Origin of the sequence: Streptomyces sp. NPDC051684 (assembly GCF_044453445.1) — a bacterium.
In the GTDB taxonomy this organism is placed as follows: Bacteria; Actinomycetota; Actinomycetes; order Streptomycetales; family Streptomycetaceae; genus Streptomyces.
In genome coordinates this window covers 1-209,422 of record NZ_JBITCS010000004.1, presented here as the reverse complement: position 1 = coordinate 209,422, position 209,422 = coordinate 1, and the positions used below count along the sequence as shown (strand labels likewise).

Annotated in this window: 180 protein-coding genes and 7 pseudogenes; 103 read left to right on the top strand and 84 right to left on the bottom strand. The window is 71.6% G+C overall.

The genetic code is table 11. The features are described 5' to 3' along the window. Window positions 1–91: 91 nt before the first annotated feature. From ACIA8D_RS06905 to ACIA8D_RS06890, 4 genes are all read right to left on the bottom strand, one after another. Window positions 92–1,231, bottom strand: a complete 1,140-nt coding sequence (locus ACIA8D_RS06905; protein ID WP_399229420.1) for an NADH:flavin oxidoreductase — start codon at window positions 1,229–1,231, stop codon at window positions 92–94. A gap of 147 nt (window positions 1,232–1,378) precedes the next feature. After that, the gene (locus tag ACIA8D_RS06900) at window positions 1,379–2,326 is read right to left on the bottom strand and encodes a 3-keto-5-aminohexanoate cleavage protein (RefSeq protein WP_399229418.1); all 948 of its coding nucleotides are present in this window, start codon (window positions 2,324–2,326) and stop codon (window positions 1,379–1,381) included. 22 nt (window positions 2,327–2,348) lie between these two features. After that, complete coding sequence (locus ACIA8D_RS06895) at window positions 2,349–3,113, bottom strand: SDR family oxidoreductase (protein WP_399229416.1); 765 nt, start codon at window positions 3,111–3,113, stop codon at window positions 2,349–2,351. A 39-nt stretch (window positions 3,114–3,152) separates the two neighbouring features. Next, window positions 3,153–4,460, bottom strand: a complete 1,308-nt coding sequence (locus ACIA8D_RS06890) for an MFS transporter (RefSeq protein WP_399229414.1) — start codon at window positions 4,458–4,460, stop codon at window positions 3,153–3,155. A 194-nt stretch (window positions 4,461–4,654) separates the two neighbouring features. Between ACIA8D_RS06890 and ACIA8D_RS06885 the strand changes: the two genes are divergently transcribed. Next, a complete protein-coding gene (locus ACIA8D_RS06885; RefSeq protein WP_399229412.1) occupies window positions 4,655–5,716 on the top strand; it encodes a LacI family DNA-binding transcriptional regulator in 1,062 nt (353 codons plus the stop codon). A 102-nt stretch (window positions 5,717–5,818) separates the two neighbouring features. Next, complete coding sequence (locus ACIA8D_RS06880) at window positions 5,819–7,003, top strand: 4-hydroxybenzoate 3-monooxygenase (RefSeq protein WP_399229410.1); 1,185 nt, start codon at window positions 5,819–5,821, stop codon at window positions 7,001–7,003. A gap of 15 nt (window positions 7,004–7,018) precedes the next feature. Here ACIA8D_RS06880 and ACIA8D_RS06875 read toward each other — a convergent pair whose 3' ends face one another. Genes ACIA8D_RS06875 through ACIA8D_RS06850 form a run of 6 tightly spaced genes read right to left on the bottom strand, consistent with a single transcriptional unit; the run spans window position 7,019 to window position 14,635 of the window. Next, window positions 7,019–8,695, bottom strand: coding sequence for a dipeptide ABC transporter ATP-binding protein (locus tag ACIA8D_RS06875; protein ID WP_399229408.1), 1,677 nt, complete (start codon window positions 8,693–8,695; stop codon window positions 7,019–7,021). After that, on the bottom strand, window positions 8,692–9,951 hold the full coding sequence (locus tag ACIA8D_RS06870; protein WP_399229406.1) for a serine hydrolase domain-containing protein: 1,260 nt from the start codon (window positions 9,949–9,951) through the stop codon (window positions 8,692–8,694). The genes ACIA8D_RS06875 and ACIA8D_RS06870 overlap by 4 nt, the downstream gene beginning before the upstream one ends. Next, the gene (locus tag ACIA8D_RS06865; RefSeq protein WP_399229404.1) at window positions 9,948–11,147 is read right to left on the bottom strand and encodes an anhydro-N-acetylmuramic acid kinase; all 1,200 of its coding nucleotides are present in this window, start codon (window positions 11,145–11,147) and stop codon (window positions 9,948–9,950) included. Before ACIA8D_RS06865 ends, ACIA8D_RS06870 begins: the two co-directional genes overlap by 4 nt. A 46-nt stretch (window positions 11,148–11,193) precedes the next feature. Beyond that, entirely contained in the window at window positions 11,194–12,093 is a 900-nt protein-coding gene (locus ACIA8D_RS06860; RefSeq protein ID WP_399229402.1) for an ABC transporter permease, read from the bottom strand. Beyond that, window positions 12,090–13,094, bottom strand: a complete 1,005-nt coding sequence (locus tag ACIA8D_RS06855; protein ID WP_399229400.1) for an ABC transporter permease — start codon at window positions 13,092–13,094, stop codon at window positions 12,090–12,092. The genes ACIA8D_RS06860 and ACIA8D_RS06855 overlap by 4 nt, the downstream gene beginning before the upstream one ends. After that, window positions 13,091–14,635 (bottom strand): ABC transporter substrate-binding protein, encoded by a 1,545-nt coding sequence (locus ACIA8D_RS06850; protein WP_399229398.1) that lies wholly within the window; start codon window positions 14,633–14,635, stop codon window positions 13,091–13,093. Before ACIA8D_RS06850 ends, ACIA8D_RS06855 begins: the two co-directional genes overlap by 4 nt. A gap of 186 nt (window positions 14,636–14,821) precedes the next feature. Between ACIA8D_RS06850 and ACIA8D_RS06845 the strand changes: the two genes are divergently transcribed. The 4 genes from ACIA8D_RS06845 to ACIA8D_RS06830 all read left to right on the top strand — a co-directional run bounded on the left by ACIA8D_RS06845 (window position 14,822) and on the right by ACIA8D_RS06830 (window position 19,496). Continuing rightward, the gene (locus ACIA8D_RS06845) at window positions 14,822–15,376 is read left to right on the top strand and encodes a YciI family protein (RefSeq protein ID WP_399229396.1); all 555 of its coding nucleotides are present in this window, start codon (window positions 14,822–14,824) and stop codon (window positions 15,374–15,376) included. A 140-nt stretch (window positions 15,377–15,516) separates the two neighbouring features. Further along, window positions 15,517–16,572: a LacI family DNA-binding transcriptional regulator gene (locus ACIA8D_RS06840; RefSeq protein ID WP_399229393.1), complete on the top strand. Its 1,056-nt coding sequence runs from the start codon at window positions 15,517–15,519 to the stop codon at window positions 16,570–16,572. A 25-nt stretch (window positions 16,573–16,597) separates the two neighbouring features. Then, window positions 16,598–18,073, top strand: a complete 1,476-nt coding sequence (locus ACIA8D_RS06835) for an arylsulfatase (protein ID WP_399229391.1) — start codon at window positions 16,598–16,600, stop codon at window positions 18,071–18,073. Between the two features lie 178 nt (window positions 18,074–18,251). Beyond that, complete coding sequence (locus ACIA8D_RS06830) at window positions 18,252–19,496, top strand: glycosyl hydrolase (protein WP_399229677.1); 1,245 nt, start codon at window positions 18,252–18,254, stop codon at window positions 19,494–19,496. A gap of 119 nt (window positions 19,497–19,615) precedes the next feature. Here the strand turns inward: ACIA8D_RS06830 and ACIA8D_RS06825 are convergent, their stop codons facing one another. Further along, entirely contained in the window at window positions 19,616–20,404 is a 789-nt protein-coding gene (locus tag ACIA8D_RS06825) for a helix-turn-helix domain-containing protein (RefSeq protein ID WP_399229389.1), read from the bottom strand. 70 nt (window positions 20,405–20,474) lie between these two features. Here ACIA8D_RS06825 and ACIA8D_RS06820 point away from each other — a divergent pair, with 70 nt between their 5' ends. After that, window positions 20,475–21,293, top strand: a complete 819-nt coding sequence (locus tag ACIA8D_RS06820) for a phytanoyl-CoA dioxygenase family protein (protein ID WP_399229387.1) — start codon at window positions 20,475–20,477, stop codon at window positions 21,291–21,293. Continuing rightward, window positions 21,290–21,559: a hypothetical protein gene (locus ACIA8D_RS06815; RefSeq protein ID WP_399229385.1), complete on the top strand. Its 270-nt coding sequence runs from the start codon at window positions 21,290–21,292 to the stop codon at window positions 21,557–21,559. The genes ACIA8D_RS06820 and ACIA8D_RS06815 overlap by 4 nt, the downstream gene beginning before the upstream one ends. Window positions 21,560–21,565: 6 nt before the next feature. Here ACIA8D_RS06815 and ACIA8D_RS06810 read toward each other — a convergent pair whose 3' ends face one another. Continuing rightward, window positions 21,566–21,799 carry a twin-arginine translocase TatA/TatE family subunit gene (locus ACIA8D_RS06810; RefSeq protein WP_399229384.1) on the bottom strand — a complete coding sequence of 78 codons (234 nt, stop codon included), beginning with the start codon at window positions 21,797–21,799 and terminating at the stop codon, window positions 21,566–21,568. Window positions 21,800–21,801: 2 nt separating this feature from the next. After that, entirely contained in the window at window positions 21,802–22,782 is a 981-nt protein-coding gene (locus ACIA8D_RS06805) for a sporulation protein (RefSeq protein WP_399229382.1), read from the bottom strand. 160 nt (window positions 22,783–22,942) lie between these two features. Between ACIA8D_RS06805 and ACIA8D_RS06800 the strand changes: the two genes are divergently transcribed. Then, a complete protein-coding gene (locus ACIA8D_RS06800) occupies window positions 22,943–23,398 on the top strand; it encodes a tellurite resistance TerB family protein (protein WP_266724398.1) in 456 nt (151 codons plus the stop codon). Between the two features lie 22 nt (window positions 23,399–23,420). Here ACIA8D_RS06800 and ACIA8D_RS06795 read toward each other — a convergent pair whose 3' ends face one another. Beyond that, window positions 23,421–24,353 (bottom strand): M56 family metallopeptidase, encoded by a 933-nt coding sequence (locus tag ACIA8D_RS06795; protein ID WP_399229380.1) that lies wholly within the window; start codon window positions 24,351–24,353, stop codon window positions 23,421–23,423. Between the two features lie 3 nt (window positions 24,354–24,356). Then, window positions 24,357–24,788: a BlaI/MecI/CopY family transcriptional regulator gene (locus tag ACIA8D_RS06790; RefSeq protein ID WP_399229379.1), complete on the bottom strand. Its 432-nt coding sequence runs from the start codon at window positions 24,786–24,788 to the stop codon at window positions 24,357–24,359. 278 nt (window positions 24,789–25,066) lie between these two features. On the opposite strand from ACIA8D_RS06790, the gene ACIA8D_RS06785 reads away from it, so the two are divergent. Both ACIA8D_RS06785 and ACIA8D_RS06780 read left to right on the top strand, forming a co-directional pair. Further along, window positions 25,067–26,422 carry a hemolysin family protein gene (locus tag ACIA8D_RS06785; RefSeq protein WP_399229675.1) on the top strand — a complete coding sequence of 452 codons (1,356 nt, stop codon included), beginning with the start codon at window positions 25,067–25,069 and terminating at the stop codon, window positions 26,420–26,422. Further along, the gene (locus ACIA8D_RS06780; protein WP_399229377.1) at window positions 26,419–27,441 is read left to right on the top strand and encodes a hemolysin family protein; all 1,023 of its coding nucleotides are present in this window, start codon (window positions 26,419–26,421) and stop codon (window positions 27,439–27,441) included. Before ACIA8D_RS06785 ends, ACIA8D_RS06780 begins: the two co-directional genes overlap by 4 nt. A gap of 9 nt (window positions 27,442–27,450) precedes the next feature. Here the strand turns inward: ACIA8D_RS06780 and ACIA8D_RS06775 are convergent, their stop codons facing one another. Continuing rightward, the gene (locus ACIA8D_RS06775; RefSeq protein ID WP_399229375.1) at window positions 27,451–29,031 is read right to left on the bottom strand and encodes a carboxylesterase/lipase family protein; all 1,581 of its coding nucleotides are present in this window, start codon (window positions 29,029–29,031) and stop codon (window positions 27,451–27,453) included. Between the two features lie 193 nt (window positions 29,032–29,224). On the opposite strand from ACIA8D_RS06775, the gene ACIA8D_RS06770 reads away from it, so the two are divergent. The 6 genes from ACIA8D_RS06770 to ACIA8D_RS06745 all read left to right on the top strand — a co-directional run bounded on the left by ACIA8D_RS06770 (window position 29,225) and on the right by ACIA8D_RS06745 (window position 34,168). Beyond that, window positions 29,225–29,488 carry a GlsB/YeaQ/YmgE family stress response membrane protein gene (locus ACIA8D_RS06770; protein WP_399229373.1) on the top strand — a complete coding sequence of 88 codons (264 nt, stop codon included), beginning with the start codon at window positions 29,225–29,227 and terminating at the stop codon, window positions 29,486–29,488. 61 nt (window positions 29,489–29,549) lie between these two features. Next, window positions 29,550–30,743, top strand: coding sequence for a sensor histidine kinase (locus tag ACIA8D_RS06765; RefSeq protein WP_399229370.1), 1,194 nt, complete (start codon window positions 29,550–29,552; stop codon window positions 30,741–30,743). After that, window positions 30,740–31,408, top strand: a complete 669-nt coding sequence (locus tag ACIA8D_RS06760; protein ID WP_399229368.1) for a response regulator — start codon at window positions 30,740–30,742, stop codon at window positions 31,406–31,408. The genes ACIA8D_RS06765 and ACIA8D_RS06760 overlap by 4 nt, the downstream gene beginning before the upstream one ends. Window positions 31,409–31,484: 76 nt before the next feature. Beyond that, on the top strand, window positions 31,485–32,408 hold the full coding sequence (locus tag ACIA8D_RS06755; protein WP_399229366.1) for an ATP-binding cassette domain-containing protein: 924 nt from the start codon (window positions 31,485–31,487) through the stop codon (window positions 32,406–32,408). Continuing rightward, window positions 32,408–33,205, top strand: coding sequence for an ABC transporter permease subunit (locus tag ACIA8D_RS06750; protein WP_399229364.1), 798 nt, complete (start codon window positions 32,408–32,410; stop codon window positions 33,203–33,205). Before ACIA8D_RS06755 ends, ACIA8D_RS06750 begins: the two co-directional genes overlap by 1 nt. Before the next feature lie 135 nt (window positions 33,206–33,340). Then, window positions 33,341–34,168: a PaaX family transcriptional regulator C-terminal domain-containing protein gene (locus tag ACIA8D_RS06745; RefSeq protein WP_399229362.1), complete on the top strand. Its 828-nt coding sequence runs from the start codon at window positions 33,341–33,343 to the stop codon at window positions 34,166–34,168. On the opposite strand, the gene ACIA8D_RS06740 is transcribed toward ACIA8D_RS06745, so the two are convergent. The 4 genes from ACIA8D_RS06740 to boxC are packed head-to-tail and all read right to left on the bottom strand — an operon-like array spanning window position 34,152 to window position 39,696. Then, entirely contained in the window at window positions 34,152–35,009 is an 858-nt protein-coding gene (locus ACIA8D_RS06740) for an amidohydrolase family protein (RefSeq protein ID WP_399229360.1), read from the bottom strand. The genes ACIA8D_RS06745 and ACIA8D_RS06740 overlap by 17 nt on opposite strands. After that, window positions 35,009–36,583, bottom strand: a complete 1,575-nt coding sequence (locus ACIA8D_RS06735) for a benzoate-CoA ligase family protein (RefSeq protein WP_399229358.1) — start codon at window positions 36,581–36,583, stop codon at window positions 35,009–35,011. The genes ACIA8D_RS06740 and ACIA8D_RS06735 overlap by 1 nt, the downstream gene beginning before the upstream one ends. A 30-nt stretch (window positions 36,584–36,613) precedes the next feature. Next, window positions 36,614–38,032, bottom strand: a complete 1,419-nt coding sequence (boxB, locus tag ACIA8D_RS06730; protein ID WP_399229356.1) for a benzoyl-CoA 2,3-epoxidase subunit BoxB — start codon at window positions 38,030–38,032, stop codon at window positions 36,614–36,616. A gap of 2 nt (window positions 38,033–38,034) precedes the next feature. Next, window positions 38,035–39,696: a 2,3-epoxybenzoyl-CoA dihydrolase gene (gene boxC / locus ACIA8D_RS06725; protein ID WP_399229354.1), complete on the bottom strand. Its 1,662-nt coding sequence runs from the start codon at window positions 39,694–39,696 to the stop codon at window positions 38,035–38,037. Between the two features lie 155 nt (window positions 39,697–39,851). On the opposite strand from boxC, the gene ACIA8D_RS06720 reads away from it, so the two are divergent. Further along, window positions 39,852–41,225: an NAD-dependent succinate-semialdehyde dehydrogenase gene (locus ACIA8D_RS06720; RefSeq protein WP_399229352.1), complete on the top strand. Its 1,374-nt coding sequence runs from the start codon at window positions 39,852–39,854 to the stop codon at window positions 41,223–41,225. Window positions 41,226–41,255: 30 nt separating this feature from the next. Here the strand turns inward: ACIA8D_RS06720 and ACIA8D_RS06715 are convergent, their stop codons facing one another. The 3 genes from ACIA8D_RS06715 to ACIA8D_RS06705 all read right to left on the bottom strand — a co-directional run bounded on the left by ACIA8D_RS06715 (window position 41,256) and on the right by ACIA8D_RS06705 (window position 42,941). Continuing rightward, window positions 41,256–41,639, bottom strand: coding sequence for a VOC family protein (locus ACIA8D_RS06715; RefSeq protein WP_399229350.1), 384 nt, complete (start codon window positions 41,637–41,639; stop codon window positions 41,256–41,258). 208 nt (window positions 41,640–41,847) lie between these two features. Beyond that, entirely contained in the window at window positions 41,848–41,976 is a 129-nt protein-coding gene (locus ACIA8D_RS06710; RefSeq protein WP_399229348.1) for a hypothetical protein, read from the bottom strand. A gap of 113 nt (window positions 41,977–42,089) precedes the next feature. Beyond that, a complete protein-coding gene (locus ACIA8D_RS06705) occupies window positions 42,090–42,941 on the bottom strand; it encodes a YbhN family protein (RefSeq protein WP_399229346.1) in 852 nt (283 codons plus the stop codon). Window positions 42,942–43,372: 431 nt separating this feature from the next. Here ACIA8D_RS06705 and crcB (ACIA8D_RS06700) point away from each other — a divergent pair, with 431 nt between their 5' ends. From crcB (ACIA8D_RS06700) to crcB (ACIA8D_RS06690), 3 genes are read left to right on the top strand one after another with little or no spacing between them, the layout of a single operon-like run. Beyond that, entirely contained in the window at window positions 43,373–43,837 is a 465-nt protein-coding gene (gene crcB, locus ACIA8D_RS06700; RefSeq protein WP_399229674.1) for a fluoride efflux transporter CrcB, read from the top strand. Continuing rightward, window positions 43,834–44,211, top strand: coding sequence for a DUF190 domain-containing protein (locus ACIA8D_RS06695; protein ID WP_399229345.1), 378 nt, complete (start codon window positions 43,834–43,836; stop codon window positions 44,209–44,211). Before crcB (ACIA8D_RS06700) ends, ACIA8D_RS06695 begins: the two co-directional genes overlap by 4 nt. Continuing rightward, window positions 44,208–44,582 (top strand): fluoride efflux transporter CrcB, encoded by a 375-nt coding sequence (gene crcB, locus ACIA8D_RS06690; RefSeq protein WP_399229343.1) that lies wholly within the window; start codon window positions 44,208–44,210, stop codon window positions 44,580–44,582. Before ACIA8D_RS06695 ends, crcB (ACIA8D_RS06690) begins: the two co-directional genes overlap by 4 nt. A gap of 7 nt (window positions 44,583–44,589) precedes the next feature. On the opposite strand, the gene ACIA8D_RS06685 is transcribed toward crcB (ACIA8D_RS06690), so the two are convergent. Beyond that, a complete protein-coding gene (locus tag ACIA8D_RS06685) occupies window positions 44,590–44,775 on the bottom strand; it encodes a DUF5999 family protein (RefSeq protein WP_399229341.1) in 186 nt (61 codons plus the stop codon). 387 nt (window positions 44,776–45,162) lie between these two features. On the opposite strand from ACIA8D_RS06685, the gene kdpF reads away from it, so the two are divergent. The 4 genes from kdpF to ACIA8D_RS06665 are packed head-to-tail and all read left to right on the top strand — an operon-like array spanning window position 45,163 to window position 49,712. Further along, entirely contained in the window at window positions 45,163–45,252 is a 90-nt protein-coding gene (gene kdpF / locus ACIA8D_RS06680) for a K(+)-transporting ATPase subunit F (protein ID WP_018533641.1), read from the top strand. Window positions 45,253–45,260: 8 nt separating this feature from the next. Then, a complete protein-coding gene (kdpA, locus tag ACIA8D_RS06675) occupies window positions 45,261–46,925 on the top strand; it encodes a potassium-transporting ATPase subunit KdpA (protein WP_399229340.1) in 1,665 nt (554 codons plus the stop codon). A 38-nt stretch (window positions 46,926–46,963) separates the two neighbouring features. Continuing rightward, window positions 46,964–49,063, top strand: coding sequence for a potassium-transporting ATPase subunit KdpB (gene kdpB, locus ACIA8D_RS06670; RefSeq protein WP_399229672.1), 2,100 nt, complete (start codon window positions 46,964–46,966; stop codon window positions 49,061–49,063). Window positions 49,064–49,067: 4 nt separating this feature from the next. Then, entirely contained in the window at window positions 49,068–49,712 is a 645-nt protein-coding gene (locus tag ACIA8D_RS06665; RefSeq protein WP_399229338.1) for a potassium-transporting ATPase subunit C, read from the top strand. A 21-nt stretch (window positions 49,713–49,733) separates the two neighbouring features. On the opposite strand, the gene ACIA8D_RS06660 is transcribed toward ACIA8D_RS06665, so the two are convergent. Continuing rightward, complete coding sequence (locus ACIA8D_RS06660) at window positions 49,734–51,179, bottom strand: SLC13 family permease (protein ID WP_399229336.1); 1,446 nt, start codon at window positions 51,177–51,179, stop codon at window positions 49,734–49,736. Window positions 51,180–51,304: 125 nt separating this feature from the next. Continuing rightward, on the bottom strand, window positions 51,305–52,045 hold the full coding sequence (locus ACIA8D_RS06655; protein WP_399229334.1) for an IclR family transcriptional regulator: 741 nt from the start codon (window positions 52,043–52,045) through the stop codon (window positions 51,305–51,307). A 208-nt stretch (window positions 52,046–52,253) separates the two neighbouring features. Here ACIA8D_RS06655 and ACIA8D_RS06650 point away from each other — a divergent pair, with 208 nt between their 5' ends. The 6 genes and pseudogenes from ACIA8D_RS06650 to lysA all read left to right on the top strand — a co-directional run bounded on the left by ACIA8D_RS06650 (window position 52,254) and on the right by lysA (window position 60,336). Next, a complete protein-coding gene (locus tag ACIA8D_RS06650; RefSeq protein ID WP_399229333.1) occupies window positions 52,254–53,420 on the top strand; it encodes a pyridoxal-phosphate-dependent aminotransferase family protein in 1,167 nt (388 codons plus the stop codon). Further along, window positions 53,417–56,314 (top strand): FAD-binding and (Fe-S)-binding domain-containing protein, encoded by a 2,898-nt coding sequence (locus ACIA8D_RS06645; protein ID WP_399229331.1) that lies wholly within the window; start codon window positions 53,417–53,419, stop codon window positions 56,312–56,314. Before ACIA8D_RS06650 ends, ACIA8D_RS06645 begins: the two co-directional genes overlap by 4 nt. Further along, window positions 56,311–58,284 (top strand): enoyl-CoA hydratase, encoded by a 1,974-nt coding sequence (locus ACIA8D_RS06640; protein WP_399229329.1) that lies wholly within the window; start codon window positions 56,311–56,313, stop codon window positions 58,282–58,284. The genes ACIA8D_RS06645 and ACIA8D_RS06640 overlap by 4 nt, the downstream gene beginning before the upstream one ends. A gap of 143 nt (window positions 58,285–58,427) precedes the next feature. Then, the gene (locus ACIA8D_RS06635; protein ID WP_399229327.1) at window positions 58,428–58,820 is read left to right on the top strand and encodes an SAV_915 family protein; all 393 of its coding nucleotides are present in this window, start codon (window positions 58,428–58,430) and stop codon (window positions 58,818–58,820) included. Between the two features lie 16 nt (window positions 58,821–58,836). After that, window positions 58,837–59,100: pseudogene (locus ACIA8D_RS06630) on the top strand (diaminopimelate decarboxylase); the annotation flags it as partial. Window positions 59,101–59,265: 165 nt separating this feature from the next. Further along, window positions 59,266–60,336: a diaminopimelate decarboxylase gene (lysA, locus tag ACIA8D_RS06625; RefSeq protein ID WP_399229326.1), complete on the top strand. Its 1,071-nt coding sequence runs from the start codon at window positions 59,266–59,268 to the stop codon at window positions 60,334–60,336. 98 nt (window positions 60,337–60,434) lie between these two features. Here the strand turns inward: lysA and ACIA8D_RS06620 are convergent, their stop codons facing one another. Then, on the bottom strand, window positions 60,435–60,983 hold the full coding sequence (locus tag ACIA8D_RS06620) for a DapH/DapD/GlmU-related protein (RefSeq protein WP_399229324.1): 549 nt from the start codon (window positions 60,981–60,983) through the stop codon (window positions 60,435–60,437). Window positions 60,984–61,122: 139 nt separating this feature from the next. Between ACIA8D_RS06620 and ACIA8D_RS06615 the strand changes: the two genes are divergently transcribed. Next, complete coding sequence (locus tag ACIA8D_RS06615; RefSeq protein WP_399229322.1) at window positions 61,123–63,015, top strand: alkyl/aryl-sulfatase; 1,893 nt, start codon at window positions 61,123–61,125, stop codon at window positions 63,013–63,015. Between the two features lie 83 nt (window positions 63,016–63,098). Beyond that, window positions 63,099–63,995: an NmrA family NAD(P)-binding protein gene (locus tag ACIA8D_RS06610; RefSeq protein ID WP_399229319.1), complete on the top strand. Its 897-nt coding sequence runs from the start codon at window positions 63,099–63,101 to the stop codon at window positions 63,993–63,995. On the opposite strand, the gene ACIA8D_RS06605 is transcribed toward ACIA8D_RS06610, so the two are convergent. From ACIA8D_RS06605 to ACIA8D_RS06595, 3 genes are read right to left on the bottom strand one after another with little or no spacing between them, the layout of a single operon-like run. Further along, a complete protein-coding gene (locus ACIA8D_RS06605) occupies window positions 63,974–65,011 on the bottom strand; it encodes a 1-aminocyclopropane-1-carboxylate deaminase (protein ID WP_399229317.1) in 1,038 nt (345 codons plus the stop codon). The genes ACIA8D_RS06610 and ACIA8D_RS06605 overlap by 22 nt on opposite strands. 37 nt (window positions 65,012–65,048) lie before the next feature. After that, window positions 65,049–66,338 carry an MFS transporter gene (locus ACIA8D_RS06600; protein WP_399229315.1) on the bottom strand — a complete coding sequence of 430 codons (1,290 nt, stop codon included), beginning with the start codon at window positions 66,336–66,338 and terminating at the stop codon, window positions 65,049–65,051. Continuing rightward, window positions 66,335–67,759, bottom strand: coding sequence for a M20 family metallopeptidase (locus ACIA8D_RS06595; RefSeq protein ID WP_399229313.1), 1,425 nt, complete (start codon window positions 67,757–67,759; stop codon window positions 66,335–66,337). The genes ACIA8D_RS06600 and ACIA8D_RS06595 overlap by 4 nt, the downstream gene beginning before the upstream one ends. A 138-nt stretch (window positions 67,760–67,897) precedes the next feature. On the opposite strand from ACIA8D_RS06595, the gene ACIA8D_RS06590 reads away from it, so the two are divergent. Then, window positions 67,898–68,797, top strand: coding sequence for a LysR family transcriptional regulator (locus ACIA8D_RS06590; protein ID WP_399229311.1), 900 nt, complete (start codon window positions 67,898–67,900; stop codon window positions 68,795–68,797). Between the two features lie 88 nt (window positions 68,798–68,885). Continuing rightward, a complete protein-coding gene (locus ACIA8D_RS06585) occupies window positions 68,886–70,400 on the top strand; it encodes an alpha/beta hydrolase (protein WP_399229309.1) in 1,515 nt (504 codons plus the stop codon). Between the two features lie 70 nt (window positions 70,401–70,470). On the opposite strand, the gene ACIA8D_RS06580 is transcribed toward ACIA8D_RS06585, so the two are convergent. Both ACIA8D_RS06580 and ACIA8D_RS06575 read right to left on the bottom strand, forming a co-directional pair. After that, on the bottom strand, window positions 70,471–72,843 hold the full coding sequence (locus ACIA8D_RS06580) for a DHA2 family efflux MFS transporter permease subunit (RefSeq protein ID WP_399229307.1): 2,373 nt from the start codon (window positions 72,841–72,843) through the stop codon (window positions 70,471–70,473). A gap of 57 nt (window positions 72,844–72,900) precedes the next feature. Beyond that, on the bottom strand, window positions 72,901–73,500 hold the full coding sequence (locus tag ACIA8D_RS06575; RefSeq protein ID WP_399229305.1) for a TetR/AcrR family transcriptional regulator C-terminal ligand-binding domain-containing protein: 600 nt from the start codon (window positions 73,498–73,500) through the stop codon (window positions 72,901–72,903). Window positions 73,501–73,810: 310 nt separating this feature from the next. Here ACIA8D_RS06575 and kdgD point away from each other — a divergent pair, with 310 nt between their 5' ends. The 4 genes from kdgD (at window position 73,811) to ACIA8D_RS06555 (ending at window position 78,428) form a co-directional block, all read left to right on the top strand. Beyond that, window positions 73,811–74,743, top strand: coding sequence for a 5-dehydro-4-deoxyglucarate dehydratase (gene kdgD / locus ACIA8D_RS06570; RefSeq protein ID WP_399229304.1), 933 nt, complete (start codon window positions 73,811–73,813; stop codon window positions 74,741–74,743). Window positions 74,744–74,833: 90 nt separating this feature from the next. Further along, window positions 74,834–76,183: a glucarate dehydratase gene (gene gudD, locus ACIA8D_RS06565; protein ID WP_399229302.1), complete on the top strand. Its 1,350-nt coding sequence runs from the start codon at window positions 74,834–74,836 to the stop codon at window positions 76,181–76,183. A 115-nt stretch (window positions 76,184–76,298) separates the two neighbouring features. Beyond that, entirely contained in the window at window positions 76,299–77,621 is a 1,323-nt protein-coding gene (locus tag ACIA8D_RS06560; protein ID WP_399229300.1) for a gluconate:H+ symporter, read from the top strand. Window positions 77,622–77,762: 141 nt separating this feature from the next. Continuing rightward, window positions 77,763–78,428 carry a DUF4232 domain-containing protein gene (locus tag ACIA8D_RS06555; protein WP_399229299.1) on the top strand — a complete coding sequence of 222 codons (666 nt, stop codon included), beginning with the start codon at window positions 77,763–77,765 and terminating at the stop codon, window positions 78,426–78,428. A 7-nt stretch (window positions 78,429–78,435) separates the two neighbouring features. Here ACIA8D_RS06555 and ACIA8D_RS06550 read toward each other — a convergent pair whose 3' ends face one another. Then, window positions 78,436–79,302, bottom strand: coding sequence for an LLM class F420-dependent oxidoreductase (locus tag ACIA8D_RS06550; protein ID WP_399229297.1), 867 nt, complete (start codon window positions 79,300–79,302; stop codon window positions 78,436–78,438). Window positions 79,303–79,518: 216 nt separating this feature from the next. On the opposite strand from ACIA8D_RS06550, the gene ACIA8D_RS06545 reads away from it, so the two are divergent. The 7 genes from ACIA8D_RS06545 (at window position 79,519) to ACIA8D_RS06515 (ending at window position 88,291) form a co-directional block, all read left to right on the top strand. Continuing rightward, complete coding sequence (locus ACIA8D_RS06545) at window positions 79,519–80,892, top strand: sodium/glutamate symporter (RefSeq protein WP_399229295.1); 1,374 nt, start codon at window positions 79,519–79,521, stop codon at window positions 80,890–80,892. 163 nt (window positions 80,893–81,055) lie between these two features. Beyond that, a complete protein-coding gene (locus tag ACIA8D_RS06540; protein WP_399229293.1) occupies window positions 81,056–82,501 on the top strand; it encodes an Nramp family divalent metal transporter in 1,446 nt (481 codons plus the stop codon). Between the two features lie 58 nt (window positions 82,502–82,559). Beyond that, on the top strand, window positions 82,560–84,293 hold the full coding sequence (locus tag ACIA8D_RS06535) for an IlvD/Edd family dehydratase (protein WP_399229291.1): 1,734 nt from the start codon (window positions 82,560–82,562) through the stop codon (window positions 84,291–84,293). 95 nt (window positions 84,294–84,388) lie between these two features. Then, on the top strand, window positions 84,389–85,210 hold the full coding sequence (locus tag ACIA8D_RS06530) for a GTP pyrophosphokinase family protein (protein WP_399229289.1): 822 nt from the start codon (window positions 84,389–84,391) through the stop codon (window positions 85,208–85,210). 29 nt (window positions 85,211–85,239) lie between these two features. Next, the gene (locus ACIA8D_RS06525) at window positions 85,240–86,130 is read left to right on the top strand and encodes an LLM class F420-dependent oxidoreductase (RefSeq protein ID WP_399229288.1); all 891 of its coding nucleotides are present in this window, start codon (window positions 85,240–85,242) and stop codon (window positions 86,128–86,130) included. A 65-nt stretch (window positions 86,131–86,195) separates the two neighbouring features. Beyond that, complete coding sequence (locus ACIA8D_RS06520; RefSeq protein WP_399229286.1) at window positions 86,196–86,807, top strand: TetR family transcriptional regulator; 612 nt, start codon at window positions 86,196–86,198, stop codon at window positions 86,805–86,807. Between the two features lie 11 nt (window positions 86,808–86,818). Next, window positions 86,819–88,291 (top strand): FAD-dependent monooxygenase, encoded by a 1,473-nt coding sequence (locus ACIA8D_RS06515; RefSeq protein ID WP_399229284.1) that lies wholly within the window; start codon window positions 86,819–86,821, stop codon window positions 88,289–88,291. A 45-nt stretch (window positions 88,292–88,336) separates the two neighbouring features. Here the strand turns inward: ACIA8D_RS06515 and ACIA8D_RS06510 are convergent, their stop codons facing one another. Continuing rightward, entirely contained in the window at window positions 88,337–89,356 is a 1,020-nt protein-coding gene (locus ACIA8D_RS06510; RefSeq protein ID WP_399229282.1) for a LacI family DNA-binding transcriptional regulator, read from the bottom strand. A 298-nt stretch (window positions 89,357–89,654) separates the two neighbouring features. Between ACIA8D_RS06510 and ACIA8D_RS06505 the strand changes: the two genes are divergently transcribed. Genes ACIA8D_RS06505 through ACIA8D_RS06480 form a run of 6 tightly spaced genes read left to right on the top strand, consistent with a single transcriptional unit; the run spans window position 89,655 to window position 97,154 of the window. Beyond that, window positions 89,655–90,758, top strand: coding sequence for a glycoside hydrolase family 172 protein (locus ACIA8D_RS06505; RefSeq protein ID WP_399229280.1), 1,104 nt, complete (start codon window positions 89,655–89,657; stop codon window positions 90,756–90,758). Between the two features lie 37 nt (window positions 90,759–90,795). Beyond that, window positions 90,796–92,154 (top strand): ABC transporter substrate-binding protein, encoded by a 1,359-nt coding sequence (locus ACIA8D_RS06500; RefSeq protein ID WP_399229279.1) that lies wholly within the window; start codon window positions 90,796–90,798, stop codon window positions 92,152–92,154. Further along, on the top strand, window positions 92,151–93,113 hold the full coding sequence (locus tag ACIA8D_RS06495; RefSeq protein ID WP_399229277.1) for a carbohydrate ABC transporter permease: 963 nt from the start codon (window positions 92,151–92,153) through the stop codon (window positions 93,111–93,113). Before ACIA8D_RS06500 ends, ACIA8D_RS06495 begins: the two co-directional genes overlap by 4 nt. After that, window positions 93,103–93,942 (top strand): carbohydrate ABC transporter permease, encoded by an 840-nt coding sequence (locus ACIA8D_RS06490; RefSeq protein ID WP_399229275.1) that lies wholly within the window; start codon window positions 93,103–93,105, stop codon window positions 93,940–93,942. Before ACIA8D_RS06495 ends, ACIA8D_RS06490 begins: the two co-directional genes overlap by 11 nt. A 51-nt stretch (window positions 93,943–93,993) precedes the next feature. Then, window positions 93,994–95,484, top strand: coding sequence for an FGGY-family carbohydrate kinase (locus tag ACIA8D_RS06485; RefSeq protein WP_399229274.1), 1,491 nt, complete (start codon window positions 93,994–93,996; stop codon window positions 95,482–95,484). A 38-nt stretch (window positions 95,485–95,522) separates the two neighbouring features. After that, a complete protein-coding gene (locus tag ACIA8D_RS06480) occupies window positions 95,523–97,154 on the top strand; it encodes a fucose isomerase (protein WP_399229272.1) in 1,632 nt (543 codons plus the stop codon). A gap of 4 nt (window positions 97,155–97,158) precedes the next feature. Here ACIA8D_RS06480 and ACIA8D_RS06475 read toward each other — a convergent pair whose 3' ends face one another. Then, complete coding sequence (locus tag ACIA8D_RS06475) at window positions 97,159–98,613, bottom strand: APC family permease (RefSeq protein ID WP_399229270.1); 1,455 nt, start codon at window positions 98,611–98,613, stop codon at window positions 97,159–97,161. A gap of 217 nt (window positions 98,614–98,830) precedes the next feature. Between ACIA8D_RS06475 and dapE the strand changes: the two genes are divergently transcribed. Beyond that, window positions 98,831–99,901 (top strand): succinyl-diaminopimelate desuccinylase, encoded by a 1,071-nt coding sequence (gene dapE / locus ACIA8D_RS06470; RefSeq protein WP_399229268.1) that lies wholly within the window; start codon window positions 98,831–98,833, stop codon window positions 99,899–99,901. Between the two features lie 4 nt (window positions 99,902–99,905). On the opposite strand, the gene ACIA8D_RS06465 is transcribed toward dapE, so the two are convergent. Beyond that, entirely contained in the window at window positions 99,906–101,483 is a 1,578-nt protein-coding gene (locus tag ACIA8D_RS06465) for a PucR family transcriptional regulator (RefSeq protein WP_399229266.1), read from the bottom strand. 116 nt (window positions 101,484–101,599) lie between these two features. On the opposite strand from ACIA8D_RS06465, the gene ACIA8D_RS06460 reads away from it, so the two are divergent. From ACIA8D_RS06460 to ACIA8D_RS06440, 5 genes are all read left to right on the top strand, one after another. Continuing rightward, entirely contained in the window at window positions 101,600–102,379 is a 780-nt protein-coding gene (locus ACIA8D_RS06460; protein WP_399229264.1) for a chorismate synthase, read from the top strand. After that, window positions 102,376–103,479, top strand: a complete 1,104-nt coding sequence (gene menC / locus ACIA8D_RS06455) for an o-succinylbenzoate synthase (RefSeq protein WP_399229262.1) — start codon at window positions 102,376–102,378, stop codon at window positions 103,477–103,479. Before ACIA8D_RS06460 ends, menC begins: the two co-directional genes overlap by 4 nt. Before the next feature lie 22 nt (window positions 103,480–103,501). Then, window positions 103,502–103,798 (top strand): hypothetical protein, encoded by a 297-nt coding sequence (locus ACIA8D_RS06450; RefSeq protein ID WP_399229260.1) that lies wholly within the window; start codon window positions 103,502–103,504, stop codon window positions 103,796–103,798. A 175-nt stretch (window positions 103,799–103,973) separates the two neighbouring features. Further along, entirely contained in the window at window positions 103,974–105,128 is a 1,155-nt protein-coding gene (locus ACIA8D_RS06445; RefSeq protein WP_399229258.1) for an FAD-dependent oxidoreductase, read from the top strand. A gap of 22 nt (window positions 105,129–105,150) precedes the next feature. Next, window positions 105,151–105,564, top strand: coding sequence for a VOC family protein (locus ACIA8D_RS06440; RefSeq protein ID WP_399229256.1), 414 nt, complete (start codon window positions 105,151–105,153; stop codon window positions 105,562–105,564). Between the two features lie 71 nt (window positions 105,565–105,635). Here ACIA8D_RS06440 and ACIA8D_RS06435 read toward each other — a convergent pair whose 3' ends face one another. The 3 genes from ACIA8D_RS06435 to ACIA8D_RS06425 all read right to left on the bottom strand — a co-directional run bounded on the left by ACIA8D_RS06435 (window position 105,636) and on the right by ACIA8D_RS06425 (window position 110,038). Further along, on the bottom strand, window positions 105,636–107,471 hold the full coding sequence (locus tag ACIA8D_RS06435; RefSeq protein ID WP_399229254.1) for a phospholipase C: 1,836 nt from the start codon (window positions 107,469–107,471) through the stop codon (window positions 105,636–105,638). A gap of 129 nt (window positions 107,472–107,600) precedes the next feature. Continuing rightward, on the bottom strand, window positions 107,601–108,836 hold the full coding sequence (efeB, locus tag ACIA8D_RS06430; protein WP_399229252.1) for an iron uptake transporter deferrochelatase/peroxidase subunit: 1,236 nt from the start codon (window positions 108,834–108,836) through the stop codon (window positions 107,601–107,603). Then, window positions 108,833–110,038 carry an EfeM/EfeO family lipoprotein gene (locus tag ACIA8D_RS06425; protein WP_399229250.1) on the bottom strand — a complete coding sequence of 402 codons (1,206 nt, stop codon included), beginning with the start codon at window positions 110,036–110,038 and terminating at the stop codon, window positions 108,833–108,835. The genes efeB and ACIA8D_RS06425 overlap by 4 nt, the downstream gene beginning before the upstream one ends. 216 nt (window positions 110,039–110,254) lie before the next feature. Between ACIA8D_RS06425 and ACIA8D_RS06420 the strand changes: the two genes are divergently transcribed. Beyond that, window positions 110,255–111,421, top strand: coding sequence for a TetR/AcrR family transcriptional regulator (locus tag ACIA8D_RS06420; protein WP_399229249.1), 1,167 nt, complete (start codon window positions 110,255–110,257; stop codon window positions 111,419–111,421). Between the two features lie 35 nt (window positions 111,422–111,456). Here the strand turns inward: ACIA8D_RS06420 and ACIA8D_RS06415 are convergent, their stop codons facing one another. Further along, window positions 111,457–112,665 (bottom strand): oxygenase MpaB family protein, encoded by a 1,209-nt coding sequence (locus ACIA8D_RS06415; protein ID WP_399229248.1) that lies wholly within the window; start codon window positions 112,663–112,665, stop codon window positions 111,457–111,459. Window positions 112,666–112,885: 220 nt separating this feature from the next. Between ACIA8D_RS06415 and ACIA8D_RS06410 the strand changes: the two genes are divergently transcribed. Genes ACIA8D_RS06410 through ACIA8D_RS06400 form a run of 3 tightly spaced genes read left to right on the top strand, consistent with a single transcriptional unit; the run spans window position 112,886 to window position 116,026 of the window. Further along, window positions 112,886–114,478 carry a succinic semialdehyde dehydrogenase gene (locus ACIA8D_RS06410; RefSeq protein WP_399229246.1) on the top strand — a complete coding sequence of 531 codons (1,593 nt, stop codon included), beginning with the start codon at window positions 112,886–112,888 and terminating at the stop codon, window positions 114,476–114,478. Beyond that, entirely contained in the window at window positions 114,475–114,972 is a 498-nt protein-coding gene (locus ACIA8D_RS06405; protein WP_399229243.1) for a DUF4334 domain-containing protein, read from the top strand. Before ACIA8D_RS06410 ends, ACIA8D_RS06405 begins: the two co-directional genes overlap by 4 nt. 1 nt (window position 114,973) lies before the next feature. Further along, a complete protein-coding gene (locus ACIA8D_RS06400; RefSeq protein WP_399229241.1) occupies window positions 114,974–116,026 on the top strand; it encodes an alcohol dehydrogenase catalytic domain-containing protein in 1,053 nt (350 codons plus the stop codon). 26 nt (window positions 116,027–116,052) lie between these two features. Here ACIA8D_RS06400 and ACIA8D_RS06395 read toward each other — a convergent pair whose 3' ends face one another. Continuing rightward, window positions 116,053–117,147 (bottom strand): Lrp/AsnC family transcriptional regulator, encoded by a 1,095-nt coding sequence (locus tag ACIA8D_RS06395; protein ID WP_399229239.1) that lies wholly within the window; start codon window positions 117,145–117,147, stop codon window positions 116,053–116,055. 262 nt (window positions 117,148–117,409) lie between these two features. Between ACIA8D_RS06395 and ACIA8D_RS06390 the strand changes: the two genes are divergently transcribed. Beyond that, window positions 117,410–118,675: an MFS transporter gene (locus tag ACIA8D_RS06390; protein WP_399229237.1), complete on the top strand. Its 1,266-nt coding sequence runs from the start codon at window positions 117,410–117,412 to the stop codon at window positions 118,673–118,675. 38 nt (window positions 118,676–118,713) lie between these two features. Next, window positions 118,714–120,027 carry an amidohydrolase gene (locus ACIA8D_RS06385; RefSeq protein WP_399229235.1) on the top strand — a complete coding sequence of 438 codons (1,314 nt, stop codon included), beginning with the start codon at window positions 118,714–118,716 and terminating at the stop codon, window positions 120,025–120,027. 21 nt (window positions 120,028–120,048) lie between these two features. Here the strand turns inward: ACIA8D_RS06385 and ACIA8D_RS06380 are convergent, their stop codons facing one another. After that, entirely contained in the window at window positions 120,049–120,930 is an 882-nt protein-coding gene (locus ACIA8D_RS06380) for an SDR family oxidoreductase (protein WP_399229234.1), read from the bottom strand. 105 nt (window positions 120,931–121,035) lie between these two features. Here ACIA8D_RS06380 and ACIA8D_RS06375 point away from each other — a divergent pair, with 105 nt between their 5' ends. Beyond that, the gene (locus ACIA8D_RS06375; RefSeq protein ID WP_399229232.1) at window positions 121,036–121,617 is read left to right on the top strand and encodes a TetR/AcrR family transcriptional regulator; all 582 of its coding nucleotides are present in this window, start codon (window positions 121,036–121,038) and stop codon (window positions 121,615–121,617) included. Window positions 121,618–121,709: 92 nt separating this feature from the next. Here ACIA8D_RS06375 and ACIA8D_RS06370 read toward each other — a convergent pair. Beyond that, window positions 121,710–122,360: pseudogene (locus tag ACIA8D_RS06370) on the bottom strand (CocE/NonD family hydrolase); the annotation flags it as partial. Between ACIA8D_RS06370 and ACIA8D_RS06365 the strand changes: the two are divergent. Then, on the top strand, window positions 122,361–123,290 hold the full coding sequence (locus tag ACIA8D_RS06365; RefSeq protein ID WP_399229229.1) for a GntP family permease: 930 nt from the start codon (window positions 122,361–122,363) through the stop codon (window positions 123,288–123,290). It abuts the pseudogene before it with no gap. 22 nt (window positions 123,291–123,312) lie between these two features. On the opposite strand, the gene ACIA8D_RS06360 is transcribed toward ACIA8D_RS06365, so the two are convergent. Then, window positions 123,313–123,849, bottom strand: a complete 537-nt coding sequence (locus ACIA8D_RS06360) for a helix-turn-helix domain-containing protein (protein WP_399229227.1) — start codon at window positions 123,847–123,849, stop codon at window positions 123,313–123,315. 160 nt (window positions 123,850–124,009) lie between these two features. On the opposite strand from ACIA8D_RS06360, the gene ACIA8D_RS06355 reads away from it, so the two are divergent. The 4 genes from ACIA8D_RS06355 to ACIA8D_RS06340 are packed head-to-tail and all read left to right on the top strand — an operon-like array spanning window position 124,010 to window position 127,180. Continuing rightward, complete coding sequence (locus ACIA8D_RS06355; RefSeq protein ID WP_399229225.1) at window positions 124,010–124,300, top strand: DUF3311 domain-containing protein; 291 nt, start codon at window positions 124,010–124,012, stop codon at window positions 124,298–124,300. Next, window positions 124,297–125,823: a sodium:solute symporter gene (locus ACIA8D_RS06350; RefSeq protein WP_399229223.1), complete on the top strand. Its 1,527-nt coding sequence runs from the start codon at window positions 124,297–124,299 to the stop codon at window positions 125,821–125,823. The genes ACIA8D_RS06355 and ACIA8D_RS06350 overlap by 4 nt, the downstream gene beginning before the upstream one ends. Beyond that, window positions 125,820–126,158: a TIGR04076 family protein gene (locus tag ACIA8D_RS06345; RefSeq protein WP_399229221.1), complete on the top strand. Its 339-nt coding sequence runs from the start codon at window positions 125,820–125,822 to the stop codon at window positions 126,156–126,158. Before ACIA8D_RS06350 ends, ACIA8D_RS06345 begins: the two co-directional genes overlap by 4 nt. Further along, window positions 126,155–127,180: an LLM class flavin-dependent oxidoreductase gene (locus tag ACIA8D_RS06340; RefSeq protein ID WP_399229219.1), complete on the top strand. Its 1,026-nt coding sequence runs from the start codon at window positions 126,155–126,157 to the stop codon at window positions 127,178–127,180. The genes ACIA8D_RS06345 and ACIA8D_RS06340 overlap by 4 nt, the downstream gene beginning before the upstream one ends. A gap of 58 nt (window positions 127,181–127,238) precedes the next feature. On the opposite strand, the gene ACIA8D_RS06335 is transcribed toward ACIA8D_RS06340, so the two are convergent. The 3 genes and pseudogenes from ACIA8D_RS06335 to ACIA8D_RS06325 form a co-directional block, all read right to left on the bottom strand. Next, window positions 127,239–130,400 (bottom strand): alpha-N-acetylglucosaminidase TIM-barrel domain-containing protein, encoded by a 3,162-nt coding sequence (locus ACIA8D_RS06335; protein ID WP_399229218.1) that lies wholly within the window; start codon window positions 130,398–130,400, stop codon window positions 127,239–127,241. Then, window positions 130,397–132,120: pseudogene (locus tag ACIA8D_RS06330) on the bottom strand (glycoside hydrolase domain-containing protein). The gene ACIA8D_RS06335 and the pseudogene ACIA8D_RS06330 overlap by 4 nt, the downstream one beginning before the upstream one ends. Before the next feature lie 295 nt (window positions 132,121–132,415). Next, a pseudogene (locus tag ACIA8D_RS06325) lies at window positions 132,416–132,804 on the bottom strand (LysR family transcriptional regulator); the annotation flags it as partial. A gap of 75 nt (window positions 132,805–132,879) precedes the next feature. On the opposite strand from ACIA8D_RS06325, the gene ACIA8D_RS06320 reads away from it, so the two are divergent. The 3 genes from ACIA8D_RS06320 (at window position 132,880) to ACIA8D_RS06310 (ending at window position 135,432) form a co-directional block, all read left to right on the top strand. Beyond that, window positions 132,880–133,983 carry a pyridoxal-phosphate dependent enzyme gene (locus ACIA8D_RS06320; protein WP_399229216.1) on the top strand — a complete coding sequence of 368 codons (1,104 nt, stop codon included), beginning with the start codon at window positions 132,880–132,882 and terminating at the stop codon, window positions 133,981–133,983. A 42-nt stretch (window positions 133,984–134,025) separates the two neighbouring features. Next, complete coding sequence (locus ACIA8D_RS06315) at window positions 134,026–134,460, top strand: LysE family translocator (protein WP_399229214.1); 435 nt, start codon at window positions 134,026–134,028, stop codon at window positions 134,458–134,460. Between the two features lie 141 nt (window positions 134,461–134,601). After that, entirely contained in the window at window positions 134,602–135,432 is an 831-nt protein-coding gene (locus ACIA8D_RS06310) for an aldo/keto reductase (protein ID WP_399229213.1), read from the top strand. A gap of 24 nt (window positions 135,433–135,456) precedes the next feature. Here ACIA8D_RS06310 and ACIA8D_RS06305 read toward each other — a convergent pair whose 3' ends face one another. Further along, window positions 135,457–136,065, bottom strand: a complete 609-nt coding sequence (locus ACIA8D_RS06305) for a histidine phosphatase family protein (protein ID WP_399229212.1) — start codon at window positions 136,063–136,065, stop codon at window positions 135,457–135,459. 70 nt (window positions 136,066–136,135) lie between these two features. Beyond that, window positions 136,136–136,831 carry a type 1 glutamine amidotransferase domain-containing protein gene (locus tag ACIA8D_RS06300; protein WP_399229210.1) on the bottom strand — a complete coding sequence of 232 codons (696 nt, stop codon included), beginning with the start codon at window positions 136,829–136,831 and terminating at the stop codon, window positions 136,136–136,138. A 102-nt stretch (window positions 136,832–136,933) separates the two neighbouring features. Between ACIA8D_RS06300 and ACIA8D_RS06295 the strand changes: the two genes are divergently transcribed. Further along, the gene (locus tag ACIA8D_RS06295; RefSeq protein ID WP_399229208.1) at window positions 136,934–137,680 is read left to right on the top strand and encodes an IclR family transcriptional regulator; all 747 of its coding nucleotides are present in this window, start codon (window positions 136,934–136,936) and stop codon (window positions 137,678–137,680) included. A 138-nt stretch (window positions 137,681–137,818) separates the two neighbouring features. Then, window positions 137,819–138,616: a hypothetical protein gene (locus tag ACIA8D_RS06290; protein ID WP_399229207.1), complete on the top strand. Its 798-nt coding sequence runs from the start codon at window positions 137,819–137,821 to the stop codon at window positions 138,614–138,616. A 57-nt stretch (window positions 138,617–138,673) separates the two neighbouring features. On the opposite strand, the gene ACIA8D_RS06285 is transcribed toward ACIA8D_RS06290, so the two are convergent. After that, complete coding sequence (locus ACIA8D_RS06285; RefSeq protein ID WP_399229206.1) at window positions 138,674–140,380, bottom strand: amidohydrolase; 1,707 nt, start codon at window positions 140,378–140,380, stop codon at window positions 138,674–138,676. 191 nt (window positions 140,381–140,571) lie between these two features. Here ACIA8D_RS06285 and ACIA8D_RS06280 point away from each other — a divergent pair, with 191 nt between their 5' ends. Then, window positions 140,572–141,009 (top strand): YdeI/OmpD-associated family protein, encoded by a 438-nt coding sequence (locus ACIA8D_RS06280; protein ID WP_399229204.1) that lies wholly within the window; start codon window positions 140,572–140,574, stop codon window positions 141,007–141,009. A 27-nt stretch (window positions 141,010–141,036) separates the two neighbouring features. Here ACIA8D_RS06280 and ACIA8D_RS06275 read toward each other — a convergent pair whose 3' ends face one another. Beyond that, entirely contained in the window at window positions 141,037–142,056 is a 1,020-nt protein-coding gene (locus ACIA8D_RS06275; protein WP_399229203.1) for an Lrp/AsnC family transcriptional regulator, read from the bottom strand. Between the two features lie 155 nt (window positions 142,057–142,211). Between ACIA8D_RS06275 and ACIA8D_RS06270 the strand changes: the two genes are divergently transcribed. Both ACIA8D_RS06270 and ACIA8D_RS06265 read left to right on the top strand, forming a co-directional pair. Next, window positions 142,212–143,615, top strand: a complete 1,404-nt coding sequence (locus tag ACIA8D_RS06270) for an MFS transporter (RefSeq protein WP_399229201.1) — start codon at window positions 142,212–142,214, stop codon at window positions 143,613–143,615. Then, window positions 143,612–144,967: an amidohydrolase gene (locus ACIA8D_RS06265; protein ID WP_399229200.1), complete on the top strand. Its 1,356-nt coding sequence runs from the start codon at window positions 143,612–143,614 to the stop codon at window positions 144,965–144,967. Before ACIA8D_RS06270 ends, ACIA8D_RS06265 begins: the two co-directional genes overlap by 4 nt. A 247-nt stretch (window positions 144,968–145,214) precedes the next feature. Here the strand turns inward: ACIA8D_RS06265 and mltG are convergent, their stop codons facing one another. Together mltG and ACIA8D_RS06255 are read right to left on the bottom strand one after the other, a co-directional pair. Next, on the bottom strand, window positions 145,215–146,048 hold the full coding sequence (gene mltG, locus ACIA8D_RS06260) for an endolytic transglycosylase MltG (protein ID WP_399229198.1): 834 nt from the start codon (window positions 146,046–146,048) through the stop codon (window positions 145,215–145,217). 92 nt (window positions 146,049–146,140) lie between these two features. Then, entirely contained in the window at window positions 146,141–147,325 is a 1,185-nt protein-coding gene (locus ACIA8D_RS06255; RefSeq protein WP_399229196.1) for a PucR family transcriptional regulator, read from the bottom strand. Between the two features lie 124 nt (window positions 147,326–147,449). Here ACIA8D_RS06255 and ureA point away from each other — a divergent pair, with 124 nt between their 5' ends. The 9 genes and pseudogenes from ureA to ACIA8D_RS06210 all read left to right on the top strand — a co-directional run bounded on the left by ureA (window position 147,450) and on the right by ACIA8D_RS06210 (window position 159,998). After that, window positions 147,450–148,052 carry an urease subunit gamma gene (ureA, locus tag ACIA8D_RS06250; RefSeq protein WP_399229195.1) on the top strand — a complete coding sequence of 201 codons (603 nt, stop codon included), beginning with the start codon at window positions 147,450–147,452 and terminating at the stop codon, window positions 148,050–148,052. Next, complete coding sequence (locus ACIA8D_RS06245) at window positions 148,049–149,734, top strand: urease subunit alpha (RefSeq protein ID WP_399229193.1); 1,686 nt, start codon at window positions 148,049–148,051, stop codon at window positions 149,732–149,734. Before ureA ends, ACIA8D_RS06245 begins: the two co-directional genes overlap by 4 nt. Window positions 149,735–149,750: 16 nt before the next feature. Beyond that, window positions 149,751–151,469, top strand: coding sequence for an amidohydrolase (locus ACIA8D_RS06240; RefSeq protein WP_399229192.1), 1,719 nt, complete (start codon window positions 149,751–149,753; stop codon window positions 151,467–151,469). Continuing rightward, window positions 151,466–152,800, top strand: coding sequence for an MFS transporter (locus tag ACIA8D_RS06235; RefSeq protein WP_399229191.1), 1,335 nt, complete (start codon window positions 151,466–151,468; stop codon window positions 152,798–152,800). Before ACIA8D_RS06240 ends, ACIA8D_RS06235 begins: the two co-directional genes overlap by 4 nt. Then, window positions 152,797–154,482 carry a thiamine pyrophosphate-dependent enzyme gene (locus ACIA8D_RS06230; RefSeq protein ID WP_399229190.1) on the top strand — a complete coding sequence of 562 codons (1,686 nt, stop codon included), beginning with the start codon at window positions 152,797–152,799 and terminating at the stop codon, window positions 154,480–154,482. The genes ACIA8D_RS06235 and ACIA8D_RS06230 overlap by 4 nt, the downstream gene beginning before the upstream one ends. 226 nt (window positions 154,483–154,708) lie before the next feature. After that, entirely contained in the window at window positions 154,709–155,299 is a 591-nt protein-coding gene (locus ACIA8D_RS06225) for a TetR/AcrR family transcriptional regulator (protein WP_399229188.1), read from the top strand. 111 nt (window positions 155,300–155,410) lie between these two features. Next, window positions 155,411–157,615: pseudogene (locus ACIA8D_RS06220) on the top strand (MMPL family transporter); the annotation flags it as partial. Between the two features lie 27 nt (window positions 157,616–157,642). Then, window positions 157,643–158,554, top strand: a complete 912-nt coding sequence (locus ACIA8D_RS06215; protein ID WP_399229670.1) for a collagen binding domain-containing protein — start codon at window positions 157,643–157,645, stop codon at window positions 158,552–158,554. 199 nt (window positions 158,555–158,753) lie between these two features. After that, window positions 158,754–159,998, top strand: a complete 1,245-nt coding sequence (locus ACIA8D_RS06210; RefSeq protein ID WP_399229186.1) for an MFS transporter — start codon at window positions 158,754–158,756, stop codon at window positions 159,996–159,998. Between the two features lie 40 nt (window positions 159,999–160,038). On the opposite strand, the gene ACIA8D_RS06205 is transcribed toward ACIA8D_RS06210, so the two are convergent. Both ACIA8D_RS06205 and ACIA8D_RS06200 read right to left on the bottom strand, forming a co-directional pair. After that, window positions 160,039–160,968, bottom strand: a complete 930-nt coding sequence (locus ACIA8D_RS06205) for an aldo/keto reductase family oxidoreductase (RefSeq protein ID WP_399229185.1) — start codon at window positions 160,966–160,968, stop codon at window positions 160,039–160,041. A 22-nt stretch (window positions 160,969–160,990) separates the two neighbouring features. After that, window positions 160,991–161,500: a cupin domain-containing protein gene (locus ACIA8D_RS06200; RefSeq protein WP_399229183.1), complete on the bottom strand. Its 510-nt coding sequence runs from the start codon at window positions 161,498–161,500 to the stop codon at window positions 160,991–160,993. A gap of 457 nt (window positions 161,501–161,957) precedes the next feature. Between ACIA8D_RS06200 and ACIA8D_RS06195 the strand changes: the two genes are divergently transcribed. Continuing rightward, complete coding sequence (locus ACIA8D_RS06195) at window positions 161,958–162,407, top strand: NAD(P)H-dependent oxidoreductase (RefSeq protein ID WP_399229181.1); 450 nt, start codon at window positions 161,958–161,960, stop codon at window positions 162,405–162,407. Window positions 162,408–162,521: 114 nt separating this feature from the next. Next, window positions 162,522–163,340: an SAM-dependent methyltransferase gene (locus ACIA8D_RS06190; RefSeq protein WP_399229180.1), complete on the top strand. Its 819-nt coding sequence runs from the start codon at window positions 162,522–162,524 to the stop codon at window positions 163,338–163,340. 6 nt (window positions 163,341–163,346) lie between these two features. Here the strand turns inward: ACIA8D_RS06190 and ACIA8D_RS06185 are convergent, their stop codons facing one another. The 6 genes from ACIA8D_RS06185 to ACIA8D_RS06160 are packed head-to-tail and all read right to left on the bottom strand — an operon-like array spanning window position 163,347 to window position 169,368. Continuing rightward, window positions 163,347–164,342, bottom strand: coding sequence for an ABC transporter substrate-binding protein (locus ACIA8D_RS06185; protein ID WP_399229178.1), 996 nt, complete (start codon window positions 164,340–164,342; stop codon window positions 163,347–163,349). After that, window positions 164,333–165,130 (bottom strand): ABC transporter ATP-binding protein, encoded by a 798-nt coding sequence (locus ACIA8D_RS06180; RefSeq protein WP_399229176.1) that lies wholly within the window; start codon window positions 165,128–165,130, stop codon window positions 164,333–164,335. The genes ACIA8D_RS06185 and ACIA8D_RS06180 overlap by 10 nt, the downstream gene beginning before the upstream one ends. Before the next feature lies 1 nt (window position 165,131). After that, window positions 165,132–166,181, bottom strand: a complete 1,050-nt coding sequence (locus tag ACIA8D_RS06175) for a FecCD family ABC transporter permease (protein WP_399229174.1) — start codon at window positions 166,179–166,181, stop codon at window positions 165,132–165,134. Next, complete coding sequence (locus tag ACIA8D_RS06170) at window positions 166,181–167,464, bottom strand: MFS transporter (RefSeq protein ID WP_399229173.1); 1,284 nt, start codon at window positions 167,462–167,464, stop codon at window positions 166,181–166,183. Before ACIA8D_RS06170 ends, ACIA8D_RS06175 begins: the two co-directional genes overlap by 1 nt. Next, entirely contained in the window at window positions 167,461–168,282 is an 822-nt protein-coding gene (locus ACIA8D_RS06165) for a Rossmann-like domain-containing protein (RefSeq protein WP_399229171.1), read from the bottom strand. The genes ACIA8D_RS06170 and ACIA8D_RS06165 overlap by 4 nt, the downstream gene beginning before the upstream one ends. Window positions 168,283–168,336: 54 nt before the next feature. Beyond that, window positions 168,337–169,368 (bottom strand): pyridoxal-phosphate dependent enzyme, encoded by a 1,032-nt coding sequence (locus tag ACIA8D_RS06160; RefSeq protein WP_399229169.1) that lies wholly within the window; start codon window positions 169,366–169,368, stop codon window positions 168,337–168,339. A 120-nt stretch (window positions 169,369–169,488) separates the two neighbouring features. Here ACIA8D_RS06160 and ACIA8D_RS06155 point away from each other — a divergent pair, with 120 nt between their 5' ends. Continuing rightward, entirely contained in the window at window positions 169,489–170,481 is a 993-nt protein-coding gene (locus tag ACIA8D_RS06155) for a kinase (protein ID WP_399229669.1), read from the top strand. Here the strand turns inward: ACIA8D_RS06155 and ACIA8D_RS06150 are convergent. From ACIA8D_RS06150 to ACIA8D_RS06130, 5 genes are read right to left on the bottom strand one after another with little or no spacing between them, the layout of a single operon-like run. Further along, entirely contained in the window at window positions 170,415–171,245 is an 831-nt protein-coding gene (locus tag ACIA8D_RS06150; RefSeq protein ID WP_399229167.1) for a class I SAM-dependent methyltransferase, read from the bottom strand. The two genes, ACIA8D_RS06155 and ACIA8D_RS06150, sit on opposite strands and share 67 nt — an antisense overlap. A 9-nt stretch (window positions 171,246–171,254) precedes the next feature. Further along, window positions 171,255–172,088, bottom strand: coding sequence for an ABC transporter permease (locus ACIA8D_RS06145; RefSeq protein ID WP_399229668.1), 834 nt, complete (start codon window positions 172,086–172,088; stop codon window positions 171,255–171,257). Window positions 172,089–172,099: 11 nt separating this feature from the next. After that, window positions 172,100–173,023 (bottom strand): ABC transporter ATP-binding protein, encoded by a 924-nt coding sequence (locus ACIA8D_RS06140; protein WP_399229165.1) that lies wholly within the window; start codon window positions 173,021–173,023, stop codon window positions 172,100–172,102. Next, window positions 173,020–173,349 carry a transcriptional regulator gene (locus ACIA8D_RS06135; RefSeq protein WP_399229164.1) on the bottom strand — a complete coding sequence of 110 codons (330 nt, stop codon included), beginning with the start codon at window positions 173,347–173,349 and terminating at the stop codon, window positions 173,020–173,022. Before ACIA8D_RS06135 ends, ACIA8D_RS06140 begins: the two co-directional genes overlap by 4 nt. Continuing rightward, window positions 173,346–173,852: a hypothetical protein gene (locus ACIA8D_RS06130; protein ID WP_399229162.1), complete on the bottom strand. Its 507-nt coding sequence runs from the start codon at window positions 173,850–173,852 to the stop codon at window positions 173,346–173,348. The genes ACIA8D_RS06135 and ACIA8D_RS06130 overlap by 4 nt, the downstream gene beginning before the upstream one ends. A gap of 151 nt (window positions 173,853–174,003) precedes the next feature. On the opposite strand from ACIA8D_RS06130, the gene ACIA8D_RS06125 reads away from it, so the two are divergent. Genes ACIA8D_RS06125 through ACIA8D_RS06115 form a run of 3 tightly spaced genes read left to right on the top strand, consistent with a single transcriptional unit; the run spans window position 174,004 to window position 177,541 of the window. After that, window positions 174,004–174,576: a helix-turn-helix domain-containing protein gene (locus ACIA8D_RS06125; protein WP_399229160.1), complete on the top strand. Its 573-nt coding sequence runs from the start codon at window positions 174,004–174,006 to the stop codon at window positions 174,574–174,576. A 29-nt stretch (window positions 174,577–174,605) separates the two neighbouring features. Continuing rightward, entirely contained in the window at window positions 174,606–176,045 is a 1,440-nt protein-coding gene (locus tag ACIA8D_RS06120) for an NAD(P)/FAD-dependent oxidoreductase (protein ID WP_399229157.1), read from the top strand. Next, a complete protein-coding gene (locus ACIA8D_RS06115; protein ID WP_399229154.1) occupies window positions 176,042–177,541 on the top strand; it encodes a peptide MFS transporter in 1,500 nt (499 codons plus the stop codon). The genes ACIA8D_RS06120 and ACIA8D_RS06115 overlap by 4 nt, the downstream gene beginning before the upstream one ends. Window positions 177,542–177,555: 14 nt before the next feature. On the opposite strand, the pseudogene ACIA8D_RS06110 reads toward ACIA8D_RS06115, so the two are convergent. The 3 genes and pseudogenes from ACIA8D_RS06110 to ACIA8D_RS06100 form a co-directional block, all read right to left on the bottom strand. After that, window positions 177,556–177,888: pseudogene (locus ACIA8D_RS06110) on the bottom strand (TSUP family transporter); the annotation flags it as partial. Beyond that, window positions 177,885–178,022, bottom strand: a pseudogene (locus ACIA8D_RS06105) (MBL fold metallo-hydrolase); the annotation flags it as partial. The pseudogenes ACIA8D_RS06105 and ACIA8D_RS06110, both read right to left, overlap by 4 nt. Before the next feature lie 205 nt (window positions 178,023–178,227). Further along, the gene (locus ACIA8D_RS06100) at window positions 178,228–179,199 is read right to left on the bottom strand and encodes a 2-hydroxyacid dehydrogenase (protein WP_399229153.1); all 972 of its coding nucleotides are present in this window, start codon (window positions 179,197–179,199) and stop codon (window positions 178,228–178,230) included. A 168-nt stretch (window positions 179,200–179,367) separates the two neighbouring features. On the opposite strand from ACIA8D_RS06100, the gene ACIA8D_RS06095 reads away from it, so the two are divergent. Together ACIA8D_RS06095 and ACIA8D_RS06090 are read left to right on the top strand one after the other, a co-directional pair. Continuing rightward, on the top strand, window positions 179,368–180,693 hold the full coding sequence (locus ACIA8D_RS06095; RefSeq protein WP_399229152.1) for an MFS transporter: 1,326 nt from the start codon (window positions 179,368–179,370) through the stop codon (window positions 180,691–180,693). Between the two features lie 63 nt (window positions 180,694–180,756). Beyond that, a complete protein-coding gene (locus ACIA8D_RS06090; protein ID WP_399229150.1) occupies window positions 180,757–181,509 on the top strand; it encodes an IclR family transcriptional regulator in 753 nt (250 codons plus the stop codon). A 13-nt stretch (window positions 181,510–181,522) separates the two neighbouring features. On the opposite strand, the gene ACIA8D_RS06085 is transcribed toward ACIA8D_RS06090, so the two are convergent. From ACIA8D_RS06085 to ACIA8D_RS06040, 10 genes are all read right to left on the bottom strand, one after another. Continuing rightward, window positions 181,523–182,212, bottom strand: a complete 690-nt coding sequence (locus ACIA8D_RS06085; protein ID WP_399229148.1) for an SRPBCC family protein — start codon at window positions 182,210–182,212, stop codon at window positions 181,523–181,525. Beyond that, window positions 182,203–182,742, bottom strand: coding sequence for a (2Fe-2S)-binding protein (locus ACIA8D_RS06080; RefSeq protein WP_399229146.1), 540 nt, complete (start codon window positions 182,740–182,742; stop codon window positions 182,203–182,205). The genes ACIA8D_RS06085 and ACIA8D_RS06080 overlap by 10 nt, the downstream gene beginning before the upstream one ends. Next, entirely contained in the window at window positions 182,739–185,102 is a 2,364-nt protein-coding gene (locus tag ACIA8D_RS06075) for a xanthine dehydrogenase family protein molybdopterin-binding subunit (RefSeq protein ID WP_399229144.1), read from the bottom strand. Before ACIA8D_RS06075 ends, ACIA8D_RS06080 begins: the two co-directional genes overlap by 4 nt. After that, a complete protein-coding gene (locus tag ACIA8D_RS06070) occupies window positions 185,099–185,947 on the bottom strand; it encodes an FAD binding domain-containing protein (RefSeq protein ID WP_399229143.1) in 849 nt (282 codons plus the stop codon). The genes ACIA8D_RS06075 and ACIA8D_RS06070 overlap by 4 nt, the downstream gene beginning before the upstream one ends. Then, window positions 185,910–187,358, bottom strand: coding sequence for an MFS transporter (locus ACIA8D_RS06065; protein WP_399229141.1), 1,449 nt, complete (start codon window positions 187,356–187,358; stop codon window positions 185,910–185,912). Before ACIA8D_RS06065 ends, ACIA8D_RS06070 begins: the two co-directional genes overlap by 38 nt. Window positions 187,359–187,505: 147 nt before the next feature. After that, complete coding sequence (locus ACIA8D_RS06060; RefSeq protein WP_399229138.1) at window positions 187,506–188,264, bottom strand: aspartate/glutamate racemase family protein; 759 nt, start codon at window positions 188,262–188,264, stop codon at window positions 187,506–187,508. A gap of 79 nt (window positions 188,265–188,343) precedes the next feature. Beyond that, window positions 188,344–189,765: an alpha/beta fold hydrolase gene (locus ACIA8D_RS06055; protein WP_399229137.1), complete on the bottom strand. Its 1,422-nt coding sequence runs from the start codon at window positions 189,763–189,765 to the stop codon at window positions 188,344–188,346. A 4-nt stretch (window positions 189,766–189,769) separates the two neighbouring features. Then, the gene (locus ACIA8D_RS06050; protein ID WP_399229135.1) at window positions 189,770–190,420 is read right to left on the bottom strand and encodes an isochorismatase family protein; all 651 of its coding nucleotides are present in this window, start codon (window positions 190,418–190,420) and stop codon (window positions 189,770–189,772) included. 22 nt (window positions 190,421–190,442) lie between these two features. Beyond that, on the bottom strand, window positions 190,443–191,714 hold the full coding sequence (locus ACIA8D_RS06045) for an FAD-dependent monooxygenase (RefSeq protein ID WP_399229133.1): 1,272 nt from the start codon (window positions 191,712–191,714) through the stop codon (window positions 190,443–190,445). A 43-nt stretch (window positions 191,715–191,757) separates the two neighbouring features. After that, window positions 191,758–192,789: a hypothetical protein gene (locus ACIA8D_RS06040; protein ID WP_399229132.1), complete on the bottom strand. Its 1,032-nt coding sequence runs from the start codon at window positions 192,787–192,789 to the stop codon at window positions 191,758–191,760. A gap of 359 nt (window positions 192,790–193,148) precedes the next feature. Between ACIA8D_RS06040 and ACIA8D_RS06035 the strand changes: the two genes are divergently transcribed. Continuing rightward, entirely contained in the window at window positions 193,149–194,363 is a 1,215-nt protein-coding gene (locus tag ACIA8D_RS06035; RefSeq protein WP_399229131.1) for a beta-ketoacyl-[acyl-carrier-protein] synthase family protein, read from the top strand. A gap of 82 nt (window positions 194,364–194,445) precedes the next feature. On the opposite strand, the gene ACIA8D_RS06030 is transcribed toward ACIA8D_RS06035, so the two are convergent. From ACIA8D_RS06030 to ACIA8D_RS06020, 3 genes are all read right to left on the bottom strand, one after another. Beyond that, window positions 194,446–195,801: a phosphatase PAP2 family protein gene (locus tag ACIA8D_RS06030; RefSeq protein ID WP_399229129.1), complete on the bottom strand. Its 1,356-nt coding sequence runs from the start codon at window positions 195,799–195,801 to the stop codon at window positions 194,446–194,448. A 142-nt stretch (window positions 195,802–195,943) separates the two neighbouring features. Beyond that, complete coding sequence (locus ACIA8D_RS06025) at window positions 195,944–196,582, bottom strand: GntR family transcriptional regulator (protein ID WP_399229666.1); 639 nt, start codon at window positions 196,580–196,582, stop codon at window positions 195,944–195,946. Window positions 196,583–196,656: 74 nt separating this feature from the next. Beyond that, the gene (locus ACIA8D_RS06020) at window positions 196,657–198,156 is read right to left on the bottom strand and encodes a chlorohydrolase family protein (protein ID WP_399229128.1); all 1,500 of its coding nucleotides are present in this window, start codon (window positions 198,154–198,156) and stop codon (window positions 196,657–196,659) included. A 273-nt stretch (window positions 198,157–198,429) separates the two neighbouring features. Between ACIA8D_RS06020 and ACIA8D_RS06015 the strand changes: the two genes are divergently transcribed. Genes ACIA8D_RS06015 through ACIA8D_RS05990 form a run of 6 tightly spaced genes read left to right on the top strand, consistent with a single transcriptional unit; the run spans window position 198,430 to window position 205,546 of the window. Continuing rightward, complete coding sequence (locus ACIA8D_RS06015; protein WP_399229664.1) at window positions 198,430–199,467, top strand: ABC transporter permease; 1,038 nt, start codon at window positions 198,430–198,432, stop codon at window positions 199,465–199,467. Window positions 199,468–199,494: 27 nt separating this feature from the next. After that, window positions 199,495–201,228 carry an ABC transporter substrate-binding protein gene (locus tag ACIA8D_RS06010; protein WP_399229127.1) on the top strand — a complete coding sequence of 578 codons (1,734 nt, stop codon included), beginning with the start codon at window positions 199,495–199,497 and terminating at the stop codon, window positions 201,226–201,228. 6 nt (window positions 201,229–201,234) lie between these two features. Beyond that, on the top strand, window positions 201,235–202,236 hold the full coding sequence (locus ACIA8D_RS06005) for an ABC transporter permease (RefSeq protein ID WP_399229125.1): 1,002 nt from the start codon (window positions 201,235–201,237) through the stop codon (window positions 202,234–202,236). Next, window positions 202,236–203,270, top strand: coding sequence for an ABC transporter ATP-binding protein (locus ACIA8D_RS06000; RefSeq protein ID WP_399229124.1), 1,035 nt, complete (start codon window positions 202,236–202,238; stop codon window positions 203,268–203,270). Before ACIA8D_RS06005 ends, ACIA8D_RS06000 begins: the two co-directional genes overlap by 1 nt. Then, a complete protein-coding gene (locus tag ACIA8D_RS05995; protein ID WP_399229123.1) occupies window positions 203,267–204,271 on the top strand; it encodes an ABC transporter ATP-binding protein in 1,005 nt (334 codons plus the stop codon). The genes ACIA8D_RS06000 and ACIA8D_RS05995 overlap by 4 nt, the downstream gene beginning before the upstream one ends. A 60-nt stretch (window positions 204,272–204,331) precedes the next feature. Further along, a complete protein-coding gene (locus ACIA8D_RS05990) occupies window positions 204,332–205,546 on the top strand; it encodes an amidohydrolase (RefSeq protein ID WP_399229122.1) in 1,215 nt (404 codons plus the stop codon). Window positions 205,547–205,601: 55 nt separating this feature from the next. Here ACIA8D_RS05990 and ACIA8D_RS05985 read toward each other — a convergent pair whose 3' ends face one another. Together ACIA8D_RS05985 and ACIA8D_RS05980 are read right to left on the bottom strand one after the other, a co-directional pair. Next, window positions 205,602–206,834 carry an amidohydrolase family protein gene (locus ACIA8D_RS05985; RefSeq protein WP_399229121.1) on the bottom strand — a complete coding sequence of 411 codons (1,233 nt, stop codon included), beginning with the start codon at window positions 206,832–206,834 and terminating at the stop codon, window positions 205,602–205,604. A gap of 8 nt (window positions 206,835–206,842) precedes the next feature. Continuing rightward, complete coding sequence (locus ACIA8D_RS05980; protein ID WP_399229119.1) at window positions 206,843–208,318, bottom strand: MFS transporter; 1,476 nt, start codon at window positions 208,316–208,318, stop codon at window positions 206,843–206,845. 119 nt (window positions 208,319–208,437) lie between these two features. Here ACIA8D_RS05980 and ACIA8D_RS05975 point away from each other — a divergent pair, with 119 nt between their 5' ends. Then, entirely contained in the window at window positions 208,438–209,334 is an 897-nt protein-coding gene (locus ACIA8D_RS05975; RefSeq protein ID WP_399229117.1) for a MurR/RpiR family transcriptional regulator, read from the top strand. Window positions 209,335–209,422 lie beyond the last annotated feature (88 nt).

Sequence of the window (209,422 nt, the reverse complement as noted above, 5' to 3'; positions counted from 1 at the left end):
GGGGGGGCCCACGCCCCTTCTCGACGCCCCGGTCTAGGGCTTGTCGTTTGGATCAGGCCCCGCGAGCCCGGCCTGATCCAAACGACAAGCCCTAGCTCAGCGTCTTGAGCGCCGCCGCGTCGTACGGCTTCAGCTCGTCGAAGCGTCCCGCGAGAACCTTCGCCGCCCACTGCGGGTCCTGGAGCAGGGCGCGGCCGATGGCCACCATGTCGAACTCGTCGCGCTCCAGGCTGTCGAGGAGGTCGTCGATGCCCTTGACGGCGGAGCCCTCGCCCGCGAACGCGCGGATGAAGTCGCCGTCGAGGCCAACGGAGCCGACGGTGATGGTCGGCTTGCCGGTGAGCTTCTTCGTCCAGCCCGCCAGGTTCAGGTCCGAACCGTCGAACTCCGCGTTCCAGTAACGGCGCGTGGAGGCGTGGAAGGCGTCGACACCGGCCGCCGCGAGCGGCGCCAGGATCGCGTCCAGCTCCTCCGGGGTCTCGGCGAGCCGGGCGTCGTACGCCTCCTGCTTCCACTGCGAGTACCGGAAGATGACCGGGAACTCGGCGGAGACGCGCTCGCGGATCGCGGCCACGATCTCCGCGGCGAACTTCGTACGCGCCACGGCGTCACCGCCATAGGCGTCGCCGCGACGGTTCGTGCCCGACCACAGGAACTGGTCGAGCAGGTAGCCGTGCGCGCCGTGCACCTCGACGCCGTCCAGACCGATCCGCTCCGCGTCCGCGGCGGCCTGCGCGAAGGCGCCGATGACATCGTCCAGGTCGCCCTGCGTCATCGCCCGGCCCGCGTTCTCGGTGCCGTCGACGCGGATGCCGGAGGGGCCGACAGGCTCGGCGTCGGCGAAGGGCGGCTGCCCCGCCTTGCGCACCATGCCGATGTGCCACAGCTGCGGAACGATGGTGCCGCCCGCCGCGTGCACGTCCTCGGCGACCTTCGCCCAGCCGGCCAGCTGCTCCTCACCGTGGAACCGCGGCACCCGGTCGCTGTCGCCCGCCGAGTCGTGGCCCACGTACGTGCCCTCGGTGATGATCAGGCCCACGCCCGCGGCGGCCCGCCGCGCGTAGTACGAGCGCACATCCTCACCGGGAATGCCGTTCGGCGAGAACATGCGGGTCATCGGCGCCATCGCGATGCGGTTCGGGACGGTCAGGCCGTTCAGCGCGACGGGGCGGGAGAGTATCTCGGCGGCGCGGGACGTGGGGTCGGCCACGGGGGCTCCTCTGAAGTGCATGGGTATCTGAAATGCATGGGTACTGATGGGCAGGGCGCGAGGTGTGATCGCGCCGGTGCCAACCGCCCTGCCCGCACACACATTCCGCGGGCCGCCCGCACCGCCCTGTGATCCCCGACACGGCCGCACAGGTGTGCGCGGCAGCGCTCAGAAGCCGACCTTGTCCCGCCCCTTCAGACCGAGGATCTCGCGGGCCTCGTCGGGCGTGGCGACCTCCAGATTCAGGGCCTCGAGGACGGTACGGATCCGGGACACCTGCTCGGCATTGGTCCTGGCCAGTTCGCCCGGCCCGAGCCACAACGAGTCCTCCAGACCCACCCGTACGTGCGAGCCCTGGGCGGCGCCGATGGTGGCCAGCGGGATCTGGTGACGGCCCGCGCCCAGGATCGACCACTCGTAACTGTCGCCGAGGAGCCGGTCCGCGGTGCGCCGCATGTGCGCGAGGTCCTCCGGGTGCGCGCCGATCCCGCCGAGGAGACCGAAGACCGACTGGACGAACAGCGGCCCGTCCGCGAGACCACGGGCCTGGAAGTGCGCCAGGTTGTTCAGGTGCGAGATGTCGTAGCACTCGAACTCGAAGCGGGTGCCGTTCTCGGCGCCGATCCCGAGGATCCTCTCGATGTCCGCGAAGGTGTTCTTGAAGACCAGGTCACGGCTGCGCTCCAGGTGCTCGCGCTCCCAGTCGTGCGCGAACTCCTTGAAGCGGTCGAGCATCGGGTAGAGCCCGAAGTTCATCGAGCCCATGTTGAGGGAGGCCAGTTCGGGCCGGAACTCCGTTGCCGGGCGCATGCGCTCCTCGACGCTCATGTGCGGGGAGCCGCCGGTGGTGATGTTGATGACGGCGTCGGAGTGCGCGCTCACCTCGGTGAGGATCGGCGCGAAGTGCTCCGGGTCCTGCGAGGGGCGGCCGTCCTTCGGATCGCGGGTGTGGAGGTGGACGATCGCCGCCCCGGCCTCGGCGGCGCCCAGGGCGGCCTCGGCGATCTCGCCGGGCGAGGCCGGAAGGTGCTCCGACATCGACGGGGTGTGAATGCCTCCGGTCACCGCGCAGGTGATGACGACCTTGCGGGCGGAACGGGAGTGTGCGCTGGACATGCGGGGGTCCTTCCGGGAGCGCCTAGTAGAGCTTTTCCGTGTTGCCGTCGACCGGCATCGCCTGGCCGTTGACGCTGCGCGCCGCCGGGCCCGCCAGGAAGACCGCCATGTCGGCGATGTCGTCGGCGGTGACCATGCGGCGCATCGACGACTGGTCGTTGTAGAGCGCCTCGACCTCGGCCACCGGACGGTCCAGCATCCGGGCCTTCGCCTCGATGACGGCGCGGATGCGGGGGCCGTCCACCGCGCCCGGACAGATCGCGTTCGTCCGGATGCCCTCGGGACCCAGCTCGATCGCGAGGGTCTTGGTGAAGCCCACGACCGCCCACTTCGAGGCCGAGTACGCGCTGCGCCCGGCCATGCCGAGCCGCCCGGCCGCCGACGACAGATTCACGATCGCCGGATCGGTGCCCCGGCGCAGCAGCGGCAGGGCGTGCTTCACGCAGTAGAACTGGCTGTGGATGTTGACGTCGAACGTCCTGGTCCAGTCGGCCGCGTCCACGCTCTCCACCGGGCCGGTGGGGCCCGCGATGCCCGCGTTGTTCACCAGGACGTCCAGGCCGCCGAGGTCGCGCTCCACGGTGTCCATCAGCGTGCGCACCTGCGCCTCGTCGGAGGCGTCGGACACGTGGGCGTTCAGCCCCGCCTCCCGGGCGGACCGGACGGCCGGCTCGGCCACGTCGGTCACGAGGACCCGGGCGCCGAGCGCCGCGAACCGGTCGGCGATGGCGCGGCCGATGCCGGCGGCGCCCGCCGTGACGAGGACACGCTTGCCGTTGATTTCCACGAGTTCTCTCCTCAAGTGTGGTGATGTGCGCGCCGGTTGTCAGCGGGCGGTGGCATCGTCGCCGCGCCGCAGGAACAGCGACAGGACCGTGCCGACGGCGGCGACCGCCACCACGAACCACAGGCCGGACAGCTTGTCGCCGGTCAGGTCCTCCATGGCCCCCATCACGTACGGGCCGATGAACCCGCCGAACAGGCCGATGGTGTTGACGAACGCGAGCCCGCCGGCCAGCGCCGCCCCGCTCAGCCGCGACGCCGGGAAGGTGAACAGGATCGCCTGCATCGCGAAGCAGGAGAACGCGCCGAGACAGAAGCCCAGGAGGCCCACGACGGGCCCGGACAGCGCGCCGAGCGCGAAGCCGACGGCGATGCCCGCGGCCGTGATGTTCACCAGGCGCCGGGAGGTGGTGCCGTTCGTGGCGCGCAGCGGCACCAGATACGCGCCGAGGCCCGCGAACAGCCAGGGGATCGCGGTCAGCAGCCCGATCTGGACCGGGGACAGCGTCCCGTACGTGCCGATGATCGACGGCAGGAAGTACGACATCGCGTACACGGCGATCTGCTCGGCGAGGTAGACGCCGACGACCAGCAGGATCTGCGGGTTCCGCCAGACCTGGCCCATGCGGTGCGTGCCAGAGACCGCGGCGCCCGCCTCCTCCTCGGCGGCGATGCGCGCCTGGAGGCCGAGGGCCTCGGCCCGGGTCAGGAACGTCGCCTTCTCGGGACGGTCGGGCAGCAGCTTCCACACCGCCAGCGCGAACACGCAGGCGGGCAGCCCCTCGACGAGGAACATCCACTGCCACCCGTGCAGCCCTCCGAGCCCGTCGAGCCCGAGCAGCAGCCCGCCGACCGGCGGTCCTACGACGCTCGCGGTGCACACGCCGAGCAGGAAGATCCCGTTCGCCCTGGCCCGGTCGGCCCGGGTGAACCACTGGGTGAGGAAGTACATGACACCGGGGAACAGGCCCGCCTCCGCGGCGCCGAGCAGCAACCGCATCGCGTAGAACGACCACTCGCCCTGCACGAAGGCCATGCCCGCGGATATCAGCCCCCACGTGACCATGATGCGGGTGATCCAGAAACGCGCGCCGACCCGGTGCAGGACCAGATTGGAGGGGATCTCCACGAGCGCGTACGTGATGAAGAACAGGCCCGCGCCGATCCCGTACGCCGTGGCCGAGATCCCGAGGTCGATCTCCAGGCGCTCCTTGGCGATCCCGATGTTCGTCCGGTCCAGGAAGCTGATCACGTAGGCGGCGACGAGCAGCGGCATCAGGTGTCGCAGGACCACCCTGTTCAGCTCGGCCGGGGAGCGCAGCGCCGTGGTGGCGGTCGCGTCAGTCGTCATGGGAGGGACCTTCGTCTTCGTCGACAGAGGGGACGCGGCTGCGTCGGTGCGGTGAAGCTAGGCGCGGCCGTGAACGTTAAGCAACGTTCAGCTGGTGGACGGCCGTTGCCGGGCGGCCCGGATCTCCGTACGTTCACGCGACAGGTCGGCGGCGCGCCAGAGGCCGGCCGGCACTCAGCAGGGGAGAGCGATCAGTGGAGACAGTGCAGCCACGGCAGGTCACGCGGGCCCGGCGGTCCGCCCGGGTGTCCGCCGCCGCGGTGGCCCGGGCCGCCGGGGTCTCCACCGCCACCGTCTCGTACGTGATGAACGGCAAGGCAGGGGTGTCCGCCGAGACCCGGACACATGTGCTCGCGGTCGCCCGTGAGCTCGGCTTCACACCCCGCAGGGGCGAGGTCGTCGACCCCGGCCGCAGCCGGGTGATCGCCCTGGTGCAGCCGAACATCGTCAACCCGACGTATCCGCGCTTCGCCCAAGCGATCATCTCCGCGGGCGCCGCGGCGGGCTACCAGGTCTTCATCGCCACCACGCAGGACCAGCGGCCCGCGCTGGACCACATCACCGCGACCCTGGTGAACCGGGAGGTCGACGGGGTGATCCTCTCGGCCGCCTTCCGCGAGGACGCGAGCGCACTGCGCACCCTGCGGGCGGCCCGCATCCCGTACGTCTATCTGTCGCGGCGCTCGCTGTTCCTGGAGGGCGACTTCGCCGGGGTCGACGACGCCACCGCCGCCGCGGAACTCATGGCGCACGTCCTGGGGCACGGCCACACGGAGGTGGCCACGGTCGTCGGGCCGCGCTTCTCCTCCGCCTCCTCGGTCCGGGAGGAGGCCTTCGTGCGCACGGCGGGCCGGCACGGCGTGCGGATCAGCGGCGCGCGCAAGATCAGCACGGAACTGGACAACAACGGCGGCCGCCGCGCCGCCCAACGCCTCTTCGCCCTCGACACACCGCCCCGGGCGGTGGTGTGCGGCAGCGACGAAATGGCCATCGGCGTCATGGAGTTCGCCGTGGAGCACGGCCTCCGGATACCCGAGGACATAGCGGTCACCGGCTGCGACGGCACGCCCCACTACACGGCGGGCCTGATCAACCTCACCACCATCGTCCAGCCCCACGAGGAGATGGCCGCCGCCGCGTTCGGCATGCTGATGCGCCGCATCCAGCACCCGACACTGCCCCGCCAGGAGCGGATCCTGCCGCACCGGCTGCACCTGGGGCGCACGTGTGGGTGCGGGGTCGTGGCGGGCGTGTGACCAGGAGGGACCTGCCGCACACCCCACCGGATCGCTCCCGTAACGTGCGCCGACGACGGGGTCGGCACCCCCCTCCCGGCCCCGCGGAGGGAGTGAGATCTGGTGCGTACGGTCGACACGAGTGTGGTCGTCGTCGGAGCCGGCCCCGCGGGGCTGATGCTCGGTGTGTTGTTGCGACGGCGTGGCATCGACTGCGTGGTGGTCGACAAGTTCACCCGGGAGCAACTGCTGGCACGTTCGCGCGCCGGGTTCCTGGAGCGGCGTACGGTCCAACTGCTCGACCGGCACGGCCTGTCCGCCCGGCTGCGCGCCGAGGGCCTCGCGCACACGCGCTGCGAGATACACGCCGAGGGCGAACGGGTCACGGTGGACTACGCGGCGTGGTGCGGTGACGCGCCCAGCTATGTGTACCCCCAACAGGACGTCGTGGCCGATCTGTTGGACGCGTACGTCGGTGAGGGCGGCACGTTGCTGCTCGGTGCCCCGGTCGCCGAGGTCGTGGCGGACGAGGCGCCGCGGGTCGTGTGCGCGGACGGCACCGTCGTCCGCGCGGACCTCGTGGCAGGCGCCGACGGGTGGCACGGGCCGACCCGTGCGGCCTTGCCGGACGGGGCCTTCACCCGGTACGACGTGCCGCACGACGCCCGCCTCCTGGGCGTGCTCGTCCAGGCGCCGCCGTCCGCCGGGCACACCGTGTACGCGCAGCACCCCGACGGCTTCGCGGGACACATGCTGCGCTCCCGCGACGTGACGCGCATGTACCTCCAGATACCCGCCGGTGACACCGTCGAGCAGTGGCCGGACGAACGGATCTGGAAAGAGCTGCACATGCGGATCGACCTGCCGGACTGGACACTCAACGAAGGGCCGGTCCTGGATCGGGCCTTCGTCGACATGCACACCAGGGTCGTGGAGCCCATGCACCACGGACGGGTGGTGCTGCTCGGCGACGCCGCGCACATCGTGCCGCCCTCCGGGGGCAAGGGCATGAACCTCGCGGTGGCCGACGCGGCCGACCTCGCCGCCGCCCTTCCGCACCACTTCGCGGGCGAGGAACCCCTGGAAGCGGTGCTGGTCGCGTACTCCCGGCGGCGCCTGGCCGACGTGTGGCAGGTGCAGGAGTTCAGCCACACCATGCTGGAACTCCTGCACACCGACGAGCCCGGCACCCCGCACACCGCCTACCGCGAACGGCTGCGGCGCGCCCGATGGCAGCGGCTGCGCGACGACCCGGCGTACGTACGGTCCTTTGCGGAGCAGTACATGGGGCCTTCGCTCACCGAGTAGTTCGGCGACACGCGGTCAGCGGGCCCCCTTGCCCGGGATCGCCGCGATGAGTTCGCGGGTATACGGGTGTTGGGGGTTGCCGAAGATCGCCGTGGGGGTGCCCTCCTCGACCACGCGGCCCTCGCGCATCACCAGGACGTGGTGGGAGACAAGGCGGACCACGTCCAGGTCGTGGCTGATGAACAAGTAGCCGAGGCCCAGGTCGCGTTGGAGTTCCACCATGAGGTCGAGGATCTGGTCCTGGACCAGGACGTCGAGCGCGGACACGGCCTCGTCCATCACGATCAGGCGGGGGCCGAGCGCGAGGGCGCGGGCGATCGCCACCCGTTGCCGCTGGCCGCCGGAGAGTTCGTGGGGGTAGCGGTCCATGCACGCCGAGGGCAGCGCCACCTGGTCGAGGACGTCGGCGGCCCGCGCGCGGTGGTCGGCGCGGCTGGTGCCGATGCCGTGCACCCGCAGCGGCTCGGCGACGATCCGGGCGACGGTGTGGCGCGGGTCGAGGGAGGCGTACGGGTTCTGGAACACCGGCTGCACCGCGCGGCGGAACGGCAGGAGACGGCGACCGTGGCTCCTGGTGACGTCCGTGTCCTCGAAGTGCGTCGTGCCGGCGTCCTGGTCCTCCAGGCGCAGGGCGATGCGGGCCGTGGTGGATTTGCCGGAGCCCGATTCGCCGACCAGGGAGACCGTCCGGCCGGGCCGCACCGTGAGGCTGAGGTCGTCCACGGCGCGCAGCGGTTCGCGGCGACCCCGCAGCCGGTACTCCTTGGTGACGCCGCGCAGTTCGAGGAGGGGACGCGGGGCGTACACGCCGGGGGCCGGGGTCACCTTGACGCGCGCGATGCCGGGCGCGGCCGACAACAGTCGGCGGGTGTAGGGGTGGTGGGCCTCCGCGATGATCTCGCGTGCCGGGCCCGTCTCCACGATGCGGCCCTCGTGCATCACGACCACCCGGTCCGAGCGTTCCGCCGCCAGGGCCAGGTCGTGCGTGATGAGCAGCACCGATGTGCCCAGGTCGCGGGTGAGCGCCGCCATTTGGTCCAGGACCAGGCGCTGCACCGTGACATCGAGCGCCGACGTCGGCTCGTCGGCGATCAGGACGTCCGGGCGGCAGGCCAATGCCATGGCGATCAGCACGCGTTGGCGCATGCCGCCGGAGAACTCGTGCGGGTACTGGGAGAAGCGCGACGCCGCGTCCGCGATGCCCGCGTGCTCCAGCAGTGCCACCGCCTCGTCGCGCGCCTTCTCGCCCCGCGCGATGCCGTGCACCCGGAGCGCCTCGGTGATCTGCGAGCCGATGGTGGCGACCGGGTCGAGGTTCGTCATGGGGTCCTGAGGAACCATCCCGATCCGCGCCCCGCGCACCTGTCGCAGGACCTTGGCGGACGCGGTGGTGAGGTCCAGGTCGTCGAGGTGGACCGAGCCGCGTGTGATCCGCCCGTTGGCGGCGAGGAGCCGGTTGACGCTCGCGGCGAGCGTAGACTTGCCCGAGCCCGAGGCTCCGACCACCGCCACCGTCTCGCCCGCCGCGAGGTCGAGATCGACCCGGTCCACGGCGGTGACGTCACGGCCCGAGGTCTCGTACGCCACCGACAGGCCACGGATGCGCAGCGTGGCACCTCCGCGTGCGGTGGCACCTCCACGAGCGGTGGCGCCGTCGCGCGGGTCGGCCTCGGCCGGAACGGGGGCGGTCATGGTGACTCCAGGGTGTGTCCTGAGGGGCTCACGGGTTCGGTGTGTCCGGGCGTGCGGCGCGGCGGGAAGGCGCCTGCCTCCTCAAGGGCGCGCACGGTTCCGCGGTGTGCGGCGGCGGACAGCTCGTCCACGGGCACCAGGCCAGCCCGGTCCGTACTCGTGCCGTGCAGACGGGTGGCCGCGAGGGCCAGGGCGAGGGGGCGGTCGGTGGCCACCCCGACATGAGTTCCGGTGAAGCCGTCGTGGCCGACCATCGGGACCGGTCCGTGCGGAGTGTCCAGCGTGAACCGGCGGAAGCCCAGGCCCTGTTCGGGGTCCCTAGGGTCCGCCGCCGCGAGGAAGCGGGCACGGACGGCGGCCGGGACGAAGGACTCGTCGTGCACGAGGGCCGAGGCCAGCCGCAGCAGCTCGTCCAGCGGGGCGAACAGGCCCGCGTGCCCGGCGACACCCGCCAGGGCGTGCGCGGCGTTGCCGTCGGCCGCCGCGCCACGGACGGGAGCGGTGCGCCAGCCGGTGAAGTCGGCCGGTGTGCAGGGGACGGGGTAGGGGTGGCCGGTCTCCACCATCCGCGCCTCGATCCGGTCCCCGTCGCTGCCCACGGCGGCGGTGTCCGGCGGCACGGGCCCGTAACGGGTGCGGGTCAGGGCGAGCGGCTCGGCCACCCACTGGCGGAACGCCGTGGCCAGGTCCGTGCCCGTGACCCGCTCGACGAGCCGGCCGAGCAGCATGAACCCCACGTCCGAGTACGCGCGTCGGGTGCCGGGCGGCGTGTGCGGCGGGAGCCGTTCCGCCAGGTCGAGTGCTGTCTCGCGGTCCGTGGTCCGGCAGTACAGGGGCCACCAGGGCGGGCAGCCGGAGCGGTGGGCGAGCAGCTGGGCGGCGGTGACACCGGTCTCGTCCATGATGCTCGGCCCGCGACGGTGTGGCGGTCGCGGGGCGCTGCCCCGGGCCCCGCTCCTCAATCGCCGCAGGGGCTTCAAGTAGGGAGCGTCCAGATCCAGCAGCCCCGCCGCCACAAGCCGCATGACCACCGCCGTCGTGGCCGCGACCTTCGTCACCGACGCCAGATCGAAGACCGTCCCGGTGGTCATCGGCTCACCTGGCGCCGCGCGGTCAGGGAGCCGCGCCCAGCCCCCTGCGGCCAGCACGATGTCCGTCGCGGGGGTGGCCACGCCCAGACACACCCCGGCGGGGCGGCGGCCAGGGCCACCGGTGTCGAGGACCTCGGCGGCGGCCCCGGCCAGGTCGAGGCTCATGCCGTCCCGCCGGTGACCACCAGCCGCTCGGGCCGCATCGACGGCGTGCCGGGCGACATCAAGCCCGCCTCACCGAAGGTGAGTTGACCCAGCACCCGTTCGCCGGAGGCCCCCGTGCACGCCACCACGTTCCCCGGCAGCCCGTGCAGGCTGTGCCAGCCGATGAGGGCGAACGCGAGGGCCTCCTTCGCGTCGGACGGCACCCCCAGTGCATCGCTCGGCCGCACCGTGAGCCCGTCGAGCCGGTCCGTGAGCGCCGCCATCAGCGCGGGATTGCGCAGCCCGCCCCCGGACACGTACAGCACGTCGAGACGCGCCTCGCGCACGGTGCGCGCGACGGTCTCCGCGGTGAGCGCGGTGAGGGTGGCGACCACGTCGTGCAGGTCGGTGACCGGGGGACAGCCGGACCGGCCCGCCGCCTTCTCCGCGTACCCGGACACGTACAGCGCGTCGAAGAGTTCCTTGCCGCAGCTCTTGGGCGGCGCGAGCGCGTAGTACGGCTCGGTGAGCAGCTCGGCGAGCAGGGCCTCGTCCACCGTCCCGGACGCGGCGAGCAGGCCGTCGCGGTCGAACACGTCGGCCGTGTCGGGGGAGTCGGCCACGACGGCGTCGATGAGGGCGTTGGCGGGGCCGATGTCCCACGCCGCCGGTGGGCGGTCGGGGGCGGCGACGGTGAGGTTGGCGATCCCGCCGAGGTTGAGCGCGCCGGCGCGCGCACCCCGCTCCACGTCGGGCGCGAGCAGCATCCGGTCGAGCAGCGGGACCAGCGGGGCGCCCTGGCCGCCCGCGGCGATGTCGGCGGTGCGCAGATCGCTGACAACCGGTAGGCCGGTGGCCTGCGCGATCCAGGCCGGCCGGCCGATCTGGAGCGTGCCACGGGCGGTGTTGCCCTCGACCCAGTGGTACAGGGTCTGCCCGTGGCTGCACACCGCGTCGGCCGGTGCCTGGGCGAGCGCGGTGCGGGCCGCTTCCGCGAAGGCCTGTCCGATGAGGGTGTCCAGGGCGCAGACGTCCGCCGCCGTGATGCGACGCGGCGGCAGCGCTGCCACGAGATCCTCGCGCAGTCGCGGCGCGTAGGGGGTCGAGCCGTGATGGGTGAGGTGGCCGCGCAGCGTCGTGCCGTCCTGCGTGAAGTCGACGACGGCGACATCGATGCCGTCGTGCGAGGTCCCGGAGATCATGCCGAGTACGCGCATCGAACTCCCTTCTCTTCCGAAGTGTCAGTGGCAGTGGCGCGGGTGGTCACCGGCGGCCTCCCGTGCGTGGGTCCAGTACATCCCGCAGCCCCGCGCCGAGGAGGTTCAGCCCGAACACGACCACGATGAGCGCGACACCCGGCCCGGCGAGCAGCCACGGCGCGACGCTGGACAGCGTGCGCGCGTCGAACACCATCACGCCGAGCGACGCGGCGGGCGGCGGCGTGCCGAAGCCGAGGAAGCTGAGCGAGGCCTCCGTCAGGACCGCCCAGGAAAGGCTGAGCGTGACCTGGACGAGCACGATGCCGCGCATGTTGGGCACGATGTGGGTGAAGAGCGTGGCCAGGCGCCGTTGCCCGACGGCGGTGGCGGCGACGACGTAGTCCGCGCCGCGCAGCGTCAGCACGGGACCGCGCGCGACCCGTACGAAGATCGGCGCGTACACCACCGCGATGGCGAGGGCGACCGTGGCCCGGGTGCGCTCGAGCGTCGCGGCCAGGGCGAGCGCGAGCAGCAGCGACGGGAACGCGAACAACACATTGGTCAGCACCCCGACGGCCCGGTCGAGCACCCCGCCGAAGTAGCCGGCGAGGATGCCGAGGACGACCCCCACGGCTCCGGACACGGCGACCGCCCCGCCCGCCACGAGCAGCGAACTGCCGAGCCCCGCGGCGACCCGCGAGAACACGTCCCGCCCGAACTGGTCGGTGCCCAGCCAGTGTTCACCGTTCGGCGCCGTCAGCGCCGCGGAGACGTCCTGCGCGGCCGGGTCGTACGGCAGCGTGCCGAGCAGGCCCGCGGCGGCGGTGACCACGACGACGAGGGTGAGCACGGCGCCGATGAGACCGGTACGGCTGCGGACAAGACCCCGCAGGAGGACGTGCCGACGGGCCGGCGGCGCGGCGGAAGCCAGCGGCCGGGGCCGCTGGGAGGGCAGGACGCTCAACGTGACCACACCCTCGGGTCGACCAGCCGGTACACGAGATCCGTCGCCAGGTTGACCAGCACGAACAGCACCGCGATCACCAGGACCGTGCTCTGCACCACCGCGTACTCCTTCTGCCCCATGCCGAGCAGCACCTGCCGCCCGATGCCCGGCAGCGAGAAGACCTGCTCGACGACGACGGCCCCGCCCAGCAGGAACCCGAACTGCAGGCCGCTCATGGTGACGACGGGGATCAGCGCGTTGCGCAGCACGTGCCGCACCTGGAGGGCCCGTTCCGGCACACCTTTGGCGCGGGCCGTGTTGATGAAGTCCTCGCCGCGGATGTCGAGGATCGCCGTCCGCGTGGTCTGCGCGATCGGCGAGGCGATGCTCACGCCGAGCACGAGCGCGGGCAGCACCATCTGCTGGAGGTTGAGGGACGGGTGCGCGGTCAGGGGTGCGTACGTCTGGCCGTTGGGGTTCCAGCCGAAGGCGTCGGCGAGCACACGCGCGAGGACGGTACCCGTGAGGAAGACCGGCGCGGACAGCGCGAGCAGGCTCGCCGTCTGCGTCGCGCCGTCCCGCAGCGCACCGGGCCGGGAGGCGGCGAGCAGGCCGCCGGACACGCCCAGGGCGAGGGCCAGCACGATGGCGAGGACCGCGAGTTCGAGGGTCACGGGCAGGGCGTGCGCGGTCAGTCGCGCGACGCTCTGGTCCGCGTTCGCGGAGAACCCCAGATTGCCGGTGAGGATCCCGCCGAGCCAGGACAGGTACTGCCCCGCGAGCGGCTGGTCGAGGCCGTAGTAGGCGCGCAGTTGGGCGCGCTGGGCGGCGGTGAGGTCGCCCGCGTCGGTGCCGTACGCGGCGGTGATCTGGTCGCCGGGCAGCACCCGCAGCACCACGAAGGTCAGCACGGACACACCGACCAGGGTGAGCACCGCCTCGGCGACGCGGCGCGTGACCGGGTGCGTGACCAGGCGGCCGATACCGCCCCGCGACGACATGTGCAGGGATGCCGTCATGCGAGCTTCGTCTCCCACAGGCTCTGCAGACTCGCGTCGATCACCGGCCGGAACCCGTGCACGCGCGTGTTCGTGGCGATGTGGCTGCGCCCGCTGTAGAGCCAGATCCAGGCAGCGTTGTCCTCCAGGTTCCGCGAGATCTTGGCGTAGATCTGCTTGCGGGCGCCGGTTTCGTCGGTCGCGATGCCCTGGGCGAACAGCTTGTCCAGGGCGGCGGAGCGGTAACCGGCGACCTTGTTGAAGTTGCCGCCGCTGGTGAAGTAGCGGGCGTACGCGGGGGCGGGGTCGGCCACCGCACCGTTGAGGGCGAGCGCGGCGTCGAACTTCCCGGCGAGCCAACGGTCCACGTAGGCACTGGAGTCCAGCGTCTCGATCTTCATCTTGATGCCGACGTCGCCGAGTTGGGCCTGGATGTTCTGCGCCTCGTCGGTGGCGGTGGAGTACAGACCCTGCGGGACGAGCGCGGTGAACGCGAAGCCCTTGGGCTGTCCCGAGTCCGCGAGGTGCTTCTTGGCGGCCTTGATGTCGCGCTGCGGGCAGGGCCGTGCGTCGGGGTCGGAGGCGAAGGCGGGCGAGGTGAAGGGGCCCACGACCTTGCCCTGGCCGAGCGCGGCGGTCTTGATCACCTGCTTGCGGTCGATGGCGCACTGCACGGCGAGCCGTGTGTCGAGCTTGCGGAAGGTGGCCGAGTCGGCGCGCAATTGCAGCGCGTGATAGTCCAGTTGGTCGACCGAGCGGATCGCGACGGAGTCCGACTTCGCGGCCTTCGCGGTGACCGCGTCGTCGAAGATCGCCATGTCGACGGTGCCGGAACGCAGTGCCGACGCAAGCGAGTTCTTGTCCTGAATGACGCGGAACTCCAGGGAGCGCAGGCCCGGCCTGCCCCGGAAGTAGTCGGGGTTGCGCGCCAAGGTGATGGACTGGTTGGCGGTGCGGCTCCGATACGCGTAGGGCCCGGAGCCGACGGGCCTGCGCTTGAGCTCGGCCAGGGACTTGTCGGACGGCAGGACGACCGTGTTGACGCTGGTCAGCGCGGTGACGAGCGAGGCGTCCGGCGCCTTGAGCGACAGGATGACGTGCGTCTTGTCGGGAGCGGCCACCCTTCGCACGGCGGCGAGCGAACTGCGCGCCACGGCCTTGATACCCGGGTCGAGGATCTTCTCCAGGCTGTACTTGACGTCGGCGGAGTCGAGCGCGGACCCGTCGGTGAACGTGACGCCGGACCTCAACGTGAAGGTGTAGGTGCGGCCGTCCTTCGAGACCTCGGGCAGCTTGGCGAGCCCCGCGACCGGGGCGAGCTCGTCGTCCTGGTCGAGGAGCGAGCTGTAGACCTGGCCGAGGACCTGCTGGGACTGGACGGCGGTGGCGGTCCAGGGCAGGAGCTGCGTCGCGTCCGCGGTGATCCCGAAGACCAGGGGTCCGCCCGCGCCCTTGGACGAAGCGCCGTCGGAACCGGAACATGCGGCCACGGCGGCGAGGGCGAGTGCGGCCGCGCCGGCGGCCGACAGTCGCCGCGTCGTGCGGCGGTTTCGTCTGAGCACGTGCGTTCTCGCTTTCTCCGGTGGACCTGGAGCGGCGCGGTGCGGCCGCCGGCGGGCGCGTTCGGATGGTGCCGAGAGAACTCAGGCGCAAGGTTTTCCAGAAACGGCCGTTTCCATGTGTGTTCCGGGCCGCGTAAAAGGGTCGAGCGACGGACGGAGCCGCCGCCCGGGGGAGATGCTGCGGGCATGGAATTCCTCTGCTACCACCGCGACCGCAAGGACTCACTGGCGCTGCGACACGAACTGGTCGAGCGGCACTGGTCCTACATGGACGGGTACGCGAAGGAGATGATCGCGCGCGGCCCGACGTTCCTGGACGACGGCGAGACCCTCACCGGGAGCGTGCACATCCTCGACCTTCCCGACGCCGCGGCGGCCCGCGCGTTCGCCTTCGACGAGCCGGGCTACCAGGCGGGTGCCTACCGGGACGTCCTGCTGAGGCGCTGGCGCAATGTGCTGGGGCGCACCATGTGGGACTTCCCCGGCGGCCGCACCGGAGGCAACCGGTATCTCGTGCTCGGCCTCGGTGCAGGTTCTGCCGTCGACCTCGCCCCGGACGTACCCCGTGGCGCACACGAACTGATCGCCTACGGTCCGCTGTTGTCCGACGACGGCGCCACCTGGCTGGGTACGGCGGCGCTCCTGCGGGCGCCGGACGCGGACGCCGCCCGCGCCGTTCTGACCCCGGGGCGGTACGCCGACATCGAGGTGCACAACTGGGAGTTCGGCGGGCGGCCGTGACGGCGGTCTTCCCCCGTGCCGAACTAAAGCGCTAAAGTCGCGGCGCGAGGAGATCCGGCCCAAGGGGCGTGCTCCGGGGGCCGGTTGGGGGCCGCCCGGGCCGGCCCCTGTCCTCGTCACCCGGAACGGAGCCCCCCCCTATGCCCGCACGTCCGCGTCGCCTGACCCTGCGCGACATCGCCAAGCTCGCCGGGGTGTCCGAGACGGCGGCGTCGTTCGCGCTCAACGGCAAGCCCGGTGTGTCGGACGAGACGCGGCGGCGCATCCTCGCCGTGGCCGACGAACACGGCTGGGTCCCGCACCACGCCGCCAAGGTGCTCACCGGCGCCAGGTCGGGAACGGTCGGCCTGGTCATCGCCCGCAGCGCGCGGGACGTCGGCTCCGAGTCGTTCTTCCTGCGGTTCATGACGGGCCTGCAGAGCGTGCTCAGCGAACGGCGGCAGGCGCTGCTGCTCCAGGTCGTCGACTCCGTCGAGGCGGAGATCGAGACGTACCGGATGTGGCAGGTCGGGGGCCGGGTCGACGCCGTCGTCCTCGTCGACCTGCGCGTCGACGACCCGCGACCCGACGCGCTCGCCGACCTCGGCCTGCCCGCGCTGATCGCCGGCGGCCCCGACCCGCGCCGCAGGCTGCCGGCCGTCGCGATCGACGACCGCGAGCCGATGCGCCGGATCGTCACCCACCTGCACGACACGGGCCACGAATCCATCGCCTACGTCTGCGGCGAGGGCGAGATGCTGCACATCGCCCGCCGCGTAGACGCCTTCCACACCGGAGCCCGCGAACACGGGATGTCCGGGCACATGGTGATGTCCACGGACTTCTCCGCGTCGTCGGCCGCGAAGGCGACCCGGCTGCTCCTGGCGTCCGACGACCGGCCCACCGCGCTCGTGTACGACAACGAGATCCTCGCGGTCGCCGGGGTCGGCGAGATCCGCCGGCTCGGCCTGGCGACACCCGCCGACGTGTGCGTCGTCGTCTGGGAGGACACCCCCATCGCCGGCGCGATGGAGCCGCCGCTCACCGCCCTGGGCCGCGACGCGTTCGCGTTCGGCACCGACGTCGCCACCCGGCTCATCGCCATCCTCGACGGCACCGACGACGCCACCGCCGACACCGTGGTGAGCATCCCCGAACTCATCGAGCGCACCAGCTCCCGCTGCGGCCGCACCCCGCCGACCGCACGGGACACCTGAGAAGAACACGAGAAAGGCGACGCCCGTGTCCGCACCGAACCTCGTCCTCATCTGCGTCGACCAGTGGCGCGGCGACTGCCTGTCCGCCGCGGGACACCCCCACGTACGCACCCCGCACCTCGACCAACTGGCTGCCTCCGGCACGCGGTTCACCTCCGCCTACTCCGCCACCCCCACCTGCATCCCCGCCCGCGCCGCCCTGTTCACCGGCCAGTCCCAGGAGCGCCACGGCCGCGTCGGCTACGTCGAGGGGGTGCCCTTCGAGACGGCCCACCCGGTCACCCTCGCGAGCGAGCTGCGCCGCGGCGGCTACCAGACACAGGCCATCGGCAAGATGCACGTGTGGCCCGAGCGGGCCCGCGCGGGCTTCGACGACGTCGTCCTGCACGACGGCTTCCTCCACCACGCCCGCCGCGAACACCGCCGCGACTTCGCCTTCTTCGACGACTACGTGCCCTGGCTGCGCCGCCAGCCCGGCATGAGCCCCGACGCCGAGTACGGCGACCACGGCGCGGGCTGCAACTCCGTCGTCGCCCGCCCCTGGGACAAGGCGGAACATCTGCACCCGACGAACTGGATCGCCAGCCAGACCAGCGAGTGGTTGTACCGGCGCGACCCCTCACGGCCGTTCTTCCTGTACCTGTCCTTCCACCGGCCGCACCCGCCGTACGACCCGCCGCGGTGGGCCTTCGACGAGTACCTCCAACTCCCGCCGTACGAACCGGTGGTGGGCGACTGGGCGGACGATTTCGCCGCCCACCGCAAGGACGGCGACCACGAGGCCTTCGCCGGCCGCACCGACGCCCGGACCCTGCACCGCGCACGGGCCGGCTACTACGGGCACATGGCCCACATCGACCTCCAGATCCATCGCATCCGCACGGCCCTGGAGGACTTCGGCCTGCGCGACGACACGGTCATCGCGTTCACCTCCGACCACGGCGAGATGCTCGGCGAACACCACCTCCTACGCAAGGGATACGGCTACGAGGGCTCGGCCCGCGTCCCCCTGCTGTTCGGCGCACTGCCCGACGGGTACGCGGCCGGGAACGTCGCCGACGAGGTCGTCGAGCTGCGCGACATCATGCCGACCCTCCTCGACCTGGCCGGGCTCCCCGTCCCCGACACCTGCGACGGACGCAGCCTCGCGCCGCTGCTGCGCGGCGAACAGCCGGACGACTGGCGGCCGGTGCTGCACGGCGAGCACGTACTGCTCGACCAGTCCCTGCAATGGGTGACCGACGGACACACCAAGTACCTGTGGATGTCGGGCGAAGGACACGAGCAGCTCTTCGACCTCACCGCCGACCCGCACGAAGAGCACAACCTGGCGGGCGATCCGGCGGCACGGGACCTGCTGCACACCTGGCGCGGACACCTGGTCCGGGCCCTGACCGGACGGGAGGAGGGCTTCGTCGAGGACGACCGCCTCGTCACCGGCCGCCCCGTGGTGGCCGTCCTGCGCCCCACCCGCGAACGCATCGAGGCCAAAGCGCCTTAGTTTTCCGCTCGGGCCACGGTAGGCCGAAGTGGTCCGGGCCCCGCCGCGCTCGGCCGTCTCTGACCACGAGGCCGGCAGCACCAGAACCCCCACTCGACCGAAGGAACCCCGCACGTTGAGCAACCACGCGCACCGCGGCCTGCGTTTCGGCGCCAACTACACCCCGTCCCAGTCGTGGATGTTCTCCTGGATGCGGCTCGACCTCGACGAGGTGCGCGGCGACTTCGAGGGCCTGGCCGCACTCGGCCTCGACCATGTGCGCCTCATGCCGCTGTGGCCGCAGCTCCAGCCCAATCGCACCTGGGTGCGCCCGCAGGCGGTCGAGGACGTCCGCGCCGTGGTCGACACGGCGGCCGAGTTCGGCCTCGACGCCTCCGTCGACGCGCTCCAGGGACACCTGTCCAGCTTCGACTTCGTGCCCGCCTGGCTCGACACCTGGCACCGCCGCAACATGTTCACCGACGCGGACGCCGTCGCCGGGCAGGCACTCCTCGTGCGCAGTCTGGCCGAAGGGCTCGCCGACCGGCCGAACTTCCTCGGCCTGACCCTCGGCAACGAACTCAACCAGTTCTCCGGCGACCCGCACCCCAGCCCCATGCGCGCCGACGCCCGCCAGATCACCTCCTGGCTCGACACCCTCCTCGCCGCCGGGACGGCCGCCCCCGGCAAGGAACACCTGCACAGCGCTTACGACGCCGTCTGGTACCTCGACGGCCACCCCTTCACCCCGGCCCACGCCAGCCGCGCCGGGGCCCTCACGTCCATCCACTCCTGGGTGTTCAACGGCACCGCGCAGCGCTACGGCAGCCGCTCCTTCGAGACCGACCACCACGCCGAGTACCTGATCGAGCTGTCCCGCGCCTTCGTCACCGACCGGGACCGGCCCATCTGGCTTCAGGAAGTGGGCGCGCCCCTCAACTGCATGACCGCCGACGAGGCCCCCGGCTTCCTTGAGGCCACGGTCCGCTCCGCCGCGACGACCGCGAACCTGTGGGGTGTCACCTGGTGGTGCTCGCACGACGTGCCGCGCCGCTTCGGCGACTTCCCCGAACTCGAGTACACCCTCGGCCTGGTCGACTCCCGGCGCCGCCCCAAGCCGACCGGCCGCCGCTTCGCGGAGGTCGCCGCCGAACTGCGGGCCGCGCCCCCGGCCGTGCCCGAGCGTCCTGCGGCCGTCGTGATCGACGTCGACGACGCGGACACACCCGTGGCACGCGGGTCGCTCGGCCCCGGGGGAGCCGTCTTCGACACCTGGATGCGCCTGGCGAGCACCGGCACCCGGCCCGCGCTCGTCCTCTCCTCGGCCACCGACCCCACCGCCCTGGCCGCGCGCGGCATCACCGCACTGCACCGTGTCCCCGAAGGCGGGGAGCGGGCCGTCTACCAGGCCGTGAACACGGTCGTCCCGGAGGCCACCCCATGACCACCTCGCGTACCCCCGACCGGCCCGACGACGCCTGGGCCGCGTCCTTCGGCCGGGACCTGAGCCCTTGGCTGCCGGACGTCAACACCTCGCCCGTACAGGGAGATTCGACATGGCGTTCACACCGCCGGGCGACGCCCCCGCACCTCGCGCGGGGACGCGCCGAGCTCCCTGCGGCACGTCTTGTTGAACGCCTGTAGGTCCGGGATGCCCACCGTTGCCGCGACCGCGCTGATCGCGAGCGTCGAGGACTGCAACAGGTGCCGGGCGCGTTCCATCCGGCGCCTGCGGATCCAGGCCACCACGGTGTCTCCCGTCCCGGCGCGGAACAGCCGCGTCAGATGGCCGGGGGAGACGCCCGCCGCGGCAGCGATCCCCGGCACCGTGAGCGGCGTCGCGAGGGACCTCTCGACGTACTCCGTCGCCGCCGCGAGCGCCGGATGCGGGCGCCCGGCCCGTTCCGGCGTGCCCAGGTGGGTGGTGTGCCACAGCACTGTCCACACCTCGGCGCAGGCCCGGGCCCGCGCCGTCGGCATGGCCGCCACCGCGCTCCCCAGCAACGCGCCGAGCAGCGCCGCCTGCGCTCCGGCGTCCTGCATCACCGGCACGCGGCGCAGCGCCTGCGGGTCGCGGCCGGGCAGCCGGAAGTGCGCGTACAGATGCTCGCTGCGCCGCGACGCGTAACGGAAATGGGCCTCGGTGTCCGGCCGGATCAGGCTGATGTGTCCCGGCCGGATCGGGTGGTGGTGCCCGTCGAGGGTCAGCTCGCCCGCGTAGCTGTAGAGGTGCAGCTGCCACAGGTCGGGCAGCCGGAAGGACTCGCGCAATCCCTGCCCGCCGTGGACGCCGACGCCCGCGCTGACCACGTGGGGCGGCTCGTCCAACGGCAGTGCGACGCTCTCGGCCATGCCGGGAAATTACCAGGAGAGGCCCGATACAGCCCACGACGCGGGGACATCGGCTGTCTACGTTTGCCTCATGCCAACCAGTGAGCAGCTGCTGAGCTCCGTACAGATGGCGCGCTTCGTCGCCCACGGCTCGCTCCGCCTCGACGCGGTCGTGCCCGAGGAGTTGAACCGACAAGCCGTCGACGTCTTCGAGGCCGGAATTCCCGCCCCGCCGTACGGCACGCCCGTCCCGAAGGCCTACCCGGAGGGCTCCTTCGCCCGTCGGCTCCTCGAACTGCCCGCCGTGGTGGGCGCGTTGCGCAGCCTCGTCGGCCCGGACCCGGAAGTCGACCACCACGCCGTGCATGTGCGCGAGGCCCGCGAGGGCACCGCACAACCGCTCCACGCAGACGCGATCATCGATGTGCGCCCTGACGCCTTCGACGTCCAACTCATGTACTACCCGCAGGACGTGACGCTCGACATGGGCGGCACCCTGAGCGTGCCGGGCAGCCATCTGAGACACATCAACGAAACCGACACCGGCCGCTACCAGAACCTGCGCGGCCAGAACCGGCTCACCTGCCCCGCCGGCACCGTCCTCCTGATGCACCACGGCATCTGGCACGGCGGGCGCCGCAACGACAGCGACATCCGGCGCTACATGTTCAAGATCCGGTTCAATCCGACGGTGCCGCAGGTGCGCCTGTGGGACACCTCGGACCTCGACGACCCGGCGGTCGGCGACGAACTCCGGCACGTCTTCCCCTGGTACGAGCACGCCACCGGACGCCTGGAGATCCACAACCGGATCCGGCTGTGGCGCGCCCTGACCGGCGACGACACCTTCGACCTCGACCACTGGGTGACCCGGGTCTCCAACCGTCCCACCCTCGGGAGCCACACATGAGACAGCAGGTACTCGTCCTCTACCTCGCCAACTCGGCGCTCGACGCGAAGGTGGTCGGCTGGGCCCGCTACGACGGCACCGGGACCACCGACCACACCACGGGCGACAGCGACGAGCCGCCGTACGAGACGGGCCTCGAAGCCCTCCTCGACGGCTGGCGGCTGTTCCAGGCCGCGCAGTTGCTCCCGCCGCATCCGGGCCACGAATACGACACGTCGTACCTGAAGCACGAGTTCTTCTTCGAGAAGCTGCAACCGACGCCCTGAGGCGGGCTACTGCTTGGGTGACTCCTGCCCCGGCTCCCGCGGGGGCGGGGTCACCGTCTCGCCCTGGATGACGCGCGGCGGCGGCTGATGCTCGTCGTCCTGCTCCTTCATGGCCCGCGCCTCGGCCTTGAGGATGCGGGCCGATTTGCCCGCGCTGCGGGTCAGCTCCGGCAGCTTCTTCACACCGATCACGACCGCGATCACGATCAGCACGATGGCGAGTTCACTGAGTCCGAACATGGTCAGTCCTCGCCGCCCTCGTCGTCGCCTTCGTCGTCACCCTCGAAGAAGTCCCCGACCTCGTCGACGACTTCGGCGGCCACCATGCCGCCCACCACACCGACCGCGAGCCCGGCCGCGCCGACCGCCACGGCCGTTCCCACGCCGGGCCCCGAGCGGTGCCCGCCATCATGCCCGTACGAGGCGCCCGGCCCGTAGGCGGAGTGGTGCTCGACCAACTCCCGTACCCAGCCGTCGACGACCGCGTTCCAGTCCGGACGTCCGGCGTCCTCGTGCGCCACGGTGAAGCGGGTGAGTGCGTCGTGGCCGCCGGAGAGGAGGCCGCCGTGCTTGTCGGCCTCGAGGACCACCTCCATGCCGCCCGGTGCGGCGAGGAAGGTCAGTTCGATCTCCTTGACGGCGTGCGCGTACTGGGGCGAGGGCGCCAACTCGATCTCCTGGTAGAAGGGGAGCCGCTGACCGGTGCCGCCGATGTGCCCGTACTCCAGGTCCGCGGACGTGAAGCCGAACCCGAGCTGCCCGAAGGCCTCAAGGATCGCCTCCTGTACGGGGAGCGGCCCGACGGCGAGCCGGTCGAGGTCCCCCTTGCCCTTGGCGCCGGCGACCGAGAGTTCGGTGCGGACGCCGAGGGCGATGCCGAGCGGCTGCCCGTACAGCTCGGTGATCGGCGTCTCCCACGGCAGCGTCACCGTGAACGGCACGCTGTACTCGGCGCCGGCGACGAGCCGGAAGCCGCCGCCGACCACGAACCGGTCGAACGCCACGGTGCCGTGGCCCTCGCCCGCCGCATCCTCGGAGGTCTCCGCCTCGACATGGGCGACGAGTTCCAGGGTGATGTGCTCGATCTCGAAGTCGCCGCTGCCGCCCTTGAGGTGGATCTGGCCGGAGACGGTGCCGCCGGGGGCGGTGGTCCAGTCGGGGAGGACCGTGTCGACGGTGGGCCCGCCCACGCCGAGCGAGCCGAGCAGTCGTTTGAACACCATCGGGGGGTGAACTCCCTTGTGAGCGCGAGACGTGTTCTACAGGCGTGTAGAAGTATAGAGGTGGGGCGGAACTTTCCCGGAGCTTCGCCAGTTTCTACAGTGCTGTAGAAGTAAGGGCGCGCGAACAGCGCCGTACGAGTTCACGATCTGAGGAGCACCCGTGGCCCTGTGGGACCGCATCAAGGAATCCGCGTCGACCATGCAGACGCAGTTGGTGGCGAAGAAGAACGACTTGAAGTCCGGGGCGTTCCGGGACGCGTCCATGGCGATGTGCGCGCTGGTGGCGGCGGCCGACGGCACCATCGACGCCTCGGAGCGGCGCCGCGTCGCGCAGCTCATCATGAGCAATGAGGTGCTTCAGAACTTCGACGCCACGGACCTTCAGAAGCGCTTCGAGGCCAACCTCGACAAGCTGACGGCCGACTTCGACTTCGGCAAGGTCAGCGTGTTGCAGGAGGTCGCCAAGGCGAAGAAGAAGGAGGCCGAGGCGCGCGCCGTGATCCAGATCGGCATCGTCATCGGCGGCGCGGACGGCGACTTCGACCCGACCGAGCGGGGCGTCGTGCGCGAGGCCTGCCAGATGCTCGGCCTGGCACCGACCGAGTTCGACCTCTAGAAAGCCCGGGTCCATGTGTCGCTCAGAGCGGGGTCGCCGCGTGCAGCGTGGCCGCCAGGGTGAGTGCGGAGTTGGCGGACGACATGGCGGAGGCCGCCGCGCCGAACCCCGCCGTCCACGTCGCGAGGCCGACGGACGTGAACGCCGTGGCCCGGCCCTGCACCCCGGGCGGCGGCGCGAGCAGCGCGGCGACGCGGCGGGGCAGCGGACCGGGAGCGGCGAACGCCGCGAAGACCGGCTGGCTCGCCCCGCCGGGCGACAGGGCCGCCTTGCCGATGGCCCGCGCGACCACCTTGCGGTCACCCACGAGCACGGCCGCCTCCTCGTCGGCCCACCGCTCGGCCGTGAAGGCGACGGCCGAACTCAGCGGGCGCAGAAACGGGTTGGCGCGGGCGGCCAGGCGCACGGTCAGCAGCAGGCGGTGGTGGCGGCCCGTCAGATGGGCCCGCTCGTGGGCGAACAGGGCCCGCCGCTCCGCGGGCGCGAGCCGGTCGAGCAGCGCGGTGCTGACGACGACCCGGCCGCGCCCGCCACCGGGCAGCGCGTACGCGTACGCCTGCGGGTCGGGCAGCACCGCGACCTGTGTGGCGGGCAGTCCCGCGAGCGCGGCGTGGGCGCGGCGGCGCAGCGTGAAGTGGCGCGAGAGCGTGCGGGCGCAGGTGGTGACGACGGCGAGCAGCGCCGGAATGGCCGCCTTGCCCGCGATCTCGTCCTGCGGCACCGCGGCCCGCACTTCCGGATCCGACCAGCCGTCCGGCAGCGGATTACCCGGCAGCTGCGCGGTGCCGACCACCATCAGGAGGGCCAGGCACACCGTGCTGCACACCGCCATCACGGCGGTCACGCAGGTCAGGAGCCGGGTCGCGGTGCGCGGATGCAGCCGGTGGGTGGCCAGCCGGGCCACCGGCCAGGCCGTCAGCGGCAGCACGAGCGGCAGGAAGACGAAGATGCCCACGGCTCAGTCCGTGCCTTCCTCGTCGTCGGCCCTCGCGCCCTCGTCCGCCGCGCCCTCGTCGGCTTCCGCGCGCCGCAGCAGGTCCCGCAGCAGTTGCTCGTCGCCCTCGGGCAGCGAGGTGACGAAGCTGGCCAGGACGGCCTCCCGGTCCGCCTCGCCATCCAGCACCTTGCGCATCTTGAACGCGGCGAGCCCGGCCTCGTCGGCCATGGGCGTCCACACGAACGAGCGCCCCTCGCGCCGCCGGGTGACCGCGTCCTTGGCCTGCAACCGCGCCAGGATCGTCACCACGGTGGTGTACGCGAGGTCGCCGTCCATCCGGTCGCGCACCCACCCGGCGCTCACCGGCGCATCGGCCGTGCGCAGCGCGGCCAGGACCTGGGCCTCCAGCTCGCCCTGGGCGCGTCGTGGGGTGCTGTGGCGGGACGTCGTCACCGGCTCCTCCTGGTGGCTGGGTGCGGGGGCCAGTCCATCATCCCTGGTCGCCCCCGGGGGCCCGATGGGAGGTGCGGTGGCGCCGTGCACGGCCCCGACGGAGAGTGGTCGGGAACGGCGGCGCCGCGCCGGGCGTTGTCACAGCGAAGGCAAAGAGAAAGCAAAACGCGAAGGAGCAGCCGGTTGTCCGCCAGACCGACGGACTCAGCGGGGCACAGTCCCCGACCACCCCGCCCCCTGATCGGTGAGCACGGCACGCGGCGAGGTGGTGGCACATGCTGAGTGCTGTGCTCGGCCTCCTCGCGGTCCTCGTACTGACCGCGGGGACCGGCTATTTCGTGGCCCAGGAATTCGCGTACGTCGCGGCGGACCGGCTCGCGCTCGCCCGCGCCGCAGAGGCGGGCGACAAGAAGGCGGCCAAGGCCCTCAAGGTCCTGGAGCGGCTGTCCTTCATGCTGTCCGGCGCCCAGCTCGGTATCACGGTCACCGGCCTGGTCGTCGGCTTCCTCGCCGAACCGTCCGTCTCGACCCTGCTGCGCCCGGCCCTGGAGGGCATCGGCATCCCGGCCGCCGCGGTGACGGGCATCTCGGTGGTCCTGGCGTTCGTCCTGGCCACCGTCGTACAGATGGTGCTGGGCGAGCTGGCCCCGAAGAACCTCGCGCTCGCCGTCCCCGAACGCCTGGCCAAGTCCCTCGCCGGGTCCACACTCGGCTACCTGAAGGTCGTCGGCCCCGTCGTGCGCCTCTTCGACAGCGCCGCCAACAAACTGTTGCGCAAGGTCGGCATCGAACCCGTCGAGGAGCTGCACCACGGCGCCACGCTGGAGGAACTCAGCCATCTCATCGGCGAGTCCCATCAGCAGGGCGAGCTGCCCCGCGAGACCGCCACCCTCCTCGACCACGCCCTGGAGTTCAACGAGCGGACGCTGGACCAGGTGATGGTGCCGCGTGCCGACGCGGTCTTCGTCCGTAAGGAGGCCACGGCCGCCGACGCCATCGAGCTGATCGCCAAGCACGGCCACTCGAACTACCCGGTCATGGGCGACCACCCCGACGACGTCACGGGCGTCCTCGGCGTACGCGAACTGATGCGCCTTCAGCAGTCGGCGTACGCGAGCGCCCCGGCCGGGACCCTGGCCCGCCGGCCCCTCCTGCTGCCGGACACGCTCCAGCTCCCCGCCGCTGTCGACCGGATGCGGGAGGCCGACGACGAGTTCGCGGTCGTCCTCGATGAGCACGGCGGCGTCGCGGGCGTCGTCACGTACGAGGACATCGCGGAGGAACTGGTCGGTGACATCGCCGACGAGACCGACCGCGAGACCCAGCTGGCGGTCCAGGATCCGGACGGCACCGGCTGGGTGGTCGACGCGGGCCGCCGCATCGACGAGATCGCCGAGGCCACGGGCGTCGAGCTGCCCGAGGAGGAGGACTACGACACCGTGGCCGGCCTGATCGTGGACCGCCTCGGCCGCTTCCCCGCGATCGGCGACCGGGTCACGGTCGACCTGGCGGGCGACGGCGAGCACGCCGTCATCGACGTCCGCACCCTCGACCGCCACGTACCCGAACTCGTCCACCTGACCGTCGAACCCGCCCTCGCATCCGCCGACACCGAGGAGGAGTCGCGCTCATGAGCTTCCCGATGGCCCTCTTCGTCACGCTCCTCCTCCTGATCGGCAGCGGATTCTTCGTGGCCGCCGAGTTCGCCCTCGTCGCCGCGAAACGGCACCGCATGGAGCAGGCGGTCGCGTCCGGCGCGCGCGGCGCCAAGGCGGCGCTCGCCGGGATGCGCGAGCTGTCGCTGATGCTCGCGGGCGCCCAGCTCGGCATCACCATCTGCACGCTGGGCCTCGGCTCCATCTCCAAGCCGGCGATCTCGCACGAGCTGGACCCGCTGCTGCACGGTTGGGGACTGCCCAGCGGACTCAGCTACGGCGTCTCCTTCGCCTTCGCGATGATCGTCGTCGTGTTCCTGCACATGGTCGTCGGCGAGATGGCGCCCAAGTCCTGGGCGATCGCCCACCCCGAGCGCTCGGCGATGCTCCTCGCACCACCGTTCCGCGCCGCGGTCAAGGCGGTCCGCCCCCTCATCTGGGTCCTCAACAAGGTCAGCAACGCGCTGGTCCGGATGTGCCGGGTCACCCCGCGCGACGAACTCGCCGAGGTCCACAACCGGGAGCAGCTCACCCACCTCGTCGTGGAGTCCGAGCGGCTCGGCCTGATCAGCAAGGACGACTCGGAGCTGATCACCAGCTCGCTGGTCGAACCGCTCACTCCGGTCGGCGACCTCCAGACGCCCGCCGCACGGATCACCTCCGTCGCGGCGGACGCGGACCTCGACGCGATCCTCGCCACCGCCGCGGCCCGCGACCGCAGCCGCCTCCTCGTACGGGCGGGGGACCGGATCGTCGGCTCCGTGCACGCCCGCGACGCGCTGATCGCCCGCAGCCGGGGGCGTGCCGCCACCGCGGGCGACCTGGCGCGACCGGTGCCGGAGCTGCTGACGACCGACACGGTCGGCCAGGCCATCGAACAGCTCCGCCACCGCCGGGCCTCGCTCGCCGTCGTGCGCGACGACACCGGCCGCCTGACCGGGCTCGTCGCCCTCGACGACCTCCTGGCCCGGCTCACCCACCCGCAGGCGGCGGCCTGAGCGGCCCGGTCAGCCGAGCGACTTCCAGAAGGCGTCGTGGTGCTCCTTCGCGTAGTCGACGGACCGGATGCCGCCAGGGCCCGAGGCGAGCGCCCGGGCGTTGAGCGCCGACGGGGTGGTGCGCTTCCACGGGGCTCTGCCGGTGCGGGCGAAGTCCGTCCAGATGTCGATCACCGCGGCGGACAGCGCCCGCTGCCGCGCGTCGAGCGGCCGGTGGGCTGAGAGCTCGAAGAGGTAGGGAAGGTCGAAGGTGTGCATGGCGCCGGCCGGGAACGAGGGCTCGGCGTAGGCCGGATCGCTGTACCAGGGCGTGGGGTCGTCGGCGAACTCGTAGGTGTACGTGGGGACATGGCGAGACAGGGCCTGCCCGGTGGCGACCGTGGCGCGGCCGTGGTCGCCGTCGGTGAGCGCCGCACCGAGGGCGAGTGCCGGGGAGCCGGCGTGCCCGGCGACGGGGTACTCGGCGGCGACCGCCTCGGCCTTCTCCTCGCCGAAGGTGGCCTCCAGCTGGGTGCGGTAGTCGCTCTCGTCGAGGGTGGCGTCCGGGTCGCCGGTGCGCTGCCGCTTGGCCAGCTCCATGCCGTAGACGGCGGCGAGGGCCTCGTCGCGGGTGCTGCCCTGCAGCACGGGAACCTTGTTGAACCGGCCGTCGGCGAAGGCCTGTCGGGGTGTGCGGGGCAGCAGCGTGCCGCCGTACACGGGTCCGTAGTGCGGCCCGGTGCCGAAGGGGTGCACCAGCTGGTCGGGGGTCGCGGTGCGCCAGTCGTCGATGTGCTGCGTCTTCTCGATGTCCTTTGCCGTCACCTCGCCCTGCCGCAGCGCGTCGGACCGCGTCGTCGTCGCCTCGTCCCGTGTGCACGCGCCGCTCTGCAGGATCGCCCGGTCGAAGAGGCCCGCCGAGGTGGGGGCGACGAGGTGGGCGCACGTGCTGGTGGCTCCGGCGGACTGGCCGAAGAGGGTGACGTTGTCGGGATCGCCGCCGAACGCGGCCGCGTTGCGCTGCACCCACCGCAGGGCGGCCTGCTGGTCGAGGAACCCGTAGTTGCCGGACTCGGCGCCCTTCTCCTCCAGGTCGGGGTGGGCGAGGTAACCCAGCGCCCCAAGGCGGTAGTTGACGGTCACGACGACGACTCCGCCCCGGGCGGCGAGCCGCGCGGCACCGTTCATCGCGCCCTCGCCGTCGGTGTGGTCCCCGCCGTGCAGATAGACCATGACGGGCCGCGGGCGCGGTGAACTCCCGGCGGGGGACGTCACATTCAGGGTCAGACAGTCCTCCGTGTCCGAGTGCGGCCCCGCGGGCGGGACGAGTCCGGTCTGCGGGCAGGCGGGGCCCGGCCGCGTGGCGTCCCGGACGCCGCGCCACCGGGACGCCGGAGCGGTCGGGGCCCATCTGAGTTCGCCCACGGGCGGGGCGGCGTAGGGGATGCCCTCGAAGGTGCGGACGGAGGCGTCGGCCGCACCGCGCACGAGCCCCTTGTCGGTCCGTACGGTCGGGTCCTTGGTGGCGGCGACGCCCGTGGTGGCCGTGGCCACCACGGCCCCGGAGGCGAGAGCGACGGCGATGGCCACGTGTGCTGCCCTTTTCAACATGCCGCTGACGATAGGGAGTTGTGACCGGCGCCGGGAGCCGGTCAGCCACCGTTCCCATGGTGGGGTCTGCGCCACCTTCCGCGCTCAACCGTCGTCGGCGGGACTGCGTCCCTCATGCCGGGGAACACGTACATCGACATTCGACAGCCGTGTCGAAACGTCGAATCGTCGGATCGAGGAGAGGCAGACAGGCATGGAGATCTCCGGCATCTTCACCGCGATCGTCATCGGCATCGTGATCGGCGTGCTCGGCCGCCTGGCGATTCCGGGCCGCCAGCGCATCGGCATCCTGTGGACGCTCCTGGTCGGCATCGTCGCGGCGCTCATCGGAACCGGCCTCGCCGGCGCCTTCGACGTCGCGGAGACCGACGGCGTCGACTGGATCGAACTCGCCATCCAGATCGGCCTCGCCGCCGTCGGCGTGGCGGGTGTGGAGAGGCTCAAGGGACGGCGCTGAACGGTCGGGGCTGCTCCCACGGGCGTATGCGCGGCGGATACGAGGCGCCTAACGTGAGATCGTGACGACCTTCGACCGCCTCCCGGCCCGCGTGCGGGCGCTTCCGCCGCAGGGGTTCGACCTGCTGGGTGTGGCCGTCGTCGGGGTGCTGACCGGCGCCGACCTGGCGGTCAATGAGCCGGGGTACCGGCAGGCCGACGGGGTGTCCTGGACGTTGCTCGCGGTGTCCCTGAGCGCGTTGGTGTGGCGCAGGAGGTGGCCGGTCGCCGTGGCCTCGGTGACCGGGGCCGCGTGCGCGGGCTGGGCGCTGTACGGGCACATCGGCGAGTTGCTGAACCTGCCGGTGATCCTCGCGCTGTACACGGTCGCGGTCCTGGGGAGCCGCCGGTGCACCGCCTGGGTGGCGGTGATCGCCGCCGCGGCGTCCGGGGCGGTCGCCCTGGCCGTGGGCAAGGACGTCGTCAACCCGCAGGGGCTTCCCGTCCTGGAGATGGTGTGGCCGCTGATCCCGCTGCTGCTGGGCGAAGTGGTGCGTACCCGGCGGGAGTTGCTCGCCGAGTACGCGGCGCGGGCCGAGCGCGCGGAGGCCGACCGGGAGCGGGAGGCGGCGCGCCGCGTGCAGCAGGAGCGCACCCGGATCGCCCGTGAGCTCCACGATGTGGTGGCGCACACCGTGGCGGCCATGACGGTGCAGGCCGGTGTCGCCCTCGACACGCTCGACCGCAGACCCGAGGTCGCCCGCGAGTCGATGCGCACCGTGCGCGAAGCGGGCAAGGAGGCCGTACGCGAGCTGCGGGCCACACTCACCGTGCTGCGCGAACCCGACGCGGAGAGCATCGCCCCGGCGCCCGGAGTCGACCGGATCCCCGAGCTGGTGAGCACCTTCGCGGGCAGCGGCACCGAGATCTCACTGAGCCAGGACGTGCCGGACCCCGCGGCCGTCCCGCGCATGGTCCACCTCGCCGCCTACCGGATCGTGCAGGAAGCCCTGACCAACGTGGTGAAGCACGCCGACGCGCGACACACGGCCGTCTCGGTCTCCCTCGAGGAGAGACACCTGTGCGTCGAGGTCGTCGACGACGGCAGGGGACACGCCGGCCGGGACAGCGAGCCGGGCTTCGGACTGATCGGCATGCGCGAGCGCGCCGGCGCGGTCGGTGGCAGCATCGACTACGGGCACAGGGCCGACGGCGGCTTCCGGGTGCGGGCGCTGCTGCCGACCGACGCGACACCCGGCGAAGGGGACCGTCCATGACCGTGCGCGTGGTGCTCGCCGACGACCAGACCGTCGTACGGGCCGGTTTTCGCGCGCTGCTCGACCTCACCGACGACCTGATCGTGGTCGCCGAGGCGGCGGACGGCGCGCAGGCCGTCGAGGCGGTCCGCACCACCCGCCCCGACGTGGTCCTCATGGACATCCGCATGCCCGGCGTCGACGGCATCGAGGCCACCCGCCGGATCGCCGCCGACCGCGGCCTCGACCATGTCCGCGTCGTCATGCTCACCACGTACCGCGTCGACTCCTATGTCTTCGAGGCGCTGCGGCACGGGGCGGCGGGCTTTCTCATCAAGGACCTGGAGCCGGACGAACTGCGCGAGGCGATCCGTACCGTCGCGGCCGGGCAGAGCCTGCTGGCGCCCGCCGTGACCCGCTCGGTGGTCGAGGAGTTCGCGCGCCTCAAGGCCCCCGAGGCAGCGGGCGCCGAACGCCTCGCGCCGCTCACCGAGCGGGAGCGCGAGGTCATGGCCCTGGTCGCGGCGGGCCTGGCCAACGAGGAGATCGGCAAGGAACTGATCATGAGCCCGCTGACCGCGAAGACGCATGTCAGCCGCGCCATGACCAAGCTCGGCGCCCGCGACCGCGCGCAACTGGTCGTTCTCGCGTACGAGACGGGGCTCGTGCGGCCCGGCGGGCGGTAGGGCTACTCCCGCGGGAGTATCCGCCGACTCCCGGCGGCGGATGTCCGACGTGTCCGCTCTCCGTAGCGTCGCAGGCATGATCGAAGCAACCGAACTGACCAAGCGGTACGGGGACAGGACCGCCGTCGACGCGCTGTCCTTCACGGTGCGGCCCGGCCGCGTGACCGGGTTCCTCGGCCCCAACGGCGCGGGCAAGTCCACCACGATGCGGCTCGTCCTCGGCCTGGACGCCCCGACCCGGGGACGGGTGACCGTGGCAGGCCGCCCGTACGGCGAGCTGCGCGCCCCCCTGCGCACCGTGGGCTCGCTGCTGGACGCGAAGGGGGTGCACGGCGGCCGCACCGCCCACCAGCACCTGGCCGGACTGGCCGCGAGCAACGGCCTGCCGCGCCGCCGCGTCGACGAGGTCCTGGACCTTGTCGGCCTGCCGCCCGGCACCGCCCGCAAACGCACCAAGGGGTTCTCGCTCGGCATGGGGCAACGGCTGGGCATCGCCGCCGCGTTGATCGGCGACCCGGAGATCCTCATCCTCGACGAGCCGGTCAACGGGCTCGACACCGAGGGCATCCGCTGGATCCGCGACCTGATGAAATCCCTTGCGGCGCAAGGTCGCACGGTCTTCCTCTCCAGCCACCTGATGAGCGAGATGGAACTCACCGCCGACCACCTCATCGTGATCGGCAAGGGACGGCTCCTCGCCGACACCACCGTCCACGACTTCATCGCCTCCCACTCCCGCGCACACACCTACGTCCGCGCCCCGGAGGCCGAGAAGTTGCGGGCGCTCCTTGAGGCCAAGGACGCCGTCGTCCGCCTCGACCCGCGCGGCGGCTGGCGGGTGGAGGGCCCGGACGCGGCCACGATCGGCGATCTGGCCCGCGACCACGGGCTCGCGGTCCACGAACTCGCCCCCGCCCACTCCTCGTTGGAGGACGTCTACACGGAACTCGCCCGCACCTCGGCCGAGTACACCACCCCCACGACCGCGAAGGCCCTGTGATGAGCAGCCCCACGGACACCCTCCTGACCGAACCCGCCGCCCGCACCCCGCGAGCCGCCCTGCCGGAACAGATCGCCTACGAGTGGATCAAGTTCCGCAGCGTCCGCTCCACCGTGTGGACCACCGTCGCCACGGCCCTCGTGCCCGTCCTGGGCGCCGTGTTCGTGGCCGCGAGCGGCAGCCTCCAGACCGACGACACCGTGCTCGGTGGCAGCCTCACCCTCACCGTCGTCGCCCAGATGCTCGCCGCCGTGACCGGCGCGCTCCTCGTCACCGGCGAGTACAGCAGTGGCACCGTCCGCACCACGCTCGCCGCCAACCCCCGCCGCACCACGGTCCTCGCCGCCAAGGCGGCGGTCCTCGCGCTCGTCACGTACGGCCTCGCCCTGCTCTCCTGCACCCTCGCCTTCGCCATCGGCGGCGCGCTGCTCCCCGACGGCAAGTACGCCACCGGCGAGCCCTGGCCCGCACTGTTCGGGATCGCCGCGTCGTTCGCGGTGGCGGCGCTGCTCGGGCTCGCGATCGGCACGCTGGTGCGGCACTCGGCGGGCGCTGTCACCACCGTGATCGGACTGCTGTTGCTGCCCTCGCTCTTCGGCCCGCTGTTCGGCGACGCCCAGCGCTGGATCGCCGGCCTGTCGCCGACCGCGGCCCTGGAAAAGCTGACCCAGACCTCGGACGCGAGCGCGCAGGCCGTCGGCAGCCTCGGCCCCTGGCCGTCGCTCGCCCTGGTCGCCGGCTACACCGCGGTGCTGCTCGCCCTCGCCCTCGCGACGTTTCGCCGACGCGACGCGTGAGCTGCCCCGCTCCGAGCACCCGGGGGGCGACGCCCACGCGAGGGGCCTCGACACTCTACGTACATCTGGCGCCACGCCATCGTGCTGTCGCAGGAGTCGGCTACTCTGGCACAACGCCCAGTGGAGGAGCCCGGATTGACCAAGCCGACCGGATCAGGGAGCGCGCGCTCTCTCCTGCTCACCGTGCTCGGTGAGTACGTGCTGCCGCGGGACGCCCCCGTGTGGACCTCGGCGCTGTTGCGCGTCCTCGACGGGCTCGGTGTCGAGGAGAAGGCGGCCCGCCAGGCGCTGAACCGGCTGTCGGCGAGTGGCCTCGTCACCGCCGAGCGGTCCGGGCGGCGGGTGCGCTGGGCGCTGACCGAGCACGGCAGGACGCTGCTGAGCGAGGGCGCCGAGCGCATCTACTCCTTCGGGCGGGCGCGGTCGAGCTGGGACGGCCGCTGGCTGGTGCTGCTCGTCAGCGTCCCGGAGACCAGGCGCGAACTGCGCCACCGGCTGCGCACCCGGCTGACGTGGGTGGGTCTCGGCAGCCCCGCGCCGGGCCTGTGGGTGGGCCCGCACACCTCCCGCGAGGCGGAGGCCAAGCAGGTGGTGGAGGAGCTGGGGCTCGGGCCCGAGGTGTCCTCGTTCTGCGGCCCCTTCGCGGGCATCGGCTCCGAGCGGGACATGGTGGAACAGGCGTGGCGGCTCGGCGATCTGGCCGAGGAGTACGCGGAGTTCGTCCACTCCTTCGCCGGCATGCGGGTCGAGTCCGGCACGGACACCCTGCTCGCGCAGGTCCGGCTCGTGGACGCGTGGCGCCGCTTCCCGGCCCTCGACCCGCAGCTGCCGCTGGAGCTGCTGCCGCCGCACTGGATCGGCGTGCGCGCCGCGAACCTCTTCACCGAACTCCACGAGCGGTGGCACCCGACGGCGCAGATCGCGTGGGACCGGCTGACCGCCGACGTCACACCGTCGGCTTGAGCCGGTACACCTGCGCCGCGTTGCCCGCCAGGACCAGCCCCGTGGTCGTCGCGTCCGGACACAGCGCCGCGACGGCGCGGGCGTTGCGCGCGATGCCCGGGACGCCCGGCCAGTCGGTGCCGAAGATCATGCGGCGGGTGAGGCGGGCCCAGTCGTGCTTGCCGTAGTAGGTGCGCAGCCGGGACGGCGGCAGGCCCGACAGTTCGATCCACACCCGCTCGTTGGACAGCGCCATGAAGGCCGCCGCGTCGTACCACCAGCCGCGCCCGCCGTGGGCAAGGGCCACGTCCAGGTGCCGGAAGTCGCGCAGCACGTCGTCCAGGAACAGCGGGTCGGCGTACTTGTTGAGCGCACCTGGGAACGTGCTCGTGCCGCAGTGCACGACGAGCGGAACGCCCGCCGACTGGCACAGCTCGTACGCCGGGTAGAGGCGCCGGTCGTTGGCGGCGACGCCCGCGTGCACGGGGTGCAGCTTGCAGGCGACCGCGCCCAGGTCGAGCTGGCGCCGCAGCTCCTCCTCGATCGGGTAGTGCAGGTGCGGGTTGATGTTGGCGATCGGCTTGGCCCTGGACGGGTCGTAGGCCGTGATCGGCAGCAGGTCCTCGATCGGCTGGATGCCGGTCGTGCGCGGGCTGTACTCCGACAGCAGGAGCGCGATGTCGACGCCCTCGGAGACGAGGTGACGGTGGAACGCCTCGGGGGACACCGTGTCGCCGTCGTACACGCGGGCGAGGAGATCGTGGTCGGCGACGCCCTGCGTCCACTCCTCGTACGTGGGTTTCAGCGTGGACAGGCGTGCCGGGTGCAGGTGGACGTCGATCAGCGGGTGGCCGTCCAGCATCAGGTCTCCTCGTGCCGTTCCCGGGAGGCGGTCAGGTCGCCGGTCGCGCGGGCCCTCAGCTCCACGCGGCGGATCTTGCCGGTGGCGGTCGTCGGCAGTGCCTCGGTGAACAGCACGTGCCGGGGCCGTTTGAACGAGGGCAGCCCACCGCGGCAGTGCGCGATGAGTTCCGCCGCGGTGGCGTCCAGCCCCGGCGTGGTCACGACGTACGCGACGGGTTTCTCCAGGCCGTCCGTGTCCCTCGCCGCGACGACCGCCGCCTGGGCGACGGCGGGGTGTTCGAGCAGCCGGGCCTCGACCTCGGCGGGGGACACCCAGATGCCACCGGCCTTGAGCATGTCGCCGGTGCGGCCCAGACAGGTGAAGCAGCCGTCCTCGTCGCGTACGTAGGTGTCTCCGGTGCGCAGCCACTCGCCGCGGAACACCTGGCGGGAGGCGTCGTAGCGGGACCAGTAGCCGGTGGCGACGGAGCGGCCGCGCACATGCAGGGTGCCCGGTGTCCCGGTCGGTGTCTCACGGTCCTCGTCGTCGAGGACGCGCAGCTCGTAGCCGGGCACCGGGCGGCCGGTCGTGCCCGGACGGATCGCACCGGGCGCGTTGGAGAGGAAGATGTGCAGGGTCTCGGTCATGCCGATGCCGTCGATGATGTCGACACCGAAGCGCTCGCTCCAGCGGAGTTGGAGCGCGGCGGGCAGCGGCTCTCCCGCGGAGGCCGCGAGTCTGACACCGGCGAGCGCGTCGCCGGGCAGCTCGGCGCGGAGCATGTGGGCGAAGAACGTCGGCCCGGCGAAGAACAGCGTTGCGCTGTGCTCGCGGGCCCGCTCGGCGAGCAACTCCGGGCGGGAGGGCGCCGGTTCGAGGATCGCCGCCGCGCCCACCGCGAGCGGGAACAGCACGCTGTTGCCGATCCCGTACGCGAAGAACGCCTTGGCCGCCGACAGACACCGGTCGCCCGGCCGGATGCCGAGGACCCGGGTCGCGTACGTCTCGCAGACCTCGGCGACGGCGCCGTGCCGGTGCATCGCGGCCTTCGGTGTGCCCGTGGTGCCGGAGGTGTAGAGCCAGAAGCCGGGGGAGTCGGCCGTGGTGGCGTACACCTCGGGGTCCGGGTCGGCGCGGGCCAACTCCCGCAGCCGGTGCACCGGGAGGGTGCCCGTGCACGTGACACCGTCCCCCGCGAGCAGCCCCCGCAGCTCCGGCGCGTCCGGCACCGCCTTGTCGGCCACCGCCGCGTACGCGGAGCCGACGGCCAGGTACGCGGCCCGCGCGTCCCGCAGCAGCTCGGCGAGGTCGCCCGCGTGCAGCATGGTCGACACCGGCACCGGGATCGCACCGACGCGGAGCGCGGCGAGGAAGACGGTGACGAAGTCGGGGGAGTCGGCCATGAACAGCATCACGCGCTGTTCGGGCCGCAGCCCGATCGCGCGCAGTCCGTTCGCCGTGCGGCACACCCGGTCGTGCAGCGCGGCGTAGCTCAACTCGCCCTCGGGACCGGTCAGCGCGAGGCGGGCGCCGTCCCCGTGGTCGAGCCGGCGGTCGAGCAGATAGCGGCACGCGTTGAAGGGTTCGCTCATCGTCGGCTCCCCGGATCGTCGGCTGCGTCGTCAGGCGAGGTGCACGTACTCGTAGTCGAACGGCTTGCCGTTGATGCCCTGGCGCGGCGGCGCGATCCACGAGGCGATCCGGCCCGGCTCGTGCACGGGACGCATCAGCGAGCGGATGTACGTCTTGTCGACCTCGGTCGGCAGCCAGGCACCCTTGCCGTCCTGCCACGCGTTGGCGGTGAGGACCGTGCCGTCGGGGGCCGTCTCGACCGCGGCGAAGGCGCCGACCTTCCGGTTGAACGCGATGTGCGGCAGATACAGCCGCCGGTCGATCCCCGCCTCGTCGAGCAGGCGGTTCCAGCGGTTCAGGCCGCTGTGGCAGTCGCGGATGTACTCGCGGCGCAGATCGGTGTTGAGGCCCACGAGCGCCGCCACCTCCCGCTGCCCGGCCGCGCCCTCGACCAGCGCGTCCACCAGGAACGAGTCGTCGGTCAGGGTGTGGTCGTCCTTGCGGCGCTCCTCGCCCCAGCGGCCCTTGAGGCCCGAGGTGTAGTAGTTGGCGACGTTCGTCGACGTCTCCGAGCCGAAGAGGTCCAGCGAGACCGAGTAGTGGAAGTTGATGTACTTCTGGATGGCGTCCAGCGGGATGCCACCGGCGGCCGTCACGTCCTCGGTGTCGTGCTCGCGCATCAGCTCGGCCGTGCGCAGCACCACCCGGTCGATGCCGGTGGTGCCGACGAACATGTGGTGCGCCTCCTCCTTGAGCATGAACTCACAGGTGCGCGACAGCGGGTCGAAGGCCGACTCCTTGAGCGTGCCCAACTGGTACTTGCCGTCGCGGTCGGTGAAGTACGTGAACATGAAGAAGGACAGCCAGTCGGGCGTCTCCTCGTTGAACGCGCCCAGGATGCGCGGCGATTCGTCGCTGCCGGAGTTGCGGTGCAGCAGCTCCTCGGCCTCCTCGCGGCCCTCCCGGCCGAAGTGGGCGTGCAGCAGATACACCATCGCCCACAGGTGCCTGCCCTCCTCCACGTTCACCTGGAAGAGATTGCGCAGGTCGTAGAGGCTGGGCGCGGTGGCACCCAGGTTGCGCTGCTGCTCGACGCTGGCCGGTTCGGTGTCGCCCTGGATGACGATGAGGCGCTGGAGATCGGCCCGGTACTCGCCCGGCACCTGCTGCCACGCGGGCTCACCGCGGTGCGCGCCGAAGGCGATCCGGCGGTCGGGCTTCGGCTCGGCGAGGAAGACACCCCAGCGGTAGTCGCGCATGGCCACGTGCCCGAAGCGCGCCCAGCCGTCCCGGCCGACGTCGACCGCCGTGCGCAGATACACGTCGTCGGTGGGAAGGGTGGGGCCCATGGAGTCCCACCAGGTGAGGAAGTTGGGCTGCCAGGACTCCAGGGCCCGCTGGAGCCGGCGGTCCTCGTGCAGGTCCACATTGTTGGGGATCTTGTCGGTGTAGTCGGCGGTGAGCGCCATCGTCACACCCGCTTCCGGTCGAATTCGGCGCGCCGTCCGGTGCCGTACCTGCGCAGGGCCCCCTCGGGTCCCGAGGCGTTGGGGCGGTTGAAGATCCAGTTCTGCCAGGCGGTGAGGCGGCCGAAGATCTTGGTTTCGAGGGTCTCGGGGCCCGCGAAGCGCAGGTTCGCCTCGAGTCCCGTGAGGGCGTCCGGGCTGAATCCGGCCCGCTCCTCCAGGCAGATCCGCACCTCCTCGTCCCAGTCGATGTCGTCGGGGGCGAACGTGACCAGGCCGAGCCGCTCGGCCTCCTCGGCGTCGAGCGGCCTGCCCTCGGCGGCCCGCGCCTGGGCCAGGGACTCCGCGTCGCCGAGGAACCGGGTCTCCAGACGGCTCAACCCGTTGCTCATGGGCAGTGGACCGAGGTTCATCGGGCCGACGACGAGCGCGGCCGGTTCCGCGTCCGGGGCGATCTCCTCGAAGACACCGGCCAGTTGGAAGGACCGATCGGCCGCGAGCACCGTCTCCAGGAGCGTGCCGGCGAAGCAACTGCCGGGCTCGATCAGGGCGATGAGGCTGCGGCTGCTCAGGTCGAGGCGCTTCAGCGTGCGCTTGAGGAAGAGCGTGATCTCGCGGGCGAGCCAGTCGTTGTGGTGGGCGAGCAGCAGGGCGTCGTGGCCGAGGGCACGGGTGGCGTCGCCCCGGCTGCGTACGACCCAGGTGCCCAACTCCGGTTCGTTGGTGCGCAGATCGAGCACGAGGTCGTCGAGCTCGCGGGCCAGGGCGAGGGGCCAGCTCGCGTCGCCCAGCCGGTGCAGGGCGGCGAGGTCGGCCGGCGCGTCCTCCCGCGGGCCTTCGAGGGTGATCTCCACGGTGCGGCGGGCGCGGTCGAGGGCCGCGTGCACGTACCGGTACCCGATCCGGTCCTCGGTCCGGGTCTTCTCCAGCGGGGTGAGGCGGATGCCCCGGGCCTCGCCCGCCGGGCGGTCGGAGCGGGCGGCGGCCTCGGCCGCGCGGGCGGCGACGGTGTGCTCCCACTGCCCGCGCGGCACGGCCTCGTCGACGAGGTGCCACTGCGCGGCCCGTTTGCCGCCCACGCCCTCCGGCTTCGTGGCGAAGTGGTCGGCGCGGTCGCGGCGTACGTGCCGCTTGTCGACGAGCCGGGTCAGGCCGCCGGTGCCCGGCAGGACGCCGAGCAGCGGCAGTTCGGGCAGTGACACCGTCGAGGAACGGTCGTCGACGAGCAGGATCCGCTCGCAGGCGAGCGCCAGCTCGTAACCGCCGCCGGACGCCGTGCCGTTGAGGGCGGCGAGGTAGGTCTGGCCGGAGTGTGCGGAGGCGTCCTCGATGGCGCCGCGGGTCTCGTTGGTGAATTTGCAGAAGTTGACCTTCCAGGCGTGCTCCGACGCAGCGAGCATCCGGATGTTCGCCCCGGCGCAGAACACCTTCTCCTTGCCGCTCGTCACCACCACCGCACGCACCTCGGGGTGTTCGAAGCGCAGCCGCTGGACGGCGTCGTGGAGCTCGATGTCGACGCCGAGGTCGTAGGAGTTGAGCTTGAGTTCGTAGCCGGAAACGAGACCGGCCTGCTCCGCCACGTCCATGGTGAGCGTGGCGACGTCCTCGTCGACCTTCAGCGACCAGTGGCGGTAGTGCGTCGGGGCGGTCCGGAACTCGACGCGCATGGCGGTCCCCTTGTCCTCGGATGACACAACACTCCACGCTCGGCTGTAGGAGCGTCAATATCCCGTAGCATGTTTCCTGAGGGGTGGGTCGGTGGCGGGCTTCGGGCAGGCGGGGTCTGGACGGGCGGCGGGAGGCAAAAGGTATGGTCGCGAGCATGACGGCCTACAAAACGGTGAACCCCGCGACCGGCGAGACCCTCGAGGAATTCCCCGAGGCGACCGCGAAGCAGATCGAGGCGGCGCTGGCGGACTCCCACGCGGCGTACCAGAGTTGGCGCACCTCGCCTGTCGAGACCCGCTCCGCGGTGCTGCGCCGCGTCGGCGAGATCTACCAGGAGCGCAAGGACGAGCTCGCCCGCATCATCAGCCTGGAGATGGGCAAGCCGCTCGCCCAGGCCATGGGCGAGGTCGACATCGTCACGAGCATCTACGAGTACTACGCCACCCAGGGCCCCGGCTTCCTCGCCGACGAGGAGCTCTCGGTCAGCGGCGGCGGCACCGCCACGGTGCGCACCGCGCCGCTCGGCTCGCTGCTCGGGATCATGCCGTGGAACTACCCGTACTACCAGGTGGCCCGGTTCGCCGCGCCGAACCTGATGCTCGGCAACACGATCCTGCTCAAGCACGCCCCCAGCTGCCCGCAGGCGGCCCTCGCGATGGAGCAGATCTTCGTTGACGCCGGCCTGCCGACCGGCGCGTACATCAATGTCTTCGCCACCAACGACCAGGTCGCCGACATCATCGCCGACCCGCGCAACCAGGGTGTCTCGCTGACCGGCAGCGAGCGGGCCGGCTCGGCCGTCGCCGAGATCGCGGGCCGCAACCTCAAGAAGTGCGTCCTGGAGCTGGGCGGCTCCGACGCGTTCATCCTCCTGGACACCGACGACGTCGCGAAGACGGCCCGCAAGGCGGCGGGCGGCCGCCTCGGCAACGCCGGACAGGCCTGCAACTCGCCCAAGCGCTTTCTCGTCCAGGAGGGCCTCTACGAGGACTTCGTGCGCGAACTGACCGCGAACGTCGGAGCGGTGCAGGCGGGCGACCCGCTGGAGCCCGGCACCAAGTTCGGCCCGCTCTCCTCGCGCGCGGCCGCCGACCAGCTGCTCGAGCAGATCAAGGACGCCGTCGACAAGGGCGCCACGCTGCACACCGGCGGCGGCCGCGGCGAGGGCCCGGGCGCGTACGTGCAGCCGACCGTCCTGACCGGCATCACGCCCGAGATGCGCGCCTACACCGAGGAGCTGTTCGGCCCCGTCGCCGTCGTCTACCCGGTGGCCGACGAGGACGCCGCCGTCGAGCTGGCCAACAGCTCCCCCTACGGGCTCGGCGGCGCCGTGTGGAGCGGCGACGTCGAGCGCGCCAAGCGGGTCGCCGACCAGCTCGACACCGGCATGGTGTGGATCAACGGCTTCGCGGGCACCCAGGCCGACCTGCCCTTCGGTGGCGTCAAGCGCTCGGGCATCGGCCGTGAGCTGGGCAAGTACGGCATGGCGGAGTTCGCCAACAAGAAGCTGATCCGCGTCCAGGGCTGATCACGCTGCGGCCGCGCCCGCCCCCGTGTGTCAGGGGCGGGCGTACGGCCGGGTCATGATCTCCATGTTGTGCCCGTCCGGGTCGTCGAAGTAGGCGCCCCGGCCGCCGAACAGGTCGTTGACCCGGCCCGGCTCGGTGTGTGCGGGGTCGGCGTAGTACGTCACCCCGACCGTCTCCAGACGGTCGATCATCGCGTCGAACTCCTCGTCGGGCACGAGGAAGGCGTAGTGCTGCGCCTGGATCGGCTCGTCCCGCTTCTCGTAGTAGTCGAGCGTCACGCCGTTGCCGAGATCGACGGGCAGGAACGGCCCGAACGGGGCGCCCACCTTCAGGCCGAGGATCGCGGCGAGGAACTCGGCGGACAGGTGCCGGTCGCTCGCGTAGACGGCGGTGTGGTTCAGCTGGACATGCATCAGTGGTGTGTCTCCGGTCTCGGGATCCGCAACAGGGGATCCGGCGCCGCGCGTGGACGCCGGGCGGGCAGGGACGCGGAGAAGAACGGCGGGCCTCTCGCCCGCCCCGTGCTCACGCCGGGGCCGGGAGCCTCACTCGTGCATGGCCCAAGGCCGACCCGGTCGTCACATCCGTGACCCTAAAGCCGGTCACCGACAGGGGACAACACTATTTCCGGCGGCGGAAGAACAGCCACACCCGGGTGACCATGAGACCGAGGACCACCACGGCCGCCGTGATCCGCAGCCAGCGCGGGACCGCGTCCAACTCGGGCAGGAACAGGGCGAGCGGCGTCATGGACACCACGCCTCCTCGTATGCGGCATATCGGGTGCGGAGCCGCGAATGTATCAAGTCGTATCCCGTGCGACCTCGACGACGCCTTGGTGCGGCTCCACGGGGCGACCGCCCTCAGATCACCTTGCGGCGCACCAGCGCGGCCAGCACCAGGGCGCCGGGCAGCAGCGGCCCCCAGACCGTGAGCAGCCGGAAACCCACGACTGCCGCGGTCGCCTCGACGACCGGCGAGCCCGCGCCCACGAGAGCTATGACAAGAGCCGCTTCGACGGACCCGATCCCGCCCGGCGTCGGCACCACCCCGGCCACCGCCGAGGCCGCCAGATACGCGAGCGCGATGTCGAGCGACGGCACCGGCACCTGCAAGGAGCGCGCCACCGCGACCATGACGGTGGCCTGCAACGCGGGAAAGCCGACCGCCCCGCACCACAGGGCCAGCGCACGGGCCGGCCGGGCGTGCAGGGCCCGCACATCGGTCAGCGCGGTCGCCAGGAAGTCCCGGACGGCGCCGCGCAGCGGCCGTACCCACCACAGCACCCCCGCCGCGACGGCGACCACCGCGACGAGCACGAGCACCGCCAGGCCGCCCCGCTCGGCCGGCATCAGACCGCCCAGCGCCAGCGTGTCCGGCGAGGCCGCCATCAGCGTGATCAACAGGGCGTACCGGCCGATGGGCTGCGCCAGCGAGTACAGCGCCAGCGCCGCGCACGCGCGGGTCGCCGAGATCCCGCACGAGCGCATGAACCGGAGCGTCACCACGTGCGCACCGAGCCCCGCGGGCAGCAGATGATTCGCGGACCCCGCGGCGACCTGCGAGGCGAACAGCCGCCCCGCGGGCAGCGGTTCGAGCACCGCGCCCTGCCGCAGCAGACACACCGGCACCCAGCACGCGACGGTGAGCACGGCGGCGGCCAGCAGCCAGCCGGTGTCCGCGCCGCGCAGTTGCGCGAGTCCCGAGACGAACACGGGCCAGTTCCAGGCCACCCATCCGGCGACCAGAGCGAGCGGAACGAGCGCAATCCATTTCCGTACGGGAAGGCGGCGTCGCGGGGCAGTACGCATGACAGGGGCCGGGGGAACGACAGGGGGAATGGCCACGCTTGAGCCGTCCTTTCGGGGCGCGCACAGCGCAGGGCGAGGGGAGGGAGCGGTAGGGGGCCACTACGGTTCTGCCCGCTTTGGTGACGCCGTAGTGACGGGCGCCCGTCAATCCGCGAAACGGCATGGCGCGCGGTAGCATTCTCGCGGCGGTGTTCGCGATCACCGCGCGGCGGTGGGGCCCGCCGTCCTCCAACCGCGGCACGGTCGCCGCCAACGGTCCCTGCTTGCGACGACGCACACCCGTAACCTGTGTGCCCGGCGAGTAGGAGACGTACGTGGGAGAGGCCCGCACCCCGATGCTGAACGAACCCGTCGACCCAGACGTGGAGCTGCGCGCCCCCGCCCCGCGCGCGTCCGCCTGGCGGGGGCAGGGACCCGTGATCGCCGCGGTCTCAGTGGGCGGCGCGGTCGGCGCGAGCGCCCGCTACGGCGCCACCCTGCTGTGGCCCACGGCGAACGGCGCCTTCCCCTGGACGACACTCGTCGTCAACGCCATCGGCTGCGCCGTCATCGGCGTCTTCATGGTCGTCATCAGCGACATCTGGGCGGCGCACCGCCTCGTCCGGCCGTTCTTCGGCACCGGCGTCCTCGGCGGCTTCACGACCTTCTCCACGTACGCCGTGGACCTCAGGAACCTGATCGACGCGGGCCACCCGCGCACCGCCCTCGGCTATCTGGCCCTGACGGTGTGCGCGGCGCTCGCGGCGGTGTGGACCGCGGCGCACCTGACCCGCCGCGTCATCGAACGGAGGCAGCGGTGACATCCGACCGCCCGGCCCGCCTTACGGGCACCGCCCTGCGCGTCTCGATCTTCATCGGCGAGAACGACACCTGGCACCACAAGCCCGTCTACGCCGAGATCGTGCACCGCGCGCACGCCGCGGGACTCGCCGGCGCGTCGGTCTTCCGCGGCATCGAGGGCTTCGGCGCCTCCTCGCTCATCCACACCAGCCGGCTGCTCTCGGTGAGCGAGGACCTGCCGGTGCTCATCGTGATCGTCGACACCGACGAACGGATCCGCGCGTTCCTGCCGCGGATCGACGAGCTCGTCACCGAGGGCCTGGTGATCCTCGACGACTGCGAGGTCGTCCGGTACGTGGGTCGGGAAGCGAAGAAGGACGGGGGCGAGGCGTGAACTGGCTGCTGGTGATCGCGGGCGCGATGCTCGGCGCCCCGCTGCGCTACCTCACGGACCGCACCGTCCAGTCCAGGCACGACACGGTCTTCCCCTGGGGCACGTTCGCCGTCAATGTGACGGGCTCCCTGATCCTCGGGTTCGTGACCGGCGCCGTCGCGGCAGGCGGCGCCTCCTCCCAGGTGCAGCTGCTGCTCGGCACCGGCCTGTGCGGGGCGTTGACGACGTACTCCACGTTCTCGTACGAGACCCTGCGGCTCGCCGAGACCGGGGCGCGCTTCTACGCCGCGGTCAACGTCGCCGGCAGCGTCGTGGCCGGACTCGGCGCCGCCTTCACGGGCGCGGCACTCGCGGCGGCCCTCTGGGCGTGAGGGCGGCTCAGGCCGCGACGGCCAGCCGCTCCACCGGGTACGAGCGGTGCGGGGCCACGACGCCCCCGTCGGGCCGCAGCTCACCGGTGTCGTCGAAGACGATCGTGCCGTCGCAGCGCAGGCTCCAGCCCTGCTCGGGGCGGGCGGCGACGACATGCTCGGGGTTCGGGCACGCGGGGTGGTGGAAACACATGGCGAACCTCCGGTCGGCCGGTGGGGCGGTCCTTGAGGGCTGCCTCCATGCTTCGACGATGCGCCCGCCGGGCCCCGCGAACCAGGCCCCGGCGCCGAATGTGACAGCTCCCGGACACTCCCGGAACCGTTCCACGACCGCCGCCCGCCACCGGGCCCCGTAAGGGACGCGTCAACGCCGTAAGAGACGCGTCAAGGGCACGAGCGGCGCCGTATGGGAGCCGTCAACGGACCGCGAAACCCGCCCTGACCGGGGGTTTCCTCTGAGTGTCAGTACCAAGCCAAGAACATCACCCAGGGAGCTCACGATGGCCGACGTGGCCTTCGTCGTCACCACGATCGCGGTCTTCGCGCTGGTGGCACTCGTCGCCAAGGGGGTGACCAAGCTGTGACCGCCGAGAACATCGTCGGCCTCGTCGTGGCCGTCGCCCTCCTGGGCTATCTCGTCCTCGCCCTCATCTACCCGGAGAGGTTCTGAGTACAGAAATGAGCCCCGAACTCGCCGGAGTGCTCCAGCTGCTCGCGCTCATAGCCGCGCTGGCACTGGCGTACCGACCCCTCGGCGACTACATGGCCGGGGTCTACTCCTCCCCGAAGCACCTGCGGGTGGAGAAGTGGATCTACAAGGGCATCGGCGCCAACCCGGACACCGAGATGCGCTGGACCGCCTATCTGCGCGGCGTCCTCGCCTTCTCGGCCATGAGCGTCCTGTTCCTCTACCTGCTCCAGCGGATCCAGGGCAGCCTGCCGGGCTCGCTCGGCTTCGCCTCGATCGACCCGGACCAGGCGTTCAACACGGCGGCGTCCTTCGTCTCCAACACCAACTGGCAGTCGTACTACGGCGAACAGGCCATGGGCCACGTCGTGCAGACCGCCGGGCTCGCCGTGCAGAACTTCGTCTCGGCGGCCGTGGGGATCGCCGTGGCGGTCGCCCTCGTCCGCGGCTTCGCCCGTTCCCGCACCGGTGAACTCGGCAACTTCTGGGCCGACCTGGTGCGCGGCGTCATCCGGATCCTTGTCCCGATCGCCGTGATCGGCGCGCTGGTGCTCGTCGCCTGCGGCGCCATCCAGAACTTCTCCGGCATCCACTCGGTGGGTCAGTTCATGGGCGGATCGCAGCAGTGGAACGGCGGCGCCGTCGCCTCCCAGGAAGTCATCAAGGAGCTGGGCACCAACGGCGGCGGCTACTTCAACGCCAACTCCGCCCACCCCTTCGAGAACCCCACCGCGTTCTCGAACCTCTTCGAGGTCTTCCTGATCCTGCTCATCCCGTTCGCGCTGACCCGCACCTTCGGCACCATGGTCGGCTCGGTCAAGCAGGGCTACGCGATCCTCGCCACGATGGCCACCATCTGGATCGGCTTCGTCGCGCTGATGATGTGGACCGAGTTCGCCCACCACGGCCCGGCCTTCGAGGCGGCCGGCGGTGCGATGGAGGGCAAGGAGACCCGCTTCGGTATCGGTGCGTCGGCGATCTTCTCGATCTCCACGACGCTCACCTCCACCGGCGCGGTGAACTCCTTCCACTCCTCCAACACCGGCCTCGGCGGCGGCCTCAACCTGCTCGGCATGCAGCTCGGCGAGCTCGCGCCGGGCGGCACCGGTTCCGGCCTCTACGGCATGCTGATCATGGCGATCATCGCGGTGTTCATCGCCGGCCTGATGGTGGGCCGCACGCCCGAGTACCTCGGCAAGAAGATCGGCACCCGCGAGATCAAGTTTGCGGCCTGCTACATCCTCATCACCCCGGCCCTCGTGCTCGTCCTCACCGCCGTGTCCATGGCCCTGCCGACGCCGCCGAACTCCATGCTCAACCCGGGCGCGCACGGCTTCTCCGAGATCCTGTACGCCTACACGTCCGGCGCCAACAACAACGGCTCCGCCTTCGCCGGACTGTCCGCCGACACCCAGTGGTTCAACACCACGATCGGCCTCGCGATGCTGCTCGGCCGCTTCCTGCCGATGGTGTTCGTGCTCGCGCTCGCCGGTTCGCTGGCCGAGCAGCGGCCCGTCCCGGCCACGGCGGGCACCCTGCGCACCAACAAGCCGCTCTTCACGGGCCTGTTGGTCGGCACCCTCCTGATCATCACCGGCCTGACGTACTTCCCGGCGCTCGCGCTCGGCCCGCTCGCGGAAGGGCTCGCGTCATGACCGTACGTACCGAACGTTCCCAGAATTCCGAGGACACGATGTCCACTGCCACACCCACCAGGGCACCCCACCCGGACGTGCCCACCGGGCACGAGTCCGGCGGCGGCAAGGTCGGCGGCGGCCTGTTCGACGCCGGGCAGCTGCTCAGGTCGCTGCCCGACGCCTGCCGCAAGCTCGACCCGCGCGTCATGGTCAAGTCGCCCGTGATGTTCGTGGTCCTGATCGGGTCCGTGCTGACGACGGTGTTCTCCTGTCTGCACCCCTCCGACTGGTTCGGCTGGACGATCAGCGTCTGGCTGTGGCTGACGGTGATCTTCGCCAACCTGGCGGAGGCCGTCGCCGAGGGCCGAGGCAAGGCGCAGGCCGACACGCTGCGCAAGGCGAAGACCGACACCGTGGCGCGGCGTCTGGCGGGGGAGCGCGAGGAGCGGGTCCCCGGCACGGAGCTGCGGATCGGTGACCTGGTCGTCTGCGAGACCGGCGACATCATCCCCGGTGACGGAGACGTCGTCGAGGGTGTGGCTTCCGTCGACGAGTCCGCGATCACCGGTGAATCCGCCCCGGTCATCCGCGAGTCCGGCGGTGACCGGTGCGCGGTCACCGGCGGTACGAAGGTGCTCTCCGACCGCATCGTCGTCAAGGTCACCACGAAGCCTGGTGAGACGTTCATCGACCGCATGATCAACCTGGTCGAGGGCGCCGCCCGGCAGAAGACGCCCAACGAGATCGCGCTCAACATCCTGCTGGCATCACTGACCATCGTCTTCCTGCTGGCGGTCGCCACGCTGCCGCCGTTCGCCGACTACGCGGGCAAGCACCTCAGCATGGTCGTGCTCGTGGCCCTGCTGGTGTGTCTGATACCGACCACCATCGGCGCGCTGCTCTCCGCGATCGGCATCGCGGGCATGGACCGGCTCGTGCAGCGCAACGTCCTGGCCATGTCCGGCAGGGCGGTCGAGGCCGCGGGGGACGTGTCCACGCTGCTGCTCGACAAGACCGGCACCATCACCCTCGGCAACCGGCAGGCCGCCGAATTCGTGCCGGTCCGCGGCACGACGGAGGCCGAGGTCGCCGACGCCGCACAACTCTCCTCGCTGTCCGACGAGACTCCCGAAGGCCGCTCCGTGGTGGTCCTCGCCAAGGAGAAGTACGGGTTGCGCGAGCGGCACCAGGGCGAGCTGGCGGGCGCCGAGTGGATCGAGTTCACCGCCCAGACCCGCATGTCGGGGGTCGACGTGGACGGGCGCAAGATCCGCAAGGGGGCGGCCGGTTCGGTGCTCGCCTGGGTCAAGGAACGCGGGGGCGAGGTCGCCGAGGATGCGCAGGAACTCACCGACGCCATTTCACAAGCTGGTGGCACGCCGCTCCTGGTGGCTCTGGAAGACGCTGACGGGGCCCGGGTCCTCGGCGTCGTTCACCTCAAGGACGTCGTCAAGGACGGCATGCGCGAGCGGTTCGTCGAGCTGCGCCGCATGGGCATCAAGACCGTGATGATCACGGGTGACAACCCGCTGACCGCCAGGGCGATCGCCGAGGAGGCGGGCGTCGACGACTTCCTCGCGGAGGCCACGCCCGAGGACAAGATGGCCCTCATCAAGCGGGAGCAGGCGGGCGGCAAGCTCGTCGCGATGACCGGCGACGGCACCAACGACGCGCCCGCACTCGCGCAGGCGGACGTGGGTGTCGCGATGAACACCGGCACGTCGGCAGCGAAGGAGGCCGGCAACATGGTCGACCTCGACTCGAACCCGACCAAGCTCATCGAGATCGTCGAGATCGGCAAGCAACTCCTCATCACCCGGGGCGCGTTGACCACCTTCTCGATCGCCAACGACGTCGCGAAATACTTCGCGATCATCCCGGCGCTGTTCGCGGCGGTCTACCCCGGCCTGGACAAGCTGAACATCATGCGGCTGTCCAGCCCCGACTCCGCGATCCTCTCCGCGGTCGTCTTCAACGCGATCATCATCATCGCGCTGGTGCCGCTCGCCCTGAAGGGCGTCCAGTACCGGCCGGTGAGCGCCGACAAGCTGCTCCGCCGCAACCTCGGGATCTACGGACTGGGCGGGCTCGTCGCGCCCTTCGTCGGCATCAAGCTCATCGACCTCCTCATCTCCCTCATCCCTGGAATCGGTTAAGGCCATGAACAACTCCGTAGGAAACACGGGCCGGTTGCTGTGGGCGGGACTGCGCGCCCTGATCATCCTGACCGTGGTGTGCGGCGTGCTCTACCCGCTCGCGGTGACCGGTGTCGCCCAAGTGGCCTTCCACGACAAGGCCAACGGATCCGAGATCACGTCCGACGGCAAGGTCGTCGGCTCCTCCCTCATCGGCCAGACGTACGTCACCAAGGACGGCAAGCCGGACTTGAAGTGGTTCCAGCCGCGCTCGTCCAACGGACTCGGCGAGAACAGCATCAACACCCAGTACAAGCTGATCCTGTCCGGCGCCACGAATCTCGCCGGTGACAACAAGGAGCTGGTCAAGCAGGTCGAGACCGCCAAGGCCGCCGTCGTGAAGGACAACTCCACGGAGACGTACCGGGTGAAGGCCTCGGACATCCCGGCCGACGCCGTCACCTCCTCTGGATCGGGGCTCGACCCGGCGATCTCCCCCCAGTACGCGGATCTTCAGGTGCATCGGATCGCGGAGCGGAATCACCTGTCCGTCGCGCGGGTCCAGAAGCTCGTCGACGCGCACAAGGACGGCCGGGACCTCGGGTTCATGGGGGAGCCGCGGGTCAACGTCCTCGAACTCAACGTCGCCCTACGGCAGTTGAACCGCTGAACGGTCCCGGCCGCCTCGCTGTCACAGCTGGCCGGGGACGACGAGGATGACCCAGGTCGCGAGCGGGGCGATCAGGGTCATGCTCAGGCCCCATGCCATCAGCCGTCGGAAGACGGTGTCCCGCATCTCCTCCGGTGCGCCGGCCACGGTCAGCGCACCGCTGGTGGAGAACGGTGAGGAGTCCACCACGGAGGACGAGATGGCCAGGGCGCTGATCATGCCGATCGCCCCGATCTCGCCCCCGGCGAGGAACGGGACGGCCAGCGGGATGAGGGCCCCGAGGATGCCGGTCGTGGAGGCGAACGCGGACACCACGCCGCCGATCACGCAGATGAGCAGCGCCGACACCAACGGCGTACCGAGGTCGCTGACGCTCTCGCCGGCCCACTTGATGGTGCCCATCTTGTCCATCAGGCTGACGTACATCACGATGCCGCAGACCAGCAGGACCGTGGGCCAGGCACAGCGCTCGACGGCTCCCTTCGCGGAGGCGGGGGAGACGAGGCACAGGACGGCCGAGACGACGAAGGCCATCAGGCCCACGTCGAGGTCGAAGGCGAGCGAGCCGACGGCGAGGCTGATCACGCCGAGCACGGTGAGCGCGCGCACTGGGTCGAGGCGGAGGACCTCCTCGGTGTCGGTGTCGGTGTCGGTGTCGGTGGCCGAAGGCCGGGGCTTCGGCGGGGCGGCCGTGGGTGCCGCCAGCTGCCCGCCCGCCGTCGGAGCCGGGGTCGGAGTCGGAGCCGGTACGCGGTCGCCCGTCGGGGCCGGGATCGCTGCCGCGGGGGCGCCGCCGCCTGTGGTGCCCGGCGCCGCGGCCCCTCCGTCACCCGGCACACCGGCCGGGCTCTCCGCGCGCCGCCCCAACAGCTTGCGGCCGCCGAACAGGAAGAAGACGACCACGCTCAGGGCCAGGTTGAAGAGGAACGAGGTCAAGAAGAGCATGCCCTCGCTGCCGGGCAGGTCCTCCCGCTGCACCACGCCGTTGGTGATGGTGCCGAAGATGCTGATCGGCGAGAAGCCGCCCGCGCTGGCGCCGTTGATGACGAGCAGGCCCATCAGGACCGGGTTGATCTTGTGGCGCACGGCGAAGCCCATGCCGATGGGCGCCATGATGCCCACCGCGCCGGGCACGACCGCGCCGGAGGCCGTCAGCGCCCCGGTGATCAGGAACATCACCCACGGGATGAGGGCGATTCTGCCGCGCACGGCGCGGGTCGAGGTCTGGACGAGCCAGTCCACGGTGCCATTGTTCTTGGCGATCGCGAACAGCAGCGTGACGCCGACGAGCACCACGAACAGATCGCCGGGAAAGCCGGCGAAAATCTCGTCGGCCGACTCACCGGCGACGGCCGTGCCGACGATGAACGCGGCGACGATGGCGATGACGCCCATGTGCACCTTGGAGAAGGTTGCAATGAGGAACACGAGCACAAGGCCGATGATGGAGATGACTTGATCTGACACGAGGCTTCCTCGCCTTCGGTCGGTGGTCACCACACATTCAGGACGTTCCGGAATCCGGAATCTGGGTTTCGGGTTGGGGCGAGAGTATGGAAGGCGTCTGATGGCGCGTCAAGACACCTTGCACATCAGGAGATTCGGGCGCTGATGTGTCGCGCCGCCTCCTGCACCAGGCCACCGAAGGTGGCGGCCGCGTCCTCGGTCATCCGGCTCGTCGGCACATTGACGCTGACGCTGGCCACCGGCAGCCCCTCCGTGCCGAGCACGGCGGCGGCGACGGCCGAGACGTCCGCGCGCCACTCGCCCGAGTTCGTCGCGTAGCCGCGCGCCCTGATCTCCCGCACCTCCGCCCGGAGCTGCTCCCGGTCGGTGACGGTGGTGCCGGTGTAGCGCGGGAGCCCCTCGTCGAGGTAGCGCTCGACCGCGTCGTCCGGGTCGGCGGCGAGCACCGCCTTGCCGTTGGCCGAGGCGTGCATCGGCAGATCCTGGCCGAGCGGCAGGATGATGCGCACCGCCTTGCTGGTCTGCAGCCGCTCGACCAGCAGCACTTTCCCGCCTTCGCGGACCGCCAAGTGGACCGTCTCGTCGGTCCGTTGGCGCAGCTCCTCCATCACCGGGAGCGCCGCGTCGCGCAGCCCCAGCTCGTCCGTGGCATGCCGTCCGACGTGCAGCGCCTTGGTGGTCACCACCCAGCGGGTGGGGGTGCCTCCGGCCGGACGGATCCAACCCGTGGTGTGCAGCGTGACGAGCGAGCGCTGCACCGAACTCTTCGGCAGGTCGAGGGCCCTGGCCAGGTCGGCGACACCGACGGGCTGCCGGGCGGCGACTTCCTCCAGTGCCCGCAGGGTGTTGGCCACGTTCTGCATCATCTCGGGTCCTCACGCATCCCTTGATCCCAACCGGTGGGCCGTACGCGGCCGTTGGCTCTGTCCGGCGGCCCGTCGCACGGCCGTTGGCCGTACCCGGCTTCCCGAACGCGGCCGTTGACTCGTCGGCGGCGGGAAGCCTACGCTCCATGTGCCGCTCAACGGTACGGCGTGCCGCCTCACGGCACAACACCCTTGAGGAGTCGACCGCATGACGCTCCGCACCGGCCGCCACTTCCTGCAGATCCCCGGCCCCACCAACGTCCCCGACCGGGTCCTGCGCGCCATGGCGGCGCCCACCATCGACCACCGCGGCCCGGAGTTCGCCGAGCTGACGAAGCGTCTGCTCGCGGCCCTCAAGCCGGTGTTCGGGACATCCGGGCCCGTCGTGGTCTACCCCGCCTCAGGCACCGGCGCCTGGGAGGCCGCGCTGGTGAACACCCTCAGCCCCGGCGACCGGGTGCTGTCCTTCGAGACCGGGCACTTCGCCGTGCTCTGGCGGGAGATGGCCCGCGGCCTGGGCCTCGACGCCGACACCGACGCCGTCCCCGGTGACTGGCGGCACGGCGCGGATCCGGAGGTGCTCGCCGAGCGGCTCGCCGCCGACACCGAACACCGGATCAAGGCGGTCTGCGTCGTCCACAACGAGACATCGACCGGTGTCACCAGTCGTATCCCTGAACTGCGCGCGGCCATCGACGCCGCGGGTCACCCGGCGCTGCTGCTCGTCGACACCATCTCCTCGCTCGGCTCCATCGACTACCGGCACGACGAATGGGGTGTCGATGTCACCGTCGCCGGTTCGCAGAAGGGCCTGATGCTGCCGCCGGGTCTCAGCTTCAACGCCGTGAGCGAGAAGGCACTCGCCGCCTCCCGGACCGCCGGGCTCCCCGCGTCCTTCTGGCGCTGGCAGCCGGTCATCGACGCCAACGCCAAGGGTGCATTCCCGTACACCCCGGCCACCAACCTCCTCTACGGCCTCGACGAGGCGCTGCGCATGCTGGAGGAGGAAGGGCTCACGAACGTGTTCGCCCGGCACACCCGGCATGCCGCCGCCACCCGCGCCGCGGTGCGCGGCTGGGGACTTGAGGTGCTGTGCGCCGACGAACGCGAGCACTCCGGCTCGCTCACCGCGGTCCTGATGCCCGAAGGGCACGACGCCGACAAGCTCCGGAAGATCATCCTGGAGCGCTTCGACATGTCGCTCGGCTCCGGACTCGGAAAGCTCGCCGGCCGTGTCTTCCGCATCGGCCACCTCGGCAACTTCAACGACCTGACCCTCGCGGGCACGCTCGCCGGAGTGCAGATGGGCCTCGAACTCGCCGGTGTCCCCGGTCAGCGTGGTGGCCTCGAAGCGGCGCTGGACGTGCTGCGATGACGGCCCCCAGCGAGATCCGCACCGCCGCCCGCGACCTGAAGGCCGCGCTCCGCCGCGACCTCGACGGCGAGGTCGCCTTCGACGACTACACCCGGCACCTGTTCTCCCGCGACGCCAGCATGTATGCGATCGAACCGCAGGGCGTCGTGTTCCCCCGCCACGCCGACGACGTACGGGCCGCGGTCGCGGCGGCGGCCGAGCACGGTGTGCCCCTGGTGCCCCGAGGCGCGGGCACCAGCCTGGCCGGGCAGACCGTGGGACCCGGCCTCGTCCTCGACCTCTCCCGGCACATGCACCGCATCCTCGAACTCGACGCCGACGCGCGCACCGCACTCGTCGAACCGGGTGTCGTCCAGGACCAGTTGAACCAGGCCGCCGCACCGCACGGCCTGATGTTCGGCCCCGACACCTCCACCAGCAACCGCGCCACCATCGGCGGCATGACCGGCAACAACTCCGCGGGCAGCGGTTCGATCCGGTACGGCATGACCATCGACCACGTACGGGAGCTGGACGTCGTCCTCTCGGACGGCAGCACGGCCCGCCTCGGCCCCGTCGACGAGGCGGAGCGCGCCCGCCGCGCCGGTCTCGACACCCTGGAGGGGCGGCTCCACCGCGAGCTTCCCAGGATCGTGGCCGCGCACGCCGCCTCGATCGCCACGGACTTCCCCGCCTACTGGCGCCGCTCCGGCGGCTACCGCCTGGACCGGCTCGCGGATGCCGACGCCCCCTTCGACCTCGCGAAGTTCGTCGTCGGCTCGGAGGGCACCCTCGTCGTCGCCACCCGCGCCCTGGTCGACCTCGTCCCCAAACCCGCCCGCACGGTCATCGCCGTCGGTCACTTCACCTCCGTCGCCGGAGCCATCGAGGCCACCGAGGACGCCCTCGGGCTCGACCCGTCCGCCGTCGAGATGATGGACCGCACGATCCTCGACCTCTCCCGGCAGAAGATCGAGTACGCCTCGCTCGGCAGCATTCTCGAAGGCGACCCGGAGGCCCTGCTCTTCGTCAGCTTCACCGGCGACGACGAGGCCGAACTCACCGGCCGCCTACAGAAGTTGAGCGGCCTGTGGAAGCGGCACGGCCACGGCTACCACACCCTCCAGGCCGTCACCCCCGCTCAGCAGTCCGGACTGCTCAAGGTCCGCAAGTCCAGCCTCGGGCTGCTGATGGCCGCGAGCGAGGGTACCCGGCGCCCGCTGGCCTTCATCGAGGACACCGCGGTCGACCCGCGACACCTCGCCGCGTACACCCGCCGCTTCAAGCAGGTCCTGGACCGGCACGGCCTCAACGCCGGCTTCTACGGCCACTGTTCGGTCGGCTGCCTGCACATCAGGCCCTTCGTCGACGTCGCCGACCCCGCCCAGGTCACGACGATGCGGGCGGTCGCCGAGGAGATCAAGGAGCTGGTCCGCGAGTACGACGGCGTCAACTCCAGCGAGCACGGCGACGGCCTGGCGCGCAGCGAGTTCAACCGCGAACTCTACGGCGACGACCTCTACGAGGCGATGCGCGAGGTCAAGGGCCTCTTCGACCCGGAGAACCGGCTGAACCCCGGGAAGATCGTCGACGCCCCGGCGATGACCGAACACCTCCGCGACGCGGCCCTGCCGCCCGCGCCGCCCCTGCGTACCCACCTCGATTTCGAGGTCGTCGGGGGCGGTGACATGCGGGGCGCCGCAGACCGGTGCATGAACATCGGCCTGTGCCGCAAGAGCGACGCGGGCGCCATGTGCCCCTCGTACATGGTCACCAAGCACGAGCACGACTCCACGCGCGGCCGCGCCAACGCGCTCGTCAAGGCGCTCTCCGAGCCCGACCCCAAGGCGGCACTCGGCGACGAGGGGCTGCACGAGGTCCTCGACCTGTGCCTGATGTGCAAGGCGTGCAAGAGCGAGTGCCCGCTCGGCGTCGACATGGCGACCCTCAAGGCCGAGACCCTGGCCCACCGCCACGAGCAGCACGGCACACCGCTGAGGTCTCGGGTGTTCGGTGCCATCCGCCGCCTCAACCGGCTGGGTTCGGCGACCGCGCCGATCTCCAACCTCCCGCTCCCCAGGCGGCTGTTGGAGCGCGGACTCGGCATCGCGCGCGCCCGACCGCTGCCCGTGTTCGCCCGCCGCAACCTCGTGACCTGGTTCCGCCGCAGGCCGGGGACGGTGGCGGGCAGCCAGGGCACCGTCACCCTCCTCGCCGACTCCTTCACCACCTACACCGACCCGGACGTCGGCCGCGCCGCCGTCGAACTCCTCGAACGAGCGGGCTGGCATGTGCGGTTGGAGAGCGGCGGCTGCTGCGGCCGCGCCGCCTTCTCCAAGGGACTGCTCGACCGGGCGAAGGCCCAGGCCGGCGATCTCGTGCACCGCCTCGCGGACTCGGGGGACGGACCCATCGTCGGCTGCGAACCCTCCTGCCTGCTGACACTGCGCGACGAACACCGCGCCCTGCTGCCCGGCGACCCGGCCGTCGCCGATGTGTCGGGACGCGTGAGGCAACTGGAGGAGCTGCTCACCGAGGCCATCGACGACGGCAGACTTCTGCTGCGGGACGACACTGGGTCAGCGGGCCGCCGCATCCTCTTCCACGGCCATTGCCACCAGAAGACCGAGGTCGGCACCGCCGCCACCGTCGCACTGCTCCAGCGCATCCCCGGCGCCGAGGTCGTCGAACTCGACGCCGGATGCTGCGGGATGGCCGGCTCCTTCGGCTTCGAGGCCGAGCACTACGACACCTCCATGGCCGTCGGCGAGGACCGGCTCTTCCCCGCGGTGCGGGCCGAACCGGCCGACACCGTGCTCGCCGCCACCGGTGTCTCCTGCCGCCAGCAGATCCACCACGGCACGGAGCGCACGGCGGCGCACCCGCTCCAGCTGATCCGGGAGGTGCTGCGATGACCGTCACCGCAGGTGCCCTGGACGGCGTCCGCGTCCTCGACCTCACCCAGGTCATGGCGGGCCCGTACTGCACGATGCTGCTCGCCGACCTCGGCGCCGACGTCATCAAGGTGGAGTCGCCGGACGGCGGCGACCAGACCCGCACCTCCATGGGCACGCCACGCCCCGGCAGCGACACCCCCGCCTTCCACGCCCTCAACCGCAACAAGCGCAGTGTCACCCTCAATCTGCGCACCGACGCCGACCGTGCCGAGTTCCTCCGGCTCGCCGCCGACGCCGACGTCGTCGTGGAGAACTTCCGGCCCGGTGTCACCGACCGCCTCGGTGTCGGCTACGAAGCCGTCCGCGCGGTGCGGCCTGACATCATCTACGCGTCGATCTCCGGCTTCGGCCAGTACGGCCCGTACGCCGACCGGCCCGGCTACGACCTCATAGCCCAGGGCATGGCGGGCGCCGTCAGTGTCACCGGGGACCCGGACGGGCCGCCGGTCAAGTGCGGTTTGCCGGTGGGCGACCTCGGCGCGGGCATGCTCTGCGCGCTGAGCATAGCCGCCGCCCACGTGCACCGGCTCCGCACGGGGGAGGGCCAATACCTCGAAACCTCGCTCTACGAAGCCGTGTTGGCGATGTCGGTGTGGGAGTCGGTCGAGTACTTCGCGGGTGGCGAGCCGCCGCAGCGCCTCGGCTCCGCGCACCGCATGTCCGCGCCCTACCAGGTCGTCCGCACCAAGGACGGCCACGCCACCATCGCCGCCAACAACCAGCGGCTGTGGCTGCGACTGTGCGAGGCCCTCGACCTCCAACACCTCGCGGACGACGCGCGGTTCGCCGGCAACACCGACCGGATGGGCCACCGCGCCGAACTGGTCGCCCTCCTCGAAGGCCGGCTCGCGGCGACCAGCACCGAGGACTGCGTGGCCCGGCTCCTCGAAGCGGGCGTCCCCGCGGGCCCGATCCTCGACTACGGCCAGATCCTCGACCACGACCCGCACGCGCGGGCCCGCGGCATGGTCGAGGAGTACGACCACCCGGTCGACGGCCGCAGCCGCGTCGTCGGCTTCCCGGTGAAACTTGCCCGCACCCCGGCGAGGCTGCGCCGCCACCCACCGGTGCTCGGCGAACACAACGAGGAGCTCATCAGAAAGGAGGGCGAGGTGACGCAGGACGACGACGCGGACGGCGGCGCGGTCACCTGGACCCGTCATGCGGTCCCCGGAACCGACACCCATGCCGCACACCTCACCCTGGTCAACCCGGACCGGCGCAACGCCTTGACCCTGCGCATGTACGACCAACTGGAACGCGCCTGCCAGGAGATCGACGCCGACCCCGACATCCGGTTGACCGTCCTGCGCGGCGCGGGCGGGCGCGCCTTCGCGGCCGGCACCGACATCCGCGAGTTCCGCGACTTCACGAGCGGCGAGGACGGTGTCGCCTACGAGCGTCGTGTCGGTCTCGCCGTCGACCGGCTCGCGGGGCTGCGGATGCCCGTCGTCGCCGCGGTCGAAGGCCCGGCCGTCGCTGCCGGCAGCGCGCTCGCGAGCTGCTGTGACGTGGTGCTGTGCACCCCGGACGCGGTCTTCGGCGCCCCCATCGGCCGCACCCTCGGCAACTGCCTTTCCCCCGCCATGATGTCCCGCCTCTACGCGGGACTCGGCCGCGCCCGCGTCCTGCGAGCCCTCCTCGCCGGACGGCTGATCACGGCGACGGAGGCGCACGCGGCCGGTTTCGTGGCGGACGTCGTCGACCCGGCCGACCTGGACACACGCCTCGCGGAGCTCACGGGGGACATCGCCCGCTGTGCCCCGCTCACCCTGGCCGCCCTGAAGGAGGCGGACCGCCGTGTCCTGGCCGCCTCGACCCCCGGCCACGCCGAGGACCTGTACGCCCGTGTCTACGGCAGCTGCGACTTCGGGGAGGGTGTGGCGGCGTTCCTGGGGAAGCGGAAGCCGGTGTGGGAGGGGCGGTAGACCCGCCGGGCCCGGGCCCGTCACGAGCGCGTCAGCATCGCCGCCGTCGCCGTCAGTGTCCCGGCAGGACGCGCCGGGGGCGGGGGAGTCGGGCATGGCGTCCTGGGTGAGCCACCCTTCCCGGACTCCCCAGGAGACACCCCATGGCACAACCCGTGAGCGACGAAGACCCGGAACGCTCCGAACGGTTCACGGTCCGGCCCCTCCACGTTCCGGTCCGGCCGAGCCCGTTCGGGTACGCGGCCCGGCTGTTCCGCACCCCGCTCGGCGACCGCACGGCCGTCGGCTTCACCTCCGCGCGTGCGCTGACCGCCACCCTCGGCGCGGGCCAGCCGTGGATCAGGCTGGCCGAACCCGCCCTGCGCGACATGACCGCGCCGCTCGGCGCCGCCACCGTCACGGTGGACCCGCAACTCTCCGCTCCCGCCCCGGTTTCGCGGCCACCACACCCCGCACGGAATCGGCGGGCGAGCGACACACCACGGGGCGTCGCGATCGCCGCCCTCGGCATGGCGCTGTCGTACTGGATCGGCTGAGGGGGGCGGCGACACGATGACCACCGTTCACGAACCAGCCGCCGCCCCGACGACACCCGACGACCTGTCGGTGTGGCCGCGCTCCACCACCGAACCGCACCCCGGCGACGCGCACGTCGGTGGTGTGTCGCTCGCGGAACTCGCGGACCGTCACGGCACACCGGTGTACGTCCTCGACGAGGGCGAGGCCCGCCGACGCTGCCGCACCTACCGGGACGCCTTCCCCGGAGCCCAGATCCACTACGCGGCCAAGGCGTTCCTGTGCCGGGCGATGGCGCACTAGGGCTTGTCGTTTGGATCAGGCCGGGCTCGCGGGGCCTGGCACGCACGCTCGCGGCGTTGTCGTCGGTCGACGACGCTCCGCGTCGCCTCCCTCCTCCGCCTTGCGATCGCACGCACCAGGCCCCGCTCCCTGATCCGGCCTGATCCAAACGACAAGCCCTAGGTGTCGGACGAGGGCCTCGGGCTCGACGTGTGCTCCGCCGGCGAGCTCGAACTCGCCGTCGCCGCGGGCTTCCCCGCCGACCGGATCGTCCTGCACGGCAACGCCAAGACGCCGCACGACCTCGAACGGGCCCTCGGGTACGGGGTGGGCCGCATCGTCATCGACAGCCCGTCCGAGATCGCCCGGATCGCCGCGGCGGTCGGCCCCGACGGCCACCAGAGCGTGATGGTCCGCGTGGTCCCCGGCATCAGCGCGGGCGGCCAGGACAAGATCCGCACCGGCACCGACGACCGGAAGTTCGGCCTGTCCATCAGCGACGGCTCCGCCCAGCACGCCATCGCCCGCATCCTCGACCAGCCGCAGCTCGAACTCACGGGACTGCACTGCCACTTGGGCTCCCAGATCAGCGGCGTCAAGTCGTACCTCGCGGCGGTCCGGCGCATGGTGGGTCTGATGGCCCGGCTGAAAGAACAGCACGGCCTCGTGCTCCGCGAGCTGGACCTCGGCGGCGGACACGGCATCGCCTACCGCCCCGGCGAGCCCGCCATTGACCTGCCCCGCCTCGCCCGCAAGGTCCGCGCGGAGCTGACCGAGGCGTGCGCGGCGGCCGGGCTCACCGTGCCGCGCCTGCTCGTCGAACCGGGCCGGGCCGTCGTGGGCCCCGCCGGAGTCGCCCTGTACCGCGTCGTGTCCGTCAAGCGCACCGGCGGCCGCACCTTCGTCGCCGTCGACGGCGGGATGAGCGACAACCCGCGGCCCGCGCTGTACGGAGTGCGCTACGCGCCCCGGCCGGTCGGCCGGCGGGGCAGTACGGACACGGCCTCGGTCACGGTCGTCGGCCGGCACTGCGAGGCCGGGGACGTGCTGGCCCCCGATGCCCGGCTCCCCGCCGACGTGCGGGCGGGCGACCTGATCGCGGTGCCGGTGGCCGGGGCGTACCAGCTGTCGATGGCCTCCGGCTACAACGCGGTCGGCCGCCCGCCGGTGGTCGCCGTCCGCGACGGCCGCGCCCGACTCCTCGTACGCCGCGAGTCCTGGGAGGACATCCGCAGCCGCGACGTCGGGCTGTAGGCGTCGCCCCTCGCGCCTCCTCGGTGCGGACGTTCGCGGCCTTCCGCATCACGCCACCGCGAACGTGTCTGGGGTCTGGCGCCCGGATCGGGCCGGGCTCAGTCCTCCCAGTGCTTGCGCGCGGCGGCCGCGGGCCCCGTCACCAGCGTGTTCGGTGGCACGTCCTTGGTGACCACGGCGCCGGCGCCGACCACGGCCCCGTGGCCGATCGTGACACCGGGCAGCACCGTCACCGCCGCGCCGAGCCATGCGCCGGCCCCGATGGTGACGGGCGCCCGCGTGAAGAACTCGGGGCGTTCGGACGCGCGGATCGGATGGTTGGCGGAGATCAGGTTGGTCTTCGGCCCGATCAGCACGCCGTCGTCGATGCGGATGCCGCCCTGGTCGAGGAAGGTGCACCCCTGGTTCACGAAGACGTGCTCACCGAACTCGGTACGGAGTCCGTAGTCCGTGTAGAACGGCGGGTAGACGGTGACGGATTCGGGCACCGGTCCGCCGATGATCTCGGAGAGCAGCGCCGAGCGTGCCGCCTTGTCGTCGAAGGGCAGGACATTCAGCCGTGAGGTCAGATGGGTGACGTGCTCGATGCGCTCGGCCACGCGCGCGAACTCGGGTGTGTGGACGTAGAGACGATCCTGATCGGGCATGGTCGTCATCCAAGCCGCCGCCGGATGCCGGGATCAAACAACGAACACGGCGCAGGAGTACAACCATCCGTTGTGCGGCGCCGGTGACGCGTGCGCGTCGTGCCGCGCAATCGGGGCACAAAGGTGTGAATCTGGCGATATGACTTCGACGCCGAACGCCGCGCAGCCGTCCATCACCGAACAACAGGCGGAACTCCGCGCTCGCCTCCCGTTCGATGACACGCAGGACTTCGAGGATGCCCCCCGGGGGCTCGTCGCGCGACGTGTACCCAGCGCGGTCACCGCCGAGGATGGGCGCGTCGTCTGGGACAACGACACGTACGCCTTCCTCAAGGGCGAGGCTCCCGACACCGTCAACCCGAGTCTGTGGCGGCAGTCCCAACTCGTCGCGGAACAGGGCCTGTTCGAGGTGGTCGAGGGTATCTACCAGGTGCGCGGACTCGACCTGTCGAACGTCACGTTCATCGAGGGCACCACGGGCGTGATCGTCATCGACCCGCTGATCTCGACCGAGACCGCCGCGGCGGCCCTCGCGCTGTACCGCGAGCACCGCGGCGAGCGCCCGGTCACGGGCGTCCTCTACACCCACTCGCACGTCGACCACTTCGGCGGCGTCAAGGGTGTCACCACGCAGGAGGACGTCGACGCCGGGCGCGTACCCGTGATCGCACCGGAGGGCTTCACCGAGCACGCGGTCGCCGAGAACGTGTACGCGGGCACCGCCATGGGCCGCCGCGCCGCGTACATGTACGGGGCGGCGCTCGCCCGCGGCCCGCAGGGGCAGGTCGGCGCAGGACTCGGCCAGACCGCCTCGACCGGCACCGTGACCCTCGTCCCGCCGACCCTGATCATCACCACGACGGGTCAGGAGGAGACCGTCGACGGTGTGCGCATGGTCTTCCAGATGGCGCCCAACACCGAGGCCCCGGCCGAACTCCTCATCCACTTCCCCGACTTCAGGGCGCTGTGCACGGCGGAGGACGCCACCCACACCCTGCACAACCTGCTGACGCTGCGCGGCGCCGTGGTCCGCGACCCGCACGTCTGGTCGCACGCGATCACCGAGACCATCGACCTGTTCGGCGACGAGACGGACGTCGTGTTCGCCTCCCACCACTGGCCGACCTGGGGTCAGGAGCGCGCCATCGCGTTCCTGGAGACCCAGCGCGATCTGTACGGCTACCTCCACGACCAGTCCCTGCGCCTGATCAACAAGGGGTGGACCGGAAGCGAGATCGCCGAACACCTGCAACTGCCCCCGGCCCTCGAGAGCTCCTGGAACACGCACGGCTACTACGGCTCCGTCAGCCACAACCTCAAGGCCATCTACCAGCGCTACATGGGCTGGTTCGACGGCAACCCGGCCCATCTGTGGCAGCACCCGCCCGTCGAGGCGGGCAAGCGCTACGTCGAGTTCATGGGCGGCGCCGACGCCGTCGTCACCAAGGCGCGCGGCTCCTTCGACGCCGGCGACTACCGCTGGGCGGCCGAGGTGCTCAGCCACGTCGTCTTCGCCGAGCCCGGCCACTCCGCGGCCCGTGCCCTGCTCGCCGACACGCTCGAACAGCTCGGCTACGGCGCGGAGAACGGCACCTGGCGCAACTTCTTCCTCTCCGGCGCCACCGAACTGCGCGACGGCCAGTTCGGCACCCCCACGGTCACCGCGGCGCCGGACATCATCGCGAACCTCTCTCCGGCGATGCTGTTCGACGCCCTCGCCATCCAGATCGACGGCCCCAAGGCATGGGACGAGAAACTGAGCGTGGACGTCCAGCTCACCGACGTCGACGAGCGCTACCGTGTCCGCCTCACCAACGGCGTGCTCACCTACAGCTCCGCCTCCCAGAAGACCGCGGCGGACGTCACCCTCACCGGCACCGTCCCGGCCCTGGCGCACCTCGCCGTGACCGGTCTGACGCCGGAGGGCCTGGAACAGGCGGGCATCGAGGTCGAGGGGGACGCGTCGGCGCTCGGCCGGCTCACCTCGGTGCTCGACCCCGGCGACCTGGACTTCGCGATCGTCACACCCTGAGGATCACCGGGTTCACCTCGCTCGCCTGGCCCACCTGGTTCACCGGGTAAAGAATGTAACTCGGTTACGTTATGATGGATGCCATGAGGAACGACGAGCCGCGACAGGTGGACGCGGAGCACGACAGGACGAACCCGGTGCTGGTGACGGGAGCCACCGGTCGCATCGGCCGGGCGGTGGTCGACGAACTGCTGGCCGCGGGCGTGCCTGTGCGGGCGCTCACCCGCGATCCGGGGACCGCGCGGCTCCCGGACGGCGTCGAGGTGGTGGCGGGCGACTTCACCGACCCCGCCTCCCTCGACCCCGCGCTGCGGGGCGTGCGCTCGGTGTTCCTGCTGTGGACCGCGCCGCCCGCGACGGCCGAGGCCGTCGTCGAGCGGATCGCGGCCCGCACGCGACGGATCGTCTTCCTCTCCTCTCCGCACCGCACACCGCACCCGTTCTTCCAGCAGCCCAACCCGATGGCCGACCTGCACGCCGGGATCGAGCGTCTGATCGCGGCCTCCGGGCTCGACTCCACGATCCTCAGGCCCGGCATGTTCGCCTCGAACGTCCGCCTGTGGTGGGAGCCCGCCATCAACGCCGGGCAGACGGTCCGGTGGCCCTACGCCGCCCTGGAGACCGCCCCGATCGACGAGCGCGACCTCGCCGCCGTGGCCGCCCGCACCCTGTACGAGGACGGACACACCGGCGGCGACTACGTCCTCACTGGCCCCGAGGCGCTCAGTCACGCGGAGCAGGTGCGCGTGATCGGCGATGTCATCGGCCGCCCGGTCCCGTTCGAGGAGCTCACCCCGGACGAGTTCCGGCGCGCGACCGAAGGTGTCTGGCCGCGGCCGGTCGTCGACATGCTGCTCGACGCGTGGGGCGCGAGCGCGGGGCACCCGGCGTACGTGACATCGACGGTCGCCGATGTCCTCGGGGTGCCCGCGCGGACGTTCCGCGAGTGGGCCAACGATCAGTGGAAGACGCCGCTGTAGGCATTGAGCGCGGGCTGCCCGCCCAGGTGGGCGTACAGGACGTTGGAATCCTTGGGGATGTCGCCGTCCCGGACGAGGTCGATGAGCCCGGCCATCGACTTGCCCTCGTACACCGGGTCGAGGAGCACGCCCTCCAGCTCGCCGGTGAGCCGGATCGCGTCCACTGTGGACTCGACCGGGATGCCGTAGCGGTCACCGGCCCAGCCCTCCAGGACGGTGATCTCGTCCTCGCGCAACTCCCGGCCGACGCCGATGAGTTCGGCGGTGGCGCGGGCGATCTTCGCCACCTGGGCGCGGGTCTCGTCGACCTTCGCCGAGGCGTCGATGCCGATCACCCGGCGCGGCCGGTCCTGGCCCGCGAACCCGGCGATCATGCCCGCGTGCGTGCTGCCGGTGACGCTGCACACCACGACCGTGTCGAAGAAGACGCCCAACTCGCGCTCCTGTTGCTCCACTTCGTACGACCAGTTCGCGAAGCCGAGGCCGCCGAGCCGGTGGTCGGAGGCGCCGGCGGGGATCGCGTACGGGGTGCCGCCAGAAGCACGTACGTCCTCCAGGGCCTGCTGCCAGCTGTCCTTGAAGCCGATGCCGAATCCGGCCTCGACCAGGCGTACGTCGGCGCCCATGATCCGGGACAGCAGGATGTTGCCGACCTTGTCGTTGACCGCGTCCGGCCAGTCCACCCAGCTCTCCTGCACCAGGACGGCCTTCATGCCCAACCTGGCCGCGACGGCGGCCACTTGTCGGGTGTGGTTGGACTGCACACCGCCGATGCTGACGAGGGTGTCCGCGCCCTGGGTGAGCGCGTCGGGGATCAGGTACTCCAGCTTGCGGGTCTTGTTGCCGCCGAAGGCGAGACCGGAGTTGCAGTCCTCCCGCTTGGCCCAGATCCGCGAGCCGCCGAGACGCTTGCTGAGCCGGTCCAGCGGGTGTACTGGGCTGGGGCCGAACAGGAGGGGGTGACGCTCGAAGTCGTTCAGGGACCTGCCATTCAGGGACCTGTCGTTCAGGGACATGGGGACTCCTTGCGTGGGCGGGCCCGTCGGGCGCGGGTCATCGGGGGCGCAGGGCGCGGCGGCGCAGCACGAACAGGCTGGTCAGGCTCGTCACGGCGGCGAACGCCACCCAGTAGGCGGGGGCCGCGGACTGTCCGGTGGTGTCGAGCAGCCAGGCCGCGATCATCGGGGTGAAGCCGCCGAAGACGGTGACACCGATGTTGTAGCCCACCGCCATCCCCGTCGCGCGGGTCCCGGCCGGGAAGATGCCCGCCATGAGTGCGCCCATGGGACCGTAATAGCAGCCCTTGAAGAGCGCCATCACCATGACGACCCCGATCAGCAGGGCCAGCGAGGGCGCGGCCACGAGGAGCGCGAACATCGGGTAGATCAGCAGCAGCACCGCGCCAGCCGCCGGAATCATGATGGCGATCTGGCCCACCCGGTCGGAGAAGTGGCCCGCCACGCTCGTCACCGCGAGCAGCACCAGGCCACCGGCGAGCGCCGTGACGAAACCCGTGGAGTCCGGGAGGCCCAGGGTCTTCGTCGCGTACGTCGGGATGTACGTGATCAGGTAGTTGAGGCAGGTCGTCACGGCGAGCAGCCCGATGGTGAGCAGCACGCCGGTCTTGTGCTCGCGCAGCATGGTGCGGACCGGCGCGCGGGTGGCTTCGGGCTCCCGGGGCGTGGCGGGCGGCTCGGGCACGTTGCGGCGGATGTAGAGGCCCACGGGCGCCACGAGCAGGCCGATCAGGAACGGGATCCTGAAGCCCCAGGAGGTGAGCTGGTCCTCGCTGAGCGTCGAGGTGAGCACCGTGCCGAGGAGGGCGGCGAGCAGGGTGCTGGCGGCCTGGCTGGTGAACTGCCAACTGGCGGCGAAACCACGCCGGTTCGGCATGAACTCGACCATCAGGGCCGTCGCGCTGCCGAACTCGCCGCCCGCCGCGAAGCCCTGGACGAGCCGGGCGAGCAGGATGCCGACCGGCGCGACCACACCGATGGCCGCGTACGACGGCATCACGCAGATCAGCAGCGTGCCCAGCGCCATCAGCCCGATCGACCAGGACAGCGCGGCCTTCCGGCCGGCCCGGTCGGCGTACGAACCCAGGACGAGGGCGCCCACCGGGCGGATCAGGAAGGAGACACCGAAGGTGCCCAGAGTGAGGAGCAGGGCGAGTGCCGGGTCGTCGTTGGTGAAGAAGACCTTCGACAGGTACGTCGCGAAGTAGCTGTAGACCGCGATGTCGTACCACTCCAGGGCGTTGCCGACGCACGCAGCGGTGATGATCTTCCCCGGGCTCGGGGTGGTGGTCGTCCCTGCTGTGGCTCTCGCTGGTGGCGCGCTCATGGGGTGTTCCCGTCGGTGGCAGGAGTGGCCGGGGGCCAGGTGCCGTGGTCGGAGAGGTCGGCGAGGTCCCAGAAGAGCCCGGCCATCACCTGGAGCGACTCGCGCACGAGTGGGGCGGGCAGATGCTCGTCGGGGGCGTGCTGGGAGCAGCCGGGGTACGAGTGCGGCACCCACACCGTGGGCAGGCCGAGGTCGCGGGAGAAGGCGGAGTTGGGCAGCGAGCCCGCCAGGTTGGGCAGGAGCGAGGGTGTCGTCCCGGTCGTGCGCTCCAGCGAGCCGAGCGTCCAGGCCACCCAGGGGTTGGCGGGGTCGAGCCGGGTCGCCTCCATGCCGTAGTCGGCGGTGACCTCGACCATGTCGAAGCCGTGCTCGTCGAGATGCTTGCGCACCGACCGCGCCACGTCGGACGACTCCAGGCCGACGACGAAGCGGAGCTGGCAGTGGGCGCGGGCGGAGCCGGGGATGGCGTTGGTGGGGTTGTCCGGCTGGCCCGTGGTCATGGCGAGGACCTCGATGGTGTTCCACGCGAAGAGCCGCTCGTTCGGGGTGAGTCCGGGCTCGCCCCAGCCGGGGTCGGGCGTGGGTCCGTCGGTGCCCGCGGGGATGTCGGCGAGGGCGCGGCGCACCTCGTCGGGGATCTCGGCGGGGCGCAGGCCCTCGACGCGGATGCTGCCGCGGTCGTCGACGAGGCAGGCGATCGCGTTGGCCAGGACGGTGCCGGGGTTGCGCAGCAGCCCGCCCCAGTTGCCCGAGTGGTGGGAGCCCTCGCGCAGGTCGAGGCGGAGCGTGAAGTTCACGGCGCCGCGGGAGCCGAGGAACACGGTGGGCCGGTCCGTCGCGACGCGGGGCCCGTCGGAGCCGATGAGCAGGTCCGCGGCCAGTAGGTGGTCGCGCTGCTGCGCGCAGAACTCGGCGAGGCCGGGGGAGCCGAACTCCTCGCCGGTCTCCAGCAGCACCACCACGTTGTAGCCGAGTTGCCCGCCGCGCTGCGCGACGACGTGCTCCAGGGCGACGAGATTGACCAGGTGCTGGCCCTTGTTGTCGGCGACGCCGCGCCCGTACCAGCGGTCGCCCTCGACGATGAGCCGCCAGGGGTCGAGGCCGGTGCGCCACCGGTCGGGGTGGCCCGGCTGCACGTCCGCGTGGCCGTAGGTGAGGAGAGTGGGCAGGCCCTCGGCCTCGGTGCGGCGGGCGACCAGGAAGGGGTGGCGGGCGGAGACGGGGTTCTCCGCGATCTCGACGTCGAACCCCATGCGGTGCAGGCGCGGCGCGATCTCCTCGCTCAAGTAGCGGTGGAGCGCGGGCTCCTGGGCCGGGTCGTGGCTCTCGGTCGGGACCGCGACGAGGCGGGTGAGTTCTTCCCGGAACGTCCCGGAGTCGAAGTGGTGGGCGGCGCTGTCGATCGCGTCCTGTCTGCTCATGGGCCACGACGGTGGCACCGCACAGGAGAGGCCAACAAGGGGCGGTGGAGCGTCCGGCGGTGACAATATGGGAACGCGTGCGTTGCCGTAGCGGCAACGCACGGTCCATGGCGAAGGCGCAGGGAGAGGGCACGTCCAATGCCGCTGGTCGACCCGGCCCTCAGGTACTTCATCGCCGTCTTCGAGACGGGGTCGGTGAACGCGGCGGCGCGCCGGCTCTTCGTCGCGGGATCCGCGGTGAGCCGCCAACTCGCCCGGCTGGAACGCGAGGTGGGTGCCCCGCTCTTCGACCGGCAGCCGAGCGGAGTGACCGCGACGCCGGCCGGGCGCGCGTTCGCGGGGTTCGCGCGGCGGGCGATCCAGGACGCCGAGGCGTTCACCGAAGAGGTGCACCAGAGCCGGACGACGCGGGCGGTCATCACGGTCGCCGCGACGATCGGCGTCACCCACCACCTGCTGCCCGACGTCGCGGCGGGCTTCCACGCGGAGCATCCCGAGGCCCGCGTCATCCTGCACGTGGCGCGGCCGACGGAGGCCACGCAGATGGTGGCGGAGGGCATCGCCGACCTCGGCGTCACCTTCAACATCGCGCTGCCGGCGGGTGTCTCGATCCGGCACACGCAGGAGGCCCCGCTCTGCGCGATCGTCCGCAGGGGCCACCCGCTCGCCGACAAGGCGGCGGTCTCGGTGCGCGACCTCGTCCGGCACCCGGTGGCCCTGCCCTCGACCGACACCACGAGCCGCCTGCTCCTGGAGGCCTCGGCGGCGGCGCACCAGCTCACGGTGGAGGGCGTCTTCGAGTGCACCACGGTGGACGCGCTCCTGCGTTTCGTGCGCGCCAGCAGCGCGGTCACCCTCGCCAGCCGCGTCACCCTGGGCCCGTCCGACCGCCGCGCCCTGACCGCGATCCCTCTGGCGGAGAAGGAGTTCCGCCAACGCACCCTTCAGGTCCAATGCCGAGCGGGCCGCGAACTCCCGCCCGCGGCGGCGGACTTCATGGACCGGGTGATCGACGCGCTCGGGCATCGGGCGGTGTGACTGGTGCCGGCCGCTGGTGACCAGTAGGTTCACCGCGACAACGTGCGAGGGGTACGGAATTCTGGTGGCTGAGGGCGGGGGAGCGGGGATGCGTGTGCCGAGGACCTGGCAGAGGGGCGGTGGCCTTCTGCTGGCGGCGGTGCTCATGGTGAGCGGGTGCGATGTCGGCAAGGGGGCGGGCGGCGCGCCGGGCGGCCCGCGGCCGGAGCCGCTGCGGGCGGAGGCCAAGGCATCGCACCCGCCGGCCGGAGTGCCCGCCGAGTTCACCGGCGGGCAGCGGCTTCGGTGGGCGCGGTGCGCGGCGCCGTCCGGGGCGCGCAGGGGCGGGTATGAGTGCGCCACCATGAAGGCGCCGCTGGACTACCGGCGGCCGGGGCGCGGCACCATCGACGTTGCGCTCATAAGGAAGCGGGCCACCGGACCGGAGCGCGAGCGCATCGGGTCCCTGCTGTTCAACTTCGGTGGGCCGGGCGTGTCCGGTGTCGCGGGCCTGCCCAAGTACGCCAACCAGTACGAGCCCCTCGGCGAGCGCTACGACCTGGTCTCCTTCGATCCCCGCGGGGTGGGCCGGACCATCCCCGTCACCTGCGTGGCGAGGCGGTTCGAGAAGGGTGACGCCTGCCCGAAGGATTCCGGCAAGGTTCTGCCGTACATCGGTACCTCGCAGACCGCACGCGACATGGACCTCATCCGGTATCTGCTCGGCGACGAGAAGTTGCACTACTTCGGTGTGTCCTACGGAACCGAACTGGGCGGTGTGTACGCCCACTTGTTCCCGAAGAACGTCGGGCGTCTCGTGCTCGAAGCCCCCGTCGACCCGACCCGGGACCTGGTGGAGGGCGACATCGCGCAGGTCAAGGCCGTGCAGCGAGCCTTCGACCGCTTCGCCCGGCACTGCGTCAGCGCCTACGACGACTGCCCGCTCGGCCGCGCCCCCGGGCAGCGTGTCCTCGCGCTCCTGCACAAGCTGGACAAGACCCCCGCTGGCACGCGAGACAAGGACAAGCTCGACGGGACCGACGCCGCCTACGCCATCTCCGACTACCTGGACCGCGGCAAGGAGGGCTGGCGGCCCCTGGCCACGGCGCTCGACGACGCCCTGACACGGGGCGACACCCGCGACCTGATGGACGAGGCGGACGACCACAAGCCCCGGGCCAAGGCCCGCTCCGCCCCCTCCGACGGCGACGGCACCTCCGCCCTCGTCGCCGTCACCTGTACCGACTCCGACCTGCGCCCCGGATACGACCGGGCCGACGACATGGCCAGGAGGATCAAGGCGGCCTCACCCGTCTTCGGCGAGGCGTGGTCGAACGGCCCGTACCTCTGTTACGAGTGGCCCTTCGACGGCGAGCGCGCCGACCCCGACGTCAGCGCGCAGGGCGCCCGCCCGATCCTGGTCGTCGCGGGCACCGGCGACCCGACGACCCCGTACGAGGGCGGCAGACACATGGCTGACGAGCTGGGGGAGGGCGTCGGCGTACTGCTGTCGGTGCGGGCCGAGGGCCACGGCACGTATCCGCAGAACGCGTGCGCGACCCGAGCCGTCGATACCTATCTTCTCGACGGCACGGTGCCGAAGGACGGCAGGACGTGCGGATAGCACGACGCCGCGGGCGGGGCAGAGGACTGCCCCGCCCGCGGCGGTGTGTTCCGTCAACCGGCTGGAGCTGTCAGTCCCCGTGGCCGAGCGCGACGTCGAGGTCGCCCGGGTTGCCGCTGCCCGCCACCGTGACCGGCTTCGACACCGGCGGGTAGCCGCTGGCGATCACCGTGTACGTGGCGCCGGACAGGCCGGCGAACGCGTACGCCCCGTCGTCGCCGGTGGTGTGCACCGCGACCACGTTGCCCGCCTGGTCGAGGAGCGTGACGCGGGCGTCGTTCACCGGGGAGCCGTCGGTGCCACGGACCGTGCCGGTCAGTGTCGCGGCGGAGCGCAGCAGGGCGTCCTGCCGGGTGGCGGTGCCACCGGCGACCTGGGCCTGGCCCGCGTACGGCTGGAAGCCCTCCGCGCTGGCCGTGAACGTGTACGCGCCGGGGGGCAGCTGCGGCAGCGAGTAGCCGCCGTCCGGGTCGGTGAGCGCCGATCCGACGGTCTCGCCGCGCTCGTCGGTGGTGACGACGAGCGCGCCGACCACGGGCGCCGAATCGGACTCGGACCGCACGGTGCCGTAGAGGCCGCCGTCGCCGCTGAGGACGAGGTCGAAGCTGACCGGTCCGTCCGCGCGCAGCGCCAGCGTGGCGACTCGCGGGTCACGGCCCGGCGCCGAGCCGACGAGGACGTAGCCCTCGCCGTCGCCCGAGGGAGCCGACACCGCGTAGCTGCCGTCGGAGGCGGCGGCGCCGCGCCCGATCTGCGCGCCGCCCCGGTCGATGAGGGTGACGACGGCGCCGGACAGGGGAGCGCCCTGACCGTCGAGGATCCGACCGTGCACACCCGGGCCCTCCACCGCGGGGGCGGTGGCGACGGGGGTGACGGCAGCGGCGGCGGCCACGGCCTCGCCCGCCGTCTCGGCGGCCTCGGCCGCCTCGGACGTGGACTCGACCTTCTGCTGCGCCTGCGCGTGCGGACGGCCCGCGCGGTACATCAGGACCGAGATGACGAGACCGGCCACGAAGAACCCGGCGGCCCACCAGTACGCGGTCGCGTAGCTGTGCACGGCGGCCTCGGCCTGGCTGGACTTCGAGACACCGTGGTCGGCGATGTAGTTCGTGGCGGCCGTCGCGGCCATGGTGGAGAACAGGGCGGTGCCGATCGAGCCACCGACCTGCTGCATCGTGTTCACGGTCGCGGCGGCGACACCCTGGTCCTTCGGGTCGACCCCGAGGGTGGCGAGGCTCATCGCCGGCGGCATCACGAGACCGATACCGACACCGATCATGATCAGCGGCGGCAGCACGTGCGAGGCGTAGCTGCTGGTCACGTCGAGCGCGGTCAGCCACACCAGGCCGCCCGCGGTGAGACCCATGCCGACCGGGACGACCGGCTTGGGGCCGAGCTTCGGGATCAGCGCCATGGTGGCGATCTGCGCGGTGATCATCAGCGAGAGGATCATCGGCAGGAACGCGACGCCGGTCTCCATCGGGCTCTTGCCGAGGATCGTCTGCAGGTAGTACGTCAGGAACAGGAAGATCCCGAACATGCCCGCACCGGTGATGAACACGCTCACGTAGGACGCGGCGCGGTTGCGGTCCGCGAGGACGCGCAGCGGCAGCAGGGGGTGCTTGGCCCGGGTCTGCCAGAAGATGAAGAGCGCGAGCAGGACGACACCCGCGGCCAGGAAGACCCAGCACATCCAGTTGCCCCAGCTGTGCGTCTCGGCGTTGGAGAAGCCGAAGACGATGCTGAACAGGCCCGCCGCGACGAGCAGTGTGCCCATCAGGTCGAGCTTGGGGCGCGGGCCCGGGGCGGGCTTGCGGATGAAGACGAGCGCGCCGACGACCGCGAACGCGGCGATGACCAGGTTGACGTAGAGCGTCCAGCGCCAGTCGAGGTGCTCGGTGAGGAAGCCGCCGAGCAGCATGCCGATCGCGCCGCCGGAACCGGCGATCGCGCCGAAGATGCCGAACGCGCGGGCGCGGTCCTTCGGCTCGGTGAAGGTCGTCGTGAGCAGCGCCATCGCGGTCGGCGCGAGAATCGCGCCGAACACACCCTGCAGGGCGCGGCCCGCGACGAGCATCGAGAAACCGGTGGCGGCACCGGCGAGGGCGGACGAGCCCGCGAACCCTATGAGGCCGATGATCAGCGTGTTCTTGCGCCCGAACAGGTCGGACAGCTTGCCGCCGAGCAGCAGGAGGCTGCCGAAGGCGAGCGAGTAGGCGGTGACGACCCACTGGCGGCCGTCGTCGGAGAAGCCGAGGTCCGCCTGGGCGGACGGCAGGGCGATGTTCACGATGGTGGCGTCGAGCACCACCATCAGCTGGGCGAGGCCGATGACGGCCAGGACCCACCAGCGGTGGGGCACGTGGTGCGCGGCCGGGGCGCCCGGCGGCTGTGCGGACGAGGCCGCGGCCGGACGCTCGCGCGCGTCGAGCGGGGTGGGCATTGCGTGGTCCTTCGAGGTCTGTCGGGAGCCTCGGGCCGTAAAGGCGGCCCGAGGCGGTCAGGCGGGCAGCAGCAAGGGGAGGACGACGGTGTCCACGTAGCGCTGGAGATATTCGGTGTCGGCCGCCCGCCGCTCGAGGAGCGGCCGGGAGAAGACGGAGCCGACGAACATGTGCGGAAGGAAACCGCAGGCGGGTGCGGAGCGGTCGATCTCGCCGCGCTCCGCGGCCCGCGCCAGCATCGCCTCGAACAGGTCGAGCTCGGGCTGGACGAGCGCCTCGTGCACGGCGTCCGCGAGCTCCGCGTCCTTGCGGATGGCCAGCGAGATGCCGCGTACGAGGTCGAGATCCTTGCGGGCCTCGCCGATCCGCTCCGCGAGCGCGTGCAGATCGCCCCGGAGCGACCCGGTGTCCAGGTCGTCGAGGGAGAACGGCCGCATCTCGCGCAGCGCCTCGGACACGAGCCGTGGCTTGCTGCCCCACTGCCGGTAGAGCGTTGCCTTGCTGCACTTCGACTGCGCGGCGACGGCGTCGAGCGTCATCGTCTCGTAGCCGACGTCGCGTACGAGGTCGAGGGTGCGTCCGAAGAGCTCGCGCTCCCGCTCGGGGGTGAGGCGGGTACGCCGCTTTCTGCGCGTGAGGGGTTCGGGCAGCCCCATGGGTTCCTTGCCTGACGGGTGGTGCGCGGATCCGCTCGCTGTGTCGTGCGCGGATAAGCGAACCGAAACGGTTTCGTACCGTTAGAAGGTACGCCCTCCCCTCATCGAAACGCAAACGTTTCGTTCCCTGTGTGTCCCCGGTGAAGATCGCTCGACGATGCTCAACGCGCATCGCAAGATGCGAAATCGGTGTTGGACGTGCATCAGCGGCAGCTCATAGCGTCACGCCAGACCAGTGACGCGGGCCATACGGGAGTTGGCCAGCCTCCGGTACGTCTGTCGCACACCTCAGTTCGGGAGCACCGCCGCTATGACCGCCTACACGCCTGCCGACCTCGGTCGACGCCTCGGCTCGGGCCTGTTGTCCTTCCCCGTGACCCACTTCCGGGACAAGGACCACCCCGCCGCCTTCGACTTCGACGAGGAGGCCTACCGGGAACACGTCGGCCGCCTCGGAGCGTACGAAGTCGCCGGACTCTTCGCGGCCGGCGGCACCGGCGAGTTCTTCTCGCTGACCGTGGCCGAGGTCGAGCGGGTCGTGGCCGCGGCCGTGGCCGCCGCACCCGAGGGCACCCCGATCCTGGCCCCGGCCGGCTACGGCACCGCCACCGCCGTCGAGATGGCGAAGGCCGCCGAGCGCGCGGGCGCCGACGGCATCCTGCTCTTCCCGCCCTACCTCACCGAGGCCCCGCAGGAGGGACTCGCCGCACATGTCGAGGCGGTCTGCCGGGCGACGAACCTCGGTGTCATCATCTACAGCCGCGCCAACGCCGTGTACGGTGCCGACACCGTGGCCCGCGTCGCCGAACGCTGCCCGAACCTGATCGGCTACAAGGATGGCGTCGGTGACATCGACGCCATGACCCGCATCTACGCGAGGCTCGGCGACCGGCTCACCTACATCGGCGGCCTGCCGACCGCCGAGATGTTCGCCCTGCCGTACCTCGAACTCGGTGTCACCACCTACTCGTCGGCCCTCTTCAACTTCGTCCCCGAGTTCGCGCTCTCCTTCTTCGCGGACATCCGCGCCCGCCGCCACGACGAAGTGCTGCGCAAGCTCGACGAGTTCGTCCTGCCGTACACGGAGATCCGCAACCGCAAGAGCGGCTACGCGGTCAGCATCGTCAAGGCGGGACTCGCCGCGACCGGCCACCCCGCGGGCCCGGTCCGGCCGCCGCTTACCGACCTGGAACCGGCGGAGCTGGACGCACTCACCGCGCTGATCAAGGGCATCGGCCGCTGAGCCCGGCCGGCGCTCGCCCCATGTTCCGCCCGCCCCTTCCGTAGGTCCCCTCATCCGCCTGCGAGCCGCACGCGAAAGGTGTCACCGTTCATGAGCACCAAGGCCGTTCCCCCCGCACCCACCCCCGTCGTCGCCTCGATGCGGGTCGTCCCGGTCGCGGGCCAGGACAGCATGCTGCTGAACCTGAGCGGGGCCCACGCCCCGTACTTCACCCGCAATCTGGTGATCCTCACCGACTCCGACGGCCGCACCGGTGTGGGCGAGGTCCCCGGCGGCGAACCCATCCGCACCACCCTCGAAGAGGCGAGGGACCTCGTCGTCGGCCGGCCCGTCGGCGACCCGCAGGCCGTCCTGCGCGCGATACGCGAACGCTTCGGCGACCGGGACGCGGGCGGCCGCGGCGCGCAGACCTTCGACCTGCGCGTCACCGTGCACGCGGTCACCGCCGTCGAGGCCGCGCTGCTCGACCTGCTCGGTCAGTACCTGAACGTGCCGGTCGCCGCGCTCCTCGGGGAGGGCGTGCAGCGCACCTCCGTCCCCGTCCTCGGCTACCTCTTCTACGTCGGTGACCGGCGCCGCACCGACCTCGACTACCGCGACGAGTCCGACGCCAAGGACGCCTGGGAGCGCCTGCGCAGCGAGGAGGCGCTCACCCCCGAGGCGGTCGTCGCGCTCGCCGAGGCGGCCCAGGAGCGGTACGGGTTCCAGGACTTCAAGCTCAAGGGCGGCGTCCTCGACGGCCGCGCCGAGGCCGAGGCCGTCACCGCCCTCGCCGAACGCTTCCCCGAGGCCCGCATCACCCTCGACCCCAACGGCGGCTGGCTGCTCGACGACGCCATCGAGATCGGCCGTTCGCTGCGCGATGTGCTCGCGTACGCCGAGGACCCCTGCGGCGCCGAGGGCGGCTACTCGGGCCGCGAGGTGATGGCCGAGTTCCGCCGTGCCACCGGCCTGAAGACGGCCACCAACATGATCGCCACGGACTGGCGGCAGCTGGGCCACGCCATCAAGGCCGACGCGGTCGACATCCCGCTCGCCGACCCGCACTTCTGGACCATGAACGGTTCGGTGCGCGTCGCCCAGCTCTGCGACGCCTGGGGCCTGACCTGGGGTTCGCACTCCAACAACCACTTCGATGTGTCGCTCGCGATGTTCACGCACGTCGCCGCCGCGGCGCCCGGTGACATCACCGCCATCGACACCCACTGGATCTGGCAGGACGGCCAGCGCCTCACCCACGAGCCGCTGCCGATCGAGGGCGGCGCCATCGCACTGCCCGAACGCCCCGGCCTGGGCGTCGAGTTGGACCTGGACCAGGTCGAGGCGGCCCACCAGCGCTACCTCTCCCTCGGCCTCGGCAGCCGGGACGACGCCGCCGGGATGCAGTACCTGATCCCCGGCTGGACCTTCGACGCCAAGCGCCCGGCCCTGGTGCGCTGACCCCTTCCGCCGTCTCCGGTACGGCGTCGTGCCCCGCTCGCACGACGCCGCCCCGAGCCCTCGCATGCCCTGACTTCCGAACGTGCACCTCCGTCACTTCGAAGGAGAAGTGATCATGCCAATGCTCGTCGTTGCGCTCAGTGTTGTGGCGCTGCTGTTCCTGATGACCAAGGTGAGGCTCAACGGCTTCATCGCCCTGCTGCTCGTCGCGGTCGTCGTCGCGATGGTCCAGGGCATCAGCCTGCCGGAGATCTCCGATGTCCTGGAGACCGGTATCGGCGACCAACTCTCCGGCACCCTGCCGGTGATCGGCCTGGGAGCCATGGTCGGCCGCGTGATGGGTGACGCGGGAGCGGCCCAGCGCATCGCCACCAAGCTGACCAAGGCGTTCGGCGACCGGTGGGTGCAGGTGGCGATGGTCGTCACCGCGATGCTCATCGGTGTCACCATGTTCTACGAGGTGGCCTTCGTCATCATCGTCCCGGTGGCCTTCACCCTGGTCCGCGTCACCCGGCAGAACCTGCTGTGGATCGGCCTGCCGATGTCCATCGCGCTCTCCACGATGCACAGCTTCCTGCCGCCGCACCCCGGCCCGACGGCCGTGGCCGAGATGTTCGACGCCTCCGTCGGCCAGACCCTCTTCGTCGGCCTGTTCATCGCCGTCCCGGCCGGCGCCCTGATCGCCCTGGTCTGGCCACGCCTGCCGTTCGTCCGCCGGATGAACCCGTCGATACCCACCGGCCTCGTCACCGAGCGCGTCTTCGAAGAGGACGAGATGCCGGCCCTCGGCTGGTCGCTCGCGGTGGCCCTGCTCCCGGTGGTCCTCATCGCCGGCGCGGCCATCGCCGAGATGTCCCTCGACGACCACGCCCCGGGCATGGGTGTCATCAAGTTCGTCGGTTCCCCCGAGTTCGCGCTGCTGCTGACCTTGCTGCTCGCCATCTACGTCTTCGGCCCGCGCGTCGGCCGCTCGCTCAAGGACATCGCCACCTCCTGCGGCGACGCGGCCAAGTCCATGGCCATGATCATGCTGGTGATCGCGGCGGGCGGCGCGTACAAGAACGTGCTCGTCGAGGGCGGCATCTCGGACTACATCAAGGACACCACCGAGCACTGGTCGATCTCCCCGCTGCTGCTCGCCTGGCTGATCGCGGCGATCCTGCGCATCGCGCTCGGCTCGGCCACGGTCGCCGTGTCCACGGCCGCGGGCATCGTCGCGCCGATGGTGGCGGGCAGCGGATCCTCCCCGGAGCTGATGGTGCTCGCCGTCTCCTGCGGTTCGATCGCCTTCTCCCACGTCAACGACCCGGGCTTCTGGATGTTCAAGGAGTACTTCAACCTCTCGGTCCTCGACGCGATCAAGGCACGGACCACCTATACGACGGTGCTCGCGGTGCTGGGCCTCGGTGGTGTCATGGCGCTCAACGCCGTGATGTGAGGATCCGACAGGCGTTTGTAACAGCCATGTATGGGTGCGGAGTCAGGAGGAACGGTTCACCCCTCGGTTGGGGTCCTTTACACCAGTAACGCTCGCCCCCACCGAGCGGACAGCACCACCGACCACGGAGGAACCGAAACCATGCGCGCTCAGAAGACCGCACTCGCCGCCCTGGCCCTCGTCGCGGGCCTCTCGCTCACGGCCTGCCAGGGCAACGAGGACTCCGCCGCGGGCAGCGACGACTCCGGTTCCTCCTCGTCGTCCTCGTCGTCGTCCGCCGCCTCCGACTCGGGTGGTGGCGGCGACGCGCGGCAGGGTGGCGACGACAACGCCACCAACACCGGGGACGACACCGCCACCACCGGCTCCGCGGACGCCGACGAGGGCAGCGGTGGCGGGCAGATCAACACCGGCCCCTGCAAGACGGCGAACCTGGCGTTCAGCACCGCCCACGGCATGGGCGAGGGCGACCTGATGGTCACCCTGAAGAACACCAGCGACGCCTGCTCCCTCAAGGGCTTCCCGGGCGTCGACCTCAAGGCCGACAACGGAGGCGGCGGCATCAGCGCCAAGCGCAGCGACCGCACCGCCCCGGCCGTCGTCCTCAAGAACGGCGAGGAGACCCGGTTCACGCTGCACACCCCGCGCAACGACACCGGCGGCTCGGGCGTCGACATCGTGAGCATCGTCGTCACCCCGCCGAACGAGACCCACTCCAAGACCCTGCCGGTCTCCCTCAACCTGCCGGTGAGCGACTCCACCGGCTCCAACGTGACGGTGGACCCGGTCGGCTCCGGCAAGCAGTGACCTCAGGTCACGTGAGCAGCTCGGCGACCCGCCGCCAGCCCTCGAGGGGCAGCCGGTCGGGCGGCGTGCCGTCCACCACCTGGAGCGCGATGTGGTCAGCGCCCGCGTCGAAGAAGGCGTCGACGCGGGCGCGGATGCGCTCCTCGTCGCCCCAGGCGTACAGCGCGTCGATCAGGCGGTCGCTGCCGCCTGAGGCGAAGTCGTCCTCGGTGAAGCCGAGACGCAGCCAGCTGTTCGTGTAGTTGGGCAGCGCGAGGTACATGGCGAGGACCTCCCGGGCAAGCGCGCGGGCGCGGTCCGGGTCGGTCTCCGGCACGACCTTCAACTCCGGTGCGAGGAGCGGCCCTTCGCCGAGCAGCTCACGCGCCTGCGCCGTGTGCTCGGGCGTGACCAGGTAGGGGATCGCGCCCGCGGCCCGGTCGGCGGCGAGCTTGAGCGTGCGCGGGCCGAGCGCCGCGAGCAGCCTGCGCTCGACGGGCACCCCGGCCGCGTCCAGCGCGTCGAGGTAGTCGACGAGGGCGGAGTACGGCCTGCGGTACTGCTCCGCCAGCTTGGCGTGGCTGACACCGAGGCCGAGCTGGAAGCGGCCGGGGTGCGCCTTCTCGACCTCGGCGAACGCGGCCGCGCTGTCCTGCGCGTCGTGCTGCCAGATGCTCTGGATGCTGGTCCCGACCGTGAGCCGCGACGTGGCCTCCAACAGCGGCAGGGCATTTGCCGCCGCGCTGTTGCCGCCCAACCAGACGGCTCCGTAACCGAGTTCCTCGAGTTCGGCGGCGGCGTCGGCGATCGCCGCGCGCTGGTCCGGGTCCTCCGAGCGGAGCCCGACGTTCCAGATTCCGTACCGGCCGACCTTGTCCTTCAGGGCGGTGCTCATGTGTGTCCGATCCCTCCGCTGGATGGATGTGGGGCGTCCACAGCCAGACGAGCACAACCAGCGCGGGGGCGCATCGCATTCCAGCTCCCATGTCCCGCGTACCGGCGGAAACCGGAAGCTGGGTTTCCCTTTACCATTTCTTTGCTGATGGAAAACTCCGGATCACCCCGCTCGTCCCGCACTGCCTGAGGTGCCTGCCCCACCCCGGAGTCCCCGTTGTCCTACTCACCCTGGTCGTTGCTCAGCGACGCCGGCCTGATAGCCGTGCTGCTGCTCGTCGGCACCCTGTTGCGCGCCCATGTCCGGCTGTTCCAGCGGCTGATGCTGCCCTCCAGCGTCATGGCGGGCTTCCTCGGTCTCGCGCTCGGCCCGGAAGGGGCGGGGCTGCTGCCGTTCTCCGACCAGCTCGGCACCTACGCGTCCGTACTCATCGTCGTCGTGTTCGCCTGCCTCGCCCTCACCGACGGCCTCGGCCTCAAGGGCTTCGGCAAGGCGGCAGGATCCTTCGGCTCGTACGGCGTCGCCGCCTACGCGTTGCAGGTGGGCCTCGGTGTCGTACTCGGCCTGGTGCTGCTCCAGCCGGTGTGGGACGTGCCCGACGCCTTCGGGGCGCTGCTCTTCGCGGGCTGGGCCGGTGGCTTCGGCACGGCGGCCGCCCTCGGTACCGCCTTCGAGGCGAACGGGTGGGAGGGCGCCGGCTCCCTCGGCTTCACCTCGGCCACCGTGGGCATGCTCGTCGGTGTCGTCGGCGGCATCATCCTGTGCAACTGGGGCGCGCGGCGCGGACACACCAGCAGCGTCGGCCGCTTCGAGACGCTCCCCGAGGAGCTGCGCACCGGCCTCGTGCGCAAGGACGAGGAGCGCCACCCCACCGGCCGCGCGACCACCTCGCCCGCCTCCATCGAACCGCTCGGCTTCCAGATCGCGGTGATCGCCGCACTCGCTGCCGCCGCGTACGGCGTCTCCGAGTGGATCACCGGGATGTTCCCCTCGCTGATGCTCCCGGTCTTCGCCCTGGCCTTCATCCTCGGCCTGCTCCTGCGCGCCGTCGTGGCCCGCACCAAGGCCTGGAACTACGTCGACGGGGAGTCGCTCAAGTCGCTCTCCGGCACCGCCACCGACGTCCTGATCACCTGCGGCATCGCCTCCATCGTGCCCAGCTTCGTCGCCGACTACTGGCTGCCGCTGGCGCTGATGTTCGCGGGCGGGCTCGCCCTCGTGCTCTTCCTGTTCCTGGTCGTCGCGCCGCGCCTGTTCGAGGGGAACTGGTTCGAGAAGGGGCTCGTGACCTGGGGCTGGACGACCGGCGCCGCGGCGACCGCGATCGCCCTGCTGCGCATGGTCGACCCGAAGCTGAAGAGCGGCACGCTGGAGGAGTTCGGCGTCGCCTACATCCCCGTCGCGCCCGTCGAGACGGCCACCGTGACGTTCGTGCCCGTCCTGCTGTCGGCCGGCGCCGCCTGGGCCGTCGGCGGCGCGTGGGCCGCGGTCGGTGTGCTCGCGCTCGTCCTGCCCTGGCTGGCCGGGTGGGCTCCGCGCGGCAAGGCGAAGGCGTCACAGGTGCCGGCCAGGGAGAGCGCCGGGGTCTGACACACCACGGCGAAGGCGAACGCCGCACGAGAAACGCCCCGGGCGCCCCCGCCCGGGGCGTTTCTCGTGCGCACCCACTGGACGGGCGGCCCCGAATCATCCGATGATTGCCGGGCCTGCACGCGCTCCACTTCCGCCCCAACGGCCCCCGGAGACGCCCCAGATGACCGAGACCGGACATTCCGCCTCCCCTCCGCCCGCACCGTTCCCCCTGCGCACGAAGCTCCTCCCGCCACCCGCCGTCCGGGAGCTGCCCGCACCGCCCGCGAAGACCTGGCGCATCATCGGCCCCGGCGTCGTGGCCGCCGGAGTCGGACTCTCCTCGGGCGAATTCATCCTCTGGCCGTACATCGCCACCCAGGCCGGACTCGTCTTCCTGTGGGGCGCCGTCGTCGGCGTGGTCACCCAGTGGTTCCTCAACATGGAGATCGAGCGCTACACCCTCGCCACCGGCGAGACCGCGGTGACCGGCTTCAACCGCTACTGGCGCCACTGGGGCCTGGTCATGGTGGTGTTCACCTGCGCGGCCAACCTCTGGCCCGGCTGGGCCACCAGCTCGGCGACGATGCTCAGTTACGTCTTCGGCGGCAAGCCCGCCTACATCGGCATCGGGCTGCTCGTCCTCATCGGCCTGATCCTCACCCTCGCGCCCGTCGTCTACAACGCGCTGGAGAAGCTGCTCGGCGTCAAGATCCTCGTCATCGGCGGCTTCTTCCTCCTCGCCCTGATCCTCGCGGTCACCGCCACCACCGTGGGCGACCTCCCGAAGGCCGTCACCGACGCGACGTTCCCCTCCGAACTCGGCGTGGCGGTCCTGATGGGCGCCCTCGCCTACGCGGGCGCGGGCGGCGGACAGAACCTGGTGCAGAGCAACTGGATCCGCGACAAGGGCTTCGGCATGGGCCACTACGTGCCCCGCCTCGTCAGCCCGGTCACCGGCAAGGAGGAAGCCGCGGGCCCCGTCGTCGGCTACGTCTTCGAGCTCACGGAGACGAACATGTCCCGCTGGCGCCGCTGGTGGCGCTTCGCCAACGTCGAGCAGGCCATCACCTTCGTCCTCGTCACCGTCGTGACCATCATCCTGTCCTCGATGCTGGCGCATTCGACGCTGTTCGGCACGGGTGGCCTGGAGAACAACGTCGGCTTCATCGAGAAGGAGGGACAGGTCCTCCAGGAGCGCGTGGGGGACTGGTTCGGTGTGTTCTTCTGGCTGGTCGGCGCGTTCTCGCTGTTCAGCGCCGCCACCGGCATCATCGACTACACCAGCCGGATGGCGGCCGACGTCCTCAAGTCGACGTATCTGCGCGGAAGTCGGACGAGCGAGTCGCGGATGTACGCGCGCCTGGTGTGGGCGGTCGTCGCCATCGGCGCGATCGTGCTGCTCTCCGGGTTCGACCAGCCGCTCGTCCTGCTCGTCATCTCCGCGTGCGTGTCCGGCGTGATGATGTTCGTGTACTCGATCCTGCTCCTCGTCATGAACCGCACCGCGCTGCCGAACCCCCTGAAGGTGCGCGGCTTCCGCGTGGCCGCGCTGGTGTGGGCGGTGCTGCTCTTCGGTGTGCTGTCCGTGCTCACGGTGCGCCAGCAGCTCTCGGACCTCTTCGGCTGAACGCCGAAACCTGAAACCCGGTTTTACGTATCAACGTGTCTACGGACAGGAGTGTGTGATGACGGATGGTCACCCCGCCCGACGCAGCCAGGCCTGGTTCGGTGCCGCCGGACGCGGCGGCATGGTGTACCGGTCGTGGATGCGCAACCAGGGCTTCGGGCCCGAGGTGTTCGACGGCCGGCCGGTGATCGGCATCGCCGTGTCCGCGTCCGAACTCGCCCCGTGCAACGCCCACTTGACGCGGGTCGCCGAGGCGGTGAAGCGCGGGGTGTGGCAGGCCGGCGGCTTCCCGCTGGAATTCCCCACCATGGCCACCGGCGAGACGCTGATGCGGCCCACAGCCATGCTGTACCGCAACCTCATGGCCATGGAGGTCGAGGAGCTGATCCGCGCCAACCCGCTGGACGGCGTGGTGCTGCTCTCCGGCTGCGACAAGACGACCCCCGCCATGCTGATGGGCGCCGCGAGCGTGGACCTGCCCGCCGTGATGGTGACCGGCGGGCCCATGCTCAACGGCAAGTTCCAGGGCCGCGACGTCGGCTCCGGCACGGCAGTGTGGCAGATGGAGGCCGAGGTCAAGGCCGGGCGGATGACCGAGGAGGAGTGCTTCTTCGCCGAGGGGTGCATGGCCCGCTCCAACGGGCACTGCATGACGATGGGCACGGCCTCCACCATGGCGTGCATGGCGGAGACCCTCGGCATGCAGTTGCCGGGCTCCGCGACCTGGCCCGCGGTCGACATGCGCCGCTACGAGACCGGGCAGGCGGCGGGCCGCCGCATCGTCGACATGGTGGACGAGGACCTGCGCCCCTCCCGCATCCTCACCCGCGAGGCCTTCGAGAACGCGATCCGCACGAACGCGGCGATCGGCGGCTCCACCAACGCCATCATCCACCTGACGGCGCTCGCGGGCCGGGTCGGCGTCCGCCTCGACACCGAGGACTTCGACCAACTGGCTCGCGACGTACCGACGTTGCTCAACCTCATGCCGTCCGGGAAGTACCTCATGGAGGACTTCTGCTACGCGGGAGGCCTGCCCGCCGTCCACCAGGAACTGGTGCGGGCCGGACTCCTCGACGGCGGTCAGCTCACGGTCACCGGGCGCAGCATCGCCGAGAACGTGGCGGACGCGGAGCGCGTCGGCGACGAGGTGATCACGGCGGTGGCCGATCCGTTCCAGCCCGCGGGCACCGGGACGGCGGTCCTGCGCGGCAACCTCTGCCCCGACGGCGCGGTCATCAAGCAGTCCGCGGCCTCGCCCCATCTGCTCACGCACGCCGGCACCGCGCGCGTCTTCGACTCGCCGGAGGCCTACCACGCGGTGTGCGACGACCCGGACCTGGACGTCGACGCGGACACGGTGCTCGTCATCCGCGGCGCGGGCCCGAAGGGCTACCCCGGCATGCCCGAGGTCTCGAACGTGCCGCTGCCCACGAAGCTGCTGAAGGCCGGGGTCACCGACATGGTGCGCGTCTGCGACGGCCGGATGAGCGGCACGGGGTACGGCACGGTCGTCCTGCACGTGGCACCGGAGGCGGCGGCCGGCGGCCCGCTGGCCCTCGTACGCGACGGAGACACCATCACCCTGGACGTCCCGAAGCGCTCGCTGCGCCTGGAGGTCGACGAGTCCGAACTGGCCCGCCGCCGCGCGGCCTGGCAGCCGCCCGAGCCCCGCCACACCAGCGGCTACGCCTGGCTGTACACCCAGCATGTCGAAGGCGCCGACCGCGGCGCGGACTTCGATTTCCTGCGGGGGTGCCGCGGGGACGCGGTACCACGCGACTCGCACTGACGGCGCGCAGCGGGGGACCGCATTTCGTACTTGATGTGCGGATCGCGGACACTGGTACTCGGCGGGGGACGAGGAACCAGAGAGGAAGAACCAGCGTGGCCGACCCGATGCAGGCACCCGCGCCCGAGACGGGCGCGGAACCGCCCAAGCCGGACGACGTGGCGCTCGCACGTCAGATCCGCGCGGGCTTCCAGCGCATCCAGATGGAGCACGAGTTCGCCGTGGACGAAGTGCTGACCAAGGTCTCCATCCTGCGCAAGGAGTTCCTGCACCTGCATCGGTACAACCCGATCGAGCACGTCGGCTCACGCGTCAAGACGACCAAGAGCATCCTGGACAAGGTCACGCGCCTCGGGATCGAGCCGACGCCCGAGGCGATCCGGGCCGGTCTCCACGACATCGCCGGTGTGCGCATCACGTGCAGTTTCATCGCCGACACGTACCGTGTGCTCGAGGCGCTCACCTCGCAGACCGACGTCAAGGTGCTCCGGATCAAGGACTACATCGCCGAGCCGAAGCCCAACGGCTACAAAAGCCTGCACGCCCTGATCGAGATCCCGGTGTTCCTCAGCACGGGCCCGGTCCCCGTGACCGTCGAGGTGCAGGTCCGCACGATCGCCATGGACTTCTGGGCCAGCCTGGAGCACAAGATCTACTACAAGTACGACCGTGCGGTGCCCGCCGAACTCGTCACGAGCCTCACCGAGGCGGCGCAGCTCGCCGAGCAGCTCGACCGGCGGATGGAGGAGCTGCACACGGAGGTGCGCGGCTCCGGTGAGGAGCGTGTCCAGGACGACGACGTGCCGGACATGGAGGAGCAGATGCTGCTGCGGGTCTGGGAGAACGCCCGCGCGCACGCCGAGGCCGACACCGACTCCGTAAACGACACCGGCACCGGCGGCCACTCCGGGCGGTGACGTCGGCGCGGGTAGCCTCGCCTCGGGGCATGGCCAACATCAATTTCAGCTCTCGCGTCGGCGTCTGGTGGACCAGCGACCGGTGGCCGATCAACGACGTTGTCGCCCGTGCCCGTGAGATCGAGGATCTCGGCTACGCATCGCTGTTCTACGGCGAGGCCGGGGGCAAGGAGACCTTCACGCAGGCCGCCGCCGTGTTGAGCGGCACCGAACGGCTGGTGGCCGGCACCGGCATCGCCAACATCCACGCCCGCAGCGCCCCCGCGAGCGAAGCGGGGGCCCGGACGCTCGGCGCGCTGTACCCGGGCCGGTTCGTGCTCGGTCTCGGCGTCAGCCACGCCCCGCTCGTGGAGCACAGCTACGCCGGTTCGTACACCAAGCCGCTGAGCACCATGCGGGAGTACCTGCGGACGATGGACGCGGTCCCGGCCGAGGTCGAGCCCGGCGGGCAGCGCCCGGCACGCCTCCTTGCCGCGCTCGGCCCGAAGATGATCGAGCTGTCCGGCAAGGCGGCCGACGGGGCGCACCCGTACCTGGTGACCCCGGAGCAGACCGCGAGCACCCGCGAACTGCTGGGCCCCGACAAGTGGGTGGTCAGCGAGCAGGCCGTGGCGCTCACCACGGACCGGGAGATCGGTCTGCGGCGCGCGCACCAGCACCTGCACATGTACTCGCAGCTGCCCAACTACCGTAATTCCTGGCTGCGTCAGGGATTCGACGAGTCCGACATCGTCGTCGGCGGCTCGGACAAGCTGGCCGAGGCCATGGTCGCCATGGGCGACGCGGACGCGGTCGCCGCACATGTGCGGAGGCACCTCGACGCGGGCGCCGACCACGTCGTCGTCCAGGTCCTCGGCGAAGACCACTCCGCCGACCCGCTGCCCGCGCTGCGCGAACTCGCCCCGGCGCTCGGTCTGTAACCGGGAGACAATAATTGCGCGCCACGCATTATTGCGTGGCGCGCAATGTTTGCTATCGTGGTGCCATGAGCGGACTGCGGGAGCGCAAGAAGGAAGCCACGCGGGTGGCCCTGAGCTGGGCCGCCATCAGGCTCACCGTGGAGCGTGGGCTCGACGGGGTGCGGGTCGAGGACATCGCCGAGGCGGTGGGTGTGTCGCCGCGCACCTTCAACAACTACTTCTCCAGCAAGGCGGAAGCGATCGCCTTCCGGCACCTCCGGCGTTCCTTGCGGGTGGCCGAGGAAGTGCGCTCCGCGCCGGACGGTGAGCCGCTGTGGGAGGTCATCTCCCAAGCGGTGCTGCGGCAGTTGGAGCCGGGGCCCGAGGTGCGGCAGATGCCTCCGCAGGCGCCGGCCGACTGGGCGGCGGGTCTGCGCGTGATGGTGGCCGAGCCGGCGCTGCAGGCCGAGATGCTGCGCGCGGGCAAGGTCGCGGAGAGGGAGCTGGCCGCGGCGATCGCCGACCGCACGGGCACGTCCGTGGAGGCCGACCTCTACCCCCGCCTGGTGGCCGCGAGCGTGACGGCCGCCAACGGCGCCGCGCTCGAACTCTTCCTGGAGGGCGGCGCGGAGAAGTCGATGGAGACGCTGCTGCGGTCGGCTCTCACGATGGTGGCCGCGGGGCTGCCGACCCCGTAAGGAGACGTGTCATGTTCGACGTGATCATTGTGGGTGGCGGGCCGAACGGGCTGATGCTGGCCTGTGAACTCGCGCTCGCGGGCGTCAAGCCCGTCGTCATCGAGAGGCTCACCGGACCCAAGACCGAGCCACGGGCGAACGGCCTGGTGGGTCAGGTGGTGCGGATGCTGGACCGGCGCGGACTGTACGCCCGGATCAGTGGCAGCGACGAGCCCGTCAGGCCCGCGCCCCGCTACATGTTCGGCGCGTTCCCGCTGGAGCTCGACGGGCTGGAGCACAACCCCGTGAGCATCCTCCCCGCCCCGCAGATACGGATCGAGCAGGTCCTCGGGGAGCGCGCCGCCGAACTCGGGGTCGACCTCCGCATGGGCCAGGAAGTGGCCGATGTAGGCCAGGACGCCGACTCGGCCCGCGTGACCCTGGCGAACGGGGAGCGGCTCACCGCCCGTTACCTGGTGGCGGCCGACGGCGGGCGCAGCACCGTGCGCCGTCTCGCCGGCATCGGCTTCCCCGGAGTCACCAACGACGACTTCGTCTCGCGCTCCGCGACCTTGACCGCGCGCGATGAACACGTCGGCCCGCAAGGCGAGTTGATCGTCCCCGGCTACGGGATGCTGCCGCCCACCATGTACGTGCGCACCGAACGCGGCACCATCGTCTGGGCCCGGCTCCCCGGCCGCCCCGCGAGCATTCACACCACGGAGGTCGAGGCGCCGGACGAGGACCACTCCGCGCCGATGACCTTCCAGGAACTGCTCGACAGCGCCGAACGCGTCCTGGGCGCACCCCTGCCGGTGCTCCCGCCCGAGGGCGAAGGACCGCACCTGCTGCGCCGGCTCGTCGGAGGCAACACACGACTCGCGGACCGCTACCGGGAAGGCCGGATCCTGCTGCTCGGCGACGCGGCCCACGTGCACTCGGCGATCGGCGGCCCCGGCCTCAATCTGGGCCTCCAGGATGCCGTCAACCTCGGCTGGAAGCTCGCCGCCGCTGTCCGCGGCTGGGCGCCCGTGAACCTGCTCGACACCTACGACGAGGAGCGCCGCCCCGTCGCCGAACGCGTCGTGTCCTCGACCCTGGCCCAGTCGGCGCTGCTGCGCCCCGGCCCTGAGGTCACCGCCCTGCGGACCGTCTTCGGCGAGCTGCTGGAGACACCCGCGGGTACGGAACGCATCGCGCATCTCATCGCCGGCACCACCGAGGGCTTCGCCCCCGACCTCGTCGTGCACACCGCCACGGGAACCCACCGACTGGCCGAACTGACCGTCACCGCACGCCCGTTGCTCCTCGACCTCGACGGCGGATTCGCCGAGGCCGCGAAGCCCTGGCACGACCGGGTCGACATCATCACCGGCACGGCGGACGGCACCGACGCGACGGGCCTGCTGCTGCGCCCCGACACCCATGTCGCCTGGACCGGCCATGGCCCGGACGACGTGAGCGGGCTCGAGGCGGCGCTGAGCCGGTGGTTCGGCCCGGCGTAGGCGCACCCGCGGGGACGTTGCCGCACGCGGTCGGAGTGTGGGCCCTCAGTCGTGGGCCGGGCCGCTCGTGGACTCCCGGACCCGGAGCGATGTGCGCAGCACCACCGTCTGCAGCGGCTTCGCGGTCCCCGCGATGCGCTCCTGCAACAGCTGGGCGGCCGCGAACCCCAGCTCGTAGGAGGGGAGTTGGACCGAACTGAGCGAGGGGGTGACCAGCTCGGGCCACGGCACGTCGCCGAACGAGAGCAGTCCGGTGTCCGGCGGCGCGAGCCCGGCCTCGCGCAGCGCCGCGAGCGCGCCCACCGTCATGAGGTTGTTCGCCACGAACACGGCGTCCGGCGGCTCCGGCAGCGCCAGTAGCCGCGCCATCGCGGCGCGCCCGCCGTCCACCCGGAAATCCCCGTGCACGACGTACTCGGCGGGTGGCACGGCCGCCCGCCCCGCGTCGCCCAAGTGGTCGCGCAGCACCGCCCGGTACCCGGCCAGGCGCTCGTCGGACGTGGAGGCACCCTCGGGGCCCGCGATGCAGGCGATGCGCCGGTAGCCGCGGGCCAGCAGATGCTCGGTGGCTTCCTCGCCCCCGTGCCGGTTGTCCATCATCACGGCGTCCACGGAGGCGCCGCGCGGACGCCGGTCGACCGCGACCACGGGGGTGCCCCGGCCGACGAGCGCGGACAGGTCGGTGCGGTGCCGGGAGGCCGCCGCCACTATCACCCCGGCCATCTGCTCGGCCGCGGCCACCTCCAGATAGCGGTGCTCCTTGTCGACGTCCTCGTCGGTGTTGCACAGCACCACCGACAGGTTGGTCTCCTGCGCCGCGTCCTCGACGCCGCGGGCCAGCGCGGTGAAGAACGGGTTGCCGATGTCCGGGATGATCAGACCGATCACGGAGGCGCGCTGCATCCGCAGGGAGCGGGCGACCCGGTTGGGCGCGAAGCCGAGCACCGCCGCGGCGGCGCGCACGGTCGCCGCGCGCTCCGCGGTCACCCGGCCGCCGTTGAAGACCCGCGACACGGTGGCAGGGGAGACCCCGGCCTCGCGCGCCACGTCGTAGATCGTCGCCACAGACCCCTCACTCAACCCCTCGTCCAGGCGGGGGAGTTCGCCCCGCGATCCGGCCGTGCCCGGTGGTGCCGTCATTGTGCGCCCCGGCAACTCCCGTTCCCACGCGAACTCTTGACAGCGTCTGGCGGGAAACCTACGTTCCCGTGAAACGGATTTCAAGACGTTCCGCCGCGACCCCTCCCGGGTGCGGATTCTTCAGCTCGGCATTCCAGACATTGGCGGAGAGAACAGCAGTCGACGTCACGCGAAATCGATTTCAAACGACGGTTCACCCGATGGTTCAAACGACGGAGCTTCGATGAGCATCGCCCCCGGACTGACCGGTCTCGCCCGCACCACCAGCGCGGTCACCCGCTCGATCAGCGCGGAGAACTTCACGGGCGCCAAGGGCGCAGGCGGCATGGCGACCGAGGGCACGGGCGCGGCAGCCGCGAGTCGGCTCGGGCGCGGCTGGAAGGTCTCGCCCAGCATCGACATCGCCGCGGGCGCGACGGTGGTCCTCGCCGACATCGACGGGCCCGGCACGATCACCCACATCTGGTGCACCACGGCCCCGCACAACGCCTGGCGCCAGACGTTGCTGCGCTTCTACTGGGAGGGCGAGGACACCCCGGCGGTCGAGGTCCCGCTCGGAGACTTCTTCTGCAACGGCTGGAACGTCTTCAGCCAGGTCAGCTCCATCCCGGTGGCCGCCAACCCGAACGGCGGGCTCAACGCGTACTGGCCCATGCCGTTCCGCCGCAAGGCCCGGATCACGCTGGAGAACCTCGCCCCCGAACAGCTCACGCTCTACTACCAGATCGACTACGAACTGGGCGAAGTCGCCGACGACGCCGCCTACTTCCACGCCCAGTGGCGGCGCAGCAACCCGGTCACGGCCGGCACCGACCACACCCTCCTCGAAGGCGTCGAGGGCACGGGCCAGTACGTCGGCACGTACCTCGCCTGGGCGGTCAACAGCCCCGGCTGGTGGGGCGAGGGCGAGCTGAAGTTCTTCCTGGACGGCGACGAGCAGTGGCCGACCATCTGCGGCACCGGCACCGAGGACTACTTCGGCGGCGCCTGGAACTTCGACGTCCCCGGCCAGGGCTACACCGCGTTCACCACCCCGTACCTCGGCCTCAACCAGATCCTCAAGCCGGACGGCCTCTACGACAGCCAGCAGCGGTTCGGGATGTACCGCTGGCACGTCCTCGACCCGATCCGCTTCCAGGACGACCTGCGGGTGACGGTGCAGTGCCTCGGCATCGGTCGCGGCCAGGGCAACGGCCTCCCGCACCGCTACCGGGCCAACCACGACGACATCGCGTCGACGTCCCTGTTCTACCTGGACCGCCCCGCCGGCGTGGGCCTGCCGCCCACCCCGGACCTGCTCGACCTCGAGGTCGACACGCACATGTAGCCGTACCCACACCCACCAAGAGAGACGGGAGCACGCCATGCTCCGACACGGCAAGGGCGCCGTGCCACCGACCCGTCGCCGCTTCCTCGGCGGCGCCGCGGGCCTCGCGGCGGCCGGCGCGACCGCACCGCTGCTGAGCGGCTGCGGGGGACCGGCCAGGGCCGAGGGCGGGACGTTGAAGTTCTGGCACTTCTACGACGAGAACGCGACGGACCCGGCCATGCGCGGCCAGGCGAAGTGGTTCAACGCCCTGATCAAGGAGTGGAACGACACTCACGACGTCAAGATCGAGCCCTTCTACGTCCCGCGCCTCGCGTATCAGGGCTCGAAGATGGTCACCGCCTTCGCGTCGGGAACCGGTCCCGACATCTTCCTGCTCAGCCCCGGCGACTTCCTCCGCTACCAGAACGGCGGCATCCTGGCGGACCTCACCCCGCACCTGGACAAGCGGACCGTCGCCGACTACGGGACCTCGCTCGCCAGCCGCATGGTCGACGGCAAGGTCTACGCCCTGCCGATGGAGGTCGAGCCACTGGCGATCTTCTACAACACGCCGAACTGGGAGAAGGCCGGACTGTCCGAGGGCGACATCCCCACCACCTGGGACGGGCTCCTCGACGTAGGCGACAAACTGCGGTCCAAAGGTGGCGGCGCGGGCCTCGTCTTCGAGACCGATCCCGGCTACTTCCAGAACTTCACCTGGTACTGCTGGATGTGGCAGGGCGGCGGCGACGTCCTGGACAAGAACGGAAACGTCGCCTTCGACTCCAAGGCCACCCGGCAGGCCCTCGGTCTGTGGCAGGACGCCGTCCGGCACGGCATCGCACCCCGCACCAAGCCGGCGGCCGGGGACCACCTCAGCGCCTTCAAGGCCGGGCAGGCCGGGATGTGGCAGAGCGGGATCTGGATGGTCGCCGCATTCAAGATCGGCGCACCGGGACACAAGTACGGCGTCTTCAAGCTGCCCACACCGCCGGGTGGCAGGTACTCGACGACGGTGGGCGGCTGGTCGTTCTGCGCCAGCACCCAGTCGTCGAACCCGGACGCCGCCGCGGAGTTCTGCGGCTGGGCGCTCGGCGGCATGAACCAGCAGTCGATCGACCGGACCGTGTCCTGGTGCACGGGCGTCAAGTCCGACATCTCGCCGCGCGGTTCCGCGCTGAAGGTGGCGACCGAGCGCGGCGGCTACGACTCCCCGCTCATGACCGAGTTCAAGGACGAGATCTTTCCCGGCGGCCGGGCCGAGCCGCGCTATCCGCCGGTCGTCTACAAGGCGATCTCGGACGCCATCCAGGCCACCATGCTCGGCGGCAAGGGCGTCGCCTCCGAGGTCGACCGTGCCGCGCAGACCATCGAGGCCTACATGAAGAGCTACCAGGGGGCGAGCCTGATATGAGCAGCGTCGCAACCCAGCGGCCGAGCACGGAGACCACCGCGCCCGTCACGACGGCGCGCCCGGCCGGCCGACGGCTCAGCCGCAAGCACCGCGAATGGGTCGCGGCAGCGCTGTTCCTGCTGCCGGACGGCCTCGGCCTGTTCGTGTTCGTCGTCCTCCCGATGTTCTTCTCGATCGTCCTGAGCTTCTTCCAGGTGTCGGGCTTCGGCTCGTACGACTGGATCGGGCTCGGCAACTACGAGCGGATGTTCAACGACCCGTACTTCTGGTCGTCCATGTGGGTCACCGCGAAGTACGTGGTGATCCTGGTGCCCGTGCTGTTCTGCGTCAGCCTCGGCCTCGGCATCCTGATGAAGCAGAAGCTGCCCGGCATGGCGGCTTACCGCACGGCGCTGTTCCTGCCGTACATGCTCAGCCTCGTCGTCGCGGGCCTGCTCTGGAAGTTCATGTTCGACGACCAGACCGGCATCGCGAACAAGGTCGTCGGCCTGTTCGGAGTGAGCCCCCAGTCGTGGCTCGGCGATCCGAGTCTCGCGCTGTACGCCGTCATCCTCGTGACGGTCTGGTACATGATGGGCTACTACATGATCATTTTCCTTGCGGGGCTCAACGAGATCCCCAAGGAGTACTACGAGGCCGCGAAGATCGACGGCGCCGGGTCCTGGACCTCGTTCCGGAAGATCACCTGGCCGCTGCTGCGCCCCACGAGCTTCTTCGTCCTCATCATGACCACGGTCGCCGCCATCACAGGCACCTTCGACCTGGTCTACGTACTGACCTCGGGCGGCCCGGCCAACGGCACCGCGGTCGCCATGTTCTACATCTACCAACAGGCCTTCGTCTTCGGCGAGTACGGCTACGCCTCGGCGCTCGGCACCTTCCTGGTGCTGATCATGGTCGTGCTGTCGTGGGTCATCTTCAAGTTCACGAAGGGCGGGAGGTTCGACGATGGCGAGTAGCACGCTCCTCGTGGCTCGACAGCGCCACGGCAAGCGCACGGGGCTGACGCTCGTCGCGGTCGCGCTGTCCCTGCTGAGTCTCTTCCCCACCCTCTGGATGATCTCCTCGTCGTTCAAGACGCGCGCCACCGTCACCGACGGCAAGCTGCTCCCGAACGACTTCACGTGGGAGAACTTCCGCTACGTCTTCACCGAAGTCCCCTTCGGGCGCTGGCTGCTGAACAGCTTCGTCATGGCCGCCGTCATCACCGTCGCCGCGCTGTTCTTCCACTCCATGGCCGCCTACGCGCTGGCCAGGCTGAAGTTCCCCGGCCGCGACTCGATCTTCGCCGTGATCTTCTCGACGCTGCTGATCACGGCGCCGGTCATCCTCATCCCGCTGTTCATCATCGTGCGCGAACTCGGCATGCTGGACAGCTACGCGGGCCTGATCATCCCGCTCATCTTCAACGCGTTCGGGATCTTCCTGCTGCGCCAGTTCTACCTGGGGATTCCGAAGGAGCTGGAGGAGGCGGCGATTGTCGACGGCTGCGGCTACTGGCGTGTGTACTGGAACGTCATCCTGCCGCTGTCCAGGCCGATCCTGTCCGCGCTCGCGGTGTTCTTCTTCCTCGCCAACTGGAACCAGTTCGCCTGGCCGCTGGTGTCGACCAGCAATCCCGACCTGACGGTCACCCAGGTCGGCATCGCCTCCTTCACCAGCCAGTACGGAGCGAATTGGAACTACATCCTGGCCGCCGCTGTGGTCGCGGTGATTCCCATGCTCGCCCTTTTCCTCATCTTCCAGCGCCAGATGGTCGAATCGATCAAGACCTCCGGCCTGAAGTAGCGACAGAGAAGCAGCGACAGCGAAGCCGCGACAGAAAGGGTGACCACCACCATGCCCCACACGCCCCAGCCCGCAGTCATCGGCGTCGACATCGGCACGTCCAGCAGCAAGGGCATCCTCGTCGCCCTCGACGGCACCGTCCTGCACACCGCCGTCCGCGAGCACACCGTCGGCCGGCCGGCCCCCGGGCACGTGGAGATGGCGGGGGAGGTGTGGTGGGACGAGTTCGTCTCCCTCGCCCAGGAGCTGACGTCCGCCCGGGACACGGACGTGGTCGCCGTCGGCGTCAGTGGCATGGGGCCCTGCGTACTGCTCACCGACGCCGAAGACAACCCGCTGCGGCCCGCGATCCTGTACGGCGTCGACACCCGTTCCGTCGCCCAGATCGAGCGCCTGGAGCGGGAGTTGGGCGCCGACGAGATCACCCACCGGTGCGGCTCCCGGCTCACCTCGCAGGCCGCCGGGGCGAAGGTCGCGTGGGTCGCAGACGAGGAGCCGGAGCTGTTCGGGCGCGCCCGGCGCCTCTACATGCCCAGCTCGTGGCTGGCCCGCAAGCTCACCGGCGCCTACGTCCTCGACCACCACTCCGCCAGCCAGACCACCCCGCTCTACGACACCCTGGCCCGCGACTGGTACGCGCCGTGGGCCGAGCGCATCGCCCCCGGCATCGAGCTCCCGCCGCTGCGCTGGTCCGGCGAGGCCGCCGGCACGGTCACCGCGGAGGCCGCCCGTGCCACCGGTCTACCCGAAGGCATCCCGGTCACCACCGGCACCATCGACGCCTGGGCCGAGGCGCTCAGCGTCGGGGCACACGACGTCGGTGACCTGATGCTGATGTACGGGACGACCATGTTCCTCGTGCACACCGTGCCCGACCTGCTGCGCGACCCCGCGCTGTGGAGCACGGTCGGCGCGCTGCCCGACACCCGCAACCTCGCGGGCGGCATGGCCACCTCCGGCGCCGTCACCGGTTGGCTGCGCGACCTGTTCGGCGACGTCGACTACCCCGAACTCCTGGGCCTCGCCGAGAAGTCCGGGCCCGGCGCGAACGGCCTGCTGATGCTGCCCTACTTCGCCGGGGAGCGCACCCCCGTCGACGACCCGCGCGCCCGTGGTGTCATCGCCGGACTGACCCTGGGCCACACCCGCGGCGACCTGTACCGGGCCGCCCTGGAGGCCACCGCCTTCGGTGTCCGGCACAACATCGAGGCACTGGAAGCCGCGGGCGGCGACATCCGACACGTCGTCGCCGTCGGCGGCGGCACGCAGGGCCGCCTGTGGACCCAGATCGTCTCCGACGTCACCGGGCGCACGCAGGAGGTGCGGGCCACATCCGTCGGCGCCTCCTATGGGGGCGCGCTGCTGGCCGCGCAGCTCGTTACCGACGACGCGCGCATCGACGACTGGAACCCCGTCGCCGAACGGATCGCCCCGCGCCCCGAGGTGACGACACGTTACGACGAGCTGTACGCGCTGTACCGCGAGCTCTACCCCGCGTCGGCGGACGTGGCGCACGCCCTGGCCGGGCTCCAGACCCGCTGACACCCCCGAACTCGTACCGCCTGTAAGGGAGTTATCGCATGACGTATGCCCTGCCCCGCCCCCTCACGCCGCCCGCCGCCGAGCCCGGTGTCGTCTACACCGTCGCCAGCGGTGACCTGCGGCCGTCCGCGAACCTTGCCGGATGGCCCTCGCAGCAGAAGCTGGAGGCGGACCTGGCCGCCGCGCTCACCGACCTCGGCCGCGGTGTGCGACGCGGGCACCGCGTCGAAGAGGAGAAGGGGCACGGCTTCATCGACAGTCAGCGCGCCGGGATAGAGGTGTTCAAGAGCCTCCCGCCGGACGCGCCGCTGATCGTCGTCGAAGGTGTGTGGCAGTACAGCCACCATGTACTCGCCGGTCTGCGCACGCACCGTGGACCGATTCTCGTCGTCGCCAACTGGAGCGGCGAGTTCCCGGGCCTGGTCGGTCTGTTGAACCTCACCGCGAGCCTCACCAAGGCGGGCGTCGCCCACTCCGTGCTGTGGAGCGAGGACTTCACCGACGCCTGGGCCCGCGACGGACTGCGCACCTGGCTGGAGACCGGCACCCTCACCCACGACACCAGCCATGTCCGGGACCTGCCCGCGCTCCCGGCCGACGCGGAGACGGAACTCGGCACCGCGCTCGCCCGGCAGCTCCGCGACGAGAAGGCCGTCATCGGCGTCTTCGACGAGGGCTGCATGGGCATGTACAACGCCATCATCGACGACGAGCTCCTGAACGCCCTCGGCATCTACAAGGAGCGCCTGTCCCAGAGCGCGCTCGTCATCGAGATGAACAAGGTGACCGACGCGGAGGCGCAGGCCGTCCGTGACTGGCTCGACGCGGCCGGCATGACCTTCCACACCGGCACCGACGAGGCCGCCGAACTCACCGACGCCCAACTGCTCAGCCAGTTCAAGATGTACATCGCCGCGCTGCGGCTGTCCGACGACTTCGGCCTGGACGCCGTCGGCATCCAGTACCAGCAGGGCCTCAAGGACACCGTCCCGGCCAGCGACCTGGCGGAGGGGCTGCTCAACAACGTCGAGCGGCCCGCGGTCCGTTCGCGCGACGGCTCCCGAGAGCTGTACGCGGGCGCGCCGCTGCCGCACTTCAACGAGGTCGACGAGGGTGTGGCCGTCGACTCCCTGGCCACCAACCGGATCTGGACCGCGATGGGCCTCGACCCGGCGACGACGCTGCACGACATCCGCTGGGGCGAGGAGTACGACGGGCGGTTCGTCTGGGTCTTCGAGATCTCGGGCTCGGTGCCCGCGTCCCACCACGGCGGCTACGCCAAGTCGTACTCCAAGCGGCAGCCGCCGATGTTCTTCCCGCTCGGCGGCGGCACCCTCAGCGGTGTCTCGAAGCCCGGCGAGATCGTCTGGTCCCGCGTCTTCATCATGGAGGGTGTCCTGCACGCGGACATCGGCCGGGCGAGCGTCGTCGAACTGCCCGATGAGGAGACCCAGCGGCGGCTCAACGCCACCAACCCGGAGTGGCCCATCATGCACGCCGTCCTGCACGGCGTGACCCGCGACCAGTTCATGGCCCGCCACAAGGCCAACCACCTCAACGTCGCCTACGCCCCGGACGCGGACACCGCGGACAAGGCGCTGCGCGCCAAGGCCACGATGTTCCGCGAAATGGGGCTGCGGGTCCACGTGTGCGGGGACGTCGCCGTGTAGGCGCTCAGGGCGCCGTCTCCGTCTCCTGCTCGGCCTTGCCCCGCAGCGCCGACCTGCGGCGCCCGAACGCCAGATACAGCACGGCCGCCAGGGCCAGCCAACCGAGGAACAACGTCCAGGTCAGGCCCGGAAGTTGGTACGCGAGGTAGACGCAGGCTGCGGCGGTGAGGATCGGTACCACCGGGTACAGGGGCACCCGGAAGGGGCGCGGCGCGTCGGGGGCGATGCGGCGCAGCACCACCACCGCCGCGGCCACCGCCACGAAGGCGATCAGCGTGCCCATGCTGGTCAGGTCGGCCAGCTCCTGGAGCGGCACGAATCCGGCGAGGGCCGCGACCGCCACGCCCACGATCCAGGAGTTGGCCGCCGGGGTGTGCCGCTTGCGGTCCACCCGGCGGAACACCTGCGGGACCAGGCCGTCCCGCGCCATCGAGAACAGGATGCGGGTCTGCCCGAAGAGCGTGACGAGGACGACGCTGAAGATGGAGACGACCGCCCCGGCGGACAGTACGAGCGCGGCCGTGCCGGAGCCGGTGACCGACGTGAGGATCGACGCGAGCACCGCCTCACCGGCCGCCTCCTGACGCGCGAACGCCCCTTCCGGCTGTGCGCCGATGCCGGCCACCGCGACCAGGATGTAGAGGGTCGTCACCACGAGGAGCGTCAGCAGGAGGGCCAGCGGGATGGTGCGGCGCGGATTGCGGACCTCCTCGCCCGCCGTGGAGACCGTGTCGAATCCGACGTACGAGAAGAAGACCGCGGAGGCGGCCGCCGTGATGCCGCCCATGCCGTGCGGGGCGAAGTCGGTGAAGCGGTCGGCCTGGAACGCGGTGAGCGCCACCGCCGCGAACATCACGAGGACGGCCAGCTTCACGCACACCAGGATCGAGTTCACCAGGACGGACTCGCGGGTGCCGCGGGCCAGCAGCGCCGTGCACGCGAGGACGACCACAATGGCGGGGATGTTCACGAGGCCACCCGCCCCCGGCGGCTGGCTGATCGCGTCGGGCAGCGTGACACCGAAGAGGGCGTCCGAGACCTCGTTGAGGTACTGGCCCCAGCTGACCGCGACGGTCGACACCGCCACCCCGTACTCCAGGACCAGACACCAGGCGACGAGATACGCGATGCCCTCGCCGAGCGAGGCGTACGCGTACGAGTAGGTGCTGCCCGCCACCGGGATCGCCCCGGCCAGCTCCACGTAGCAGAGCGCCGCGAGGGCGGCGACGGTGCCCGCGATGACGAACGACAGGACGACGCCGGGGCCGGCCGTGGGCACGCTCGTGCCGAGGACGAAGAAGATGCCGGTGCCGAGCACCGAGCTGATCCCGAGCAGCGTCAGCCGCCCGAGCCCCATGGTGCGTTGCAGGCGGGGGCCGTCGTGCGCCGTGCCCTCGGCATCCGCGACGATGCTGTCCAGAGGTTTGCGGCGGCACAGTTGAGTGGCCACAGGGCCCATGGGTCCTCCTGTACGACGAGTGACACGACGAACGGCGCGACGTGTGGTCGGTGAGGGTGCGGATCCTTCGGGACGGGCGGCCCCCGCACATTGGCCGATCGGCACAAGTGCGCCGTGGGGTGTTGGCCGATGTCACAACCCGCGGCCGGTGGTGTCGTCCGAGCATGGTGGGCGCCGCCCGCGGAGCCCCGCGACGCCGACGTGAAGGAGATCAGCCGTGCCCCTCGACCTCGCCGACGACGTCGTCGCACTCACCGAGGCCCTGGTCGACATGCCCTCCGAGAGTGGCGCCGAGGGGCCGCTCGCCGACGCGGTGGAGGAGGAGCTGCGCGCGCTGCCGGGCCTGGACGTGGAACGCGTCGGCAACTCCGTCGTCGCCCGCACCCGCCTCGGCCACCCCGAACGGGTCGTCCTCGCCGGGCACCTCGACACCGTCCCTGAGGCGGGCAACCTCCCGGCGCGCCGCGAGGGCGAGCGACTGTACGGGCTCGGCGCCTGCGACATGAAGGGCGGCGTGGCGGTCGCGCTGAAGCTGGCCGCCACTGCGTCCGCCGCGCGCGGATCGCTGACCCGGGACGTGACCTTCGCCTTCTACGAGTGCGAGGAGACCGTCGGTGACCGCAACGGCCTCGCCGTGATCGCCGCGCGCAGGCCCGAACTCCTCGACGGCGACCTGGCGTTGCTCCTCGAACCCTCGGACGGCGGCGTGGAGGCGGGCTGCCAGGGCTTCCTCCTCGCCGACGTCGTCGTGCCGGGACGGCGGGCGCACACCGCCCGCGCCTGGATGGGCAGCAACGCCGCACACCTCGCGGGCGAGGTCCTCACCCGGCTGCACGCACACGTCCCCGAGCGGATCACGATCGACGGCCTGGAGTACCGCGAGGGGCTCAACGCCGTCGCCGTACGTGCCGGGGTGTCGTCCAACGTCGTGCCCGACGAGTGCGTGGTCACGGTCAACCTCCGCTTCGCGCCCAGCCGTTCGCGCGAGCAGGCCGAGGCGTACCTGCGGGGGATCCTCCCGGAGTACGAGCTGCGGATCACGGAGGTCGAGCCGGGTGCGCTGCCGGGGCTCGACCGGCCCATGGCGGCCGGGCTCGTCAAGGCCCTCGGTGTCGAGCCGCGGCCGAAGCTCGGCTGGACCGACGTGGCGCGCTTCGCGTCGCTCGGCGTGCCCGCGCTGAACTGCGGACCCGGCGACCCACAGCTGGCGCACACGCCCGGGGAGTTCGTTCCGATGGCGGAGGTGCGGGCGTGCGAGGAGCGGCTGCGCGGCTGGCTCCTCGCGTAAGCCGTCAGCCCCGCAGCCTCGCCAGCGTACGCAACTGCACCCACAGCACGAGCCGTTCGTCCGGGTCGTCGAGGTCGATGCCGAGCTGCCACTGCACCTTGCGCAGCCGGTAGCGGCAGGTGTTGGGGTGGACGACGAGGCGCTCCGCCGCGCGGCCCGCGTCGCAGCCCGCGTCCAGCCAGCAGATGAGCGTGCGGGCGTACTCGGTGCCGTGCTCGGCGTCGTGCGCGAGGACGTCCCGCCAGGGCCCGGCCGACTGGTCCCTGCGGTCGGCCAGGAACTCGCCGAGCACGAGCAGCGAGGTCCGAGCCTGCACCTGCGCGGCGTCCGCGACCTGCCCGGCCCTCAGCACCCGCAGCACGAGATCGGCGTCGTCGCGCGAGTCCCGGACCCCGCCGACGCCCGGCGCCGCGTGCCCGAGCCCGGCCCGTACGGAGATCCGCAACGCCTCCTCCGCGCGCCGCACGATGTCCTCCGCGATCCGCAGATGCCGGTCGGCCGCGTGGTCGGCGGCCCCGACCACCGGCAGCAGCGCGTACACCACACCGTCGAGCAGGACGCAGGCGTGCTGCCCGTAGCGGGTCTGGCACTGCAGACGTACGAGGTCGAGCAGGCGCAGCGCCGCCTGCCCGCCGTCCTGCGCGGTCGCCGCGCCCGCGAGCGCGAACGCCGCGACGCGCACCGGGGCATCGGGCGCGAGACCGAGCCGGTGCGCGGCCGCGGCCGGTTCGATGGAGCCGTCGAGCAGACGGCGCAGCAGATCGCTGCTCAGGTGCCGGGCCAGCTCGTCGGCGGCCCGCGCCCGCAGCAGGAGCATCGCCGCGGCCGAGGCGCCCTGGCGCAGCGCGTCCTCGGCGTCGGCGGCCAGGCTCCCCGTGTCGACGGCCCAGATCGAGCCGAGCAGCTCGCCTCCGGCGCGCACGGTGGTGGCCAGCCGGGCCAGCTCGTCGGCGGTCACCCCGGGCAGCGTCAGCGGGCCCTCGGCGGCGTACAGGAGACGGTAGTCCTCGTCGTTCTCCGGGCTGCCGGGGACCTGGCGGCCGAGGATGCCCTGCCGCCTGGTCTCGTCGACCGGCTGGCCCGGGACGGTGGAGTACGCGAGGATCTGCCGGCCGAGGTCCTCGATGGCGATCGCCCCGCCGACCGCCGCCGCGACGGCGTTGGCCAGCGCGAACAGATCGCCGGGCAGCGCGTCCTCGCCCAGCGGCGCCGTCCGTGCGCCATGTGCCCCGACGACCGACGACAGCAGCTGGAACACCTGGTGCCAGGCGGCGTCCCGGTCCGTCCCGAGGAGCGCGGCGCCCGCCGCCTCGGCATCGGCCACCGCGTCGGCCCCGTCGCCGCGTACCACGACGCCCGCCATCCCGGCCCGCCCGGCGTCGCGCACCAGCGGCCCCGCCTCGCCCGCGCGCACGCCGACGGCGAGCAGCAGCGCGCCCGGCGCCCGTTCCGGCAGCGGGGCGTGCGGGTCGTGGAGCAGCACCTCGGTGACGGGGACGGTGCGGCCGTGCGGGGCGCTGTGCAGGCGCAGCGTGGAGCCGCCGAGCGCGTCGAGGAGGTTCCCCAGTGTGCAGGTGTCCATGGGTGAACCTTTCGCCGGCGGCGGGAGCGGGGGATTGGCCGATCGCAACAGGCTAGACGCCGATGATTGGCCACCACCACAAGGCCCGGCCCGGCACCCGCGCCGAGACTCGTGCCATGAACGATCTGACGACCTCGACCGTCGACGACGTGGCGGGCCTGCGGGCCGTGGCCGACTTCCTCGCCGACGTGTGGCAGATGCCCCGCGACGCGCCGCCCTTCCACACCGATGTGCTGCACAGCGTCGCTCACGCCGGCGGCGCCGTGCACGCGGCCCGGTCGGGCGGCGCCGTGGTCGGCGCGTCGGTGGCGGTGTTCGGCCCGCCCGCAGAGCGGGACGTGTACTCGCTCGCCGCCGCGGCTGCCGTCTCCGACCGCGGCACGGGCCACGCCGTCAAGCAGGCCCAGCGCGTCTGGGCCCTGGAGCGCGGCGCCCGCACCATGCGCTGGACCTTCGACCCGCTCGTCGCCAGGAACGCCCGCTTCAACCTGGTGAAGCTCGGCGCGGTCGCCAGCGAGTACCAGGTCGACTTCTACGGCCCGATGGACGACGGCATCAACAACGGCGACGAGACCGACCGCCTCACCGCGCTGTGGGACCTGACGGCCGGGGCCCCGGATGCCCCCGACCCCGTCGTGGGCCGCGCCGAGGCCGCCGCGCTCGCCAAGGCCCCCGACGGCGGACCGCTCGCCGTCCGAGACGACACCCGCGTGTGGTGCCGCGTCCCCGAGGACGTCGTCGCTCTGCGCGCCGGCGACCCGGACACCGCGCTGCGCTGGCGGCACGCCGTCCGCGAGGTCTTCACCACCGCGTACGCGGAGGGCCTGCGGGCGACCGCGATGTCCCGCGACGGCTGGTACCTGCTCGCCCATCCCGCCCAGGAGGCCCAGGCATGAAGATCGAACGCGTAGAGCTGCTGCACATCGCGATTCCGCTGGTCAAGCCGTTCCGTACCTCGTTCGGCAGCGTCGACAGCAAGGACGCCTTCCTGCTGCACGTGATCACCGACGAGGCGGAGGGCTGGTCGGAGTTCGCCGGCGACCCCGACCCGCTGTACTGCTCCGAGTTCATCGCGGGCGCCGAGATCGTCATCCGTGACTTCCTGCTGCCGCGTGTCAAGGCGCTGCCCGAGCCGCGCGCGGCGGCCGCCGGGCGGGCCATGGAACCCGTCAAGGGCAACGAACTGGCTAAGGCCGCCCTGGAGACCGCGCTGCTCGACGCCGAACTGCGCGCCTACGGAATGCCGTTGGCCACCTACCTCGGCTCCAGCACCGGGCAGCGGGTACCGGCCGGTGTCTCCGTCGGTATCAAGAACTCGATCCCGGAACTCCTCGACGACGTCGAGGAGTATCTCGCCGAGGGCTATGTCCGCATCAAGCTGAAGATCGAGCCCGGCTGGGACCTGGAGCCGCTGCGCGCGGTGCGCGAGCGCTTCGGCGACGCCCTGCCCCTCCAGGTGGACGCCAACACCGCGTACACCCTCGCCGACGCCGAACACCTGCGAAAGCTCGACGAGTTCGGTCTGCTGCTCATCGAGGAGCCGCTCACCGAGAACGACCTGCGCGCCCACGCCCGCCTCCAGGAGCGCATCAACACCCCCGTCTGCCTGGACGAGTCGATCCACAGCGCGCGGGACGCCGCCACCGCCATCGCGATGGAGGCCTGCCGGATCATCAACGTCAAGCCGGCCCGTGTCGGCGGCTATCTGGAGGCCCGCCGCATCCACGACGTGGCGGTCGCCAACGGTGTGCCGGTGTGGTGCGGAGGCATGCTGGAGACGGGCATCGGTCGGGCCCCCAACCTGGCCCTCGCCGCCCTGCCCGGCTTCACCCTGCCCGGCGACACCTCGGCATCCAGCCGTTACTACGCCGAGGACATCACCGAGCCGTTCGTGCTCGACAAGGACGGCTGTCTCACGGTGCCCTCGGGCCCCGGCATCGGCATCGACCCGCTGCCGGACACCCTGGCGCGCTTCACCACCACCCACCGGCTGTAACCGGCTCACCGCGGGCGTGGACATGAACCGGGGACTGGTGGAGTTCGCGGACGACAGCTACGACGTGTCCGTGTGCTGCGGTGTCTTCACCCTGGGACATGTGCCGCCGACCGGGGTGCGGGGGCTGCTGCGTGTCACCAGGCCCGGCGGTCTCGTCCTGCTGAGCACCTACTCGAAGTACCTCGCGGGCTCGGACTTCGTCGCGTACGTGCGGCGGCAGGCGGACGACGGCGCCCTCAAGGTCGTCGAGCGGCGGCGCGACGTGCCGTACACGGCCGAAGGGCCCGCGCACTACTGGGCGTTCGAGGTGCTGCGCTGACGCATCCGCCCACCCGTGGGGCCGCTGTCGGTGGGTTGTCGGCGGTGGTCGGTGGTCTGTAGGTGGTCTGTCGTGGGCCGCAGGGAGATTGGTCCGTGTCGGCGCCGTGGGACTACGGCGCCGGTCGCGGGCCTCGCGCCCCGCGGCCCACGCACCATCAGGAAGGGCCCCACCCATGACCACGGACAGCACGCACGTCACGATCGTCGGAGCCGGTCTCGGCGGCCTCACCCTCGCCCGCGTCCTGCACCTGCACGGCATACCCGCAACCGTCCACGAGGCGGAGTCCTCGCCGACAGCACGGGCGCAGGGCGGGCTGCTCGACATCCACGACTACAACGGTCAGCACGCGGTCGCGGAGGCCGGTCTGATGGACGAGTTCCGCGCGATCGTCCTGGAGGGCCACCAGGCGATGCGGGTCCTCGCCCCGGACGGCAGCGTGCTGTTCGAAGAGGACGACGACGGCACGGGCGGCCGCCCCGAGGTCTACCGCGGCGAGCTGCGCCGGATCCTGCTCGACTCCCTCCCGGTCGGCACCGTCCGCTGGGGGCACAAGGTCAGCGGCGTCCGCGCCCTCGGCGCGGGTCGCCACGAGGTGACCTTCGCCGACGGTTCCACCACCGTCACCGGCCTGCTGGTCGGCGCGGACGGCGCCTGGTCGCGGGTCCGCCCGCTGCTCTCCGCCGCCAGCCCCGCGTACACCGGAAAGTCGGTCGTCGAGACCTACCTGTACGACGCCGACACCCGGCATCCGGCCACGGCGAAGGCCGTCGGCGGCGGGATGATGATCTCGCTCAAGCCGGGCCGGGAGCTGTTCGCGCACCGGGAGCGGGCCGGCACCCTGCACGCCTACGTGGGTCTCGAAGAGCCGCGGGAGTGGTTCGACGCCGTCGACCTCACCGATGCCGCCGCCCTCGAGCGGCTCGCGACGGAGTTCACCGGTTGGGCGCCCGAGCTGACCGCGCTGATCACCGAGGCGGAGGGCACACCGACCCTGCGCCACCTGCACGCGCTGCCGACCGGACACCAGTGGGAGCGGGTCCCGGGCGTCACCCTGCTGGGGGATGCCGCCCACCTCGCGCCGCCGAACGGCGAGGGCGCCAATCTGGCCATGGTCGACGGGGCCGAGCTCGCCCGTGCCGTCGCCGCCCACCCCGGTGACGTGGAGGCCGCGCTGACCGCGTACGAGCAGGCGATGTTCGTGCGCACCGCCGAGACCCACGGCGCCGACGAGGACGGGCACTCGTTGCAGGACCTGATGGCCGAGCTTCACCGTGCGAGGGCGGAGTCGGCGCCGAATAATGCGGAAGTCCGAAGCACTCACACGTAGCACCCCGGGAAAGGAACCCGCTGTGGCTTCTCGCCTCAACCCGTACATCGCCTTCGACGGGGACGCCCGCCGGGCCATGGAGTTCTACCAGGGGGTGTTCGGCGGCGAGCTCACCCTGAACACCTTCGGTTCGGCCGGGGGCGGCGGGGCGCCCGCCGACTTCGCCGACAAGATCATGCACGCCCTCCTGGAGACCCCGGCCGGGTTCACGATCATGGGCTCGGACACCCCGCCCGGCATGGACCGCACCGTCGGCACCAACATCTCGGTCAGTGTCAGCGGCGACGACTCCGTGGCCCTGCACGGCTACTGGGACAAGCTGGCAGCCAACGGGACGGTCGCCATGCCGCTGGAGAAGCAGATGTGGGGCGACGAGTTCGGCATGTGCACCGACAGCTACGGCATCAACTGGATGGTCAACATCAGCGACCAGTAGTGGGCCCGCGAAGGGCCGCCCGGCACGGTCCAGGGGGCGCTGGACCGTGCCGGGCAGTAGGGGGGCGGCCGTCAGGCCGTGCCGCGCTGCCTGCGCCGCAGGGTGAGGTACGTGGCGGTGGCGCCGGTGGCGAGCAGCGCGGCCACGCCGAGGCTCACCGGGAGCACTGGGGAGTCGTCGCTGGTCGCGGCCGTGTTCTCCATCGGAGGGCCCGGCGTGATGTGTGTCGTGACCGGGGCGATGTGCTTGACGGGTCCTTCGGATCGCACCGAGCCGTCCGCGTTCAGGAGCAGCTGCTTGTCGTTGGGGTGCTTGAAGTCGAACATCCCGGACAGCGGGCCCGCGGTGGCGTCGAAGGAGTGGTCGCCGATCCGGCCGGTGTGCCAGTTGTCCTCGATGAACCGGATGACGGACGCCTGGTCGGTCATGGTGTGGTCGACCTTGTTGACCCTGCTGTACGGGGAGATCACCAGCAGCGGCTGCCGGGTGCCGGGGCCGCAGCGGTCCTGGTAGCCCCCGGCCGCCTCCGGGCCGTTCTGGCAGGCCGGGGAGTCGGCGGCCTTGCCGTTGGAGCCGACCGTGGCGTCCTTCGAGCCGTTGCGCGGCGGGATGTAGGCGTGGTCGTACCAGCCGTCGGAGTCGTCGTACGCGATGACGACGGCCGTCGACTTCCACTGCGGTGAGCTCTGCACCGCGTTGATCTGGTTCACCAGGAAGTGCTGCTCGTCGATCGGGTCGGAGTACCCGGCGTGCCCGTCCTGGTAGGCGCTCGCCTTGACGAAGCTGACGGCCGGGAGCTTGCCCGCCTTCGCCGCGGCCGAGAAGTCGGTGAGGTCGTAATTGTGGTTGGCGGGGCCGGCGTGCCCGATCTCCGCGACGCTCTTCGGTGCCAGGTGGTGCGGGTTCGCCGTCGACTTGTAGTAGGCGAACGGGTTGTGGTGCGGGCTGTAGTCGAGGGTGGCGGCGCCGCCGACGTTGGCGTGCGCGTCCTCGCACTTGGCGTACGAGTCGTCCGCGCCGTTCCACGCGCTGCTCGGCCGGAAGCCGCCCTGGAACCAACCCCAGGACACCCTGCGGGTGTTGAGCAGGTCACCGATGTTGCGGCCCCGCATGGTGGCGAGCGCGCTGCTCGCGGTGTGGTTCTTGTCGGAGCAGTCGTCGAAGGACGGGTCCGGATCGTTGATCATCGTGCCGACGCCGTGCGCGTCCGGGGACTGGACCGCCGTCTTGTCCGGCGTATCGGTCTGCTGCGGGTCCTCGGTGCCGGAGGCCGGGTCGGTGGAGACGACTCCGTGGGTGTTCCCGGAGGCCAGGTTGATGGCGCCGGGCGTCGACGGGCCGTAGTTCGAGCCGTAGGAGCGGTCGCTCAGGGAGTAGTGCTGGGCGTAGTTCCACAGCGCGGTGACCGTGTTGCCGTCGAAGTAGTCCATCACCAGGCCCGGTTCGCCGAACAGCCCGCCGCTGCACTTGTCGACCTCGGTGTTCTGCACGAACTTGTCGGCCTTGCCGCCGTCGTACGCGTACTGCTCGGGCCCGTAGGAATGGTTCTGGTCGCAGGTCACCGCGTGGTCAGGGGTGAGCCGCTTGGGGGTGTACTGGTTGGGGTTCTTCTTCAGCAGGCCCGCGTGCGCGAGGGTGTCGATGTTCTTCGGTGTTCCCTTGGCCGGTGTGAACGTGGTGCCGTCGGTGTTCGCGGCCTTCGGATACGTCCCGAAGTAGTGGTCGAAGGAGTTGTTCTCGTCGAACAGCACGACCACGTGCTTGATGGGGGTGGCGGTGCTGACACCGCCGGTGGCGGCCCAGGTGGGCGATGCGCCTCCAAAGAGGGCGAGCGCGGCGGCACCCGCGAGCGCGCCCACGGTGCGTGGCGTCGTGCGTCTGGCTGAGGTACGTGCCTTGCTGGGCATGCGGGTTCAACCTCCGGCCTCAACAGCAGTGGCCTCCAGTGAACATGGCGCGTACACGTAAATGGGCCGGCCTTGACCACATGTTGACCGCCTGTGAGCCGAACTTTTCCAATTGGGCCCGGCCCGGGGTCAGGACAGCAGCGCGCGGCCGAACCAGTCGTGCGTGTCCCGCACGCCCGGCAGCGCGAAGAAGTAGCCGCCACCGAACGGGGAGACGTAGTCGGTCAGCGGTTCGCCCGCGAGGCGCTTCTGCACGGTCTCGAACTGCCCCCGCGGATCCTGCTGGTAGCAGCAGAACAGCAGCCCCATGTCGAGATTGCCGTTGGCGTCCGTGCCTCGGTCGTAGTTGTACGCGCGGCGCAGGATCCGCTGGCCCGCGGTGTCCGGGGTGCGGGGGTTGGCGAGCCGGATGTGCGCGTCCAGCGGGATGACATCGCCCTTGGGGTCGTCGACGAACTTCGGCGCGTCGTGCTCCGCGTCGCCGTCCAGCGGCGCGCCAGAGGCGCGGGAACGCCCGAACATCCGCTCCTGCTCGCTGAGCGAGACCCGGTCCCAGAACTCCACCAACATCCGTATGAGCCGCACCACTTGATAGCTGCCGCCCACGGCCCACTCCGGCTCGCCGCTGTCTTCGCCCACCCACACCAGACGGCTCATCGCGCGCGCGTCCGCGGTGTCGGGGTTGGCGGTGCCGTCCTTGAACCCCAGCAGATTGCGCGGCGTCCCCGAGGGGCGCGGCGGGCTGGTGAAGCCGTCCATGCGCCAGCGCACCTGGAGCGCGCCGCGCGTGTGCCGGGTGATGTCGCGCAGCGCGTGCAGCACCGTGTCCCGGTCGTCGGCGTGCAGTTGCAGGCTCAGGTCGCCGTGGCACCAGTCGGGGTCGAGGTCGTCGTCCGGGAAGGCCGGCATCGCGGCGAGCCGGCGCGGACGAAGCCGGCCGAGCCCGAACCGCTCGTCGAACAGCGAGGCCCCGACGCCGACCGCGACCGCGAGCGCCCCGCCCGGCAGCCGCTCCCCGAGGACCCCCGAGTCGGCGGGCGGCGCCGTGATCCCGGCGGGCTCCGGGGTCCCGCCCGTGGCGAGGAACCGGCAGCGCTCCGTCAACGTACGCAGCGCGTCCGCGAGTTGGTCCCGTCCCTCGGCGGTGACATCGAGGGAGACGAGGGCGGTGGCCCGGCGCTGCGCCGCGACCACGGAGGCCTGCCGGGCACCGTGGAACGCGGCGACGGGCGCGGCCGGGACGCCGACAGGCGCCGGAGCCGCCGCCCCGCCCGCTGCGAGCCCGGCCCCGGCGAGCGCGGCACCCCGCAGCAGCCCGCGCCGCCCGACACCGCCCGTCCCGCTCACACCACTCGTCCCGCTCACACCGTCCTCCGCGGATCGCACAGCGTCGCCACGGAGGCCAGGCGCTCGACGAGATCGCCGAACAGGGCGTCCACGCGCTCGCGCCGGGTGCGGCCCAGCCGCTCCAGCGGCGGCCAGTGTCCGTCGCGACGCAGGCCGTCGAGGGTCTGCCCGGCCCTCCGCACGTCCCGCTCCAGCGCCGGGAGGTGGGCGTAGCGCCGGGCGAGGATCGGGTGCAGCCGGGAGAGGACCTCGCGGGTGCCGTCCACGTTGGCGCGGGCGGTGGCCAGATTGCTGCCGCTGCCGAAGTCCGTACGCCCGGTCAGCTCGAACTGCATGGTGTTCTCCAGGATCTCGTGCGCCCGCAGGCCCAGTTGCGCCGGGTCCATCCGGGCCTGCGCCCAGTCCTCGCGCAGCGCGGTGACCGCCTTCAGCAACGCGCGTGTCGGGGCGCGCAGTTCATGGGACGACCGGCCGTGCCACAGCCCGTACTCGACGCGGTGGAAGCCGGTGAAGTCCTTGTCGTCGGTGCCGCCCGGCAGCCCGGCGTCCGTGCCGTTGATCCGTCCGTCGGCTTCGCCGAACGCGTCGTAGGCCGCGCCCATCCGCTCGTACTGGAGGTGGGCGGGCAGCCATGCCTTGCGGGCCGCGTCGAGATCGCCCCGGTCGACGGCGTCGCGCAGGGTCCGTGTCAGCCGGACCACCGTGCCGAGGCCGTCGGCGACCCACTTCTGGTAGGCGAGGGCCGGCGGGATCAGGTCGTGCGTGGTGACCGGCGCGGCGGCGGGCCCCGAACGCCCCTCACGGATACGGACCGTGGGCCCGGTGACGGCGTCCGCGTCCTCGGGCAGGCATGTGAACGCGTACGCGCCCCTGCCGAGCCGCACCGTCAACTCCCGCGTCGTGCCCGGCCCGATGTCCTCCAGCTCGCCGTACACGACGTGGCTGCGCGGATTCTCCAGGAACACCTCGGCGGAGGCGGCGGAGGTGTTGTGCAGCGCGAAGACCTGCACCCCCGGCGCGGGCGCGTCCCAGCCCTCGCCGCAGCGGCTCCCCGAGACCTCGACGCGCGTGCGGCGCAGCCCGTCGGAGGACCGGGGGCCGTCGTGTGCCTGCCGCGTAAGTGCGATGACGTCGGCCACCAGCAGGCAGAGCAGGACGCCGAGCACCCCCGCGACCAGCCACCGTTGTCCGCGCCGCGTCCCGGGGCCGGGCATCGACATCCGGGCCTCCCAGTCCGATCCGTCAGGAGGACCCTAAGCGGAGCCATCCGCACGAACAGCAGTCCACCGAAAATCATGACCAAGAGTTGACGAGAGTTGATGTTCGTGCTCGCCCGCGCGGAGCTCCGCGCAGCCCATGGCGCGTGTCCCGGCGTGTGATTGACTGGCTCGCATGGCCCCGCCTCTGTCTCTGTCCCCGCACTCGTCAGCCCGGTCATGACCACGGAGCCGATGCCGGCCACACGTCCCCGCAACCGCAGGCAGCTGATCGTCGAGGCGGCCGGGCGACTCTTCAGCGAGCGCGGCTACCACGCGGCGTCCATGGAGGACATCGCCTCCGGCGTGGGCATCACCGCCGCGGCCCTGTACCGGCACTTCCCGAACAAGTACGCGCTGTTCTCCGAGTGCGCGCACGCCATGGTGGACGGGCTCGTCGCCACGCTCGACGAGCTGCCGCCCGAGGCGGACACGGCGGAGCTGTTCACGGCCCTGATCCGGATCACCGTGAAGCGCCGCGCGGAGGGCGGTGTGTACCGGTGGGAGGCCCGGTACCTCGACCGCGACGACCGGCGGCTGCTGCGGGGGAAGTTCGCGCGCGTCGTCGGGCGGGTGACCGAGGCCGTGCGCAGGGAACATCCCGGCGAGCGCGCGGAGTTGCGGGTCGTGGCGGCGCTCGGCGCGATCGGGTCGATCACGATGCACCGTACGTCCATCGCCCAGCGCCGGGCCGAGGAGCTGCTGCTGACGTGCGCGCTGCGGCTGGTCGCGCCGGACGCCGCCCGGCCCGCCGAGGTGAGCGGCCGTCCCGTCGAACTCCCGGCTCTCCCGGTGGCGCGCTCGCGGCGCGCGGAGATCCTCTCGGCCGCTGTCCCGCTGTTCGCGCGCGACGGGTTCGCCAATGTCACGAACGGCCAGATCGCGGAGGCGGTTGGCCTGGCCCCGTCCGCGCTCTACCGCCACTATCCGGGCAAGGTCGACATCCTGGCGGCGGCCTGCTTGCAGGCGGCGGGGCTGCTCGCCCAGGCGGTGGACCGGAACCTGGAGGGGACGGCGGACCCGCACGAGGCGGTGGCGGCGCTGGCGGCGACGTACGTGGCGTACAGCTTCGAGCACACCGCGCTGACGAGCGTCGCGGAGGCCGAGTTCGGAGGGCTGCCGGCCGAGTCGCAGCGCCCCTTGACGCTGGCGCAGCGCGAGCACATCGCCGTATGGGAACAGCAGGTGCGGCTCGCCCGCCCCGAGCTCGACCCGCGGCAGGCCCGCGTCCTGGTGCATGCCGGGTTCGGCGTCGTGGTCGAGGCCGGGCGGAGCATGCGGTGGCGGGACAGTGCCGAGCACCGGGCGACGGTGGCAGGGCTTGTGGTGCGGGCGTTGGGGCTCTGAGCGGTGAGCCCCAACGCCCGCGTGGGGGAGGGGTGTCAGTCCTGGCGGTTGTGCGTCGGGATCACGATGGGCGTCGTCTGCCCCGACGCGCCCTTGTTCAGGAACCCCATGGCCAGCGCGCGGACGAACTGGTCGAACAGGTAGAACGCGCTGGGCGCGACCGGGTTCAGCCCCTCACGGAACAGGATGAAGGCCGGCCACACGGTGCGGATCAGGGCCGCCGAGGCGTAGTCGCGCTTGAGCCCGAGCCAGTCGCCGATCTCGTTGCTGAGGACGTAGCGGACGAACTCGTTGAGGAACCCGCGCGTCACACCGAGGTCGATCTGCGCGGTCAACCCCAGCAGATCCTCGGCCAGTTCGATGCCCTCGGTGGTGGGGGAGAGAATCGGCGTGAGGACCTGGGCCGACTGCTTGTGCGCCTCGTCCCAGGACTTGGGGATGTACTCCGTGTGCACGCCGAGCAGGTGCAGGGCGACCTGCCAGCTGTGCAGGAACGCCTCCTGGTCCTCGGCGTTGAACGGCACCTTCCACTCCAGCAGCTTCTTGTGCACGAACGTGCCGAGGCTGTGGAAGGTGACCAGAATGTCGGCGTTGCTGATCGGGATCTTCTGGTCCGCGACCGCCGACCAGTGCGGTGACTGCGGCAGCATGTGCCGCACCGCGGCGTGCACCATGCGCGTCTTGTTGGCGGTGACGATGAACTGGCCCTCGGGCTCCAGGCCCTTGAGCTGCGCCAGGTCATAGCCGAACGTGAACGTCTTGGCCGCGCGGTCCTGCATGTCGGCGCCGCCCGCAGACCAGTAGACGCTCTTCGCCTCGCGCGGGATCACGGTGCTCATGATTCCGCTGCCGAGCCCGTAGAGCAGGAAGAGGTACGTGTCCTTGCGCCGGTTGAAGTCGGCGGCACGGGCCAGCTTCTTCGGGTCCGCCCAGGAGGGGAGCTTGTTGACCTCCCGCAGATACGCGGTGAGCTCGGTCGGCAGGCCGCTGGGCAGCGGGTCGTTGTTGTTGACCCACGGTTCCATCGCCTTGTTGACGGCCGGGACCTGTCCGCTGGTGATGATCTTGGCCATCAGTGGATCGATGGCGTCGTCCCACACGTACTCGGGATCGGTGCCAGCTCCGGAGCCCGCGATCGAGCCCGTCGGCGACCAGGCCCATGCGTTGGTGGCGGTGCCCGTCGCGCCCACGAGTCCCAGCGCGGCACCGAGCGACAGGATGTTTCTGCGGCTCAGATTTGTCATTGACTTACTCGCTTCCCTGGTTGGCCAGGCGGTTCAACAAGCCAGGGTGTGCTGGTTGTTGGGCTCTCCGCCATGCTTCAAATCTTGTTCCAGGATGTGATTTCTGATTAACATAGCGAGGCGCGCAGTCATCGACAAGAGAGTCGGCAAGAGTGCCGAGAGGGCATCGAAGTGACCGGTGCGAACCGGCGCACCGGTCCCGTACGAGCGAGGAGCCCGCATGAGCACGGACCAGGCCCGCCCCGCGTGGGTGACGGACGAGGCGATCGCGCGATGGTGCGGCGGGGTGCGCCGCGACGCGAAACGCGAGGAGTCCGGGGAGCCCGAGCCGCTGACCGCGCTCGCGCCGTTCGACCTCGCGCCGACCGCGGCCGTCCCCACCTGCACGACGGGGGACGTGGCGGAGGCGGTGGCGGGCGCCCGCGCCGCCCAGGCGGCCTGGTCGGGGGCCTCGGCGAAGCACCGCGCCGACGTCGTACTTGCCTTCCACGACCTGCTGTTGAAGCGGCAGGACCGGGCGCTCGACCTCATCCAGTGGGAGACCGGCAAGGCGCGCTACCACGCGTGGATGGAGGTGGCCCAGGTCGCGACGATCGCCCGGCACTACGCCCGGCGCGCCCGGCACTACCTGGCACCGCGCCGCGTGCGCGGAATGATCCCGGGCGCGACCAGGGTCCAGGAGGTGCGGGTGCCGAAGGGGGTCGTCGGCATCATCTCGCCCTGGAACTACCCCCTCTACCTCGGTGTCGGCGACGTCCTGCCCGCGCTCCTCGCCGGCAACGCCGTGGTCTCCAAGGCGGATTCGCAGACCGCGCTGACCCTGTTGTGGACGCGGGACCTGATGGCGGAGGCCGGGCTGCCCGCCGACCTGTGGCAGATCGTGACGGGCCGCGGCTCCGTCGTCGGCACCGCCCTCGTCGAGTCCGCCGACTACGTGTGCTTCACCGGGTCGACCGCCACCGGACGCGTCGTCGGGGAACGTGCCGGGCGCCGCCTGGTCGGCGCCTCCCTCGAACTCGGCGGCAAGAACCCGCTGATCGTGCGCGCCGACGCCGATGTGACGGCGGCAGCGGCGGGCACGGTGACGGCGGCCTTCGCCAACACCGGCCAGATGTGCATCCACATCGAGCGCGTCTATGTGCACGAGCGGATCTACGACGCGTTCCGCGACGAACTCGTCCGCGCGACAGAGGCGTTGCGCCTCGGCCGGACCTACGACTACACGTCGGACCTCGGTTCCCTCACGTCGAAGGCGCAGCTCGCGGCCGTCGAGTCCCATGTCGACGGGGCGGTGTCCCAGGGAGCGAGCGTGCTCGCGGGCGGCAGGGCCCGCCCCGACATCGGCCCGCTCTTCTACGAACCCACCGTCCTCGAAGGTGTCACACCGGAGATGGCCGTGTGCGGCGAGGAGACCTTCGGACCGGTCGTCTCGCTCTACCCCTACGCCTCCGACGACGAGGCGGTCCACCTCGCCAACCAGGGCAGTTACGGCCTCTCGGCGTCGATCTGGTCCAAGGACACCCGCGAGGCCGCCCGCCTCGCGCGCCGGATCCGGTCCGGCTCGGTCAACATCAACGACGGCGCCGCCGCGGCCGCCGGCAGCATCGAGGCGGGGATGGGCGGCATGGGCGACAGCGGACTCGGCAGGCGCCACGGGTCCGAGGGCATCCGCAAGTACACCGAGAGCCAGACGCTCGCCACACAGCGGCTGCTCCCTCTCGGTCCGACGAAACCGGAGGAGAGCTCGGTGACATCCTTCATCCGCCGTACGAACGGCCAACTGGCCCTGCTGCGCAGGCTGGGGGTCCGATGAGCGGCATCGGCGAACGGTGGAAGGCCCTGCGCGCGGTGGAGGGACTGGTGGACCCGGCCGAACTCGACGCCCTGTGGGCGGACTTGGAGACGGTCGAGGCGTCCTCGCTCCTCGGCCACTGGCTCGGCTTCGCCTTCCTGACAGGACACCCCATCGAGAAGGTGCTGGCGGCCAGCCGCTGGCACGGCAAACGGTTCGATGCCCTCGACGACGCGAAGCCCCTGATCTGTCGCGCCGAGGACGGCAGCCTCTACTCCGACACCAAGGCGGGCCGCGGCGAGGCCAGCCTGTGGAACGTCGAGTTCCGCGGCGAGGTCACCGCCACGATGGTGTACGACGGGATGCCCGTGTTCGACCACTTCAAGCGGGTCGACGACACCACGCTCATGGGCGTGATGAACGGCAAGGCCGGCGTCGTGCTCGCGGAGGGGCGGCACTTCTACTTCGGGCTTGAGCGCGAAACCCCGGACCGTACACGAGGGCCTGGGTGCTGACATGAAGACCTCGGTACTGCTTTCGCGCGGCGCCGCGCCCAGCGAACTCGTCGACGCCGAACTCGACGATCCGCGCCCGCACGAGGTGCTCGTCCGGATCGAGGCGGTCGGCGTCTGCCACACCGACCTCGCCACCAGGAAGGCGCTCGGGGACCGCCCCGCGGTGCTCGGCCACGAGGGCTGCGGCGTCGTGGAGCGCCTCGGGTTGCAGGTCGCGGGCCTTGAGGCGGGGGAGCGGGTCGTGCTCTCGTTCGCGCACTGCGGTCGCTGCGGCCAGTGCCGGGCGGGCCATCCCGCGTACTGCGACCTCGCGACCAGTCTCAGCAACTCGGGGCGCCGAGCGGACGGCACACCGACAATCCGCGTCGACGGCGACCCGGTGTTCGGCTCCTTCTTCGGGCAGTCGTCCTTCGCCGCGGCCGCGTTGGTCGACGCCCGTTCCTGCGTGCCGGTCGGCGACGTACCGCCGTGGGTCGCCGCACCGCTGGGCTGCGGATTCCTGACCGGGGCGGGCGCGGTCCTCAACGTCCTGAGACCGGGGCCCGGAGACCGGCTCCTCGTGGTCGGCGCGGGTGCGGTCGGCAGCGCGGCCGTGCTGACGGCGCTGTCCGAAGGGGTGGAGGTCGTGGTGGCCGAACCGGTCGCCGCGCGCCGGGAACTGGCGGCCCGCTTCGGTGCGCTGCCGGTCGCCTCCCTGGACGAGCCGCTCCCGTCGGTGACCCACGCCCTCGACACCACCGGCCGCCCGGACCTCGTGGCCCGCGCGCTCACGCTGCTGCGGCCCCGCGGCACGCTGGCCGTGGTCGGCCTCGGTCCCGCCAGGGCCGAGATCGACGTGCGGGACCTGATGCTGCGCGGGCTCCAACTCCGGGGCTGCGTCGAAGGAGACGCGGAACCCGCGCAGCTCGTACCGGAGTTGATCGGCCGCTACGAGAAGGGGCTGCTGCCGCTGGACGAGCTGGTGACGACGTACGGGCTCGGGGAGTTCGACCGGGCGGTGGCGGAGCAGCGGGCGGGCAGGACGCTGAAGGCGGTGCTGCTTCCCGGGAGTTGACGGGGGGGCAGACGGACGGTGGCGGCTCAGGCGCGGCGGTCCATCGGGACGTGTCCCCGGGCCCGCCCGTCGTCGTCCAGCAGGCGCCCCATCCGCTTGGCGGTCAGCAACGTGACATCACGGCGCAGGATGCGGGCAGTGGGGAGCCGGGAGCCGAGGCGGGCCTCGAAACCGGCCGCGTCGCTCAGGGAGCGGGCCCACGTCGAGACCAGCAGATTGGCCTCGCCCGTCACCGCCATGCACAGCCGGACCCCGGGCAGCGCCGCCGCCAGGTGCCCCGCGGCGTCCAGTTCGGCGGAGGGCACGGCGACCCGGTACGTGCTGATGACCGGGCGGCCCGCCGCCAGATGGGACACGTCGCAGCGGATCCTGACCTGGCCCGAGGCCAGCATGCGGGCCAGTCGGCGGCGGACCGTCGCCTCGCTCGTGCCGGTGTCCCGGGCGAGCTCGCTGTAGGGGCGGCGGGCGTCCCAGGACAGGGCCCGGAGCAGCGCGCGGTCGGCCTCGCCGTGCTGCGGCGCCGCCGCTCCGGCCGCCGCGGCGGCCGCCAGACGGGAGCGCTGGCCCCGGTCGAGCGCGTGCACCTTCCAGTCCGCGCCCTCCCGGTAACTGTGCAGCACCACGGAGAGTTGGACGTTGCGGGCGCCCGGCAGCCCGGCGAGCGGGCCGTCGGCGAAGCGCGTCAGAGCCGCCGTACCGGAGCAGGACAGGGTGAGGAAGAGGGCGCCGTCGGAGCCCGTGGTGCCGCCCCCGGTGGTGCGCTCGACACTGGCCACGCGCGGGTCCGCGCACGCGGCCTCCGTGGCGGCGGCCAGGCTGCCCGGAGCCACGGCCACATCGGCGAAGGCCATGCACAGGCGCTGTCCCCGCGCATGCCGCTCCCACGTCTCGTACGCGGTGCTCCAGGCGAGCCCGCAGGCGCGCAGCCGCTCCCAACGACGGGCGGCGGTGGTGGCGTCGATGCCGAGGACCGCGCCGATCCGTGACCAGGGGGCGCGGGGGCTGGTCTGCAGGGCGTCGACGAGCGCCATGTCCGTCTCGTCGAGGTCGTGCATGTCGGCCGGGGCGGCTGCGTCAGGGGTGCCCGCGTCGTACCTGTCGGCAGCTCGGGAGTCGCACATGTCGGCAGTTGAGGTGTCGGAATCCTGCATCCCATGGGGGATGGATTCCGGCATCGGTGCGGAGGCGGGCGGCATGGCGACCATTGTGGGGCCACTCGCACCTGCCCGTGCGGCGGCCCCCGGCACAGGGGCGGACACCCGCCGCACGGATGTGCGCGCCTGCCCGGACGCGGACCCGTCCAAGGGCCCAGGCGTGCGCGCCCACCCCTGGGGCCCGTCGGCTGGATCGGGCCCCACTCGCGACACACACCGTGGAGCCGCCGTGAGCGCCACCGACACACCAACCGACGCGCCCGCCGCGCCCGCCGAGGGCCGGGTCCGGCTCGACCGGGCCGCGAAGACGACCGTGGGCCTGCTGTTCCTGGCCTGGATCGTCGACTACATCGACCGGCTCGTCATCAACCTCGCCCTGCCGCACATCGGCACCGAGTTCGGCATCGACCGCACCCAGCAGGGCATGGTCCTCTCCGCGTTCTTCCTGGCCTACGCGGCCTGCCAGATACCCGGCGGCCTGCTCGCCGACCGGTTCGGTTCCAAGCGGATCCTGCTGTGGGCGATGCTCATCTGGTCCGTGTTCACCGCCCTCACCGGGACCGCCTGGTCGTTCGCCGCGCTCGTCGTGATCCGGGTGCTGTTCGGCGCGGGACAGGGCATCTTCCCGGCCGCCGCGATGAAAGCCGTCGCCGAACGCACCGGGCCCCGCGAGCGGATGACGGCGAGCGGCTGGATCTCCTCGTCCAACTCCTTCGGCGCGGTCGTCGCACCGCTGATCGCGGGCCCCGTCATCGCCCTGTGGGGCTGGCGCATGTCGTTCTACGCCGTCGCGGGACTCGGCGTCGCGACCTTCGTCCTCGTACAGCTCCTGCTGCCGCCGGCCCGGCCGGCGGCCCGCACGGAGCCCGCGGAGGGCGGCGGTGGAACGCGCGCGCTGCTCGCCACCCCGGCCATGTGGCTGTACGTGGGGATGCTGTTCGGCTACGGCATGCTGGCCTGGGGCCTCAACTCCTGGGTGCCCTCGTACCTCCAGACCGAGCGCGGGCTCTCGCTGGAGAGCTCGGGCCTGCTCACCGCGCTGCCCGCACTGTTCGGCGGCCTGGCGATGATCCTGAGCGGCTGGTGCGCGGACAAGCTGAAGGGCCGCCCGGCGCTCCTTGTCGCGCCGTCCATGACCGTCGCCGGCGCGGCGGTGCTGGCGATGACGCAGGCCGGGAGCCTGGTCGCGTTCGAGACGCTGCTGTGCGTCGCCTTCGCCGCCTGCACGTTCTGCTTCACGCCGATCTTCGCGGTGCCGCTGCGGACGCTGTCGACGCGGCTGAGCGGCGCGGCCTCCGGAATGATCAACTTCGGCGGCCAGTCCGCGGGCATCCTGGTGCCGATGCTGATGGGATATCTCGCGGACACCTACTCGTTCACCGTCGCCTTCGCCGTCCTCGCCCTCGGGGCGGCGCTCACCGCGGTGCTCGCACTGCTCAGCCCGCAGACCTCCGAGACCCTGCGCACCCGGCTCGGCCCGGCCGTCCGGAACTGACCACTCGCCCCACGTACTCAGCGAAGGAGCTTTGCCGCATGACCACCTCCACGCCTCCCGCCTGTCCGGTCGACCCCGCCCGGCTCACGCTGCCCGCCGGCACCCCCGCCGACGAGGGGCTCGCGCGGCTGCTGCCCGCCCTGGACGAGCTCTACCGGGACCTGCACGCCCACCCCGAGCTGTCGATGCACGAGACCCGCACCGCCGAGATCATCGCGACCGTGCTGCGCGCCCAGGGCTGGGAGGTCACGGAGCGCGTCGGCAGCACCGGCGTCGTCGGCGTACTCACCAACGGCGAGGGCCCCACGGTCCTGCTCCGCGCCGACACCGACGGGCTCCCGCTGGCCGAGGACACGGGCCTGCCCTACGCCTCGACCGACACCGCGACGGGTCCCGACGGCCACGAGGTCCCGGTGATGCACGGATGCGGCCACGACCACCACGTCACCGCGCTGCTCGGCGCGGCCGCCCTGTACGCGGCGGACCGTACGTCCTGGCGTGGCACACTGCTCGCCGTCTTCCAGCCCGGCGAGGAGATCGCGGCGGGCGCCCGCGCCATGGTCGACGACGGCTTCGCGGACCGCTTCCCGCGCCCGGACGTCTGCCTCGGCCAGCACGTCAGCCCGCTGCCCACCGGCACGGTGGCGCTGCGCCCCGGCACGACCATGGCGGCCGCGGACAGCTTCCGCATCCGCCTGTACGGGGCCGGGGGCCACGGCTCGCAGCCCGAGCTGACGGTCGACCCGATCGTCCTCGGCGCCCAGGTCGTGACCCGGCTTCAGACGATCGTCTCCCGGGAGATCGCGGCGCAGGACGCGGCGGTGGTGACGGTCGGCTCGTTCCGGGCCGGCCACAAGGAGAACATCATCCCGGACACCGCCGAGCTGAAGATCAACGTCCGGACCTTCGACCCCAAGGTCCGCGAGCGCGTCCTCGCCGCCATCGAGCGGATCGTGCGCGGCGAGGCACAGACCGCAGGCGCCCCGCGCGAGCCGGAGATCGAGCCGCTCAACGCCTTCCCGCTCACCGTCAACGACGACGACGCCGCCGAGCGCGCCCGCACCGCCCTGCTCTCCGTCTACGGCGAGGAGGGCGTCCAGCACATGGCGCGCCCGCTCTCCGGCAGCGAGGACTTCGGCGTCTTCGGCACGACCCTCGACTGCCCGTCGGTGTTCTGGATGTGGGGCAGCTTCGACCCCAAGCTGTACGAGGGCGAGGACCCGACGCAGCCGCGCCCGGGCATCCCCGGCAACCACTCACCGCGCTTCGCCCCGCAGACGGAGCCGGTCATCGAGTGCGGGGTGCGCGGACTGCGCGCGGTGGCGGCGGAGTTCAACGGTCCGGCGGCCTGACCGCACCGCCGCCCCGATGTCTCAGGGCCGGATCTTCTCCAGGTCCTCGAGCAGGCCCGGGTGGGTCGGCTGCCAGCCGAGAGCGGCGCGGGTGTGCGCGCTGCTCGACGGCTGGTCGGTCGCGAAGATCGGCCCGAGCGGCCCGAAGCTCTCCTCCGGGACGGACGCGGACGGAACGCCGAGACGCCGCCCGATGACCGCCGTGATGTCCCGTACCGCATCGCCCTCGTCGGCGACGGCGTGCCACGCGGTCCCCGCCGGTGCCTTCTCCAGGGCGAGCCGGAACAGGACGGCGGCGTCGAGCGCGTGGACGGCGGGCCAGCGCTGCGTGCCGTCGCCCGGGTAGCCGGCGACGCCGGACTGCCGGGCGATCTGCGTGAGCAGCCCGGCGAACCCGCCGTCGCCCTCGATGTGCACCGTGCGCGGCAGCCGGATCGCCGAGCTGCGCACGCCGTGCGAGGCGAGGCCGAGGGCACGCTCGACCGACACGCTGCGCCCGCCGACCGGCCCGTCCGTGGGCAGCGGATCCTCCTCGGTCGAGGCCCGCCCCGCCGCATGGGGCGTACCGGACACGGTGACGAGCGGCCGGTCGCTGCCGACGAGGGAATCACCGAGCGCCGCCAGTGCGGCGCCCTCCTCGGCCACCGACCGCGCGAGCGCCTCCGGCGAGCTGAAGTCGTTGCTGAAGGCGAGATGGACGACGCCGTCGGCCTGCTGCGCCGTGGTGCGCAGCACGTCGAGATCGGTCAGCCCGCCACGGACCACGTCCGCGCCGACGGCCGCGGCCTTCTCGGCGGAGGCGTCGGAGCGGGCGAGGGCGGTGACCGCGTGACCCGCCGCGAGCAGTTCGGCGACGACGGCCGAGCCGATCAGGCCCGTGCCACCGGTGATGAAGACGCGCATGGCGGACTCCAAGGTGCGAAGGAATGAGTGATGCGACATGTGTCGCATCACCGACCACGCTACACCCACTGATGCGACATGTGTCGCATCACTTAGGATGGCCGTATGCCGAGATGGAAGCCGGATGCCCGGCAGCGCCTGGTCGTGGCGGCGCTGAGCCTGTTCGCGGAGCAGGGCTACGACGACACGACGGTGGCCCAGATCGCCGAGCGCGCGGGCCTCACCCGCAGCACCTTCCACCGGCACTTCGCCGACAAGCGGGAGATCCTCACCGCGGGCCAGAAGACCCTGAGCCGTCTGCTGGTCGAGGGCATCGCCGGGGCCCCCGACGACGCGACACCGGTCGCGGCCGTCGCGGCGGGCCTCGAGCGCGCCTCGGGCGAGATGACCTCCTTCAACCGCGAGCTGAGCCCGCTGCTGCAGGCGGCCATCGAGGCGAACGAGGAACTTCAGGAGCGCAACGCCCTGAAGAGCATCGGCATGGCCGCCGCCATGGTCGAAGCACTGCGCCACCGCGACGTCCCGGAACCCACGGCCCAGGTCGCCGCGGAACTCGGCGTCCTCGCCTTCAAACTCGGCTTCACCGAGTGGGTCGCCCCCGCCCGCGACGAGTCCCCCGGAGAACTGGCCCCGTTGGTCCTGGCCGCGCTCGAAGAATTGCGCGGGGCGGCGACGGAGCTTCGATAGCCCGGTTGATCCGCCCCGCCCTCGACCCACACCCGCAGCGCCGACGGCCGCACGGTGTCCATGTGCACCCGGTTGACGGCGATCGCGCTGCGCCGCGCGGCCGCCTCCGGTTCGCCGGTGTTGGTGTTGACGTCGAAGCGGGGGAAGTTGCTGGAGGAGACGTCCAGCCGGATGCGATGGCCGGCCGCGAATCGGTTCGCCGTGTCGGGTACCGTCACCTCGATCTCGTACACCTCACCGGGGACCAGCGGTTCGGGCCGCTCGAAGGAGCGGTGGAAGCGGCAGCGGAAGATTCCGTCGGTGAGGTTCATGGCGAAACCATGCGGATGGTCGGGATTGGGCGGGTACTGGTCGATGAGCTTGATGGTGAAGTCGGTGTCGGGCGCGGAGGACGACACGTACAGCTTCACGGAGACCGGGCCCGCGACCACCACCTCCCGTTCCAGGGGCGCTGTGAGGACGCTGATGACATCGGCGCGGGCGTCGAGCGGCAGATAGGGCTCAGCGGCACCGAACGTGCGGGCGTCCGGCGCGTTCTGGTCGTACGCGCCGCCCGTCATGACCGGCTCTCCGGATGTCACCTGCCCGCCCATGGTGGGCACCGGGTTCCGCGGGTCGAAGTCGTACGCCACCGATGCCTCGGGCTCGGTCGGCGAGGTGGGGGAGAGGCGACCGTCGGTGTGCAGGTACAGGGACACCGGCCGGGTTCCGGACGGCGGCCAGGCGGTGTCCGTGCGCCACAGATGTTCCTGCTCGGCCTCGTCGTCGCGCTGCCGACGGCGCTGCTGACCGTGCTCGTCTTCTCGGTCGTCCTGCGCTGGATGAAGTGGGACCCGGCGAGCGACGAGATCGTGGACGGCGAGGCGGGGGAAGTGCGCGGGGAGTCCGGCGCGTCCGCCTCCGTTCCCGCCGCGCGGAGCGCCGGCCCCGCGCTGTCCGCCGCCCCAACGCCCAGCGGAACCAGTGCCGTTGGAACCGTCACCGACGCCCCCGCCGAACTGTCACAGACTCGGACGCGAGAGTCCCGCCCACTGCCCCTCGCTCTCGCCGTCGCCCCGGTCCTGCTCGTCCTCGTCCTCATCGCGGGCGGTGCACTCGCCGACGGCCTCTCCCTGGACGCGGCGCCCATCGGATTCCTGACCGACCCGGTGGTCGCGCTCCTCCTCGGCACCACCGTGGCCTACGTCTTGGCGCGCCGCGTCCGGTCCAGGGACGAGATCGGAGACGTCATCGGGAAGTCCCTGGCGCAGTGCGGTTCCATCCTGGTGCTCAGTGGCATCAGCGGTTCGCTGGGAGCCGTCATCGAGCGCTCCGGCATGGGCAGGACGCTCGGCGACCTCTTCGCCTCCGGCATCCTCCCGCCGCTGCTGCTGGTCTGGATCATGGCCGCCGTGCTGCACATCGCGCTCGGCTCCATTTCCGTTGCGGGCATCACCGCCGCGGGCATCCTCGCCCCCATCGCGGGCCACTTGGACACCCCGCTGGCCCTGGTGGCGCTGGCGGCCGGCTCGGGCGCCCTCTTCGTGCCCCACGTGTCGAGCAACTTCTTCTGGATGTTCCAGTCCCTGCTCGGCTTCTCCACGCGGGGCACCATCAAGACCCACACCGTCCCGATGACACTTGCCTCGCTGATCTCGCTGCCGATCATCCTGACGGTGGCGGTGTTCCTCTGAGCTCACCCGCCCCACATCCCGCCTACGGCGACGGCGGAGTGACCGACACGATGTACTCCACCGGACCGTCCCCCGCACCGCGGTACAGGTGCGGCTGGCGGGCGTCGAAGGTGATGGACTCCTGCGCGGTCACCTCGTGGGTGACGCCCCCGATCTCCACGGTGAGCGTGCCGTCGATGACGTAGGCGCACTCCGTGGAGGGGTGCGCCCACGGCTCGTCGCTCGTGGCCGCGCCGGGCGGGAGGATCGCGCGGAGCACCTCCAGGCGCCCGTTGCTCCCGGCCAGGCGCTCGTACTGGACGAGGCCGCGCGGGCCGCTGATGGTGGAGCGCTCGCCGGGCCGGCTGATGTGGACCGCCGGGGCGTCCTCCTCGTCGAACAGGGCGACCACCGAGGCGCCGAACACGTCCGCGAGCCGCCGCAGGGTGGCCAGGCTCGGCTCCGTGACGCCCCGTTCGACCTGGCTCAGGAGCGTCGCCGAGAGGCCGGCCTGTTGGGCCAGGGCACGCAGGCTCATGCCCCGCTCCGTGCGCAGCGCCCGCAGGCGAGTGCCGATCATGATCCTCCGTACAGACTGAGTGCACATCTCGTTCTGTGAACGCGCTTTGACGATTGCGATGTCGGAGTTTAGCGTCTCGGATCGCCCCCCATGTGCAGTCACACTGCACGTGGGAGACGCCCGAACGCGATCCGATCCGAGCCGACTTGTAGGGGATGCGATGGCATCGACGGTACCGAGGCCCGCCACGGCCCACCGCTGGCTGCTCGTCCTCCCGTTCGTCTGGCAGGTCGCGCTCGTGCCCGTGGTCAACGACGTACGGGTCGCGCCGCTGAACATCCCGTTCCCGATGCTCTGGCAGATGCTCGGTGTCCTCGCGTCGACCGCCGTCATCGCCCTCGTCTTCCGCCTCGACCGCAGGGCGGGCGTGGACGCGGAGGAGGCCCGATTCCTCGAACTCACCGAACCGGCGCGGGGCGACAGCGCGAAGGCCGAGGGTGAGGTTTCGTGACACTCGCACTCGTCCTCGCGATCGTCGTGGGCACCGTCGTCGGCGCGATCGGCTTCGGCCGCCGCGCGAGCAGCGGCGCCCCGGCCACCACCCTGTCGGGCTGGGCCGTCGGCGGACGCCGCTTCGGCACCGTCCTGTTCTGGTTCATGAACGCCGGCGAGGTCTACACGACCTTCGCGGTCCTCGGTATCTCCGGCTACGCCTGGGCGATGGGCGCCCCCGCCTACCTCGCCTTCACTTCGGTCTCGTTGAGCTACGCCCTCGGCTACTGGCTCATGCCGAAGATCTGGCGGGCCGGCCGCAAACACGCGCTGATCACGCAGGCCGACTTCTTCGCCGCCCGCTTCGGCGCGCCCTGGCTGGGCGTCGTCACCGCGCTCGTCGGCATCGCCGCCCTCGTCGTCTACGTACAGATCCAGTTGGTCAGCCTCAGCCTCATCGTCCGGCTCACGCTGGGCGGTTCGGTGTCGTCCGACGCGGCCGTCGTCATCGGGGCGCTGGTGATGCTGGCCTTCGTCTTCCTCGCCGGGCTGCGCTCGGCCGCGTTCTCCGCGGGCGTCAAGGACGTCCTGATGGTCGTGGTCGTCATGCTCCTCACGGTCACCGTGGCGGGCAAGGTCGGGGCCTCCTCGCTCTTCGACGTCTTCCGCCTTGCCGAGGAACACCACCCGGGTATCGGGAAGTTCCCCGGCATCGACCCCGCGTCCCCGACCACCTCGACGTGGCTGATGACCTCCGCGCTCAACGTGGCCCTCGGTAACTGGGTGTTCCCGCACCTGTTCCAGGTCTCCTACTCGGCCGCCTCCAGCACCGCGATCCGCCGCAACGCCATCTGGCAGCCGCTGTATTCCCTCGCGTACTTCTTCGTGATCCTGCTCGGCTTCGCGGCCCTCGTGGCGGGGACGAAACCGGCGGGCGGCGGCCTCAACGCGGCGCTGCTGCAGTTCGTTTCGGACAGCTACCCGGCCTGGATGGTCGGCCTCGTCGCCGGCACCGGCTTCCTGCTCGCGCTCGCCCCCGGCTCCGTGCTGCTGCTGACATCCGGCGTCCTGTTCGCGCGCAATGTGGTCGGCCCCGTGGCACGCCGCGGCCTGTCCGACCGCACCACGCTGTTCGTCTCCCGGCTTTCGATGATCGGCTTCGCTGCGGTCGCCGTGTGGCTGACCATCGGCCGCAGTCAGTCGCTCGTAGACATCCTGCTCAACGCCTACTCGGCCATCGGCATGCTCGCCCCGGCCGTCGTCCTCGCCTTCCTGTGGCGCCGCACGTCCGCGATCGGCGTGCTGCTCGGCCTCGTCGCCGGGTTCACCGCGCTGCTCGCGCCCTTCGCCAAGGACTACTGGGCCGCCCACCTGCCCGAATGGGAACCGGGCCTCATCGCCATGGCCGTCAACGCGGTCGTGGTCCTGGCCGTCAGCCTGATCACGCCGCAACCGAAGGAGCAGGCCGTACGGGTGGGCCTTGGGCTCTCGGCGGCGGACTGTGAACCGGCGGCACACAGCATGAGGACGGGAGCCGCATGAGCGGGAACGCCGAGGAAGAGGAACTGGTCACCGAGCTGTACGACCTGAGGGTCAGCGTCGACAGCATCGAGGGCCGCTCCGTGTGCGGCATGGAAGTCGGCGACTACTTCGAACTCGTCGACAGCGCCCGCCTGCGCATCCCCGAAGGACGCCACTTCTGCGTCTACGCGTTGCAGGCGGTGCTCCCGCTCCTGCCGGCCAAACAGCGCGCGCTGCCCGCGGGCGACTGGCTCGAACGGGACACGCTCGTGTGCTGCCCCGACCCGGAAGAACGACTGATCATGCGCATCGACCGCACGGCGCGGTGCCGCCTGAACACGGAGGACCTGACGTGACGGACGCGCCCCACCCGGCCACGGACCGCAAGAGGGTCGAGATCGGGCTCGGCCTGCAGAGCGACAAGCACCCCGAGGACTACGCCCGTCTCGCCGCCCGCGCCGAGGAACACGGCTTCGACGTGCTCTCCGTCTTCGGCGACCTCATGTACCAGCCGCCGCTCTTCCCGCTTCTGGAGATGGCCCGCGCGACACACCGCGTACGGCTCGGCGCCGCCTGCTGGAACCCGTACTCGATGCATCCGTACGAGATCGCCGGCCAGGTCGCCGCCCTCGATCTCGCCTCCTCCGGGCGCGCCTACCTGGGCCTGGCCCGCGGTACGTGGCTCGGCGACGTCGGCATCGGCCAGCCGCGTCCGCTGGCGCACATCCGGGACGCGGTGGGGCTGATCCGCACTCTGCTCTCCGGCTCGGCGGACGGGTACGAGGGAGACGTGTTCCGGCTGGCCCCGGGAACGCGGCTGCGCTACCGGCCGGAGCGCCCCGACGTTCCCGTCCTGATCGGCACCTGGGGCGCGCGCACGGCGGCCCTCGCCGGACGTATCGCGGGCGAGATCAAGATCGGCGGTTCGGCGAACCCCGCCATGGTCGACGTGATGCGCCGCCGGATCGCGGGCGGGCCCGGGGCCGAACCCGCGGACCATGTGGGCATCGTGGTCGGCGCTGTGACGGTCGTCGACGAGGACGGGGCGCGGGCGCGGGCCCACGCCCGTACCGAGGTCGCGATGTACCTCGCGGTCGTGGCCGGGCTCGACCCGACCGTCGACGTGCCCGCCGAACTCCTCGCGGGCGTCAAGGAGCGGCTGGCCCGGGGCGACTCCGTCGGGGCCGGGAAGCTGATCCCCGACGAGCTCCTCGACCTGTTCGCCTTCTCCGGCACGCCCGAACAGGTCGCGGCGCAGGCGCAGTCGCTCATCGACGCGGGTGCGTCCCGCGTGGAGTTCGGGACGCCTCACGGCCTCACGGATGACGCGGGCGTCGACCTGTTGGGTGCCCGGGTGTTGCCGCTCTTGGAGCGCTGACGGATCGTACCGGCGGACGGGGTCGAGGTCGCGGGGCGCTGCCCCGGGCCCCGCTCCCTCAATCGCCGGAGGGGCTTGATGTGGTCCGTAGTGCGTCGAACGTCGCGATTCCCCGCTCGCCGCCGCCACCGTTCACCGCGCTCATGAACGCGCCCACGTCCTGCCCGCCCGCCGCACTCCCCGCAGGGGACGCCGTGCCGACCGTCCTCCACGTCGTGCCGTCCGTGCTGAACTCGCCTTTGTATGTGGCCCCTTGACGGGTCAGCCGCAGGCGCACCGGCGCCGACACCGCGCCGCCCGCCGTCGTGACGGAGTCGAGGTGGCCGTTGCCGTCGGCGTCCCAGGACAGTGCGCATCCGTTGGACGGTGTGACCGCGAGGTTGACGTAGCCGGAACTCTCCTTCGCAGTCAGGTCGTTGCGTACGATCAGGCCCGCGCGTGCCCAGCCGCCGGTGCGGTCCTGGGAGGCGACCCGGACCGAGGCCGAGGCCCCGTCGGTCAGGGCGCCCGGACGATAGATCGCGCCGAACTCGTCCGTACCGCCCCACAGATCGGAGCCGCCGCCCTCGATGGCGAAGGACTCGCCGGACTGTCCGAACACCGCGTCGTTGAAGGACGCCGTCCGGTAAGGCGCTTCGACGCCGGTACCCGCCAGCAGGCGGACCGCGTCGACCGCCGCGCCGCGCGCCGTGCCCATCCGGTACGCGGCGTCGGCGCGCACCTGGAGCACGAGCCGGGACACCGCTCCCGTCAGCGACACCGTGAAGCGGACGGTGAACTTCTCGCCGGGAGCCACCTCTGCCGCCTCGACCGGCCCTTCCGCGCGGGCCGTAAGGCCGTCGGGCAGGTCGAGGGAGAGGGTGACGTCGCGTGCGGGCGCGAGGCCGTTGCGGTTGGCGAACGTGACCTCAAGGGAGGCTGGTTCGTCCGCGGAGACGGTGGCGTGCGTGACGGAGGCGGTCAGCGTGGCCTGGTGCGCGGCGCCCGCGAGGGTGTCGTGGATCCGGCGCGCGAGTCGTTCGGTCGACCCCGAGGGGCGGCGCGGATATGTTTCGTGCCCGTGCGCCCACTCGTCGTCGATCGCGAACCAGTCGATCCCGGCGGGCTCGCGGTTCTCGGCGAGTGCCTGGGACAGTTCGGCGAAGTACCGGCGCCAGCGCGGCAGATAGAGGCCCGAGACCAGACCCGACCACTCCCGGTTGGCGTAGTCGCGCAGTCCCGCGTCGCTGCCGTCCCGGGCTCCCCAGGTCGTCAGGATCGACCGGGCGTCGTGCTCCAGGAGGTCCCGTTCCGCGCGATCGGCTCCCCAGGAGCGGGCCTCGGCGAGCCACCGGCCCAGCAAGTGCTGCTCCGAGGTGGCGAGTGCGTCGTCGAGGAGCTTCATCCAGTCGAGCCATGTCCGCGTGAGCTGCTCGAACAGCGTCGCGTCCTGGACCTCGTACGCCGCTCTGATCTGCGGCAGCAGCACCCGGCTGCGGTTGGCGAGGGCCTGCCGGGCGACGTCGAGCAGGTCGTGCCGGTAGGCGGCGCTGTCGCGCAACTTCGGGGCGACGGCGAGGAGTTCCGTGAGTGCGCGGTCGAACGCCGCGGTGTCGTAGCGCTCGGACTGCGGACTCCACGCGGCGGCCGACTTCACGTTCAGCCCGGGCCTGGCCCCGAAGAGGCCGTCGGGCGCCTCGCTCCAGGAGTCGGTGCGGCGCATCCCGTACGCCGTCCCGCGCAGCACCCGCCAGGCGGCGGCCGCGTGCCGGTCGGCGCCGCCGTACCGGGCCGCCGCCCACCGCCCGAACCAGTCGTCGAGGTCGACGTCGCCCGCCGTCCACGCGAGGTCCCCGAGCAGCGCGAGCGCCGCGGGGTTGTTGTCGGCCCCCTCCGGCATCGCGGCGATCCCGGACAGCCTGCTGCCGTCCTTGTCCCGCCAGTGCGGATAACTCTCCACCCAGTCAGGGGTGTTGGCGCCGAGCGCCGTGTGCCCGCCGAAGTTCCAGATGCTGCCGTACGCGTACGGGGTGCCGCCCCAGTCGCTCTCCCGGTCGGTCACCGTGGCGTAGCGGTCGGAGAGGCCGTCGACGATCAGCATCCGGTCGCGGTCGACGGCGTCGAGGATCTCGCGGCGCGGATTGGTCTGCCAGCCGAGGATCGCCCACACGGCGCCGGGGTGGGCCGTGCGCAGGGCGGTCTCGACGGCGCGCGCGGCCTCGCCGACCGGCACGTCGCCCGGCCGGCCGCCCTCGTGCAGCAGGTCCATCTTGTACATGGAGGTGCCGCCGAGCCGTGCGTCGAGCCGGGTGTAGAACTCGGCGCCCACCTCGGTGAACGCCTTGGTGCGCGGGTCGAGCCAGTCGGGGCGCTGGAACCCGCTCCAGGTGCCCTGCGGCACGACCTTCGCCCCGTCGACCCGCTCGGGGAAGTGGTCGGGCACGGTGCCGAACCAGCCCGGGAGCACCGGCTTCATGCCCAACTCCCTTACCCGGTCGGCGATTTTGCGCCCGAGGTCGGCCCGCCGCTCAAGGAGGCGGCGGCTGATCGGGCCGCCGAAACCCGACATGTTCTGCAGCAGCCACCACGGCTGGTGCGCCGGAGCGGGGATCCAGGCCAGCAGCTCGGCCTCGGAGTACCCGAACCGGCGGAACGTGTCGAAATGGGCGGCCTCCACGCCGGTCGTCACCAGGACCTCGTTGAAGCCGTGCAGCGCGAGCACGTCCAGCTCCCGCTGCCAGGCGTCCCAGTCGCGGTACGGGCCGGTGTAGCCGTCGTTGGTGTCGTTGAGGGCGAACCGGTGGGAGACGTTCGCCGACGCCGTCAACTCTGCCGAAGGTGCGGCTAGTTGGGTCGGCAGGTTCAGTTGCTCACCGTTCCAGGTGATGGACGCGTGGGCCACATCGCGCAGATAGCGGTGCAGGCCGGCGAGGAGTGTGGCCGAGGTCGAGCCCTCGACGACGATGTGTCCGCGCGTGCCGGAGATCCGGTACCGGTCGGCCGCGCCCCCGCCTTTTGCGGGGCGGAAGGTGACCTGGTCGTGGTGGCGGGGAAGCAGCCGGCGCAGCGCCGCGTCGGCGGGCCCGGTGTCGAAGCCCTCACCGCCGCCGGTGACCCCGAACGCGGCCGTGCCCGGCGCGGGCAGGGCGGCCGTGACACCCAGCACGAGCGCCGTGCTGGACAGCAGGCGTCTGCGACTCAGGCGGGGACGGTCCGGGTGCTGCGGGGTGGATCCGGTCACGAGGTCAACTCCCGAATGACGGCCGCTCTGGCCTTCTCGATGTCGGTGACGTCCTTGGTGCGGCCGTCGAGGTTCCTGGTGGCGAGGTCGAGGGCGGCCTTCAGTGCGTCGCTGTCGTCGCCGCGCCCGGCGTCCGTGAGCTTGTCGCGCAGCTGCGCTATCAGCTCGAAGTCCTCGATGCCCTCCTTGAGTTGTTCCCACCGGATGCTCGACATCGGACCGTCCTTCCCCGGATAGACGAGATATTCGTCCCCCTGGGTGAAGATGTGCACCGGCTGCGCGAAGGGGTCGGAGGTCCAGCTGTTCCACGACCAGCGCAGCACTCCGTCGAGCCGCCGCTGGGCCGCGACCCACGGCAGCATCCGGGCCTCGACCGCGGGGGAGTACGAGAAGGTGTTGGGGTGGTCGGGGCTGCCGTACACGTAGAACGTGCTGATCTTGCCGTCCTTGCGGCGCTCGGCGATCTTCTCCGGGGTCAGCTTGTCGAGGCCGCCCCAGTCGACGGCGAGGTTCGAGGCGAGGGGCTCCGTGTTGATGGAGCCGGCGACCGAGATGCGCCGGTCGAAGGCGGGCGCCACCTCGTGCACGAAGTCCCGCACGACCGTCATGGTGTCGACGGGCCGCTCGTCGAAGGACAGCCAGTGTGGTCGAGGCGGCCCGTGTCCCGCAGATGCCGCTCGAACGCCCGCAAGAAGGCGCCCCACGCCTGCCGCCAGCGCTTGCCGCCCAACTCGACGTTCTCGTACACGTTCTTGCCGGTGCGGGTGTCGACATACGTCAGGTGTTCCTTGTCCTGGAAGGCCAGCATGGAGTACGCGCCGATGTCCGGGCCGAGCCCGGCGCGCTCGGCGGCGGCGACGTACTTGTCCCAGCGGTCGAAGCCGAAGCGGAACCGCTCGCCGTCCCAGCTCCAGCGGACCATGCTGGAGTACGGGGTCGCCGTCTGCGACTTGTTGCTGCCCAGGGCCCACGGATGGTGCCAGGGGTTGTCGACGACGGTGGTGTTGACGACCTTCTGGCCGCGGCTCGCCAGGTCCCGGTTGTAGGTGTCGATGAGCTTCCAGTGCCGCGCCGACCAGGGCGCGACGTGGTGCGCCTGCGCGATGGTCTCGGGCTGGGCCCAGACGTCCAGGAAGAACCGGTAGTGGGCCGGGTCGGGCAGGGTGACGTCCGCGACCTCGATGGTCAGCGGGTACGTGGTGTGGGTCTTCCCGTTCGTGGTGACGGCGACCGTGCCCTGGTAGGTGCCGGCCGGAGTCCCCTTGGGGATGCGGAAGGTGAACCACAACGGCTGTGCGGCGTACGCGGGCACGTCGACGGCCGGCCGCTCCTCCAGCGCGTCCCCCACGACATCCGGATTGCGGTCGCCGGACACCTCGGTGGCCGAACTCACCTGGTCGATGGTGGCGGACCAGTCCTGTTCCGTCTTGGACCGCTGCACGGGCACGTACTTCACGAAGCGCACCTGGGCCGGGTCCCCGCCGAGCCGGACGCCCTGGGGGCCGGTCAGCTCACCGACGCGCGCCGATACGCCGCTGAGCGGTGTGCCCGAGGCGATGGCGAGCTGAGCGGACACCTGCTCGCCGCGCACCGCGGACAGTTTCAGCTCCTTGGTGTCCTTGCCCTGGATCGCCTTCTGCGGATACCTCGGCACCCGCACCTCCGCGGAGTGCGCGAACGCCCCGGTCGGCACCCAGGTGATCGTGTCCCTGGTCCCCATCGCGTCGGCGACCTTCGCGCCGAGCCAAGTGGAGGGCGTGTCCTGCGGGTCGGGCGCGGCGTCGGGCGCGCCGCTCGTGGCGAACACGGTGGTGCCGGCGGCGACGAGCAGCCCGGCGACGAAGCCTGCGACGAGCGAGGCTGGGTGGGTGCCGCGCCGTCCCGGCCTTCGGAGCGAAATGCGCACGTTTCATGTCCTTTGTTCGTATGGAACCCGGACTGAGTGCTGCCACTATGCAAGAGCGTGCTTGATTCGCCCCATGTTTGAGCACGAAACGTCAACGTGTCAACGCCGCGCGCAGCGCCACCGTCAGGGACCGGCCGCTCCACACCAGGTCGGGAAGGAACGCGGCGGCGTGGCCCTGCTCGACGAGGCGGAGGTGGAGCAGCAGGTCCGTGGTCTCGAAGCGCACATCGGGCTCGAAGCCCGCCGCGCGGGGAGCGCGCTCTCCGGCTCCAACTGCGTGACGTGGACGCGCAGATGCGGCTGACGGTCGCGGAGCAGCCCGAGCGCCGCCTCCGTGTGCGCCACGAGGATCTCGGCCTGCTCCGTCAGCCGCACCCGCCGCCCCACCGGCTCCAGGAGCGGGACACCGACCTCCGCCTCCAACTGCGAGAGCTGCTGCGAGACGGAGGACGGCGCGTAGGACAGGGCCGAGGCGACGGCGGCCAGCGTGCCGCGCAATGGTCGGTTCGGCCGTGGGTACCAGTCGAAAACGTTCGCTGGACCGATTGTAGAAGAGGGCTGCACGCTGACCCTGTGAATGAGAATCCTGACATCCCCCGTGACCCGCTGCCGTGGACCGCCCGGCCCGGCGCCCGTGCCTGGCGCTGCGCCCCCGTACCCGCCGACGTACGCGCATTCCACACCGCGCTGCCCGACTACGTGCCGACACCGCTGACGGAACTCCCGGAACTGGCACAGGAGATGGGCGTCGGACGGGTCCTCGTCAAGGACGAGTCCAGCCGCCTGGGGCTGCCCGCCTTCAAGGCGCTCGGCGCGTCCTGGGCCGTCCACCGCGCCCTCGCCGGAGCGCGCGGCCCGGTCACCCTCGTGACCGCCACGGACGGCAACCACGGCCGGGCCGTCGCCCGCACGGCCCGGCTGCTCGGACACCACGCCCAGGTGGTCGTTCCGCGGGGCGTGCACCCGGAGGCCGTGGCGGCCATCGCCGCGGAAGGCGCGGAGGTCACCGAGGTGCCGGGCACGTACGACGAGGCGGTGCGCCGGGCCGCGGAGGTGGCCGAGGCACCCGGCGCGGTCCTGGTCCAGGACACCGCGTGGCCCGGCTACGAGCGGATCCCGGGGTGGATCGTCGAGGGCTACTCCACGCTCTGCGCCGAAGTGGACGAGCAACTGGGCGCCCGGGAACCGGACCTCGTCGTGGTGCCCGTGGGCGTCGGATCGCTGGCCCAGGCCGTGGTCACCCACTACCGCAGCCGGCCCTCGGGGCACGCGCCCGCGCTGCTCGCCGTCGAGCCGGAGTCCGCGGCCTGCGTCTTCGAAAGCCTCACCCGCGGCGAACCCACCAGCGTCACCACGGCCGACACCAGCATGGCCGGCCTCAACTGCGGCACGCTCTCCACGCTCGCCTGGCCGTACCTGGAGGCGGGCCTCGACGCGGCGGTCGCGGTCCGTGACACCGACAGCGCCCGCGCGGTCACCCGCCTCGCGAACCTCGGTGTCTCCTCGGGACCCTGCGGCGCCGCGCCACTGGCCGGCCTGCGCGCGGCACTCACCGGCCCCGGCGCCGCCGAACGGCGCGCGGCGCTGGGGCTCGGTCCCGCGTCGGTCGTCGTCCTGCTGAGCACGGAGGGCAGCACCGCGAACCCGCACCCCGCCTCCGGCGACGCGGAATGCTGACCCACCTGCTCGCCGCGATCGGTGTCCTCGGCCTGCTGACCGGTGTTCGCCGCGTCCGGCACCGCCTACCTGGTCGTGAAGCTGCTCGGCGCCGGGTATCTGCTGTTCCTCGGCGGCCAGGCGCTGTGGCAGCACCGCCCCGCCGCGCGCCTCGCCCCGACGACGGCCCGGCCCAGCGGCGCGGGACACCCGTGGCGGACCGGGCTCGGGTGCAATCCGCTCAACCCGAAGATCGCCGTATCGTACACGGGACTGCTCCCCACGCTGGCACCGCCGGAACTCTCCCGGGCCACGGACATGACCGTCCTCGTGCTGTGCCGCGCCGCGCTGACCGTCGCCTGGCTCGCCGGGTACGCGCTGCTGCTTTCGCGGGCCGGGCCGGTGTTCCAGCGGCCGCGGGTGCGCCGTGCGATCGGGCGGACCACGGGCGTCGTGTTGATCGGCTTCGGCCTCGCGGTCGCGACCGGAACCGGGTGACCCCTCGTGTACCGGGTGACCCCTCATGAACCGCACAGGCCGAGAAGACGTACGTTGCAAGGGACGGGCATGCGCCTCCAGGGACGTACGCACGTCTTGCGACACACCGGACTTGAGTCACCACGTAAGGACACACGAGTCATGAGCACCACTCCCGAGGTCACCCTCAACAACGGCGTCACCATGCCGCAGCTCGGCTTCGGCGTCTTCCAGGTCCCCGACGACGAGGCGCACGCCGCGGTCACGAGCGCCCTGGACGCCGGATACCGCAGCATCGACACGGCGGCCCTGTACGAGAACGAGAAGGGCACCGGCCGCGCCATCGCCGACTACGGCCTGGCCCGCGAGGACGTCTTCGTCACGACCAAGCTGTGGAACACCGAACAGGGCCGGGACTCCGCGCTGCGCGCCTTCGACGCCTCCCTCGACCGGCTCGGCATGGACTACGTCGACCTGTACCTGATCCACTGGCCCGTGCCGTCGCGCGACAAGTACGTCGAGACGTGGCAGGCGTTCGAGGAGATCCTCGCCAGTGGCCGGGCCCGCGCCATCGGGGTGTCCAACTTCCTGCCCGAGCACCTCGACCGGCTCGCCGCCGAGACCTCCGTCGTCCCGGCCCTCAACCAGATCGAGCTGCACCCGCGCCTTCAGCAGAGCGAGCTGCGCGCGTACGACGCGCAGCACGGCATCGCCACGGAGGCCTGGTCCCCGCTGGGCCGCGGCAACGGCGTCCTGGACGACGAGATCGTCACCGCGCTCGCCCACAAGCACGACCGCAGCCCCGCGCAGATCGTGCTGCGCTGGCACCTCCAGCTCGGCAACGTCGTCATCCCGAAGTCGGTGACCCCGTCCCGCATCCGCGAGAACATCGCCGTCTTCGACTTCGAGCTGGCCGCGGACGACATGGCCGCGCTCGCCGGCCTGGAGACCGGCGAGCGCGTGGGTCCGGACCCGGCCGTGCTCGGGTCCTGAGGGGACCGGGACCGGAGGGGCGGCTCACTGGCCGAGCGGCCGCCCCTCCCACAGCTCCAGCTCCCAGCCCTGCTCCGGCGAGCCGGTGAGGGTGACGATGCCCGTGTTGGGCAGCGGGCGGGCGGCGACGAAGGCGACGTCGACGTTGCCCGCCCGCGCGGCCGCCCACGTACGGATCACGGCGCCGTGGCTGACCATGGCCACGGTGTCCGCGCCGGTCCCGGCCGCCTCGGAGACCACGGAATCGAAGCGGCCGAGCGTCTCCTCGCCGGTCTCACCGCCGGGCATCCGGATCGCGGTGTCACCGGAGGACCAGGAGAACGCGGTGTTGAGGTACTTCTGCGCGGACTCGTCGTCGCCGCGCATCTCCAGGTCACCGGCCGCGATCTCCCGGATCCCGTCGCGGATCACGACGTCGAGGCCGGTCGACCGGGACAGGGGCTCGGCCGTGAGCTGCGTGCGGACGAGGGTGGAGGCGTAGAGGGCGTCGATCCGCTCGTCGGCCAGCGTCCGTGGCAGCGCCGCCGCCTGCTCCAGGCCGAGCGGCGTCAGGCCGGGGCCCGGCGCCGCGGAGTCCAGGAGGCGCTTCAGGTTGGACGGGGTCTGACCGTGACGTATGAGCAGCAGACGCATGCGGGGGGAACCTCCACGAGACGAACGGAACGCTTGCGTCCACTGTGACATCCGCGGCGGAGATCGGTGGTCAGGGCAGCTTTTTCAGCAGCTCGGCCGCGAGCGGGGCGGCGGAGGCCGGGTTCTGTCCCGTGACCAGATTGCGGTCGACGACCACGTGCGGCGCCCACGGCTCACCGACCTGAACGTTCACGCCCGCCTCGGTGAGCCGGTCCTGGAGCAGCCAGCGCGCCTTGTCGGCGAAGCCGGCCTGGGCCTCCTCTACGTTGGTGAACGCGGCGACGTCGTAGCCCGCGAAGGCGTTGGTGCCGTCGTCCTTCGTGGCGGCGAGCAGCGCGGCGGGCGCGTGGCAGACGACGCCGAGCGGCTTGCCGGAGTCCAGGGCGCGGGTGAGAAGCCTGCCGGAGTCGGCGTCCGCCGAGAGGTCCTCCATCGGGCCGTGACCGCCGGGGTAGAAGACGGCGGCGTAGTCGTCCAGGTTCACCTCCTCCAGCTTGATGGGGGAGCGCAGCTCGTCGTTCGAGGACACGGCCGCGGCCATCCGGGCGGCGTTCTCCTGCCCGTCGTTGAACTCGGGCGCGAGGCTGCCCGCGTCGACGGTGGGGACCACGCCGCCCGGCGTCGCCACGACGATCTCGTGCCCCGCCGCCTTGAACGCGTCGTACGGGGCGATGGCCTCCTCGGCCCAGAAGCCCGTGGGGTGGTGGGAGCCGTCGGCCAGCGTCCAGTGGTCGGCGCCGGTCAGCACGAAAAGGATCTTCGACATGGGGTGCTCATCTCCGCGGAAACGTCGGTCCGGTGATGTCTTGACGTCTACGAAGGTAGGGCCGGGAGCCGCCGCCGACCAACGGTGGGCTACCGTGCCCGCGTGGCAGAGCGGATCCAGTCGGTGGAGCGGGCGGCACTCGTCCTTCGGCTGCTCGCGTCCGGGCCCCGGCCGTTCGGGGTGAGTGAACTGGCCCGCGCGATGGGGCTGCCGAAGGAGTCCCTGCACGGCATCCTCGGCACGCTGGTCGCGGCGGGCCTGGTGGCACAGGACCCGGCCACCGGCAAGTACCGGATCGGCGCCTCGCTGCTCCACCTGAGCAACGGCGACCTCGACACCAACGAACTGCGCGCCCGCTCCCTGCACAGCGCCGACACCCTCGCCGCACGCAGCGGCGAATCGGTCTGGATCGCCACGCCGCACGAGCGCGGCGCCCTCGTCGTCCACCACGTCTTCCGCCCCGACGACAGCACCCAAGTCCTGCGCATGGGCGCCCACTTGCCGCTCCACGCCTCGGCCGTGGGCAAGACCCTGCTCGCCTTCGACCACGATCTGGACGTCCCCGCGGAACTGCCGGCCTTCACGGACCGCAGCCTCACCGAACGGGCCGCCCTGGCCGCCGAGTTGTACGAGATACGCCGCAGAGGCTGGGCCGCGGCCGTCGACGAGCACGCGGACGGCAGGGCCGCGATCGGCGCCCCGCTCCGCGACACCTCGGGCCGCACCGTCGGTGCCATCAGCATCGCGGGCCCCACCCACCGCCTGACCGAGGCCGGACGCGCGCGGGCGGACCTCGCGGCCCAGGTCACGGACGCGGCGGGGGAGATCGGCAGAGCGCTGGCGCGCTGACCCGGCGAGGGCCCCACCGTCGGTGTGAGCGAAAGTTCCCCGCTCCGTCGTACAACCTTCAAACGATCTTGGCGGTCATGTGTCCGAGAACCCCGTGTCGCTTCCGGCCCGGGGGCTCGGTACCGAAAAGAGGTTCACATGCGTTCCGTCGCCGCCCGTCGTGCGGTCCTGGCCGTAGCCGCCGCCACCTGCACCCTCGTGGTCACCGCCTGTGGCGCCGGGCAGGAGGGCGGTGCGAAGGCGGAGGCGAAGGGGAGTGCCTCGCCGGCCCCCGTGAAGGCGCTCACGGCCGCCCAGTTGGAGAAGCGCGTGCTCGTCCAGGGGGACGTGCAGGGCCAGAAGATCACCGAGCCGGGCGAGAAGGAGATCTTCGCGCCCGGAAGCGTCTCCGTCGGCAAGGCCGCCTGCGACCCCGTGGGTCAGGTCCTCTCCTCGCTGCCCGCGGCCGAACCCGCGGCGAGCGTGCAGCGGCTCGCCGTGCACGAGTCCGCGAAGGCCAAGAAGGGCATGCCGTCGATGGACGAGCTCGCGAACATGACCGAGAAGGAGGCCAAGGAAGCGACGCTCGACTCGCTCGACGTCACCAAGACCACGGCCTCCCTCTGGTCCTACGAAGGGGACGGCGCGCAGCGCGCCCTCGACGCGCTGCGCGCGGCCGGCAAGAAGTGCGCCGCGGGCTTCTCCATGACGGCGGACGGAGAGAAGCAGCAGGTCACGCGAGTGGCGAGCGAGAAGCTCGCGGTCGGTGACGACGCCGTCGCCTGGACCGTCGGGACGAAGCAGGACGGCACACCGGCCGACACCAAGGTCGCCGTCGTCCGCGTCGGTGGCACGCTCGCCGGGTTCTCGTCGTTCAACATCGCTGCGGTCACCCGCGGCGAGTCCTACGAGCAGCCCGCCGATGTCATCGAGAAGCAGACGGCCAAACTGGGCTGACCGCCCGAACGGCGCCCCGGTCCGGGGCGCCGTCCCGAGCGGGCCGACGGCCGCGCTTTACAGGTCGCCGTACTCGCCGACCCGCTTGCCCGCGACCCACGTCTGGAGGACCTTCGTCTGCCACACCGCGCGGCCGGACGGCAGGGCGAACGGGTCGGTGTCGGTGAGGACGAAGTCGGCCCATTTGCCCGGCTCCAGGGTGCCGAGGACGTGCTCCTGGTGTGCGGCGTGGGCGGGCTCCAGTGTGAAGGAGCGGAGCGCCTCCACCGGCGTCATGGCCTGCTCCGGGTGCCAGCCGCCTGCCGGCTTGCCGTCCCGGTCCGTGCGGGTGACGGCGGCGTGCAGACCGTCGAAGGAGTTCTCGGACGACACGGGGAAGTCCGAACCGGACGGCAGGTGCGTGCCCTGGTCGATCAACGTGCGCCAGGCGTACGCGCCCTTGATGCGCTCGGCCCCGATCCGGTCCTCAGCCATGTTCATGTCGTCGGTGGCGTGCACCGGCTGCATCGAGGCGATGATGCCGAGCCTGCGCAGCCGCGGAATGTCCTCGGGCGAGAGCACCTGTACGTGCTCGATCCGGTGCCGCATCCCGGCGTCGCCGACGCGCCGGAACGTCTGCTCGTACGCGTCCAGGACGACGCGGTTGCCGCGGTCGCCGATGGCGTGCACCGCCGACTGGTAGCCGCCGCGCACCACTTGCTCCACGCGCCGCTGAAGTTCCTCCGGCTCCACCTGGAGCAGCCCGCTGGTGTCCGGGTCGTCGGCGTACGGTGCGAGGAGCGCGGCGCCGTGGCTGCCGAGCGCGCCGTCGATGTACTGCTTCACGGTGCGGATGCGGACCATGTCGTCGGCGTAGGAGTCGGTGCGGGCATCCGCTCCGATGTCGGTGAACGCCTTGTAGGAGAGGAAGGCGTTCACGCGGACCGTCAGCGCGCCCTCGTCCGCGAGCTGCCGCAGCACGACGACGCCGCTCGCGTCCGTGCCCGCCTCCGACACGGACGTCATGCCCACGCTGCCGAGCTGCTTCTGCGCGGCGCGCGCACGGGCGCGTACGTCGTCGAGCGTGGGCTCGGGGAGCTTGTCCTCCACCAGCGACTGCGCCGCGTCGATGAGGACTCCGGTCGGATTGCCGGCGGCGTCGCGCACGATCCGGCCGCCGTCGGGGTCGGGGGTGTCCGCGGTGACGCCCACGGCCTTCAGTGCCGCCGTGTTGGCGACACCCGCGTGGCCGTCCACCCGGCCGAGCCACACCGGCCGGTCGTCGACGACCGCGTCGAGGTCGGCGGCGTTGGGCAGCCGTCCGAGCCCCCACACGACCTCGTTCCAGCCGCGGCCGAGGATCCACGCGTCGTCGGGGTGCGCGGTGTCGTACGCGGCGAGCCGGTCCATCGCCTCCTTCAGGGAACGGGTCCCGACGAGGTTCAGCTCGACGGCGAGGGCGCCGAGCCCCCACAAGTGCCCGTGCGCGTCGTGCAGTCCGGGCAGCAGTACCCGGCCGCGGCCGTCGAGCCGGCGTATGCCCTTCGGCGCCGCGCCGACGTCGAGCGCGGCGACACGCCCCTCGGGGGTGAGCAGCATCCGGGAGAATCTGCGCAGCTTGCCGCGCGAGAGCGTGCAGCCACGTACGTTGTCGACCAGCAACGGCCCCGCACTCCCGGGCTTCGCCGGCCGGGAAGCGGCGGCGGCCGACCCGGCGAACGCCCCGGACACGGCCGCCGCGGCGGCCCCCGCGCCCGCCAGCTGCAGGAATTGCGCGCGGCTCATGCGCGGCGTACGGGGCGTGGGGCAGCAGGACTCACACATTCGACGTCTCCCTGCAACAAGGTGTGCGGCCAGTGGAGTTGGCCTCAAGATGATCGAATCGAATCACTGACCGAAGCTAAGCAGTCACTGCCTGGTGGTCAAGATCCCCTACGCTCCCGATTGGACGGCCCTTGCGCGAACAGGAGCAGCACATGAAGTTCCGGACCTACGTCGAACCCCCGGAGCCGATGCACGGCTTGGAGGTGCCCGCGGAGCTCGTGGACGGACTCGGCGGCGGCAAGCGGCCGCCCGTGGTCATCACGATCAACGGACACACCTGGCGCAGCCGCGTCGCCATCATGCGCGGCCGCTGCCTGCTCGGCCTGAGCAAGGCCAACCGGGAGGCCGCGGGCATCGAGACGGGCGAGGAGGTCGAGGTCGACCTGCGGCTCGACACCGAGCCCCGCACCGTGACCGAACCCGAGGACTTCGCCCGCGCCCTCGACGCGGATCCGGCCGCCCGCGCCGCCTACGACGCCCTCTCCCACAGCCGGAAGCGGCAGCACGTCCTCGCCGTCGAGTCGGCGAAGAAGCCCGAGACGCGGGCGCGACGCATCGAGAAGGCGCTGGAGTCGCTGCGGACGGAGTAGGAGGAAGCGGGCGCCCCGTGGCGATGCTCACCACGGCCTGATCGGGCGCACCCCGACGCGTCGGCCGTCCTCGTCCAGCAGGTGGCCCATGCGCTTGACCGTGTGCAGGCCCACGATCCGGTCGGTGAACTCCAGGGTCGGCAGGCGCGCGCCCAGGGCGGTCTCGCGGCGCTGGATGTCACCGAGGTCCCGCACCCACAGGGTGGCGAAGATATTGGTCCGGCCGGTGACCGCGGCGACGAGACGGCACTCGGGCAGCGCGGCGAGCGCGCGGTGGACGGCGGCGATGTCACGGGCCGGGACGCGGCCGAGCAGCGAGACCGGCAGCGGACGGCCCGCGAGCGCGTTCGCCATGTCGCAGCGCAGGGTGAGCACACCCGAGTCGGTGAGCCGGTGCAGGCGGCGGCGGACGGTGGCGGGGCTGGTTCCGGTGTGTTCGGCGAGCGCCGCGAGGCCGAGGCGGCCGTCGCCGACCAGGGAGTCGAGCAACCCCCGGTCCACCGCGTCGAGTTCGACGCTCACCGCCGGCTCCGGCGGGCGCGCGCCCGCCCGGCCCAGGGCACTGAGCTGCGCCGGATCCAGCGAACGGAGCCGCCAGCGGCTGCCCTCCACGTAGAGGGACGTGGCGAAGAGACAGTCGACCGCGGTGACACCCGGCAGCGGTTCGAGGTGTGTCGTCACGAACCGGGTGAGGGCGGGCAGGTCGGGGGCGAGGACGTCGATGAGCAGATCGGCGCTGCCGGGCCCGGTCAGCTCGATGGTCACGGCCTCGGGCCGCTCGCACAGCTCCTCGGCGATACGCGCGCGGGTGCCGGGCCGGCAGCGCACCAGCACGAACGCCGTGCAGCGCGTGCGCGAGAACTCCCGCCCCGGCGCCGCGTACACCCACGCGAGCCCCTCTTCGGTCAGCCGCTCCCAGCGACGGGCGAGGGTGCTCGCGGTGACACCCAGCGGCGGTGCGAGCTCGGTCCAGGAGGCGCGGGGGCGCAGCTGAAGGGCGTTGACGAGTGCCAGATCCAGCTCGCTCACCGTGACTGTTTCTCGCATCGGGCGGCCTTTCCCTGCTCGTTTCCGACGAATCCGCGGACCCGTGCGACCGCAGCCCGCACAGTAGCCACCGCATTCGATTCCGGCCAGAAGGGACGTCCTCAGTGGGCGCAGACGTGGGCACAGGTGGATCGGCGGTCGGTACCGGCCGCGGCATGCTCGGTGCGATGGCGGTGGTCGTCGTGTTCAGCGGCGTCGTCCAGGGCTATCTCACCCCGCTGCTCCCCGAGCTGGGGCAGCGGCTCGGCATCGGGGGAGTGGCCCAGAACAATCTCTATCTGCTGTCGCAGTGCGCGTTCGCCGTGCTCACACCACTGCTCTCGCGCCTCGGCGACCTCTACGGCCACCGCCGCCTGCTGCGGGTGGCCCTCACGATGGTCGCGGCCGGGTCGCTGCTGATGGCGATGTGGCCGACGGTGGTGACACTCGCCGTCGGGATGGTCCTCCAGGGCGCGGTGGTCGGGTTCTTCCCGCTGCTCGCCGGAATCCTGCGGTCCCGCGCCCCCGAACGCGGTCGCACTGGGATGTCGCTGCTCGTCGGCGCCCTGCTGATCGCCATCGGCGTCGGCGGCCTCGTGGCCGGCGCCCTCAGCGAGCGGCACGCCGAGGCCGGGCTGTGGGCGGCGGTACCGGTGGCGGTGCTCGCCCTGGCCGCGGGCCTCGTACTGCCGGACAGCGACGGGGAGTTCGGCGGCCGGTTCCACTACGGGGCGGCGGCGCTGCTGACCGTCGGACTCGTGGCGCTGGTCCTGGTGCTCGCGCAGGGCGGCACGTGGGGGTGGGCCTCGGCCCGCTCCCTGGGCACGGGAGCCCTCGCGGTGGCGGCGTTCGTCGCCTGGGTGACGGTGGAGCGCCGCGCGGCCCAGCCGCTGGTGAGCGTCCGCATGCTGCGCGACCGGCGGCTCGCGGCGGTCAGCGCGCACACGTTCTGCGCGGCCTTCGGGTGCATCGGCTTCCTCGGCGCCAACGCCCTGTTCCTCGGCGCCGACCCCGACGCCGTCGGCTACGGCATGGGACTCGGCCCGCAGTCCATCGCGACGGTGTCCCTGGCCATGGTCGTGCTGGGCTTCGCCGGCTCCACGGCCACGCCGCGCCTCGCCCGCCGCATCGGCGACCGCGCCGTCCTGGCCACCGGCGGCGCCCTCATCGGACTCGGTTTCCTCGGCATGATCCTCTTCCACGCCACACTCCCGCAGTACGTCGCCTCGGCGCTGGTCGTCGGCCTCGCCACCGGCGTCTTCGAATCGATCACGCGGACGCTGTCGGCGGAGATCGTGCCCGAGCGGCAGACCGCGCTGGCCGTCGGCATCAACGAACTCGCGCTGTCCCTGGGCGCGGCGATCGGCGCCGCCGTGCTCGGCGCGCTCTTCTCGGCACACCAGCTCGGCGGCCACATCGCGCTCTCCGGGTTCGTGTGGGGCTGGGGCACGTGTGCCGTCGTCGCACTCCTCGGAGGGGGACTCGCGCTGCTGTACGGGGGCGGGGGTGCGGGTGCGGGCAAGGGAGGGGCCGCGGCCGACATCGACGTACACACCGACGCGAAGGAGAGTCTCGCGTGACGACCTCGAAATCCCTGCACGACTCCGGCTCCTTGTACGACTCCGGCTCCTTGTACGACTCCGGCTCCTTGTACGACGCCGGCTCCCCGCACGGCTCTGGCTCCCTGCACGACCCGGGCGCCCTGCACGACGCGGTGACGCTGGCCGTCCGCACCTGGCGCGAGCGCCTCGTCGCGCTCAGCCACGGCCTGCACGCCGAACCCGAGACCGCCCTCCAGGAACACCGCTCGGCCGCGAAGATCGCAGAGCTTCTCGAGGCGGCCGGTTTCACGGTGTCCCGCCCCCTCGACTCGCTGCCCACCGCACTCGACGCGACCTACGGCAGCGGCGAGTTGGTGCTCGCCTTCTGCGCCGAGTACGACGCGCTGCCCGGCATCGGCCACGCCTGCGGGCACAACGTGAACGGCGCGGCGGCGGTCGGCGCGGCGCTCGGCCTCGCGGCCGTCGCGGACCGGCTCGACGTCACCGTACGGCTCATCGGAACCCCCGCCGAGGAGGACATCGGCGGCAAGGTGCTGCTCATCGACGCGGGCGTCTTCGACAACGTGGCGGCGGCGCTGATGGCGCACGCCGCCCAGGAAGACTCCGTCGGCGCCTCCTCCCTCGCGATCGGCGCCTGGGACATCACCTACCGGGGCCGCCCGGCCCACGCGGCCCTCGCGCCCTGGGAAGGTGTCAACGCGCTCGACGCGCTGACCGTCGCCCAGACCGCGATCGGCGTGCTGCGCCAGCAACTGCCGCCGGGCTCCCTGGTCCACGGCATCGTCACCGACGGGGGCCGGGCCCCGAACGTCATCCCCGACACCGCCCGCGCACGCTACGAGGTGCGCGCCCCCACGGTCGAACAGCTCACGGCGGTCCAGCGCCGGGTCCGCGCCTGCTTCGAGGCGGGCGCCCTCGCCACCGGCGCCGAGCTCGAACTCGTCCCGCACGGGCGGGACTTCGCGGACCTGCGTCAGGACCCGTTCCTGACCGAGGCCTACGCGGCCGCCGCCCGCTCCCTCGGCCGCACCCCGCTGTCCCGGCACGGAGACACCACCGCGTCGACCGACATGGGCAACGTCTCCCGCCTCCTGCCCGCGATCCACCCCACCATCGGCTACGACACCGCGGGCGCGAGCCAGCACACCGTCGAGTTCGCGGCACACGGCACCACCCCCGGCGCGGACCGCGCCGTCACCGACGCCGCGGCGTCGCTCGCCCTGGCCGCGGCGGCCGCGGCGACGGACGACGAACAGCGGAGCCGGCTCCTTGCCGGTGTCGAACGGCGCAGGACCCAGCGCGGGCCCTCTGACCGGCCCATCTCTTTCTCGGCGACTCCCTCGGGGCCCCCTTCGCGGGCCGGGTTCTGACGCCTCGCGCGCGCTGCCGCCGCGCCCCCTGCCACGACGCCCCGCGTCGACGCATCCGTAGCGACCCATCAGAGTGACGCGTCGTCAATCCCACCTGTGCGCACGGCTGTTCCTCTCGCCCGCAGGCGGATTTCGCCGCTTTCGAAAGGCCCACCCCATGCCCGTGGAATTCCTCGGCATCGCCGCCACCAACGACGGCTCTGCGACGCCTGTCCGAGTCCCCCGCCTTCGCGCCCCACCTCGCGCGCTACTCCTTGGCGCTCGCCTGACGCGAGTTGAACTCCTCGACGTTCTTCTTCTGTTCCTCGTAGCTGTCGGTGAACCGGGTGTCCCCGGGCCCGACCGTCACGAAGTACAGCCAGTCGCCCTTGGGCGGCGCGATCGCCGCGTCGATGGCGTCCTCGCCCGGATTCCCGATCGGTGTGGGCGGCAGGCCCTTGTGCTCGTACGTGTTGTACGGGCTGTCCGTCCTCGTGTCCGCGTGGCTGGTGTCGAGCGTCGAGCGGTTCAGGGCGTAGTTGATGGTGGAGTCCATCTGGAGCGGCATGCCCTGGTCGAGCCGGTTGTAGATGACCCGGGCGACCTTGCCCATGTCCTCGTGGGTGTCGGCCTCCGCCTGCACGATGCTGGCGATCACGACCGTCTCGTACACGGAGACCCCGTTGGCGTCCGCGCCCTTGGTGATGTGGTCGGCCCTCAGCCGCTGGTCCGCCGTGTTGGTCATGTACGACAGGAGGGACGCCGGGGTGGTGTCCTTGTCCACGGGGTACGTGGCCGGGAACAGATAGCCCTCGGGGTTGCCGTTCGCGTCGCCGGGCAGCGTGAGGTGCGCCTTCGACGCGGCCTTCTTCGTGGTTCCGGAGTCGACCGCGAGGGCCTTGTCCACGGCCTCGTACACCTGGCTCGCGCGGTATCCCTCGGGGACGACGAGCTTCTCGGACCTCCCGGTCTCCTTGCCGCCGAATACCACCACCAGCGGCACGACCACGGCGGCGACGACGGCGAGGGCCACGACGGCCAGCACGATCAGCTTGCCGCGCCGGCCGAGTCGGCGCTTCGTCTCTGTCTCATCCTCAGGCACAGGGGAACGCTAGCCGATCAAGCCCCTGCGGCGATTGAGCAGCGGGGTCAGGGGCAGCGCCCCGAGTCCGCGACCACGTCGCAGGGCACACCTCACCGCACCCGCAACGCAACCGCGAGGAGCGCCGCGTCCGCGGGTCGGCGCAGATCGCGCCCGGTCAGTTCGTGGAACCGGTTGAAGCGGTGCTGCACCGTGTTGCGGTGGCAGTACAGCGCGTCGGCCGTGTCCGCGATGGAGCCCGAGCCCGCCAGATGGACCCGCACCGTGTGCAGCAGCCGGTCCGCCTCGCCGCGCGTGACCCCTGGCCCGTGCAGCGCGCCCAGCACATCGGCCGCCAGGTCCCGGCCGAAGTCGCCCGCCCGGTGCGCGAGGACGTCGAGCCAGCTGTCCTCCAGGAGCCGCGGCGAGCACGTGTCGGCGGGCAGCACCTGCGCCGTCGCCACCGCGAGCACCGTGGCCCGCGGCACGGCGGCGAGCCCGGCCGCCTGCGGTGCCACCCCGCACGGCGAGTCGTGCAACTGGTCCAGGATGTACGGGCGGGTGGTACGGCTGCTGAGCTGCACCACCAGGACCGCGTCCCCGCCGACCATCTGCTGCTGCACCGCGGCCCCCGCCCCGCGCAGCGCGAGGCCCGCCCGGTGCAGCCCAGGGCCCGCCGCCGCGGACGACGCCGCGCACAGGAACCGGCCGTCGTCCGCGAACCCCAGGGCGCGGCCCGCGTCGCGTACGACGGTCGGATTGCGGCCCTCGGTCTCCAGGAGCCGGGCGAACCACATGCGCCGCTCGTCCTCCTCGCGGCGCCCCATCTCCAGGACCGTGCGCTGGTACGCCGTCATGATCCCGGTGACGTGCCGCTCGACCGCCTCCCACACGTGGTACGCCGAGCCCGCCAGATCGGCCATGTCCTCCGGCCGCGCCCGGTTCACGAGCGCCTGCCACACCACCCGGAAGTCGAGCCGCGCCGCCTCCAGGAGCGCGTCGAGCGGGACGCCCTGCCGGGCCCGGTCCTCGCCCACCCGCCGCGAGACGTCCGCGATGTGCGGCGGCACCGGCAGCCGCGCCACCGTGCGCAGCAGCAACTCGAAGGCCTGCCAGGCCGAATCGCGGAACTGGATGTCCGGCACCTGGGTCTCGTACGAGGTGCGCACCGGGCCGACCATCTCCAGCCAGTCCCCGATCAGGTCGTCCACATTGTCCAGACACTGCCCGGCGAGTTCCGCGATGCGCGGCGAGGTCGGGGGCAGTCCGGGGCGGCCCCCGCCTTCGGAATTGTGCATGTGACCAATTCTCGGTGGTGCGAGGGCGATGTTTCAACGTTGGTTCCGTGCCCGGCGCCGAGGATCCTGGTGCGATCCCTGGGCGGAGCGTCCGGGGCCCGCCGACCAGGAGGGCCATCCGACCGTGCACTTGACCCCTCGTGAACAGGAACGGCTCCAGCTGTTCACCGTCGCCGAACTGGCGCGCAGGCGCCGCGCCCGCGGCCGCCGACTGAACGCGCCCGAGGCGATCGCCCTGATCTGCGACGAGATCCTGGAGGCCGCCTGGGACGGGCTGAGCCTCGACGAGGTGATCGAGACGGCGGGTCGGGTGCTCACCGTCGACGACGTGCTGGAGGGCGTCGCCGACATCGTGACGACCGTGCAGGTGGAGGCGCTGTTTCCGAGCGGCACCTCGCTGGTCGCCGTCGACCGGCCGATCGGGCCCGCCAGCGCCGAGGGACCGGGCGCCGTGCGCACCGCCGATGCGCCACCCGTCGAGATCAACGTCGGCCGCCCGCGTTCCATGCTCACCATCCGCAACACCGGCGACCGCGTCGTCTACATCTCCTCGCACTACCCGCTGCACGAGGCCAACCAGGCGCTGGAACTCGACCGCGACACCGCCCGCGGCCTGCGGCTCGACATCGCCGCCGGCACCGCCCTCGCCTTCGAACCCGGCGAGAAGCGAGAAGTCGTCGTCATCCCCGCCGCCCACAAGGCCCGTACGACCCAGGAGCGCGCATGACCAGCGTCGACCGCCGCACGTACCACGCCCTGTACGGGCCCACCACCGGCGACCGGATCCGGCTCGGCGACACCTGCCTGTGGGTGGAGGTCGAGGCCGACGACGGCACCCCGGGCGACGAACTCCTCGGCGGCTGCGGCAAGACGGTCCGCGACGGACTGCTCGCCTCGCCGCGCTCCGACCGCGACTCGGCCCTCGACATGGTGGTCGCCGGTGTCGTCCTGATGGACCCGGTGCTCGGTGTGCGCAAGACCGACATCGGCATCAAGGACGGCCGCATCGTCTCCGTCGGCGGCGTCGGCAACCCGGACGTGATGGACGTCGAGTTCGCCATCGACTCGCACACCTCCGTGGTGCCGGGGGAGGGGCTCATCGCGACGCCCGGCGTCGTCGACAGCCATGTCCACCTGTCCTCGCCCGAGGTGGCGCCCGCCGCGCTGTCCGCCGGAGTCACCACACTCGTCGGGATGGGGCTCGGCGGCGTGTGGGAGATCGGCTGCAACCCGACCCACAATCTGCACACGCTGATGAGCGCCTGGCAGGACACCCCGCTCAACATCGCCTTCCTGGCGCGGGGTTCGTCCAGTTCGCGGGCACTGCTCGACGAGATCACCCTCGCCGGGGCCGGCGGCTTCAAGATCCACGAGGACTTCGGGGCGACCCCGCGCATCATCGACACCTGCCTGGACACCGCCGAACAGGCCGACCTCCCGGTCGCGCTGCACACCGACTCCATGAATGAGTCGGGGTACTTGCGCGACACCCTCGGCGCCACTCGGGGCCGCACCGTGCACGCGTACCACGTGGAGGGCGGCGGCGGTCACCCCGACCTCCTGGAGATCCTCTCCGAGCCGAACATCCTGCCCTCGTCGACGACGCCCACCGTGCCGTACACCCCGAACACGGTCGGCGAGCTGTTCCCGATGACGATGACCGTGCACCGGCAGAACCATGCCTCCGCGAGCGATGTCGCCATCTCCAAGGGCCGGATCCGCGAGCACGCCATCGCCGCCGAGAACGCCCTGCACGACCTCGGCGCCATCTCCATCGTCAACTCCGACTCCATGGGCATGGGCCGGATCGCGGAGACCGTGCGCAGGACGTGGCAGCTCGCCCACGTCCAGGCGCTCGCGAACGGCGGCGGGGGAGTGGAACACCCCGACAACACAAGGGCGTTGCGCTACCTCGCGAAGATCACCCTCAATCCGGCGCTTGCCCACGGCCTCTCCCACGAGGTGGGCACCGTGCAGGCAGGAAGGATGGCCGACCTGGTGCTGTGGGACCCCAAGTGGTTCGGCAGCAAGCCGGAACTGGTCATCAAGGGCGGGTTCGTGGCGTGGGGCAACACGGGCTCGGGCTCCGGCTCCACCCGGCTGACCCAACCCCGTTCCTACAAGCCCTACTTCGGGTCCCTTGGCGCCGCGCCCGCCCGGCTCGCCAAGGTCTTCGTCGCCGAGGCCGCGCTCAACGACCGCGCCGCTCGGGCCGCACTGCCGAGTGGCCTGACGTACGCCCCGATCCGCGACAGCCGCGGTCTGACCCGCTCCGACATGCTGCACAACACGGCGACGCCCCGGGTGGTGGTGCCGCGCGAGCCCGCGCCCGTCCTCGTCGACGGGGTCGAGACCGGGACACCGGCCGCCACCGAGCTGCCGCTCGCGCAGCTGCACCACTTCGCCTGAGGGGGGCCACGCCCGCATGCAGCTCGATCTGCTCGTCCGCAACGCCCACATCCGCCCCCTCGACCCCGAACGGCCCACCGCCACCGCGCTCGGCGTCCTGAACGGCGTCGTCGTCGGGCTCGACGAGGACGTGGCCGGACTCGGCGCGCGCAAGGTGCTCGACGCGGGCGGCGCCACCGTCGTCCCCGGCTTCAACGACGCGCACTGCCACACGGCCTGGTTCGGCCTGAACCTCACCCAGCTCGATGTCTCCACGGCCCGCTCCGTCGACGAGGTGTACGCCGCCGTGGCCGCGTACGCCGAGGGCCTCGCCCCGGACGCCTGGGTGCTGGGCGCCGGACTCGACCACAACAACCTCGGCGGCCACTGGCCGCACCGCGACGCCCTCGACCGCGCGGCGGGCGGCAGGCCCGTCTGGATCAAGCACACCTCCGGGCACGCATGCGTCGTCAACACACCCGTGCTGCGCGCGGCGGGGGCACTTGAGGACGGTTTCCCCGACCCGGACGGCGGCGTCGTCTCGCGCGACGAACACGGCCGTCCCGACGGCCTGTTGGAGGAGACCGCGCAGAGCCTCGCGCAGCGCCAGGTGCTGCCGTACCCGGTGGAGACCGTCGCCGACGCCGTCGACGCGGCGACCCGGCACTACCTCACCGAAGGGGTCACCAGCTTCACGGAGGCCGGTATCGGCGGCGGCTGGATCGGTCAGACACCGGTGGAGCTGGCCGCCTACCAACTCGCCCGCGAGACCGGCCGGTTGCACACCCGCGCCCAGCTGATGGCCGCCTCCGACGTGCTGCACCCGCTGACCGCGCACGCCGACGACGACATCACGCTCGGCCTCGACCTCGGCGTGCGCACCGGCTTCGGCGACGATCGGCTCTCCCTCGGCCCCGTCAAGATCTTCCTCGACGGCTCGCTGCTGGGCAGGACGGCGGCGGTCACGGAACCCTTCTGCGGATGCCCCCACAACGAGGACCGGCCCACCGGCTACTTCCAGGGCGACGCCGGCTCCATGACCGACCTCGTCGTCGCCGCGCACCGCTCCGGCTGGACGGTCGCCGCGCACGCCATCGGCGACCGCGCCGTCGACCTGGCCCTCGACGCCTTCGCCCGCGCCCACAAGGAACGGGCGCGTCCCGGCGTCCGCCACCGCGTCGAGCACGCCGGGATCGTCCGCCCGGACCAGCTCGCCCGCTTCGCCGAACTCGGCGTCGTCCCCGTCCCGCAGCACAACTTCCTGCACACCTTCGGCGACGCCATGGCCGCCGCACTCGGCTCCGAGCGCACCGGCTGGTCGTACCGCATGCGCTCCTTCCTCGACCTCGGGCTGCCCGTCCCCGGCAGCTCCGACCGGCCCGTGGCACCCGGCGCGCCGCTGCCCGCGATCCAGTCGATGGTCGTGCGCCTGACCGAAACACAGGTGCCGTACGGTCCCGACGAAGGCGTTCCGGTCCTGGCCGCGCTGCGCGCCTGGACCGAGGGCTCGGCCCTCGCCACCGGTTTCGGCGGACGCAAGGGGCGGCTCGCCCACGGGTACCTCGCCGACCTCACCGTCCTGGACGGCGACCCCGTCCGCACGGACCCAGACCGCATCGGCGCGATCGGCGTCCTCGCCACCGTCGTGGGCGGCGACCCCGCCCACGATCCGCACACCCTCACCCGCACACCCGCACGCCACGGTCCCCCTTCCGCTCCGGCCACCCAGGCCGCCCCTCCCCAGGAGACCCCGTGAGCACCACAGTGAAGCCCCCGCTCAAGGACGTCAGAAGGCTGTTGTTCGGCGCGTTCAGCGGCACCGCCCTGGAGTGGTACGACTACTTCCTCTACGGCACCGCCGCCGCGCTCGTCTTCAACAAGCTGTTCTTCACCGACCTCAGCGCGGCGGCCGGCACCCTCGCCTCCTTCGGCACGTTCGCCGTCGGCTTCGTGGCCCGGCCCATCGGCGCCGTGATCTTCGGTCACATCGGCGACCGCTACGGGTGCAAGGTGTCCCTCATCATCACCGTCGTCATGATGGGCGCCACCACCGGCTGTATCGGCCTCCTGCCCTCGTACGACACCATCGGCCTCTGGGCGCCTGCCCTGCTCACCGTCCTGCGCTTCGTCCAGGGCATCTCGGTGGGCGGCGAGTGGTCGGGGGCGATGCTGCTCACCCTGGAACACACCCCGAAGGAGAAGCACGGCAGCTACTCCTCCGTGCCCCAACTCGGCTCGCCGGTCGGCACGTTGATGTCCAGCGGTGCCTTCGCCCTCGTCGGCATGCTGCCCGACGACGCCTTCTACTCCTGGGGCTGGCGGCTGCCGTTCCTCGCCGCGTTCCCGCTGCTCGGCTTCGCGCTCTACCTGCGCGTACGCATCGAGGAGTCCCCGGTCTTCCGTGCCATGCAGGACGACGCCGAGCGCAACGGGCCGCCGCCCGCGCCGCTGGTCGAGGCGTTCCGCCGTACCTGGGGCCGCATGATCGTCGGCGTCGGGGCAGCGCTTCTCGGGGTCGGCGGCTTCTTCCTGATGACCACGTTCATCATCAGCTACGGCACCGGTGAACTCGGCATCGACAAACAGACGATGCTCAACGCCACCGTCGTCGGCGCCGTCGTTGAGATCGCGGTCATCATCGCCGGGGGGCGGCTCGCGGACCGCATCGGCTCGTGGAAGGTGTGCGCCATCGGCGCCGCCGTCACGATGGTGGCGGCGTTCCCCGCCTTCTGGCTCGTCGACACCAAGCAGACTCCGCTCGTGTACCTCGGCGTCGCGCTCGGCATCGGCGCGCTGTCCATCCCGTACGGGCCGATCGGCGCGGTCGTCGCCTCGCTCTTCCCCGAGGAGTTCCGCTACAGCGCCGTCGCCATGTCGTACAACCTCGCCGGGGTCCTCGGTGGCTTCATCCCGCTCATCGCGGCGTCGGTCACCGGCGCGGCGGGCGGCGCCTCCTGGGGCGCCGCGCTGCTCCTCGTCGGCGTGGCCGCCTGCACCGTCGCCGGGTCCGTCGCGGCCGGCACGGTGCTGCGCCGGCACGGCTCCCTTCCTTCCAGCGACACACTGAACGCAAAGGTTCCCGCATGACCCCGCACCGCCTTGCCCGCACCGGCGGCCAGGTCCTCGTCGACCAGCTCCGGGCACACGACGTCGACACCGTCTACGGTGTGCCCGGCGAGAGCTACCTCGCCGTCCTCGATGCCCTGCACGACTCCCCGGTCCGCATGGTGGTGTGCCGCCACGAAGGCGGCGCCGGATACATGGCGGAGGCCTCGGGGAAGCTCACCGGGCGCCCCGGGGTGTGCTTCACGACGCGTGGCCCCGGCGCCACCAACGCCCTTGTGGCCCTGCACACCGCCCACCAGGACGCCACCCCGCTCGTCCTGTTCATCGGGCTCGTGCCGCGCGGCCACACCGACCGGCACGCGTTCCAGGAGATCGACCTGCGCGGCACGTTCGGCACCCACGCCAAGCTCGTCGAGACGATCGACGACGCTGCCCGCGTCCCCGAGTACGTGGCCCGCGCCTTCGCCGTCGCGAGCAGCGGGCGGCCGGGGCCCGTGGTCCTCGGCCTTCCGGAGGACATGCTGACGGATGTCGTCGAGGTGGCCGACGCCAGGCCGCTGCCGGTGCCGGCGGGCGGCGTATCGGACGAGGAACTCGCCGTACTGGAAGGCCTGTTGACCGCGTCCGAGCGGCCGCTGGTGCTGCTCGGCGGCAGCCGCTGGACGGACCGGGCGCGCGCCGACGTACGCGCCTGGGCCGAGGCCTGGTCGCTGCCCGTCGCCGTGGACTTCCGCTGCCAGGACCTGCTGGACAACGAGGCCGAGGTCTACGTAGGCAACCTCGGCTACGGACGAGCCAAGCCGCTCGCCGCGCGGGTGCGCGAGGCGGACCTGCTGGTGAGCGTCGGCGCGGCGCCGGGGGACGTCACGACGGACGGCTACCGGTCGCTGCCCACGGTCGGCGACGACACGGCCAGCCCGCGCCTGGTGCAGGTGCTCCCCGAGGCGCAGCCGCCCGGCGTCGTCCACCGCGCCGAACTCACCCTGCTCGCCGCCCCCGAGGCCTTCGGCGCCGCGATACGTGCGCTGCGCCCGGCCACGCCGGTGGCCTGGGCGGAGCGCACCAAGGAGGCGCGGGCCGCGCACCTCGCGCATCGCACACCGGAACCGGACGGCGACCCGCTCGACCTCGGCGAGGTCTTCGCCCACCTCGACACCCGGCTCCCGGAGGACACCATCGTCACCTTCGGCGCGGGCAACCACGCCATCTGGGCGCAGCGCTTCCTGACGTACCGCGACGGCATGCGCCAACTCGGCCCGCGCAACGGCTCGATGGGCTACGGCGTGCCTGCCGCGGTGTCGGCCGCCATCGCGCACCCGGACCGCCGCGTGGTCTCCGTCGCGGGGGACGGCTGCTTCCTGATGAACGGCCAGGAGCTCGCCACCGCCGTGGCCGAGGGCGCGGCCCCGCTGATCCTCGTCCTGGACAACTCCCAGTACGGCACGATCCGCGCGCACCAGGAACGGGAGTACCCGGGCCGGGTCAGCGGCACGGCCCTCGGCAACCCGGACTTCGCCGCGTACGCCCAGGCCTTCGGCGCCCACGGCGAAACGGTCACGACGACCGAGGAGTTCGCCCCTGCCCTCGACCGCGCACTGACCTGCGGCCGCGCGGCGATCATCCACCTCAAGGTGCCGGAGGGACGCCTGTCTCCCGGCGTCACCGTCACGTCGCTGCGCGAGCGGGGCCGCGCCACGGGCTGACCTTCAGGAACGCAGATGGATCAGGCGCGCCTCGGTGGGCCTGATCCATCTGCCGTGAGGTGGACGTTTGATCGACACCAAGACCCGGGGCACACATCAGCGTCTCGACTTGCGGACCGCGTGACCCGGGCCACGTACGAAACGGTTTCGTTTCATTGTGGTGGCGGGTTAGTCTGCTGTCGTACGAAACCGTTTCGTTCGGCACAGCCGTGATGGGGAGCAGCGCGTGAGTGGGACCGGCACCGTGCGGCGCAGACGCATGACGGCCGAGCGCGAGGCGGAGTTGTACGACGCCGTGCTCGGGCTGCTGCGTGAAGTCGGATACGACGCGCTCACCATGGACGCCGTCGCGGCCCGCACCCGGTCCAGCAAGGCCACGCTCTACCGCCAGTGGGGCGGCAAGGCCGCGCTCGTCGTCAAGGCGATGCGGCACCACAAGCCGGTCGACATCGCCGAGATCGACACCGGCACCCTGCGCGGGGACCTGCACACACTCGCCGGTCGGCACGACGACTGCTCGGTCGAGGAGTCGACGGCGCTGATGCGCGGGCTCGCCATGGCGATGCACAGCGACCCGGATCTGCTGCGCGCGTTCCGGGAGTTGCTGATCGAACCGGAACTGGAGGAGCTGGACCAGGTCCTCCAGAGAGCCGTCGCCCGGGGTGAGATCCGCGAGGACAACCCGGCGATGGACTACACGCTGCACTTGATGGTCGGCGCCATGGCGACCCGCGGCGTGATCGACGAACTGCCGCCCACCCAGGAGTACCTCATCTCATACATCGACGCAGTGGTCCTCCCCGCCCTCTGCGCCTGATCCCCCCCCGTACACCACCGTTTTCCCCCACACCTGACGCCACCGCTCACCGTCGTCGGGCCGAAGTCCCCTGCCCAGCACCACATACGACCTGACCGGGAGTACGCCCTCGTGGCTCGATTCCTTTACAAAATGGGCCGATTCGCCTTCAGGCGACGGTACTTCGTCGCCCTCTTCTGGGTGGTGGTCCTCGCCGCCGTCGGCGTGGGCGCCTCCCAGGCCCCCACGGCCGCATCCTCCTCCTTCTCGATCCCGGGCACCGAGGCCCAGAAGGCCTTCGACCTGCTGGAACAGCGCTTCCCTGACGCCAGCGCCGACGGCGCCACCGCCCGCGTCGTGTTCAAGGCACCGGACGGGGAGAAGATCACCTCCGCCGCCAACCAGAGCGTCGTACGCGACACCGTCAAGGAACTCGGCGCCGGCTCCGAGGTCCAGAGCGCGACCGACCCGTTCAAGGCCAAGGCCGTCAGCCGCGACGGCACCATCGCCTACGCGCAGGTGTCGTACAAGGTGTCCGGCATGGAGCTGGAGGAGTCCTCGCGCGACGCGCTCAAGGACACGGCGCAGGGCGCCCGTGACGAAGGGCTCACCGTCGAGGTCGGCGGCGACGCGCTGCAGGCCGTGCCCGAGACCGGCTCGACCGAGGTCATCGGCGTCGTCGTCGCCGCCGTCGTCCTCGTGATCACCCTGGGCTCGCTGATCGCCGCCGGACTGCCGCTGGTCTCCGCGCTGTTCGGCGTCGGCATCGGCGTCTCCGCCATCACCGCGCTCGCCAAGCCGCTCGACCTGGACTCGACGACGTCGACGCTCGCGATGATGATCGGCCTCGCCGTCGGCATCGACTACGCGTTGTTCATCGTGTCCCGGTACCGAGCCGAACTGGCCGAGGGCCGTGAGCGCGAGGAAGCCGCCGGGCGGGCCGCCGGTACCGCCGGGTCCGCCGTCGTCTTCGCCGGACTGACCGTCGTCATCGCGCTCGTGGGCCTCGCCGTCGTCAACATCCCGATGCTGACGAAGATGGGCTTCGCCGCCGCGGGGACCGTCGTCGTCGCGGTGCTCGTCGCGCTGACCCTGATCCCCGCCCTGCTCGGCATCGCGCGGCGCCGCGTGCGCCCCGCCGGCGCCAAGAGCAAGCGCAAGCAGCGCAAGGCGGAGAACAAGGCCCAGGGGCAGGGCCACGTACACGGCGAGCACGCCGAGCCCAAGCCCGCCCTGGGCACCCGCTGGGCGCGCCTCGTCGTCAAGCACCCGGTCGCCGTGCTGCTGCTCGGCGTGATCGCCCTGGGCACGGCCGCCGTGCCGGCCGCGTCCCTCGAACTCGGCCTGCCCGACGACGGTTCGCAGCCCACCGACACCACCCAGCGCAAGGCGTACGACCTGCTCTCCGAGGGCTTCGGCCCCGGCTTCAACGGGCCGCTCATGGTCGCCGTCGACGCCAAGGGCAGCGACCAGCCGAAGTCCGCGGTCGCCGATGTCACCAAGACCGTCAAGGGGCTCGACGACGTCGCCGTGGTGACCCCACCGACGTTCAACAAGTCCGGCGACACCGCGATGCTCAGCGTCATCCCGAAGTCGAAGCCGACCTCGACGGACACCGAGGACCTGGTGAACGACATCCGCGACGCGGGTGACGGCATCAAGGCCGACTCGGGCGCCGAGCTGATGGTCACCGGCTCCACCGCGATGAACATCGACGTGTCGCAGAAGCTCAACGACGCGCTGCTGCCCTACCTCGCACTCGTCGTCGGCCTCGCCTTCCTGCTCCTGATCGTCGTCTTCCGCTCGATCCTGGTGCCGCTGAAGGCCGCGCTCGGCTTCCTGCTCTCCGTCCTCGCCGCGCTCGGCGCCGTCGTCGCCGTGTTCCAGTGGGGCTGGCTCGCCGACCTCATGGGCGTCGAGGAGACCGGGCCCGTGATGTCGATGATGCCGATCTTCATGGTGGGGGTCGTCTTCGGACTCGCGATGGACTACGAGGTCTTCCTCGTCACGCGGATGCGCGAGGCCTACGTCCACGGGGAGAGCGCCAAGGAGGCGATCGTCACCGGGTTCCGGTACAGCGCCCGCGTGGTCACGGCGGCCGCGGTCATCATGATGGCCGTGTTCGCGGGCTTCATCGGCTCGACCGAATCCATGATCAAGATGATCGGCTTCGGGCTCGCCGTCGCCGTATTCTTCGACGCGTTCATCGTCCGCATGGCGATCGTCCCGGCCGTCCTCGCGCTCATCGGGCGCGGCGCCTGGTGGCTGCCCAAGTGGCTGGACCGCGCGCTGCCCAACGTCGACGTCGAGGGCGAGGGCCTGCGTGAACTCGACGAGGCCCGCGCGGCCCGGCCCGCCGACGAGGTGCCGGACGGGGCGCTGCCCCGGCCGACCGAGCCGGAGCGCGAGCTCGTCACGGCCTCGGTCGGCGCGCAGGGCGCCGCACAGCAGCAGAAGCACCTCGTGACCGCGTCCACGGCGGAGGCCGGCGGAGCGCGCTCGTTCACCCCGAACGGGAACGGCATCCTCGGCACCGTCCGCACCGGCGGCGGCGAGGTCGTGGCGCGCGCCGCGATCACGCTGATCTCGACGGGCGGCCGGCAGATCAGCCGCTCCGTCACCGACGCCGGTGGCTCCTACAGCCTCGACGTACCGGGCGCGGGCACGTACGTGCTGATCGTCGCGGCCGACGGCCACCAGCCGCAGGCCTCGACGGTCACCGTGGACGGCGAACTCCTCTCGCACGACATCCTGCTCACCGGCACCGGCGGACTCGCCGGTCTGGTGCGCGAGTCCGGCGGCCGCCCGGTGCCCGAGGCACTCGTCGTCGTCACGGACGTCCGCGGCGAGGTCGTGGCCACCGCGCGCACCGGCCTGCACGGCGACTTCGCCTGCGGCGGCCTGGTGAACGGCGTGTTCACGCTCGCCGTCAACGCGCCGGGCTTCCGGCCCACCGCGCAGCAGGTGGAGACCGGCGCGCAGGGCGTGACCCGGGTCGAGCTCGTGCTCGGGGTCGGCAAGCGGGTGCAGGGCGTGGTCCGGGCGGGCACGGAGGACAGCCCGTTGGCCGACGCGCGGGTCACCCTGGTCGACGGGGCGGGCCATGTGATCGCCACGACGACGACCGGCTCGGACGGCGCGTACGCCTTCACCGACCTCGACGCGGGCGACTACTCGGTCATCGCCACCGGGTACCCGCCGACCGCGCAGACGCTGCGGGTGGGCGACGCGGAGCCGGGTGATCTCGACATCAGGCTGCGGCACCCGGAGGCCTGACCCGCCTACCGGAAGCGGCCCAGGGGCGGCGCACACCGACACCGGTGTGCGCCGCCCCTGGGCTGTGCGGCACGGCTCCCGCGCGCCCGACGAATGTGGGAGCGTGGTCGATGATCCTTTTCTCGATCTCCACGTAATCGATCAACACCTAATCGATCCCGACGCAATCGATCTCCACGCAAGAGAGAGCACGCTACCGATGGACCTGGACACCCGCCGCAGGCGGACGGCACTGTTCCTCTTCTTTCTCATACCCGGCCTGTCGATGTCGTCGTGGGTGACGCGCACACCCGACGTCCGGGACCAACTGGGCGCGTCGACCGCCCAGATGGGGCTCGTCCTCTTCGGGCTCTCGGTCGGCTCGATGATCGGCATCCTGTGCTCCGGCACGCTCGTCGGCCGGTTCGGCTCCCGGCCCGTGATGGGCGTCGCGACGGTCCTGATCACCTTCAGCATGGCCGTCATCGGCCTCGGCGCGATGGCCTCATCCGCGCCGCTGGTGACCACCGGACTCCTCCTGTTCGGCGCCGGAATGGGCGGGGGAGAGGTCGCCATCAACATCGACGGCGCCGAGGTGGAACGGATCACCGCGCGCACCATCCTGCCGACGCTGCACGGCTTCTTCAGCCTGGGCACGGTCGTCGGCGCGGCGGTCGGCATCCTCTGCACGGCCGTCGACTTCCCCGTGCAGTGGCACCTGATCGCCGTCGCCGCGGTCACCACCGCGATGTTCGGGTACGCGATCCGGGCCGTGCCCAACGGTGTGGGCAAGGTGTCCGGCGGCGCGAAGGTGGCGGGCGCGGAGCAGGGCGCGTCGAAGGCGAAGGTGTGGCGGGACCGCCAACTCCTGCTCCTCGGCGGCATCATCCTCGCCATGGCGCTCGCCGAGGGCGCCGCGAACGACTGGCTGCCGCTGCTCATGGTCGACGGCCACGACATGGACCCCGCGCTCGGTTCCGCCGTCTACACCGGGTTCGCCGCCGCCATGACCATCGGCCGGTTCGTCGGCGGGTACTTCATCGGCCGGCTCGGCCGAAAGCCCGTCGTGCGGGCCAGCGCCGTGTCGGCGACGGTCGGCATCGCCCTGGTCGTCTTCTCCGACTCCGCGGCCCTCGCCAGCGCGGCCGTGCTGTTCTGGGGTCTCGGCGCCTCGCTCGGCTTCCCCGTCGCACTTTCGGCGGCGGGTGACTCGGGCGAGAACCCGGCGGCGCGGGTGAGCCTGGTGGCGATGCTCGGCTACGTCGCGTTCCTCGTCGGACCGCCGTGCCTCGGCTTCCTCGGGGACCACTACGGGCTGCGTACGGCCATGGTGGTCGTCCTCGCGTTCACCACGCTCGCCGTCTTCCTCGCCCCGGCGGTGGGGTCGCGCTCCTCGGCGACGGTGGCCTCGCAGCCGGACGGCGAGCTCACGCGGGAGCGCCCCTCGCCGGAGCACTGCGAGTGAACCCGGTGGGCCCCGCCCTTGGAGGCGGGGCCCGGTGCGGCTACGGGAGGGTGTGCCCGGCCGCGCGGAACAGCCGGTACCACTCCTCGCGGGTCAGCGGGATGTCCGAGCCCGCCGCGGACTCGGCGGCCCGCCCCGGGTTGGTGGTGCCGAGCACGACCTGCATGTCGGCCGGGTGCCGGGTGATCCAGGCGACCGCGATGCCGGTCGGTGTCACCTCGTACTTCGCGGCCAGCTCGTCGAGCGCGGTGTTGAGCTCCGCGTAGTTCTCGCGGTCGCCGATGAAGACGCCGTCGAAGAAGCCCTTCTGGAACGGCGACCATGCCTGCAGAGTCATCTTGTTGAGCCGCGAGTAGTCGAGCAGCCCGTTGTCCCGGCTCACCGACTGGTCGAGCCCCGCCATGTTCGCGGCGACACCCTGAGCGATCAACGGGGCGTGCGTGATGCTCAGTTGGACCTGATTGGCGACCAGTGGCTGGTTCACCGCCGACTTCAGCAGTTCGACCTGGCCGGGCGTGTGGTTGGAGACACCGAAGTTCACGACCTTGCCCGCCGCGTGCAGCTCGTCGAAGGCTGCCGCGACCTCCTCCGGTTCCACGAGGGTGTCCGGGCGGTGCAGCAGGAGCATGTCGAGGTAGTCGGTGCGCAGCGCGGCCAGCGACTCGTCGACGGTGCGCAGGATGTGCTCACGCGAGAAGTCGAAGAAGCCGGGCCTGATGCCGACCTTGCTCTGGATGACGATCGGCTCGCGCTCCGCGGCGCTCAGCGTGACCGCCTGCCCGAAGCGCTCCTCGCAGGCGTGCCGCGTGGGCCCGTAGATGTCGGCGTGGTCGAAGCTGTTGATCCCGGCGTCGCGGGCGCTGTCGTAGAGGGCGCGGATGTCCTTGTCGGCCATCTCGGCGATGCGCATCAGGCCCAGGACGACGTTGGAGGACGGCGCCTTGGCACCGGGGAAAGAGATCGATTTCATGGGGCCATCCTCGCAGAGCCGGTCAGGAGTCCTCGGGATCCGAAAGCGCGTACAGCTTAGGCAGGTTGACCACGATGGCCTCCTGCGTGCTGCGGGCGATGACGACCACGGCCTCGTCGGACGGATCGGGGTTCTCCTCGCGGTGCGGCACGTACGGCGGGACGAAGATGTAGTCGCCGGGGGAGGTGCGCAGCCTGACCTCCTCCTCGCCGGAGCCCGAGTCGTCGAGGAACACGAACTCCGGGTGCCCGCTCACCACGTAGATCGCGGTCTCGGACTCGCCGTGGTGGTGGTCGGAGGACGCGGTCGACGGGGCGACGTGGGTCTGGCCCATCCACAGCTTCTCGGAGCCCACCGTGTTCCCGCTGACGGCGGCGAAGCGCCGCATGCCGCCGCTCTGCGCGGTGTCGCCGTCCAGGGCGTCGCCGCGGACGTAGTGCAGCCGCGAACGCAGGGGAGTGGAAGGAGAGTTCGGGGCGTCGTGGAGATGGGGGTGGAAACCCTCACCGGGTGTCGTCAGCGGCTCGGTCATGATGGCGACGCTAGAGCGGCGGCAGAAAAGCTGTCAAGAGCGATCCATGGGCTCTCACCTGCGTAAATGGCCGCGCAATGGGCGAGCTGCGGCCCGAGGCATCAAGAGGCGTCCGTTGACAGTCGATGAAGGGGCAGGTGAGGATGCGGACATGCTGACGACGCCCCCCCCCCGGAGTGGTGTGCCTCTACGTGGGCCTGCGGCGCACGTGCAGCGCGCTCTGTCGCTGATTTCTCCCCTCCACGCAGCTTCCAGCGCGCCTGTGGCCCTCTTCTGAAGCCCTTCTCTGCGGCCCTCCTCCTTCGGATTTCCTGAGATCCCGTGACTTCTCGGGGGACTTCGGGGGCGCCCCTTCCTGACCGCCGGCTCTCCGAGCCCGGCCCGTCGTCCCGTCATGCCTCCCGCACCGGGTTCCGCCCTTCCCTCCGGTGTGCCCACGCGCACGAAAGGTCCCACCATGGCCCGCATCCTCTCCGTATCCGGCAGCCCCTCCGCCACGTCCCGCACCGCCCGTCTCCTGGAACATCTCGACGAACGGCTGCGCGGCCAGGGGCACGAGGTGACCTCGCTGCAGGTGCGCACCCTGCCCGCCGACGCGCTGCTGGGGGCCCAGTTCGGTCACCCGGCAGTCGTCGACGCGCTCGCCGGAAAGACCGTGCTGCCCCTGGCCACGGGCGGCAGCACGGCCCACGTCCTGGCCCTCGACTACGCCCTGCGGCCCGTCCTGAACTCGATGGGCCCGCACCACATCCTGCCCGGCTGGTTCACCCTCGACCGGGACGTCACGGTCGGCGAGGGCGGGGAGTTGATCGTCGCCGAGCCGTCCGCCGCGGCGCTCGCCGAGGTCACGGACCGGTTCTCCGTGGCGCTCGGCGGACGGACCGTGGCGTTGGCACAGGCGGGGTGACGTCGTTCCGCGACAACTAGGGCCTGTCGTTTGGATCAGGCCGGGCTCGTCCAAACGACAAGCCCTAGGGTGAGCGCCCAGGACGTGTTCGACACAAGCTGGGAGACGCACCCCGTGAGCGACAACGCGCAGTCCGACAACCCGCGTACCCGTATCGACACCAGCAGGCCGCACACCGCCCGGATCTGGAACTACTGGCTGGGCGGCAAGGACTTCTACCCCGTCGACGAGGCCGCGGGCGAACAGATCCGCACGCTGCACCCCGGCATAGCCGACTACGCCCGTGCGGACCGCGCATTCCTGGGCCGGGCCGTCGAGCACCTGACCAAGGACGTGGGCCTGCGCCAGTTCCTCGACATCGGCACCGGGCTGCCCACCGTCGACAACACCCACGAGGTCGCCCAGCGCATCGCCCCGGACGCCCGGGGCGTCTACGTCGACAACGACCCGATCGTCCTGCGGCACGCCCAGGCACTGCTGAACAGTACGCCGGAGGGCCGTACGGAGTACCTGGACGCCGACCTGCGCGACGCCGACCGGATCCTCGAACAGGCCGCGAGAACCCTCGACTTGAGCCGTCCCGTCGCGCTGATGCTGCTCGGCGTCGTCATCTTCGTCGCCGACGACGAGGACCCGTACGGATTCGTGCGGCGCCTCCTCGACGCGCTCCCCGCGGGCAGCCACCTCGTGCTCTCGCACACCATCACCAGCCCGGCCATGCCGGACGTGGACGAGGCGGTGGCCTTCTGGAACGCGAACGGCACACCCCGGCTGAACCAGCGCACCCCTGAGCAGATCACCCGGTTCTTCGACGGTCTCGAACTGCTGGAACCGGGTGTCGTCTCCTGCACGCGCTGGCGTCCGCGACCGGGCGACCCCGCCGAGCCCGCGGAGGTCGCGATGTTCGGCGGTGTCGGGCGCAAGGACCGGTAGCCGGGCTCAGTTGGGCAGGCCGCGGAGGTACGCGCCGAACTTCTCCAGGCCGTCGATGTTGCGGGGGCCCGAGATGCCCTCGTTGTAGTCGAGGACGAAGAACCGGTCGTTCTTGACGGCCGGCAGCCCGCGCGTGTGCGGGGAGCGCTTCAGGAAGTCGATCTTCTCCTTGGCGGGCTTGTCCCCGTAGTCGAGGATCATGACGACCTCCGGCCGGGCCTCGGCGACGGACTCCCAGTTCACCTCGGTCCAGCGCTCGTCGAGGCCGGAGAAGACGTTCCTCCCTCCGGCCTTGGCGATGATCTCGTCGGGCGGTACCTGGTTGCCGGCCGTGAACGGCTTGTCGGTGCCGGAGTCGTAGAGGAACACCGGTACGTCCTTGCCCCGCGGCGCCTTCTCGGTGACGGCCGCCGCGCGCTTCTTGAGCCCGGCGACGACCTTCTCGGCCCGCTTCTCCACGTGGAAGATCGCGCCGAGCCGCGCGAGGTCCGTGTACAGCGCCTCGAACGGGGCCTTTCTCTCCGGGTACTTGGGGTAGTTGAAGCAGCTCTCGGTGTGCATGAAGCTCTGGATGTGGAGCTTGTCGAGGATCTCCGGGGTGATGCCCCGGTCGTGGGCGAAGCCGGAGCCCCAGCCCGCGACCACGAAGTCCGACTTTGCATCCACGACGATCTCCTTGTTGAGGAGGTCGTCGCTGAGCATCCTGACCTTCTTGTACTCCGAGGCCCACGGCGACTCACTGACCGGCGGATTGGCCGGAGGCATCACATAGCCGTGGACGTGATCGGTCAGGCCGAGCGCGAACAGCTTGTCGGCGCTGCCCGCCTCGTACGCGACGGCGCGCTGTGGAACGGTGTACTCGACCTTCTGCCCGCAGCGGTCGACAGTGGACTTCCGCGCCGCCTTGGGATCGTCGGAGGCGACGTCGGCGCCGCACGCGGTGGTGACGAGCGCGGTGGCGGCGAGGGCGCAGCCGAGGACGGTGTGTCGGGTCACGGACATGGCGTGGGGCTTCCTTCTGGGGTCGGGGTCAGGGTGTAGAGCAACTGCGGGTCGCCGGTGAGGGGATGGGGTACGACGCTGGCGCCGACGCCGAACACGTCCTCGACGAGCTCCGGGGTGAGGACGTCCTTGGGGGTGCCGGAGGCGACCAGGCGCCCTCGGCTCAGCACGCCGAGCCGGTCGCAGGCCGCGGCGGCCAGGTTGAGGTCGTGCAGGACGACGAGGACGGTCAGGCCGGCGCCGCGCAGCAGGGAGAGCAGTTCGACCTGGTGGCGGATGTCCAGATGGTTCGTCGGTTCGTCGAGGACGAGGATCTCCGGTTCCTGGACGAGGGCGCGGGCCACCAGGACGCGCTGCCGCTCCCCGCCGGAAAGGGTGAGGACGCCGCGTTGTGCGAGGTGGCGGATGCCGAGCCGGTCCATGGTCCGCTCGCACAACTCGCGCTCGTGCGGGCCGAGGTGCTGGTTTCTCCTCAGGTGCGGGGTGCGGCCGAGGGCGACGACCTCGGAGACGGTGAAGTCGAGGTCCACCGTGCCGTCCTGGGTGAGTGCCGCGACGGCGCGGGCCCCGGCGCGCATCGTGAGCCGGCTCAGGTCGTCGCCGCCGACGCGGACCGTGCCCGTGGTGGGTCGCAGCGCGCGGTACACGCAGCGCACGGCGGTGGACTTGCCACTGCCGTTCGGACCGACCAGGCCCACGACCCGACCCTCCGGCACATGCAGGGACAGTTCGCGCACCAGGGTGGCGCCGTCGGTGACGACGGTCAGGCCGTCGAGCTCCAGATCCATCTCAACGCCCTCCGAACACATAGGAGTTGCGGCGCATCAGGGCGATGAAGACGGGCACCCCGATGAGCGCGGTGATGACACCGAGCGGCAGCTCGCGCGGGGCGACCAGCGTGCGGGACGCCAGGTCGACCCAGACCATGAAGACCGCTCCCGCGAGCGGGGCCACGGCGAGCACCAGCCGGTGGGAGGCGCCCACGACCATCCGCACCAGATGCGGCATGACCAGCCCGACGAAGCTGATGGCACCGCTGACCGCCACCAGCACACCTGTCACCAGGGAGACCACGAGCAGCAGCGCCTTGCGGTGCCGGTCCGCGCCGATCCCCAGGCTCCCGGCGGTCTCGTCGCCGAGCGCGAGCACATCGAGGGTGCGGCTGCTGCGGTACAGGACGAGCGCGCCCAGCAGCACGGCCGCGGCGACGACGGGCAGCGCACCCCAGGTCGCGGCGCCGAAGCTGCCCATCGTCCAGTACAGGACCGTCGACGTGGCCTCGCTGTCCGGCGCCAGATAGACGATGACGCTCATCACCGCCTGGAAACCGAGCGCCATCGCTACACCGGTCAGCACGAGCCGCAGCGGCGACAGCGCGCCCCGGCGGGACGCGGCCGCGTACACCAGGACGGACGCGGCGACGGCCCCGAGGAAGGCCCCGGCCGACATCGCGTAGATGCCGAGCGCGGCGAGCGCGCCGCTGACCTTGACGGCGACCGCACCCACGGACGCCCCCGAGGAGACACCGAGGACGAACGGATCGGCGAGCGCGTTGCGCACCAGCGCCTGGATGGCCGTGCCCACGGCGCTGAGACCGGCCCCGACGAGCGCGGCGAGCAGGACGCGCGGAGTGCGGATCTGCCAGACGATCTGGTACGTGCTCTCCTCCGCGGCCCCGATCCGCCCGCCGCTCAGCGCGGCCCACAGATAGCGCCCGGTCTCGCCCGGTGTCACCGCCGCCGGGCCGAGCCCGATGGCGACGACGACGGACACGACGAGCGCGCCGAACAGGGCCGCGCAGACGAGGAACAGGCCGCTGCGTGAGTCGAGTCGACGCATTACGCCTCGTCCTCGCTCTCGTGGTCGTCCTCGCCGTGGCCATGCCGCAGTACGAGCCACGCGGCGCCGAGCGCGACGGCGAGCAGCGCCCCGAACGCGACGGCGATCCCCGGGTAGCCCGCGACGGCGAGCCCGGCCCCGCCGAGGGCGGCACCGGCGAACACGCCCAGACTCTGCCCCGCGGAGTTGAGGCTGAGCGCCGTGCCGCGCAACGGACCGCAGCGCCGTACCAGGAGGCTGACCGCGCAGGCCGCGACCACCGCGTGCGCGGCGGCGTGCAGCGACGTGAGCACCAGGGCGAGCGGCAGCCAGTGCGTGAACCAGAACCCGACGGCGCTGACCAGCGCGACCGCCACACCGACGGCCAGCAGCCGCTCTGTCGCGACGCGGGAGTGCTCGGCGTTGGTCACGCGCCCGGTGAGCAGATTGCTGACGAAGAACGAGGCACCGCTCAGCGTCCACACCAGGGAGAACACCTCGGGGTGCAGGTCGAACCGGTCGTCGTAATACGCCGCCAAGTAGGCGAGATATCCCATGAAGACGGAGGTGCGCAGCACCGACACCAGCAGCAGCGGTACGGCGCCGGGGACGGCCGCCAGCATCCGGAACGAGGCGAAGTAGCCGGGCCGCCGCTCCTCGGCGCCCGCCGTGCTCCCGACCGAACCGTCCGTCCGGCCGCGAACCAGCAGTGCGCCGGCGAGCAGCACCGACAGGCCGGCGACGGCGACGAGGTCGCCCTGCCAGCCCCACAGCATCGCGGGCAGCGCGATGAGCGGGGCGGCGAGCATGGCCGTCATCGACGTGGTGGCGGAGACGAGCGTGGCGGCCCGCCCCGCCGCCCTGCCGTCGCCGAACCGGTCCGCGGCCGCCGCGGCGAGCGCCGGATTGAGGACGGCGGTGGCGGCGCCCGTCAGCAGACAGAAGGTGGCCACCAGTAGGAAGCCCCCGCTCGCGCCGAGTGCCGCGGCGACGCCGAGCAGGCCGAGCCCCGCGGCAGCGGCCCGTGCCCGGGGCACCCGGTCGATCAGTGGAGCGAGGGCCATGCCCACGGCGAGCGCGGCGACACCGCCGAGCCCGCGCAGCCCGCCCACGGTGGCGACGTCCCGGCCCGTCTCGTCGGCGATGGGGACCAGGTACGTACTGAAGACGGAGAAGGGCAGCAGGCCGACCGCGGAGGCGAGCAGCAGCGGCCACAGCGTCCGGGTCATGGCCAGGTCGCCGGGGACCGGATCGCCTGGTGAACGACCTTGCGAGGCAACGGAGTTGGAGGTGTCGGCGCTCACGCGGCGGCCCCGGCGCGGTACCGGTACATCGGGGTCTCATCGGCGCTGAACTGCGAGAACGTGAACGGCTCGGCGTTCAGCGCGGTGACACCGGAGCCGAGGAACGCGCGGGCCACGGCGCTGCCGCTCTGCGCGTACATCACCAGCGGGACGCCCTGGTCGCGGCAGTGCCCGAGGATGAGGTCGAAGGTGCCGTTGCTGAGTGTCATGCCGGTGGCGACGACCGCGTCGGCCTTCTCCAGGACCTCGGTCATGTCGTCGGTGACGGGGTCGCCCCACTGTGTGGTCCGCAGGTTGAGGTCACAGGGCAGGCACTCGCCACCGCGCTCGCGGATCGCCGCGACCAGCGGATTGACGACACCGATCAGCGCCACCTTCGCGCCCGCTTCGATGTCGAGAAGCCCGGCGATGGCCGCGTCCCGCGCGTGCGCCCGCACCTCGGGCGTGCCCGCGGGCAGGCCGACGGTCTCGGCCCGCGCCGTACGGTGCGGCGCGGTCGACGCGAGGTAGGCGTCGAGCGCGGCGATCCGCACCGGTGTGGAGTCGCTGCGGAGCAAGGTGTCGAGGGAGTGTCCTGAGGCGTTCTCGCAGAAGTCCGGGGTCAGTTCGCCCGCCTCGAAGGAGCACGCGCCGAAGGCGGCGCCGGCCCGGAGCAGCAGGTAGTGGTTGTGGTACGTCACGGGCCCGCCGGCCAGGCGGGTCGTGTGGTAGAGCCAGAAGGCGCTGGTGACGTTCGTGGACCTCGGGTCGGGGCCCATGGCTCCGGCCAGTACGGCTTCGGTCAGTTCGGCCACCGTGTGCGGCGCCTGGTGAGACATGACGGTTCTCTCTGCTGGATGCGAGGCGGATGGGCTATTGGGCGGGAGGGTGTGTCAGGCGGCCGCGGAGTCCGCGCCGCGCAGGGCGGTGGGGGCCGGCACCCGGGGCCAGGACATCGCCGACCACGGCAGGCTCAGCTCGTCGAGCGAGCCGATCTCGCGCGGGGCGAGCTCCTGCAAGGGGCGCGCCCGGCGGTGCTGCACGTAGGCGCTCTCCACGTACCGATGGCCGGTGTCGGCGGCGATGAAGACATGGTTCGCGCCCGCACCGTTGAGGTCGCGCTCCCAGCGGGCGGCCAAGTAGGCCGCGCCCGCGGAGAGTCCGGCGAAGATCCCGCTGGTCCGCAGCAGGCCGACCGCGCCCGACACGGCGGAGTCGAAGTCGATCCAGTGGACCCGGTCGTAGAGCGCGTGCCGGACGTTGCGGAACTCGATGGCGCTGCCGATCCCGGCGATGATCATGTCCGGGTCCGAGACGTGCTCCGACCCGAACGTGATACTGCCGAAGGGTTGCACGCCGACCAGGCGCACCTCCCGCCCGGCCTCCCGCAGATAGGTGGCCAGGGCGCCCGTGGAGGCGCCGGACCCGACACCCCCGGTCAACGCCACCGGTCCTTGGGGCAGTTCCTTGTCGAGCCTGGTGGCCACGTCCCGGTAGCCGTAGTAGTGGATCTCGTCGTGATACTGGCGCATCCAGTGGTACGAGGGGTTGGCCTCGAGGATCTCCCCGATGCGGCGCACGCGCAGCTCCTGGTCGAGGCGGAGGCTCTGCGAGGGCCGTACCTGTTCGAGGGTCGCGCCCAGGATCTCCAGCTGGACGCGCAGGGCGCGGTCCACGGTCGTCGAGCCGACGATGTGACACCTCAGCCCGTAGCGGTGACACGCGAGGGCGAGCGCATGGGCGTAGATGCCGCTGGAACTGTCGATGAGGGTGTCGCCGGGCTCGATCGTCCCCTGCTCGAGCAGGTGGCGCACGGCGCCGAGCGCCGAGTAGATCTTCATCGTCTCGAAGCGCAGGCAGGCGAAGTCCCGTTCGAGCGCGACGAGATGGGGCTCCTTGACCGCCTCCGCTATGTGTTCGTCCACAGTGATCCCTTCCCCTGGCTCGGCTGTGACAGGGGAGAGAGAAGCATTAAACGAAAACGATTGTCAATTGCGATAGTGTGATGTCCGTGAGCCAGGGGAGAGGATCTGTGCGTGAAGTCGATCGATGAAGCAGGGGAGCGTCCGCCGCCCTCCGGACGGCCGGGCGCGGTGGGCGCGGGCACCGCCTTCGGGACCTTCGGGGAGCTCCTCCAGGGTCAACTGCCCGAGGACGACGGTGACTTCCTCGTCACCCTGCCGGTGGCCCGCTGGACCCGGGTCGTCTTCCGGCCGGACCCGCGGCGCGCGGAGCCGCAGGTGTGGCCGGCGCACAAGACGAAGGCGCTGCGGCTGGTGCGGATGATCTGCGCGGACGCGGGACACCCGGCGGGCGGGCAGCTCACCGTCCGCAGCGCGATCCCCGAGGGCAAGGGCCTGGCCAGTTCGTCGGCCGACCTCGTGGCGACGGCGCGGGCGGTGGGGCGGGCGCTCGGCGTCCCGATGCCGCCGCGCCGGATCGAGCGCTACCTCGCCCGCATCGAGCCCACCGACGGTGTGCTGTACCCCGCGATCGTCGCCTACCACCACCGTTCGGTGCGGCTGCGTGCCACGCTCGGGTCGTTGCCGCGGATGACCGTGGTGGGGGTCGACGAGGGCGGGGTCGTCGACACCGTCGACTTCAACCGGGCCCCGAAACCGTTCACGGCCGCGGACCGGCGCGCGTACGCGAGTCTGCTCGACCGGCTCGCCACGGCGGTGCGGCACGGCGACCTGGAGACGGTCGGCGACATCGCGACCCGCAGCGCGCTCCGCAACCAGGCGGTGCACCCCAAGCGATGGCTGGAGCCGATGCGTGACATCTGCCGTGACGTGGGCGGCCTCGGCGTCGTGGTCGGCCACAGCGGCACGGCGCTGGGTATCCTGCTCGACGCCCGCGACCCGTCCTGCCCGCACCGCACGACGGCGGCGTCCCGGGCCTGCGCCGAACTGGCGGGCGCGGCGACGCCGTACCGGACGCTCAGCTTCTGCCGGGAGGAGGGTGCCGGGCCTCAGGCCACCGTGGCGCGCACCAGGTGGCCGGACCCCAGCGAGTCCGTCACGGTCCTGCCCAGGTAGTGACCGAGGACCTCCGCGGCGGACCGGTCGTCGACCGTGGAGAAGCCCGCCCCGAGCAGTTCGTCACGCAACTCGCCCGCCGTGAACGAGGACAGCCACGGCTCACCGGCGGCCGCGACGCGCTGGGCCCGCTCGCCCAGGGCGGCGGCAGCCGCGCCGGCCACCGGGTGCAGATAGTCCATCACCAAGGCTGTTGGGCCGCCCTGCTCGGCGACGTAGCGCCAGGTGGCGGTGAGGGAGGGGTGCGTCAGGTACGCGGCGACGCCGAGCATGAGGAACACCGTCGCGCGCGCACGGTCGAAGTCCGCCGCGGCAAGGCCCTCGGCGAGCGTCGCGGACTCGAAGTCGACCGGGACGAACGTCAGCGTGGCCGGCACCGCGATCCCGGCCTCGGCCAGCCGGTGCCGCTTCCAGCGCTGCGTATCGGGGTGGTCGACCTCGAAGAACCGTACGTCGGAGTGGACGTTGCGAAGGGCGGACGTGTCGAGCCCCGCCCCGAGCACCATCACTTGCCGACACCCCGAGGCGATGGCCTCGGCCACCGCGTCGTCGGCGAACCGGCTGCGCGCGGCGATCCACATCCGGCGCCTGCGCACGAAATCCGGATCGAGCCCCTGGTCGAACTCGCCCTCGCCCAGAGCCGCTTCGCCCACGACGCGGACGGCGAACGGGTCGGTGAACACCCGCGGCTCGTCCGCCACCTGATGCTGCGCCCTGGCCCGCGCGACAGCGGTGGCGGTCCTGCTCGGCTCTCCGGTCTCCATGGGGCCACCCTAGAGCGCCGCCTTGCGATGGCGCTGGGTCATGCGGGAGCCCGATTCGCGGCGGGCGGCACGGCGCAGCAGGGGGATCGCGAGGAGGAATCCGAGGACGGCCCAGGCGGTCAGGGCGAGGGCGACCATGGGGAGTTCCCAGGAGCCGGCCGGTTCGGCGGCGCGTGCCGCGTCGGGTAGCAGCGCCGAACGCAGGCCCTGTGCCATCCACTTGAGCGGGAACACCGACGCCGCCTGCTGCACGGGAACAGGCAGCACGGTGAGCGGGAACACCGCTCCGGAGGTGATCAGGAGGCCCATCACCGGCAGCATGATCAGGGCCAGCGCCTCGCGAGGGTTGGGCAGCACCGCGCCGATGGCGGCGCCGAGCGGTACGACGGCCAGCAGCCCGAGCGTCGTGACCCACACCAGCGTCAGCCAGCCGCCCGGCCCCTGCGGCACGGGGCCGTCGGCCAGCAGCGCGGCGGCCGCCAGGAGCAGCGCCAGGGTGGCGACCGAAACGGCCACGATCAGCAGGCACTTGGCGACCAGGTACGCCGGAATCCCGCCGGGCGTGGCACGCAGCCGCAGCAGGGCACCCTCCTCCCGCTCCGTCACGAGAATCTGCGGGAGCGTGACAAGGCCGACCTGGAAGAGGAGGTAGGCGGCGAAGCCCGCCACCACCAGGTGAGCCATCGGGGTGTCGGTGCCCGGAACGTCGCTGCTGATGTACGCGGCGACGAGCAGCGCGACGACCACGTTGGTCAGGTGGCCGGACAGTTCCTTGCCGTTGCGCATCAGGTGCCGCAGCTCGATGCCGCCGCGCTGGAACCCGGCACGCCAGCTGTTCGTCATGGACGGATTGCTCATGCGGCCCGTGCCTCCTCGTCCCCGTCCGGCTCCGCGTCGATGTCCGTGCCGTCGGCCGCCAGGTTCACCATGTGCAGATACGTGTCCTCCAGTGTCGGCCGACGGACCTCCAGGTCGGCGATGGGGCCCGGCGCGTACCGGTGGAGGTCCCACACGAGCTGCGAGGGATCCGCAGTGCGCTCGCGGCGCGGTGTGCCGTCCTCGGAGGTCCAGCGGACCTCGGCGCGGGCGGCCGCCCGCCGGGCCAGGTCCGCGGGTGTGCCGCAGGCCCGGATCCGGCCACCGACCAGCATGGCGATCCGGTCGGCGAGCCGCTCGGCCTCCGCCAGATCGTGGGTGGTCAGCAGGACGGTGACCCGTTCGTCGCGGGCCAGACGCTCGACCAGCGCGTGGAACTCGTACCGCGCCTCCGGGTCGAAACCGGTCGTCGGCTCGTCCAGGAAGAGGAGTTCGGGGCGGCCGACGATGCCGAGCGCCACGTCGAGGCGCCGGCGCTGACCGCCGGACAGCCGGGACACCTGCCGGTCGGCCTGCTCGGTGAGGCCGACCAGGGCCACCAGCTCGTCCGGGGCGCGCGGGTCCGGGTAGTACGTGGCGAAGTGCCGCAGCAGCTCGCCGACCCGCCAGCGTCCGTGGTCGCGCCAGGACTGCAGGACGAGCCCGATGCGGGCCCGCCATGCGTCGTCGCCGTGCTCCGGGTCCGTGCCGAGTACGCTCACGTCCCCCGCGGAACGGCGCCGGAAGCCCTCCAGGACCTCGACCGTGGTCGTCTTCCCCGCACCGTTGGGCCCGAGCAGCGCGAAGACCTCGCCGCGCCGGATGTCCAGGTCCACGCCGTGCAGCACGTCGGTGTCGCCGTACGTCATCGTGATGTCGCGGGCGTGGACGACGGGGCGTTCGGATGTGTGCTCCGCCGTCATCGCCGTGCCCCCGAGGGTGTGGTGACCGCCGAACCGGCGCCCTCGACGATCGCCCGGAGCGCCGAGACATGTCCCTCGAAGGCGGTGCGCCCGCGGTCGGTCAGCCGCACCCTGGTGCGCCGGTTGCGGCCGCCGCCCTCCTTGCGGAGCTCCAGGTAGCCCGCCTCCTCAAGGGTGTGCAGCTGCTTGGAGAGCGCGGAGTCACTGAGCGAGAGGCTGTCGCGGACGAAGGGGAACTCCGCCCACTCCGTCGCGGCGAGCAGCGAGACCACCGAAAGTCGGGTGGCGGGGTGGATCAGTTCGTCGAAGCCGGCGGGAACGCTCATCGGCCCGCCTCCGTGCCGGTCGTCCGCGTTTCGTGGCGCCGCGCGGACCTGGCGGCCCAGCGGCTTGTCGGCCCCACGAACAGCACGAACACCCCGGCCGATGCCGTGGCCTGGATCAGGCTCCCGGTGAGCGGCTCCAGCGAGTCGACCAGGCGGCCGCAGACCAGGACCGTCGTACCGGTCACCACCGCGCCCGCCACGAGGGTGGCGAACATCCGCGACGTGCACCGGGTGTGGTGCAGGCGCACCCGGCTGCGCCGCTGGTGACGCACGCCAAGCCCGCTCAGCACCGCGACGTACGCCACCATGACCAGGACCACGCCCCACCCGGGCAGCTCCAGACCCAGGCCGGCCAGGAACAGCCACATGATCACGGCCGTGGCCCACGGGCTGCCGGGGCCGGTCGTCGCCGACCGCTCCACCTCGTCGTACACCCGCTCCTGCGGCACACGGATGCGCTGCAGATCTCTCCACGCCTGTTCGGCGTCCACCGGTGTGCTCACGTGTCTCGCCCTCCCGTCCACGCTCCACTTTCCTGGGGGGAAAGTTACGAGCGACTTTCCCAGTAGGCAAGTGAACGGCTGCTCAGTAAAGAAGAAATTGATGGCAGCACAACCCATTGTTGTCCCGGCAAGGGCTTGTTAGGTTCCGGCCATGGCGAACGATCACTCCGGCCCCCCGGCCGAGGTCGGCGCACGGCTGCGCCGTCGGCGGAAGGCCCTCCAGCTCACCCTGAAGGAAGTGGCCGAGCGGACGGGCCTCACCGAGGGATACCTCTCGCAGGTCGAGCGCGATCAGGCGAACGCGAGCGTGCGCACGCTTCAACGGCTGTGCGAGGTACTGAAACTGACGGTGGGTGACCTGTTCGACCAGGCCGGGAGTGCGGCCGGGCCCGTGCTGCGGTTCCGTGACACCCATGGGATGGCGTTCGGCGAGGGTGCCACGAAGATCAAGCTCACCCCCGGGGTCTTCGACCACCTCGAAGTCCTCCTCGGTCACTTCGCGGCCGGGGGTTCCACGGGCGTCGAGCCCTATACGCACGGCAGTTCCGAGGAGCTGCTGCTCGTCCTGACCGGCGAGGTCGACGTGTGGGTGCGCGGCCGGCACCACCGGCTGTCCGCCCTCGACTCCATCCACTACCGCAGCAGCGACCCGCACCGCGTCGCCGAGGCCACGGGTACGGACGAGGCCAGGGTCCTGTGGGCGATGGCGCCTCCCACCTACTGAGCGCCCGAACGCGCACGAAGGAGCCACCCATGACATCCGCGACCGCCTACCGCAACGGCGAGATATCGCACTGGATGAAGGCGTCCCGTTCCGCGGGAACCCCTCCTGAACACGAGCGGCAACTCCCGGAAGAGACACAGGACTTCGTCATCGTCGGCGGGGGCCTCACCGGTCTCTGGGCCGCCTACCACGCCGTCCTGCGAAATCCCACCGCGAAGATCACCGTCCTGGAGGCCGAAGAGGTCGGCTACGGAGCCTCGGGCCGTAACGGCGGCTGGCTCTCCCCGCTCATCCCCGGCAACCGCGCCGTCTACGCGAAGGCCGCACGCAAGCGGGGCGAGGACGGCGCCGCCGCCGTCGCCGCGTTCCAGCGAGCGATGGACGGCGCCGTCGACGACGTCCTCCGTGTCCTCGACCAAGAGGACATCAAGGCGGACCAGCGCCGCGGCGGACACCTGCGCGTCGCCACCACCCCCGCCGCGATGAAGCGCCTCGAACTCACCCACACCGCCGACCTGGCGAACGGCTACCGCGCCGACGACCTCGAACTCCTCGACGCCGACGCGGTCAAGCGGCGCATCGCCATCGGTCCCGCGCTCGGCGGCCTGTACACCCGTACCACGGCGCGCGTCGACCCCGCCAAGCTCGTCCACGGCCTCGCCGACGTCGTGACCGCCAAGGGGGTACGCATCCTGGAACACACCCGCGCCACCCGCATCGCGCCCGGCGCCGTCACCACGGCGCGCGGCACCGTGCGCGCCACCACGGTCCTGACGTGCCTGGAGGCGTACTCGGGGCAGGTCGAGAGCGACGTCCCCGCGCTCGGCGCCCGCGAGGTCATCCCGGTCAACTCCTCGATGATCGTGACCAATCGGCTCCCCGACGACGTGTGGGAGCGGATCGGCTGGCAGGGTCGTGAGTGCCTGGGCGACGCCGCCCACACCTTCGTCTACGCCCAGCGCACCGAGGACGGCCGTATCGCCATCGGTGACCGCGGCACGCCCTACGCGTTCAACTCCGGGACGCCCGGAGAGGGCCGCGTGGACGCCCGCACGGTGCGCACCCTGAGCGAGCGGCTCCAACTCTTCTTCCCCGACGTGCGGTTCACCGTCGACCATGCCTGGCGCGGCGCGATCGGGGTGACCCGCGACTGGTGTGCCGGTGTCACCTTCGACCCGGCCACACGCATCGGCGTGGTCCGCGGCTTCGCCGGACACGGTGTCACGGCCACCCAGCTCGCCGCCCGCACCCTCCTGGACCGCGCCGAGGGACGGGACACCGACCTGACACGGCTGCCGTGGAACGACCACGACTCCGGCCACTGGGAACCCGAGCCGCTGCGCTGGATCGGCGTCCACGCGATGTACCGGCTGTTCGGTGTCGCCGATCGCTGGGAGGAGAAGCGGCACTCCCGGAGCACGTCACTGATCGCCCGCGCCGGCTCGAGATTGGCAGGACTCAGCGAATGACCGGAACGTCCGCCCCCAACACGGCAGTTCACCAGGACACCCACCAGGAACCGAGCGACACCCCTTCCCTGCGGCGCGGCCTGTGGAGCATGGCCTTCACCGAGCTGTGGGAACGCTATTCCTTCTACGGCCTGCAGGGCATCCTCTCCTTCTACCTGCTCTACAAGGTGGCCGACGGTGGCCTCGCCCTCGACCCGGCGGTCGCCTCCGGCATCGTCGGCGCGTACGGCGGCGCCGTGTACCTCTCGCAGATCCTCGGCTCCTGGCTGGGCGACCGGCTCGTCAGCCCGCGGAACATGGTGCTGTACGGCGCCGTGGTCATCACCGCCGGACACGTGGTGCTCGCCTTCGCCCCGGGCCTCACCGGGCTCGCGGCCGGACTGGTGTGCATCGTGCTCGGCACCGGCGCGCTGAAGACGAACATCACGTCGATCGTGGGCTTCGTCCTGGACCAGCACCCCGACGAACGCTACCGCGACGCCGGATTCACGTACTTTTACATGGCCATCAACATCGGCGCGGTGGTCGGCCCGCTCACCACAGGGCTCGCGCAGAACGAGCTCGGCTTCCACTACGGCTTCGGGCTCGCGGCGATCGGGATGGCCGGCGCCCTGATCCAGTACCTCGTGTCGATGAAGCATCTGCCCGCGCGGGCCCACACCGTCAACAACCCGCTCCTGGCGGGCCGTCGGCCGCTGGCCGCGCTCGTGGCGGTCGGCTTCCTCGCGGTGGTCGGTGGCGCGGTCGGCGCGGGGCTGCTGCGGGCGGAGAACCTGTCCACGGTGGTGACCGTGGCCGCGCTCGTGGCCGCTGCGGTCTACTTCCTGACGATGACCACGTCGAAGGCGGTCGGCCGCGACGAGCGACGGCGCGTCCTCGGCTATCTCCCGCTGTTCCTGGCGTCCGGGATCTACTTCGGCTTCCTCTTCCAGAAGTTCACGGCGATCTCGATCCTCATCACCGAACGCATCGACCTGCACATCGGCGGCTGGACCTTCCCCGTCGCCTGGATCACCACGGTCAGCCCGCTCGCCGCGGTGCTCATCACGCCGCTGATCGCGCGGCTGTGGACCCGCCTTGGGGAGCGGCAGCCCGGACCGGTGACCAAGGTGGCCATCGGACTGACCCAGATCGGCTGCGCCTACCTGTTCCTGCTGGTGCTGTCCGAGGCCACGGGCAACGCGGAGATCCCGCTGTTCCTCATCCTCGTGTTCATGGCGGCGGCCGGTTCCTCGGAGGTCTTCGTCGGCCCCATCGGGCTGTCCCTCGCCACCCGTATCGGCCCGGCGACCTTCCGCTCCCAGATGGTCGGCCTCAACTTCCTGACGCTCGCCCTGGGTTCCTCGCTCGCGGGCCTGCTCGGCCAGCTGTTCACGGCGATCGACAACGCCTCGTACTTCACGATCACGGCCGTGTGCGGCATCGGGATCGGCGTCGCGCTGATCGCCGCACGCAAGCCGCTGGGGCGGCTCCTGAACTCTGGTCTGGAGGGCTGAGCGGGGCGGGCCGGTCACGCCACCGCGTCGACGAGCATGAACGCCGCCACCGCCAACAGGACGAAGGCGAAGACGCGTTGCAGGGTGTTCCCGGTGACGCGGGCGGCGAGCCGCTTGCCGTCCCAGGCGCCGAGGACCGCCGCGCCCGCGAACGGGGCGATGACCGCCCAGCGCAGGTCGGCGGCGCCGGTGCGGGCCGCGAGGGCCGCGAGCGAGTTGACGACGATGACGAGCAGGCTGGTGCCGACCGCCTGCCGCATCCTCAGGCCGAGCACACCGACGAGCGCCGGTACGGCCAGGAAACCGCCGCCCACGCCGAGGAACCCGGTCACCCCGCCGAGTTGCGCACACCTCGGCGGGCGGCCGCCACGATCACCTGGTCGATGTCCCGGGGCGGGTCGACCGCGACCGCGGTGGCGGCGCCCCCGGCCAGGTAGCTGCGATTGCCGAGGCCCGGCAGCTCGATGGTGTCGACGAAGAACTCGGCGTCCTGCTCCTTCGGTGCGACGAGTCCGGAAGGGTTACCCCTGGGGGTATGTCATCCACCGTGCATGATTACCCCCAGGGGTATGAAAACGGGCATGGCCGGACCCCGGCGCGCGGCAGCGGCGCCGGGGTGACCAGCAGGAATCAGGTGTGTCGTGTGCTCGACGGGTGTCTTCGGGGCGCGGCCCCGGCGTCCGTGTCTACTGCATCTCGTTGACCAGTGGCTCGCCGTCCGCCCAGCGGCGCACCTGCTCGACGATCAGGCGCTCGGCGCGCGGCCGGAACGTCGCCGAGCCGCCGCCGACGTGCGGAGTGATGAGGACGCCCGGCTGCGCGCGCAGCGGGTGGTCGGCGGGGAGCGGCTCGGGGGACGTGACGTCGAGGGCCGCACGGAGCCGGCCGGTGCGGGTCTCGGCGAGGAGCGCGTCGGGGTCCAAGGTGCGGCCCCGGCCGATGTTGACGACGAGCGCGTCGTCGGGCAGCGCGGCGAGTTCGACCGCCCCGAACAGACCCACCGTGGACGGGTTCTCGGGCAGTACCAGCACCGCGATGTCCACCGTGGGCAGCAGCTCCGGCAGGTCCGTGACCGCGTGGACGTCGCTGTCGGGGCGGGCGCGGCGGGCCACGCGCACGACGGTGGCCTCGCACGCGAGCAGTCGCTGTTCGAGCGCCGCGCCGATGGATCCGTAGCCCACGATCGCCACCCGCGAGTCCGCGAGGGAGCGCGTGAAGTGCGGCTCCCAGCGGCCCCCGTCCTGATCGCGCACCCAGCGCGGCAGGTCGCGCTGCGCGGCCAGCGTCAGCGCGAGGGCGTGCTCGGCGGCGCTGGCGTCGTGCAGTCCGCGTCCGTTGTGCAGCGCCACCCCCTCGGGCAGCAACGGCCGCAGCTTCTCCACGCCGGCGCTCAGCGACTGCACGGCGCGCAGCCCCGACAGCTCGGGGAGCAGCTTCGTGGCCTCGGGCGTCGCGTACGGCATGACCCAGTAGCCGATCCGGGCGAGCTGCTCGGTGTCGAGGCCGACCGGAGACACCCCGTCCCACACGTGCACGCGCACACCGTCCGGCCAGGCGCCGTGCGCGCGGTCGAGTCCGGGCCAGGGCACCAGCACATCAGGGGCCTCGGAACGGCGGCCGATGTGGGGGGACATGCGAGGGGAGTCGTGGGTGGGCATACCTGCACCTTTCCTGGCGGCATTGTCCGAAGCGCGGTAAATCGCGGCTGCGTCAAGGCTGTTGACCTGGAGACGTCCCGACCCTAACGTCTTTCCGTCCCACAGAACACTTTCCACCCCACGGAAAAGTGTCTCGGAAACCCTCACGGAAAACAGGAGGTGTGACGGATGACAGCGACGTCGTCCCGCGCCGCACGCGGCAGTGGATTCTGGTCGTCCACGCGGACCAGGCACATGATCCCGATCGCGTTCGTCACCTACTCGCTGGCGTATCTGGACCGCTCGAACTACTCGATCGGCTCGGCCGGCGGCATGGCCGACGACCTCCACATGTCCAGCGGCATGGACGCGCTCGTCGCCGCCTCCTTCTTCCTGGGCTACTTCTTCTTCCAGATCCCCGGCACCATCTACGCCGAGCGCCGCAGCGCCCGCCGCCTCGTCGCGTACTCGACCATCGCCTGGGGGCTGCTCGCCGCCGTCCAGGGGCTCCTGCACAGCCCGACACTCCTCGTCGCCGTCCGCTTCCTGCTCGGCGTGGTCGAGGGCGCGGTCATGCCGTCGATGGTGATGCTGCTCGGCCGCTGGTTCACCCAGCGCGAGCGCGGGCGCGCCAACACCTTCCTCATCCTGGGCAACCCCGTCACCGTGATGTGGCTCTCCGCCGTCTCCGGGCTGCTCATCGAGGCCACCAGCTGGCGCGAGATGTTCATCATCGAGGGCGTTCCGGCCGTGCTGTGGGGCCTGCTCTGCCTCAAGATGATCAAGGATCACCCCTCGGAGGCCGCATGGCTGCCCGAGCACGAACGGGCCGAGCTGGACGCGGAGTTGGCGAAGGAACCGACCGTCCCCGTGGCCCGCACCGCCGAGTACCGCAAGGTGCTCTCCTCGCGCCCGGTGCTCATCCTCGCCGCCCAGTACTTCTGCTGGTCGATCGGCGTGTACGGCTTCGTGTTCTGGCTGCCCTCCATCATCAAGGAGGCCTCCGGGCAGGGCATCGGCGCCACCGGACTGCTCTCCGCGGTCCCGTACCTCTTCGCCTCCATCGCCATGCTCGTCAACTCCCAGCTCTCCGACCGCAGCGGCAGGCGCCGGGTGGCCATCTGGCCCTGGCTGGTGGTCGCGGCCGTCACGTTGTACGGCTCCTACCTCGCGCACTCCTCGTTCGCGATGTCCTTCGTGCTCCTGATCGTCGCCGGCCTGTGCCTGTACGCGCCCTACGGGCCGTACTTCGCGCTCGTCGCCGACCAGGCGCCCAAGAACGTCTCCGGTGCGGCCGTCGCCCTCGTCAACTCCTTCGGCGCGCTGGGCTCGTTCGTCGGCACGTACCTCGTCGGATGGATCCGCGGCAGCTCCATGGGCGACATGGGCGCCTTCGCCGTCATGGCGGTCGGCACGCTCGTCTCGGCCGGGCTGATGGCCTTCGTACGGCGGCCCAAGGAGCTCGGGACCCCGACCGCACCGGCTGCCAAGGTCGGCGAAGAGCACGCCGCGTAAGCTTCGGCAGCGACCGAGCAACCGACTCGGCGACGAATCCACAGGTGGGGGAGGGCGTGAACGATGGCCGATGACATGCTCGGCCGCGGGCTCCGGCTCCTGACGACGCTCTCCCGGCACCCCGAGGGGCTCGGCGTCAGCGCGGCGGCGCGCGCCGCGGAACTGCCGGTGAGCAGCGCCCACCGGCTGCTCGCCCGGATGACCGAAGAGGGCTTCGTCGTCCACGACTCCAGCGCCCGCACCTACGCCCTGGGGCTGCGCGCCCTGGAGCTGGCGCACGGCTTCCACCGGACACCGGCCGGGTTCAACCATCTGCTGGGTCCCATGCGGCAGTTGGCGGAGCGCACGGGCCTGGTGGTCATCGCGGGCATCCTAGACGGCGACCAGGTCCTCCTCGTCCGCTCCGTGCAGGGCAGCCAGCACCTGCAACTGCGCAGCGACGAGGGCACCCGCAACCCCTGGCACGCCACCTCGATGGGCAAGGCCCTGGTCGCCGCCAGGCCCGAGGCCGACCGGGAGCGCCTGCTGGCGGGCCCGCTGCCGCGCAGCGCGCCCAACACGCTCAGCGATCCGGACGAGCTGCGCGCGGAACTGGACCGGGTCCGCAAACTCGGCTGGGCGCACGCCGAGGAGGAGAACGAGCGCGGGGTCCGCTCCATCGCCGTGTGCGTCCCCGTCACCGACCCGGACGCCGGGCCGCCCCAGCTCGCCCTCTCGCTCGGTGCGGCCGTCGTCCTCACGGGCCGCGAGGAACTCCACGACATGGTGCCGCTGTTGCAGACGGCCGCGCGGGAGGCGGCGGCGTACGGCAGGTGACCGTACGCCCGGGTCACCCTTGGCGGCGCAGGTCCTTCAGCTGGGCGGACTGGGCCCGCAGCTTGCCGAGCATCCAGCCCTGGAACAGTCCGACGGCGAGACCCGCGGCGACCGGGCCGTACTTGGCCAGGAGGGGCCCCGCGACGAGCGAGAGTCCGTCGAGTTCGGCGGGCGCCGGGGCAGCCGTAGCGGGTGGGGCGGTCGTGGTCGTGGCGGCGTGCTGTGACACGGCAGCGGGGGAGGCGGCCGCGCCGGGCCCCTGGTCAAGCAGCAGATTCCCGAGGTTCTGCGCGAACTGCTGAAGGATCCGGTCCGAGACCGTGGCGATCGCACCCTTGCCGAACTGGGCCAGCTTGCCGCGGATCAGCAGGTCTGTGCCGAGTTCGAGGCGCGCGCCCGCCGGGTCCTCGCCGATGTCGAGGATCACCTCGGCCTCGGCGTCGCCGTTGCCGTGGGTGTCGGCGCCGCTCGCGTGCACGCGCAGGCGGCGCTTCTCCGCGTCGACCTCAAGGAAGCGCACGGTCCCCGCGTACGCGGCGCTGATCGGGCCCACCTTGACCTTGACGGCGCCGCGCCAGGTGTCGCCGTCCCGGCCGTCGAGGGCGGCGCCCGGCATGCAGGACGCCACCTTCTCGACGTCGCTGACGAGCGCGAACACCGCGTCCGGGGCGGCGTTGACGACGACGGTGTTGGTCAGCTGCATGCTGTCTCCTCGATGGTGGTGCAGGTCTTGGCGCAGCCGGCGCGGCGGGCCGTGGCGCAGGAGTCGATGGCCTCGACGATGGTCTGGTAGCCGGTGCACCGGCACAGGTTGGCGGCCACGACCTCGCGGATCTCCTCCTTGGTCGCCTCCGGACGCTCGGCGAGGAAGCCGTCCGCGAGCATCAGGAAACCGGGTGTGCAGAAGCCGCACTGCAAGCCATGGTGTTCGGTGAACGACCGCTGCAAATCGTTGAGTTCACCGGTCGCGGGATCCGCGAGGGACTCGACCGTGCGGATCCGGGCGCCCTCGGCCTGCGCGGCGAACATCAGGCATGCCCGCGCCGGCCGCTCGTCCACCAGGACCGTGCACGCCCCGCAGATGCCGTGCTCGCAGCCGACATGGGTGCCGGTCAGGCGCAGATCGTGGCGGAGCACGTCGACGAGGGTGCGGCGCGGCTCGGTGAGCACCTCGTGCTCCTCGCCGTTCACGTTCAGGGCGAGCAGCAGCAGGTTGTCCGGTGTGGTGGTCATGAGGAGGGCTCCAGATTCAGGGCGCGGTGCACGGTCTCCGGCGTCACGGGGGTGTGGTCCAGTTCCACTCCGGTGGGGCGCAGCGCGTCGTTGACGGCGTTGAGGACCGCGGCGGGCGCGCCGATGGTGCCGCCCTCGCCCGCGCCCTTGGCACCGGTCTCGTTGAAGGCGCACGGCGTTTCGAGGTGGTGGATGAGCACGTCGGGGATCTCGTGGGCGGTGGGCACCTTGTAGTCCATGAAGCTGGTCGCCGAGGGCTCGCCCTGCGCGTCGTACGTCACCTGCTCGAAGAGCGCGCCCGCGATGCCCTGGGCGATGCCGCCCCGGCACTGCCCCTCCACGACCTGCGGGTTGATGGCGACGCCGCAGTCCTCCACGCACACGTACCGCAGGATCTCGACCTGCCCGGTGCCCTGGTGGAGTTCGACGACCACGGCGTGGGTGGCGTTGGAGAAGGTGCCGTCGTTGAACACGTCGAAGGTGGCGGTGGCGCTCAGCCCCGGCTCGATGTCGCGGGGGAGGAGATGTGCGCGCAGATACGCGACGTCGGCCAGTTCCTCGTACGTGAACACACTGCCGTCCGTGCGCCGCACGCCGCCATGTGTCGGGGTCACCTCGCCCGGCTCGCACTCCCACAGGGCCGCCGCGATCCGGCGCAGCTTCTCGCCCAGCTTGGCCGCGGCGATCCGCACCGCGCTGCCGCCGATGGTGACGGAGCGGCTGGCGAACGTGCCGTAGCCGTACGTGACCCGGTCGGTGTCGCCCTGATGCAGCTTCACCTTGCCGAGGTCCAGGCCCAGTTCGTCCGCGACGATCTGCGCGAACGTCGTCTCGTGGCTCTGCCCGTGGCTCATCGTGCCGCTGGTGACGGTGACCGCTCCACTGGTGTCCATCCGTACCTCGGAGATGTCGAAGCCGGGGACGACCTGCATCTTGCGCTGGGCGAAGGCCGTCGACCCGTAGCCGGTGCGCTCGCTGAAGCAGGAGTACCCGATACCGAGGAACCGGCCCTCGGCCGCGGCGGCCTCCCGCTTCTCGTACCAGCCCTCGTCCTTGACGAGCCGCTCGCACAGGTCGAGCGACTCCAGATAGGAGCCCGGGTCGTACGTGATGTTGTTGACGCCCGTGTACGGGAACTCGGTGATGACGTTGCGGCGACGGATCTCGACCGCGTCGAGGCCCAACTCCCGTGCCGCGCGCTCGAAGAGACGCTCCATCACCATCACGTACTGCGGGCGGCTCACTCCCCGGTACGGGGCGGTGGGCGCCTTGTTGGTGGTGACGGCCCGGCCGCGCACCCGGTAGGCGGGCACCTTGTAGACGCCCGGCATCTCCGCCGAGGCCATCAGCGGCTCGATGCCGGCGGTGAACGGGTAGCAGGAGTACGCACCCATGTCGCACACCACGTCCGCGTCGAGACCGAGGATGTGTCCGTCGGCGTCGAAGGCGGCCCGCACGTCGTAGTGCTGCTCGCGGGCGAGGAACGAGGCGGAGAGCGCGTCCTTGCGGTCCTCGATCCACTTCACCGGCCGCCGCAGCCGCAGTGCGGCGGCGGCCGCGGCGATCTCCTCGCGGCCCACGACGCACTTCTGGCCGAAGCCGCCGCCCATGTCGGGCACGACGACCCGCACCGCCCGCTCGTCCAGCCGCAGGCACCGCGAGGCCACCGTCCTGACCTGGTGCGGGACCTGGGTGCAGGTGTTGAGGACGAGCTGCTCCTCCCGGTCGTCCCAGTGGGCGACCGCGCCCCGCGTCTCCAGCGGCAGGGCGTTCTGCCGGCCGGTCCGGGACTCGACCCGCACGACACGGTGCGCCGTGTCGAAGACCTCGTCGATGCCCTCCGCGGCGAACAGCGAGACATCGACCAGGGTGTTGCGCACGGCCTCCTCGTGGACGAGCGGCGCGCCGGGCGCCAGCGCCTCGTCCTCGCAGGTCACCGGGGGCAGCGTCGTGTAGCGGACCTTGGCCGCCTCCAGCCCGTCCTCCGCCGCGTACGCGTCCCGTGCCACCACGATGGCGACGGGCTCGCCGACGTAACGCACCCGGTCGCGGGCGAGGACCGGCATCGCGGTGGGCACGAACTCCGAGCGCGGGCGGCCGAGTTCGGCGGTGATGTCGGTCAGGTCCAGGTCCTCGGCGGTGAAGGCCGCGACCACGCCAGGCACCTCGCGCACCGCCGTCAGGTCGACCGAGGCGAGCTCGCCGTGGGCGACCGTGCTGCGCACGAACTGGGCGTGCAGCATGCCGGGCAGCGCGATGTCGTCGACGAACCGGCCGCGCCCGGACAGCAGCCGCGGGTCCTCGCGGCGTGCCACCGACCGGCCGGTCAACTGCCCTTTGGTGTCTGCCGGGTGTGTCATCGGCTCATCGCCTCCTCACAGGCACGCAGGACGAGCGTGCGGACGAGCTGCTTGCGGTAGTGCGCGCTGCCCGAGGCGTCCGACGGCGGCTCGACGGCCTCGGCAGCGGCCTGCGCGCAGTCGGCGAAGGTGCCGCCGGCCGCGAGGACCGCCTCCGCGTCCGGCACCCGGACGACCGAGGCGGCAACACCGCCGAGCGCCACCCGGCCGCCGTGCACCGAACCGCCCTCCACATCCAGGTCCACGGCGGCGGACACCAGCGCGAAGTCGCCCTGACGCTCGGCGAACTCGGTGAGCGCGGCGTGCGGTGCGGGGCGCGGGAAGACGATCTCGACCAGTAGTTCGTCGGGGTCGAGCACGCTGGTGTAGTAGCCGAGGAAGAAGTCCCCGGCCGCGATACGGCGCTCGCCACGCGGGCCGCGGGCCACGAACTCCGCCCGCAGCGCGAGGGCGAGAAGACACCACTCGGCGGTGGCGTCGGCGTGCGCGATGCTGCCGCCGATGGTGCCCCGCGTACGGATGGGCAGGTGCCCGATCCACCGCATGCTCTCGCGCAGCACCGCGAACTCCCGGCCGAGCACACTCTCCGGGTCGCTCTCCACCGTGTGATGGGTGGTGAGCGCCCCGATGCGCAGGGCGCCCGAGGTGTCACGGCGCATAGCGTCGAGTTCGCGCAGGCCGGCGATGTCGACCAGGTGACCGGGCCGTGCGAGCCGGAAGTTCATCATGGCGACCAGGCTCTGACCGCCGGCGATGACCTTCGCGTCGTCGCCGAGCTCGGCCAGGAGCCGGGTGGCGCCGTCGACGTCACGAGCCCTGTGATAGCCGAAGGGGGCTGGTTTCATGGTTCTCCTGGTCTTTCTGCTCTTCCTGGTGTGCGTGGTGCGGCGACGGGCCGCCGTCGCCGTCGGGGTCCGTGTCGTCCAGTTCCCGGCCCTTCGTCTCCGGCGCCGCCACGGCCATCCAGCCGACGGCGAGGAGCACGGCCGCGCCGAGCACCGCGAACGTCAACGGAAGGCCCAGCAGCGGCCACAGCACCGAGCCGAAGAACAGCGGCGCGAAACCGGTGAGCGCCCGGCTGACCGAGGACGCCCAGCCGAAGCCGCTGGCCCGCAGTTCGGTCGGGTAGAGCTCGGAGACGTACGCGTACAGGGCGGGGATGGCGAGCTGGGCGAGGAAGCCGAACACACCGATGGTCACGACCGAGCCGGTCGGCATGTCCCGCACGATCGCGAAGATGACGAGGGCGAGCGAGGCGACCGGGGCCGAGACACCGATCAGCCACTTGCGGCCGACCAGATCGACCAGGGCCGTCGAGGCGAGGACACCGACGATGCCCACGCCGCTCATCAGTGTCGTGCTCATGAACGCGGCGGTGTCACCCTGGCCCTCCTCCTTGAGGATCGAAGGCATCCAGCTCAGCGCCGCGTAGTACACGAGCATGATGGTGGCGAACAGCAGCCAGGCCGCCGAGGTGATGCGCGGGCTGAACGTCCAGATGTTGCGCAGCTGTTGAGCGGCCGCGGCCACGCCGCGCGGGCCCTCGTCCGGGACCGGCTCGGGAATGACGTACGGCTCGACGGGCGCGCCCGTGCGGGCCACCAGCTCGTCGATGACGGCCCGCGCCTCGGCCTCACGGCCCTTCTTGGTGAGGTAGATGGGTGACTCGGGGATGCCGCGCCGCGCCCAGAAGAGCAGCAGCGCCGGCAGCACCATCGTGGCGAGCATCCACCGCCAGTTGCCGTCGAGGGACAGCATCCCCGTGGACACGAGGCCGCACAGGGTCACACCCACGGGCCACCAGGCGTCGAGCGCGGTGAGGATCCGGCCCCGGTACTTGCGCGGGGAGAACTCGCCCACCAGCGCGTAGTCGACCGGTATGCAGCCACCGAGCCCGACACCCGCGAGGAAGCGAAGCGCCAGGAAGACCGGGTACGTCGGGGAGAGCGCGCCCAGGACCGAGAACAGGGCGAAGATCAGCAGGGTGACACTGAAGGCCTTCTTGCGGCCGATCCGGTCGGCGACCGCGCCCCAGGCGATGGCACCGACGGCCATGCCCACCAAATTGGCGGTGGCGACGAGCCCTCGGGAGCCGAGGGAGAGGTCGAAGTGCTGGCCCAGGAGCGGCATGAGGAAGCCGTTCAGGGCGATGTCGTACGCGTCGAAGAGGTAACCGAGACCTCCGATGATGAAGATCTTTCCCTGGACGTTCCATCTCCAGGGGAGATCCTGAACGATCTGATCGCCTGTTCTCATGTGCGCTCCACAGGGTCGTGTCGGGGGACGAACTGCGACGGGAGGTGCCTGAGTTGCCAGTGAGGCTGGGGGAGCGGGAATGAAGGTAATCCGAGCACGTACGATTCCCCTTGGCAAGGGGTCGCGCGCGGAGTTAACGCGGTGGTTTCACGACGCGGTGGGGTCAGCCAGCAGGCTGCCCGCGTTCGGTGCCAGCGGCGGCAGGCCCAGCTCGGACAGGATCCGGAATGCCGTGGCGGTGGCCGCGGACAGGACCGGGAGCCCCAACTCGTCCTCGACCGGCTGGATCGCCGGAAGCGACGGCATCTGTACGCACGCGGACAGCACCAGCGCCTCCGCGTCGCCGAGCTTCAGGCGCTTGTAGTGCTCGCGCAGGTCCTGCGGATCGAGCCGGGCGACGGCCAGGTTGTCCGGCACCTCCAGGCTCAGCGCGTCGACCACCTCGACGCCCGCGTCCTCGATGTACTCGGCGACCTTGCGGGTCAGCGGCTTCATGTAGGGCGTCACGATGGCGACCTTCTTCGCGCCGAGCGCGGCGATCCCGTCGAGCAGCGCGCCCGCGCTGGAAACCACGGGGACCAGCGCCTCCTGGCCGCGCAGCACGTCCTTGATCTCGTCCTCGGCCGTGCAGTGGTGGCCAGGCCCCTGCGCCATGATGGCGACGAGGCAGGCCGTGGCCACGACGTCGGGCCGGGCGTCGGCCAGCTCCAGGACGGCGCGCTCCGTCTGCGCGTTCATCGCCCGCAGCTCTTCGGGGGTGACGTGCTTCATGCGCATCCGGCTGCTGTGGAAGACGAAGCGGTCCTCGGGGGAGACGGCCTCGCGGGTCCGCATCAGGCGGGGGAGTTCGGTCTCCATCGTGAGGTTCGAGCTGGGGACGATCATCCCTATGTGGTGGTCCGGCACGGTTCGCTCCAAGTTTTGAGGCATGCCTGAGGAAGGCGGGGCCTACGGGTGCTCTTCGGGCGGGTCGGTTACGGAGGTGTCAGTGCTCCTGGCCGAGCCGCTCCCAGTGGTCGGCGAGGACCGCCAGGTGGCGCAGGACGTCGGCGCGCTGCTCCGCCGGGATCGGCCGCAGCAGCTCCTCGTCGAGCTTGCGGGCCCGCAGGTTCGCGTCTTGCACGGTGGCGCGGCCCTCCTCGGTCAGGTTGAGGAGCTTGCGCCGTGCGTCGGCGGGGGAGGGGGTGCGGGACAGCAGGCCCCGGTTCTCCAGGCGGCGGGCGACGTCGGCCATCGTCGAGGTGTCGAGCGCGACCAGGTCGGCGATGGAACGCTGGTCGCAGCCGGGGTTCTCGCCGGTGATCTGCAGGACGGCGAACTGTGGCCCGGTCAGCGTCGCGTCGACGTCGTGCAGCCAGGCGGCGAGGTACGCCTGGTGCAGCCGGCGGGCCAGGAAGCCCGGGGCGTGGCTCAGTTCGTCGGGCGTGGCGACGTTGTCGGCCCGGTCGGGGGTGGAGGGCGAGGTCATGGCACCGCTGTCGTGTGGAGGGATCGTTGGGGCGTCCGACTCCGGGAAGAGGGTCCGCCGCAGCGCGGTGCGCAGCAGGTCCAGGGCCGGTGCCGGGTTGTCCCAGAAGACCATATGTCCCGCGGCCGGGATGCGGACCATGCGCGCCGCCGGGTTGGTGGCGGCGGCCTCCGCGGCGCCCTCGGCGGTGACGACCGGGCTGTTCGCCCCGTACAGCAGCGTCGTTGGACCCGGCACCCGGGGCCACCAGGCGAAGAAGTCCTCGCTCTCGAAGCCCCGGTGGGCGCGCTCGATCGCCTCCAGGGAGCAGCTGGCGAGCCAGCGTGCCCGCAGCTCCAGCTCCCGGCGCGGCCAGGTCGGCCAGAAGCCGCCGACCTCGTCGGCGTCCGTGCCGCGCCGGGCCTGCGTCAGCTGGCGCGTGAAGGCGGCGAGCGTGGTCGGGTAAGGGCCCCGGCCGGGGCCGCTCATCGGCGGATCCACCAACAGCGTTCCGCCGAGCGGGACCTGGCCCCGCACCGCCGTGGCGGCGGCGATCCGGGCCCCCATGGAGTGGCCGAACAGCACGGGGTCCGCCAGCTCCAGCTGCTGGATCACGGCTTCCGTGTCGGCGGCCAGGGCGTTGAGACCGTGGTCCTCGGCGTCGTCGCTGAGCCCCCGGCCGCGGATGTCGAGGACCAACGGCCGTGCCAGGTCGGTGAGTTCACGGGCGACGAAGTCCATGGTGACCGCCGGGCTGGTGATGCCGGGCAGGATCAGCAGGGGGACGCCGACGCCGCCGTAGTCCAGGACGTGCAGCCGCACGTCCCCGCTGCGGACCCAGCGGCTGACGGCCGGGACGTCGGCGAGGTCCGCGAGGCCCGGCTGTGTCAGGAAACGCTCCGGCCGTCGAGCCTCGCGGTCGTGTGCGGCATCCTGCGCGGCTCCGGAAGACGCGTCCATGATCTCAAACTCCCTTCGTCGTCAGGTACTTCACCATGTCCTCGTGGCCCACGACATCCCCGTACTTGGCCTGGATGTCGAAGAGCGCCGCCTCGTGCGGACCCGCGGCCCGGTCGCCGCACGCCTCGGCGGGCACGAGCACCGGCCAGCCGTACTGCACCGCGTCCACCGCCGTGGCGCGCACGCAGCCGCTCGTCGTGGCGCCGCACACGACCGCCGTGTCGCAGCCGAGGCCGGTGAGCAGGGAGGCCAGCGCGGTGCCGAAGAACGCGGACGCGCCCTTCTTCACGATGAACTGGTCCCCGTCCTCGTACGGCAGCCGGGGGTCCAGGGCGACGGCCTCGCCGCCCTCGCGCAGGGCCCGCATGCCGGGCGCCTTGGCGAGCCAGGTGATCGCGTCGGCCTCGGCCTCGGCGGCCGTGTAGGCGATGACCGTCCACACCACGGGTACGCCGCCGGCGCGGGCCGCGCGCACCAGCTCCGCCGTGGCCTCGACGGGGGCGGACAGATCGCTGCCGGTGGCGAAGTCCGGCTCGGTGAAGCCGCGGGTCAGGTCGACCACGATCAGGGCGGGGCGGTTGCCGCGGGCCACGGCGGCGCCGAATCCGGCGCGCTCGTAGACGCGGTCGGTGGCGGGGTCGTACGGGGTGGGCACGGGTCCTCCGGAGATGGTCGGCTCAGTGGTGGTGGCGGTAGGCGAAGGCCTCGTCGTCGGACGTGTCCAGCGGGGTGCCGCGCCACAGCCAGTCGTAGGAGACGTCGGACTCGCCGTCGTAGCGCTCGCCGAGCTTGGCGTCGCGGGCCTGCTGGTCGGGGCCGTCGGGGAAGCGGTAGAAGACCTGGTTGCGCAGCGAGGCCTGCTGCACCATCCCGGCGTGCCGGGCGCGGCGGTTGACGTAGCGCTGGAGTGCTCCGGCGATGCCGTCGCGGGTCACCGCGCCCAGCTCCTCGGCGAGCACTGCCCCGTCCTCCATGGCCTGCGAGGCGCCCTGCGCCTGGTAGGGGAGCATCGCGTGGCAGGCGTCACCGAGGAGGGCCACGCGGCCGTCGATCCAGTTCGGGTCGCGGCGGCGGTGGTAGAGGGGGAAGCAGGTGATGTCGCCCTTGGCCTTGGCGAGCATGGCCGGGGCGCGGTCGTCCCAGTTCTCGTAGGAGTCGACGAGCATCTCGGTGGTGCCGGAGAAGGTCTTCTTCTCGCCGTACTCGTCCTTCCACGGGACGCAGCCGACGATGTTGAGCCACTCGCCGCCGCGGATCAGGTAGTGCACCAGGTGCCGCCCGGGGCCGTACCAGATGGTGCTCTGGTAGCGGTCGAAGAGGAAGCGGGTGGCCGGGTCGGCGTGCAGCAACTCGCCCGGGATCAGGGTGCGGAAGGCCATGTCGCCGGAGAAGACCAGGGTGTCGTCGGCGCCGATGAGGTCGCGGACGCGGGAGTGGATGCCGTCGGCGCCGACCAGGACGTCGGCCTCGTGCCGGGCTCCGTCGTCGGTGACCGCGACGGGACGGTCCGGGGACGTACGGTCCAGTTCCACGACGCGCGCCCCGGTGACGATCTCGACGGCGGGGCCCGGACCCGTCGGGTCGGTGCACGCGTCGAGGATCGTACGGTGCAGGTCGGCGCGGTGGTAGTGCCAGTACGGGGCGTTGAACTCCTCCTGGACCCGGCGGCCGAGCGGGGTGAGCCCGATGATGCTGCCGTCCTGCCAGCGGCGGCGCACCTGGTCCTGCGGCTCGGTACGGATGGCCTCCAGTTGCTTGCGCAGACCGAGGCGCATCAGGACGCGGCTGGCGTTCGGCGCGGTCTGGATGCCGGCGCCCACCTCGCCGAGCTCGGCGGCCTGTTCGAGGACGGTGACGCGCAGTCCCTTGTGGCGCAGGGCCAGGGCGGCGGTGAGGCCGCCGAGACCGCCGCCGACGACGGTGACTTCGTAGGACTGGCTGAGAGGCAAGACTCCTCCAGGGATGCGGCGTTGAGGGTGGGGGAACCGGGGTTCAGCCTTCGACGAGGTGTCCTGCGGTGACGACGTCCGTGCCGTCGAGGCTGACCGTGCAACCGCGCATCGCGATGTCGAGATGGGCGTAGGAGTCGCGCTGGAGGTGCGGGTGCGGGCCCGTGGACCACAGGAAGTTGCCGGCGAAGGCGCGGGCGTCCATGCCCATCAGCTCGTCCTTGCCGTACATCGCGGTGGCGAACCAGTCGGCGGACTTCATCAGGCCCCAGCCCATGTGGGAGAGGCTGCGGGCCCATTTGTCGTGCGAGTCCTCGAAGAAGGTGTTCAGGAGCTTGGCCTCGGCGCCGCCGCTGACCTCCTGGATGTGGCCGCCAGAGACATGGAGCGTCACGGGGCGCTGCACGTACTCCTTGAACGGCAGCAGGATGTCGCCCTCGGCGAGCACGATCCGACCGTCCGAGATCTCCGGCCAGCACAGCACCATCGTGCTCGGCCAGTGGTCCCAGCGGCCCGGGTCGTCGGCGAAGCCGGTCTGGAACTCCGGGTGGCTGTTGGCCAGTTGGACCGTCAGATCGGTGCCGGCCTCGGAGGTCACGCGCATGACGGAGGAGGTGCGGACCCGGTCCACGCCCTCCTGGACGCGTACCTTGTCCTGCCCGGTCGGCAGGTTGCGGATGAGGACGTCGGGGGCGTCGCAGACGAAGATGATGCGGGTGCCGGTCTTGAGGATGTCCTGTTGCAGCGGGGCGTGGATGAAGCCCTCGCGGGTCAGGTCGACGACGAGGTCGGCCGCCTTCAACAGCTCTTGCGCGGCGGTGTCGTTGAGGACGGACACGAGGCCGGGGCCCGCGCCGGTGTGCGTGCTGGGGAGTGGGGCAGGGCTGCCGCCGGGGACCGTGGCGGACACGACGTGGGCGCCGAGGCTCTTGGCGGCGCCGAACGCGGCGGCGACGTAGTCGCCACGGCTGCCGGGCTCGGAGAGCACGACGACGTGCTCTCCCTCGCGGACCTTGCACAACTGCAGTTCACGGGTGAAGGCGTCGAGGACGTCGACGGACGAGAAGTCGAACATCGGGTGTTCCTCCGGGATGCGAGCGCGGACGTACGGGGCACGTGCGGGTGGTGCGGAGGGTGCGGAGGCGTGCGGGATCGCCGCGGCGGACGCCGTGCGGGGGCGTCGCCGGGAGGTTCTTCCGAACCCGCCTGCCGAGATAATCCGAGCACGTACGATCTCGGAAATCAAGGGGTCGGACGACGGGGCAGGGCGGTGAGCGGCCCTGGAGATGGCTGTGAGCCACTTGTGGCAACCCAACAATGTCTCGCCGGGGAATCGGTCGACTCCTCGCCCGATAACTCCCCTGATCGTTGACATGATCGCCGGGAGAGTGGATCGACAGCTATGTAGCATCTGAACAATGCGAGGAGGCTCAGGTGACTGGGAACGGTCATGTGCAGGTGACGGGTATCGGCGCGATGACACCGCTCGGAGCCGATGCGCCGGCGACGTGGGCGGGGCTGCTCGACGGCAAGTCCGGGGTGCGGCTGCTGGAGGAGGAGTGGGCCGCGGAGCTGCCCGTGCACGTCGCGGCCGGGCTCACGGTGGACCCGGCCTCGCTGCTGCCGCGGCCCGAGGCCAGGAAGCTGGACCGCGGTGAGCAGATGGCCCTTCTCGGCGCGCGCGAGGCGTGGCAGAACGCAGGCGCGCCGAAGGTCGAGCCCGAACGGCTCGCGGTCGTGATCGGCACCGGCACCGGAGGGGTGCTCACCACGCTCGGGCAGGACGACATCTTCGAACGCTCGGGAGCCCGCCGGCTCTCACCGTTCGCGGTCCCCATGCTGATGCCGAACGGACCCGCGGCCTGGGTGAGCATGGACCTGGGCGCCAAGGGCGGTGCCAGGACCCCGGTCAGCGCGTGTGCGTCCGGGGCGGAGGCGCTCGCGATGGGGCAGGACCTGATCCGCGCCGGGCGGGCGGACGTGGTGGTCGCCGGCGGTGTGGAGGCGTGCCTGCACCCCTTCACGCTCGCGGCGTTCGCCCAGATGAAGGCCCTGTCGACGCGGTCCGACGAGCCGGAGGCGGTGTCCCGCCCGTTCGACACCGGGCGGTCCGGGTTCGTCATGGGCGAGGGCGTGGGGATGATGGTGCTCGAACGCCCCGAGTTCGCGCGGGCCCGCGGCGCCCGCGCCCACGGCACGCTGGCCGGCAGCGCGGTGACGTCGAGCGCCGACCACATCACGGCGTCCGACGCGGACGGCCAGTCCTTCGCCATGCAACTGGCGCTGCGCGACGCCGAGGTGGCCCCGGCGGACATCGGCGTCGTGCACGCCCACGCCACCTCCACGGAGTCCGGTGACGTGGCGGAGGCCGAGGCGATCGGCCGCGTGATCGGCAAGCACGCCGCGGTCACGGCGACCAAGTCGATGACCGGTCACATGCTGGGCGCGTCTGGGACGGTGGGCGCGATGGCGGCCCTCCTCGCCCTCAGGGACGGCACGGTGCCCGCCACCCGCAACCTCGACACACTCGACCCGCGCGTGGACCTCGACGTGGTCCACGGCGAGTGCCGCTCAGGCAAGTGGCAGGCGGCCCTGGCCAACTCCTTCGGCTTCGGCGGCCACAACGTCACGCTGGTGTTCACCGGCTGAGCGGCAGCTCTCGCTGCGCGGCCTCAGGGGTGGCGCGGGGCGTACCTCGACGGAATGTCCCGCGCCCACCCCCGAACACTCCCTACGCCGGCTCCGGCTGCGGATCCGCCGAACCCGCCTTCGTCGGACGCGGCGGCGGGGGCGGGGGTGCGGCGTGTGGGCCCCACTGGCGTGCCGTGCGTACGTAGAGGAGGACCACGGAACCCGTCAGCAGGAGGAGCAGGGGGCCGAATGCCCAGGGGTGGGCGGCCATGTGGGTCGGGAGGTAGCGGTAGGAGACGAGCAGCAGGGTGAAGACGACCGTCCCGTAGCTCACCGTCAGCGTGGCGTGGTGGTCCCAGCCGCGGGCGAAGGCGCGCATCGCGGCCTCGATGGACAGGGCGAAGACCGTGCCGGCGAGCAGGTCCACGCCGTAGTGGTAGCCGAAGCCCAGGGTCGCGGTGAGCGTGCCGACCAGCCAGAAGGTGCCTGCCCAGCGCATGGCGCGGGAGCCCTCGCGGGTGTGGATGAAGAGCGAGACGGCCCACGCGGTGTGCAGGCTCGGCATGCAGTTGCGCGGGGTGATCTCGTCGAACGGGAAGGCGTGCGGGACGCCGATCGCCGGGAAGGTGTCCGGCCAGATGTTCGTCACCGCCCAGTGACCGCCGTCGGGGCCGAAGGCGTAGAGCGGGCCGACGACCGGGAAGATCATGTAGATGGCCGGCCCGAGGAGACCGATGGCCAGGAAGGTGCGCACCAGGTGGTGGGTCGGGAAACGGCGTTCCGCGGCCACGTGGCGCAGCTGGTAGAGGCCGACGAGGGCGGCGGCCAGGGGCAGTTGGCCGTAGACGAGATGGAGGAAACCGCTGCTGATCGGCGAGGTGGCTTCGACGAGCCGGCCGACCAGCCACGAAGGGTTGGCGAGCGCGTGATCGGCGGTGGCCACGTACTGGTCGAGGACCGTCGGGCGGGTCCTGGACGTGATGAGCAGCCAGGTGTCGCCCGTCTTGTGCCCGAAGACCAGCAGCAGGCCGAGGCCCGAGCCCTTCAGGAGGACCGCTCTCTCCCGGCCGGTGCGGCGTACGAGGGCGAGGACCGCGACGCCGAGGATCACCCACAACGCGCCGTTGCCGAAGCTCAGCTCGGCGCCGACGATCAACCGCACCAGCACGAACACGATGTCGACGCCGACGGCCGTGCACAGCGCGATCAGCCGCTGCCGCCAGGTCAGCACCACCATCGTGAGCGCCAGGCCGCCGTACAGCAGCGGCCCCGAGTGCGGCGCGAAGATCACCTCCTGGGCCTCTACGGTGATCGGTCCCGGCTGCCCGTAGCGGCGCGCCACCAACTCCAGGGCGATGTGGAAGCCGAGCGTCACCAGACCGGCCGCGATCCACAAAAGGATGCGCGGCTGTCGCCAGGCGGGCGGCCGGGTCTCTGCGCCGCGCTGGTGCGGCACGGGTATGGGAGGTGGTGTGGTCTTCAATTGTCCGACTTGGTGGCTTGGTTCGGGCTGCGGGCAACTGCGACGATCTGGGTGATCGTCGCAGTTCGAACATGCTAACGGGGGGTGGGCCCGGGAGGTAGAGGCACGTCCCGGGCTACTCCGCGGGCAGCACCTTCGCCAACGACCGCAGCACCGGCTCCCTTCGGACATCGATGTGCGCGTAGGTGAGCGCCTCGGCGAGGCGGGGCCGGCCGTCGCCGATCGCCCGGCAGATCTGGTCGTGCTCGGCACGGTGCTGTTCGGCGCCGCGTTCGGTGGCCGTGATCCGGAACAGCCAGTGCATCAGGCCGAGCGAGCGCTGGAACGAGGACTGGAGGAGGCGGTTGCCCGTCATCGTGATCAGCTCGGCGTGGAAAGCCGTGTTGGCGGCCGCGATCCCGGCCTGGTCCGCGCTGCGGGTGGCCGCGTCGGCCTCGGCCATCACGGTCCGCAGGCCGTCGTGGTCGCCCCCGTCCGCGACGAGCTCCGCCGAGCGGCGCGCCGCGAACACCTCCAGGCTCAGGCGCAGATCGAAGAGTTCCTCGACATCCCGCAGGGTCAGCCGGCGCACCCGCGCGCCCCTGCGGGGCTCCAGTTCGACGAGCCCCTCGGTCGCGAGCCGCATCAGCGCCTCGCGGACCGGGACCCGCGAGACACCGAGCGCCTCCGCCAACTCGCGCTCCCGCAGCCGCGAGTCGGGCGGGTGCGCGCCGGAGTGGATGCCGGCCCGGATCAGCTCCTCGGTGCGCTCCACCTGCGAGGCGGTTCCGGCTCCGACGCGTTCCGTCTGCGCGGCGCTCCCGGCCCCGGCGCGTTCTGCCGTGAGTGTCACGACCCGCCCTCGGGCGCGGTGGAGCCGGGCGCACGGAACGCGGGGAACGTCGGCGGGAAGAGCGTGCCGGTGTCCCGGCGCTCGGTGTCGCGTTCGCTGTAGGCCGCGCGCATCTTCTCGAACAACGCCTGGGCGTCGCGCGCCAGCCGCGGCAGGTCCGTGCCGGGCAGCGCGCCGTCGACCAGCACCGGGTCGCCCGCGACGACCGAGTTCGTGGCCTGCCGCGCCGTGCCGTTGAGCAGGAACGTACGCACCGGGTCGTCCATGACCCCGTCGCGGATGTCGTCCAGGGAGAAGGCGACCAGGTCCGCCTGCGCGCCGACGGCGATCCGGCCCAGGTCCTCACGGCCGAGGGCGCGGGCTCCGCCCAGCGTGGCCGCCTCCACGTAGTGCTCGGTGGGCGCGGCGTCCGAGCGACCCTCGGCGATCTTCGCCAGGTGGACGCCGACGTCCATGCCGCGGATCAGGTCCGGCGGGAAGGAGTCGGTGCCCAGGCACAGATTGACGCCGGCCTCGCGGTAGGCGCGGAACGAGTGCAGCATCTCGCTGTAGCGCAGGGACGTCTGCGGGCAGTGGATCACCGAGATGCCACTGGCGGCGAGCAGCGCCAGGTCGCCGCGGTCCTCGCCGTGGACGGACGGGTGCCGGTCGAGCAGCACCGTGTGCGGGATGAGCAGGTTCGGGCCCAACAGGCCGTGCTTGTCGAGGAGTTCGAGCGGGGCGAGGCCATCGTGCCGACGCTGGACGATCTCCCGCTCGGCCAGGCCCTGGAGCGCGTGCAGCCGGATCAGGGTCCCGCGCTCGCGCCCGACGCGGGCCGTCTCGCCGAGCAGTTCCTCGGTGAGCGTCTCGATGCGGCAGGGGAGGAGGACGCCGGTGAGCAGCGGGTCGTTCAGCTCGTCGAGGTGGTCCAGGAAGCGGACGGCGTCGCGCAGGCCGGCGCGGCCCTCCTCCTCGTCGAAGGCCACGTCGCGGGTGCCGTCGGGCAGGACGACGTTGACCCCGGAGCGGTAGGCAGGGCCGAGGTAGCCGCGCAGGCCGATGCGGCGCGCGGTCGCCGCCATGTCGACCAGTTCCTCGTAGGGCTCCGCCCAACGGCTGTGCACCTCGGAGGCGATCGGCATGAAGGTGGTGATGCCGTGCAGGGCGAGCTGGGCGAGTGCGTACTCGCGGATGGTGGCCCGCTCCCGCGGCGTGAACACGTCGTGGCGGCGGTGGGTGAAGTAGTCCAGGGACCACTGCAAACCCTTGCCCCGGTCGGGTCCGGCCCAGGAGTCGAGGACGAGGTGGTCCACGTCGGTGAGCGCGTCGAGGTCGATGAGGCCCGGCATCACCAAGGATTCGCCCAGGTCGCGCTCCTCGTCGACCTCGCCCTCGTAGCGCGGGCCGACGTAGATCACGGTGTCGTCCTGCCACACCACCTCGCCGTCCCGCAGCAGCGCGTGGCCGCCGTCCTGGTGGGCGAGGACGTGTCGGGCGCGCCAGCGGGTGCGCATAAGTGCCTCCTGGGGTGGGGGTGTCGCGGACGTGGCTGATCGCGCTGATCGTACGAGTTGGTATACCGGGTTGGGAAGGGATGTCCGTGACGGCGCCTGTTGCGTAACCGCGAACCGTACATGCGCGCCGATATGTCCGTCTGTGCGACTTGGTTCGCGCGGTCGGTATACCAAAATGCGATTACCTCTATCGCCGCCCTGCTCCGCTGGTATACCGTCCCGCCAACCTTCCCCCTTGCGCCGAATGGATCACGCGACGTGACGGATTCCCCAGTGCTGCCCGCTCGGCCGCCCTCCGACGCCGATGGCGACGCCCTGCTCAACTCGCCCTCCACTGAGTCGACTTCGGGTCCGCCCGTGGTCGCCGCCCGTTCCCTCCTCGGCACCGCCTGGCTGCGCATCCGCCGCAGCCGCGTCGCCCGCGCCGCCCTCGCCGTGGTCGTGCTCATGATCCTGTTCGCGGTGCTCGCCCCCGTGCTCACCGCGATCGAGGGCCAGGACGCGTACACCACGAGCACCAGCCCGGACGTCCTCGACGACTACGGCACGCCGGGCCTGCCGCTGCCGTACTACCGCTACCCCTCCAGCGACCACTGGCTGGGACTCGAACCGGGCCTGGGCCGCGACATCTTCGCGCGCATGGCGCACGGTGCCCAGGTCTCGCTGGTCATCGCGCTGCTCGCGACCGTCGTCTCCGTCGTCCTCGGGACCGTCCTCGGCGCCGCCGCCGGCTACTTCGGCGGCAAGGTCGACATGGTGATCAGCCGGGTCATGGACCTCTTCCTGGCCTTCCCGCACCTGCTGCTCGTGCTCTCCCTGACGCCGATCCTGCAGTCCAGGCTCGGCGACACCGCACTGGGGAACGGAAGCCTGCTGCCGATCGCCTCACTGGTGATCATCCTCGGCTTCTTCGGCTGGGCCTATCTCGCCCGCGTCGTGCGCGGACAGGTGCTGTCCATCCGCGAGCAGGAGTTCGTCGAGGCCGCCCGAGCCTACGGCGCCTCGCACCGCTCGATCATCATCAAGCAGATCGTGCCCAACGTGATGGGCGTCGTCCTCGTCTACGCCACGATGATGATCCCCACCAACATCACGGCCGAGGCCGCCCTCTCGTTCCTCGGCGTCGGCGTGAAGGACCCCACCCCGTCCTGGGGCCAGATGCTCAACGCCGCCCAGCAGGGCAACTGGTACCTCACCGACCCCTGGTTCCTCGCCGTACCGGCCGGCGCCCTGGTGATCACGGTGCTCGCCTTCAACCTGCTCGGCGACGCCGTCCGCGACGCCCTCGACCCCAAGTCCTCCCGTGGCTGACCGCCTTCAGGAACAACAGGAGCAGCAGTGAATCGACGCACCGTGGCGGCGCTCGCCCTGACGGTGGCGACCGGGATGGCGCTCACCGCCTGCGGCGGCACCAAGCCCGCGCCGGGCTCGGGCTCCCGCGCCCCCGCCGACGCCTTCGACCCGGTCAAGGTCGGGGACGGAGACACCACCAAGGGCGGCAACGTCAACGTCCTGATGTCCACCGACTTCCAGACCCTCGACCCCGGCAACAGCAACTACGTCCAGACCGCCAACGTCGGCCAGCTCTACTACCGCACGCTCACCATGGCGAAGGAGGAGGCCGGCAAGCCCCCGAAGGTCGTCCCCGACCTCGCCACCGACCTCGGCAAGGTCTCCAAGGACGGCCTGACCTGGACCTACACCCTCAAGAAGGGGCTGAAGTTCGAGGACGGCAAGCCCATCACGGCCAAGGACGTGAAGTACGGCGTCGAGCGCACCTACGCCCGCGACGTCTACACCCAGGCACCGCAGGAACTGAACGCCGCCCTCTCCGACGACACGTACAAAGGCCCGTACAAGGGTGGTGACTTCAAGGGCATCGAGACACCCGACGACCGCACCGTCGTCTTCAAGCTGAAGCAGCCCTTCGCCGAGTTCCCCGCCCTGGTATCCCGCTCCAACACCGCGCCCGTGCCGCGCGCCAAGGACACCAAGCTCGACTACACCAACCACCCGGTGTCCACGGGCCCGTACAAGATCGAGTCGTACCAGCGCGGGCGCGCCATGAAGCTCGTCCGCAACAAGCACTGGGACCCGGCCACCGACCCGAACCGCAGCGCGCTGCCGGACACCTTCACCTTCAGCCTGTCCACCGCGCAGTCCACCATCAGCCAGCAACTGCTCGCGGACTCCGACCCGACGGCCATCACCCTCGACAGCGCGGGCGGACTCCAGGCGTCGGACGCGGCCAAGCTGGACCAGCCGAGCGTCGCCCGGCGCACCGCCTCCGGGATCATCGGCTGCACGGACGTCCTCAACTTCAACACCGAGACCATCAAGGACCCGGTCGTCCGCAAGGCCCTCGCGCTCGCCGTCGACCGCAAGGCGATCCACCTCCAGTACGGCGGCGCCCGCTTCGGCAAGCTCACCCAGTCGTACATCAACCCCCAGCAGCGCGGTTACGTGCGGCAGCACACCGATCTCGACCCCTCCGGCCAGCCCAAACTGGACGAGGCGAAGAAGCTGCTCAAGGGGCGCTCGTACCCGAAGAAGCTCATCTACGGCTATGCGGACGCGACACCCCGCTACAAGAACATGGGCACCTCGCTCCAGGAGAACCTCAGGCAGCTCGGCATCGACCTCGAACTGCGCCCCATCCCCGCCGCGAACTACTTCACCACCCTCGCGGGCAAGGCGATGCCGGACCTCGCCCGCAGCGGCTGGTGCGGCGGCGCCGACAGCGGCTCGGTGCGCACCACCATCGACCCCAACCTGGGCCCGAGCGTCGACGGCAAGACCTTCGGCTTCTCGAACATCCCCCGCTATCACGACCCGGAGATCGCCAAGGCCATGTACGCGCTGCGCGGTGAGAACGGCACGAGCGAGGATCTCGGCCGCAAGTGGTCGAAGCTCTTCGACCGCGCCATGCAGGACTATCCGCTCGTCCCGCTGATCAGGAACGTGACGCGCAGCGTCATCGGCTCCGACGTCCGGGGCGCGCAGGTCGGCTACTTCTTCGGTGCCATCGACCTGTCGACGGTCTCCGTCGACTCAGGCCCGGGAAAGGGGTGACCTGACATGCTCGTCTTTCTGACCCGGCGCCTGGGCGCCACCGTCGTCCTCCTCGCCGTCATCAGCTTCGTCACCTTCACGCTCTTCCAATTCGGGCCCGCCGACCCGGCGGCCGCCGCCTGCGGGCAGGAGTGCACCCCCGAACGCGTCGCCGAGGCACGCGTCGCCCTCGGCATGGACAAGCCGTTCCTCACCCAGTACGTGAACTACATGTCGGGCCTGTTCCACGGCCGGACGATCGGAGCGCCCGGCGCCCAGACCCTCTGCGAGTGGCCCTGCCTCGGCAAGTCCTTCCAGACGAACGAGGACGTCGCCGCCGTCCTGGAGCGCGCCCTGCCGTACACGGTGTCGATCGCGGTCGGCGCCATCGTGTTGTGGACCGTCGCCGGAGTCACCCTCGGCACACTCGCCGCGCTGCGCAAGAACAAGCTCACCGACAAGCTGATCGTCGGCGCCGCGTCCATCGGTGTCTCGCTGCCCATCCCGGTCACCGGACTGCTCCTGCTGCTCGTCTTCGTCTCCACCTTCGACGTGCTGCCGTTCACGACGAACGCCATCACCTCGCCCTTCGGTCCGGCCGGGTTCGACGGCTGGTTCCTCAACTACCTGCTGCCGTGGGTCGCGTTGGCGGTGCTGTTCAGCGCCCAGTACATCCGCGTCACCCGCAGCTCCATGCTGGAGACCTTCGGCGAGGACTTCATGCGCACCGCCCGCTCCAAGGGCCTGTCGAAGCCGGCCATGGTCGTCAGGCACGGCGCCCGCGCCGGACTGACGCCCGTCGTCACCATGCTGGGCCTCGACATCGGGCTGCTGCTCGGCGGCGCCGTGCTCACCGAGCAGATCTTCTCGGTGCCCGGCATCGGCTTCACCGCCGTCCGCGCCGCGCAGGCCGGCGATCTGCCGGTGACCATGGCGATCACGCTGCTCGCCGCCTTCTTCATCATCGTCGCCAATGTCGTCGTCGACGCCGTCTACGCCGTCATCGACCCGCGAGTGAGGGCCGCCTGATGACCACCTCTTCCTCCGGTTCCTCCACCGGCGAACCGCTGCTGCGGATCAGGGATCTGCACGTCGCCTTCCCCACCGACGACGGGCTCGTGCACGCCGTCAACGGCATGGACCTCAGCCTCGCCCGCGGCGAGACCGTCGGCCTCGTCGGCGAGTCCGGCTCCGGCAAGACGGTCACGAGCCAGGCCCTGATGGGTCTGCTCAAGGAGACCCGCGCCCAGGTCGGCGGCGAGATCCTGCTCGACGGCACCGACCTCAACACCCTCACCGAGGGCCGGATGCGGGCCTGGCGCGGGAAGAAGATCGCCATGATCTTCCAGGACCCGCTCTCCGCGATGCACCCCTTCCACGCGGTCGGCGACCAGATCGCCGAGGCGTACCGGGTCCACAACAAGGTGTCCAAGCGGGCCGCGCTCACCGTCGCCGTCGACATGCTGGGCCGCGTCGGCATCCCCGACCCGAAGCGGCGGGCCCGCGCCTACCCGCACGAGTTCTCCGGCGGCATGCGCCAGCGCGCGATGATCGCCATGGCCCTCGTCTGCGAGCCCGAACTCCTCATCGCCGACGAACCGACCACCGCCCTCGACGTCACCGTCCAGGCGCAGATCCTCGACCTGCTCGGCGAACTCCAGCAGGAGACCGGCACCGCCATCGTCATGGTCACCCACGACCTCGGTGTCGTCGCCGAGGTCTGCCACCATGTCGCCGTGATGTACGGCGGGCAGTGCGTGGAGCGGGGGAGCGTGCGCGAACTGTTCCGCGACCCACGTCACCCGTACACGCAGGGCCTGCTCGCCTCCATGCCGACACTCGGCGACGACGGCGAACGGCTGCGCCCCATCCCCGGTTTCCCGCCGTCGCTCACCGCGCTGCCCACCGGGTGCCTGTTCGCGGACCGCTGCCCGCAGACCCACCTTGTCCCCGACGACCTGTGCCGCAGCGAGCGCCCCGTGTTCCTCGCGAGCACCGGCGCCGACCACCCCTCCCGGTGCCACCAGGAGAACCTCGCCACCGCCGAGGAGGCCGCGCGATGACATCAACCCCCTTGCTGGAGGCCGAAGGGCTGACCAAGCACTTCCCGGGACGCGGCGGCCTCTTCGGCCGGGGCGGCGCGCCCGTCAAGGCCGTCGACGGCGTGAGCTTCTCCGTCGCGGCCGGGCAGACGCTCGGCCTGGTCGGCGAGTCGGGCTGCGGGAAGTCCACCACCGGGCGGCTGCTGATGCGCCTGCTCGATCCGACGGCAGGGACCATCCGGCTCGACGGCCAGGACCTCGGGTCGATGAACCGGGCCGAGGCGCAGGAGTACCGCCGTCAGGTCCAGATGGTGTTCCAGAACCCGTCCTCCTCCCTCAACCCCCGCCAGTCCGTCGGCTCCGCCGTCGCCGCGCCGCTGCACGCCCAGGGCATCGACCCGCCCGGCGGCGTCAAGGCACGGGTGCGCGAGCTGATGGACCGCGTCGGCCTGCGCCCCGACCACTACAACCGGTTCCCGCACGAGTTCTCCGGCGGCCAGAAGCAGCGCGTCGGCATCGCCCGCGCGCTGGCCCTCGAACCCCGCCTCATCATCTGCGACGAACCGGTTTCGGCCCTCGACGTCTCGGTCCAGGCACAGGTGGTCAACCTCCTCCAGGACATCCAGGCCGACACCGGTGTGTCGTACGTCTTCATCGCCCACGACCTGTCCGTCGTACGGCACTTCGCGGAGCGGGTCGCCGTGATGTACCTGGGGAAGATCATGGAGAGCGGGCCGACACATGAGGTCTTCGACGACCCGCGCCATCCCTACACCCGCGCCCTGCTCTCCGCCGTCCCGCAGCCCGACCCGGACGCCGACCGCAGCCGCAGGATCCGGCTCACCGGCGATCTGCCCACCCCCGCCAACCCGCCCTCCGGATGCGTGTTCCGTACGCGCTGCCCGCTGCGGCCGACCCTCGACGAGGCCGAACAGGCGCGCTGCGCGGGCGAGTTGCCGCCCACGGCGGGTGCCGAGGGGCCCGCGTGCCACTTCGCGGACAAGGCCCTCGTGACCCACTGACCGAGCCACCCGTACACCCACCCATCATTGACAACACCGAACAGAAGGAAGTTGCACCACATGCTCATCCGTGACGTCCGCCCCTGGGGCGGCGAGCGCAGTGACGTACAGCTCGACGGCGCCCGCATCGCCGCGATCCGCCCGCACGACCCGCAGGCCGAGCCGGTCGGGGACGTCGTCGAGGGCCGCGGCCGGCTCCTCCTCCCGTCCTTCAGCGATGTGCACGTCCACCTGGACTCCACCCGCATCGGCCTGCCGTTCCGCCCGCACACCGGAGGCCCCGGCGTATGGACGATGATGATGAACGACCGGGAGAACTGGCGCGACGCCGAGGTCCCGCTGAACGAGCGGGTGGCCGGCACCCTGGAGCGCATGATCGCGCGCGGGACGACCCGGGTGCGTACGTACGCGCAGGTCGACGTCGACTGCAAGCTGGAGAAGTTCGAGGCCGTGGTCGCGGCCAAGGAGAAGTACGGGCACCTCGCCGACGTCCAGATCATGACGTTCCCGCAGGCCGGCATCCTGCGCGAGCCGGGGACCGAGGAGTACCTGGAGGCATCGCTCAAGGCGGGTGCGGACGTCATGGGCGGCATCGACCCGTGCACACTGGACCGCGACCCCAAGGGCCACCTGGACGTCGTCTTCGGGCTCGCCGAGAAGTACCAGGTCGAGGTCGACATCCATCTGCACGAGCCGGGCGAGCTGGGGGTGTTCTCGACCGACCTGATCCTGGAGCGGGTCCGCGCCCTCGGCATGCAGGGCAAGGTGACGATGTCGCACGCCTACGAACTCGGCTCCGTGAACGAGTCCACCAGCCAGCGCCTGATCGAGGACTTCGCCGAGCTGGACATCGCGATGGCGACGGTCGCCCCCGCCGCGCGCAACCAGCTCTCGCTCGTCGAGCTCACCGAGGCGGGCGTCCGCGTCGGCCTCGGCGAGGACGGGCAGCGCGACTACTGGAGCCCGTACGGCAACTGCGACCTGCTCGACCGCACCTGGCAGTTGGCCTTCACCAACAACTTCCGCCGCGACGGTCACATCGAGATGGCCCTGGCGGTGGCGACCATGGGCGGCGCCTCCATCATGAGCCACGAGGTGCCGCGCCTGGCCGGTGTCACCGACCGCCCGGGCCTCGCCGCGGGCGACCGCGCGGACCTCGTGCTGGTGGACGGCGAGACACCGTCCAGCGCGGTCATGGACCGTGGCAAGGACCGTACGGTGCTGCACGACGGGCGGGTCGTGGCGGAAGGCCTGGAACTGGTCGCCGGCGCCTGACACAGGGCGTGGGGTCGGCCGCGGCGCGCGGCCGGCCCCACCATGCCGGGCGGTGCTAGCGGACCTGTCGCCCGCCCTGTACGACGGCCACCTGATGCCGCGCCGGATCGGCCAGCGCCGCCACGTCGGCGAGCGGATCGCTGTCGAGGACCAGCAGATCGGCGCGGGCCCCGGCGGCGAGCGTCCCGATCTCCCCGCCCATGCCGAGGAGTTCGGCCGCCACCGAGGTCGCGGAACGGATCACGTCGAGCGGCTTCTGCACCTCGGAACGGATCCGGAACTCCTCGTTCTGATGGCGGTGCATGCCTCCGAGGAGATCGGTGCCATACGCGATCCGGGCACCGCCGCGCGCGGCACGTTCGAGCGCGCCGAGACCGGCGCCGAGCACGTCGTCGACCTTGCGCCAGCTGTCCTCGGGCAGCCCGAACTCCCGCCCCTCCTGCTTGAGCGCCCAGTAGGTGACCAGTGTCGGCACGAGGAACGCGCCGTGCTCCGTGAGGAGTTCGACGCTGCGGTCGTCGATCAGGTTGCCGTGCTCGATCGACCGGACGCCCGCCTCCAGGGCCCGGTTGACCGCGCGGGCGGTGTACGCGTGCGCCGCGACGTACCGGTTCGCGGCCTCGGCCTCCTCGACGGCGGCCCGCAGCTCGGCCGGCGAGTACTGGGTGGAGTCGATCCGGTCGGTGGGCGAGGCGACACCGCCGGACGCCATCACCTTGATGTGGTGGGCGCCCTTGCGCAGTTCGTCGCGGGCCGCGACCCGCACCGCGTCTGCGCCGTCCGCGACCCGGCCGACGGCGGCGCAGCACGGGTGGTCGTCGTGCAGCAGGGTGCCCGCGCCCCGGTTGTCGCCGTGGCCGCCGGTCTGGCTGAGCGCCTTGCCGCCGAACGCCAGCCGGGGGCCGCGGACGAGACCCTCGGACTGCGCCTTGGCGAGCCCGAAGTCGGCCCCGGCCATGTCGCGGACCGTGGTGAACCCCCGGTCGAGCATCCCGCCCATGATGCGTGCCGCCTGCGCGGTGACGTACGAGGGCGGGGTGTCGCCCAGTGCGCCGAGCCCGGCGGTGAACGCGGTCACGTGGACGTGCGCGTCGATGAGCCCGGGCAGCACGAACCCGCCCCGTACGTCGAGGACTCGGGCGCCGTCCGGCACGTCGGCCCCGTCCTCGGCCACCCGCCCGTCCACGCACAGGAGGTCGCCCTCGCGCCAGGTCCCGGTGTCCAGGTCGACGAGGTGGGCGTTGCGCAGCACGAGGGCGTCGGTGTGCTGCGAGGAGTCGTTGGTCATGGTGGGAATCACTCCTTGGTTGCGGGGATGCGCGGGGCGGCGGTGACGGGGGCGCCGATGTCTTCGAGCGAGCGGTTGGCCGTGGACAGGCCGAAGGCGAGCGTGACCACGACGCCGACGGCGAGGACCGCCGTCGTCATGCCGAAGACACCGGCGAATCCGGCCCCGGCGGCCATCAGGCCGATGACGGTGGGCGCGATGATCGAGCCGATCCGGCCGAACGCGCTGGCCAGACCGCTGCCAGTGGCACGGATCCAGGTCGGGAAGACTTCCGGCGTGTACGCGTACAGGCCCGCGTAGGTGCCGTTGAGGAAGAAGGACAGCACGGCGCCGGACACCGTGATGGCCACAGGCGTCGAGGTCTGGCTCAGCCAGTACGCGGAAAGCGCTGAGCCGGTGAGGTAGAGCGCGATGGTGTGCTTGCGGTCGAGACGCTCGCTGAGCCAGGCGGCGGAGAAGTAACCGGGCACCTGGGCCGCGTAGATGATGAGCGAGAACGAGAAGCTCTGGGTGACGGTGATGCCGTGCTGGACGAGGAGCGTCGGGATCCAGGAGAAGAAGCCGTAGTACGAGAAGGTGATGACGAACCACATCACCCAGGTGACGGCCGTGCGGCGGGCCATCCGGCGTGACCACAGGAAGCGCAGCCCGGTCCAGACGCTGGGCGGCGCGGTGGACTTGGGTACCGGCGAGGTGTCTTCGGGGGTGTGCGGGACGGGCGGCAGCGGGTGGCCCGTCGACCGTTCCACGCGGCGTTCCAGTTCGGCGACGACCTCCTCGGCCTCCGCGTGGCGCCCCCGCTCCAGGAGGTAGCGCGGGGACTCCGGCAGGGCGCGGCGCCACCACAGCAGCATCACGATCGGCACCGCCGTGACGACCTGGGCCCAGCGCCAGCCGTCCGCGCCCAGCGGCACGACGAACCGGCCGATCAGGGCGGCGGCCACGAAGCCGAACGAGAAGAACCCGGCGAGCGCGCCGACGAACCAGCCGCGGCGCTTGGACGGCACGAACTCGGAAAGGAACGGCGCGATGATCGCGCTCTCCGCGCCGGTCCCGGCCCCGGCCAGCACGCGGGAGCCCAGGAACACGGGGAAGTTCGGGGCTGCGGCGGCGACCAGGGTGAAGACGACGTAGAACGCGAGGGCGTACATCATCACGCGCTTGCGGCCGATGCGGTCGCCGAGGATGCCGGCGATCGCGGCGCCGAAGAGGTAGCCGAACGGGGAGGCCGAACCGATCAGTCCGAGCGCCCCGTTGTCCAGGGACCACAGGTCCTGGACGCTCGGCAGCAGGAAGGCGACCCACGGCCGCGTCCATGCCGTCGAAGGTGTAGCCGAGCCCGCCGATGAGCAGCAGGACGTAATGGGGTCTGGACAGCGGGAGTCTGTCCAGGCGAGCGAGGAGGGACATGGGCGGATCCTCGAAGGTGTCGGGGGCGTCCGCGAGGGGGTCGTGGACGCGGGGGACGTGCACCGCCCACGCAACGTAGATTGCGTGCTAGCTGTTGCGCAACGATCCTTGCGTTACGTTCCGGGAACGTAGAGTCTGGGCGTACCCGCGCCCCGCTCGGAGGCGCCCGGCGTCTCCTACCGCGGAGTTGAGAGTGCACGGCGAACTGGCAACCTGGCTGCGCGATGCCGCCCCGGCCCGCGGGCTGCGGCCCAAGGCCGCCGCGATCGTGGACTTCCTCGTCTCGCAGCCGCAGCAGGCGGCCTACGCGTCCGTCGCCGACGTGGCTCGCCGCGTCGGCGCCAACCCCGCCACCGTCACCCGCACGGCCCAGGCGCTCGGCTACAGCGGCTGGCCCGATCTGCAACGGGAGTTGCGGGCGCGCTACCTGTCCCACCTGAGCGCCGCGCAGGTCAACGCCGCGCACCGGGAGGAGGGTGGCACGTCGTGGGCAGGCTCGCTCAGCCGTGACCAGGAGAACTTGGCCCAACTGGCCGCCCACGCCGACGGCACCGCCATCGCCCGGATCGCCGAAGCGATCGCCGCCGCCCGCCGCACCCTCGTGGTCGCCGCCGGCAGCTACGCGTCCGCGGGCACCGCGCTCGCCCACAACGCGCGCCTCGCCGGATACGACGTCCGGCTCGAGGCCACGGGCGGCGCCGACCTGGTCAACTCCGTTGCGGCGCTGGGGCCGGACGACCTGCTGATCGCCATCTCCTTCTGGCGGCTCTACCAGAGCACGGTGACGGCGGCGGAGGACGCGAGCGAGCGCGGCACCCGGGTCTTCGTCATCACCGACGCCGCGAGCCCACCACTGGCCGCCGCCGCGGAGGACGTGCTGCTGGCCCCCGCCGAGGGAACGTCCTTCTTCCCGTCCCTCACGGCGGGCCTGGCCCTGTGTCAGTCCATCGTCGCCCAACTGGCGACCCTCGACCCGGCCCGCACCGCGGCGTCGGTCGCGGCGGCCGAGGAACGCTGGGTGCGCTACGGGGTGTTGCACCGTGCGGCGACGATGAAGTGGGACGGGCGTCAGGGGGACGGGGCGTCCTAGGGCTTGTCGTTTGGATCAGGCCGGGCTCGCGGGGCCTGGCACGCACGCTCGCGGCGTTGTCGTCGGTCGACGACGCTCCGCGTCGCCT

Bases quoted from the DNA above. Each gene is read 5' to 3' on its own strand.
- ACIA8D_RS06905 (WP_399229420.1), bottom strand. From the start codon at position 1,231: ATGCACTTCAGAGGAGCCCCCGTGGCCGACCCCACGTCCCGCGCCGCC.
- ACIA8D_RS06900 (WP_399229418.1), bottom strand. From the start codon at position 2,326: ATGTCCAGCGCACACTCCCGTTCCGCCCGCAAGGTCGTCATCACCTGC.
- ACIA8D_RS06890 (WP_399229414.1), bottom strand. From the start codon at position 4,460: ATGACGACTGACGCGACCGCCACCACGGCGCTGCGCTCCCCGGCCGAG.
- ACIA8D_RS06875 (WP_399229408.1), bottom strand. From the start codon at position 8,695: ATGACCGCCCCCGTTCCGGCCGAGGCCGACCCGCGCGACGGCGCCACC.
- ACIA8D_RS06870 (WP_399229406.1), bottom strand. From the start codon at position 9,951: ATGAGCCTCGACCTGGCCGGGGCCGCCGCCGAGGTCCTCGACACCGGT.
- ACIA8D_RS06865 (WP_399229404.1), bottom strand. From the start codon at position 11,147: ATGCGCGTACTCGGCATGATCTCCGGGACCTCGCACGACGGCATCGAT.
- ACIA8D_RS06855 (WP_399229400.1), bottom strand. From the start codon at position 13,094: ATGACGGCATCCCTGCACATGTCGTCGCGGGGCGGTATCGGCCGCCTG.
- ACIA8D_RS06845 (WP_399229396.1), top strand. From the start codon at position 14,822: ATGGAATTCCTCTGCTACCACCGCGACCGCAAGGACTCACTGGCGCTG.
- ACIA8D_RS06840 (WP_399229393.1), top strand. From the start codon at position 15,517: ATGCCCGCACGTCCGCGTCGCCTGACCCTGCGCGACATCGCCAAGCTC.
- ACIA8D_RS06830 (WP_399229677.1), top strand. From the start codon at position 18,252: ATGTTCTCCTGGATGCGGCTCGACCTCGACGAGGTGCGCGGCGACTTC.
- ACIA8D_RS06825 (WP_399229389.1), bottom strand. From the start codon at position 20,404: ATGGCCGAGAGCGTCGCACTGCCGTTGGACGAGCCGCCCCACGTGGTC.
- ACIA8D_RS06820 (WP_399229387.1), top strand. From the start codon at position 20,475: ATGCCAACCAGTGAGCAGCTGCTGAGCTCCGTACAGATGGCGCGCTTC.
- ACIA8D_RS06815 (WP_399229385.1), top strand. From the start codon at position 21,290: ATGAGACAGCAGGTACTCGTCCTCTACCTCGCCAACTCGGCGCTCGAC.
- ACIA8D_RS06810 (WP_399229384.1), bottom strand. From the start codon at position 21,799: ATGTTCGGACTCAGTGAACTCGCCATCGTGCTGATCGTGATCGCGGTC.
- ACIA8D_RS06805 (WP_399229382.1), bottom strand. From the start codon at position 22,782: ATGGTGTTCAAACGACTGCTCGGCTCGCTCGGCGTGGGCGGGCCCACC.
- ACIA8D_RS06780 (WP_399229377.1), top strand. From the start codon at position 26,419: ATGAGCTTCCCGATGGCCCTCTTCGTCACGCTCCTCCTCCTGATCGGC.
- ACIA8D_RS06775 (WP_399229375.1), bottom strand. From the start codon at position 29,031: ATGTTGAAAAGGGCAGCACACGTGGCCATCGCCGTCGCTCTCGCCTCC.
- ACIA8D_RS06770 (WP_399229373.1), top strand. From the start codon at position 29,225: ATGGAGATCTCCGGCATCTTCACCGCGATCGTCATCGGCATCGTGATC.
- ACIA8D_RS06760 (WP_399229368.1), top strand. From the start codon at position 30,740: ATGACCGTGCGCGTGGTGCTCGCCGACGACCAGACCGTCGTACGGGCC.
- ACIA8D_RS06755 (WP_399229366.1), top strand. From the start codon at position 31,485: ATGATCGAAGCAACCGAACTGACCAAGCGGTACGGGGACAGGACCGCC.
- ACIA8D_RS06750 (WP_399229364.1), top strand. From the start codon at position 32,408: ATGAGCAGCCCCACGGACACCCTCCTGACCGAACCCGCCGCCCGCACC.
- ACIA8D_RS06740 (WP_399229360.1), bottom strand. From the start codon at position 35,009: ATGCTGGACGGCCACCCGCTGATCGACGTCCACCTGCACCCGGCACGC.
- ACIA8D_RS06735 (WP_399229358.1), bottom strand. From the start codon at position 36,583: ATGAGCGAACCCTTCAACGCGTGCCGCTATCTGCTCGACCGCCGGCTC.
- boxB (WP_399229356.1), bottom strand. From the start codon at position 38,032: ATGGCGCTCACCGCCGACTACACCGACAAGATCCCCAACAATGTGGAC.
- boxC (WP_399229354.1), bottom strand. From the start codon at position 39,696: ATGCGCGTCGAGTTCCGGACCGCCCCGACGCACTACCGCCACTGGTCG.
- ACIA8D_RS06720 (WP_399229352.1), top strand. From the start codon at position 39,852: ATGACGGCCTACAAAACGGTGAACCCCGCGACCGGCGAGACCCTCGAG.
- ACIA8D_RS06715 (WP_399229350.1), bottom strand. From the start codon at position 41,639: ATGCATGTCCAGCTGAACCACACCGCCGTCTACGCGAGCGACCGGCAC.
- ACIA8D_RS06710 (WP_399229348.1), bottom strand. From the start codon at position 41,976: ATGACGCCGCTCGCCCTGTTCCTGCCCGAGTTGGACGCGGTCCCGCGC.
- crcB (WP_399229674.1), top strand. From the start codon at position 43,373: ATGCTGAACGAACCCGTCGACCCAGACGTGGAGCTGCGCGCCCCCGCC.
- ACIA8D_RS06685 (WP_399229341.1), bottom strand. From the start codon at position 44,775: ATGTGTTTCCACCACCCCGCGTGCCCGAACCCCGAGCATGTCGTCGCC.
- kdpA (WP_399229340.1), top strand. From the start codon at position 45,261: ATGAGCCCCGAACTCGCCGGAGTGCTCCAGCTGCTCGCGCTCATAGCC.
- kdpB (WP_399229672.1), top strand. From the start codon at position 46,964: ATGTCCACTGCCACACCCACCAGGGCACCCCACCCGGACGTGCCCACC.
- ACIA8D_RS06665 (WP_399229338.1), top strand. From the start codon at position 49,068: ATGAACAACTCCGTAGGAAACACGGGCCGGTTGCTGTGGGCGGGACTG.
- ACIA8D_RS06655 (WP_399229334.1), bottom strand. From the start codon at position 52,045: ATGATGCAGAACGTGGCCAACACCCTGCGGGCACTGGAGGAAGTCGCC.
- ACIA8D_RS06650 (WP_399229333.1), top strand. From the start codon at position 52,254: ATGACGCTCCGCACCGGCCGCCACTTCCTGCAGATCCCCGGCCCCACC.
- ACIA8D_RS06645 (WP_399229331.1), top strand. From the start codon at position 53,417: ATGACGGCCCCCAGCGAGATCCGCACCGCCGCCCGCGACCTGAAGGCC.
- ACIA8D_RS06640 (WP_399229329.1), top strand. From the start codon at position 56,311: ATGACCGTCACCGCAGGTGCCCTGGACGGCGTCCGCGTCCTCGACCTC.
- ACIA8D_RS06635 (WP_399229327.1), top strand. From the start codon at position 58,428: ATGGCACAACCCGTGAGCGACGAAGACCCGGAACGCTCCGAACGGTTC.
- ACIA8D_RS06620 (WP_399229324.1), bottom strand. From the start codon at position 60,983: ATGCCCGATCAGGATCGTCTCTACGTCCACACACCCGAGTTCGCGCGC.
- ACIA8D_RS06615 (WP_399229322.1), top strand. From the start codon at position 61,123: ATGACTTCGACGCCGAACGCCGCGCAGCCGTCCATCACCGAACAACAG.
- ACIA8D_RS06610 (WP_399229319.1), top strand. From the start codon at position 63,099: ATGAGGAACGACGAGCCGCGACAGGTGGACGCGGAGCACGACAGGACG.
- ACIA8D_RS06605 (WP_399229317.1), bottom strand. From the start codon at position 65,011: ATGTCCCTGAACGACAGGTCCCTGAATGGCAGGTCCCTGAACGACTTC.
- ACIA8D_RS06600 (WP_399229315.1), bottom strand. From the start codon at position 66,338: ATGAGCGCGCCACCAGCGAGAGCCACAGCAGGGACGACCACCACCCCG.
- ACIA8D_RS06595 (WP_399229313.1), bottom strand. From the start codon at position 67,759: ATGAGCAGACAGGACGCGATCGACAGCGCCGCCCACCACTTCGACTCC.
- ACIA8D_RS06590 (WP_399229311.1), top strand. From the start codon at position 67,898: ATGCCGCTGGTCGACCCGGCCCTCAGGTACTTCATCGCCGTCTTCGAG.
- ACIA8D_RS06585 (WP_399229309.1), top strand. From the start codon at position 68,886: ATGCGTGTGCCGAGGACCTGGCAGAGGGGCGGTGGCCTTCTGCTGGCG.
- ACIA8D_RS06580 (WP_399229307.1), bottom strand. From the start codon at position 72,843: ATGCCCACCCCGCTCGACGCGCGCGAGCGTCCGGCCGCGGCCTCGTCC.
- ACIA8D_RS06575 (WP_399229305.1), bottom strand. From the start codon at position 73,500: ATGGGGCTGCCCGAACCCCTCACGCGCAGAAAGCGGCGTACCCGCCTC.
- kdgD (WP_399229304.1), top strand. From the start codon at position 73,811: ATGACCGCCTACACGCCTGCCGACCTCGGTCGACGCCTCGGCTCGGGC.
- gudD (WP_399229302.1), top strand. From the start codon at position 74,834: ATGAGCACCAAGGCCGTTCCCCCCGCACCCACCCCCGTCGTCGCCTCG.
- ACIA8D_RS06560 (WP_399229300.1), top strand. From the start codon at position 76,299: ATGCCAATGCTCGTCGTTGCGCTCAGTGTTGTGGCGCTGCTGTTCCTG.
- ACIA8D_RS06555 (WP_399229299.1), top strand. From the start codon at position 77,763: ATGCGCGCTCAGAAGACCGCACTCGCCGCCCTGGCCCTCGTCGCGGGC.
- ACIA8D_RS06550 (WP_399229297.1), bottom strand. From the start codon at position 79,302: ATGAGCACCGCCCTGAAGGACAAGGTCGGCCGGTACGGAATCTGGAAC.
- ACIA8D_RS06540 (WP_399229293.1), top strand. From the start codon at position 81,056: ATGACCGAGACCGGACATTCCGCCTCCCCTCCGCCCGCACCGTTCCCC.
- ACIA8D_RS06535 (WP_399229291.1), top strand. From the start codon at position 82,560: ATGACGGATGGTCACCCCGCCCGACGCAGCCAGGCCTGGTTCGGTGCC.
- ACIA8D_RS06525 (WP_399229288.1), top strand. From the start codon at position 85,240: ATGGCCAACATCAATTTCAGCTCTCGCGTCGGCGTCTGGTGGACCAGC.
- ACIA8D_RS06520 (WP_399229286.1), top strand. From the start codon at position 86,196: ATGAGCGGACTGCGGGAGCGCAAGAAGGAAGCCACGCGGGTGGCCCTG.
- ACIA8D_RS06515 (WP_399229284.1), top strand. From the start codon at position 86,819: ATGTTCGACGTGATCATTGTGGGTGGCGGGCCGAACGGGCTGATGCTG.
- ACIA8D_RS06505 (WP_399229280.1), top strand. From the start codon at position 89,655: ATGAGCATCGCCCCCGGACTGACCGGTCTCGCCCGCACCACCAGCGCG.
- ACIA8D_RS06500 (WP_399229279.1), top strand. From the start codon at position 90,796: ATGCTCCGACACGGCAAGGGCGCCGTGCCACCGACCCGTCGCCGCTTC.
- ACIA8D_RS06495 (WP_399229277.1), top strand. From the start codon at position 92,151: ATGAGCAGCGTCGCAACCCAGCGGCCGAGCACGGAGACCACCGCGCCC.
- ACIA8D_RS06490 (WP_399229275.1), top strand. From the start codon at position 93,103: ATGGCGAGTAGCACGCTCCTCGTGGCTCGACAGCGCCACGGCAAGCGC.
- ACIA8D_RS06485 (WP_399229274.1), top strand. From the start codon at position 93,994: ATGCCCCACACGCCCCAGCCCGCAGTCATCGGCGTCGACATCGGCACG.
- ACIA8D_RS06480 (WP_399229272.1), top strand. From the start codon at position 95,523: ATGACGTATGCCCTGCCCCGCCCCCTCACGCCGCCCGCCGCCGAGCCC.
- ACIA8D_RS06475 (WP_399229270.1), bottom strand. From the start codon at position 98,613: ATGGGCCCTGTGGCCACTCAACTGTGCCGCCGCAAACCTCTGGACAGC.
- ACIA8D_RS06465 (WP_399229266.1), bottom strand. From the start codon at position 101,483: ATGGACACCTGCACACTGGGGAACCTCCTCGACGCGCTCGGCGGCTCC.
- ACIA8D_RS06460 (WP_399229264.1), top strand. From the start codon at position 101,600: ATGAACGATCTGACGACCTCGACCGTCGACGACGTGGCGGGCCTGCGG.
- menC (WP_399229262.1), top strand. From the start codon at position 102,376: ATGAAGATCGAACGCGTAGAGCTGCTGCACATCGCGATTCCGCTGGTC.
- ACIA8D_RS06450 (WP_399229260.1), top strand. From the start codon at position 103,502: ATGAACCGGGGACTGGTGGAGTTCGCGGACGACAGCTACGACGTGTCC.
- ACIA8D_RS06445 (WP_399229258.1), top strand. From the start codon at position 103,974: ATGACCACGGACAGCACGCACGTCACGATCGTCGGAGCCGGTCTCGGC.
- ACIA8D_RS06435 (WP_399229254.1), bottom strand. From the start codon at position 107,471: ATGCCCAGCAAGGCACGTACCTCAGCCAGACGCACGACGCCACGCACC.
- ACIA8D_RS06425 (WP_399229250.1), bottom strand. From the start codon at position 110,038: ATGTCGATGCCCGGCCCCGGGACGCGGCGCGGACAACGGTGGCTGGTC.
- ACIA8D_RS06420 (WP_399229249.1), top strand. From the start codon at position 110,255: ATGACCACGGAGCCGATGCCGGCCACACGTCCCCGCAACCGCAGGCAG.
- ACIA8D_RS06415 (WP_399229248.1), bottom strand. From the start codon at position 112,665: ATGACAAATCTGAGCCGCAGAAACATCCTGTCGCTCGGTGCCGCGCTG.
- ACIA8D_RS06410 (WP_399229246.1), top strand. From the start codon at position 112,886: ATGAGCACGGACCAGGCCCGCCCCGCGTGGGTGACGGACGAGGCGATC.
- ACIA8D_RS06405 (WP_399229243.1), top strand. From the start codon at position 114,475: ATGAGCGGCATCGGCGAACGGTGGAAGGCCCTGCGCGCGGTGGAGGGA.
- ACIA8D_RS06400 (WP_399229241.1), top strand. From the start codon at position 114,974: ATGAAGACCTCGGTACTGCTTTCGCGCGGCGCCGCGCCCAGCGAACTC.
- ACIA8D_RS06395 (WP_399229239.1), bottom strand. From the start codon at position 117,147: ATGTGCGACTCCCGAGCTGCCGACAGGTACGACGCGGGCACCCCTGAC.
- ACIA8D_RS06385 (WP_399229235.1), top strand. From the start codon at position 118,714: ATGACCACCTCCACGCCTCCCGCCTGTCCGGTCGACCCCGCCCGGCTC.
- ACIA8D_RS06380 (WP_399229234.1), bottom strand. From the start codon at position 120,930: ATGCGCGTCTTCATCACCGGTGGCACGGGCCTGATCGGCTCGGCCGTC.
- ACIA8D_RS06375 (WP_399229232.1), top strand. From the start codon at position 121,036: ATGCCGAGATGGAAGCCGGATGCCCGGCAGCGCCTGGTCGTGGCGGCG.
- ACIA8D_RS06365 (WP_399229229.1), top strand. From the start codon at position 122,361: ATGTTCCTGCTCGGCCTCGTCGTCGCGCTGCCGACGGCGCTGCTGACC.
- ACIA8D_RS06360 (WP_399229227.1), bottom strand. From the start codon at position 123,849: ATGATCGGCACTCGCCTGCGGGCGCTGCGCACGGAGCGGGGCATGAGC.
- ACIA8D_RS06355 (WP_399229225.1), top strand. From the start codon at position 124,010: ATGGCATCGACGGTACCGAGGCCCGCCACGGCCCACCGCTGGCTGCTC.
- ACIA8D_RS06345 (WP_399229221.1), top strand. From the start codon at position 125,820: ATGAGCGGGAACGCCGAGGAAGAGGAACTGGTCACCGAGCTGTACGAC.
- ACIA8D_RS06310 (WP_399229213.1), top strand. From the start codon at position 134,602: ATGAGCACCACTCCCGAGGTCACCCTCAACAACGGCGTCACCATGCCG.
- ACIA8D_RS06305 (WP_399229212.1), bottom strand. From the start codon at position 136,065: ATGCGTCTGCTGCTCATACGTCACGGTCAGACCCCGTCCAACCTGAAG.
- ACIA8D_RS06300 (WP_399229210.1), bottom strand. From the start codon at position 136,831: ATGTCGAAGATCCTTTTCGTGCTGACCGGCGCCGACCACTGGACGCTG.
- ACIA8D_RS06290 (WP_399229207.1), top strand. From the start codon at position 137,819: ATGCGTTCCGTCGCCGCCCGTCGTGCGGTCCTGGCCGTAGCCGCCGCC.
- ACIA8D_RS06285 (WP_399229206.1), bottom strand. From the start codon at position 140,380: ATGAGCCGCGCGCAATTCCTGCAGCTGGCGGGCGCGGGGGCCGCCGCG.
- ACIA8D_RS06280 (WP_399229204.1), top strand. From the start codon at position 140,572: ATGAAGTTCCGGACCTACGTCGAACCCCCGGAGCCGATGCACGGCTTG.
- ACIA8D_RS06275 (WP_399229203.1), bottom strand. From the start codon at position 142,056: ATGCGAGAAACAGTCACGGTGAGCGAGCTGGATCTGGCACTCGTCAAC.
- ACIA8D_RS06270 (WP_399229201.1), top strand. From the start codon at position 142,212: ATGCTCGGTGCGATGGCGGTGGTCGTCGTGTTCAGCGGCGTCGTCCAG.
- ACIA8D_RS06255 (WP_399229196.1), bottom strand. From the start codon at position 147,325: ATGCACAATTCCGAAGGCGGGGGCCGCCCCGGACTGCCCCCGACCTCG.
- ACIA8D_RS06245 (WP_399229193.1), top strand. From the start codon at position 148,049: ATGACCAGCGTCGACCGCCGCACGTACCACGCCCTGTACGGGCCCACC.
- ACIA8D_RS06240 (WP_399229192.1), top strand. From the start codon at position 149,751: ATGCAGCTCGATCTGCTCGTCCGCAACGCCCACATCCGCCCCCTCGAC.
- ACIA8D_RS06230 (WP_399229190.1), top strand. From the start codon at position 152,797: ATGACCCCGCACCGCCTTGCCCGCACCGGCGGCCAGGTCCTCGTCGAC.
- ACIA8D_RS06210 (WP_399229186.1), top strand. From the start codon at position 158,754: ATGGACCTGGACACCCGCCGCAGGCGGACGGCACTGTTCCTCTTCTTT.
- ACIA8D_RS06205 (WP_399229185.1), bottom strand. From the start codon at position 160,968: ATGAAATCGATCTCTTTCCCCGGTGCCAAGGCGCCGTCCTCCAACGTC.
- ACIA8D_RS06200 (WP_399229183.1), bottom strand. From the start codon at position 161,500: ATGACCGAGCCGCTGACGACACCCGGTGAGGGTTTCCACCCCCATCTC.
- ACIA8D_RS06195 (WP_399229181.1), top strand. From the start codon at position 161,958: ATGGCCCGCATCCTCTCCGTATCCGGCAGCCCCTCCGCCACGTCCCGC.
- ACIA8D_RS06185 (WP_399229178.1), bottom strand. From the start codon at position 164,342: ATGTCCGTGACCCGACACACCGTCCTCGGCTGCGCCCTCGCCGCCACC.
- ACIA8D_RS06180 (WP_399229176.1), bottom strand. From the start codon at position 165,130: ATGGATCTGGAGCTCGACGGCCTGACCGTCGTCACCGACGGCGCCACC.
- ACIA8D_RS06175 (WP_399229174.1), bottom strand. From the start codon at position 166,181: ATGCGTCGACTCGACTCACGCAGCGGCCTGTTCCTCGTCTGCGCGGCC.
- ACIA8D_RS06165 (WP_399229171.1), bottom strand. From the start codon at position 168,282: ATGTCTCACCAGGCGCCGCACACGGTGGCCGAACTGACCGAAGCCGTA.
- ACIA8D_RS06150 (WP_399229167.1), bottom strand. From the start codon at position 171,245: ATGGAGACCGGAGAGCCGAGCAGGACCGCCACCGCTGTCGCGCGGGCC.
- ACIA8D_RS06145 (WP_399229668.1), bottom strand. From the start codon at position 172,088: ATGACGAACAGCTGGCGTGCCGGGTTCCAGCGCGGCGGCATCGAGCTG.
- ACIA8D_RS06140 (WP_399229165.1), bottom strand. From the start codon at position 173,023: ATGACGGCGGAGCACACATCCGAACGCCCCGTCGTCCACGCCCGCGAC.
- ACIA8D_RS06135 (WP_399229164.1), bottom strand. From the start codon at position 173,349: ATGAGCGTTCCCGCCGGCTTCGACGAACTGATCCACCCCGCCACCCGA.
- ACIA8D_RS06125 (WP_399229160.1), top strand. From the start codon at position 174,004: ATGGCGAACGATCACTCCGGCCCCCCGGCCGAGGTCGGCGCACGGCTG.
- ACIA8D_RS06120 (WP_399229157.1), top strand. From the start codon at position 174,606: ATGACATCCGCGACCGCCTACCGCAACGGCGAGATATCGCACTGGATG.
- ACIA8D_RS06115 (WP_399229154.1), top strand. From the start codon at position 176,042: ATGACCGGAACGTCCGCCCCCAACACGGCAGTTCACCAGGACACCCAC.
- ACIA8D_RS06100 (WP_399229153.1), bottom strand. From the start codon at position 179,199: ATGCCCACCCACGACTCCCCTCGCATGTCCCCCCACATCGGCCGCCGT.
- ACIA8D_RS06095 (WP_399229152.1), top strand. From the start codon at position 179,368: ATGACAGCGACGTCGTCCCGCGCCGCACGCGGCAGTGGATTCTGGTCG.
- ACIA8D_RS06090 (WP_399229150.1), top strand. From the start codon at position 180,757: ATGGCCGATGACATGCTCGGCCGCGGGCTCCGGCTCCTGACGACGCTC.
- ACIA8D_RS06085 (WP_399229148.1), bottom strand. From the start codon at position 182,212: ATGCAGCTGACCAACACCGTCGTCGTCAACGCCGCCCCGGACGCGGTG.
- ACIA8D_RS06080 (WP_399229146.1), bottom strand. From the start codon at position 182,742: ATGACCACCACACCGGACAACCTGCTGCTGCTCGCCCTGAACGTGAAC.
- ACIA8D_RS06075 (WP_399229144.1), bottom strand. From the start codon at position 185,102: ATGACACACCCGGCAGACACCAAAGGGCAGTTGACCGGCCGGTCGGTG.
- ACIA8D_RS06070 (WP_399229143.1), bottom strand. From the start codon at position 185,947: ATGAAACCAGCCCCCTTCGGCTATCACAGGGCTCGTGACGTCGACGGC.
- ACIA8D_RS06065 (WP_399229141.1), bottom strand. From the start codon at position 187,358: ATGAGAACAGGCGATCAGATCGTTCAGGATCTCCCCTGGAGATGGAAC.
- ACIA8D_RS06055 (WP_399229137.1), bottom strand. From the start codon at position 189,765: ATGGACGCGTCTTCCGGAGCCGCGCAGGATGCCGCACACGACCGCGAG.
- ACIA8D_RS06040 (WP_399229132.1), bottom strand. From the start codon at position 192,789: ATGTTCGACTTCTCGTCCGTCGACGTCCTCGACGCCTTCACCCGTGAA.
- ACIA8D_RS06020 (WP_399229128.1), bottom strand. From the start codon at position 198,156: ATGCGCACCCGCTGGCGCGCCCGACACGTCCTCGCCCACCAGGACGGC.
- ACIA8D_RS06005 (WP_399229125.1), top strand. From the start codon at position 201,235: ATGCTCGTCTTTCTGACCCGGCGCCTGGGCGCCACCGTCGTCCTCCTC.
- ACIA8D_RS06000 (WP_399229124.1), top strand. From the start codon at position 202,236: ATGACCACCTCTTCCTCCGGTTCCTCCACCGGCGAACCGCTGCTGCGG.
- ACIA8D_RS05995 (WP_399229123.1), top strand. From the start codon at position 203,267: ATGACATCAACCCCCTTGCTGGAGGCCGAAGGGCTGACCAAGCACTTC.
- ACIA8D_RS05990 (WP_399229122.1), top strand. From the start codon at position 204,332: ATGCTCATCCGTGACGTCCGCCCCTGGGGCGGCGAGCGCAGTGACGTA.
- ACIA8D_RS05985 (WP_399229121.1), bottom strand. From the start codon at position 206,834: ATGACCAACGACTCCTCGCAGCACACCGACGCCCTCGTGCTGCGCAAC.